This window comes from Providencia zhijiangensis (assembly GCF_030315915.2).
GTDB classification, from domain to species: Bacteria; Pseudomonadota; Gammaproteobacteria; order Enterobacterales; family Enterobacteriaceae; genus Providencia; species Providencia zhijiangensis.
Map to the genome: position 1 here is coordinate 3,056,240 of NZ_CP135990.1, position 230,686 is coordinate 3,286,925.

Genomic DNA, 230,686 nt, shown 5'->3' on the forward strand with positions numbered 1-230,686 from the left:
CGTAAATTCCAAAGCGAACAAGTTAAACACCAATCTACGGGTCTGCGTGGTATCCGCGCGAGTTTGATCCCGCACCAATTGCATATTGCTAACGAAGTCGGTAAGCGCCACAACCCCCGAGTTTTACTGGCGGATGAAGTGGGCTTAGGGAAAACCATCGAAGCGGGTATGATAATCCATCAACAATTGATGGCAGGTCGTGCTGAGCGCGTATTGGTCATTGTCCCAGATAGCTTACAGCATCAGTGGCTAGTGGAAATGCTGCGCCGTTTTAACCTGCGTTTTTCCCTGTTTGATGATAGCCGCTACAGCGAAGCCCAACACGACAGCGATAACCCATTTGAAACTGAGCAATTAGTTCTGTGTTCTCTGGATTTTGTTCGTCGTAATAAACAGCGTTTTGACCAACTCGTCGAAGCGGGCTGGGACATGATGGTCGTCGATGAAGCTCACCATCTGCAATGGAGCGAAACTGCCCCAAGCCGTGAATATCAAGTGATTGAAACCTTAGCTGAGCATGTTCCTTCCGTTTTACTGCTAACAGCAACACCGGAGCAATTAGGTCAAGAGAGCCACTTTGCGCGTTTGCGCCTCCTCGACCCTAGCCGCTTCCATGACTACCAAGAATTCCTAGCCGAGCAAGAAAATTATCGCCCTGTCGCCGATGCAGTTTCACTGCTACTTTCTGGTGATAAGCTGACAAATGATCAGCAAAACCTGCTCAGCGAGCTTATTAAAGAACAAGATATTGAGCCGTTATTAAAGGCCGCGAATCTTGAAGGCGATGACAGTCAAGCCGCTCGCCAAGAACTGATCCATATGCTGATGGACAGACACGGTACTAGCCGCCTGTTATTTAGAAACACCCGTAATGGTGTCAAAGGCTTCCCACGCCGTGAATTGCATTCTTTAAAAATGCCACTACCAACTCAATACCAAACGGCAATCAAAGTCGCTGGCATTATGGGCACGAAAAAGGATGTGGAAACTCGCGCGAAAGAGATGCTGTATCCAGAACAAATCTACCAAGAATTTGAAGGCGAAAACGCCACTTGGTGGAACTTCGACCCACGTGTTGAATGGCTAATGGGCTTCTTAACTGCGAATCGCCACGAAAAAGTACTGGTTATCTGTGCCAAAGCCGCCACAGCACTGCAGCTTGAGCAAGTTCTGCGTGAGCGTGAAGGGATCCGAGCGGCGGTATTCCACGAAGATCTATCCCTGCTAGAACGTGACCGCGCGGCAGCTTATTTCGCTTCACAAGAAGAAGGTGCACAAGTTTTACTGTGCTCTGAAATTGGTTCAGAAGGCCGTAACTTCCAGTTTGCTAACCAATTAGTGATGTTTGACCTGCCATTCAACCCTGACCTGCTTGAACAGCGTATTGGTCGTTTGGATCGTATTGGTCAAAGCCGCGATATCGTGATCAACGTGCCTTACTTGGAAAACACCGCACAAGCTGTGTTGATCCGTTGGTACCATGAAGGTTTAGATGGTTTCGAGCATACTTGCCCTACCGGTCGTACTATTTACGATAAATATTACCAACAACTGCTGCAATTTATGGCTGAGCCAACCATCACTGACGGGTTTGATGAATTTATTAAAACCTGCCGCGAAGAGCACGATGCACTCAAAGCACAGCTAGAGCAAGGTCGTGACCGTTTGCTGGAAATGCACTCAAATGGCGGTGAAGCAGGTAATAAATTAGCCGAAGAGATTGGTGAAGGTGATAACGAAACCGAGCTGGTTAACTTTGCATTGAACCTGTTTGATATTGTTGGGATCAACCAAGAAGATAAGAGCGATAACTTAATTATCCTCACGCCATCCGACCATATGTTAGTGCCTGACTTCCCAGGGTTACCGCAAGATGGCTGCACTATCACTTTTGACCGTGAACAAGCACTTTCCCGCGAAGATACGCAGTTTATTAGCTGGGAACATCCGATTATTCGCAACGGTTTAGATTTAGTGTTATCCGGCGATACGGGTAGCTGTGCGGTTTCTGTTTTGAAAAACAAAGCGTTGCCAGTGGGTACCTTGTTGACCGAACTGGTTTATGTGGTAGAAGCACAGGCGCCGAAACATCTGCAAATCAGCCGTTTCTTACCGGCGACTCCAGTTCGCTTATTAATTGATTTAAAAGGCAATAACCTCTCTTCACAAGTGGAGTTTGAGAGTTTTAACCGCCAATTAAATGCCATCAACCGTCATATGGCGAGCAAGTTGGTCAATGCAGTACAAAACGAGGTGCATTCTGTATTACGCCTCTCTGAGCCGATGGTCGAGAAAGAAGCGAAATCCATTATTGAGAATGCTAAAGAAGCGGCTGATAAAGCCCTGACTCTGGAACTGTCTCGCTTGGAAGCGCTAAAAGCGGTTAACCCAAATATCCGTGATGAAGAACTCGATATTATCGAGGAAGAGCGTCGCCAATTGATGACCAACATCGACCAAGCTTCATGGCGCCTCGACGCTATCCGCTTAGTGGTTGTCACGCATCAGTAGAGAATGTTGTTTTTTTTTGCTTAGCTTGCAATCGACATTCCCCTAAATAATTCGAGTTACAGGTAGGCGGCAAACGAAGATATCCCTAGGAGCATACGCGAGTATGTGACTAGGGTGACTGAGAGTAGCCAACACCCCTGTAGCGCGAAGTATAACGGGGAATCAGTAAGCGGAAAACGAAGATATCCCTAGGAGCACACATCAGTATGTGACTAGGGTAGCTAAGAGCAGCCAACACCGCTACAGCGTGAAGAATGAAGGATAAAAGAAATGTTACCCTACAACCCGCCAACTGAACCATGGCTACACATACTCTACCAAGATGAGCATATTATTGTAGTCAACAAACCTAGCGGCTTACTCTCCGTGCCAGGAAAAGCCCCAGAGCACCATGACAGCATCATGAGCCGCATTCAGCGGGATCACCCTGCAGCGGAGTCTGTTCACCGTTTAGATATGGCAACCAGTGGTGTTATGGTGGTGGCGCTGCATAAAGCGGCTGAGCGTGAACTTAAGCGTCAGTTTAGAGAGCGTGAGCCGAAAAAACATTATGTTGCTCGCGTGTGGGGTCATTTGGAAAAACCAGAGGGTTTGGTGGATTTGCCGCTGATTTGTGACTGGCCGAATCGACCTAAGCAGAAAGTCTGTTTTGAAACGGGGAAATCGGCGCAAACCGAATACCAAGTTTTAGAATATGAAGAGCAGGCAACGCGAGTCAAACTTTCGCCAATTACGGGACGGTCTCATCAGCTACGTGTGCATATGCTTGCGTTAGGGCACCCTATTCTTGGTGACAGATTTTATGCCCATGAAGAAGCTTTAGCATTAGCGCCGCGTTTGCAGTTACATGCTCAAGAGCTGTATATCACTCACCCAGAGTATGACACACCAATGCATTTTACTTACCCGCCCGATTTTTAATCTTATTGAAGCGCTTAGGCGATTTAAGCGCTTCAATTATTTAAAAGCTTAAGTTATTTAAAAACTCAAAGTTATTTAAAACCCTTCTCTTTTTTAACAAGATCATAAGCTGCCTGAATTGACTGCGCTTTTTGCTTGGCAATTTCCATCATTTCTGGCGGTAACCCTTTCGCAACGAGCTTATCAGGGTGATGTTCGCTCATCAGTTTACGGTACGCTCGCTTAATTTTCGTTGGGTCATCATCCACAGAAACCCCGAGCACCTTACAAGCATCTTCCAGCGTAGGGCCATTATTTTGTTGATAATAGCCCCCTGACTGCTGCTGGGAATAACCATGACCAAACTGGCGACCGCTTTGGATCATATCCAAGAATTGCTCAAACTGAATTTTGGAGATACCCAGCTCTTCCGCAATGATAAATAGCACTTTTCTTTCGTTAGGATGTAAGGTTCCATCCGCGAAAGCCGCTTGCAATTGAATTTCCAGAAACATCTGAACAAGGTCAAAACGACCATAACAAGCCATACGTAATTGTTTAAGAACATCACGCAGTGGAAAGTCTGGGGATTTTCCTTCTCTAAAGGCTTGTTGGGCGGCTTTGCGAGTTTCTCCGTGCAGTTGCATTCTGTCCATTAGGTTCGATGCTAACTGGATATCAGTCTCGGTGACACGCCCTTTTGACTTGGTTAAATGCCCTAATATTTGAAAGGTACTTGCGAAGAAAATAATTTGTCTATCGCGCTTATTGAAGGCGCCAGCGAACTTACGTTGAGCCGAAGCCTTATCAAAACCGTGCCCAATCAGTAAGCCGGCTAATGCTCCCCAAAACCCTAAACCGGAGACAATAGCGAGTATCACCCCAATAATTTTACCCCAATAGTGCATATATCCCTCAATTCTTCAATGCTCAGAATGCAATTTTGCATTATCATACTATCCATTCTGCTTTTGTGCATAACGATAAAGAGCCTAACAAGTTGCTAACCACGTTTACGCCAGTTTTGATATTATACTGGCGAAAACGGATTGGCTAAGATAGTCTTTGAGCGTTTGCCGACTGTGCCCATTTGACGGACTCCCTATTTAATGATGAAGAAAAGTTATCCCACAATAATCGCCACCATGGTATGGGCGGCTATTTATAGCCAGCAAGCACATGCTGATCTTGCAGCACAATGTATGCTTGGAGTGCCTGTTTATGACAAACCTATTATCTCTGGTGATCCAAATAGCTTACCGATTGAAATTCAAGCTGACGATGTCACAGGGGAATACCCTAATTTTGTCGAATATACTGGTAACGTTGATATTCAGCAGGGCAACCAGACTCTCACAGCAGATAACGTTAAACTGACACAAACCCAAAAAGAGGGTGAAGAACCGGTTCGTGAAGTGACGGCGACGGGGAATGTTCATTACGATGACCCTCAAATTATCCTGAAAGGCCCTTCAGCGTGGTCAAACTTAGATAATAAAAATACTGACGTTGATGACGGTAACTACATGATGGTAGGTCGTCAAGGTCGTGGTGATGCGAAAAAAATGAAAATGCGAGGTGAAAACCGCTATTCCATTATGGAAAACGGGACTTTCACCAGTTGCTTACCAGGCAGTAATACATGGAGCGTTGCAGGCTCTGAAGTGATTATTGACCGCGAAGAAGAAGTCGCAGAAATTTGGCATGCTCGTTTCCGTATCGCAGATGTGCCTGTGTTCTATAGCCCATATATGCAGTTACCAATTGGTAGCAAACGCCGTTCTGGTTTCTTAATCCCAATGGGAAGCTATTCAAACAACGACGGATTAGAATTCACGCTGCCGTATTATTGGAACATCGCGCCAAATTACGATGCGACGATTACGCCACAATTTATGACCCACCGAGGCGTTAAATTAAATAACGAATTCCGTTATTTAATCACTCCAGGTACGGGTACCGTCGCATTCGACTTTATTAATCACGACCGCGCTTATATCAAAGACAAAGAGAATGAAAAACGTGATGCCCGTGACAGTGATGACCGTTGGTTATTCTACTGGCGCCATTCAGGGACCTTTGCTCAACACTGGAACTTTGGTGCCGACTACACCAAGGTAAGTGATCCCCAATACTTTACTGACTTTAGCTCTCAGTACGGTAGCACCACTGATGGTTATGCCACGCAGAAATTTAACGTCGGTTATTCTGATACCAATTGGAACATGAAAGTGTCCCACAAACAGTTCCAAATCTTTGTGGATAACCCAAACAAGCGAGCTTATAAAGCTGAGCCACAAATCGATTTCAACTATTACCAAAATAACGTCGGTATGTTGGATTTCCATACCTATGCACAAGCGGCTCGTTTTACCAGCGTAGGTGAAAATAACCCAGATGCGACCCGTTTGCATATTGAGCCAGAAGTCAGTATGCCTCTGTCTAACGGTTGGGCGCAAATGAACAACAGCATTAAGCTGATGGCGACGCATTACGACCAAGATATTCCTGATGTAAAACAAAATAGCGGCTTAGAAAAAAATGTCACCCGTGTGCTGCCAATGTTTAAGAGCGATGCGAAAGTGGTATTTGAACGCGACTTATTCCAAGGCAGTGATTTTGTCCAAACATTAGAGCCGCGAGTCCAGTATCTATATATTCCGTATAAAGATCAGGACAATATCAATAACTACGACTCCTCATTATTACAGTCTGACTATACAGGTCTGTTCCGCGACCGTATTTACAGTGGTTTAGACCGTATCGCTTCTGCTAACCAATTCACAACCGGTTTAACCACCCGTATTTATGATGAAAACTTAGCTGAGCGCTTCAATTTCTCCGTCGGACAGATTTACTATTTTGAACGCCCTCGTGCGGGTAACTCAAACCTGAAAATCGATGATAAGAGTGATACAGGCTCATTAATGTGGGCAACCGATGCCATGTGGCACATTGATGAAAATTGGGGTGTTCGCGGTGGCTTACAATATGACCGTCGTCTGGGTAGTGTCACCATGGGGAATGCGGTTACCGAATATCGCTTTGATGCCGATAGACTGATTCAGCTGAATTACCGTTTTGTTGACCGTGACTATATTCAAGCAACGTTCCGCCGTGAAGATACTGCGGGTGGTTATACCTACACATTACCAGAGTACCAACAAGGTATTTCACAAGTAGGTACCGTGGTGAGCTGGCCATTAAGTGATAATTGGGGCTTTGTCGGCTCTTATTATTACGATACAAAACAGCAACAATCCGCCAGCCAGCTTGTCGGATTACAATACAATGCCTGCTGCTGGGCGGTGAATTTAGGGTATGAACGTAAGATTGTGGGTTGGCAAAAAGAGAAGTTCAACAGCGAATATGACAATAAATGGTCTATCAACGTGGAACTTAGAGGCCTAAATAACAATCATAGTTTAGGTAGTCAGGAGATGTTGAAACAAGGTATTATTCCTTATCAACGTGCTTTCTGATAACAAACAACATAACGATCACGATTAGCCCGCATATGCGGAATAAAAGTCAATTTTATAGGACCATTATGAAGAATTGGAGAACGCTTATTCTGGGACTGATGTTCGCAAGCTCTGCAAGTTTAGCTGCGCCACAGCAAATGGATAAAGTGGCTGCGGTTGTCAACAACGGAGTTGTACTTGAAAGCGACGTCCAGAATATGATCAATACAGTGAAGTTGAATGCACGTAATGCAAATCAACAAGTTCCTGATGATCAAACCCTGCGCCAGCAAATCATCGACCGTTTGGTTATGGATAACATCATGTTGCAGATGGCTAACCAAATGCAGATTAATATCCCTGAAGAAGCCGTGAATGCAACTATTGCGGATATTGCTCGCCAAAACAATTTAACCTTACCGCAGATGGAAAAACGTCTGACTGCGGATGGCATCAATATGGGTAAATACCGCAGCGAAATCCGTAAGGAAATGCTGTTAGCGGAAGTGCGTAACAACGAAGTTCGCCGCCGTATCACCATTTTGCCTCAAGAAGTTGATGCATTAGCTGAGCAAATGGATTCTCAAATGAACGCCCAGAAAGGCGTAAATTTAAGTCACATTCTGATCCCTCTGCCAGAGAACCCAACGCCTGAACAGTTATCAAAAGCAGAATCGTTAGTTGATAAAATCTTAACTGACCTGAAAAAAGGCTCTGATTTCGGTAAATTAGCGATTGCTTATTCTGCTGACCCTCAAGCACTGAAAGGCGGAAACATGGGTTGGTCACGTCTGCAAGAGCTGCCAGTAGTCTTTTCTGACCAACTGAAAAACTCGAAGAAAGGCGATATCGTTGGTCCAATTCGTTCCGGTGTAGGCTTCCATATTTTACGTGTCAATGACGTTACTGGTGATACTCACCAGCCAATTTCCGTCACCGAAGTGAAAGCGCGTCATATCTTACTGAAATCATCACCAATTATGGATGATGCAACAGCAAGACAAAAACTGACTCAACTGGCTCAAGAGATCCGTAACGGCAGAATTTCATTTGAAGAAGCGGCTAAAGAGAACTCCGAAGACCCAGGTAGTGCATTAAAAGGTGGGGAATTAGGCTGGAATATGCCTGATGTTTACGATCCTGCATTCCGTGATGCACTGATGAAACTGAAAAAAGGTGAAATCAGCCAACCTGTACCTTCAAGTTTCGGCTGGCACTTAATTCAGTTAGAAGATACTCGCAGTGTCGATAAAACCGATGCCGCGAAGAAAGATCAAGCGTACCGTTTACTGTTCAATCGTAAGTTTAACGAAGAAGCGCAGACTTGGATGCAAGAACAACGCGCTGCGGCTTATGTGAATATCGTTGATGGTCGCCAAAGCCAATCTAATGATGAACAAGCAAAATAAGCCAATTGTCATCACCCCCGGTGAACCTGCCGGGGTAGGTCCAGATCTTCTGATCCAACTTGCTCAGCAGGCATGGCCTGTCGAGCTTGTGGCTTGCGCAGATCCAAACCTACTTCTTCAACGCGCTAAAACACTCAATTTACCATTAACCTTACGTGGATATGATGCAAAACAGTCACAGACTTCTGTCGCTGGACAATTGTCGATTGTTCCCGTTTCACTGAGTGTACCGGCAGAAGCTGGAAAACTCGACGTTCGTAATGGTGAATATGTTACCGAAACTTTAGCGCGCGCTTGTGATGGCTGTTTGAATGGTGAGTTTTCTGCCATCGTAACGGGGCCTGTTCACAAAGGCATTATTAATGACGCTGGTATTCCATTTAGTGGACATACCGAATTTTTCGCAGATAGAAGCCACTGCGACCGCGTTGTGATGATGCTCGCCACACAAGAATTACGTGTCGCTTTAGCGACCACGCACCTGCCGCTAAAAGATGTCTCCGAGGCAATTACCCAACAAAGCTTGCATGAAGTGATCACCATTTTGCATCATGACTTGCAAACCAAGTTTGGTATTGAAAACCCGCACATTTATGTTTGTGGGCTTAACCCTCATGCCGGAGAAGGCGGACATATGGGAATGGAAGAGATTGAAACCATCATTCCAGCCCTAGAAACCTTGCGTAAACAAGGCATTACCTTAATCGGTCCTTTACCCGCAGACACGCTTTTCCAACCCAAATATTTAACTGATGCAGACGCCGTATTAGCGATGTATCACGATCAGGGGCTACCTGTGTTAAAATATCAAGGTTTTGGCAGAGCGGTAAATATTACCCTTGGTCTGCCATTTATCCGTACTTCCGTCGATCACGGCACAGCGCTTGAATTAGCAGGTACGGGTCAAGCCGATGCGGGCAGCTTCATCACCGCATTGAAATTAGCTATCCAAATGACACAAAAGAATTCATGAATAATCGAGTCCATCAGGGGCACCTTGCCCGCAAACGTTTCGGGCAGAACTTTTTAACTGACCAATTTATTATCGACAGTATTGTAGATGCAATGCATCCACAACCAGGACAAGCCATTGTAGAAATTGGTCCGGGTCTTGGTGCATTAACTGAACCTGTTGGTAGCCGCATGGATAAAATGACGGTTGTCGAACTTGACCGCGACCTTGCCGCTCGTCTGCACGTCCATCCACAACTGAAAGACAAACTGACCATCATCCAGCAAGATGCGATGACCGTAGATTTTGGTGAACTGGCGAAACAAGCTGGACAGCCAATACGCGTATTTGGTAATTTGCCTTATAACATCTCAACACCGTTGATGTTCCACCTGTTTACATTCACCAACCAAATTTCCGACATGAATTTCATGTTGCAAAAAGAAGTGGTTAATCGATTAGTAGCAGGCCCAGGAAGCAAAGCTTTCGGTCGTTTAAGCGTAATGGCGCAATATTACTGCAATGTTGTTCCTGTGCTTGAAGTCCCACCTACCGCCTTTGCACCACCACCAAAAGTGGACTCTGCGGTAGTAAGATTGATCCCTCACAAGGAAAATCCATACCCAGTGAAGGATATTAAAGTATTGAGCCGTATTACGACTCAAGCATTTAACCAACGTCGTAAAACTATCCGCAATAGCCTTGGGGATTTATTCAGCGTTGAGCAGTTAACCGAACTGGGTATCGATCCAGGAACACGTGCTGAAAATATCTCCGTTGAGCACTATTGTAAGATGGCAAACTATCTGTGTAATTTATCGGAATAGAGAATCTGAGGAGGCACTATGCTGAATGATCCCAATGTGAGCATCCAAGTTCAAAGTGTCTACATAGAAAGCCAGTCCCAGCCCGACATTGCCCGTTTTGTGTTTGCGTATACTATTTGTATCCGCAATTTAGGGCGAATTCCTATACAGCTAATGAGCCGTTACTGGCTCATTACCAATAGTGATGGCCGTAAAACTGAAGTGCAAGGTGAAGGCGTGGTGGGTGAACAACCCGTTATCCTACCGGGCAAAGAATATCGCTATACCAGTGGTGCAATCTTAGAAACGCCAATGGGTACGATGGAAGGCTATTACGTTATGCTGAGCGATCAAGGAAATCACTTTCATGTTGATATTCCTGCATTTCGTCTCGCAATCCCAACACTGATTAATTAATTATGTCCACATATATTGTAGGTGATATACACGGTTGTTATCGTGAGCTGCGAGAACTTCTCGATAGCGTGAATTTCGATCCACAGCAAGATACATTGTGGCTAACGGGTGACCTTGTTGCTCGTGGGCCCGATTCATTGCAAGTCTTACGCTATGTGAAAAGTTTAGGCTCAGCAGCACGCCTAGTGTTAGGCAACCACGACCTACATTTGATTGGCATCTACTGCAAAATCAGTCGCAATAAGCCTAAAGACCATCTTGATGAGCTACTCAATGCGCCCGATATCGATGAATTAATCAACTGGTTACGTCGCCAACCACTTTTACAAGTCGATGAAGAGCAAAAAATGGTCATGACCCACGCAGGCATTACGCCACAGTGGGATCTTGAAACCGCAAAAATGTGCGCTCGCGAAGTGGAAGCCGTGCTTTCTAGCGATGCCTATCCGCTGTTTATTGACTCTATGTATGGCGACATGCCAAACAATTGGTCTGAAAGTTTGATGGGACTGGCGCGTTTGCGCTACAGCACCAATGCCCTCACCCGCCTGCGTTATTGTTTTCCAAATGGGCAACTGGATATGATCTGCAAAGAGAGCCCAGCTAAAGCGCCTGCGCCACTGAAGCCATGGTTTTCTCTACCAAGTCAATTCCCTGAAGATTACGCTATTTTCTTTGGCCATTGGGCATCACTGGAAGGCAAATTTACACCAGAACATGTGTATGCAATGGATACAGGCTGCTGCTGGGGAGGGGATTTAACGCTGCTTCACTGGGAAACTAAAACATTCCATAGACAGAAATCTCACCAAAAACGTCGCAAAGAGTGAGTGTTTTATCTAGAAACCAGAATAATAGATAGCAAAATGGCACCTAACAGTGCCATTTTTGTTGACTAGACAAACGACGGTTAAACGCGACGAGTCAGAACTTCAATGCAGAAACCATGGCTATTCGCTTCGTCTGCTTCATGATATTCAGTGAAAATAGAGTCCCATTCATCAGGCTCGTAAGCAGGGAAATGTGTATCCCCAATCACTTCAGCATCCACGTGAGTCAAATAGAGTTTATTCGCCATTGGCAGGAATTGTTGGTAAACCTTACCACCACCAATCACCATAATCTCATCAGCACCTTCAACTGCCTTCGCGGCCTCTAATGCTTCTTCAACTGATTTAACCCAGATAACGCCAGTTTCTGTGCCTGCTTGACTGCTCAAAACAATGTTGACACGCTGCGGTAAAGGACGACCTAACGCTTCATAAGTCACACGTCCCATAATCACAGGTTTATTCAATGTTTGACGCTTAAACCACGCCAAATCACCTGGTAAATTCCAAGGCATCGCATTTTCCATGCCGATAACCTGATCGAACGCCATTGCTGCGATTAAGCTAATATTCATCTAACCACCTTAGAAACGAAATATAAAAATTGTGCACACTATACGGAAACAGACATACTTCGTCGACTAAATTTAATCTTCCTTAAATACCACTCAATCCCTTATACTCGAACGACTCAAGTCAATGCACTAAACGATGTTTACAACGCTTTTAGTCCCTTATTACTCAGTTTAGTTCAACCTAAAATAAAGAGATTACATTATGTATCAGACCAGTATCATGGTCGCGACGATTGCCGCCCTTGGCATGATCTCACCGGGTCCAGATTTCTTTTTAATTATCAAGAATGCAGCGCGTTACCAACGTTCCGCAGCCATGATGACCGCCCTCGGTATTATCGTTGCTATTGCACTTCATATGTCTTACTGCGTGGCAGGGCTTGCCGTGTTGATCACCACAACACCATGGTTATTTAACATTCTTAAATATGCTGGCGCGGCGTATTTAATCTGGATTGGGATTAAAAGCCTAATGCCGCAAAAAGCTCAAAGCGTAGACTTAACTGCCAATCAGCATGAGCATGTCACATTCAAAAAAGCCTTTATGCAAGGTTTCTTGTGTAACGTCTTAAATCCTAAGGCAACTTTATTCTTCTTAGCGATTTTTACTCAAGTGCTTAATGTGGATTCGACATTCTCAGAAAAGCTCTGGTTCGCCTTTATTATTTGGGGTCTTGCAGTGATTTACTGGCCAATTTTGGTGTGCTTAATTCAAAGTGCACCCGTTAGAAAAGGGCTAGCAAAAGTACAAAAATATGTGGATAAAGTCCTAGGCGTAGTGCTAGTCGCATTCGGTATACGCGTAGCATTAAGCTAATTTTTAAAGTAAAAAAGCCCGCTAATTGCGGGCTTTTTTACAGACTTTCAATTAGTTGCTACCATCTTCAGGTGTAATAACCAACTGCCCCGCCGAGCCTAAATCTGCTTTTTCGAGGTTTTGGCTATAAAATAGGAATGGGAAATGGTTGTAAGACGGTTGTAGCATCTGCACAAGTAGCTCACAGCGCCCATCAATCCAAACGGTATCTTTCCATCCAAAGTTATCTGGCTGAGCCGGCTGCCCATTACAGTTGATCACTTTAAAGCGAACACCTTCAATGTGGAAAGATTGAGGCTGTTGGCTACTCACATTCCAACGTTCCCAACTGCCTTGGCGAGAAGTAATATCTACACGCCCCGTCTCCAATTTCACGCCATTGATACCTACAGGATCATTTAGCTGGATATCACGGTTAGTAATCGAAGAGGTAATTTGTGTCGTATCCAAGACTAATTGTTTTGGAACATCGTCCGTCACCAATGACATTAATCCCGTCGCTTTAATGGTTAATATGTTGGTGGAAATTAAATTATTCGACGGTTCAAACAACCCTTTAACGCGATCCATCAACGAAGCAGATTCCCCAGCCGTAATGGTCAGCTCAGCCGTTTTCGCCATATCAATCAGTACTTCACGGCGTTCTCCCGGCGCAAGTGAAAGTTCTTGAACGCTGGCTGGCACCGTGAGCAATCCTTGGTCTGACGCTATCATCACGAAAGGACGACCGTCGCTGATTTTCATCACATAGCGTCTGGAGTTAGAGGCATTTAATAATCGTAAACGCACCCAACCGCGAGACACTTCGATATAGGGATCTTGCACCCCGTTAACCACTAATGTATCCCCGAGGAATCCATTCTCATCCATGTGATACTCAGGAACGCCAAAATTATCCAAACGTTTGTCTTGAATAATAATCGGGAAATCATCTACGCCGTAATGTTTCGGCAGACGTAACTCTTTTGTGGAATCATCATCAATGATCCACATTCCCAGTAAACCATTGTAGATTTGCTGCCCCATTTTACCTTGGGTATTCGCGTGATACCAAAGCGTGGCCGCATTTTGGCGAATAGGGATCACGGGAGACCAATCTGCATTTGGTGAAATTTGTCTCGCTGCACCGCCAATTTGCGTGCCTGGGATCTGCAACCCACTGATCGTCATTGAAACGGCATCAGGTAATCTATTGCTATAGATTAACTTGAGATCATCGCCATTTTTTACGCGAATAGTGGGCCCTGGGTAAGAACCATTAATCCCTAAAACTTCCGCAGAATATTTACCATCGAAAGACCAATGGATTTTTTGTAATGTTAAAAAGAGTGGCTGTCCCGAACGGGATTCTAGCAAGGGTGGAACAGGGAGTGCGATCGTTCCTTCTGCACTCGCATAGTTTGATACCTGTAATAAGCACACAGCCAACCCGCTAATCAGCAATGATCGGCAACGACTGAATAACATAGATTCTCCGCTAAATAAAAACCAGCAAATTATTTTAATAAATCATTATAAACTAGTGATTTATACGAGTATTTTTAGGTATATGCTGGTAATACCACTATTTGGAATTCAATAATTTATCTTGCGACAAATTTGCGAGCCATCATATCGCGAAAGGACATGGAATTCTAAAAATATATGTATCAATAATTGAAATATAACAAATTTGAATGGTAATAATTTCAGGTGGGATTAAATAACAGCGGGAATCATGTGGTCAGGAAAAACATACTTCGATAAATAGAGTGGGAAGCTCTAAATGAACTTCCCACTATCAATAGCGTAAACTGATAGAACTGTTGAAATTAGCGTTTATTCAACTCTTCAACTTCTTTATCTAACTCTTTGATTTTAGCTTCCATCAAGTCATGACAATATTCCGACAGTTCGCGAACCTGATCTTTAGAGTATTTCGAGGTATCAATCGGATCCAACATTTCAATAATCACATGACCATTATTCCAACGGTTCAAACTGATTTTGTTCTGTGTCGTAGACACACACACAGGCACAATTGGTACGCCAGCAGCAATCGCAGCATGGAATGCACCCGTTTTAAATGGCAGTAAGCCACGTCCACGGCTACGTGTACCTTCAGGAAACATCCAGACTGAAATCTTACGAGATTTAATCTGCTCAGCAACTTGGGAAATGGTGTTATGGGCTTTTGAACGGTTACCACGGTCAATCAAAATATTTCCCGTGATCCAGTATAAGAAGCCAAAGAATGGGATCAAAACAAGGCTCTTTTTACCCACGGTAACGGTTCTTGGTTGAACACCATTCGACATAGTGACCATGTCATAGTTATTTTGGTGGTTACCGATATAAATACTTGGGCCGTAATCCTTCGCTTTTTCCGGAACGCGGTCAATCATTTTAATACCGAACACATGGGACAAACGCCCAAACATACGACCAAACGTCATCACATGTCTTGGATTTCGTGGGCTAAATAGGCAGTAGATACTGCCACCTACACACACACAAATCGTAAATATGATCACAATGATAGCTCTAATTAGCGCTAGCATAATATTCCTTAACTTATGAAAAGGGCTTTAACCAAGCCCTTGAATTATTGTTATTTTTACTCTGTATCTACAGAATCAACATCAATACGTTCAATGTTATGTAAACCACGCGGTAACGATGTTCCTTTACGTCCACGCTCTGCACGGTATTTCTGTAAGTCTTCTGATTTAAATTTCAGTTTACGCTTACCAAAATAGAGTGTGATCGAGGCTCGAGGTGGGATCACCATTAACCAAACCAGTAAGTCTTCACCACTTGCGGCTTGCGCCCCTGTGATGTTAATGATTTTATTCCCCTTCCCTTTGGATAATTGCGGGAGGTCAGACACAGGGAATAATAACATGCGACCGGCTTTCGTGATGGCTAATAACAAATCTTCTTTTTCGTTATTTAGCTCAATCGGTGCCATGACTTTTGCATTTTCAGGCAACGACATCAACGCCTTACCGGTTTTATTCTTTGTCACCAAATCATTAAAGGTGCAAATAAAACCATAACCCGCATCAGACGCCATTAAATATTTCTGCTCTTCCGGCGCCATCAGCACATGCTCAATCGTCGCGCCAGGTGGAAGTGTTAATTTCCCGGTTAACGGCTCACCTTGACTACGTGCAGAAGGTAATTCCAGCGGGTCGACAGAATAGCTACGTCCTGTGGTATCAAGGAATACCGCCGCTTGATTAGACTTACCACGGGCAGCACCTTTGAAACTATCCCCTGCTTTGTAGCTCAGATTACTTGGCTCGATATCATGCCCTTTCGCACTACGCACCCACCCCATGTCAGACAGGACGACAGTAATCGGCTCCGATGGCAGAATTTCATGCTCGCTAAGTGCTTTAGCTTCTTCGCGCTCTTGCAGCGGCGAACGACGATCATCACCATAGGCTTTAGCATCTGCCTGAATCTCTTTTTTAATCAAAGTATTCAGACGAGCCTCTGAGCCTAAAATCGCTTGTAACTCATCACGCTCTTTGGCTAATTCATCCTGTTCACCGCGAATTTTCATCTCTTCGAGTTTCGCTAAGTGACGCAGTTTTAATTCTAAAATCGCTTCGGCTTGGGTATCCGTAATATTAAAGCGCGACATTAAGACGGCTTTTGGCTCATCTTCATTACGAATGATTTCAATCACTTCATCGATATTCAAATAAGCGATGAGTAAACCATCCAAAATATGCAGGCGTCTTAATACTTTTTCTAAACGGTGGTTTAGGCGATTACGTACCGTCTGACGACGATAAGTGATCCACTCGGTGAGGATCTCCACCAGCCCTTTCACTGCTGGGCGGTTATCTAAGCCAATCATGTTTAAGTTAACACGATAGCTTCTTTCAAGATCTGTCGTTGCAAATAAGTGGGTCATCACTTGATCGAGATCCACGCGGTTGCTGCGCGGAACGATCACTAAACGCGTTGGATTTTCATGATCCGATTCATCACGCAGATCTTCGACCATTGGCAGCTTTTTCGCACGCATCTGGTTCGCAATCTGCTCAAGAATTTTAGCACCGGAAACTTGATGAGGTAGCGCGGTGATTACCGCATTACCATCTTCCTTTTCCCATACCGCACGCATACGCACTGAGCCACGACCGTTTTGATAAACCTTACGGATATCTTCCGGTGAAGAGATAATTTCAGCTTCCGTTGGGTAATCAGGCCCCGGAATAAACTGCATGATCTCATCAAGATTTAACTTTGGTTTTTCCAGTAGCGCCACCAGCGCACTTGCCACTTCGCGGGCATTGTGTGGTGGAATATCGGTCGCCATACCCACGGCGATCCCCGTAGTACCATTTAATAAAATATTTGGCAGACGGGCAGGCAACATTTTCGGCTCATTTAATGTGCCGTCAAAGTTAGGTACCCAATCAACGGTACCGTGACCTAATTCGCTGAGCAGAACTTCTGCATATTTTGATAAACGAGATTCGGTATAACGCATCGCTGCGAAGGATTTCGGATCATCCGGAGCCCCCCAGTTACCTTGACCATCGACCAACGGATAACGGTAGGAGAATGGCTGCGCCATTAACACCATCGCTTCATAACAGGCGCTATCACCGTGTGGATGATATTTACCTAATACGTCACCGACGGTTCTGGCTGATTTCTTATATTTTGCCGTGTTGCTCAGCCCCAATTCGGACATGGCATACACAATTCGGCGCTGAACAGGTTTAAGTCCATCGCCGATAAATGGCAACGCTCTATCCATGATGACGTACATCGAGTAGTTCAGATAGGCGTTTTCAGTAAAGGCATGAAGCGGTAAACGCTCCACACCGTCATGAGTAATTTCACTCATTCAATACGTTCCTTACTCTTATTCATCCGATTATGATCAGACCTCAATTTCTGCCGTGTCGCCTTTTTCTTGCAGCCAGTTACGACGATCTTCCGAGCGTTTTTTAGCCAGAAGCATGTCCATCTTCGACATAGTTTCTGTGTAATTATCATCATCGATAGTTAACTGAACGAGGCGGCGAGTATTTGGATCTAACGTCGTTTCACGCAATTGTGGCGGGTTCATTTCACCCAGTCCTTTAAAGCGCTGGACGTTTGGTTTGCCTTTTTTACGGCTTAATCTTTCCAATACCGCATTTTTTTCACTTTCGTCTAATGCGTAGTAAGTCTCTTTGCCTAAATCGATACGATACAGTGGCGGCATTGCCATATAGACATGCCCCTCTTTCACCAATTTAGGGAAATGGCGCACAAACAAGGCACACAACAATGTGGCAATGTGCAGTCCATCGGAGTCCGCATCCGCGAGAATACAGACTTTTCCGTATCGTAGCTGAGAAATATCTTCACTATCAGGATCCATACCAATCGCGACAGAAATATCGTGAACTTCTTGGGAGGCTAAAACCTCATCTGAAGAGACTTCCCACGTATTGAGGATCTTACCGCGCAGCGGCATGATGGCTTGATATTCACGATCACGCGCTTGCTTCGCCGACCCGCCCGCCGAGTCCCCTTCCACTAAGAACAGTTCTGTCATGGAGAGATCTTGAGAGCTACAATCCGCCAATTTACCCGGCAATGCTGGGCCACTCGTAAGTTTCTTACGCACCACTTTTTTCGCAGCACGCAGACGACGCTGGGCGCTAGAAATCGCCATTTCAGCCAATTGCTCAGCGACTTGGACGTTCTGGTTTAGCCATAAGCTAAAGGCATCTTTCACCACGCCAGAAACAAACGCTGCACATTGACGAGAAGAAAGGCGCTCTTTCGTCTGCCCTGCAAATTGCGGATCTTGCATTTTCACCGATAAAACATAGGCGCAGCGATCCCAAATATCATCCGCAGATAACTTCACTCCGCGCGGCAAAATATTACGGAATTCACAGAATTCGCGCATCGCATCGAGTAAGCCTTGGCGTAACCCATTAACGTGAGTACCGCCCTGCGCTGTTGGGATCAAGTTAACATAGCTTTCCGTCAGTAGCTCACCACCTTCAGGCAACCATAATAGCGCCCATTGAGCGGCTTCAACTTCCGCAGAGAATTCACCGGTAAACGGCTTGGCAGGCAGTGCTTCAAAGCCATCCACCGATTCCATTAAGTAGTCGGTTAACCCATCGCTATAGCACCAGCTTTGCTCAGTTTCATTGAGCAGATCCTTAAACGTAATTTGTACGCCAGGGCATAAAACGGCTTTAGCTTTTAAGTTATGCGTTAAACGCGAAACAGAGAAACGCGGGCTATCAAAATAGCTTTCATCAGGCCAGAAATGGACACTGGTTCCGGTGTTACGTTTGCCACAAGTACCAATGACTTGTAAATCTTCGACTTTTTCGCCATTTTCAAACGCAATTTGATAAACCTGACCATCACGGCGAACCGTGACTTCAATACGCTTTGATAACGCATTGACCACGGAGATACCTACACCGTGCAAACCACCCGAAAATTGATAGTTTTTATTGGAGAATTTTCCCCCAGCATGCAGTTGCCCTAAAATCAGCTCAACCGCGGAGACTTTCATTTCTGGGTGGATATCAACAGGCATACCACGCCCATCATCAATCACTTCGAGGGATTGATCAGGGTATAAAATCACTTGGATGTGTCCGGCATGTCCAGCTAAGGCTTCATCGACACTGTTATCAATTACTTCTTGAGCCAAATGGTTCGGTCGGCTGGTGTCGGTATACATGCCAGGACGACGGCGAACAGGCTCCAAACCACTGAGAACTTCAATGTCCTCTGCGTTATAACTAGATTGAGTCATGTTGTCATTCTGCGGTAATAGATGATTAATTGAACTATACCCTAAATAATTCAAGAAGATTGGGGTTATTCAATCAGTAGATTACTGTTGATAATAACAGTGTATTGGCGTTTTCGCACTATTTCTCTGCGTTATCAACCAGAGACAAAAAGCGAATGATCTGCGGGAAATAACGTTCAAACCCAGCAAATGCATGATCCCCATCCGGTTCCACCGTTTGCTTACACTCTGAAAGATAGGCAACGGCTTGACGATAATCAAGTACCTCGTCCCCCATTTGCTGCAATAACCAAAGTAAGTTTGGCGAACGTATCTTTTCGAGATGCAGAGCCTTCAACTCATGCATATGTTTGGGTTCTAACACATACGTTTCATGGGTATATGGATTGGTGTTTTCTCCAAGATAGTCACTGAGTAAATCAAACGGGCGCACCGCCGGATTCACTAATACTGCGGGAATTTGATAACGCTCAGAAAAATAAATGGAGAAATAACCACCCAGTGAGGAACCCACTAAACCGATTGTTTCATGCTGATGTTCCGCAAGGATATCATCGAGTAGCTTAGCTGCTTGCTGAGGAAAATTAGGCAATTGCGGAACAATCATGTTGATCTGAGGATAATGCTCTGCCAACCACTGTTTCAGATTATTCGCTTTCTCAGACAGTGGTGAGCTATTAAACCCGTGGATATACAGTAATGTTGCCATTAGTAACCATCTGAGTCAAAGTCAGGGCTAAATTCCTGAGTATTTAAACGATAAACTTGGGTTTCAATCACTTTTTCCCCTTGCTCATTCACCGTTAGCTCCAGATAGCGCCAGCCCGGAGCAACCGAATCTAAAGCAAAATTGGTGCAGTGAGGCTTGAACTGTACACAGGTCGATGGTGTTGCTAATAAACGGATACCGTGCCAATTCTCATCCATCTCTTGGTGAATATGCCCACACAGCATCGCTTTCACATTAGGGTAGTTTTTAAGATGGTCCGCCAAAATATGTGAATTTCGTAAACTGTGCTGATCTAACCAAGTGCAGCCAGAAGGTAATGGATGATGATGCAGCATAATCAGTGTCGTGCGTGTCGGCTGCTCGTCTAAACACTGTTTCATCCATTCCAGTTGCTGCTCAGAAAGCTCACCGTGAGCAACATCTTGTAATTGGCTATCTAGCATTAAAATTTGCCAGTCATCACCAATAAAGACCTGCTTAGCACTCGAAATACCGGCAATTTTTAAGGTGCCTACCATCGCGGGGGGATAATCATGATTTCCCGGTAGCCAAACGCAAGGTGCAGGAATACGCTCAATCCCAGCCGCAAAATGTTGATAGGCCTTAGGTGATTGGTCTTGAACGAGATCCCCTGTGGCGACGATTAAATCGACAGGTAAGTTTTGTTCTGCAATCGCATCAAGTACCGCCTGATAGCTTCGGTAAGTATTGATCCCTAAAAGGGTGTTTTCCGTATCAGCAAAAAGATGCGTATCAGTAACTTGTAATATTCTAATAACTTTAGGGTTATTAGCAGTCACTTTAAGCTGGCTGTCCAAAGTCTTCCTTTTTCCTTAAAAATAGCGCTAAGTATTATCACCTAAACCATGAAGTGCGTAGGTCACTGATTTTAACCTAACTATCCATTAAATATCTGCTAATCAGCACACACTTCACTAGATTAATGGTTATTTAAATCAGTTTCACCCATTTTTCATGCAGCTTTTGATGATTCAATTGTAGCCATTGAATGGCAATCACGGTGGCCGCATTATCAATTTTACCCTCTTCAACCCATTGATAAGCTTGCTCTCGGCTCACTACATGCACTCGAATATCTTCATTTTCCGAGGCCAAGCCATGAATGCCTTTTGCCAACGAACTATCGACCTCTCCAACAAAAACATGAATCCGCTCGCTAGTGCCTCCAGGGCTTGATAAATAGCTAATCGATTTTTCTATACGTCCAATGGTGAGACCCGCTTCTTCCGTTGATTCGCGGCGAACCACCTCTTCGGGGGATTCATTTTCTTCTATCATTCCCGCCACTATCTCTAGCAACCATGGCGTTTCGCTTGATTCGAAAGCAGGGAATCGAATTTGCTCGATTAACACAACATTATCGGTTTGTGGATCATAAGGCAGTATTGCCCCCGCATGCCCTCTTTCAAACACTTCGCGAACAATTTCTTTACTCCAGCCACCTTCAAATAATCGATGTTTAAATCGGTATTCAATCATTTGAAAAAAACCGTTAAATAATTTACGCTTAGATATAATTTCAATATCATTTTTACTGTATTTAATCGGGTTTTCGATTTTATTATTCATTGATAGTCTCCTAATCCCTTCATTTTTATACTAACAAAGATGGAAGGATGAAATTAGTTTTTAAGGTTTTTTAACCTTAGATGAGGTAATGTTTAAACTAATTGAGACTAAATGGCACAAAAGGCTACCGTTTTCCGTGCCACACCTCTGTTACAATGTGCGCCATTATTCAAATTTATGAGCAACAATAGGGTCTGTTTTGAGAACGGTCTCTCTTTTCAGAGTTCCAACAGCCTATCATCGTCCGTAATATGATAAGTTTTAGACAACAGGCTCCATATAATTTGCTGTTTAATCAAGGAATCAAAATGAAGAAACTGCTTCCCCTTTTTATTGCGATGAGTTTTGTGGGTCTCAGTGCTAATAGTTACGCAGAAGATTTACTTCAGGTTTACCAAAAATCCAAAGACAGTAACCCGGAACTCAGAAAGTCATTTGCTGAGCGTAATCAGGCTTTTGAGAAAATCAACGAAGCACGTAGCCCGCTGTTACCGCAATTAGGTTTAGGCGCTGGAGCAACCTATGGCAGCGGTTACCGTGATGCAAGCAATACCGAAAGCACGGGTCTTAATGCGTCATTAAAATTGACCCAGACTGTGTTTGACATGTCAAAATGGCGTCAGTTGGATCTTCAAGAAAAAACCGCAGGAATTTCTGATGTTACCTATCAGACAAGCCAGCAACAGCTTATTTTAGATACTGCAACGGCTTATTTTAACGTACTGAAAGCCATTGATGCATTATCTTACATCCAAGCCAACAAAGAAGCGGTTTACCGCCAGTTAGACCAAACAACGCAACGTTTTAACGTCGGCTTAGTCGCAATCACTGACGTGCAAAACGCCCGTGCAAATTACGATAGCGTGATTGCACAAGAAGTCGCTGGTCGCAATGATTTAGTTAACGCGGTTGAAAAACTTCGCCAAGTCAGCGGTGTTTACTACAGCCAGTTAGCCTCTTTAAATATCGATCGCTTCAAAACCGCTAATCCAGACGATGTTGAATCTATCTTAAAAGAAGCAGAGCAACGTAACCTGAGCTTACTGAGTGCCCGTTTAGCGCAAGACGTTTCTCGTGAAAACATCCGTTTAGCAGAAACTGGCCATATGCCAACCGTTGGCTTAGATGCATCAACTAGCGTTGCAAACACCTACCAGCATGGTAGTGGTTATGATCGTTCTGGTGGCGCAAATAACAGCTACAATGGCCAAAACAGTATCGGCTTAACATTAAGCCTGCCATTATATTCTGGCGGAGCAGTAAGTTCACAAGTTGAACAAGCACAATATGGTTTCCAAAGTGCGAGCGAACAACTGGAAAGCGTTTACCGTAACGTTATCCAATTGGTTCGTTCATCGTATAACAACGTGACATCATCAATCAGTAGCATCAACGCTTATAAACAAGTTGTTGTTTCAGCGCAGAGCTCATTAGATGCAATGGAAGCGGGCTACCAAGTGGGAACTCGTACTATCGTTGACGTGTTAACAGCAACAACTGCGCTGTATCAAGCGAAGCAAAACCTGTCTAATGCCCGTTACGATTATATGATCAACCAACTGAACATCGAATTTGCACGTGGTACGTTAAACGAAGATGATATTGCGCGTTTAAATGCCAGCTTAGGTAAAGAGATCCAAACTTCACCTGACAGCATTATTCGCAACTCGACTGCACCAAAAATTAAATAATCATTTAATTGAGTCGATGAAAATAGCTCGCCCAAATAGCGGGCTATTTTTTTAGCCCTATCATCCAAGCGCTTATTTTGAAATAACGCGAATTTATCTGTCCTCTATATAATGAATAACTTACTGTATTATTTATTCATCTAACTCTTAAAATTCAGTCAATTCTGACTAAACTTAATTGCAACCATAGTCAAAAAATCATCATAATTAATTTATTGATATCAAAGAAAAATAGGAATTACTCAGCATTAGATTTCACCAACAATATGCAAAAATGGAATCAATTTCGCTAAATCCATCATTTCCCATTATTTGTGCAGCATTTGTACTTTAATTTTTATCCTATATCCCCTATTCTAAGGGCAACATCTCGAACCCCTTACTTATTATTCATTCAAGGTAATTACCATGACCATGAAGCGTACCAAAAATATTAATCAGAACGCCTTCCGTAAGTCTTGGCGCTCATACCGTTTAGCCCCTGTCGCTGTGGCGGTCAGTGCTGTATTTATGCTGTCTGCGTGTGAAGAGAGCGATGAAACTGTGTCTCTGTACACTAACGCGCAAGACTGTAGCCAAGCGAATCCATCTCAAGCAGACCAATGTACCCTTGCGTATAACAACGCATTGAATGAAGCCGCTAAAACAGCGCCAAAATACGCAACTCAAGAAGATTGCGTGGCAGAATTTGGTGAAGCGATGTGTACTCAGGCGCCAGCTCAAGCAGGCATCGCAGGTACAAGCACTCCAGCAGCCGGTGAGCCAGCTGCTCAACCACAAAGTAGTGGCAGCATGTGGATGCCATTAATGATGGGCTACATGATGGGCCGTATGATGGGCGGTAGCGCACCATCTCAACCACTGTTTAGCTCTAAAAACCCAGCCAGCCCAGCAAATGGTAAATTTGTTGATGCGACGGGTAAAAGTTATGGTCCTGCCGTTGCTGGCGGTCGTTCAATGAGCGTACCAAAAACCGCTATGGCACCAAAACCTGCCACCACCTCCACCATTACGCGTGGCGGCTTCGGTGACACAGTCAACAAACAAGCGACAGCGCAACGTTCATCTTCGTCCGCGAAATCCAGCTCATCCTCTTCCCGTTCAATGGGTGGTTGATAAGTAATGAAACGTGTTCCTATTGTAGAGCGTCCTAACTGGCGCGAAAAAGCAGATGAGTTTGGTTTTCACTTTCACACCATGTACGGCGAGCCGTACTGGTCTGAAGATGCCTATTACCAATTCACGCTAGCGCAAGTTGAAGAAATTGAAGAAGCCACCGCTGAAATTCACCAAATGTGTTTAAAAGTGGTTGAGCGCGTTGTTGAAAGCGACGAATTACTCGCTCGCTTCCAAATTCCTAAACACTGTTGGGAATTTGTCCGTAGTTCGTGGAAAAGTGAGCAGCCTTCATTATATTCCCGCCTAGACTTAGCTTACGATGGCGTAAATCCACCTAAGTTACTGGAAAATAACGCAGATACACCAACGTCACTGTATGAATCAGCGTTCTTCCAATGGATTTGGTTAGAAGACCAAATCGAAGCTGGAAAACTGCCAGAAAATGCTGACCAATTTAACAGTATTCAAGAGCAGCTGATTGAGCGTTTTGGTGAGCTTAAAGATCAATACGGTTTCCGCTTGCTACATATGGCTTGCTGCCAAGATACCGAAGAGGATCGTGGCACGGTGCAATATCTGCAAGACTGTGCAAACGAAGCTGGCGTAGCGACCGAATTCCTGTATATGGATGAAATCGGGCTGGGTGAAAAAGGTGAATTCACCGATACACAAGATCAGGTCATTAGTAACCTGTTCAAACTGTATCCATGGGAATTTATGCTCAGAGAAATCTTCTCAACCAAACTGCAAGATGCGGGTGTACGTTGGTTAGAGCCAGCTTGGAAAAGTATTATTTCCAACAAAGCGTTGCTGCCAATGTTATGGGAAATGTTCCCTGATCATCCAAACTTGTTACCAGCTTACTTTGCGGATGGTAACAAACCAGAGCTTGAAAGCTATGTGATTAAACCGCTATTTTCTCGTGAAGGTGCGAATATTCGCGTCATCGAAAATGGCAAAGAAATCGCTTCTGCGGATGGTCCTTATGGTGAAGAAGGGATGATTATCCAGCAATTCCACTCACTGCCAAAATTTGAAGGCAGCTACACATTAGTGGGAAGCTGGTTAGTTAACGACCAACCTGCGGGTATCTGTATTCGTGAAGATAAAGAACTGATTACTCAGGATTTATCACGTTTTTACCCACATATTATTATCGACTAATATTTTGTTAGTTTGATAAAACAGGGTGTCTGATAAAAAGAAAGCGGCAACGAGCTATTTCGTGCCGCTTTCTTATTTTTTATTCTCAGTATTAACCAACCTGAAAGCATAAACTGATTCGAAAGTATTAACCGATTTGCACTGACAACATGCTCAGCGATGCAGAAACAATGCCTTCCACAGGCGTACTTATCCCTTCTTCACCATCCCAAGTCCCTAAAATAGGTAAGATAGGTAAAAAGTGTTCTGGAGATGGATTCGATAATTTACCATCTTCACGATCTAACCCTTTTGTGAGTGGATGCGGCTGCTCGTGACTGCGTAAATTGTCATACACAAACTGCTCAAAAGAGGTCGCCCAAGGATAAGGTGCTGCATTAGCATTTTGCCAATCCATCGCTCTTAAATTATGAACCACGTTACCGCTGCCCATAATCAATATCCCTTCATTTCGTAATGTCGCCAGCTTTTTCCCCAGCTCATAATGCCAAGCTGCGGGTTTCGTACCATCAATGCTGAGCTGAACAACAGGGATATCCGCTTGAGGATACATACGGACTAAAATTTCCCATGTGCCGTGATCAAGCCCCCATTCCTCTTTATCTTGATGAATTGGTTCTGGAGACAGTAATTCAGCCACCTGTTTAGCCAGTTCTGGAGAACCCGGTGCTGGATACTCTATTTGGTATAAAGCTTCAGGGAAACCACCAAAATCATGGATAGTTTTCGGTTTAATCATCGCCGTGATCGCCGTTCCACGGGTATACCAGTGTGCTGAGATCACCAAAATCGCACGCGGTCTAGGCAAGGTTTTGCCCAGTTTTTCCCATGCTTCAGTGTACGAATTATGATTAATCGCGTTCATCGGGCTACCATGACCGATAAATACCGCAGGCATTCGATGGGTTAAGTGTTGGTTATTTGTCGACATGATGACCTCAATTCCACTAGAAGGATAATGAGTATCAGCATACCCTTTTTTAGAAAAAACACAGTGGGGGAATTATGAGAATGATCATCAAAAAATTTGAAGAGGCCACAAAGGTGTGCAACTTTGTGGCCGATGACTCTGTATGCAAAACGTTTTAAAAACCTAGCAAATTAGCTGGCTTTTTTTTCCACCTGAAGGCGGTAGTTCACTAAGTCTTCGATAGTCACAACGGTCATGTTGTGCTCACGAGCAAACTTCACTACATCTGGCGCACGCGCCATGCTGCCATCATCGTTGGTTAACTCACACAGTACTCCAGCGGGTTTAAAACCTGCCAGTACAGCTAAGTCAATTGTCGCTTCGGTATGACCACGGCGAGTTAATACCCCACCTTCACGAGCGCGCAGAGGGAATACGTGGCCTGGGCGGTTAATATCCGCAGGTACCGCATTGTCCGCAATTGCGGTTTTAATCGTCGTGATACGATCAGCCGCAGAAACGCCTGTCGTTACGCCTTTTGCCGCTTCGATAGTGACCGTAAAACCGGTTTGGTTTTGGCTGGTGTTTTTTTCCACCATCATCGGAATATCAAGCTGCTTACGGCGTTCTTCCGTAATACACAGGCACACAATGCCACTGCTATAGCGAATGGTCATTGCCATTTGCTCTGTGGTCATGGTTTCTGCTGCAAACACTAAGTCACCTTCATTCTCACGATCTTCATCATCGAGAACTAAGATACCTTTGCCTTGGCGCAGGGCTTCAATTGCATTTTCAACACGCTCGGTTGGATTACCGAATTCGGAAAGTAGCGTCTGATTCATGGTAAAAACCTTCTTAAATTAACAATATTTGAGTTACCAGAACCAGGGCAGTCTTAGGAGTACGAGAAATGAATAAACACAACGACTTAACAGCCGTTTCGCCATTCAATATGTAGAACAATGTTGCACCTAAAAGGTACAAGCATGCAGATACAGTGATTCTCTCCCATCCGGACTATAACCGTCGGCTCCAGATTCACACTGGATCTGCTGACCTTTCCTATCCATGACAATAACGCCAAAGATAACAAAGCGCTCGCGGGCTTCATGCGCGATGCATGTTACCGCCGGTGGGGACTTTCACCCCGCCCTGAGATTACGCAATTAATATAACTCCAATAATTCAATGGTGCAACGAACAAACGATAAAGTGGAAACTTACTCACACTTTTCGCCAATAAAAACAAGATGAAAGGCTGGGTTTTTATAATAATGTCAGAAGGTGGTTTATTCGTAACGCCGCAGGTATTACACTACCCCACATTATTTATTTTGAAACTGAAGTTATATTGAAACTGAAGGACCCGCGAATGCTCGATCCGAAAAAAATTGAACAAGTTGCCCGCCAAATTCAAGGTGCATTACCAAAAGGCGTGCGTGACTTAGGTGAAGACTTTGATAAAAAGCTTCGTTCACTGCTGCAATCTCAGCTTGGTAAATTAGATTTAGTTAGCCGTGAAGAGTTTGATATTCAAACACAAGTTTTGCTGCGCACTCGCGAAAAACTGATGAAAATGGAGCAACGCGTTAGCGCACTTGAAGCCCGTTTTTCAGATGAAAAAGTGATTGAAGAAAAACAAGAAGATTGATTCAGTCACAAACAAAAAAGCCTAACTTCTGCACGCATTTAAATGCAAACAAAAAGCTAGGCTTTTACTAAAACCAATTAAGATTTAATTATTTAGTTTTCATAATATTTTTGATGATATTGGTGGTTGAAATACCATCTTCGAAATTCAGAACCATCACTTGCCCACCAGCAGCCCACACTTCCTTGCTACCAGCAATTTCATCAGGATGATAATCCCCACCTTTTACTAAGATGTCAGGCAGAATTTCGGAGATCAAACGCTGCGGTGTATCTTCCTCGAATGGCACAACCCAATCCACAGCACCCAATGCACCCAACACAATCATACGTTGGTCTAATGGATTGACTGGGCGAGTTTCCCCTTTCAAGCGGCGGGTCGATGCATCACTGTTTACCGCAACAATCAGGCGATCACCCAATTTACGTGCATTTGCCAGATACGAAACATGTCCTGCATGCAGAATATCGAAACAGCCATTGGTCATCACTACGCGCTCACCACGAGCACGCGCATCGGCCACTGCTTGCTTCAGCTGGCTCTCAGTCATTACGCCGAAACCATTTTCTGCACGACCACGGATCGCATTTTCTAATTCGATAGGGGAAACTGTTGAAGTCCCTAATTTGCCAACCACAACACCCGCTGCGGCATTTGCTAATGCACAAGCTTCATGCAATGGGCGACCTGATGCAATTGATGCCGCCAATACGCCAATGACCGTATCGCCAGCCCCTGTCACATCAAAAACTTCTTGTGCTTCAGTCGGTAAATGTAAAGGGGCTTCATTACGGCGGATCAAGCTCATGCCTTGCTCTGAGCGAGTAATCAACAGTGCTGATAACTCCAAAGATTCCAGGAGCTGCATCCCTTTTTCTTCAACATCTTTATTATCTTTGCAACGCCCCACAATCGCTTCAAATTCAGACATATTTGGCGTTAACAGGGTTGCTCCACGATAACGTTCAAAATTGTTGCCTTTCGGGTCGATAAGAACAGGTACGCCCGCTTTATTCGCCAGCGCAATCATCTTCTCAACTTCGGTTAATGCACCTTTCGCATAGTCAGACAGCACCAACGCGCCAATATGTGGCAGAGCTTGTTCGATGCGTTCTAACATTGGCTGTGCATCCACATTTTCGAACCCTTCTTCAAAGTCGAGGCGGATCAGCTGCTGGTTACGGGATAAAACACGTAACTTAGTAATGGTTGGGTGTGTTGGAATGGCCACAAAGTCACAGCGGACATTCACGCCATTCAGGTTCTCAGTCAGAGCTTTTGCCGCATCATCAATCCCCGTTAAACCCACTAAGCGAGAATTTGCGCCCAGTGACGCAATGTTCATTGCCACGTTTGCCGCGCCGCCTGGACGCTCTTCCACCATGGTCACTTTAACAACCGGAACCGGCGCTTCAGGCGAAATACGATTTGTAGGTCCATGCCAGTAGCGATCTAACATGACATCACCAACAACCAATACACCTGCTTGCTTATAATCAGGAAGGGTTACTTTCATCCCGCACTCCAGTTATGAAAAGAAAATCTGAAATTAATTGCCGCTAATACTAGCATACTGCACGATATCGCCTAAATAATTTGCTAGCTAATCAATCACTCAAGCCATTTTTTCCAGCTGGCAAGCACCAAGGCGCGTTGAGCTGAAAATTGTTGGCTGTCTACACGGCTAGGTAAAGATTGTAGCGCTAAATGATGTAGCTCATTACGCATCGTGACATACGCCTGCGTTAAGCCATATGCCTCTTCTTCTGGCATAAAATCATACTGCGCCATTAACTCAAAAATGCGCACATTATCAGACCAGCGAGTCAGCGCTGGATTATCAATAGCAAAACGCAGCACTAAATATTGAGCGATAAACTCAATGTCAGTGATCCCGCCCGGATCGGCTTTTAAATCAAACTCATTTTCCTGATGGCTTCCCAAATGCCGATGCATTTTCAGACGCATATCCCGCACCTGCTCACGCAGCACATCTGGCTCTCTCGGCAGACATAAGGTTTCATGACGAATTTGCTTAAATTTTTGTTGCAGCGAACTATCACCAAATACCATACGAGCACGGATCAGCGCTTGGTGTTCCCATGTCCACGCATCATTTTTTTGGTAGTCATCGAAAGATTGAATTGTACTGACCAACATGCCCGATTCACCAGAAGGCCTTAGGCGTGCATCCACTTCGTACAATACCCCTGAAGCCGTGCGGGTGCTAAAAAGATGAATAATACGCTGTGCAACCCGCAGATAAAATTGACGAGCCTCAATGGAACGATCCCCTGTTGTCACCGCATTCATTGGGCAGTCAAACAGAAAAACCAAATCTAAATCTGAGCTATAACCCAGCTCCCAGCCACCTAATTTACCATAGCCCAGTACCGCAAATCCGTACTGTTTTTCATCGAACTTATCTTCATCAAACTTAGCTAAGTGATCTGGTTCCCCATAGCGCTTGACCATCATTTGCCATGCTTGGCGTACCACCGCATCAATAATCGCTTCAGCCAAATACGTTAAGTGGTCACTCACTTTCATCACAGGGAGTACCCCAGAAATATCTTCGGCGGCAATGCGTAATAATTGTGCCTGTTTAAATTGGCGGAGCGCTTCTAGCAACTGCTCTTCGTCATCTTCTGGCACACGCATTAAATATTGGCGTAATTCATCGCGGTAGGCGGTGAGCGGTAATGGCTGATACAAGGACTGAGGGTCGAGTAATTCATCCAACAAAAGCGGGTGACGAGCTAACTGCTCAGCAATCATTGGCGAAGCCGCACATAAGCGAATAACGTGAGTTAGCACTTCGTCAAACTCGAGCATCAACTCTAAATAAGTTGTTCGGCTAACAATGCTCAACAATAATGGCGTGATGCGTTCAATCACTCGCCCTGCATCTTCGCGCTCCCCCACTTTTGCCAACAATTTTGGCATTAATTCATCAAGAACATCACGACCACGGGGGCCAATAGTGCGCTTATTAAGATCATGGCGGAACAGGTTAATTCCGTGGATCATTTTTTCTGCGACGAATTCATCTTTTGACGGTAAATAACTTGCCAGCTCCTCTTTGGAAAGCTCACTTTGCCAGAGCGTAATGTACGCTTCATGGCACTCTTCCACTTTGTCTTCCTCACCATCGCTACCAATTTGCTCTGCGAAAATTTGGTGTACCGTTGCCATTTTTGCACTCAGTTGCTGATAAAAATCAGCCCAATTCGCAAATCCCATCCCCCACGCTAAACGCGCCTGATTTAAAGCATCATCGGGCAATGTCTGGGTTTGTTGGTCATCGATACTTTGCAATAAATTCTCTAACCGACGTAGGAAGATATAGCTGTCTTGCAGTTGAGTAACTTGCTGTGCTGGTAATAATGCAAGTTCTTCAATGCCTTGTAATGCGGCAAATAAAGATTGTGACTGTAACGCGGGTTCTCGTCCGCCTCGGATTAACTGAAAAACTTGGGAGATAAATTCAATTTCGCGAATACCGCCAGCGCCTAATTTGATGTTGTTGACCAATCCACGACGGCGCACTTCTCGCTCAATCATATTTTTCATATTACGTAGGGATTGGATAACACTGAAATCAATATAACGACGATAGACAAACGGGCGTAATAATTTACGCAAGGTATCCGCATAATAGATGCTGTCAGGCCCCATAATACGGGCTTTGACCATTGCATAGCGCTCCCAGTCACGCCCTTGCTCTTGGTAGTAATCTTCCAAAGCAGAAAAACTGAAGACCAATGGGCCGCTATCACCAAATGGGCGTAAGCGCATATCAACGCGATACACAAAACCGTGAATGGTGACTTGGTCAAGAACGCGGATCAGCTTCTGCCCTAGGCGCGTAAAAAACTGCGCGTTATCCAGCTCTTTACGCCCACCTTGAGTAACTCCATTTTCAGGATAAGCAAAAATCAGGTCGATATCAGACGAAAAATTTAATTCCCTGCCCCCCAGTTTCCCCATCCCAAGCACTAATAGTGGCTGCGGGTTTCCAGTACGATCACACGGCGTTCCCCACAAGAGGCAATAGGTTTTGTATAGCCAGTCTCGCGCTGCAACAATCAATACCTCAGCCAGTTCGCTAAGTTGCACAATGGTATCGCGCTGGGAACATAATTCTAAGGTTTGCATCCAAGCGATACGCACTAACATATGATGACGAAAAGTGCGTAAAACCTGCATCAAATGATCTTCATCCGTCACCGATGCTAACGCTTCTTCCAGCCATTCCCCATAGCGAGCCCATTCATCACCTACTGGCGGCAGTGTTCGAATATGCTGTAAAAATTGGGAATGGGTGAGAACCTGTTTCAACGCAAAATCACTGAATGCGAGAAAATTCAGTTCAGATTCATTTAACGGAAGCAACTCAGAAGATTGCTCCGTAAACTGCTGAATAATACGTTGGTGTTGGTTCTGCAAAAGCTCGGAAGAAAGCGGCATAGATTCAGTACCTATTCGACATCAGTATATGTTAAGGCGGTTAACCACTGAATAAAGGCTAGTTTGCATTTTAGCCATTGGCTACTGTAACAAAAGCCTTCTGCACTGACCGTTTCATCAGTCACATCCAAACGTAATTGTTCCAGAGGGAGATCGTGAACAAAATGCGGTGCAGAGTTTTGGTAATGCACTAAGAAAGCCTGAACAAAGCGTAAAAACTCACTAAGCCCATGACGTGCATGTTCACCACCTGCTAACCAATATTGTTCATGTTGCTGGCAAAGTTGCTGCATGTGCAACAGTGACTTTTCAATCGGTTGTTCTTCATAATCAAACACAGATTCAGGGCGCACTAAAGGTACAGGCTCACTCGCTAATAATGAGTAGCCTCGTGCCGCTTTACTCAGGGAGGATAAACTCAGACCATCGATATCTGCGAATTTCTTCGCTAAATTCAGTACGTCAGCTACAAAGCCTTGTTTTAGTTCCAATTCAAATTCTTGAATCGGTAAATCTTTCGCACCCGCGGAGACTTCTCCTTGGTCGAAAACAATTTCAATTTCACTATCTTCGAATTTCACCAACCATGTTTCACGAGTGAAATTAGTGCTAAACAAAACTTCCAACTCATCCTCTAGTTGCGCGATATCCGTTCCTTCAGGCCAGATTTCTGCCGGAAATGCCGCAAGATTGATTTCAGGGGAATCAATTTCCACGTTGAACTCTGGGCGCTGGTGTAATCCGCTAATCACTTGCCCAGCCGTTTTCATCGTCATCTCATAACGACCATCACAACCCCGAATACGCAACCCCATATCCCATTGGCGTAGCTGTCTTTGTGCCGTATCAAAATAGATATTAGTCAGCTTGCGAGGCGCAGAGTGTTGTGGTGAAAGCGTCGAAATACACTGACGAACAGCATCAATAGCAGAACTCTGAGCCGCTAACTTGAGTTCAACTTCTATGTGGTTCATACATTTCCTTATTTAATAATTTTACTGCATCCATATTACCCCAATCCCTGAGAGCAGAGAAAAGAAACCGCACAGAAACCAAAAATTCTACAAGCATAAATTCCCTTAGAGGGTTGTTTCAATAACATGCTTAAAAATTGTATTATCCAGTGACTTAGGAAGGTTCTCATTCTCATTCAACATTTACACAACTCTATGCTTTAACGTTTGCACCAATAGGCTTTACTTATTAGTATTTAATTAATAAGACACTCATTCACCGTGAAAAGATAAAAACACTATGCGAAAAATTCCACTTTTACTTGTTTCAATCATGGGGTTAGGCCTTTCAATCACAGCAAACGCTGAAACACGCTACGTTTCTGAAGATTTATCGACTTATGTCCGTAGTGGCCCAGGCACCAACTACCGCATTGTTGGCTCGCTAAACGCAGGTGAATCCGTTGAACTGATTTCAGTGGATAATAAATTTGCTCAAATTAAAGATGGCAAAGGCCGCACCGTTTGGATACCAACGGATCAGCTCAGCGACATCCCAAGTATGAAAAGCCGAATTCCGCAGTTAGAAGCTGAAAATCAAAAGCTTCGTCAACAGTTAGATAACATTGACAATACTTGGAATACCCGCACCGCAGACATGCAGCAAAAAGTGGCTGATAATGATAGTGAAGTGCGTCAGCTCAAAGCAGAAAATGAAAAACTGAAAAACGAACTCATCAAAGCGGGTAAAAAGTTAGATATTGCTGAAGTGAATCTGGATGATCGTCGCCGTGAGTTAATTTTACAGTGGTTTATGTACGGTGGTGGCGTGGCGGGTGCTGGCTTAATTTTAGGGCTACTTCTGCCTCACATTATTCCACGCCGTAAAAAACGTAATGATGGTTGGATGTAAGAGAGCCTAAATGAAAGTCTATCTCGTCGGTGGAGCGGTACGTGACAAATTACTTGGATTACCTATCTCAGATAGAGATTATGTGGTGGTGGGTACCACGCCAGAGGCGATGCTAGCCCAAGGCTTTCAACAGGTAGGCAAAGATTTTCCCGTCTTTTTGCATCCAAAGACTCATGAAGAGTATGCCCTTGCCAGAACGGAACGAAAAATCGGTTCTGGCTACACAGGGTTTAGCTGTTATAGCGCGCCAGACGTCACTATAGAAGATGATTTACTGCGCCGAGATTTGACCATCAACGCCATCGCACAAAGCGATACAGGGGAATTGGTCGATCCCCATCATGGTGTGCGTGATCTCAAAAATCGCGTTCTGCGCCATGTCTCTGATGCTTTTTTGGAAGACCCATTGCGCGTATTGCGTGTGGCACGTTTTGCCGCTCGCTATTATGTTCAAGGCTTTCGAGTTGCCCCAGAAACCATGGCGTTGATGCAGTCCATGTCGGAATCAGGAGAGCTATCCCATCTCACCCCTGAGCGCGTCTGGACAGAAACGCACAAAGCGCTGATGTCCAATTCACCGCAAGTTTACTTTGAAGTTTTACGTGAATGCGGCGCACTTGCCGTTCTATTTCCTGAAATTGATAACCTATTCGGCGTACCAGCCCCTGAAAAATGGCATCCAGAAGTAGACACAGGGATCCATATTTTGATGGTAATGCGCGTGGTGGCAACATTATCGAAAGATATTGATGTGCGCTTTGCGGCGTTATGCCATGACCTAGGTAAAGGACTTACGCCTAAAGCGGTCTGGCCGAGTCATCCACAGCATGGGGAAGCCGGGATCCCCCTGATTATCGACTTATGTGAGCGGTATAAGATCCCAACCAGCACCAAAGACCTCGCCTGCCTTGCTGCAAAATATCACGATATGATCCATGTGATTAACAAGCTCAGCGCTGCCGATATTGTGGGGATCTTTGATGGATTAGATAGCTGGCGTAAACCTGAGCGTATTTCTCAGCTTAGTTTAGTGAGTGAAGCGGATGCCAGAGGTCGCGGAGGGTTAGAAAACCAAGCCTATCCTCAAGGGATATTTTTACGTCAATCCTATGAGATAGCCAAAGCGGTTGCAGTAAAATCAATTATTGAGCAGGGCTTTCAAGGCGCACAAATCCGAGAGGAACTGACTAGGCAGCGTATTCAAGCAGTTGAAGAGTGGCTAAAAATACAAAAAGTGATGATTTAAAATAGCTGAAAATATTGGCGGTACTTCGACCGCCAACATCCACGATGCAATCTCCATTAACTGGTTTTTGCACCACGTTCAATCAGCACGCCCATATTGGCAGCACGAGCAACAGCCCCTGGCTTAGACACTCGAATACGAACCCAAGGTGTGAAAAATTCATTCATCAGCAGTTGAGCAACCTCTTCTGCAACTCTTTCAACTAACCCAAATTTATTATGTTCTAAATAGCTAACAACGCGTTCGCTAACTTCAGCGTAATTCAAACATAATTCAACATTATCGCTCATCGCGGCCTGTTTATTGTCCCATCCCATTTCGATATCGAGCAAAAGTTTTTGTTCAATACCTTGTTCCCAGTCATATACACCGATGGTGGTGATGACTGATAATTGTTCAATAAATACGATATCCATCACGTCATTTTCTCGTTTATGTGCTGAATTGATACCACTTCAGGAAAAATGTGCGTATTATCCAAGACTGAAGTGAATTACATATAAATAGCCTAAACCGTTTTTGGAGTTAGTTATGAGTGCTATCGCGCTTGGCATGATAATCTTCGCCTATCTTTGCGGATCAATATCGAGTGCTATTTTGATCTGCCGTCTGGCAAGATTACCCGACCCTCGTCAACACGGCTCTGGTAACCCCGGTGCAACTAACGTCTTACGCGTCGGCGGCAAAGTCGCCGCTGCCTCAGTACTGATCTGTGATGTACTGAAAGGGATGATCCCTGTATGGCTTGCTTATTATTTAAATGTGCAACCATTCTATCTTGGCTTGGTCGCGATTGCAGCCTGCCTTGGACATATTTATCCGGTTTTCTTTCACTTTAAAGGTGGAAAAGGCGTTGCTACCGCATTTGGATCCATCGCAGCAATCGGCTGGGATCTTTCAGGTTTGGTGGCAGGCACTTGGCTGCTCACCGTATTGCTCAGTGGCTACTCATCCCTTGGGGCGATTGTCAGTGCGCTAATGGCGCCATTTTATGTGTGGTGGTTTAAGCCTGAATTCACCTTCCCGGTTGCTATGCTGTCGTGCTTAGTGCTTGTTCGCCATCATGGCAATATTCAGCGTCTATGGCGCGGACAAGAAAGCCGAATTTGGCAAAAATTGAAGAATAAAAAGCAAAAAACCACCAAAGAGATAGCTCAAGAGCAACGTGACGATAAGGACGATTAATATCATTCACGATAATGCCTCTAATAAGTCATTACTTTGATAAGCAATAAGGGCTGAATTTCAGCCTTTTTTATTTCTATTATCTTCACTTCCTGTTCAATCACATCCTTCTATACCATCAAAAACTTCCCCTATTTTTTACTGTATTGACTCACACTCATATCACTCATTTTGATACGTATTTACACTTATTCGCAACGCAGCGCACACTTTTAAAAAATAGTTAAAATATTGCAAATTTATTACTAATGAATAATTAAAAACTGTCGACTATATAAAGGAAAACTTAACTATAAAAGTGAATATAAAATGAGCAGAACTCCATATGTAACCCAAAATGAGCATATCTTAGATGAAGATATCACCTTGATGACCACAAGTGACCTTCAAGGGAATATTATTCACGCTAATGATTTTTTTGTGCAAGTCAGTGGGTATGACCTCGATGAATTAATGGGGCAGCCCCACAGTATTATTCGTCATCCTGATATGCCTAAAGCCGCCTTTGCGGATATGTGGCGTACCTTAAAAATGGGAGAGCCTTGGACTGGGATCGTCAAAAATCGCCGTAAAAATGGCGACCATTACTGGGTTCGCGCTAATATCATCCCCATGCAGCGAAAAGGTGTCATCACCGGTTATATGTCCATTCGTCTACGCGCGACCCGAGAGGAAATCGCCGCGGTTGAGCCGCTGTATAAAGCTCTAGTCGAAAATCGTAGCAATCGCCGAATTTATAAGGGGATCGTGCTGCCAAAACGCCGTCGATTCTCACTTTCAACCCTGTCTGTTCGCTGGCGTTGCCGTTTAATTTCCAGCAGCTTATTTGTTCTGTGGATGGCGATGGCGGGTTTATCGGGTCTATCCGGCAATGCACTGCTACTGACCAGCTTATTCACCTTAATAACCCTGCTATTCGGTAATGTGATGTTAGAGCGTAGTTTTGCGAAGCCGCTCGAAAATATTATGTCTCAGGCATTAAGCGTAGCGCGAGGTAACCGTAATAGCATTGATCACATGAACCGCGTTGATGAAATTGGGCAGATCCTGCGCTCCATTGGCCAACTAGGCTTAGTGTGTCGCTGGCTGATTAACGATGTCTCTGAGCAAGTGGATAACGTCCGTAAAGGCAGCCAATCGTTAGTGAGCGATTGTGGTGAACTCGATAGCCATACACAGCGTACCGTAGGCTATATGCAGCAAACCGCCGCTACCATGAATCAAATGGCGGTCTCCGTTAAGATGAATGCGGACAACACGCATAAAGCCGATGTGCTATCGAACGAAACCAGTGAAACGGCCGTTAATGGGGGAGCAATGATGGATGCGGTCGTCACCACTATGGATGAAATCGTCCATAGCACCAGTAAAATTAACTCCATCACCGATGTGATTAAAGATATTGCATTCCAAACCAACATTTTGGCACTGAATGCTGCCGTGGAAGCCGCCAGAGCCGGTGAGCAAGGCAAAGGCTTTGCGGTCGTCGCCAATGAAGTGCGTAGCTTAGCGAGCCGCAGTGCCAGTGCAGTCAACGATATTCGCGAGCTTATCAATAACTGTGAAAAGAAAGTGAGCTCCGGTAAAGACCAAGTCTACGCGGCGGGGAACACAATGAAAGAGATTGTGGATCAAGTGCAAAACGTAACACAGCTAATTACCCATATTAGCCATGCTACAACGGAGCAAGCCTCTGGGATCTCTGATATCACACAAGCCGTCAGTGAACTGGAATCCATCACTCAACAAAGCAGCTTACTCGTTGAGCAGAGCACCGAGACCGCAAATCACGTTAAAGATCGTTCCATTCGCTTAGAAGATGCAGTGACCGTTCTACATTAATAATAACTTGCACTAAGCTCGTTTTACAATAAAACAGGGGGCTAGCGTATTACGTTAGCCCCCTGTTTTTATTATGTTTTGAACATAACAGATTAATTATTTAACAGCGCCTTCATCTAACGGTGGCAACTCTGCAAGCGGCCAGCGAGGGCGAACGGTCACGCCTAAATCTGCATTTGCACCGCCTTTTAAGCGAATTAAGCCCGCGAGAGCAATCATTGCGCCATTGTCTGTACAAAATTCAGGACGTGCATAAAATGCTTCGCCGCCACGCTGCTTCAAAACGTCTTCCATTTTAGCGCGTAAAGTACGGTTAGCACTCACACCACCGGCCATCACCAAGCGCTTAAAGCCCGTTTGCTCAAGCGCGCGCTTACATTTAATCGCGAGCGTATCCACAACTGCATCTTCGAAAGCACGGGCGATATCAGCGCGAGTTTGAGGATCATCAGGGTTATCGCGGATCGTATTTGCCGCAAACGTCTTCAAGCCGGAAAAACTGAAATCCAGCCCCGGACGGTCAGTCATCGGGCGAGGGAAAACAAAACGCCCTGCAACGCCTTGCTGCGCCATGCGTGATAACACAGGCCCACCCGGATAGTCTAAACCGAGTAACTTCGCCGTTTTATCGAATGCTTCGCCTGCTGCATCATCGATGGATTCACCGAGAAGCTCATATTCACCAATGCCCGTCACGCTAATTAGCTGGGTATGACCACCAGACACTAACAGCGCCACAAACGGGAATTCAGGGCTTTTTTCTTCCAGCATCGGGGCGAGCAAATGCCCTTCCATGTGATGCACAGCAACCGCAGGTACATCCCACGCAAACGCCAGCGCACGACCCACCGTCGCTCCCACCATCAATGCACCCACTAAACCGGGGCCTGCGGTGTACGCAACGGCATCGATATCTTCGTGGGTTAAATTGGCTTCTTTGAGTGCCGCTTGAATCAGCGGTACTGTTTTGCGGATATGATCACGAGAGGCTAATTCGGGTACGACACCGCCGTAATCAGCATGAACTTTAATTTGGCTGTATAACTGGTTCGCAAGTAGACCCAGTTTATCATCATAGATTGCGATTCCAGTTTCATCGCAAGATGTTTCGATACCTAAAACACGCATTGCACTACCCTTGTTTGTTGCATGAGGGCAAGTCTATCACTAAATTTGCACCATCGCGCCTAAATTTGCGTCATTGCGCAATAAAATGTCATGAAATCCCACAATTAATCCCAGCAAAAGGCTGACTTTCCAAGTTGTATAGTCTATAATCAGACCCCTGTAATAAAAATTTCGTGTGGCAAATTCTCATTATTATCTGGTTTTTCTCACTTTATTGATTAAAGCTGAGGCAAAACAGGTGATCTTGCGTGATTCAATTTTATACGGCACTTTACAAACCCGTACTCATTGAAGTAAAATTCCGCACCATTTTAAATGACGGCTGGTGAACAAAAACCAGCAACAAACCGATTTCTATTGAGGTGAGAGGCACATGCCGGTAATTAAAGTACGTGAAAACGAGCCATTCGACGTAGCACTGCGTCGTTTCAAACGTTCTTGTGAAAAAGCAGGAGTTTTAGCAGAAGTTCGTCGTCGTGAATTCTATGAAAAACCAACGACTGAACGTAAACGCGCTAAAGCATCAGCTGTAAAGCGTCACGCTAAAAAACTGGCTCGCGAAAACGCACGCCGTACTCGTCTGTACTAATTGATTGCGATTTTAATCGCAACCAATACAGACAAGTAAGTAGTTAGCAGTTAAAGGCCGTGCTTTCCTAACGGAAGCGCGGCTTATTATCGTTCATCAACAGGCGAAAAAGAGGCTTATGGCTGGACGAATTCCGCGTTCATTTATCAATGACTTACTCGCTCGAACCGATATCATTGATTTAGTCGATGCAAAAGTCCCGTTAAAAAAACAGGGTAAGAACCATCACGCTTGCTGTCCTTTTCATAACGAAAAAACACCATCATTTACTGTCAATGGTGAGAGACAATTTTACTATTGTTTTGGTTGTGGTGCCCATGGTAACGCCATCGATTTTCTGATGAATTACGACAAATTAGATTTTGTCGAAGCAATAGAAGAGTTATCCGCATTACACGGTCTGGATGTTCCTTACGAAAAAGGAACCGGAACCAGCCAAATTGAACTCCATCAGCGTCAAAATTTGTACCAATTGATGGAAAAAATAAATCAGTTTTACTGCGCTGCCTTAAATCATCCATCGGCCAATAAAGCCAAAGATTATTTAAGCCAACGTGGTTTAAGTGCAGATATTATCTCGCATTTTTCGATTGGTTTTGCGCCCGCAGGCTGGGACAACCTTCTCAAGAAATTTGCAGTGACCCCAGAAAGCCGTCAGCAACTTGATGAAGCGGGCATGCTGGTCACTAATGATAATGGTCGCGTTTATGATCGCTTTAGAGAGCGAGTCATGTTCCCGATTCGGGATCGTCGCGGTCGCGTAATTGCATTTGGTGGACGGGTGTTAGGCGATGCATTGCCAAAATATTTAAACTCCCCAGAAACCGATATATTCCATAAAGGTCGCCAACTTTTTGGCCTTTATGAAGCCACGCAAAATAGTAGTGAGCTTGCAAAATTACTTGTTGTTGAAGGCTATATGGACGTTGTAGCACTCGCACAGTATGACATCCGCTATGCGGTTGCATCACTTGGCACCTCTACAACCTCTGAGCATATTCAATTGCTCTATCGCTCAACAGACACGGTAATTTGCTGTTATGACGGAGATAGAGCAGGAAGAGAAGCCGCTTGGCGCGCACTTGAAAACTCCCTTCCCTATCTAACCGATGGTCGCCAACTCCGTTTTATGTTTTTGCCTGATGGCGAAGACCCAGATTCATTGGTACGCAAAGAAGGAAAAGACGCCTTTGAGCAACGCATGGAAAATGCGCAAAGTCTTTCCACCTTTTTGTTTGACTCTTTAGTTCCCCAAGTGGACTTAAAAACCCAAGAGGGTCGAGCAAAAATTAGTAAACTTGCTATCCCATTGATAAAACAGATTCCGGGTGAAACTCTGCGCCTCTATATGGCACAAGAACTAGGAAATTTCATTGGTATACCGGATATTTCCCAAGTTCTTGCTATGATTGATAGAGAGAGTACTGAGCCAGTTAACTATCAGGCACCCAAACTGAAACCAACAACAATGCGCATACTTATCGCGTTGTTGGTGCAAAATCCGAACTTTTCGGAGCTTGTTCCCTCACTAGAGGGAATTGCCCATATCCAAATGCCGGGGCTTTCTCTATTTCAGGAATTGGTTGAAGTTTGCCGTTCCACCCCCGGAATGACCACTGGGCAGTTGCTAGAACGTTATCGCGATAATAATTTCGCGAAACAACTTGAAAAACTCGCAACATGGAACGATATAGAAATAGAGGAAATAGCGGAAAATACCTTTATAGATGCTCTAAATCATCTATTTAATAGCGCCCTCGATGAGCGTTTCGACTATCTGATAGCGAAAGAACGAACACAAAGGTTGACACCTGAAGAGCGCGAAGAAGTCCGTCTAATCACTCTTTCACGAGTGAAAACGTAAAGCATCCAAAAAATAGTATACAGAACGGCTTAAGTGCCGCAAATAACAAGGCAAATGCCTGTAAATGCTACGAAATATAAAGGGCGTAGCGCGTAGTCAAATGTCCCTTTAAATGTTCTTGTTGGCCGTTAGTTTCGCCGACCGACACCAATTTAAATACTCAGAAGTGTGGATACCGTCTTATGGAGCAAAACCCGCAGTCACAGCTTAAGCTACTCGTCACCAAGGGTAAAGAGCAAGGTTATTTAACCTATGCTGAGGTAAACGACCATCTGCCGGAAGATATCGTCGATTCGGATCAGATTGAAGATATCATCCAGATGATTAATGACATGGGCATCCAGGTCATGGAAGAAGCACCTGATGCCGATGATTTAATTTTGGCTGAAAATACTTCCGACACGGATGAAGATGCGGCTGAAGCTGCAGCTCAAGTATTGTCCAGTGTTGAAAGTGAAATCGGCCGTACCACCGACCCAGTACGCATGTATATGCGTGAAATGGGGACTGTCGAACTTCTTACCCGTGAAGGTGAGATCGACATCGCAAAACGTATCGAAGATGGTATTAATCAGGTTCAGTGCTCTGTTGCTGAATATCCTGAGGCTATCACCTACTTACTTGAACAGTATGACCGCGTCGAAGCTGGCGAAAGCCGCTTATCTGACCTCATCACTGGGTTCGTTGACCCAAATGCGGAAGAAGATTTAGCCCCTACAGCAACCCACGTAGGTTCTGAACTTCCACAAGAAGAGTTAGATAAAGACGACGAAGACGAAGAAGATGAAGACGGCGATGACAGCGATAGCGATGACGATAACAGCATCGATCCTGAGTTAGCGCGTCAGAAATTCTCTGACCTTCGTGAACAATATGAAAAAACTCGCACCCATATTAAACAATATGGTCGTAGCGATGCGAAAACTGCGGCTGCTATCGAGCAATTATCCGAAGTTTTCAAAGAGTTCCGTTTAGTACCTAAGCAGTTTGACTATCTGGTCAACAACATGCGTGAAATGATGGACCGCGTTCGTATGCAAGAACGTACCATCATGAAACTGTGTGTTGAACAGTGCAAAATGCCTAAGAAGAACTTCATCACCTTATTCAGTGGCAATGAAACCAGCGAAACTTGGTTAACCGCAGCAAAAGCGATGAACAAGCCGTGGTCTGAAAAACTGCTGGAAGTGGAAGAAGAAGTTCTGCGTTGTCTGCAAAGACTGCGTCAAATCGAAGAAGAAACTGGCCTGACAATCGAACAGGTTAAAGATATCAACCGTCGTATGTCTATCGGTGAAGCTAAGGCTCGTCGTGCGAAGAAAGAGATGGTTGAAGCAAACTTACGTCTGGTTATTTCTATCGCGAAGAAATATACCAACCGTGGTCTGCAGTTCCTTGATTTGATTCAAGAAGGTAACATCGGTCTGATGAAAGCGGTTGATAAGTTTGAATACCGTCGTGGTTATAAGTTCTCAACTTATGCAACATGGTGGATCCGTCAGGCTATTACCCGTTCTATCGCTGACCAAGCACGTACAATCCGTATTCCGGTTCACATGATTGAGACTATCAACAAACTGAACCGTATCTCTCGTCAAATGCTGCAAGAGATGGGCCGTGAGCCATCGCCAGAAGAACTGGCAGAACGCATGCTAATGCCGGAAGATAAAATCCGTAAAGTACTGAAGATTGCGAAAGAGCCAATCTCCATGGAAACGCCAATCGGTGATGATGAAGATTCACATTTAGGCGATTTCATTGAAGATACCACATTAGAGTTACCGTTAGATTCTGCAACGTCAGAAAGCTTACGTTCGGCAACTCATGAGGTTCTGGCTGGCTTAACCGCACGTGAAGCGAAAGTCCTGCGTATGCGTTTCGGTATCGACATGAACACTGACCACACCTTAGAGGAAGTGGGTAAACAGTTTGATGTTACCCGTGAGCGTATCCGTCAGATTGAAGCGAAAGCGCTGCGTAAATTACGTCACCCAAGCCGCTCAGAAGTTCTGCGCAGCTTCTTAGACGAATAAGCCGTAAACGTCTTCAAGTCTACAAAATCAAACACCTGCTTCGGCAGGTGTTTTTTTATCGGTCACTTACTCTCAATTTTTGCTGGCGTTTAAACATTAACGCTAATGAAAGCAAAATGGCTAATGCTCCACCAAACATCGCTAAATTAAAACCCGAAACAAAGGCTGAGCGGGTTGCTTGCTCAATTATCGTCGACGAAAAAACCCCATGATGATTAACTAATTCGACAATCTGCTCAGTGGAAAACTGAGTATTAATCTGTTGATTACTCAGGAGTAAATCAACGGCTCGATGAGTCATTAGCGTGCCCAGTAAGGCGATACCCAGAGCCATACCTGTTTGTCTCAATGCATTCATCACCGCAGATGCCATCCCTGAATAAGCTTTTTCTACACTCGACATCACCAATGCGCCTATTGCCGGTGTTGCCATTCCCATGCCTGCCCCCAAAATAAATAACGTGGCCGCAATAGTGAAATAGTCGGTATCCGCATTCACTCGCGTCAATAACATGGATGACAGAGCTATCAGCAAGAAGCCAATAATCATAATGTTACGGACACTGTATCGCCCGGAAAACCGGCCGAAACTGAATGAAAACAGTGCCATCGCGATAAATTCTGGCGCCATCCGTAAACCCGCTTCAAATGCTCCCCAACCTTGCCCTTTCTGTAAAAACAACGCGATAAAAAATACATTACTGTAGGTAGCAAACCCGAGGGCAAATGACGCCATATTATATTGAAAAAAATCAGGGTTTTTCTTGAATAGATACAACGGTAATAGGGGGCGAGCCACCTTCAGCTCTACGGCAACAAACCCCAATAATGCCACAGCGCCAAGCGCTAAACTTCCCAGAGTCCATGGGCTATCCCAACCGAGATCCCCCGCTTCAATTAACCCATAGGTGATCCCACCAAGAGCAACAATACTCAACAACTGACCAACCGGATCCAATGCCGCCTTATCCGGATCAGCACTTTCCATAATCCCTAAGCCTCCCAGCACCAAAGTCAGCAAGCCAATCGGAATATTGATGATAAAGATGGTTGTCCAATCAAAGGTATCCACTAGAAAACCACCCAAAATCGGACCGATGATCAGTGATAACGCACTAACTGCCGACCAAATACCAATGACTTTAATTCGCTCAATGTCATTACTAAATGCCTGCGTAATAATGGATAACGCCCCTGGGATCAGCGCCGCGGCGGCAATGCCTTGAACAGCTCTTCCAAATAGCAACCACTGAATATTTGAGGCTAACGCACAGATTAACGACCCTAACGTAAAAATTGTGATCCCAACCAGCCAAACTTTCTTACGCCCATAACGATCGCTTAGCGGCCCGACGGAGAGGATCAATGCTGATAAGCACAGCGCATATGCATCTATAACCCATTGTAACATTGATAGATTCGTGGAAAGTTCTTGCCCTATTGCAGGGAGTGCGACATTCACAATACTGATATCGAGCGTCGCCATAAACGTCCCCAAACACACAGCGATAATCAGAAAAATTCGTTTCATTCTCTTATTCCCATATTCGATCTTTACCGTATGTTAGATCGCAACTGACCGACGGTCAATCAATATTGAGAATAAAAATCATTTGTAATTAAAACAAAGAATTCTTTGTTAGCTAACTATAAAAAAACGGCCTATTGGCCGTTTCATGTTCCACTAAGTAACTATTTTTTTAAAACTTGGGTTATTTCACCGGTGTTTCATGCAGGTATTTCCAAGTACATTTTTCATTTTCAACATGGATACACGCAGTTGAGATTCGTAACGACGAAATGCCTTCATTGGTCTGCAATTCTTGGTATTGTATCCAGCAATCACTCCCTACCTGCTGTATTGGCACTATATTCTGAATTGCGATAGTCAAATGAGGCTTTTTGCCAACATGTTGACTAAACAGCGCAGTGACATCTTTGTGGGTGATCCCCTGCCCTTGAATGGTGATCATTTTAAAATCCGGATCAAAGCTATTCAATAAAAGCGGCAAACTCTCTCCCTGATTGCGCCCTGTAAATACATCTTCAATAACCACATGTAAATCAATCACACTTTGTACTGCCAGCGACATTTTAGAGTCCATTTATTTTCCCCTAATAACTGAAATTAACGATAGCAGCCCCAGAATAGCTGCAATGAAAAACGTATATTGATAACGAACTAACTCCGATGAAAATGAAATAAGGTTAAAGAGGGAAATTAATACCACCGTCCCCACACTAAAGGCCACCTGACGGTTAATATTCCACAGCACGCTACCTTGCAATAAATCCTTATCTTTAAAGTCTATTAATGCACTGATTTGCGCCGTATTCGCACTGATCCCACCGCCTGTTCCCATTAATAAATAAGCCATAATGAGCAACATTAATTGGCTTTGGTTATCGACCCAAAACAGAGTCAAGATCCCAATGCTATGCACAACGATACCTGTAATAAATAGGCTTCGCTTACCCAGACGATGATAAAAATAGCCGCCAGTTACCATGGAAATCAGAGCACCCGCCGCATACACCAACATAAACATGCCCGTTTGTTGTGCATTAAATCCGATGTTATTTTGGAGGTTAAATATGTTCAGTAAATTAACGCCCGTAAAAATTCCCGGCACCGCGTAATAAACAATAAAACCATTACGTAAATTATAATTTTTGAGTAATTGCAGGTTTAAAATCGGTGCTCGGCATTTCTTTGCGTACTGTAAATAGACAATCAGCAAAGCGGCAGAAAGCGAAAAACTCAATAATCCGAGAGCTAAACTTTGATAATCATTATAAAGAGAGAATGACATCAATAAGCTCAGTAAACTGAAACTGACTAACAGCAAACCAATAATATCAGGCTTTTCTCGTACCTGTTTTTCACTGGATTTTACCCAGCCCCAAGCCAACAGTACCGCCAGCAATGAAAACGGAAGATTAGCAAAGAATACCCATCGCCAAGAAAGAGAATCGATAATCATGCCACCAATTGCCGGAGAAAATGCTGGGGCAATTAAAGCAACCGTCATAATCATCGTCGATATCTTTTGGCGTTCTTGATTAGGAAATAGAGCAAATACTAAAGCCTGCCCAACAGGAATTAGTAATCCCCCTGCAATTCCCTGAATAAAGCGCCAGAAAATCAAACTATAAATAGAATCACTAAATCCACATAGCCCAACGGAAAGGGAAAATAGCAGCATCGAATAAGCCAGTAACTTACGCTCCCCCAAACGACCCGCTAACCACAGGCTAACTGGCATAATGAGCACGAGTCCTAAAATATAGGCATTCGCCACCCAAGAGACCATCGACTGGCTCGCCGAAAATGCCGAAGCGATGTCTGGCAATGCAATGGCAGACATAAAAATATTAATACAATCAATGAAAAAGCCGAGAAGAAATACTGTAGCGATTTGATAACGGTATGACATAGCTACCTCCGGTCGCAAAGAGTAGAGTGCAACCCTTCTCCTGTCGATACAAAGGAAGTAAAATCATTGTTTAACACAACCAAACAACCGAGCGGATTATGCAAAAAAATCTCAAGCAAATTACCAGCTTTCTTCAAGTTGTCGATTCTGGTTCATTTACCAAAGCCGCAGAAGTCTTAGAGCTAAGCCGTTCGATGGTCAGTATTGATGTTAAACAGCTCGAAAAAAGCTTAAATGTCAGCTTATTGGTGCGAAATACCCGCAATATTGCGCTCACTGAGGTGGGAAAATATTTCTACGATGATTTTAAACGGATTCAATTACAGATAGAGGAAGCCTTTGAGAGAAGTCAAAATTTAGCAACCAACATAACTGGCACATTACGTTTCTCTTCAACCAATGAATTTGGCCAGCGTTACATTTTGCCTTTGCTCCCAGCATTTTGCCGGCAATACCCTCAACTGCGCCTACAATACAGCTTTAATTCTTCTTTTGATGATTTATTGGCTGAAAAGCTGGATATTGCGATTCGATTAGGGAATTTAAAAAATTCATCATTAAAATCCCGTAAGATCGGAGAATATGCAATTTATTTGGTCGCCACACCACAATTTACCAATCAATATTCCATTAAAAATATCGAGGACTTAGCGCATATTCCGTGGGTCACACATTCACTACTGAATTTACAAGATAGCCAATATATTCTACAAAATCGCCATGGCGAAAAATTTGGGTTGCCCCTATTAAACAGCCAATATGAATCCAACTCCGCAGAGACTATCCGTCAACTGGCACTCGCTTCATTAGGTGCCGCGATTTGCCCCGCATGGCTGGTTGAAGAGGATTTAAAAGCACAACGATTAGTACGCTTGTTGCCTGAATTCGAGCTACCGAAACAAAACATTCAATTGCTCTATCCCAATACCCAAACTCTACCCGCCAAGACACGGGCATTTATTGAGTTTTTGGTTGATAAAATGCAGCAGTGACTATGCGCTCGCCACCGCCCACACCTTGGTACAAACCTTCTCCAGCAGCGCTTTATTGTGGCTAAAAATAATCATCGCGAGGGGGCGTTGCTGTGAAATACGGATCAAATGCTGCCACACTTCCTTTTGAAGATGGGCATCTAATTGAGCCGTGATTTCATCGGCGATCAACACTTTAGTACGAGGATCGAGAGCACGAAGTAAAGCTACCCGCGCCAGTTCTCCGCCCGATAACTCGCTGGGGCGTCGCTCTAACCATTGCGGTTTAATAGAAAGGTAATCTAACCATTGGGCATCCGGTTCCCACGCATCACGAACACTGGAACCTACGGTACGATAAGGATTAAAGCTTTTTTCTGGGTGCTGCGGGACTAGCTGAATAGGGCAATAACCGCGATGAGGAACAGGTTCACCATTCAATAAAACTTGCCCATCAGTGGGCTTTTGCCACTGCCCAAGCACACGTCCTAGCGTCGTTTTCCCAAATCCACTGGGAGCGGAAATACCCAGTCGCTCATTGTCTGCCAATGACAAATTCAGGTTATCCCACAGTACCCTACCCGCTTGCTCAATACGCAGATTTTGAATCTCTAGCATCTGGCTACCTCCACTCATCCAACATCATAAATTGATGTTCAGGCAAGGCATTCCATAGCGATTGGATCCATTGCCCACCACCACCTTGTTTGAGTTTTTGGCTACTCAGTACTTCTTCAAGCGCACCATTACGCAGTAGTGCCACGCGATCGGCGAAACGCACTGCCATAGAAAGGTCATGGGTTACCCACAATACACCGCGACCATCGCGACACAGGGATTTAATATTATCGAGCAATTGTACCGCATGTTCATCATCCAGCCATGAAGAGATCTCATCAGCGAGAATATATTCCGCGCGAGAAAGCGTGGCGCTGCTCGCCAGTACCCTTTTAGCCATTCCCCCTGAGAGCTGGCTTGGGTAGTGATTCACTAGGCTCGATTGCAAACTGTACTCTTGTAGGTGTCGTGCGACATCGTGCATTTTTATATGCTTCCCGCTAAGTACCGCGGCGCGTTCTAGCTGAGGGCCAATCTGAATTAATGGATTTAACGCGCTCACACCTTGAGGCACGTAACACAACGAATTCCCGCGATACTGGGATTTGGTTTTCTCTGTCAGGGCTTGACCATTCAGTTCGATATTCCCTTTACAGCGCATATTGTCTGGCAATAATCCTAATGCGCTTTGTAGCAATAAACTTTTACCTTCACCACTACTGCCAATCAGCGCCACCATTTCGCCAGGTTGAATATCTAGCGAAATATCTTGCAGTAATGGAGACCATTGCTTTTTACCCAACCAACGATATTGCGCCACATCAATGGTCAGATTTTCAAATTTCAGCATGTTGCTCCCCTTAACCACAATTGTTGAGCCGATTTCGCAAATTGGTCAAATAGCAGGACTAACCCCATCAATGCCGCACCGGGGAAAACCACCATCCACCACGCACCTGTACTCAAATAACGTAACGCTTCAGAAAGCAAAATACCCAGTGATGGCTCATGGGGTGCGAGCCCAAACCCCAGGAAACTTAATGCCGCGCTGTGTAACACGGAATGCGGAAACATCAATAATGTTCCGACCATCCATTGAGGAAGCAGCATCGGTAAATAATGGTAGCGTAAACGCTCAAATGCGCTGTTGCCAATACGATGGGATAGCATGATGTAATCCGTTTGCTGAACCCGCAGCAGTTCAGAACGTAGAATCAGCGTTAATTTAGGCCAATGGGTTAATGCCACCGCCCAAATCACGCCCATTTTCCCGCCGCCTAGCGTAAAGCAAATCAGTACCAATAATAGTAAATGTGGTAGAGCGAGTAACGCGTCAATAATGCCGCGCACTACATAATCCATGCTTTTATTGAGCGAAGATAACCCCGCCATCACCAAGGCGATAATGCCACTGGTGATCGAGGCGGTTAAACCAATTTGTAAACTGGTGGCCAGCCCTTGAAATGTACGTTCAAATAAATCGCGCCCTAAATTGTCTGTTCCAAATAAATGCAACAATGACGGCGCTTGTCGCCTATCGAGCAAGCTCATTTCAATATCAGAAGAGAGCAGCCAAAAGGCGTAGCTACCTAATAAAATCAGGCAACTTAATGAAAGGAGTAGTTTGATCAGAGCGCGATTCGGATTATAGGTCATGATTCTCTTATCACTCCCTTATTCACCCGTTTTAATAGCAAATCTGCCATCGTATTACTGAAGAAAATCAGTACGGCACAGAGCATCACAATCCCCATTAACAATGGCACATCTCCACGTAAGCCTGCATCAATAGTGGCTTGTCCTAACCCTGGGTACGCAAACACTTTCTCTGCTAATAATGCACCACTAAAAAGCTCGCCAACAGAGGCAAACTGCAAGCAAATCGCAGGTGTGATAGCGTGTTTAAGCACATGGAAGCCCATCATTGACCAGCCTTTATCCCCTTGCGCTTGTGCATAATGAATAAACTCGCTGTTCATCACTTCAGCCACTTTGGCGCGGGTATGCAAAGCAATGGTGCCGACCCCCAGCATTCCGAGGGCAATGACGGGTAAAATTAAATGCTGAATTTTTTGTGAAAATGTGGCGGTCTGTTCATCGAGGCCAATCGGCCATGCACAGCAAATTGGCGCCCATTTTAGGGAAACCGCAAACAAGGAAAGCAGCAATAAACCTATCCAAAAGACGGGAATTGAAGCGAGTAAATAACAAAATGCCGAAATGATTTTGTCAGGCCAGCGGTTTAAGTAGCGCCCTGCGACTAATCCAAGCCCAAACCCGACCACACCGGAAAATACCCACGCACTGCCGAGCAATGCGAGTGAAGGAACAATACGGTCAGAAATCACTTGTAAAACAGGGGTATTGTATAGCATCGAATACCCCAAATCCCCTTGAAGCATTTGTGAAAACCAGCGCCAGAACTGCATCCAGAGCGGTTGATCAAGCCCCCAACGCGCCGCAATCAGCGGATATTGCTCCGGGGGCACATGCATCAAGTCGTTACCAATATAGGCTTTGATCGGATCAATCGGCGAGTAACTTAGCAGGATAAAAATCCCCAGCGCGGTTACCGTTAATAAGCAGATAAATCGCAATAAAAGCCCAAAGGTTGTTCGCATTACTTACAAGTCCACTTCCATTCATCGACGTTATTTAACACAGACCAAGAGCCGTGAATTTCAGGGGCACTTTTACCTAAATCAACGCATTGATTTGATAAGTAAATATGCTGAACATTCATCAACCATGCCCATGCTGCATCCCCTTGGATACCAACGCCTACTTTGCCATTCCAGTCCACTTGCTGCCATAGCGGGATAGCGGCATCTTGGTCCGGTTGGCGTAGCGCTTCTTCGATAATTTCATCCACCGCTGGGTTTTTATAGTAACCCGCATTGTAGAAGCCGACACCAGCGGCTTTGCTACTGTAGTTATGGACTAACTCCATTGGATCGAGGCTACCCCAACCAAACAGTGTCGGATTGGCATGCATATGCAATTCAACGGTTTCCCAACTGCCTGATTTTAAATCCATTTCAATACCGAGCGGTTTTAAGCTTGAGCGAATGGCTTGCGCTAAATCACGGCGAGTCGTGTCCCCACTGGCATACCATAGGGTTAATTTCGCTACTTTGCCGTTTTTCTCTCTTAAACCCTCTTTATTCAGCTTCCAGCCAGCCTCTTCCAAAATGGCTTTCGCTTTGTCTAAATCCCCATCTTTGAATGACGACTTAGGGTTATTCCAAGGTAACCCAGCGACACCGGTATAAGCAGGGACAGCAAAACCTTCAAGAACAGATTCCGCCAACAGCTTGCGGTCTAATGCATAGTTAATGGCTTTACGAATAGCTACATCGGAGGTGATATCGTTACCAATTGGGTTGCCCTGCGCATCTTTTTCGCCAGCAGGTGGAATAGGGAATGAGATCCCACGGTTTTCCACGCTGTAACGCTCAATCAACTTCATGTTAGGGACATTATTGGCGTTGCTTGCCACTGCTGGTGGAATGCGTACAACCTCAAGCTGAGCGCTCTGTGCAGCAGCAAATGCGGCATCTTCATCAAGGAACACAAACACCATTTTGCCGTAATCATTTTTAGGACCGGCATAGTAAGGGTTTTGCTCAACAATCAGTTGTTGACCCGGTTGGAAAGCCACTAAACGGTATGGACCTGCCCCAATCGGCTTATGCGCGTAAGTTTTTGCATCGTACTTATCCGCAGAGACGATCCCTAACGATCCCAACACGTTGATAAAGGTACTTTGCGGGGAGGATAAAGTGATTTTCACGGTCAACGGATTAACTTCTTCGGCTTTCGCGAAGTTACCCATATCCACTTTACCGCCGCTCGCTGCCGCATTGTTGTAGCTGAAGACCACATCCTTTGCCGTTAACGGTGAGCCATCCGAGAATTTCAGATCCTTTTTCAAGGTCAGTATCCACTCTTTACCATCTGCATTATGCGTGTAGCTTTCGAGCATATAACTGTGCCAAGAAAGATCCGCTTTTTGCTTTAAGAGTGGGCTATGCAGGAGCAAGTAACTACCGTGGCTCCAACCCAACATTGGGTCAAAACCTTCTGTGGGTTCTGCGCCAATGGCAAGTCGTAAAGTGTGTGTCGATGATGCGGGCTCAGCCGCTTGTGCTTGCAGGGTTAATCCCATTAAACACATGGCAACCGCTAATTTTTTAATCATATATCCCTCTAATCGGTGATTTTTTCATTTCGGTACCGTTTTCAGGTACCGTTTATTAGGGTACAAATAACTAACAAATTCGAGGTAATGGCTCGCTATGTGGCAAATCTAACAGTCGGGAAGCGCCAAAAATACCCACCAGCTTCACCTGTTTATTCTCTGTCACACAACCAATGGTTTTGGCATTAACGCCTAATGGATGTTGATGTAATGTGGCTAAAACTTGCTGTTCAGCTTCAGGTTTCACCACAATCACTAATTTGCCTTCGTTGGCAAAATTAAGAGGTTCTAAGCCTAATAATTCGCACACTCCACGAACGGCGGAAGATACGGGTAAATCCCCTTCGTTGATGGAAATACCGCAGCCACTGGCCTGCGCAAACTCATGCAAAATGGCATTCACACCACCACGAGTGGCATCACGGAGTGCACGAACACCGTCAATATCACGTAGAGGCTCAATAATCGGAGTTAAAACCGCACAATCGCTGCTGAGTTGCCCTTCTAAGCCGAGCTGTTCACGCAAGTTTAAAATGGTCGCACCATGGTCGCCCAGTGTTCCACTGACAATCACTTTATCTCCCGCTTGAATTTGCTGAGCGCCCCAATGAATTTCGGTTGGGATCACACCAATGCCTGCAGTATTGATAAACACTTTATCCGCCGCGCCACGCTGTACAACCTTGGTATCCCCTGTCACGATCTGCACTCCCGCCGCTTTAGCGGTTACCGCCATGGATTCCACAATGGTTTGCAAATCTGACAATGGCAGACCTTCTTCAAGGATAAAACCGCAAGAGAGGTATTTGGGAACAGCACCGCTAACCGCGACGTCATTCACCGTACCGCAAACTGCCAGTTTCCCAATATTGCCACCGGGGAAAAAAATAGGGTCAATAACATAGCTATCAGTACTGAATGCTAAACGGTCACCTAATGCGGTCATTTCTGCCAGAGAAAGGCGCGCTTGGTCTTCACGTTCATCGAGAGCTTGGTTAGCGAAAGCCTGTAAAAACAGCTGTTCAATCAGCTGCTGCATGGCTAGGCCACCGCTACCATGAGCCATAGTAACCACATTTTTAGAATCCGAGCTCATTTTACGCCTCCCGACGATATTGGTAATACGCGGCGCAGGCTCCTTCAGAAGAGACCATCAACGCGCCAAATGCCGTTTGTGGTGTACAACGTTGCCCAAACAGCGGGCATTCATTTGGTTTACAGCGCCCCGTGAGCACATCACCACAACGTGCTTGAGGGTCATCCGACACTTGATGAGGCTGGATATTAAAACGCAGCTCCGCATCGAATGTTTGGTAATCAAGGGTTAACTGCACACCTGAACCCGCAATTTCGCCTAATCCGCGCCACTCACTAGTGGCTTTCAGTTCAAACACATCATCCAAGGCTTTCAGTGCCAGCAAGTTGCCTTCATCCGCCACAATGCGCTTATATTGGTTTTCTACCTCACAGCGACCATCCGCAATTTGATCCACCAGCATGGCAAGAGATTGCAAAATATCGAGGGGTTCAAACCCTGTAACTACCAGCGGTTTATGGAATTCTTGGGTAATAAATTGATAAGGATGGGCGCCAATCACCATACTGACGTGACCCGGCGCAAGGAAGCCATCAATTCGCACATCAGGCTGTTCAAGCAGGCTACGAAGGGTTGGGATAATAGTGATATGTTGGCAAAATACCGAAAAGTTTTTCACTTGGCGTAAACGCGCTTGTTGTAGTGTCAGTGCGGTACTCGGCATGGTGGTTTCAAACCCCAAACCGAAAAACACCACTTCACGTTCAGGGTTTTGCTGGGCAAGATTTAACGCGTCTAAAGGTGAATAAACGATCCGCACATCCGCCCCGCGGCGTTTCGCGTCCAGCAAAGAGCCATTTTTACCCGGCACACGCATCGCATCGCCATAAGTGCAGAAAATCACTTCAGGACGTTCAGCAATTTCAATGCAGCCATCAATTCGTCCCATCGGCAGTACACAGACAGGGCAGCCTGGTCCGTGCACAAATTCAATTTCAGGAGGAAGAAGCTGGTCGATACCAAACTTAAAGATAGCGTGGGTGTGACCACCGCACACTTCCATTAACTGCAATGGGCGCTGCTTGGCTCTTGGGATATCCGCAATACGCTTGCGGATATGCGCCAATAAGGCTTTTGCCAAGGCTGGGTCGCGAAACTCATCGACGTACTGCATCTGTTGCTCCCGAATTTAGCCCTGTAAAGTCCCCCACTTCATGGTCTAACTGGCTCATCGCCGTTAGCGCATCAAGGGTGGCTTGAGCCTCTTCTTCGTTAATCACACTCATTGCAAAGCCAACGTGTACCAAGACCCATTGGCCTAGCAGATCTGCCGTGTCACCTTCACAAATTAGCCCAATGTTCACGTCGCGTTTTACTCCACAAACATCAACTTGCGCCAATTGGTGGACATCTTCGCCCACCGCAACGATTTTACCCGGTATTCCTAAGCACATAGCTGAGTCTCCAGCCATGCTAACCAAGCATCCATCCCTTCACCGCTAGTGGCAGAGACTTTGATCACTTGGATATTCGGATTCACCCGTTTTGCATTAGCAATGCATGCTTCGACATCAAAATGCAGGTACGGCAGCAAGTCGATTTTATTGAGGATCATAATGTCTGATGCCGCAAACATATGCGGGTATTTCAAGGGTTTGTCTTCACCTTCAGTGACAGACAGCACCGCAACTTTATGACGTTCCCCCAGATCAAAACTTGCCGGACAGACTAAGTTCCCAACGTTTTCAATGAATAGCAGGCTGTTCTCATCCAAACCTAAACGGTCAACCGCATCATGCACCATTTGCGCATCTAAGTGGCAGCCTTTACCGGTATTAACCTGAATGGCAGGTACACCCGTTTCACGAATACGCTGAGCATCATTGGTGGTCTGCTGATCCCCTTCAATCACCGCGCAGTTCAATTTGTCACGCAGACGCAATAAGGTTTCAGTCAGTAAGGTAGTTTTACCGGAGCCAGGGCTTGAAACGAGGTTCAATGCCAAAATATTTTTTGCCGCAAAATCTTCGCGGTTATGCTCGGCTAGATGGTTGTTTTTATCCAGAACATCCATCTCAATTTGTAACATACGTTTTTGGCTGATACCCGGCGCATGAGTTCCCGCTTCACCTTGTCCATAATCGAGGTCATGGTGGTCACCTGCGGGGGCAAAAGTGGATTCCGCTTCATGGCTATGGTCATGAGCATGATCATGGGAATGCGGATGCTCGTGCTTATGTTTATGCTTATGTTTTTCAATCTTCACACCACAGGTTTCGGGCTCAGATTGATAGTAGTGGTTCACATCACCTTGATGATAATAATGGTGATGAATAATCACCGTTTTACCACTATGTTCTGCTGCATGACTGTGGTCGTGGTGATGATGGTCGTGGTCATGATGATCATGGGCATGCCCATGAGAATGATGGTGATCATGTCCATGGTGGTGGTCATGATCATGGTGATGTTGATGCTCATCACCTTCAATTCTGCGCTCTCCCGAAGCACAGCCACAAGTACTACACATAATGATTACTCCATAAGTGAGTGATGAAGTTAGCTTAGTGCAACATCAGAAAAATAGGTTGATTCACCGCAAGGTCAATTCACAATTTTCGCTCTAAATCACACAAAAGGTTCTTAGATCAAAAATCTATTCGATTTCTAATTCTTTGATTCGCAGGCTGTCACCGTTCTCAACTTTGAGGTTAAAACCGTGACATTTAGGGCAAGCGGCGTCGTGAGTGTGAACATCAACACTTTCACTACAATCCCAACACCATGCTTGAGCAGGACGATACAGGATATGCAATTGACTACCGTGTGCCACAGTTCCGCGGCACGCGATATCAAAACAAAAACGAAGGGCGCTCTCTTCAATACAAGAGAGCGCGCCAATTTCCAACCAAACGCCGGTCACCTTTTTCACCTGATGCTGTCTTACTTGCTGTTCAATGATCTCAACAGCACTTTGGCATAAAGAGACTTCATGCATTATTGGTCTCCCAGATAACGAGCGAACACAGCGCGACGTTCCGGTGATTTAGGGACATTGGGATCCGTCACAGGTAAAGAAAGCAACATCCGCGCGCAGTCATCAGCCAGATGTTCACCCTGCGTTGCAGTTAGCTTTCTGTCTAATGGCGACATTAATGAACACGCCAAATATTGAGTTAGTCCTTCCAGTTCCCCAACGGTGTAAGTCATTTCGCCGTAAGGGAGAATCAAACCGAGTTTCTCCCCAACAACACGATGCTCCCAATATTGGTCAGGACCCGGCAGGATGATCGCACTCAACATCCAAGGGGTAATAACCGCCCCTACCCATTGATTTTCAAATAACGAAAATGCACTGGCATAGATGCCCATCGTCGGATGCAAGAAGGACAAATCATGCATCGATTGCTGAGCAACTCGTTCAAAAGCAGCCTGAACTAACGGCTGCGGATTTTGAGAGTAACCTTGGATCTCTTTTGGCATGGATTCATTAGGCATGGAGACACTCTTCTTTTGCGATAATCTCTAACCCTTCACTGCGTAGCACTTCGATCACTTTTTGCAGTGCAGGCTCTAATGCAGCTTGCCCCGTCGCCGTTAAACCGATATTCGGTTCTAACGATTCAGGCACAATCCCCACCAGTGTCAGACGCTTTGGAAACTCATCGGTTAGGTGCAGCGCCGATAACACATCGGAAAGCCCTAACTGATGGGGTGAGATTTTGCGGGTAAACAGCGCGGGTACTTCGGCATCGCGCAGAACTAAAATGCTGCCAGGCTGCTGACTCGACAGCACCACATCCGCAATAATCAGATGGTCGCGATCCGCCATGGCGCCAATCAGCTCCATACCAGCCGTTCCACCATCCAATACCTCAACACATTCTGGTAAGTGATAACGTTTTTCGAGTGCTTCAACAATGCGCACGCCGATGCCTTCATCACTCAGCAAAATATTACCAACACCTAAGACTAATATACGCATTACAGCACCTTCACCTTGGTCACTTCGGAGCCTTCTGTATCGACAATATGCACAGCACAAGACATGCATGGGTCGAAGGAGTGGATCGTTCTGACGACTTCCAATGGTTTAGATGGGTCTGCCACCGTAGTTCCGACTAACGCTTGCTCATAAGGGCCCGGCTCATCATTGAAATTACGTGGGCCTGAGTTCCATGTGGATGGAACAACGGCTTGATAGTTTTCGATTTTACCGTCTTTTACGACAACCCAGTGGGATAACAGACCGCGAGGCACTTCACCAAAACCAACCCCTTTAATCACCGTATCTTGTGGGAAGTTTGGCTTGATAAAAGTGGTGTGATCGCCTTTACCAATGTTATCTACCAGTGCTTGCCATTGAATCGACAGGGTTTCGTTTAATACGCAGCAACGAACAGTACGACCGATAATACGACCTAATGTTGATTCGAGTTGGTCTTTGGTGATCGTGTTGCCTGTTAAGGTTTGATATAAACCGACGACATCATTAAAGTGTTTTTCAGTTGGTTCATGTTTCGCTGCCAGTTTGCACAGCAAATCAGCTAATGGGCCCACTTCCACGGTTTTATCATAGAAAGTTGGCGCTTTAACCCAAGAGTATTTACCGTCATCTTCCCAGCCAGTGTAGTCAGGAATAGTGGTACCTTCCCAAGGGGCTTGCGGCTCATTATCTTTGTACCAAGCATGCTTGCTGCTCTCTTTAATACCGTTAATCAGGTATTCGTCAGTGTGGCTAGTGATTGGGCGATAAGTACTGAAATCCCCATTTTCCAGATAACCACCCGGTAGCAAGAAGCTGCCATTTTTGTTGTCCATTGGCATTTCAGGCACGCACATATAATGTTTGGCACCTTTACCCATTTCTAACCATTCAGGATAACCCGATGCAATCACTGCCGCGTCGATTTTGTATACTTGCTCGATAAAATCCCCTAAACGGTCAATAAAGGATTTCACGTACATTAAGCGCTCAAGGTTAAGCACCCCAAGACCATCAAGGTTGATTGGGTTAGCAACACCGCCCACCGCTAAGTTTTGAATATGCGGTGTTTTACCGCCCAGCAGTGCCACGATGCGGTTAGCATCACGCTGGCATTCCAATGCTTGCAGGTAGTGAGCCACCGCAATTAAGTTCACTTCAGGCGACAATTTCATCGCTGGGTGACCCCAATAGCCGTTGGCAAAAATACCTAACTGACCACTGGCAACTAGATCTTTAATTTTGTTTTGAACGCGGGTGAACTCTTCAGGGCTGTTTAGCGACCATGTTGAGACCCCTTTAAGCATATTAGCCGCTTTGGTTGGATCAGCTTTTAATGCAGATGTAATGTCTACCCAGTCCAATGCAGATAATTGATAGAAGTGCACAATATGGTCTTGGATAGTGTGCGCCGCCAAAATCATATTACGGATATATTGTGCGTTAACAGGCACTTCAAGATTTAGTGCGCTTTCAATAGTACGCACAGAAATGATCCCGTGAACCGTGGTACATACCCCACAAATACGCTGCATGATCATCCATGCATCGCGGGCATCTTTCCCTTTTACGATCTCTTCCATACCACGCCACATGGTGCCGGATGCCCACGCTTTAGTGACTTTTCCATCTTCGATTTCGCAATCAATGCGTAAGTGACCTTCGATACGAGTTACCGGGTCGATAGTTATACGTTGGCTCATGCTTTACCTCGGGCCTGAGAAGGACTTGAATTAGATTTTTTTATTGCTGGAATAATCGGTAATAGGCGAACTAACAAGATGTATGCGCACACCTCGATGGCCACAAAACCGATGGAAATTAATATCTCTTCTGCGGTTGGGAAATAGTCATATCCACCGCCAGGATTGAAGGCGATCAGTGAGTAGCTCATACGCCATAGCGCAGAACCCAATAACATGCTTAATCCACTGATATATAACCATCTTGAGTCAGTACGCAGGGATGGCATACGGAAGATAATCAGCGGGATCACCATTAATGCAGTCTCAATCCAGAACATCATGGCGTAGAAATCCATCGCCATCACATAGTGCATCTTGCCGCGGTAAATCAACTCACCGAAACGGCAAACCAAGAACAGCACTAAGAACACTTGAAGGATATTGGTTAACTTAACAAACAGTGGTCGTTCATCAGCCCCTTGCCCTTTTAACGCTGACTGCAATAAAGAGCCTTCAAAAATCACAATGGAGAAACCCATAATAAAGGCGGTCAGTAGCGATAATAGCGGCAACATTTCATAGCTTTGCCAAATCGGATGAACCTTATGCCCTGCGGCAATCATCAGTGAACCCATGGAAGATTGGTGCATCATTGGCAGTAACGCACCCAATGCAATGATGAAAAACATCACTTTATTCAGGCGTTTTAATGACACTTTCCAATTAAAGCGTTCACAAATTGCAGGGGCAAACTCCAGCGCCATCACACCGATGTAGATAGTCATACATACCGCGGTTTCAAACAGCACGGAGTTAGTATTAAAGTACCCCGGAATATAGAAATAAGGCAGGTTCCAGTAGCGACCCACGTCGATAGTGATAGACAAACCACCGAGAGAGTAACCAAACAGACTTGCCAGCAGTGCAGGACGCACTAACGGATGATATTCACCGCGGTTAAAGACATACACTGCCCACGCTAACGCCCATCCACCACAAGCAAAACCAGTACCAATCAGTAAGTCGAAGGCAATCCAGATCCCCCATGGGTATCCACCGTTCAGATCAGAAACTGAACCCAGCCCAAAGACTAAACGTTTTACAATCAAAATCAGGCACAGGATGACGAACGGTCCGAAGACAATCACTGGCCAACTGACTAAACGCCCACCTAGCGGCTGCTCTTTATCATGCGTTGCCATTAGAGTCGTCCCCCTTGTCCTTATGATTTTGGTCGTCATGATTTTGGTCGTCATGCGTTTTATTGCCATGAGACTTGTCGTCATGAGAATCATGATTCTTGGTATTGCGATACACTAAGAAACTCAGTCCCGCTAATGCCGCGAGAGGCAGAACCATGCCTTTATACAAGGTGTGCTGAACATTCTCAGAACGTGCACCAGTTGCCAGTTCGTCTAACTCTGGCAGTCCCAGATTTTGATATGGCACGCCAGAAAGCACCATGACCTGAGTACCACCGCCTTCCAATTCACCGTAAATATGTTGCTGGTATTTTGGTGCTGGCATCACGTTCGGGTCATTGTGATGGACGGTTTGGCGAGGGAAGCCGTACTCTTCGCCCACTTTCAGCGATAAACGTTTTTTCGCTTCGGCGAGAAGCTCTTCACGGGTACCAAAAATCACCGCACCAGTTGGGCACACTTCAACACAACCCGGTAAACCACCTTTATCTAAGCGTTCTACGCCTTTTTGGTTACACAGTTCACATTTATGGATGGCACCAAATTTGTCGTCATAAGCATATTTAGGAATGTTGAATGGACAACCCACCATGCAATAACGGCAACCCGTACAGATATCTGGGTCGTAATGCACGATGCCTGTTTTTGGATCTTTGGTGAGCGCAGAAACAGGGCAAACAGAGACGCAGTTAGGATCAACACAATGCATACATTGTTTTTTAATGTAGGCGTAACCGTCTTTTTCCTGATCTTTATGCAAGCCTGAACCATCGCTCCAAACTTGAATCACGTTGTTGGTGTATGGCGTCAGTTTGTCATTATTTGACCATGTTTGAGGTCCAACAGGATTGCGCTCAGGATGGTTAATATCCTGACACTTGGTGACGCACGCCTGACAACCGACACAGAGTGTCGAGTCATACAACATACCCAACGCATTCGGAATTGGCGGCCTATTTTCCGCTCCCGCCAAGCTCGGCGAAGTGGTGCTTGCAAGCAGCGCCCCCCCAGCTGAGAGCTTAAGGAAATTTCGTCTATCCATGGTTATTCTCCCCGTGAGTTGGTATCATTTTGACGCTTTTGACGCCCTAACTCACGTACAGCCATCACACTGACACCCGCCACCAGACCGACTACACCACCGATTAAGCCCACGGCAGTTGCAGAAACTTGTCCACCTTCTTTGTTATTCAAATCCGGTTTTTCGGAACGTGGTGTTTGGTTTTCCACATTCGCTAATTGGTGGATACCTTTGTGGAAGCCCACATTTTCTTCGTTACAGCCGTAGCATGGATGCCCGATAGCCACTGGCCACACGCCGCCAACGTCGCAAAATTGCAAGGTTGAACAGTTGCCGTAAGTTTCTGGCCCTTTACAGCCTAAATGGTATAAACACCAACCTTCACGATGACCAGCATCACCGAACTCTTTTGCGAAGCGCCCCGCATCAAAGTGTGGACGGCGTTCACAGTGTTCATGAATTAATCGACCGTACGCGAACATTGGACGATTTTTGCTATCCAATGCTGGTGGACGGTTATAGGTGATCAGGTGAGCAACTGTTGCTAAGAAGTTATGTGGGTTTGGCGGGCAACCCGGAATGTTGATAACGGTTTTATCTTTGATAACTTCATTTAAGCCAACCGCGCCGGTAGGGTTATCCCCAGCGGCCGCAACCCCGCCCCAAGAAGCGCAAGATCCGATAGCAATAATCGCAGCCGCACCTTCAGCAGCCATACGGATATGCTCAACGATAGGTTTTCCGGCCACCATGCAGTAGATGCCATCATCTTTCAGTGGAATCGAACCATCGACCACTAAAACATATTTACCTTTATATTTTTCAATAGCATTGTGCTTGTTCTCTTCAACCTGCTCACCAAAAGCCGCAGAGAGAACTTCGTGATATTCGAGAGAAATGGTATCGAGAATTAAATTTTCGAGGGTTGGGTGAGTCGCACACAGCAACGATTCTGTGCATCCTGTACACTCTTGAGCACCAATCCAAATGACGGGTGGACGTTCTGGATCACTCACCGCATCAGCCATTTGAGCGGCGGCTTTTCCACTTAACCCCATTGTCGCAGCAAGCGCTGTACACAACTTCATAAAGTCACGGCGATTAATGCCATGGGGAGAAAGAATAGAGTTATCTCCTGCCATTTCTATTTCCTATTATGAGTGGCTTAGAGCCTATTTATTAGGCTATTTTTCTTTACGATTTTGCATTCAAAAAATAAATAAAATCCGCCACATATTAGAAATATGCATAGGAATTTAGGTATTGTTTGTATTCAAAGTCGCTTTACCAATTACACCTAATAAGCTGAGGCCTTATTAGAATTACCTGATGTGTAAATATAAATGAGATCCTAGTCCTACCGCTTTTTAATCACTTGATCTTCATCAAGAGCCAATAAGAAATTTGGTCTTTTTTAAATTTATGATAGAAAAATCGATTCAGCGATGAGTTAAAAGATTATTTAACTTTTCATGCCGTTTTCAATTTGTTTAAAAAAATGGGAGTTGAAATGTTAAAAAAAGATAACAAAACGTTGTTATATCATGACGTTAAAATAAAAATCACTAGTAAGGTCTTATAGACAGGTATAATTAATCGAATTTCGAGTAACGCCTTATTTCAATAATATCCAATTTAGTAAAAACAAATAAGAATTAATATCAATTATATTAAATACGAATGAATATCAAAAATAAATAAAGCTAAATTTATTCATTAATATATATCTAATGAAAACAAATAAAGTCTGACTATTATTCTTGGTTATTTTTCTTCAATATTGCGGCAGCGATCGCAACTTGCCCCAATGCAAGTCCACCATCCCCCATCGGTAATTGACGAGCATGCAATACCTCAAGAGGCTGCAATTTCTCTATTAGCAAATGACGCAATAATTGGTTGTGCAGAACACCACCAGATAACACCACTTGTTGAATGCCATACCGCTTCGCTTGTTGTAGCGCTAAATCTGCAAATCCTTGCGCCAAGGCTTGATGAAAAGCATGGGCTCGTTCGGCTCTCGGTGCATTATAAGCCAGCCATTCATGCCAGAAAGTGGTTAGATCCAATTGATTACCCACCACTGGCATTGTGACAGGATGCTGCTGAACTGAGCTTTGCAATGCTAACGCTTCTAACTGACAAGCGCCCTCACCTTCCCAACTGGTTTGCGCAGGGCAGATCCCTAACGCAGCTGCGACAGCATCAAATAATCGTCCGGCCGACGAAGCGGTTGGGCAGTTCAGCTTTTTAGCAATCGCTTTTTGTAATAGTGGGTAAGCAAAAGGAGCGAGCGCCGAAGCAATGGGCTTCGCTTGCCAATCAGGCACAAATTTTTCTAGATGAGCCAATAAATTACGCCATGGTTGGCGAGATGCTAAATCCCCACCCGGCATAGCAACAGGCGGTAATCCACCAAGGTGTTGATTAGAGGCATAATCGACAAGTAAGCACTCACCGCCCCACAGCCGGTTATCATCACCGAAACCGAGACCATCCAGTGCCAAACCAATCACTTTTTCATTACCTAACGGGATACCATGTTCTGCCATCACCGCCGCAATATGGGCATGATGATGCTGAATGTGGATCATCGGGATATTCAGCTGCTCACTTAACGAATTACCGTAACGGTGGCTCACATAATTGGGATGCATATCCCCGACTAAATATTCAGGCTTAAATCGATAAATCGACTCAAACAGCGCAATAGATTGCTGATATTGTTGGTAAATATCGATATCGTCTAAATCACCTAAATGCTGGCTCATTACCGCACTTTTATCTCTAAGCAAACAAAAGGTATTTTTTAAATCCGCACCTAGCGCCAAAATAGACGGTGAGTTTTCAAAGCCCGCCGGAAGGTCAATGGCATCTGGCACATAACCTCGGGCTCGGCGTAACATTTCCGCTTTTCCGGCATGGTAACGCACTAAAGAGTCATCCGCCCGTTGAACAATATCGCGATTATGCATCAGCCAAATATCTGCGATATTCGCTAAATCCATGAAAGCCGCTTGCTCCGCGAGTACCGGAGGTTTGCCCGATGCATTCCCAGAAGTCATCACTAATGGCTTGTTCACCTGCGCCATCAGCAAATGCTGCAGTGGGTTGGAAGGCAGCATCATCCCGACTTCTCGTAGATGTGGAGCTATATTTTCACTTAAGACACTATTTTCCCATGCCTGAATAAGCACAATCGGTGCGGCCGCACTTTCAAGTAACGCACGTAGACTTTCTGTGACCTCGACGCCTTGGTCTTTTAGCCAGTCTAGGGATGGGATCATTACCGCCAGAGGTTTGCTGGGACGGTGTTTGCGTTGACGTAATTGTTCAACTGCATGGAAATTAGTGGCATCACAAGCAAGATGAAAACCGCCAAGACCTTTAATGGCAGCAATTTTGCCATTCAATAAATCATTTGCCGTTTGTTCTAAGGCTTGATGGTGAACCGCCAGAACCTTGCCATTCTTGTCACACAGCTGGATTTCAGGACCACAGGTTGCACAAGCATTTGGCTGTGCATGAAAACGTCTGTCTGCTGGGTTTTCATATTCTTGCTGACATTCCGGGCATAAAGGAAATGCCGCCATTGAGGTATTGGGTCGGTCATAGGGCATTTGACGAATAATCGTAAAACGGGGGCCGCAATGGGTGCAGTTTGCAAACGGATAATGATAGCGACGATTCGCAGGGTCAAAAAGTTCGTCGCGGCAGGATTTGCAAGTTGCAGCATCGGGGATAACTTGAGTATCCATGCGTCCTGCGCCACTGTGGCGAATCGTGAATTTTTCGGGTAACTCATCCCATTGAAAAGGCAGGGATTGAATAGACTCAATATGTGCAAGCGGTGGGCAATGTTGGTATAAAAGTTGGGTAAATAAAGGAATATCCGCAGTCTCTAGTAGGCGAACCAGTACACCTTCACCATCATTACAGACGTCGCCGTTCAAGGCGCATTGATGGGCGAGTTGCCAAACATAAGGTCGGAATCCAACCCCTTGAACCTTTCCTTTGATACGTAACTGTATGCCGTTTTTCACTCGAATGCCCTCTGGTGACTAAGGTTCTATTCTCGCGCTTCTACGTATAAATAACCTGAGTTCAGATCAAAAAATGGCAGAGTTTTAGTCTCGATATATTGACCAAAACCCTGCCATTGTCTTTTATGCTTGAATACTAAGGGAGCTCAACCGATAACAGGAAAATACCTGAATACTCATCCGGAGCGAGATCTTTAGTTTTTCTTAATGTGCTGGAAACATCAAAAGTTTGTTTCACAAACGAATCTACCGAAAGTACGGTTGATGGTGCGCCATTGACTTTAATTTCAGACTCTAGCCCATCAGCCATAAAAATGAAGTTATCATTATCTAATCCTGCGACAGCAGAAATTTTAACATCCGTTGGATTTGTGCAGCTGATCGTAAAGTTTTCTCTCACAGTATGACCATTCATCGAGCTATTGGATAATGTGCCGTGGTCGATATAGTCTGGACCTTCAATATCACAGTTAGTAATAGCAGGGTCTAACGGTGAACAGAGAATTATTGGGTTATCTGCGGTTTGCTCACGCTGCATTTTTTGTCGATACAAAATACCTAGATTGAAGCAATATCCAACTCCAGGCCTTCTCGGATAAAACTGCCAACGTCCCGGAATTTGCCTATTTAAAACGTTATCTTTTTCTAATGCTCTAGCCACTTCACTGAACGTAACGGGGCTTTCGTCCCACGAACTTCGCTCTCTTAATCTCACGGAGTGAGTATCAAAGTTAACAATGTGTGAGTTACCCGCACCATACCCACCATCTGCATAGGTTCCCCAAGATCCTAACTCTATATCACAAGGACAACTGCCTGTCGTTTGCACAGCCATTGGGCGATTATCGTGTTGTAAGTCCCCGCGTAAAATATATCGTGTGTCCATCCATGCGCCATAGTCAGTAACAAGCTCACCTTGCGCTGCAAATTCAGCCCGCGCAAATTGAAAAGACGATATCGCTAACAAACAGATAAGAATAAGTTTTTTCATAATATCCTTAACAACCGAGTTATTCGTAATAGATATTAAAAGTGGTGGTGGCGCTAAAATCCCCGAGTTTAATGCTTTTATTTTTGATTGCGTCTTCTTCCCCCAAAATGGAAGCTTTAAGCGGGATCACGCTAGGGAATTTATTACCGTTCATTCCAACAATAGGGTATTGGCTATTAATATCCACATTGCCATTATCGCTACTCAATACGATGGCATAGCCCAAATCACCGGGGTCACCATCAATTCGCAACGAACCTTTAATTTTCGGGTTACTACTCCCCGTAAACGACATCGAAAATGAAAAATCAGGCAAAAACTCACACTCAGATAGTGTAATCTCAAAGACTTCGGAGATATCTCTTTGACGATAAAGGTCTTTATCATTGACCTCATGAAATGGCACCACAAGCTCCTCGCCACCATTGACTATACAAGGAATGGCGTGTCTCAATACTCCAGAAAAATTCACCTCATCCGCGAACGCATTCCCAGAGAAATAAAGTAATAGAGTAAAGAAGATTATCTTCATGGATAAGCAACCGTTAATGTCGCACTGGCAGTAAACTCCCCCGGCTCGACAGAGGCTGAACTTGAGCTACTTTTCACTAATGCCGCCTTCAAATCAGGTGTTCTATAGTCAGATTCATAGGTGTATACAAACGTATCGTTCACTCTTAATGTTTTTGAATCATGATAAATTTGCAGTGCAATGTCTCTTTGCTCATTAATTACTAATAAATCATTATCAAAGTAAGATTTTTTGCCTTCAAAACTAAAAACCACATCCGTTCCTGAAGAGATGTTGTCACATTCCCATTCAAAATCGATATCTTCTATATATTTTGTACCATCTTTGGTCGGCACTAACGAAACCACCAAGTCATCACCAAAATCCACCTCAATCGGGCGATTATTATTGATGACACATGGCGTTCCCTCTATCAAATTTCCTCTAAAGCTCACTTTGACAGCCAGTGCCGTACTTGTGTATGCCAGAAATAAAACGAATGATAATAAGAGCTTTTTCATAAGATAATACCTTAATGATATCCTACAGTTAGTGTTGCAGCAGTAGAAAACTCACCTCCAACAGGTCTTATCCCATTAGCCAGTGCCAGTTTTGCGGTTAAAGAGGGTAAGGACTGAATATTATCAATCTCATATCGAGAACCAATATTCATCGGTTGATCACCAATATATAACTTGTAGTGGTTTAATAAATTTGGCCACCTGAACAGAGGTGATATGCTCACCTCAGAACAACACAGGTGCCTTAATGAAAAAACGAAATTTCAGTGCAGAATTCAGACGTGAATCAGCCCAGCTGGTTGTGGATCAGAACTATACAGTTGCAGATGCCGCGAAAGCCATGAATGTCGGGCTTTCCACCTTGACGCGGTGGGTAAAGCAATTACGGGACGAACGGGCAGGCAAAACACCGAAAGCATCCCCTATCACGCCGGAACAAATTGAGATACGTGAGCTGAAGAAAAAAATTCAACGTATTGAAATGGAAAACGAAATATTAAAAAAGGCTACCGCGCTCTTGATGTCAGACTCCCTGAACAGGTCTCGGTGATCGGGAAACTCAGAGCGCATTATCCTGTGGCCACTCTTTGCTGCGTGTTCGGAGTTCACCGCAGCAGCTATAGATACCGGGAAAACCGGCCTGACAATCCGGACGGCAGGAGAGCCGTATTACGTAGTCAGGTTCAGGAGCTGCACGGCCTCAGTCATGGCTCAGCAGGTGCAAGAAGTATCGCTGTAATGGCAACACACAGGGGCTTCCGGATGGGACGATGGCTTGCCGGACGGCTAATGAAGGAGATGGGGCTGGTGAGCTGTCAGCAGCCTGTTCACCGGTATAAACGTGGCGGTCATGAACACATTGCTATCCCGAACCACCTTGAGCGACAGTTCGCAGTGACAGAGCCCAATCAGGTATGGTGCGGCGACGTAACGTATATCTGGACCGGTAAACGCTGGGCATACCTGGCCGTTGTACTCGACCTGTTCGCAAGGAAACCCGTGGGCTGGGCAATGTCATTTTCTCCGGACAGCAAACTGACAACCAAAGCGCTGAAAATGGCATGGGAAATACGAAATAAGCCATCCGGGCTCATGTTCCACAGTGATCAGGGTAGCCACTATACAAGCAGGCAGTTCCGACAGTTACTGTGGCGATACCGGATAAAACAAAGTATGAGTAGGCGTGGTAACTGCTGGGATAACAGCCCGATGGAGCGCTTCTTCAGAAGTCTGAAAAATGAGTGGGTGCCGGTGACCGGCTACATCAGCTTCAGTGAAGCAGCCCATGCAATAACGGATTATATCGTCGGGTATTACAGCGAAGTCAGGCCGCATGAATATAACGGTGGATTACCACCAAACGAATCAGAAAACCAATACCGGAAAAACTCTAAAACCGTGGCCAATTTTAGTTGACCACTACAACTTGATATTCAAACCTGGTGTATCCGCGACTTTCAAACTGTTTAAATCTTCGCCCTTATCCCCTTCAAAAGCGAGGTACAGCTCATCAAATCGCGAATCACAACTTAAACTATAAGGAATTGCTTCTGTGTATTTACCTGACTCAATTTGCCCAATAACGATGTCATCGCCAAAATCTACATAGATATCTTCGTTATCATTCAACACACATCCGCCAGACAAAACATTCACTCTGACCGTCACAAACTTCCCATCCGCAAATGCAGTCACAGATAAAAAAAACAGTAAACTAAGACAAAACAGGTTCTTAAATTTAAACATTCGATTTATCCATTTCTCTCATTTGCTTATGGAATTAGTTAGCCGCTTGCGCGTGACACTCTGTTGCAGAACAGACAAACGGAACATCAACCTGACCGCCGTAGTCATTGATATAGTTAATCACTGGCGATGAACCTAATTGATCTGCAGTAATTGACAGTTTTTGCTCAGCAAATGGAGCAACGTCTACAGCAACAAAGCTTTTTGCTTTCTCTGCGTTAGCACTTTTTCTAATGTTGTTTAATACCACGTAGTAAGCCGTTGGGTTTTTGGCATAAATAGCGCCATCTTTTTTGACTAACACTAATTTATTCTGCCACGGTGCATTTTTCATTTGAGTGGAATCAACCGCTAAAGAAGCTGGACGATAGAACAACTTAACGCGTGTTTGTAATGCAATTTGCAGTACGTTAGATTTTTTACTTGTCGGTGGAATTTCTCTTAAATTAAAGAAAAATAAACTTTCTCTATCTTGAGGTAATTTCACTATGTCTGGTAAAGCTTCAATACGTAATTGGCTTGTTTGTCCTGCATTAATTCTTTGGATTGGTGGCAAAATCGTAAAATAAGAGGTTAGCTTTTCGCCTTTCTCATCTTGAAACCAACCCTGAGCCAAATAAGGCAGTTGGTTATTTTTATTGCTTACCGTTAATGAAACAGAATTGCTATCGCCATTATAAATAATACGCGTTCTGTCCATTGAAATTGCAGAATAAGCATTCGCAGTCACGAAGCAGCTAAGTAATAATACGGATAATTTTTTCATCATAAACATTAGCCTTCTTTTAAGATTATTATTAATTAATTACATGGTAAGAGCAGTTTGTCGTAAATATTATGCTCTTCGATATTTTGTGGGAATGTAATCGTACATTCAGAACCTTGCCATGATACTGTCATTGTCTCACCCGGCTTTATTCCACCGATGTAAGCTTCACCTTGGTCACCCACAATACCTGTTGTCTTGCCTGCATTATTTTTAATATCCGCAGCAAATGGTGGGTAACTTCCATCTTGTAATCTCAACGTCACCATCATTTTGATCCCAGAAATAACATCAAAACTACGATAACCTATTGCACCTTCAGTGAGTGTGGTTTGTGTTACGGAATCCGCAATCTCAACATTCTTAGGTAATTTATTAATATCAACAACAACGTCTGTCTTATAGTAGCTATTAATATCAGGAACAACGACTTTTCCAGAACCACTTGAGCGTAAATGTGTACCATTATATTTTACTGGAACATCTTTAACGCCATTTGTATCAACAAAAACTCGTGTTCCCCCTGTTGATGTGACTGGGTGCATGCCTATTCCGTACCCCGTCAATGTCATGCCGCCTTGAACATTCGCAGATAATGACATTGAGTTATTACTTATATAGTTATAGCTGGTATTAAAGTCATTCATATTACCTTTATGGCTATAATAACTACTAAATATTCCGCTATGTCGATTATTACCGACAGAAAGTGAAAGGTTATCTTTATTTTCAAGACGCTCATTCATTGTCACTTTATTCGTATTATCATTCTTACCGTTATACGTTGAATAATTGACATAAGTTCCTGATGCTAATGGAACTGAAAGGCTGACATAAACTCCATTATCTTGATAACCCTGCATTTTGCTATTAAACATATTGATAGACAGACCGATATTATGAAACTTGCTAGTATCAAAATACTTCGAGAACGTCATGTTATAGCGATAACTATTTGGGCGGTTCCAATAGGTTTGGTGCGTGTAATTTAAATTTACGGATGAACGCCAATCAGTAAAGTTTTTACTTAGTGATGCAGAATAAGAGCCTTTATTGTGTCCTGCATACATAATATCTTTTTGGTCATTATAAGTGAGGAAATCACTCATCGTCATAAATTCACGATCCATAAAACGGTAAGCGGATAATTGAATTTGACTATTACTTCCTTCGAAACTTTTATAATAATCGACTTTAAATGCTTTGCCTTTTAAGGTCGGCCCATCTGTCAGTGCGGCGATTGAATGATTGAATGAGAACGAAATTGCACCAAATCGAAATAAATCACGTCCAACACCAGCAGCAAAAGAGTTAAATCGACTACTATTTAGCGCACCACCAAAAACTGACCAACCATTGCTAATACCCCATGAAACCTCGCTTTGTGTGAAAGCATCCCCCATGACATGACGATCCATATCTGTTGGTCTACCCGCACTCACTTTATAGCGCACAGAACCTGGACGAGATAAAAAAGGAATATTTCCAGCTTCAACTTCAAACTCCGAAACACGCCCGTCGCTCTCTTCAACTCTGACTTGTAAAGTCCCTGAAATACCGCTATTTAAATTTTGAATTCTAAATGGACCCGCAGGAACTAAACTTTCGTAAATAACGCGTCCATCTTGGCTAATTTTGACTACCGCGTTCGTTTCTGCAAAACCCGTTACCTCTGGTGCATATGAACGTAAGCTTGGTGGCAACATATTGTCGTCAGAACGTAATGAAACCCCAATAAACTTGAAACTATCAAACAAATCTGTTTGCAGAAAATCCTCACCGAGGGTTAATTTCGATTTTAAGCTGCGAATAGCTCGATAAGCATAAATATTGGTCCATTTAATCTCATGAGCATCATCAACTCGACTATTCTGCGCATGGTTATATGAACCTTGCCAAAAACCTCGTAAACGCCAGCTATCGAAGTTAGCGCCGACGGCCCCTAATCCTGAAAGGAAAAAAGTATTGTTCGATTTGTTATCACCTAAACTACGGTTATATTGTGAGGTCAGATTATAGTCAAAAATAATACCTTTAATGCCATCTTCCCAACGAGATGCTGATTCCCAGTCGTTGGCGGAATATTCCTGATAGCTTTTCGGAATATTAATAATTAATGTTCCGGTCGATAAATTAGGTGTTACTGACATTCCTTCTAGGCTAGCAATATCTAAACACTCTAAACCATCAATGGTATTCCACTGTAATACACTTTCAGCTTCCGAATTTAAGTCAAATTTCTCGACAATTTCATCCGTTAAACACGCTTGCGATTTTTCTTCATAACTCACAACGGTTATTTTCTGCTCAGGTATATATGCGTTATTTATACTTAGTTTAAAGGGGTAAATGCCAGGAACAATATAAAGATCTTGTGAAAAAACTGCCAAATTAATATTTTCTCTATCTTCTGCGTTCAATATATTAATATTGAAGTCCACTGCCTCTTCAGAGAGAGCAATTAATGGATTCAGCAGTAATAAAGATACCGTGATGAGTTTTTTCATGAATTTATTTTTTATTAACATTTAAAAACACAGAACACATAATTTTATTATTAACTTTTTTCATTACGATGTCCTTAAATTTTAATAAATTTTCTAAGCTGAAGTAATGATTGCTCTCATTACTTCAGCTTACCGTTAATAACTAATGCATTAAATTAGTTATACGACAATACGAAATCAGTTACCGCTTGGAATTCACCCGCAACGATATCAACTGGAGCTTCTGGTTTACCTTGGCTACCTAAACCTTTCACGTATGCAGCAAATTGCAGGGTGTTAGTTGTGCCTTGCAGTTTGTGCTCAGATTTAGTGACTTCATTTAATACGATTGGGTCATTATTGCTATCTACGATCTGGATACCCGCACCTGCAGCAGTACCTGTAATAGCTAATAGTGATTTAGGGTCATTTGTAGCGGCCGCACCTGAAAATGTAATATTCACGGAATCACCTGTTTCTACAGTACAGTCAATTAATTTAATATCGAACATAACTGGTGAAGATTGACCGTCTGAAGTACCACCATTTTTTAATACCACATCAGCGATTTGGCCTAAATCTACAGTTTGGTCAATAGAAGATGGGTCAATAGAACAAGGTGCAGTGATGATGCTACCAGTGAAAGTGACTTTACCATTACCGTGGTTAACTGGCGCTGCGTTCTGATGAATCCCCTAATGATTTTGGTAAAAATCATTAAGTTAAGGTGGATACACATCTTGTCATATGATCAAATGGTTTCGCGAAAAATCAATAATCAGACAACAAGATGTGCGAACTCGATATTTTACACGACTCTCTTTACCAATTCTGCCCCGAATTACACTTAAAACGACTCAACAGCTTAACGTTGGCTTGCCACGCATTACTTGACTGTAAAACTCTCACTCTTACCGAACTTGGCCGTAACCTGCCAACCAAAGCGAGAACAAAACATAACATCAAACGAATCGACCGATTGTTAGGTAATCGTCACCTCCACAAAGAGCGACTCGCTGTATACCGTTGGCATGCTAGCTTTATCTGTTCGGGCAATACGATGCCCATTGTACTTGTTGACTGGTCTGATATTCGTGAGCAAAAACGACTTATGGTATTGCGAGCTTCAGTCGCACTACACGGTCGTTCTGTTACTCTTTATGAGAAAGCGTTCCCGCTTTCAGAGCAATGTTCAAAGAAAGCTCATGACCAATTTCTAGCCGACCTTGCGAGCATTCTACCGAGTAACACCACACCGCTCATTGTCAGTGATGCTGGCTTTAAAGTGCCATGGTATAAATCCGTTGAGAAGCTGGGTTGGTACTGGTTAAGTCGAGTAAGAGGAAAAGTACAATATGCAGACCTAGGAGCGGAAAACTGGAAACCTATCAGCAACTTACATGATATGTCATCTAGTCACTCAAAGACTTTAGGCTATAAGAGGCTGACTAAAAGCAATCCAATCTCATGCCAAATTCTATTGTATAAATCTCGCTCTAAAGGCCGAAAAAATCAGCGCTCGACACGGACTCATTGTCACCACCCGTCACCTAAAATCTACTCAGCGTCGGCAAAGGAGCCATGGGTTCTAGCAACTAACTTACCTGTTGAAATTCGAACACCCAAACAACTTGTTAATATCTATTCGAAGCGAATGCAGATTGAAGAAACCTTCCGAGACTTGAAAAGTCCTGCCTACGGACTAGGCCTACGCCATAGCCGAACGAGCAGCTCAGAGCGTTTTGATATCATGCTGCTAATCGCCCTGATGCTTCAACTAACATGTTGGCTTGCGGGCGTTCATGCTCAGAAACAAGGTTGGGACAAGCACTTCCAGGCTAACACAGTCAGAAATCGAAACGTACTCTCAACAGTTCGCTTAGGCATGGAAGTTTTGCGGCATTCTGGCTACACAATAACAAGGGAAGACTTACTCGTGGCTGCAACCCTACTAGCTCAAAATTTATTCACACATGGTTACGCTTTGGGGAAATTATGAGGGGATCTCTCAGCGCTGCGTTCGCACCAAAACCAATTAATGTCGTTGCTGCGATAGCCATAAGAGTTTTATTTAATTTCATTAGATGAATCCTCGATTAAGTCGTAATTTAAAGAAAAAAGATAATAAGAAGTTCTGTAATTAATTATTAATTACAATAGAAGCTTAAATTTCAGATACGAAATATAGATAAATATACTTAGGTAAAACCACGATATATTTATGAATACGGTAATTAAATCTTTTTGCCTTTTGAGCTTTGGTTCACACAAATACTATAATTACACTTAAAAGCTGTAAAGTCGCCATCACCTATCGAAAACAAGAGGTTCAATAGGCAGTTATTTTTTGACACATTTACTCATATTACGATTATTTTGATATGTTAAAAATCAATTAGTTACAAATAATGTGTCATTAATTCATACTTAACAACATTTCTTTCACATATATCGGACATTACTTTTTTGCAATTCGTTACATCTTTGACGTGTATTATTATCAGCAATTATCCAATTACCACAATTTAGCGTAATAGTTTTTTGCATTTTTAATCCAAATTTATATGTATCAAAAAGAAAATGGTTAATTCTAATTTATCTCCATCCGCTATTTTTTCTAATAAATAAGAACTCAGTCTCATTTATTAGACATAATGAGAATTATTCAATGTGGATAAAATATATTCTGGTCTAATCAGTGATTCATTAAGGTACTATTTCACACTCAAATATGATGACCATAGTGATTATTTCAGTGATGGATTGACTGGTATATAAGAATAGCTAGGTAGGAAATTAGAATGGCAAATGCTCTTTAGGTAAAAAGAAACACAAAGGCTCAAATGCATTCATTGAGCCTTTGCTAAAACAGTGGTTAGCCTTTCATGCTAGGTTCACTATCTTCATTGATGGCAGGTTGTTTCACTTCAAACTTCTTCGGTTGCTCGGCTGGCTTAGTGGTTTGTAGGTCGCGAATATTCTTTTGCACCGCGATAGAACCAAACATACATAAAAAGAAAGCAATGCCGTAAAAACCTTTTTCACTTGGTAATAGTTCCGCGTTGTACAGCCCCACAGCCATTAAGGCGATAGATGCAAAGAACGCCACCATACAAGCAATGTAATACGCTTGGGTCGTTGGGATATTATCCATTTTATCTCGCACTGTTTTCTGGACTGAAATTGAAGAAAACAGCCCCAGTAATAAAATTGCAAAGTAATACCCTTTTTCATTTAACTGCATCTCAGAGCGCCATAGCCCAATAAGATACACTGCAATCCCACCAATCACCGCAATCCAAGAAATCAGATGAAATGCATTAAAGCCCGAAAATTCATTATCTAGTGAAGTATTATCCTTCATATGAGTAACCTTTCCATAAGTTAAATTGGAACTCATCCTACCTTAGATAATTTGACTTTAATAGTCATTACAAGGTGACAATCATAGTGTGTAGTTAAAATAGGATTAACTGCAATACATTGATTTTATTTTTAATTATTCATTACAAACTCATAAACAACGCATTAAATGCGTTAAAAGCAAAACCATCAGAAGCTATTTCGTATTATTCCGAATGGCTTACTTAAATAACATTTTGATTTAACGCTAGCCGATAAATTGCTAGCTAACTTTAGTTCACACCGATTAAGATTGAATTCTCCCAGACAACCTGAGAAGCAAGATGACTACCACTTTTATAATTGTTCCTGGCTATACCAATTCCGGTTCTCAACATTGGCAATCCTATATAGAAAGAAAATACCATAATACTGTGCGCGTCATTCAGGATGACTGGAACGCCCCTAACCATAAATGGATAGAGCGCCTAAACGAGGTGGTTCAAAATACAGAGGGTGAATTGGTGCTGATTGGACACAGTTGCGGAGCTGTTTGTGTGGCGCAATGGGCGAGCCAATTTCCCAACCATCGAGTAAAAGCGATGATCCTCGCTACCCCTGCGGATGTTGATTCCCCTTCTGCCCTACTCGATATTCAACAGCAGCGACCGCTACCCAGCAAAAAGCTTCCAAGCCCTTCTTTGCTTATTTATACCGATAATGATCCACATCTTGGCACCGAAAAAGCCCATCAGCTTGCCGAGATATGGGGCAGCCAACTTATGTTGGTTAAAGGCGGTGAGCATTTAAATACTGATGCAGGATATGGCGAATGGCATGAAGGCGAGCGGTTGATTGAAGAGTTTGTGGGGAGAGGGTTTGTGGGCAGATAGGGTTTGTGGGCAAATAGTTTTTACCCGTGCTTCAGACACAAAAAAGCCACTTCTTTCGAAGTGGCTTTTTGCGCTGATTTAACAGCTAAAATTTGGTGGCCCCTACTGGACTTGAACCAGTGACCAAGCGATTATGAGTCGCCTGCTCTAACCAACTGAGCTAAGGGGCCAAAGTGGTGCCGATTATACGTGCTGTTTTGGTGAAGGTCTAGTATTTCAAAACTATATGGTGAATTTGTATCCAAGCCATAGCATCAGCCTATAATTCAATGGCATGGCATCATCAAAAGCCATCATTCCCATCTTAATTATCGGATTTTAATCTAGGATTCCATTCTTTATTAGAACGCCATTTATGAACAAACCTGCGTTAACGACTACCCTATAGTAAATAATCGGGCGTAAAGATTGAGTTTTCCCATTCTAATTTATTAAGCATTCTTTGTTCAATTGATTGATATAAAACAATAATTTTATACTTCATATAGAACATGATGATATTAGACAAACAGTTATAGGACGATAATGATGAAAAAAGTACGTGCAGTTCAATATGGTTGTGGAAAGATGGGCAAATTTCTCATCCGTTACCTACAAGAACACGGTGCTGAAGTTGTGGCGGCTTTTGATATCAACCCGGCCGTGATTGGCAAAGACATTGGTGAAATCGCAGGCACGGCGCTAACTGGTGTGAAAATCCAGCCTCTGAATGAAGCCGATAAAGCCCTAGAAACCTTAAAACCCGACGTGGGAATTATTGCTACCCTCAGCACCATGGCAGACTTAGAAGATGCATTCTCCCTCTTCGCTCGACATGGCGTGAATGCAATCTCAACGGGTGAAGAAGCTCTTTATCCGTGGAACTCTTCCCCTGAAATCACTGAAAAACTCGATGCTTTAGCGAAAGCGAATAACTGCACTTTAGCAGGCAGCGGATACCCAGATATGTTCTGGGGCGTGCTTATCGATACCTTGGCGGGTTCTATGCACAAACTGGTCAAAATCAAAGGCTCTAGCTGCTATAACGTGGAAGATTACGGTATCGCACTGGCGAAAGGTCACGGTGCAGGCTTAACCGTCGATGAATTTAATCAGCAAATTGGTAACTATAACGACCTGCCATATGCGGTTATCGCTGAGAAAATTGAGAGCGGGGAATATGCGCCACCATATATGTGGACACAAAATGGTTGGCTGTGCAGCCGTTTAGGTCTGACTATTACCAATCAAACTCAGCGCTGCGTACCGCAAATTGCCAAAGAAGATATCTATTCAGACACCTTAAAAATGACGGTGAAAAAAGGCGATGTATTAGGATTGTCTGCGGTGGTAATCACTGAAACAGCGGAAGGCGTCACCTTAGAAACGGAATGTATCGGTAAAATTTTAACGGCGGATGAGTGTGACAAAAACAGTTGGCAGCTAATTGGTGAGCCAGATACGGCGATTGAAGTGAATAATCCTGCAACCGTGGAATTAACCTGCGCAAACTTGGTTAACCGTATCCCAGCGCTGATCAACAGCCCTGCGGGCTACACCACCACGGAAAAAATGCCAAATAACGTGTATATGACCAAACCAATGCACGAATATTTATAATTAAATGATTTAATCAAACATTAATCATATAGCCCACATCTCGTGGGCTATTTTTTGACTTAGCGAGGCTTTGTCATCTGCCATTCTAAGTGGCGACGCACTGCCGGCCACTCATTATTTAAGATGCTATAAACGCAGGTATCTCGTAGCTCACCCGTACGAGTTAGCATATGGTTACGTAAAATCCCATCGAGTTTTGCCCCTAAACGCTCAATCGCTTTACGGCTTTGATGATTTAAAAAGTGCGTTCTTAGCTCCACGGCAACACATTCTAATTCTTCAAACGCATGTTTTAACAACAAGTATTTAGCTTCTGTGTTGATTGGTGTGCGCTGGGCTTCAGTGCCATACCATGTCGCCCCGATTTCTACACGGCGAACCCCTTGATCGATGCGCATATACGAAGTCATACCAACGGCTTTGCCTGTCGGCTTGTCAATAATCGCGAATGGCACCATCTCTTTTTGCTCAAAACGCGCAAGGCGCATGTCGACATCTTTCGCGACATTTTCCGGTTCAGGTACCGAGGTATACCACAGGTGATGCAACTTATCTCGTTCAATAATCTCAGCATAAACAGCATCATGGTGATGGGTTAATGGTTCTAATCGAACATGGTTGCCTTCTAAGGTGACAGCTTGGCAAATCTCTTTCATCGGCGTATTTCCTGAATAACTCGGTTGTGTGGAGTGAAAACCATCAAATTATGATGTAAATAACCATTCTTCTTTGTTGTAACCATTTTTTATGACAGAAAAATAAAACAAAAGAAATAGTCCTGTAAGTTTAATTATTCCTCGTAAAACATATGATAAAAATCACAATTTTTTAACATTATTCTTAATTCAATTGTCCATTAGGCTACAGTTAACTCATCTGACCTGTTATTAATAGTCCCAAATGGGAGCCAATATGAGCAATTTTCCACATCTTTTTACCCCACTTGATTTGGGGCATACCGTTCTTAAAAACCGTATTTTGATGGGTTCAATGCACACCGGCTTAGAAGAGCATCCTCAAGGAAGCCAGCGCCTTGCCCACTTTTACCGACTTCGTGCAGAGAATGGGGTCAGCCTGATTATTACCGGCGGGATAGCCCCGAACCCTGAAGGGGCTTTAGCATCTCATGGCGCTATATTGAATCATCAAGACCAATTGCCATTTCATCAGCAAATCACCGATGCGGTGCATCAGGCGGATGGCAAAATTGCGTTGCAGATCTTGCACGCAGGTCGTTATGCCCTGCACCCAGCGTTGGTGGCGCCTAGCCCGATTAAATCAGAAATTACTCCATTTCCCCCTCGCGAATTAACTGCCGATGACGTCCAGAGAACCATCGATGACTTCGTGAACACCGCTAAACTTGCCCAGCAAGCGGGCTACGATGGGGTCGAAGTGATGGGATCGGAAGGTTATTTAATCAATCAATTTATTACATCCCGCACCAATCATCGAACTGATGAATGGGGTGGAAGCTACCAAAATCGTATCCGTTTTCCGCTAGAAATCGTTAAACGCATTCGCCAAACGGTTGGGAAAAATTTCATTATTATCTATCGTTTATCCATGCTTGATCTTGTCGAAGGGGGATCAACGTGGGATGAAATCGAGCTATTGGCTAAAGAGATTGAAAGTGCGGGAGCCACCATGATCAATACGGGGATCGGCTGGCATGAAGCCCGTGTACCGACCATTGCGACGTTGGTTCCCCGCAAAGCCTTCAGTTGGGTGACGGAAAAATTAATGGGTAAGGTGAATATTCCGCTAATTACCACCAACCGCATCAATGACCCGTTTGTGGCGGAGCAAATCATTGCTAGCGGTCAAGCTGATATGGTGTCCATGGCGCGCCCTTTCCTTGCCGATGAAGCGTTTGTGTTGAAAGCCCAAGATGGTCGCTTTGATGAAATAAACACCTGTATTGGCTGCAATCAAGCCTGCCTTGACCAGATTTTTAATGGCAAACTGGCTGGCTGCTTGGTCAATCCACAAGCAGTACGCGAGATGGACTATCCCAATGAATTAGCAGATAAACCTAAAAAAGTGGCGATTGTCGGCGCGGGTCCAGCGGGACTTTCTTGTGCAATCTATGCCGCCAAACGAGGCCATCAAGTCACGCTATTTGAACGCAGTAACCAAATTGGTGGGCAATTTAATCTCGCTAAACAGATCCCTGGCAAGGAAGAGTTTTATGAAACTTTGCGTTATTTTTCTCGCCAACTGCAACTGCTCAATGTGGATGTTCGACTAGAGCAGCTTGCACAAGCCAACGATTTAACGCAATTTGATGAAGTCATTATCGCCACGGGCGTTATCCCCCGCGCTATCAACCTAGCTGGCGCTGATCATCGCAAAGTGATGTCCTATATTGAGGCTTTAAAACAACCCGATAATGTCGGTAAAAACGTAGCTATTATTGGTGCCGGAGGGATTGGGTTTGATGTTGCGGAACTTCTGACCCAACAAGGGATCAGCAGCAGTTTAGATGATAATAAATTTAACCATGAATGGAATATTGATACCGCCATCACCACTCGAGGCGGGCTTTTCCCGACGAAAAAACAGTTAGAACCAACACCTCGCCACCTCTATTTATTGCAGCGTAAAAACAGCAAAGTCGGTGCTGGGCTTGGAAAAACGACGGGATGGGTACATCGCTTGTCATTAATGAAGCGCGGCGTCCAAATGTTTAATGGTGTCGAATATATGAATGTGGATGATGATGGGCTGCATATTCGCTATCAAGATGAAAATATCTGCCTTGCCGTTGATAATGTCATCCTTTGTGCTGGGCAAGAACCTTATCGCCCATTGAAAGAGCAATTAGAAGAAATTGGCATTCACCCTCATGTGATTGGAGGGGCAGATGTGGCTGCCGAGTTAGATGCCCGCCGTGCCATTGAACAAGGCATGAAAGTGGCTTATCAGTTGTAAGTTTTACTGCTCCATAAAAAAACCCGCTAATTCAGCGGGTTTAAGTTAATGACAAAGAGGGATAAAAGCGTGGTTTTTCCCTCTTTGTGTTATCAGGCGAAAATCAATAAATTGATTTTCCTTGTTAGTTTTACAACCCAAAAGAGCCATTTCCAAACCTGATGGGTTTGTCAGCTTAGTCTTGAGTTTGAGATAACTCAGCATCCGCTTGAGCCAGTTTATCGTCTTCCGATAAACATACCGCCGCAGTGAAAAGCACGTCCGTTGAAGAGTTCAGTGCAGTTTCCGCAGAGTCTTGCAGTACGCCAATCATCACGCCCACTGCAACCACTTGCATCGCTACTTCGTTCGAAATACCGAACATATTACATGCCAGTGGGATCAGTAATAATGAACCACCTGCCACGCCAGATGCGCCACACGCACAAACCGCCGCAACTACGCTCAATAACAGTGCAGTAGGGATATCCACAGGAATACCCAGAGTATGTACCGCTGCCAGCGTTAATACGGTGATGGTTACCGCAGCACCGCCCATGTTAATGGTTGCACCTAGCGGGATAGAAACAGAATAGGTGTCTTCGTGCAGATTCATACGGCGACACATCCCCATGTTCACCGGAATGTTAGCTGCGGAGCTACGAGTAAAGAAGGCTGTGACACCGCTTTCACGTAAGCAAGCGAACACTAGTGGGTATGGGTTACGTTTAATTTTCCAGTAAACAATCAGTGGGTTAACCACTAATGCTACGATGATCATACAGCCCAGTAATACCGCCAATACGTGGAAATAGCCTTTTAAGGTTTCAAAACCGGTTGTTGCAATTGTTGAAGACACTAAACCGAAAATACCTAATGGCGCTAAACGAATAACCACACGAACCAGCTGAGTCACGCTTAACGAAAAATCGTGGATCATGGTTTTGGTGGTTTCATTGGCATGACGCAATGCAATGCCTAAACCAATCGCCCATGCCAAGATACCGATATAGTTCCCTTTGATCAGTGCATCGACTGGGTTAGCGAAAATATTAATCAGTAAGCCTTTAAGCACTTCGGCAATATTACCCGGAGGCGTCAGTTGAGTATCGCCGACAGCTAAAATCAAGCTGGATGGGAACATAAATGAGCCAATCACCGCCACAACAGCCGCGAAGAATGTCCCTAAAATATACAGTACTAAAATTGGGCGAATACTGGTTTTTTGCCCTTGGCGATGGTTAGCAATGGACGCCATAACCAACACCCAAACAAGTATTGGGGCAACGGCTTTTAACGCACTAACGAACAGGTCACCCAGTAAGCCTACGTTTTTTGCTGCCGACGGCCATAACCATGCCAATAAGATACCTGCAATCAAGCCTGCTAGGATTTGTTTGACCAAACTACCTTGACTAATTACTCGCCATAACCCTGCTTTATTTGTATCCATAATAGACCTTTATAATTTATCTTTTTTAGGAATTAAATGTGTTTGCCGAGCCAGTATAAGGAATATTAATCTCCTGAAAAGGCTATTATTCAAAATATACACAATGATTGATTACGGTTAACATTAATTTTACATATCTGTGATCGCAATAGCGTTTTGTTTCTTATAGGAAACAGAGGACATAGAAAATGAGTGAGGGTTTTCAGATAGTTAAAATAAAAAAACACCTCAGATAAATCCAAGGTGTTTTTTTAATTGTATTGATTACTGCGAGTAAGATTTAACGATTGATTAAATAGTCACCAAAATAATCTGCTATTTTTGCCTCGTCTACTTTTAAATTTCCTTTCCAACCGGCCCAAGGCATTTCCATATCAGAACGCCCTTTCGTATTGTTAAGTTGGTTTTCTGCGCTAGTTATATCACCAAAATCGTGCCAACTATCAAGAGACAAAGAGATAAAAGTATTCGGAATAACGCCAATCAATGCGAGTGAATGCAATATCCCGCGTAATGTGTATTTATCACCTTTAATTAATTTTGCCTCAGATAAACGCTTTTCAAATTTTCCAGGAGTTTCATCTTCAGGTGCATTACGTAATAAATCTAATAGTTGATTAAAGACTTTTTTGTCTTCATCGGTAGGCTTTACAGCATCAACATTCAATAAATGTCGTAAATTCAAATACGCATAGCTTGGATTTCCGGTATAAGAATTTCCGTAATATAAGCAGTATTGAAAGTAGCTATCATTAATACAAATATGTTTGTTATAGCTGCTACAGATCCAGCAACAAAAGCATCCAAACAACGCTGGCGGGTTAATGCGCTTTCATGCTTTAAGCTGTGGAGTTTATTCATAATATCTTGATGGTCTGCAAAACATTCAATCTGATTAGCTTGCCATCGAGTATCGTTTAAAAGTGTACGTTCTTTGTCAGATAACAAATCTAATGAGTAAGTGGAAACAGCTCGTTCTCCATCATATTGGCTATTTTCGTATTTATAGAGTTTTCGTAAGACCCGCATGACTTGTTGCACAGAACCTCCTCATCTTTACGCCTATAAATCATTAGATATAAAAAAACTCCCAAAGTCATGATGAACTTATGGGAGTTTTTCTAATTAGGAAAAAGATTATTCGTTAATCAATTTTTTTGCTTCGTTGCGCTTATTCACGATGGTGTTAATCACCAGTGTCAGAGCTAAAATCGCAGCAACGGTACCTAACGAAACCGCGGTAGGAATATGGAAAATATCCATCAGCAACATCTTCACGCCGATAAAGCTTAAAATGATAGCTAAACCGTACTTAAGCATTGAGAATTTCTCAGCAACACCCGCTAATAAGAAGTACATTGCACGTAAGCCTAAAATTGCAAACAGGTTAGACGTTAATACGATAAACGGGTCAGTGGTCACAGCAAAGATAGCGGGAATACTGTCTACCGCAAAGATAACATCGCTGATTTCCACTAAGATCAGAACCAAAATTAATGGGGTAGCAAACAGCAATCCATTCTTTTTAATAAAGAACTTTTCGCCGTGTAACTCATCGGTCATCCGTAAATGTGAACGCACCCATTTAACTAATGGCTTTTCATTTATCGGTGAATCATCTTCTTTAGCAAACGCCATTTTGATCCCCGTAAACAGTAAGAACGCACCGAAAATATAGAGGATCCAGCTAAATTGCGTGACTAACCAGCTACCTGCAAAAATCATAATCGTACGCAGGACGATAGCCCCAAGCACCCCGTAAACAAGTACGCGACGCTGTAAGTTTGCTGGAATAGCGAAGTAACCAAATAGCATTAACCAAACAAACACGTTATCCACGGCAAGGGCTTTTTCTAACAGATAACCGGTTAAGAACGCCATAGTTTGCGTGTTCGCGACTTCAGGTCCAACGGTATCATTAAAGTACCACCACAGACCGCCCGCAAAAATCAGCGATAGAGTCACCCACAAGATGCTCCAGCCCGCAGCTTGCTTCATCGACATCGCCTGACCTTTATGTTTTCCTTGCCAAAACATATCGATGAGTAACATCACAAGGATCATGACAGCAAAGCTGCCCCATAAAATGGGATTTCCAACAGAGTTCATTTTGATTCCTTTAAAAAACAAAAAACGGCTGATATCCAGAAGACATCAGCCGCTTAAACTGTTTTCACCCTAAGTTATCACTATACGGTTGTAAACGATGAGCAAACCTCGCCTTCTGGCAAGGTCTCACTTACAACACAGATAACCTAAGATAAGGAAATTGTGGTGCTCGGTTACCGGGTACAATTGTGTGCACCGTAATGACGATAATCCGACAGAAGAAGTTACTCCCCTTTGCTATGCGCACACAATAAGGTAATTAATCTTAAAAAGCAATGATTAGCTACCAATATGTTCATGCTATTTTTCGTTACCTAAACGTAAATAAACTGGTAAATAGTCAGATTAAATCCTCTTATTCAGCGCCATTCCCATTTTTTGTTATTTTAGAAAGGCAGTGGTTAAGAACCTAAAATGTAAAAATCAGCCGCAATTTAAATGAATTCTCAAAATAAGCTTAAAATTTACTGTTTAGTTATTTTCTGTTTTGTTAAAGTGATCGGGTTTTACACTAACAGCCCGAAGAAACAGCCGCTTTCTTCCGGCATTTACTTAATCCATTTCTGCCCAACAACATGTTTGTTGCTGTGATTGCCGTTTAGGAAACATTAATGGAATTAGTTAGAGAACTTTTTTTCGCCCTTTGGCACCAAGATTACGAAACCTTATCTAACCCATCGTTGATATGGTCGATTTATTTCATGCTGTTCATGATCCTATTATTGGAGAACGGCGTGCTCCCAGCTGCATTCTTACCCGGTGATAGTTTACTGATCCTTGTTGGCGTACTCATCGCAAAAGGTGCTCTTAGCTACCCATTAACCTTAGTGATTTTAACTGCAGGCGCCAGTATTGGTTGTTGGGTCGGTTATATCCAAGGTCGCTGGCTAGGTAATACAAAAATTGTCAAAGGCTGGTTATCACACCTCCCCGAACACTATCACCAGCGTGCCTATGGGCTATTCCATCGTCACGGCTTAGCTGCGCTACTGATTGGTCGATTCCTTGCATTTGTCAGAACATTACTACCAACCATCGCAGGGCTTGCAGGCTTGCAAAATGGGCGTTTCCAACTGTTTAACTGGTTAAGTGGGCTCCTTTGGGTACTAATTTTGACCGCTATCGGCTACGGATTCGGTAAAAGCCCTATTTTCCAGCAATATGAGCATCAAATTATGAATGTCTTGATGCTTATTCCAGTTGGGTTATTAATTTTGGGTCTGATCGGCAGCATTGGTGTTGTCATCAAGAAAAAATTCGCCCGCAAATAAATAGCCGTCACTGAATCAAATCGAACAGCGGGAATATTTAGCGATTCCCGCTTTCCTCTATCTCAATTCGAAATCTATGCCAATTAGTGATTGCACTTAAGCTAAAAAAAGCTATTGTACTATTATTAATGTCATAGGCTATTAAGGTCATACGTTATTAAGGTATTGCGTTATTTTTCTATTGATAGGAGGTTCTACTATGTCGTCCAATCATTCTTCTGAAGATCTACGTGCTGAACTTAAATCACTCGCAGACTCTCTCGAATCCATTCTGAATAGTACTCAAGATAAATCAAAAGAAGAGATCGAAAACTTAAAGGCTAAAGCCCGTGAAGCCCTCTCCTCTTCAAAAGCTAAACTCGGTCAAGCCAGTGATAAAATTACCGAGCAAACCAAAGAAATTGCAGGCCAAGCAGATTGCTATGTGCGTGAAAATCCATGGAAAAGCGTGGGTATCGGTGCAGCCGTCGGTGTAGTCTTAGGCATGCTACTTAGCAAGCGCTAATCATCGCTTATGGAACAGTCGCCACGTCAAGGACCCGCTAAGCGGGTTCTAGATTCTCTGCAAAGAATTGCGGGTATCACCGTTAATATGGTTGAAACCCGCATTCAACTTATTGCAGTAGAATTAGAAGAAGAGAAACTCAACCTTGTTCAGTTATTATTACTCGCAGGGCTGACTCTTCTATTTTCTGCATTTGGTCTGATGTGCCTTATTGGGCTTATTTTTTGGTCTGTAGATCCCGTCTATCGTTATCAAGCTTTCGCGATCACGACCGGAACACTGATTTTACTCGCGATTATCTTTGCTATTTGGACGTTAAAAAAAGCGAAACAGTCCACGCTGCTAAGTGCAACCCGTGAACAACTTCGTAATGACGCTAAAGCATTGGCAGGAACCGATGATGAGCAAAAGTAAACGTCAGTTACTTGCAGAAAGAAAGTCACGCTTAGTCTCTGATATTGAGCTGCAGCGCATCCAGTTATCGGCCAGTAAGAAAGAGTGGCTACAAGCCACAGCTCCTTATGACCGCGCTTGGCAAACCCTGATGACCTTTCGCCCAATTGTTATCGCTGCGACGGGTCTTATCTCTATTTTTACCTTAAAGCACCCCAATCGATTTATTTCACTGAGCAAGAAAGCCATTGCAACTTGGGGACTTATTCGTACCCTAAGAAGCAGCTTAAACAGTTCAAGTCAGAAATAACCCATCTCCTTAAGATAAAAATAATCATTATTTGTCAATATGATAGATAAAAGTGCCCTTTGGCACTTTTTTTCGCACCCAATTATACACATTCAATTTTTTTGTCTATCTTTGTTAATAAGCTTAGCTTTTTATTGAATGAGCTAAGTAATAAGATACGCTCATCCAAGATTTCTAGCCTTTTCGTGCTGAAACTTAGCTTACAACGCGATATATATCGCACTTTATTTATATTTAATGACCGTATTATCTGGAGAGACTCAATGAAAAATTTAGAAAGTGGAGCTATTTTATTAGCACGTATTATGATGCCAATTCTGTTCATCGTTGCAGGTTACGGTAAATTAGGCGGGGCATATGAAGGCACTCAGCAATATATGCAAGCAATGGGCGTCCCAGGCTTTTTACTGCCACTGACAATTTTACTTGAGTTAGGTGGTGGTCTGGCGGTGTTATTCGGTCTGTTAACACGTACAACCGCAATTTTCACTGCTGTGTTCACATTTTTAACTGCAATGCTGTTCCACACGAATTTCAGCGTTGAGCCAAACAGCTTGATGTTTATGAAAAATATGACCATTGCAGGCGGCTACATTCTGTTAGCAGTGACTGGCCCAGGCAAATTCAGTATCGACCATTTATTAAATAAGAAATGGTAATGAGCTCCAACCTCCTCGCCTATAGCGACCTATAGGCAGGGAGTCAACAGTACCCTCAAGTCAACATCCTTTTCCATAAGTTAAATGTCTTTGCACCTCCCATCCGAGGTGCTTTTTTTTTGCTCTTCTCTTTGCTTTTTTACTTTTATTTTCTTTCTTTGCTTTATATCTGCTTCCGTCTTGGCTTTTTTTATTCTTACTTTCTTTTTATTTTCTTTTTTGCTTTTCCGAGTCGCCTCACGAGTGATCTCTAAATAATTCGAGTTGTAGCAAGGCGGCAAGTGAAGTTATCCCTAGGAGCATACACAAGTATGTGACTAGGGTGACTTTATGAAGCCAACACAGCTACAGCTTGAAGTATGACGAGATCACCCCCTAAATAATTTAGGGATTTCTCGGAGGCACCACGACTTCGCCTCCCCCATGCTATCCCGTCGCCACGCCATAATCATATTCGACTCATGACTAAACTCCGCCCCCACCACTTGCAGGCGCCCTTCCTTAATATCTTGCTCCACCAGCGGATATGGCATTGTCGCCACTCCTAGCCCTGCAATCAGCGCCTTGCGCTTATCTTCGATGCTCGATACCGTCAATCTTTGCTGCTTATCCAGCAGTTGCACGGTGATCACCGGGCGCTCACGGGCAGTATCTGCCACCGCAATACCTCGGTATTTCACACGTGTAGTTTCAGAAAGCGGCTCGGGCTCTTGGTGAATAGGATGGTTTGGGCTTGCCACATAAATATGGTTCAGGGTATACAGCACTTTGGAGTTAATTTCAGAGGATGAACGAAAATGCATATCTGGTGCGATAACAATATCCGCACGCCCGGATTCGAGTCGCTCCCATGCCCCTGCTAGCACCTCAGTAATTAAAGAGAGTTGGGTGTCGGATTTCTCAGCCAGTTTATCCACCAGCGGGAATAAAGACTCTGCCGGAACCAGCGCTTCACACACAATCGTCAGGTGAGTTTCCCAACCTTTAGCCAGCGCCTCCGCATCCGAGGTGAGTTTATCGGCGGCTTCAAGTAACACCCGCCCACGCTCTAACAGCATGCGCCCCACATTGGTAAATTTAGTTCGATGTCCTGAACGGTCAAACAAAATAACATCAAGTTCTTCTTCTAACTTCTGCATGGTATAGCTCAATGCCGAAGGAACGCGACCCAGCTCTTCCGCCGCTGCCGCGAAGCTGCCACGCCTATCGATTGCATCCATCACCCTTAACGACTCAAGTGTTAATGCTCTCTCTTTGCTCATGATGTATCTCTTTCAGGAAATTTGAATGATGGAAACAGATTAACTGGCTAACAATTCAACGTCCAGATATTTATTATAACAATATATTACTAGCTATATATTTTGAATGAGGGTTAACCATTATGATGAAATTAAGATCAGTTAACCATTGTGGGAAAGCAGACTACGGTTGGTTACAGGCACGCTATACTTTTTCGTTTGGTCACTATTTTGATCCAGACTTAATGGGCTTTAAAACCCTAAAAGTGCTAAATCAAGAAGTGCTTTCGCCAGATAATGCTTTTCAACCAAGAGTTTATCCTCATGTTGATATTGTGAACATCATCCTGCAAGGTCAAGCTGAATACCGCGATAACGTAGGTAATACCGTCAGTGCAAAAGCAGGGGAATGCGTCAGTTTTTCGCCTCGTCCTGACCTGAGCTACAGTGAACACAATATCAGTGAGACAACACCATTAACACGGCTTCAGTTGTGGCTAAATGCGTGCCCACAACAGGAATCTATGCCTCCCCAAAAGTTGGCATTAGCGGAGAAAGATAACAAGCTTATCGCATCACCCGATGGGGATGATGATAGCCTACAACTTCGCCAAAAAATTTGGATAAGCCAGATTTATCTTGAGCCTAATGAGTCGAAAACCCTCGTATTACGAGGTAAAAATGCCTACCTGCAATCCATTCATGGTGGTTTACAGGTTCGCGGGAAAGAATCGCAATCTTTATCAATGAGCTGTAACGATGGCTTATTTATCCAAGATGAAAATTCCCTAACACTTACCAGCGACCGAGCATTTAGAGGTTTGTTAATTGATTTAGGTGAATCGTTTTAATTCTATTCAGGGGCGGAAAAAGTGAATTTAATCCGTAGATCGCGCAAAATTTGCGAATAGATTCGCAAATTTCATCATTTCTATTTCCGCAATCCTGATACCACTGTGTTAGAGTCCAGCCATAAGACAGTTAAAAAACCATCAGTTTTTAACTCCGAACTTTATTTTTTGATTTTAAAGGGGTTCTTGTGGCTTTATTCATTTTGCAGCGACACAATCAAATTTTCTCTCGGATCCTCAATGAGGTTGTCCCTCAAGATGAATTAGCGAAACAGTTTTCCGTTTCCACCCGCACCATTCGCTCAGATATCAATGAAATCAACGAATTAATTAAAGATCATAGCGCTCATATTGTGTATGAGCGCGGGCGGGGGTATCGATTAAAAATCGAAAATGATGAGATTTTTTCTGCATTTACTAAGCTTAATGACAAAAATAACCAGATCCCGCGCACCAGCAAAGAGCGTATTGATGCCCTATTGCTCAAACTCTTGATGCTGTCCCTACCCGTCAAGCTCGATGATATTGCCGAAGAGTGGTTTGTTAGCCGCAGTACCATTCAGCAAGATATGGGTGCTGTTCGTGAACATCTTCATCGCTATCAAGTTCAACTGGAAAGCATTCCCCATCAAGGGATCCGCTTAAATGGCAGCGAATGGGCTATTCGTGCTTGCATGACTGAAGCACTCTGGCGGCAGTTTAGCGAGCAAATCACTCCCGACCTCGCCACATTCACGCCGGAAAGTCTGGATAATCTCGATTTAACCTACATTGATAAAGTGGTTCATAACAGTTTGAATCGCTTTGATATTCGCATCAGTAATGAAGGCCATCTTTATCTTGTATTTAACTGTGCCGTCACCATTTTGCGTATTACCCGCGGCCATGAACTCACTGCCAGCGTCAACAACGAAGAATTAGAAGAAGTCATTACTCAAGCCTGTGATGAAATTTCTAAAGGGCTAATTTACTTCCTTGGCAATGATTTATCCCCAGCTGAATTGAGCTTTTTGCACGACCAAATCATCGCACAGCGTATCAGTAACCAGCACGCATCAACACAGAAGCATAATCATCACAATGAGTTATCTGAATATATCTTAAATTATATCAATGAGTTGTATAACTATGATTTGCGGAATGATGAAAAGCTAAAGAAAGATCTGAATACCCATCTTTCTGCCTTAATGACGCGTCTTCAATACCATATTTCCACCCCGAATCCACTGCTTTCGGATATCAAACAGTATTATCCGTTTGCTTACGATGTCACATTAAGCGCCTTAACCAGCGCCAGTAAGCAGCTGCTTCCACATCCCATTAATGAAGATGAGCTGGGTTACTTAGCGGTACACATTGGGGTTAGCCTTGAACGAAATTATGGGGCAGGCTCCGCACGCCAGACGGAAGTGTTAGTGGTCACAGATGCAGGTAACTCCACCTTTCGCGTGGTGGAATCCAAAATTATGCGTGAATTTCCACAGCTCAAATTTAGCCGAGGGCTAACACTGCAAGAGTATGAATCGTTGGATGAAGTCGCAGAAGACTTTGTGATCACCACCGTACGGATCTCAGAGAAAAATAAACCCGTTATTAAAATTGCGCCCTTTCCAACCCCCTACCAGCTCGAACAAGTGGGTCGCTTAGCGATGGTGGATCAGACCCGTCCCTATATTATTGAGCGCTTCTTCGATGAACGTTTCTTTATGGTTATCAATGAAAAAATTAGCCAAGAGACGCTATTCAAAACTGTCTGCCAGAAACTGCAACTAGAAGGCTATGTCACCGCAGATTTTTATCCGTCATTACAAGAGCGTGAATCCATTGTCTCGACATTGCTGGGTGAAGGGATCGCCCTTCCTCACTCTTTAGGGTTACTCGCCAATAAAACCGTGGTAACGACCATCCTTGCCCCGCAAGGCATCGAGTGGAACAAAGAGACCAAAGAGAACGCCTATGTGATTTTCTTATTGGCAATCAGCAAAACCGACTATGAAGAAGCGATGGCGATTTATGATTTATTTGTCACCTTCGTCAAAGAGAAAACCACCCGCCGCCTTGTGAATGTCAAAAATTTCAATGAGTTCCAAGCTATCACCAAAGATAGTCTCGCGCGAATTTTGTAGTTTCCTTTAATTTCCACCTCCTTGTGGAAAAAGGGAGGTGAGGACTATTTACGTGATCCTAACCACAACTCCACCAAATGATTTTTAGTCCAAATTGTCCACTTCATGCATAAACCAACGTAAGTGGAAGTGAAGATTTCCACTCTATAGTGATTTCCACAAATTCATTTCCACTTTTATTTATTAACCTGAGAGCTATTTCCACTATCTCCAAAATATCTTTAATAGGTTGAAATATAATAAATTTATTATATTACTCATTATCCAATCATCCCAAATCACCCTCTTAATGTGTTAGTTTTTCCAGTTAGCTTCCTCTTAGATCGAAAATTAACCGCCACCCTTCCAGTTTCACTTCCAAAATATTTCCACTTTGAACTGGAAATTCCCTGTCTGCAAAATTATTCAAGAAGCGATTAAGGTATTAGTCATGAAGAAAAAAGTGATTTGATTTGAAATATTACCTTGGATTTTAAACAGTTATGAATGAATCAGTTGTAGTTTTCAAAATGTTAGAAGACGACCTTGATATCCATCAGGTCACACAAGAACTGCTAGCAGTGATTACTGACTGGCTCAAACTGGAGGGTTGCTACACCACGGATGTACAGCAACAAATGCTGGAGTCTCATCTACGTGCCATGGTCACTCGAGCCAAAACCGGTGAAGCCTTACCGGAAGTGGATATCAGTTTGTTTGATGAAATCTCGGACCACTCCATTGCATTAGCGCAACGCGTTGTCGATACCTTGCCAGGGCTTGCGCCAGAAGAGACTTATTTGCTTTCAGTTCACTTTGAAGTTGCCCGTTCTAATGATTAATTTTTAGCACCTTATTTTTAGCACTCTATTTTTAGCATTCGGTCTTGGAGAATATTTTATGAAACAAATAGTTATTGTTATCGGCGATCGTTTAGGTAAAGGGCAAAAAGTGGCTGCGGGCGTTGAAGCTGCCGGCGGAAAAGCCATCGTTGTTCCCGGTGTCGCTGCTGACATGAAACTGGGGGATGTGATGAACCAAGAACAAGCTGATCTTGGCATTTCATTCTGTGGTAGCGGTGGTGCAGGTGCCATTACAGCTCAAACCAAATATGGCTACAAAGCGCGTTATGGGATGCGTTCGATTGAAGAAGGAGAAACCGCGATTGCTGAAGGTTGCAATGTTTTAGGTTTCGGTTTTATGGACAAGGAAGAGTTAGGCGAGCGCTTAGTTAAAGCTTTTAATAAAAAATACGGCAACGCTTAATGAAAAAATCTATCGAAACGACCGTACGGGTGACAGGGCAAGGCGACACAAAGCAAAAAGCGATTGCTGACGCCTTAAATTCGATTCAAAAAACCGTACTTAAGAACAGCACCGACATCATTCTGCGGATAGAACCCAAGGATGTTGAGGTTGTTAGTACTCACTCTCATTCGCGGACAGAAAAGTTTCTCTTTCTCTTTTTGCCACGCAAACGTGAACATTTTCGCGTTGTTCTCGACGTTTCGCTGGATGTTACCTTACTTTCTGTCAACGAAATTCCATTTACAGAACAATAAAAGCAATCAGGTCTGGAGTAAATTCCATGAGTGAAACTGCATCTTTCTTAGAAATATTGGGCATGTCCCTCATTATCGGCGGTCTCTGCGGCTTTGGTTTAGGCGCAGGGGCGGCACGTATGTTCCACGCGCCAACTGTTCAAGGTATGGGTGCATTCCGTACCCTTGGTGAGTTAAACGCGTGTGAGGGCGACCCCGCATCACACTTCTCATTCGGCTTAGGATTCTTCTTCAACGCATGGGCATCATCGGTCGCTGCGGGTGCCTTCACCCAAGACGTTGACCACCGCATCATCCCTAACTGGGGTGCCGCTGCTCTATTAACTAAAAACCGTAGTGTGGCAGATACTCTGCATAACCCGAAAAAAATGGCGATTGCCTGTGCCATTATCGGGGCATTGGTGGTCGCCTTCTTAAATACCACGGCGTCCGCAGTACCCGCAGCGCTGCAAACCACCGCGATCAACGTGCTGGTTCCTGCCGCTAACTTGCTGGTTAACACCGTGATGCCCGTTATTTTCTGGCTAGCCGCGATGGACGCAGGTCGTCGCTCCGGTTTCTGGGCAACCTTATTTGGTGGTTGCGCCCAATTAATCATGGGTAACGCTATCCCAGGTTTAGTGTTAGGGATCTTGATTGGTAAAGGCGTGGATGACAATGGCTGGAACCGCATCACTCGTACCATGATGATCACCGTTATTCTGCTGTTCGTTCTCAGTGGCTTCTTCCGCGAGTTTGACCTGAAGATGATCACCTCTTTCAACTTAGACAAACCACTGTGGCTTGAATATGTCCACGGACTGCTGAGCGGGAAATAATCATGACAACTGAAATCAATAAACAAGACTTTTGGTACGCGGAATGGTCTTTCCCTATCTTTGTTGGTCTGTTATCTGCAGGGATCTTCGCGGGTACCCATATGTACGTCGTGTACGGGTTCGGCGCATTTAACGAAGTGGCTTTCGTCGCTATGTTACGCGCTGGGCTAGATACAGGGGTTTACGGTGCCGTCGCCGCCTTCGGTGCAAGCTTCCTGTTTGCGCGGATTATCGAAGGGTCATTAGTGGGGATTTTAGATATCGGTGGCGCACTGCAAACCGGTATTGGTTTAGGCGTTCCCGCACTCTTTTTAGCCGCAGGCTGGGATATTTTAGTCACCAACTTCTGGATCTCCCTGATCACTGGCTTATTCCTTGGGGTACTTATCGGCTTAATTATCGTGTTCGCCCGTAAGTTTACCATTGCACAAGCGAACTCAACGTTTGGTGCGGACGTCATGATGGGTGCAGGTAACACGTCAGGTCGTTTCTTGGGTCCATTGATTATCCTTGCCGCAATGGCCGCGTCGATTCCGATTGGCATTGGCGCACTGATTGGTTCATTGATTTTCTATGTATGGCAAAAACCCGTCGCCGGGGGCGCTATCTTAGGTGCAATGTTGTTTGGGTATTTCTTCCCACTCGCAGCCTAGCATCATTTAGAACAAATACTACGGTTTGTATCATTTAGAACAAACACTTGAGCATACTCTAAATAATTCAAGGTGCAGCTAGGCGGCAAACGACGATATCCCTAGGAGCATACATAAGTATGTGACTAGGGTAGCGGAAGAGTAGCCAACAACGCTGCGGTTTGAAGTATGACGAGTATGACAGAGGGATATTATGTACTCACTAATAATCAAACAGGGCAAGCGTATCGATGGTTCAATTATCGATATCCTAATCAAAGATGGAAAAATCGAAGCTGCGGGTCCTGAGCTTTCCCACAATCAGCAAGCTGAGAAAATCATTAATCTTGAAGGAAAGCTGTATGTTAGCGCTGGATGGATTGATTCTCACGCCCACTGTTTTGCCGAGTCGCCAATTTACTTCGATGAGCCTGATCTCGCTGGCGCCGCTGGCGGTGTCACTTCACTAATTGATGCGGGCAGTGTGGGCGCTGATGATATTGACAGGTTTTATCGGCTCACCACTCAATCCAAAACTAATGTCTTCTCTCTGCTAAATATTTCACGCATTGGCATTATTGCTCAGAATGAGCTGTCCAACATGGACAATATCGACGATGCGAGTTTTCAAGCTGCACTTGAGCGCCATCCCGGCTTTGTGGTGGGCATGAAAGCGCGTATGAGCAAAAGTGTAGTTGGTGAGAATGGTATTGCGCCTTTGGTTAAAGCTAAAGAAATGCAGAAAAAACACCATCTCCCATTAATGGTGCACATTGGAAATAACCCGCCAAATATTGATGAAGTCGCCGACTTACTCACCCGTGGGGACATCATTACCCACTGTTTTAATGGCAAACCGAATAAAATTTTAGGGGATGATGGCTACCTAAAACCATCTATTGCCCGCGCCCTCGCCCGTGGCGTGATCCTCGATGTGGGTCACGGCGGTGAAAGCTTTAGCTTCAAAGTCGCAGAGCAAGCCATGCGCATTGGTACCTATCCAGACATTATCAGCTCAGATATCTATCACCGTAACCGCGTGAATGGTCCCGTCTATAGCCTCGCTTTTGTGATGACAAAATTCCTGTGTATGGGCTTTAGCGCCGAACAAATTTTACGCTGTGTCACTGAGAAAGCCGCGGATTTACTGTCGCTTCCTGCTAAAGGTTATTTAAGACCAGGCTTTGATGCTGACATCACGCTATTTGACCTCAAAGAAGAGGCAACCGAGCTGACGGATGCCGACGGCGAGCATCGCATCGGTACCCATCGTTTTGTTCCTGTTGCTGCCATCGTTGGTGGAAAGCACATTATTCCTGCACAAGGCGAATCTGAACATGCAATCAATCTATGAAAAATATCAGTTAAAACACGTTATTAATGCCTCCGGTCGTATGACCATTTTAGGCGTTTCGACCCCAACGCCTGAAGTCGTCGAGCGCGTAACCTATGGGCTTAACCATTATTTTGAAATTAAAGACTTAGTGAACAAAACCGGGGAGTACATCGCTCAACTGCTCAATGTTGAAGCTGCGGTTGTGGTTTCCTGTGCCTCTGCAGGTATTGCTCAAGCGGTGGCGGCGGTGATTGTGCAAGATGATGAGGATTTGCTGCTTAACTTGCACTCCTCCAGCAAATCCGTTCCTCGTGAAATTATTTTGCCAAAAGGACATAACGTGAACTTTGGTGCCCCCGTGGACACGATGGTCACGTTAGGTGGCGGTAAAGTGGTTGAAGCAGGTTTTGCGAATGAATGTAGCGCTGCGCAGCTAGCGGCAAAAATCACCCCGCAAACCGCCGCCATTTTGTACATCAAATCTCACCATACGGTACAAAAGAGCATGTTAACCGTGGCTGAAGCAGCCAAAGTCGCGCATGCCCACCAGCTTCCCTTGATCGTGGATGCGGCGGCGGAAGAAGATTTAACTGCCTATTACCAAGCGGGTGGCGACATTGTGATTTACAGTGGCGCCAAAGCAATTGAAGGGCCGACCAGCGGCTTGGTTGTTGGTAAAAAACAGTATGTTGAATGGGTTAAACGCCAATCTCAAGGTATTGGCCGAGCCATGAAAGTGGGTAAAGAAGGCATTTTGGGCTTAACACTGGCTATCGAGCAGTACCTCACCGCCACCAAAGAAACTGGGGCACAGATGGTTAGCCGTATGGATAAATTCCTTAAAGATTTAAATGCGATAGCCGGTATTTCAGCCCGTATTGTTTGGGATGCCGCTGGGCGTGATATCGCCAGAGCCGAGATCAGTTTCGATGAAAAAGCGATTGGCAAAACCACTTACCAAATCATGGATGAGCTGAAGCAAGGCAATACCGCGATTTATTTTCGTGAGTACAAAGCCAATGAAGGAAAGGTTGAGGCCGATATTCGCAGCGTCAGTACTGAGCGACTTGACGTCATTTCGCAGCAAATTCGTACGCTAGTAGAAGGAATTTAACATGAAGTTGTCACCAAATTTTTACCATGACCGTGTGTGCCTGAACGTCCTAGCAGGGAGCCATCAAAACGCAAAAGATATTTATGCCGCGGCGGAGAGTTTTGTGGTTGTTGGAGTGTTATCCAAGAATTACCCTGATCTTGAAAGTGCCATTGCGGATATGAAGGTGTACGCCAAAGAAGTGGATAATGCGTTGTCTGTTGGTTTAGGTGCCGGCGACCCTAAGCAGTCCACCATGGTGTCTCTGATTTCAAAAGAAGTTCAACCTCAGCATGTGAATCAAGTGTTTACGGGCGCACCGATTAGCCGCGCGCTACTGGGTCAGAATGAAACGTTTGTGAATGCGTTGATTTCCCCAACGGGTACAGTGGGAATGGTGAAAATTTCAACAGGCCCATTAAGTGCTCAAGCGCCCGATGGTATCGTGCCGATTGAAACCGCCATTATGATGCTCAAAGATATGGGCGCAGATTCTGTGAAGTTCTTTAATATGCAGGGCTTGAAGTACATTGAGGAATACAAAGCTATCGCAGAAGCTTGCGCGAAGTTTGATTTTTCTTTAGAGCCAACGGGCGGTATTGATTTAGAAAATTTCGCCGAGATTTTGCAAATCGCCCTCGACGCTGGCGTGAAAAAAATCATCCCGCATATTTACAGTTCTATTATCGACAAAACTACTGGTGATACCCGCCCAGAGGATGTCCGCCAATTGCTAAACATGGTTAAAAACGCGGTAAATTGATGTGGCAATAAGCTGCACATAAGAAAATAAATATTAGCGAGACGTTAAAGTACTTACCGCCATAACCATGACAAAGCAACCAATGTCCCACTCACTTTTCGTGTCGTGGGGCATTTTTAGTTTTTAATTTTGAATCAATGACCTATTCCTTTGGCATTCGGTATGATATGAAACCAGTAGTTATCCGGTACAGGGCTATCCCAAACACCTAGGTAAGCCGCAACCGCGATAGTGGCGAATAAAATACCTAGGGTCAAAATGGCCATCATCATTCCCGATAACGGAATTTGGCGTTTTTTAGTCGGCGCTTGTAATGAGAAAGTCAATGTTGACGCCACTGGACAAGATTCAACGCACGTCATGCATCCCGTACATTCAACCGTTCTGACGTTGATTAATTGGTCAACAGGAATGCGTGATGGGCAATTTTTGGCACATTTTCCGCAATCAATGCAGCTTTCGACATTTCGGCGAATTTTAACCGGCGATAATAGCGAAAATATCCCTAGCAATGCACCATAAGGGCAGAGATAACGACACCACGCGTTACGAATAAACAGGCTAGCGACGACAAGAACAGAAACCGTGATGAGTGAGGCGCTACTAATATAGCGAAAGAAATCCAGCATTTTGACATCGATGATGATCCCATAAGGCGACATCATAAAGTATTGGATCATTTGCGCCGGCATGGAGAGCGAGATATAGAGGAAGAAAGCTAACAGTAGGTATTTTAATCCTCTTAAGGGAATATCGAGCCATTTAGGTACGTTGATTTGGAGACGAAACAGTTTCTGCCCTATTTTCCCGATATATTCCGATATTGTGCCTATCGGGCACAGCCACGAGCAAAAGGATTTTTTCAGCAGTAAGCTAATGATAATAAAAGAAACTAAGAGAAACATTGCTGCCGCATGGATGGGAGGCAATCCACCCGTTTCAATGGTGTATTTTAAGTTCATTAACCCCGCAATAGGCAGCCAGCCTTCGATGCCTCCCGGACGAGGAAGATGGAACGTCGCACCGCCCGTTTCGTAATAGCGCACCCAGTAATAGAAGGTAATGCCGATATAAATATTGATCGCCAAAAGCGTGATTTGCACGACTTTCCGCCATGTCGAGGCGTTGCGCCAATCATTCCAAGGGAGTTTTCCGCCAACGGTTCCCGGACGACGTGGGTATCGTACTGAGGGTTTCTTTGCCATGTCCGCCTATCTCTTTAACATGCATTTCAAATACCATTATTGTATTTAAGTCCCCAGCACTCGTATTGATTTGCATCACTGCCTTGCGATGTTGACGGTGGATATGGCGTGTTGATTAAGAAATAAGTAAATAGAAGATAGTAAACAGAGATTTTTCTAAATAATTTGGCTTGTCGTTTTCTTTATATCATTCAAGCTGAGATTTTTTCTAAATAATTCGAGTTGTGCCAAGGCGGCAAAATGAGGAAATCCCTAGGAGCATACACAAGTATGTGACTAGGGTTGACGAGTGAAGCCAACACAGTCACAACTTGAAGTATGACGAAAAAATTGGAGTTGGTCGGTAAGCCGGGTTCTGTCGTGGACAACCATTCATCTAGGCCAGCACTTGCGCACTGGCTCCAGCAACCTACCCGAGTTCAATGCGGGCCGCACCATATGAACCCCTATTTGGTCTTGCTCCGGGTGGAGTTTACCATGCCACGAACTGTTGCCAGTCGCGCGGTGCGCTCTTACCGCACCCTTTCACCCTTACCTGATCCTGTAAACAGGCCATCGGCGGTTTGCTCTCTGTTGCACTTGTCGTAGGCTCGCGCCTCCCAGACGTTATCTGGCACCCTGCCCTATGGAGCCCGGACTTTCCTCCCCTCTACCCGTCTCCCGAAGGGACTACGATAAAGCAGCGGTTGTCTGACCAACTCCGCGGCGAATTATAGGCACTTTACACTAGCTTGTACAGACTCAATGACAGGCAAATTACGTCAAAACGGGCACTTGGACAAAAATCACTCGCCGTCTTGCTGGTCTAGCATTAATTTGTAGAGCTGGTTTTTCTTCAGACCATAAATTTCTGCGATGATCGCGGCCGCTTTTTTCGGTGGCAACTCTTTTTGCAGTAGACCCAACGTACGAATAACATCTGGCGTAATCGCCGATTCATCCGTTTGTGGCTTATACCCTTCCACAATGAGTACCATTTCACCGCGATGACGGTTTTCGTCTTCTTTTACCCATTCAAGTAATTCACCAACTGGGCGCCCTTCAATCGACTCCCAGGTTTTGGTCAATTCACGGGCTAAAACCACTCGGCGCTCTGGCCCCCACACTTCCACCATGTCTGCTAAACTGTCTAACAAGCGATGAGTGGATTCATAGAAAATAAGTGTTCGAGTCTCTTGTTCTAAGGATTGCAAAACATCTTTGCGTCCCTTAGTTTTTGCAGGTAAGAATCCTTCATAACAGAAACGGTCTGAAGGTAAACCCGCTGCGGACAAGGCGGTGATGGCCGCACAAGCGCCCGGTAATGGGACAACGCGGATCCCTGCTTCACGGCAGCGATTGACTAAGTGATAGCCAGGATCATTAATTAAAGGTGTACCTGCATCCGAGACTAATGCGATACTATCCCCTTGTTGAAGCTTGCTAATTAATTGATCTGCTTTTTGCTGCTCGTTATGATCATGTAGCGCAAACATGCGCGCATTGATGGCAAAATTCTGTAAGAGAATGCCTGAGTGCCTTGTGTCTTCCGCAGCAATTAGGTCAACATGTTTAAGCACATCTAACGCGCGTTGCGTGATATCTCCCATGTTACCAATTGGGGTTGGCACGATGTACAGCGTAGATGCCATAACCACTGCTTGATTAGGTTGATTCATTGTTTCATCCGAATAGCCGGTTTAAAATTAAGCAATTGAAAAATACACCATTGGATACAGTATGCGTCCTTCAATTTTTTTGCATTTGAAAAAAAGATTAATCTGCACTGCGATGTTGTCCACGTTGGCATTAACAGGGTGCCAAATCGAATCATCGACAACCTCGACAACAACCCAGCAGCCTAGCGTTTCTGATGCCAGCCATTACCAGTCCGTTATCGATGCCGCTCAAGGCAAACCATCAATGGATGTCCTGCGTGCTTTTATCAGCCAAGAACCTCTGCTAACTGATCCTGCACAACATCAGGCGAATATTGATTCTCTGTGGCAGATGTTAACACAGATGAAGCCAGAACAGATTCAAGGAATCGAAGCTGACGAAAATATTCTACTGGGCTGGGTCGACCTTCTGGATATCTACCAAAATAATAAAGATGACCCAGAAGCACTACGTACCGGTATTGAAGACTGGAAAACCCGCTACCCACATAATCCGGGTGCCAAAAACCTACCAAGCGCATTAGTTCAAGGAACCGTCACCAAAGTCGGTGCTAACCCACGTATTGCGCTATTTTTACCGATGAGCGGGCAAGGCCAAGTCTTTGGCCAAGCCATCATGCAAGGCTTCCTTGATGCACAAAAAGGTTTACCTTCAGGCCCTGCATCCCAAGCTGCTGCGGCACCAGCTGCGCCACAAAGCTCCGGTAATGATGTACTAGACCAGATCTACCAAGAAGTGGCTGCAACGGTTAATGAAAATGCCAATGCAGAAGTGGCTTCATCCAGCGTGCGCATTGATGCAACGCCAACTAATACCCAAAGCGTTAAAATCTTTGATACCCAAGGCAAAGCGATCCCTCAATTAGTCGCTCAAGCCTCTTCTGAAGGGTATAACTTAATTGTTGGGCCTCTACTGAAATCAGAGGTGCAAGCCATTGCTCAAATGAATACGCCCGTCAATGTATTGGCACTGAATGAATTAGACGCTAATCAATTACAGCCGCGTGCAAATTTATGTTATTTCTCTTTATCCCCTGAAGATGAAGCGAAAAATGCCGCTAACCAAATGAAATTAGACGGTAAGCAGATGCCGTTAGTGTTAGTGCCTGCATCCCCATTTGGTGATCGCATCGCAAAAGCGTTTGCCGAAGAGTGGCAAGCAAAAGGTGGTGGCACTGCACTGATGCAAACATTTGGTTCTACTGCATCCTTAAAAGAGTCGATCAACCGTGGTCAAGGGATCCGCATGACGGGTACCCCGATCAGTGTCGATACCCAAGGAATGGCACCAACCAGTGGCGGTGTTGATGCGGTTTATATCGTGGCAACACGCGATGAATTAACCCTCGTCAAACCGATGATTGATATGGCAATCAGTTCCCGTCAACGCCCTGCTTTATATGCCAGTTCGCGCAGTAACCAAGGGAACTCAAATGCCGATTATCGTTTCGAAATGGAAGGCGTGAAATTCAGTGAAGTTCCATTACTTGCTGGTGCAAACAACAACTTACGCAAACAAGCTCAGGGCAAAGTGAATAACGATTATTCGCTGTTCCGCCTGTATGCGATGGGTATTGATGCATGGTCACTGGCGAATAACTACGATAACTTGCAGCAACACAGTGGCCAATTCCGTGTTAACGGTGCATCTGGTACGCTAAGTGTGCATGATAACTGTGTTATTTATCGTGAATTGCCGTGGCTGCAATTCAAGCAAGGGCAAGTAAAGCCTGCGCAATAAATTAAACGAGGTCGCTTTATTGCTGCCTATTTTTCAGACAAGGATGTCATGAAAACCGTTAAAAAATCATTAAAATGGTTGACTGGTCGATATTACGAAAACCAAGCGCTCTCCTATTTAAAGCAGCAAGGGCTCGCTTTTGTCGCACGCAATGTTCGAAATCGTGCGGGAGAAATCGATTTGATCATGCGAGATAAATCAGGCTGGGTATTCGTAGAGGTTCGTTTTCGCAAGAATAGTGATTACGGAGACGCACTTTTATCAGTAAACTGGCACAAACGCAGAAAAATATTGTCCACCGCACAATATTGGCTTGCTCAACGACAAGAAAGTTTTGAAACAACACCCTGCCGCTTTGATATCTGTGCAATCACCGGCAAGCAATTTCAGTGGATTCAAAACGCATTTAATCTTAGTGAACAGGAATATAAGTAAGTGCTAGATAGAATAAAAGTTTGCTTTACTGAAAGCATCCAAACTCAAATTGCCGCAGCAGAAGCCCTGCCCGATGCAATTTCTCGTGCTGCTATGATGATGGTGCAGTCACTGCTTAATGGTAATAAAATTTTGTGTTGTGGCAATGGCGCATCCGCAGCAACAGCACAGCGTTTTGCGGCGAGCATGATCCACCGTTTTGAAACCGAGCGCCCAAGTTTACCCGCCCTCGCGCTAAATACGGATAATACCGTGCTCACCGCGATTTCAGGAAGCAAGCAACCAACTGAAATTTATGCAAAACAAGTTCGAGCGCTAGGCCAGCATGGCGATGTATTAATGGCTATCTCAACCCATGGTAACAGTGCCGATATTATTAAAGCCGTAGAAGCTGCAGTAACGCGCGATATGACTATTGTCGCACTTACTGGCTATGATGGTGGTGAGTTAGCGGGTCTTTTAGGACCACAGGATGTTGAAATTCGCATTCCATCCCAGCATAGTGTCAGAATTCAAGAGGTACACTTACTCACAGTCAATTGTCTGTGTGACCTTATCGATAACACGCTCTTTCCTCATCAGAACGACTAAGGAGACAAAATGCGATTACTTCCGATTTTTGCCATAGTGTTTAGCGCTGTTCTTTTACAAGGCTGTATTGGTGCGGCTGTTGTGGGTACTGCCGCAGTAGCCACCAAAAGCGCTACAGACCCTCGTTCTGTTGGTCAACAAGTTGATGATGGCACATTAGAAGCCCGAGTCAGTGGTCAACTTAACAAAGACAAAGATATCACCAGCAAAGCCCGTATTATTGCAACGGCGTATAAAGGTAATGTCTTGTTAACTGGACAATCTCCCGATATGTCATGGGCAGATAAAGCCAAACAAATCGCCAGTAACGTCGATGGTACAGAAAAAGTGTATAACGAGGTTCGACAAGGTCAGCCTGTTGATTTAGGTACCGCGTCAAAAGACACTTGGTTAACCACCAAAGTAAAATCTAAGATTTTAGCCAGTGACGAAGTGAAGTCCGGCAGCGTTAAAGTCATCACTGAGAATGGTGAAGTCTTCTTATTAGGAGTCCTTACTCAGCAAGAAGGTGCTGCGGCGGCAAAAATTGCCAGTGAAACGGATGGCGTTCGTCGCGTAACGACGGCATTTACTTATCTCAATTGATTATAATTAGTAACCTATTGTTACAAAGAGCCAAGCCATGAAGTCAAATTCATGGCTTTTTTCTTATTCCTCACCTATACCGTTATTTTTCAGATAATTCCTACCTCCTAATAAGCTCATCTGATTAAGTATCCACGCCTGCCTTTTCAAAACATATGAAGATGGATTTTTCACATGGAATCGATGAGGATTAGGTAAAACAGCTGCTAAAAGTGCAGCTTCCTGCCTGGAAAGCTTGCTGGCAGGTTTATTAAAGAATTTATTTGAAGCCTCTTCAACGCCAAAAATCCCCTCTCCAAACTCTGCAATATTAAGATAAACAGTAATGATCCGAGTTTTTGACCACATCAACTCCATAATTGGTGTCATTGCTGCCTCAAGCCCTTTTCTTACCCAGCTTCTTCCATCCCATAACCATAAGTTTTTTACCGTTTGCTGAGAGATTGTTGATGCCCCTCTAACTGTCTGTTTATTACTCGAATTATGTTTATATGCTCGCTCAATTGCATCAAGATCAAATCCCCAATGATGAGGAAAATTTTGATCTTCAGAAGCAATGACAGCGAGATAAAGATAGGGAGAAATCTGTTTTTCACTCACCCAAGCCGAATGAGAAACATAAGAAAAATTAAAGTTTACCCATGCAGAGAGCTGCCTTTCGACCATCACTGCAGAAAAGGGAACAGGGATAAATTTGAAGATCACAACCGACACTAGCCAGAGGGCAAGTAATGAAAGTGTGATCTTCTTTAACCAATACCACAAGCGAGAAACAAACTTTTGCATTGAGTTAATTACGCCATTTCTAATACTTTCTCAACCAGCTTATTGATACCTATATTTGCCTCAGCAATGGATTGAGCCAGCATATAAGCAGGTGTTGTAACAACTTTGTTATATTCATCAACCACAATGTTATCAACCGTGCAAACAACATGCTGCCCACCCATCTTTTCAATTTGGGCAATCGTTTCAGTATCATTGCCAATCGTCAATTTCACTGATGTATTTAACATCTTCGGTAGCATGACAGGAGCAATACACATCAGCCCTAGCGGCTTTTTCTGATGGTGCATTACCTGTACTAAACTTAATAGTTGTTTATTAATTTCACATTCGCTTCCTCTTACCGCAAAATCGCATAAATTTTTTGCCACACCAAAACCACCAGGAATTATAAGGGCATCTAGCTTAGAGGCATCTGCTGATGACAAAGGCGCTATTTTCCCACGAGAAATACGTGCAGACTCTTCCATTTGGTTACGCTTTTCTGTTTTTAACTCACCATTAACATGATTAATTACAGTAGCTTGATATTCATCTGGTGCATAAAAGTGAACTTCTGCGTTATTTTTACTTAAAGCAAGCATAGTTAATACTGATTCATGGATCTCGCTTCCATCAAAAACACCACAGCCACTTAAAATTACCGCAATTGATTTCATATCTTCGTCCTTTTGTAGTAAATTACTCCCCAGAGCGAAAGCAGACAAACATCAATCTTCATCACAGATTTTAATGAATCTTGTAACAGGTTCGATAAATTTTGGTATCTTGATAACGTCTGAGTCGTGACAAATGTATTTTAATGATTCGCCTAAGATAAAAACTATAAGCGAATCAATGATTTCCCTGGTGTTGGCGCAGTATTCGCGCACCCCAACTTAGGTTGGGGTTATTTTTTTGTGCGGCCATCCACCCAGTTTCTTAATGTTTCTATATCTGATTTCCAATCCTGTTTTAACTCATCAACCCACTCTTGCACATTGTCCCACCATGCTGGTAATTCAGGGGATTGGATCTGCTGAGCGAGTTTCTGTAAATTTTTCAGTCCCACTGAACCCGCGGCACCTTTAATTTTGTGAGCTTCCTCAACAATTCCCTTCTGATCTTTAGCCACCATATTGGAATCGAGAATCGCTAAATAACCCGGTAGCATTTTTTCAAATACTTCTAAACCGTCATAAATTAGTTTTGGTCCAACTAATTCAATGTATTGCTCTAACATTTCACGATCTAAAATTGACTCATCAACTTCTGCCATATCCACTTGCTCCTCATGCTTGTCATTTGAAGATGCATTCTCGCCCCAGAATTGCTCAATCACTTGAGTGAGCGCAGGAACCGATAATGGTTTGCTCAGAACACCGTCCATTCCCGCATCAAAGTACTCTTTCTTATCTTTGAGGACATTCGCGGTCAAGGCGATTAATGGTGGTAAATCATCCTTATCATACTGTTGTTTAAGCTGTTTAGAGATATCTAACCCCGTCATATCAGGAAGTTGGATATCCAGTAGAACTAAGTCGTATTCCCCAGGTGCGAACATCTCTAACGCGTCCTTACCTGTCATTGCGACATCAACAGTGTTACCAAGGTTTTCTAGCACAGAACACGCCACAACCACATTTAGTTCAATATCTTCTACTAGTAAGATATGGAGCGCTGGTAATGGATAATCATCTTCGTGCTGTTGCTGCTCTTCGATTTCAGCCTCAACCTCAGGGGCTATAATCGACAATGTAAATGTTGAACCATGCCCAATATTGCTTTCCACGCGAATATCGCCCCCCATACTTTGTGCTAACCTACGGGATACAGAAAGCCCAATCCCCGTTCCCGTTGCAGGACGTCCACCAGCGGAATCGCGAACTTGATAATACATAGCAAAGATTTTATCTAATTCATCTTTAGGAATACCGATGCCGCTATCTTTGACTTGGAAAAATAGCTTGTCATCCGCTTCACGCCAGATGCTCAATTTAACTTCACCTTTTTGAGTGAATTTCACCGCATTACCGATTAAGTTCCACAGAATTTGGCGTAAACGCGTGCCATCCGTCAGAATAGTTTTCGGTAAACCGTGTGCGACATCCATAACAAACTTCAAGCCTTTCGGCTGAACCAGTAGCCCGCTTAAGTTTTCTAAATCGTTCACAAACTCGGGCAATGTCACAGGTTGGTTATCCAATTGGACTTTGCGACGCTCGATTTTGTCCATTTCAATTACATCATTAAAAATATTGCCTAAGGTGACGGCACTGACGTGAATGGTTTTTAAATAGCTCGATTGTTCTTTGGTAAGCTTGGTATCCAGTAAAATACGGCTAAGCCCCACAATGCCATTAAGCGGCGTACGAAGCTCGTGGCTGATAGTAGAGATAAAGGTGGTCTTCTCTCTACTGGCGTTCTCTAACGCCTCCTGGTAGCGCTTACGCTCGGTAATATCACGCCCGAACCCCATTAGCCCGTGGCGTTTCCCTACGCGGTCATAAAATGGCACTTTTCGCAGCTCAAAACAGGCTTTTCTCCCGTCAGGGTAAACTAGCCACTGCTCATAGGTTAATGCCACATTGTGTCTGAAAACTTTCTCGTCCGTTTCCATTACTTTTGCGGCAATTTCTTCATCATAAATGTCCAGTGGCGTTAAACCGACTAGCTGTTTTTCACTCTTACCAGTGAGCAGCTCCATTGCACGGTTACAACCAGAAAATTCATTGTTTTCATTACGATAATAAACAAGGTCAGGGGAGGCATCGAGGAATGAACGCAGCAAAACAGATTGCTGTTCGAACTCAATTTGAGTCTGTTCTCGGTATTTCATTTCTTGTTTGAGTTGCTCTAACAACTCAAGATGGGCACTTTCGGCTTTTTCACGCTCTAAAATTTCTAAGTTAAGTTGCTCAATATTGCCTTGAAGCTGAGTATTCAGTTCCGCATCACGCTTTCGCATCACTTCGAGCTTATCAACCATGCGCGTTAAACGCTGGCGAGATTCTTCTAATTGTTCTACCACCACCGAAAGAAAATAAACTGCTAATGGCGTAATAATTAAGCCAAAGAAAATGGAGCCGACCATATCGAGGCTATCGACTTGTCCTCGAAGAAAAATCGCTACCGCCATTTGCATTATCATGGCAAGCACAACTAACGCTGACGCGAGAAGCAAAGAGAAACGCACTAAGCCTAGCTTCATCATCAGGTCAACATAGTATTGTGCAAGACCGCGAAGTACTTTCATAACCACCCCTTAGTTAAATTCTCACTGAATCATATATCAAACAGGGCTGTTTCGGATGGGGTTTCATACGAAATATCGATCCTGCTCATTAAATCGTCTGTCACAATGGGATATTCACCCGCGTATTAGTAACTTTATTACGATAATCACTATTTATATCAATGCTATCAAAGTAAACTTTAATTTATATCATTCCCGTAAAAGAATTTGGCAGGAAAGGTGCCTATGTCCTCTTCAAATATGGGTTCGCCTCGTCTTGAACCTCGAAAAAAAGCGCTGACGATCCGCAAAATTGAGTTTGTGGAAATTTACCAGCCAATGAGCGGCATTGAAGCTCAGCATCAAGCCCAGCGTTGCTTATCTTGCGGGAGCCCCTATTGTGAGTGGAAATGCCCGCTCCATAACCCTATCCCGAATTGGTTAAAACTAGCTGGAGAAGGTCGAATTCTTGAGGCAGCGGAGCTTTGTCATCACACCAACAGCTTGCCAGAAATTTGCGGTCGAATTTGCCCGCAAGAACGATTGTGTGAAGCCGCTTGTGTCCTGAATGAAACCTTTGGTTCTGTCACGATTGGGCATTTGGAGCGCTATATTACCGATACTGCGTTTGAACAAGGTTGGCGCCCTGACCTTTCCCATGTTAGGGAAACCGATAAGCGAGTCGCGATTATCGGTGCAGGCCCCGCAGGTCTTTCCTGTGCCGATGTGTTGGCTCGCCACGGCGTTCAAGCAACGGTGTTTGATAAACATCCTGAAATCGGCGGGTTACTCACTTTTGGTATACCTGCCTTTAAGTTAGAAAAGTCAATAATGCAGCATCGTCGACGCATTTTTGAAGAAATGGGGATTATCTTCAAACTCAACACCGAGATTGGGCAACATATCCCGTTAGAAACGTTACTCAATGAATTTGATGCTGTTTTTATTGGAACCGGCACCCATCACCCAGTTTCAGGCAATCTCCTCAACGAAAACGCTATAGGTGTTTATCAAGCACTTCCTTATTTAGTGGGCAATGCACGTCATTTATTAGGTTACGCTGACGATCCCCGATATCCTTACGTATCACTGGAAAATAAGAATGTGATTGTGATGGGCGCAGGAGATACCGCGATGGATTGTGTCCGTAGCGCTATTCGCCAAGGAGCCAACCAGGTCAGTTGTGTCTATCGAGGTGACTCTTCAGAAATGCCAGCAACACCGCGAGAAGTCCTACACGCCCAAGAGGAAGGCGTACAGTTTCATTTTCACTTACAACCCATTGGGGTTAACACTAACTCCGAGGGGCAACTTATCGGTGTTCATTTCACCAACACACTATCGAATTCCACTAAATTGGAAGAAATTACACACTCTGCTGATGTGGTCATTATTGCGTTTGGTTTTGAATCTGACGATATGCCGTGGATTAGCGCACATTCCATACAGCGCGATACGAGCGGTAGAATAATTGCCCCTCGTCATCATCATTATGCTTACCAGACTTCACACCCTAAAATTTTTGCAGGGGGGGATGTGGTACACGGTTCTGATTTAGTGGTAACAGCAATTGCCGAAGGGCGTGGAGCCGCAGAAGGAATAATGAGTTTTCTTCAGGTATAAAAAAAGAGGAATTTCTTCCTCTTTTCAGCATTGACTATTCAATCTTCATTGCCACGATTTGTGTTTATTTCACAACCCGTAACGCTGGACGACCTTTCGGTGGTCTTGGTGGCTCATCATCTGGGAATGAAGGCTCTTCAGTTTGAGTGGCTTCATCATGAACCAATACGATGTTGTCAGACAGTGCTTCATCAGTTGTGTTCTCTTCCCCATCAAAGTGCTCATCATAAGCTGCTTCCGGTTCAAACATCATACCAGCGCCATTTTCACGCGCATATACCGCCATGATAGCCGCCATTGGTACATAAACCTGACGAGGTACACCACCGAATCTCGCATTAAACCGCACTTCTTCGTTGGTAATTTCAAAGTTACCAACTGCACGTGGGGCAACATTTAAAACAATTTGCCCATCACGCGCAAATTCCATTGGAACATTCACCATGGGAAGAGTGACATCAACCACCAAATGCGGAGTCATATCGTTATCCAGCAACCACTCATAGTGGGCGCGCAGCAGATAAGGGCGACGTGGTGTCATTGGTGTCATTTCCATCATCCGACTTAGCCTCGTGCTGACTGGCGCATTTCACGCTCTAATTCAGTTAATGATGCTAAAAATGAATCGCGTTCAAATACACGCTGCATGTACATCTGTAAATGTTTGCTGATTGCAGGCTTTAATTCGATCCCTAACACAGGTAAGCGCCATAACAACGGTGCTAAATAGCAATCGGCTAAGCTGAATTCATCACTCATAAAGTATTGCATGTGTTCAAATGTCGGAGAGACTGCGATCAGCTCTTCAGCTAATTGACGACGCGCACTTTCAGCTTCTTGTGCAGTTCCTTTCTCGATTTTTGTCATCAGTGAATACCAGTCTTTTTGGATACGGTGCATCAGCTGACGGCTAATACCACGTGCAACTGGATAAACTGGCATTAACGGTGGATGAGGGAAGCGCTCATCAAGGTATTCCATGATGATATGTGGGTCATACAGAGTCAGATCGCGATCCACCAGCGTTGGTACGCTTTGATACGGGTTAAGATCAATAAGGTCTTGAGGCAGGTGACCAGGCTCGACATGTTCAATCTCAACACTAACACCTTTTTCAGCGAGTACGATGCGTACTTGATGGCTAAAAATATCAGTAGGGCCTGAAAACAATGTCATTACCGAACGTTTATTAGGAGCAACAGCCATTAAAACCTCCAAATGATAAAAATAATGATCCTTAAATAAGGATTAATTCATTATTTCCATTTTTAAAATCCCATGTACTTAACCTTCAAGATCCATTTTGAAAGTCAGCACAACCCTCTCGCTTCATGAAAGCGAGAAATAATCAAATAAAAAACTGGGGCATAGTCTAACAGATTTTGTACAGCTTAGGGGGCTAACCTAGAGAAAATCATCGGTTAATTTTATTAGAGGAGAATATCCACATTAAAATCAGCATTATCAGCTTTTGATTTTTGATAATTAAAAATTAAAACCTTAAAGCCAACTCCATGGTTAATGAGTTATATTTTTACTGTATTTGAGATATGACGCAAAATGAGAGTGGAATAATAGAATAATATTTTCTGCCTGTCTTTATTTTAATTAAATCATGATGGCTCAATATTTGATTTATTTTAGGCAATAAAAAACCCGCCATAAAGACGGGCTTTTTCATCAATTTTATGCCCAGAAGGCAATAAATTAACGTTTGGAGAACTGTGGACGACGACGTGCTTTACGCAGACCCACTTTCTTACGTTCAACAGAACGCGCATCACGGGTAACGAAACCAGCTTTACGCAGATCAGAACGAAGAGTCTCGTCATAAGCCATCAGTGCACGTGTAATACCGTGACGGATTGCGCCTGCCTGACCAGAGATACCACCACCTTTAACAGTGATGTACAGGTCCAGTTTTTCTAACATTTCAACCAGTTCTAACGGCTGACGAACTACCATGCGCGCAGTTTCGCGACCAAAGTATTGTTCCAGTGTACGTTGATTGATTGTGATGTTACCGCTACCCGGCTTAATAAAGACACGAGCAGATGAGCTTTTGCGGCGACCAGTGCCGTAGTATTGATTTTCAGCCATTGCTATAATCCCGATTAAATGTCAAGAACTTGCGGTTGTTGTGCCGCGTGGTTGTGCTCATTACCTGCGTAAACTTTCAGTTTACGGTACATTGCACGACCCAGAGGTCCTTTTGGCAACATGCCTTTAACCGCGATTTCAAGCACACGCTCAGGACTACGAGCAATCATCTCTTCGAAAGTTGCTTGCTTGATTCCACCAATATGGCCAGTGTGGCGATAGTAGATTTTGTCTTCGCGTTTTTTGCCGGTAACAGCAATTTTTTCTGCATTCAGAACGATGATGTAATCACCAGTATCCACGTGCGGAGTATATTCCGCTTTATGCTTACCGCGCAGACGGCTAGCAATTTCAGTTGCAAGACGGCCTAAAGTTTTGCCATCTGCATCAACAACATACCAGTCGCGTTTTACGGTCTCTGGTTTAGCTGTAAAAGTTTTCATTAAAACTTACCCAATATTGAAGTTACACGTTGTGTGAACACTCATGTTCGTAAAATATAGCGAGGTTCACGCGACTCATTGTCCAGCAAACCCACCCCTTCGAGCAGCCTAGCTGGCATTAATGCGTTATTTTTTGGGAAATAAAAAACAACGCCGTAACGTGGGGTCGCAAGATTATAGAGAAGTCAGCAACAAAAATCGACCCCAAATGCATTTTTTTTACGTTCAAATAAACAATTAGTGCCGCATGTTCAAAAAGCGCGCATAAATCTGGAGAGAAAACGACGTCCTTGAGACTCATTTCCTCTTTGGCTTCTATGATAAATGCGGGATTTTCAAATATTCTTCACTTTGCATTTCTTGCAAGCGAGAAAGGCAGCGCTGATATTCAAACGCCAAAAGTTGCCCTTGATAAAGTGAATCCATCGGCACCTGTGCATTGATCATCAATTTTACCTTACGTTCATAGAACTCATCAATAAGTGCGAGAAAACGTCTGGCCGGATTTTCATCCTTCATTCCCATTACAGGAACGTCATACAGCAATACCGTATGATAACAATTTGAGAGGTAGATATAGTCGTTTTGGCTACGAGGCTCTTCACACAAAACCTTAAAGTTGATTGCCAATACCCCTTCAGCGGAACGAATTGCCTGCATTTTCCGGTGGTTAACTTCTAATACAGGATTTTGCTGCCCTTCTTTACCCGCCAGTTTTACAAACACCTCATCTAAATGATGGCGATTTTGTTCATTAACTGGCGATAAAAATAGATGGGCTTGAGTCAGAGTACGCAAGCGATAGTCAATCCCCGCATCCACATTCATTACATCGCAATATTTTTTTATCTGTTCGATAGCAGGCAAAAAGCGAGCGCGTTGCAAACCGTTGCGATAAAGGTTGTCAGGAATAATGTTGGATGTCGCGACTAACGTGATACCCCGCGCAAAGAGCCCTTCTAATAGGGTTCCTAGAATCATCGCGTCGGTAATGTCCGAGACAAAAAACTCATCGAAACACAAAATATCTGTCTGTTTTTTGAATTCATCAGCAATAATGTCGAGCGGATTTTCCTGTCCTTGCAGCGCCATTAAGTCTTCCTGCACTTTCTTCATAAAGCGATGAAAGTGTAAACGCAATTTGCGCTCTCCCGGTAAACTGTCGTAGAACATGTCCATCAACCACGTTTTACCGCGACCTACGCCCCCCCACATATATAACCCCTGAACTGGCTCGCAGGTTTTTGTGGATGATTTCCCTAACAAGCGTCCAAAGCGCTGTTTTAGACCGTTTGTTTTTTCATTTGGGATGCAAGGCGTAGCACTGCAAAGTTGCTGATAAATCTTGTCTAATCGCTCTACGGTTTGTTTTTGTACGTCGTCAGGCTGGTAATTGCCTTGTTCAAGAGCTTGTTGGTAACGCATAGTAGGGGTCATCGGTGACATCAACTCAGTGATCCTTAAAATTTTCGGTTTTTTTTACCGTTATATGATATACACTGCCTTTATTATAACCAGATTCTGTTAGCATTTAACTTTCGATTAACTATTCGGCATAGAGTAAGGAATTTCGCTTTATTATTCCACTCTTTAGCATTAACAGATTTGCTATTAGCAGGTATAGTTAGGGTAATCGAGCTAAATTTTGGCGACCATTTTCTGTGAATTTTGATTGAAGTAAACGAAGGAGTTAGCATGACTTGGGAGTATGCACTAATAGGATTAGTTGTTGGCTTTATCATCGGCGCATTGGTTGTGCGTTATGGCAATCCAAAACTTCGTCAACAAAAAACAGCACAGGCTGAATTAGACAAAAAAAGCACTGAGCTGGAAGAGTATCGTAAAGAACTCGTTAGCCATTTTGCTCGCAGCGCAGAGTTATTGGATAAAATGGCACGCGACTATCGCCAACTGTATCAACACATGGCGCAAAGCTCTTCCGAGTTAATGCCGGATATGCAAGATAACCCATTCCATTATCGTTTGACTGAATCTGAAGCCGATAATGACCAAGCACCGGTTAAAATGCCACCTAGAGATTACTCTGAAGGTGCTTCAGGGCTGTTCCGCCCTCTCGATGAAAAAGAGAAGTAATTTTTTGATTATGCCACCAGTAGCGCCTGTTACTGGTGGTGTTATTTACCCCGCCGTATCATTCCAATTCCGAATGAAATCTTATAGTTAGTTTAGCTACTGTATAGAAGTTAGCGTTTCACCTAAACATCATGTAAATGGATGTAAAATTGTGGATAAGTACTATCGGCATAGGGAACTTTTCCGCATAATCCGTGGTCATAGTCATCAGTAAAATATTATTTGATACCCCAAAATACCTCCGCTTATATGACCTTAGGGTACCGTTAATGGGTGCCATTCATATGAGTTGATATTTTCTATTGAGAGAATCTACGGAATGATGAAAAGAAAAAATTTCTTTCTGACAGCAGTTGCAATGAGTTTAGGTTTAACCCTGTCCACGATCCCAGCAATCAGCAGCGCCGCATTACCGGCCACATTACCAGCAACCGCACAAAGCCAAAACATGCCGAGCTTAGCACCAATGCTGGAAAAAGTGCTGCCTGCCGTCGTGAATATCCATGTTTCAGGCACTCGTGTACAAAATCAACAAATTCCCGAAGAACTGAAATTCTTCTTTGGTCCAAATGCACCTTCACAACAACAAAGCGTGCGCCCATTTGAAGGTTTAGGTTCTGGTGTCATCATTGATGCGACACAAGGTTATGTTTTAACCAACAATCACGTTATTGATGGTGCTGATAAAATCCAAATTCAGCTGAATGACGGTCGCGAAATTGACGTCAAACTGATTGGTAAAGATCCACAAACTGACATTGCTCTATTAAAAATCAGCAATGCGAAAGATATCAAAAACCTCACCGCGGTTTCTATTGCAGACTCCGACAAACTACGTGTTGGTGATTTTGCCGTTGCCGTAGGTAACCCATTCGGTTTAGGACAAACTGCCACATCCGGGATTATTTCTGCGTTAGGTCGTAGCGGATTAAATCTGGAAGGCTTAGAAAACTTTATCCAGACCGATGCCTCAATCAACCGTGGTAACTCCGGTGGTGCGCTGGTTAACTTAAACGGTGAGCTGATTGGGATTAACACCGCAATTTTAGCGCCTGGTGGCGGAAATATTGGTATCGGCTTTGCTATCCCAAGCAATATGGCGAAAAGCCTGAGCGAGCAGCTGATTAAACACGGTGAAGTTAAACGCGGAATTTTAGGTATTAAAGGCACAGAGATGAACTCTGATATCGCTAAAGCCTTCAATATCGATGCACAACGTGGTGCCTTCGTCAGTGAAGTCATTCCAAAATCATCAGCGGCAAAAGCGGGCATCAAATCGGGTGACGTTTTAGTGTCTGTAGATGGTAAACGTATTAATAGCTTCGCGGAATTAAGAGCCAAAATTGGTACCAGCCAGTTAGGTAAAGAAATCACCCTTGGCCTGATCCGTTCAGGCAAACCAATGGAAGTGAAAGTGGTGCTAGAAAGCGATGAAGGTTCAGCGACCAACGCGGAAAAACTGAGTGAATCCTTATTAGGCGCCACCATTTCCAATGCGGTTGTTAGTAATACCAAAGGGGTACAAGTTGACAGCGTAGCACCTAAGTCTCCGGCTGCTGCGGTTGGTTTAGCGAAAGGCGACCTAATCTTTGGCGTGAATGACACTCGCGTAGAAAGTATCGACCAATTCCGCAAAATCATCGATAGCAAACCGCCAGTATTAGCGATGAAAGTGCTGCGTGGCGGTGAAACACTCTACTTATTAATGAAAAACTAATTCATTAAGTTACCGCACATAAATCAATAAAACGGGTACAGTATCACTCTGCTGTACCCGTTTTTTTATGTTATGCTCAAGCATCTCTCTGTCTGTCATTTCCATCATAGCGAACTTGGTAACCTTTAACATGGTCAAAAAGCTGCTTGTGTCTGTCCTGCTTGGATTGGTCACTGCCTCAATCATTATTGTGGCTGTCCCCTCATTGCGCCCACAGGGACTGGCTGATTTACTGTATGGGAAAACCAATAGCGAGCCTGTAAGCTATAACAAGGCCGTACGCCGTGCCGCGCCTGCGGTGGTGTATGTCTATAGCAGTTCTAAAGGGAGTTTTTCCCAATCGGGTCGGGAATTACAATCTCTTGGATCAGGGGTGATATTAAGCGCTAATGGCTACATAGTGACCAACAAACATGTGGTGGATAACCCAGATCAAATCCTTGTTGCTTTACAAGATGGTGCCATTTTCGATGCGCTTTTAGTCGGCTCAGACCCTCTCACCGACCTAGCCGTCTTAAAGATAGACGCTGAAAATCTCCCCGTTATCCCCATTAATACCAAGCGCATCACCCATGTTGGAGATGTCGTTTTAGCCATTGGAAACCCTTATAACCTTGGACAAACAGTCACCCAAGGAATTATCAGCGCGACAGGTCGTGTCGGGTTAAGCTCCACACGCCGCCAAAATTTCCTACAAACCGATGCCTCGATTAACTCCGGTAACTCCGGTGGTGCCCTCATCAACACTGAAGGGGAATTGGTTGGTATAAACACCCTTTCATTCAGTGCAGGGCAAGGCGTGAGTTCTGAAGGGCTGAGTTTTGCTATCCCTACGGCTCTAGCAACCAAAATCATGGAAAAATTGATCCGTGATGGTCGTGTTGTTCGAGGCTACATCGGCATTACGGCTCGTGAGTTACCGCAAATTCGCACAAATACAAATAATATCAATCAAATTCAAGGATTAAGGATTTTCCAAGTCTCAGCCAATGGACCCGCTGCAAAATCAGGCATTGAGCAAGGAGATATTATTTTATCCTTAGATGGAAAACCTGCCGTTTCTGCCGCAGAAACGATGGATTATGTTGCCGAAATTCGCCCTGGTACAAAAATCCCCGTTCAAATTTTACGTGATGGTAATGTGCAAAACATCGATATCGTGATTGAAGAACTTCCTGAAGGGCAAGCGAACTAAATCCTCAATTCCGCCCAGTCAAATCTTCCACTCAAAATAAGCCCGAAAAAAAAGGTTGTTCCGATGAAGAACAACCTTTTTGTTTTTTTGAAATCTCGCTTTTGCGATGATATCAACGCAATCTGGAATTAGTCTTCAGATTTAACGCGTTGAATATTAGCGCCTAACGCATTTAATTTCGCTTCGATATTTTCATATCCACGATCGATATGATAGATACGGTCAACTGTCGTTGTTCCACCCGCGATACAACCAGCAATCACTAAGCTTGCGGAAGCACGTAAATCTGTTGCCATCACTTGCGCACCAGTCAGTTTTTCAACGCCATGACACACAACGGTATTACTCTCGATATCCGCATGCGCACCCATACGAATTAACTCTGGAATATGCATAAAACGGTTTTCGAAAATAGTTTCAGTGATAACACCCGTACCTTCAGCCACCAGGTTTAATAAGCTAAATTGTGCTTGCATATCAGTAGGGAAACCAGGATGTGGAGCAGTACGCAATGTAACCGCCTTTGGACGTTTACCGTGCATATCTAGGCTAATCCAATCTTCACCCGTTTGAACATCAGCCCCAGCTTCTCGTAATTTTGCCAGCACCGCATCCAGCGTATCCGGACGTGCATTACGGCAAACCACTTTACCGCGAGAAACCGCAGCCGCGATTAAGAATGTGCCTGTTTCAATACGGTCTGGCAGAACGCGATACACACCACCACCTAAGCGAGCCACACCTTCAATGACAATACGGTCAGTTCCTGCACCAGTGATTTTCGCACCTAACGCATTTAAGAAATTAGCGGTATCTTCAATTTCGGGTTCACGAGCGGCGTTCTCGATGGAAGTTGTTCCTTCAGCAAGCACTGCGGCAGTCATGATGCTGATAGTGGCACCCACGCTCACTTTGTCCATCACGATATCAGCGCCCTTCAGACGCCCATTCACCGTTGCCTTAACATAACCATCTTCAAGGACAATTTTCGCGCCTAGTTTTTCTAAGCCGCTGATATGTAAATCCACTGGACGAGCACCAATGGCACAACCGCCCGGTAGAGAAACTTCACCGTGACCAAAACGCGCAACCAGTGGCGCTAATGCCCAAATAGAGGCACGCATGGTTTTCACCAGATCATACGGCGCACAATATTCAGTCACATTGCTAGCATCAACAAAAATCGAACCATTACGCTCGATTTTGACGCCAAGTTGGCTCAGTAACTTAATTGTGGTGTCGATGTCTTTCAGCTTAGGGACATTCTGTAATTCAACTGGCTCTTCAGCCAGTAAAGCAGCGAACAGGATTGGCAGTGCGGCGTTTTTAGCGCCTGAAATAGAGACTTCACCCTCTAAGCGGGTTGGTCCTTTAACTAAAAATTTATCCATTCTGGTATTCTCGTGTGTCAGATTTTTACAAACTGTCCGCTTACATATTCAAACTTATAGGCCGCTCAGCTTACGATCACGCTCCCACTGCGCTGGGGTATAAGCTTTAATTGAAAGCGCATGAATTCGGTTGTCCGCAATATATTCCATTAGCGGCGCATAGACTGCTTGCTGCTGTTTAACACGGCTCATGCCGTCAAAAAGGCTGCCAACAGCGATAACTTGAAAATGACTGCCATCGCCATTCACTATCACTTCATCCAGTGACAGCTTTTCCATTAAGACTTGTTTAATTTCGTTGGTATCCATAATGACTCAATTTTGTAATTAATTATGATAATAAATATAGCCATCTATCCTAAAGGATTCAGCTTAACACTTAAACTAAAGAAAACGCTTCTGGCGTATAAAAACACTCAGAAGCGCTATTTTTTACATAACTTGACTTAATCCATCAGCAGGGGCTTTACCCCGTACAATTCCATCAAGGTATTGAGATTATCGCTCACACCAACAAGGCCAAAATGACGTTGCTGGGATTGATACTCCCCTTTCAGACGCACTAGCATGGCGAGTCCGGTAGAATCCACATGGGTTAAATCAGAAACATCAATTTGCTCAACTTGGGTCAACAAGGCTTGGCGCTTATCCCAAAATTCAACCAGAGAATCGCGATTTAAAATACCGGAAAACGCCAATGTTTTGTTATTTTTCGTCCAAGATAACAAACTACTCATCTTACTTGCTCTCTTCTAACGTAATCGGCACCTGAGCACTACGTTGTAATTGAGCTGTCAATCCATCAATACCTTGCTTACGCAGAATATCACCCCACTCATTTTGCTTGGTGGTGATCATGCTAACGCCTTCAGCAATCATGTCATACGCCTGCCAGTAACCTGTTTTACTGTTTTTACGCCATTGGAAATCCAAACGTACTGGAGGGCGGCCATTAGTGTCATTGATGGTCACTCGGATAGCGACAATATTCTTGTCACCAATCGGCTGTTCAGGAGCGATGGTGTACGTTTGACCGTGATACATCGCCAGCGCTTGGCCATAAACTTGCTCAAGATAAGACTCAAATGCTTTAAAATAGGCATCGCGCTGCGCTGGAGTGGCATCTTTATAGTAAGTGCCTAATACCAACGCACCCGCATACTTAATTTGCACATATGGCAGTAACTCTTCACGCACGATAGTACGTAAGTAATCTGGGTTTTGTTTGATTTGAGGTTGTTCCGCTTTTAAGCGATCGAAGGTTTTCGCTGCGGCTTCTTCCATAAGCTTATACGGGTTAGTTTGGTCAATCGCCATCGCAAATGGCGCAACCACTAACATAGCTATCATTATTAAACGTTTAAACATAATTCATTCCTTTTAAGTTCACAGGGAATTACAACTTAGTGAGCAACAGGCTCTGACGGTGCTGCCACATGAGTCTCTGGCGCAGATGCCGGTGCTGCAGGTGCGGCTGCTTCAGTACCTTGGCTATCACCACTCTTATACAAGAATTGACCGATTAAATCTTCCAGCACCATAGCCGGTTTGGTGTCTTCTAAACGACCGCCATCTTTTAACATCGCAATCCCCATATCTTCGTCATAAGGACCGATATTCATGGCGATATACTGTTCACCAAGCAGACCTGAAGTCCGAATTGATAGCGAGCTGGAATCAGGAATATTGTCATATTCACTGAGTAAATCGATTTGAACGTCAGGAATATAGTTCTTTTTATCTAAAGAAATATTCGCAACCCGTCCCACGACAACGCCACCGACTTTGATTGGAGAGCCAACTTTTAAGCCACCCACGTTTTCAAAAGAGGCGGAAACTCGGTAAGTTGACTGACTACCAATCGATTGTAAATCCGCTACTTTTAAGCAGAGGAACACAATTGCGGCGATCGCCAGCAACATAAAACAACCCACCCATATTTCACTTTTTTTACTTTGCATGACTTAGTTCCCAAACATCAGTGCTGTCAGTACGAAATCTAACCCTAGAACCGATAATGATGCATGCACAACAGTTTTCGTCGTTGCACGGCTAATTCCTTCCGAGGTTGGAATCGCATCATAACCATTAAATAGTGCAATCCACGTTACCGTGATTGCAAAGACTAAACTCTTGATAAAACAGTTCACTAAATCGAGTCGCCACTCGACAGAGGACTGCATGGATGACCAGAAGAAACCGGGGTCAATCCCTTTCCAATCCACACCGACAATGGCACCACCAATAATACCGACGGCGACAAAAATCAGTGATAACAGCGGCATGCTAATGAATCCCGCCCAAAATCTTGGGGCGACAACACGGCGCAGAGGATCCACCGCCATCATCTCTAAACTCGAAATCTGCTCAGTGGCTTTCATCAAACCAATTTCTGCAGTTAATGCCGAGCCTGCTCGTCCCGCAAACAACAACGCAGTGACCACTGGCCCCAGTTCACGCAATAGAGAAAGCGCGACCATCATGCCAAGGCTAGCTTCTGCACTGAACGTCGTCAGTACCAAATAACCTTGCAAACCGAGCACCATGCCGATAAATAGACCAGACACCGCCACGATAAGTAGAGACTGAACCCCTACCGAATAAAGCTGTTTAACTAACAGTGGCCACTGTTTGCCAAACTCAGGTTTGCCAAATAGTGCACCAAATAATAAGTAGCCTGCTCGACCAAAAGCCGCAAATGTTTCAATCCATCGACGTCCGAAGGCAGCAATCGCCTTAATTATCATGTTCATTTACCCTAATAAATCAGCCGAATAGTCATTAGCCGGAAAGCGGAATGGCACAGGACCATCGGCAATACCATCCATAAACTGTCTGACGCGCGGATCTTGGTTTTCGCGTAACTCTTCCCCAGTTCCTTTCGCGATAACATGTTGCTGCGCCACAATATACGCTTTATCGGCAATACTTAGCACTTCTGGAACGTCATGGGAAACCACTACGCAGGTCACCCCTAACGCTTGGTTGAGTTCATCAATCAGTTTGACCAAAACTCCCATCGTGATTGGGTCTTGCCCCACGAAAGGCTCATCAAACATAATCAGGTCAGGGTCCAGAGCGATAGCTCTTGCTAACGCCGCACGGCGTGCCATTCCCCCTGAAAGTTCTGATGGCATTAATTTTGCGGCTCCGCGTAACCCCACCGCCTCTAATTTCATCATCACCGTCGTATGAATCAATGATTCTGGTAAATTTGTGTGTTCACGCAAAGGGAAAGCCACGTTATTAAAAACGTCCATATCGGTAAACAAGGCACCGGATTGGAATAACATGCTCATTTTTTTACGCGATTGGTATAACTTAGAACGAGACAGCGCAGGAATATTATCGCCATCAAACCAGATTTCCCCTTCTTCTGGGCGCAGTTGTCCGCCAATCAGTCTGAGTAATGTAGTTTTACCAATCCCTGAAGGCCCCATAATCGCAGTAATTTTACCACGAGGCACAGTTAGGTTAATATTTTCAAATATTTTCCTATTTCCCCGTGTAAATGACATGTTTTTGACTTCGATTAAGTTCTCTGTCTGTGCTTGCATCGTTTAATAGCTCGTTATAGGTCAAACTATGATTCTACCTAAATAAATTCAGGGTTTTACAGAAACATAAACCAAATAGTATTAACTAATATTTTACCTAATTAATAGAAGATAGCTCTTAGAAATTTATATATCCAACCATAAGGTTAAGAGAATTAAAAAAATTTTTTTTGGGCATCGGTGCGGTTAAACCCTAAAAGGCGCTTTTGAGCTCAAATCGCTAATAGAGACTCATAACTATCACATTCATAATAACCATGACATTCATAAAAGCTTAGAGACAAAATACTTACTGATACTAAGTATTCGTTATACAATCCGATTTCTCTTTTTTGATCTAACCGAAACTTTGAACCAACCGACACTTTTGATTCACCCGAAAACATCCATGGAATTAGACATGTCAAATATCGATTTTCAGAAAGTAGGTAAAGAAGTTCTCCATATCGAACGCGAAGGTCTGAAAAACCTAGAACAATATATTAATCATGACTTTGACCTTGCTTGTCAGCAAATCTTTGCTTGTCAGGGAAAAGTGGTCGTTATGGGAATGGGGAAATCAGGGCATATTGGACGGAAAATCGCGGCGACGCTTGCCAGCACAGGAACGCCTTCATTTTTCGTGCATCCCGGAGAAGCCAGCCATGGCGATTTAGGGATGATCTCCAATAAAGACGTTGTATTAGCGATTTCGAACTCGGGTGAATCGGGGGAAATTTTAGCCCTACTGCCCGTATTAAAGCGTATCAAAGTCCCACTGATCTGCATGACCAATAATCCAGACAGCAATATGGGCAAATATGCAGATATACACTTATGCATAAAAGTACCGCAAGAAGCCTGCCCGCTTGGTTTGGCTCCAACAACAAGTACCACAGCAACATTAGTGATGGGTGATGCGTTAGCCATTGCATTGTTAACCGCCCGCGGCTTCACAGCAGATGATTTTGCGCTGTCTCATCCCGGGGGCGCACTTGGGCGCAAACTTTTACTCTTAGTTCGTGATTTAATGAGTACCGGTGACGATGTCCCTCATATTCCGAAAAGTGCCACGTTACGGGAAGCCCTTGTGGAAATAACCCGTAAAAAACTGGGTATGACCGTCATTTGTGATGACGACATGAATATTCAAGGGATTTTCACGGATGGAGATTTACGCCGCATTTTTGATATGGGTATCGACCTCAACAATGCCAAAATTGCCGATTTAATGACGCCGGGCGGTATTCGAGTCGCACCGGGCATGCTAGCGGTTGAAGCGCTGAACCTGATGCAATCTCGCCATGTCACGTCGTTATTAGTGGCAGATGGCGACCAATTAGTGGGTGTTCTCCATATGCACGACCTACTGCAAGCGGGTGTGGTATAAGTCGAAAAGTATACATAAAGGAAATAGAATGAACCCTAATTATCAGAATACTTGCTATGGGTCTGTAGCGAATTCTGTGATAGAAAAAGCGACCAAAATTAAACTGCTTATCTGTGATGTCGATGGCGTGATGTCCGACGGTTTAATTTACATGGGGAATAACGGCGAAGAATTAAAAGCCTTTAATGTCCGCGATGGGTATGGCATTCGCTGCCTATTAACCTCAGGAATTGAAGTCGCTATTATCACCGGGCGCAAAGCTAAATTGCTGGAAGACAGAGCCCAAACGTTAGGTATTACATATCTTTACCAAGGACAAAGCGATAAGCTTTTGGCGTATCGCGAACTGTTAGATAAACTACAACTAACAGAAGAGCAAACGGCTTACATTGGTGATGACCTCATTGACTGGCCTGTGATGGCAAAAGTTGGGTTATCTGTTGCGGTGGCTGATGCACACCCATTGTTATTACCTAAAGCAGACTATGTAACGCATATTGGTGGCGGAAAAGGTGCAGTACGTGAACTCTGCGACCTTATTCTGTTATCCCAAAATAAACTGGAAGAAGCTAAAGGCTTGTCGATTTAAAGAACAGATATCATTCATGAGCAACGCAAAAAAGTGGTTAATCATTGTTTTATCCCTCATTGTACTGGGGCTAATTGGTTGGAACTTTTCGGTTTACGACGACTCCAAACCATTAACAACAGAAATCAATGACGGGAAACCTAATTATCAAACTGATGATTCGGTAACTTTCGTCTATAATCCTGCGGGCGATTTAGCCTATAAACTCGCCGCGAGCAAAGTTGATAATTATACCGATGGAAAAATCACATGGTTTACCAATCCGGTATTAACCACTTATAACGATGCGGGTACGCCAACTTGGACGGTGAAATCCATTAAAGCAAGATTAACCAAAGAACGCGTGCTCTATCTGTATAGCGATGTTCAAGTTGACAGTTTGACCCCAGAGCCTCAAATCCAGCGTATTACCACAGATAATGCGGTGGTCAATCTAGTCACACAAGATGTTTCATCTGACGATAAAGTTACCATTATCGGACACGGGCTAAATTCAACGGGCTTAAAAATGAAGGGGAACCTTCGTACAAGAACCGCTGAATTAATTGAAGATGTTAAAACTCACTATGAGTTACAACCAAAAGAGCAACACAATGAATCAAGTAACTAAGAAAAGTTTTATTCAAGGGGCTGTTGCAAGTGCAATTTTGGCTCTTAGCCTGCCGGCAATGGCACTGAAAACAGATACTCAACAGCCGATGACCATTAACTCGGTTAAGCAATCTCTTGATTTAGAAAAAAATATCACCACATTTACTGATGACGTTGTTATCAAACAAGGTTCCATTGATATTCGTGCCAACAAAGTTGTTGTGACGCGTCCAAGCAGCGATTCCGATAAAATCGTCATTGAAGCATTTGGTACGCCAGTGACTTTCTTCCAGTTACAAGACGATGGCAAACCAATTAAAGGTCACGCATCCAAAGCACGTTATGAAGTTGATCAGCAGCTGGTTACATTAACTGGTGATGCCTACCTTGAACAGCTCGATAGCAATATCAAAGGCGATAAGATTACTTACGTCGTTCCAACGCAAAAAATGGAAGCGTTCAGTGATAAAGGCAAGCGCGTAACGACTGTCTTATTACCAGCCCAGTTACAAGAGAAAGGCCCAGCAGCGCAGGGTTCATCAACAAGTAAGAGTAAATAATTGTTATGGCAACACTAACCGCAGAGAATCTGGCGAAATCCTATAAAAAACGCAGCGTAGTCACTGACGTCAGCCTCGAAGTGAAATCAGGGGAAATCGTTGGTCTCTTAGGCCCTAACGGTGCGGGTAAAACGACCACTTTTTATATGGTAGTCGGCATTGTTCAGCGGGATGCTGGTAAAATTTTAATTGATGGGGAAGATATTAGCTTACTGCCTCTGCATGAGCGCGCTCGTCGTGGCATTGGCTACCTTCCTCAAGAAGCGTCTATTTTCCGCCGTCTCAGTGTGTATGACAACCTGATGGCGGTGTTAGAAATTCGTCCAGACTTAACCTCAGAACAGCGCAAAGAGCGCGCTGAAGAGCTGATGGAAGAGTTCAGCATTACTCACTTGCGCGATAGCGTAGGTCAGTCACTGTCTGGTGGTGAGCGTCGTCGTGTGGAAATTGCACGCGCCCTCGCTGCTAATCCAAAATTTATCCTGTTAGATGAGCCGTTTGCTGGGGTTGACCCGATTTCCGTTTTGGATATCAAAAAAATCATCCAACACTTGCGTGACTATGGGCTTGGCGTATTAATCACTGACCATAACGTCCGTGAAACTCTCGATGTTTGCGAACGTGCTTACATTGTTAGTCAAGGGCACTTGATTGCTCACGGCTCGCCAGAGATGATCCTTGAAAACGAGCAAGTGAAACGCGTTTATTTGGGTGAAGGCTTTAGACTGTAGTTTGTAAATTGTAGACTGTAGTTTTGCCTTGTTGGTTGTCATGGCATTGGTTGTGTAAGTGGTAATGGAGAATAAAGCACATTCATGAAGCAAAGTTTGCAGCTCAGAATCAGTCAACAACTTGCAATGACGCCTCAATTGCAACAGGCCATCCGCCTGTTGCAGTTATCCACACTTGAGCTTCAACAAGAAATTCAACTCGCCCTTGAAACCAACCCTCTGCTCGAACAAGAAGAATCATCCTCTGAGCAAGAAAATTTAGATAATCTAAGCAACGACACTGACAGCAGCGAAATCGATACTAAAGATGCCCTCGAAAAAGCAGATATGCCCGATGAGCTTCCTCTAGATGCTGATTGGGATGAAATCTATACGGCAGGCACCCCGTCAGGAACGAGCAACGACTATAGCTTCGATGAACTTCCTGTTTACCAAGGGGAAACCACCCAAACACTGCAAGATTATCTAATCTGGCAAGCGGATCTCACCCCGTTTACCGATACCGACCGCGCGATTGCAACCTCGATTATCGATTCGATTGATGATTCAGGCTATCTCACAAGTTCAATCAGTGAGATCCACGAAGGGATTGATGACCCCGATATCACTTTAGAAGAAGTGGTTGCCGTTTTAAAACGCATTCAGCATTTCGACCCATTAGGGGTGGCGGCGCAGGATCTCAAAGAGTGTTTACTGATCCAGCTCTCTTTATACCCCAAAGAGACAATTGGCCTGCAAGAAGCTAGACTGATTATTAGCAATCATATTGATTTACTGGCAAATCGTGACTTTCGTCAACTGAGTAAACTGACCCGTTTAAAAGAAGATGCGCTGAAAACAGCAATTGACCTGATCCTTACGCTGAATCCCAAGCCAGGGCAGTCAATCAATACGGGTGAATCGGAATATGTTATTCCCGATGTGCTGGTGAAAAAAGTCGGTGGACACTGGCAAGTTGAGTTAAATACAGATAGCATCCCTAAGTTAAGCATCAATAATCATTATGCTTCAATGGCAAATAATTCAGCCAGCGAAAGTGACACGCAATATATTCGCAGTCACTTGCAGGATGCGAAATGGCTGATTAAAAGCTTAGAAAGTCGCCATGAAACATTACTGAAAGTGGCGACCTGTATTGTTGAGCAACAACAAGAATTTTTTGAGTTAGGCGAAGAGTATATGAAACCGATGATTTTGGCAGACATTGCCTATCAGGTGGACATGCATGAATCGACTATCTCCCGTGTGACAACCCAAAAATTCCTGCATAGTCCACGAGGCATTTTTGAGTTGAAGTATTTTTTCTCCAGTCACGTCAGTACGGACACCGGAGGAGAAGCCTCCTCCACTGCGATTCGTGCACTGGTGAAGAAGCTGGTTGCTGCGGAAAACCCAGCAAAACCATTGAGTGACAGTAAATTGACGAGTATGCTGGCAGAGCAAGGTATACAAGTTGCTCGTCGAACTGTTGCTAAGTATCGTGAGTCATTATCTATTCCGCCATCAAATCAACGTAAACAGTTGGTTTAACCCAATAATATAAGGAAGATAGTATGGAATTTCAGATTACTGGACACAATATTGAAGTTACACCGGCATTGCGCGAAACGGTTGAGAAAAAACTCAAAAAATTAGAGCAATTGTTTGATCGTATTAACAGTATCCAAGTTGTTCTGAAAGTGGAAAAAGTTCAGCAAATTGCTGAAGCCACCCTGCAACTCAACGGCGCAGAACTTCACGCATCAGCGGAAGACGACGATATGTACGCGGCACTTGATTTACTCCTTGATAAGCTGTCACGCCAATTAACCAAACATAAAGAAAAACTGAGACAACACTAATACATTTAGCCAGTCGTTGACTGATTAGTCTTTGGCTGATGAATGTTCTGAACCAGATGGTGGCATACATCATCTGGTTTTGTAGTCCTAAGTGAATAATAAAATGAATAGTGATATAGAAATCCAATTAAGCGATGTTTTATCTGCCAGTTGCACACGTAATAATTTAGTTTGCACCAGTAAGAAGAGAGCATTAGAAATTATTAGTGAGTTAGCGGCCGCCGAGTTGGGATTACCGGAAAATACGGTATTTGAAGCGTTACTAACCAGAGAAAAAGTGGGTACCACGGGTATTGGTGGTGGAATTGCAATCCCTCATGGCAAACTTAGTGAAGGCGAAAGTGCACGCGCCGCTGGCGTGTTTTTGCATTTAGAAGAGCCCATTGCGTTTGATGCGATTGATAACCAACCTGTTGATCTGCTTTTTGCATTACTTGTTCCATCGGATCAATGTAAAACTCACTTACATACTTTATCTCTTATCGCTAAAAAATTAGCGGATAAAGCATTCTGTAAGCGTCTACGCAGTGCGCAAAGTGACGAAGAGTTATACCAGATCATCATTGAGTAAGTAATAACTAATATGTGTTGATGCCAGCCTAATGATATTGTTATGATTTCTTTCATTCGGCATCGTAAAACACCGCAAAATGCAAAATAGTCAGACGTGTTTGATCAATTAGAAATGTGTGATCAGTCAGAAATCGATCATTAAGATATAAATCCTTAAGAGACAGAAGGGAGTTAGCTCATGGTGCTGATGATTGTCAGCGGCCGTTCCGGTTCGGGAAAATCCGTTGCCCTACGCGCGCTGGAAGATATGGGTTTCTATTGTGTGGATAACCTGCCGGTAGTCTTACTGCCGGAATTGGCTAATTCACTTGCCGATCGCAATATTTCTGCGGCCGTGAGCATTGACGTGCGTAATATGCCCGACAATCCAGAAGTGTTCGAAGAAGCGATTGATAAACTGCCATCAACCTTCTCACCACAACTGCTGTTTCTGGATGCGGATCGCAATACATTAATTCGTCGTTACAGTGATACCCGTCGATTACACCCGCTTTCAAGTAAAAACTTATCCTTAGAAAGTGCCATCGATGAAGAAAACGAGCTATTAGAGCCGCTACGTTCCCGCGCTGACTTGGTCATTGATACCTCAGAAATGTCAGTGCACGAATTAGCGGAAATGCTCAGAACTCGCTTAATGGGCAAACGCGAGCGTGAACTGACGATGGTGTTTGAGTCCTTCGGTTTCAAACACGGCATCCCAATTGATGCTGACTACGTTTTCGACGTACGCTTCTTACCTAACCCACACTGGGATCCAAAACTGCGCCCAATGACCGGTTTAGATCGTCCTGTTGCGGCCTTCTTGGATAGACACACCGAGGTTCATAACTTTATTTACCAGACTCGTAGTTACTTAGAGTTATGGCTGCCGATGTTAGAAACCAATAACCGCAGTTATCTCACCGTCGCCATCGGCTGTACGGGAGGAAAACACCGTTCGGTGTATGTGGCAGAACAGCTGGCTGATTATTTCCGCTCCCGTGGGAAAAACGTCCAGTCACGCCACAGAACGCTGGAAAAACGCAAGCAATGACCGTCAAAGCGACGATTACGCTGAAAAACCGTCTTGGTATGCATGCCAGACCAGCGATGCTTCTCTATGATTTAGTTAAACAATTTAACTCTAGAGTCATTTTAAAAAATGACAGTCAAATTGAGGCCGAGGCGGATAGCGTTATTGCGATGTTGATGTTAGACTCAGAACAAGGCAGTAAAATTGATATCGAAGTTAGCGGGCCCGATGAAGATTTGGCGTTATCTGCAATCATTAACCTGTTTGAAAGTGGATTTGACGAAGAGTAGCCCAACTCATTGCGTCATTACATCTTAGCGAACAGAGCGATATACACGGTTTTACACGCATAGGCACCGAGTTCGTGATCCCGATCTCTTCCCTTTAACGCCTATAGCGCCTAATATTTTACATAATCTATTTTCTAGCAAACACCCCCTGCCTTCTGGGTGGGGGGTGTTTGCTTTGTACGTCCCTATTGGAGTGTGGTATGACAAAGCCAACAATTATTATCAATGATTTAGATGCAGAACGCTTAGATGCACTGATGGAGCAAGCCGCTTACGCGGGTACGCCTGTTGCTGAAGCACTAAACGACGAATTAGACCGCGCAGATATCGTCTCTCCACAAGAGATCCCTGCGGATGTGGTCACGATGAACAGTACTGTTCGTTTCTTAGATTTAATCAGTAACGAAGAGCGCACACGCACATTGGTTTACCCTGCCTCTCTTAAAGATAGTGCAGAACAACTGTCCGTGATGGCGCCAATCGGTGCAGCGTTATTAGGTTTACATGTTAACGACGAAATTAGCTGGGCACTGCCAAACGGCGTAGAAACCCGTGTTCGTGTGTTAGAGATTGTTTATCAACCTGAAGCGGCTGGCGAGTTCCATCGCTAGTGGCGATGCTCAACAAGAGAAAGAAGACTAGCCGAAAAAAGTTTCCATCAAGAAACTGTCGTTAGTCTTCAGGCGGTATTCAGGCACTCATTGAGTGCCTTTTTGCTATTTAGCACTGCTTATTGAACAACTATAACTTACTGGCCTGCAATACTCATTTCAGGGATCAGCACAGAGCCACACTGAATATTACTGCGCGTTTCGATATCATCGGCGATAGTCACCATATTCATCCACATATCCTTTAAATTACCCGCAATAGTAATTTCGCTCACCGGATACTGAATTTCGCCATTTTCAACCCAAAAACCAGATGCACCACGGGAATAATCCCCCGTAATTCCACTCACACCCTGTCCCATCAACTCAGTGACCACTAAGCCAGTACCCATTTGCTTCAACAAAGCGTCAAATGATAAGCCTTGTCCCTCAATGCGCCAGTTATGGATCCCCCCCGCATGACCCGTGCTTTGCAGACCCAGTTTACGCGCAGAATAACTGGTCATCAGCCAGGTTTGCAGAACGCCATTTTCCACAATATTGCGCTCAGTGGTACGCACACCTTCACTGTCAAATGGGGATGAGGCTAATCCGCCCATTAAATGTGGCTGCTCATTGATAGTTAACCAACTTGGTAAAATTTGTTTGCCAAGGCTATCCATTAAGAATGATGATTTACGATAAATGCTGCTGCCGCTGATAGCACCGACTAAATGACCAAATAACCCCGTCGCCACTTCTGAGGCAAAAATCACTGGGGCTTTCATGGTTGGTAATTTACGCGGCGATAAGCGAGATAATGTACGACGGGCACACTCTTGACCAACCCATTCAGGGGATTTTAATGCCTGCATGCTGCGTGCGATGGTATACGCATAATCGCGCACCATTTCGCCATTTTGCTCGGCTATTACGCAGCTCGACATCGAATAACGGCTAGAACTGTAACTCTTTAATAAGCCAAGAGAGTTACCAAAGACACGGATACCATAGTGCCCATTGAAGCTACCGCCCTCCGTATTCACAATGCGTGAATCTGCATTTAATGCGGTCATTTCCGCAATCGAGGCCAGCTTAATGGCTTCCTCGGGGGAAAGCTCTGTAGCTTGGAACAAGTTTAAATCCGGTGCATCGAATGCCAGTAATGATTTTTCAGCAGGACCTGCGCATGGGTCTTCAGAGGTATAATTCGCAATATCAATCGCGGCTTGAACTGTACGCTCAATGGCTTCTTCGCTTAAATCCGTTGAAGATGCACTACCTTTACGTTGTTTATGGTAAACCGTGATCCCGAGCGCCCCATCACTGTTAAATTCCACATTCTCCACATCACCTTGGCGTGTGCTCACGCTAATGCCAGTGCTTTTATTGACTGCAACTTCAGCGCCATCACAACGGCTTTTGGCGAATTCCAATGCGTGGGCGACGGCTTGTTCTAATTGTTTACGTTGTTCGGCAACTTGTTCAGTAACACTCATGCATTTTGTCCAATAAAGAGGGGAAAAGTGATTTTCTACCTAGACTCGTCATTGTCAGGTAGTCATAAGGGGGTTTTCCCAGTTACAATAGAGTTAATCTATAAATGTTAACACTCACAACGCCGTAAATCATGCTAATTACTCGTAATTACACGGCGGCGTTTAGTAAAAAGGAAAATCCCTATGGCCAAACAGCCTGAAGATTGGCTGGATGATATCCCAGCGCCCCAAGATGATGAGGACGATGAGATTATTTGGGTCAGCAAAAGCGAAATTAAACGCGATGCCGAGATCCTCAAAAAACTGGGGGCTGAACTTGTTGATTTAAGTAAAAGCGAGCTTGAGCGCATCCCATTAGACACTCAATTACTTGAGGCTATCGAATTAGCGCAAAAAATTAAGCGTGAAGGCCGTCGTCGTCAATTACAGCTTATTGGTAAACTGCTACGTTCCCGTGAGGTTGAACCAATCACTGACGCCCTCGATAAGCTGAAAAACCGCCATAACCAGCAAGTTGTCATTATGCACAAGCTGGAAGATCTGCGTAACCGTTTATTGGCTGATGGCGATGAAGTCATTGAAGAAGTCGTTGCGCTGTTCCCACAAACTGATCGCCAGCAACTGCGTGCATTAGTCCGTAATGCGAAGAAAGAGCGTGATGGAAATAAGCCACCAAAAGCATTCCGCCAGATTTTCCAATATCTGAAAGAGCTTTCTGATAGCAACTGATTTCCTGGTTTTATTCAATAAAAATCCCCCTATGCGGTAAAAACATAGGGGGATTTTTTAATACCAAAATCGTAGAAGATTGAGTAACGCAGGAAGTCGAGTATAGCCTTCTCTATCAAGAAAATGTCCCGCACTTTCTACCATCGTGACAGAGGTTTTTAATGCTTTTGCTAACTCCATTGAAGCATCAGGATCCACGACCCAATCATTGGAAGAGATAATCGAAGCTCGCTTATCCGTTATGCCAATCAATTTATTATAATCCAATGAAAACTGAGTATGATCAGTCAACTCAGACAATGTATCCAGCGAGCGGTCAAATCCAGAAACTAGCACATAGCCACCAATTTTAGCCCCTTCCGGCGCATTATTTTCCAGAAAACGTAATGCCGTAATACACCCTAAACTGTGCCCAACTAAAATAGTATTTTCATCAAACTGAATATTGGCATCAAGTAAACATTGCTGCCATTTTTGCGGATCAGGAGAGTTGGATTCCGGTAATGCAGGCACATCAACCGTCGCCCCTACCGCTTCTAATTCATCTTTTAACCAGTTAAACCAATTATCATTCGGTGATGCTGTATAACCATGAACAATGACAACTTTTTTACCATCCACTTAATCGCCCTCAATATTAATTGCCATAAAAATATGGCTAAACGCAGAGTCATTGCGCAAATTTAGCATGGGGTTTGAGAAGCTTCATTCTCATTATTCGTGATATCTATAAGAAAAATAAACGCTTCATCCAGCTCTTCTTCTGCTTCATTCATCAATTCAATCACCGATGAAAATTGCGTACGCTGGACAGCCTTTAAATGGCTAAAAATCAGCGTCACGGGTAACTCTATTTCCCCAGTAATCACATCCCATAACCCATCGAGATTATGTCCAAACCATTTAGGAAGCGAGAATTTTTGCTGAAATTGCTGATAAAATGCCTCAAGGCTATCTATTTCACGAAAATCAAAAACGACGGTCTTGCTCATCGCTGCCCCCAATTATTTAACTTGTTGGAACGTTTTATAATGGTCTGTACTGACGAAGATCATCCCGTCAGAGGAATAGAGTAGACGGTCTGCACCACGGTGCCCACAACGATAATTTATATCAGCTTCAAACCACTGACGCCCCTGTGCAATAGGTAAACCTTTTTCACGGTTAGAAAAGCGGTCGCCACCGATGGCTCTACCGGGTAAAACTTCACATAAATTCCCTTTTTTAGCATCCCAACCCGCTTCTCTTGCCTGTTTTTTCGTCATATAAAATGCCGGAAGCTTTTGATATTTTTCCATAAAACTGACCACATTGTTCTGAGCGGTCAGTTGGTCAATAGTTTTTGGCGTTTCATGCGGAGTTATCGCTTCGCGGGAAGGCGGTGTACTTGATATAGTTTGCGTGGTTGATGATGTACCAGAAGATGGTTCCGGTGCGCCCTGCTCACCACCTTTAAAATACAGGCTAATCGCAATCAAAATTGCCATTAACACTAAGGAAATAATACGTTTATTCATAACGCCTCAATTATTTTTGCTGTGCAGATAAATAATCGCCCCAGTCACATTCGTAACTAGGGCGAATAAATAAAAGACTATCTTAACGTGTGATTACGCGGTGCCACCCACGGTCATTTTATCGAGTTTCAGTGTTGGTTGCCCCACACCCACTGGCACGCTTTGCCCTTCTTTACCACAAACGCCCACGCCTTTATCCAGCGCAAGGTCATTACCTACCATGGAAATCTGCTGCATAGCTTCAACACCAGAACCAATTAAGGTCGCGCCCTTCACTGGTGAGGTAATTTTACCATTTTCAATTAAGTAAGCCTCAGAGGTTGAAAACACAAACTTACCCGATGTGATATCCACCTGACCACCACCGAAATTCGGTGCATACAACCCTTTTTCAACACTGTCAATAATCTCTTCCGGTGTTGACTCACCCGCTAACATATAAGTATTTGTCATGCGAGGCATTGGTAAATGAGCGTAAGATTCACGACGCGCATTCCCAGTTGGCGCCACACCCATTAAACGCGCATTATGCTTATCTTGAATGTAATTACGTAGAATTCCATTCTCAATCAACACATTGTATTGGCCCGGAACCCCTTCATCATCAATGGCTAATGAACCGCGACGCCCCGCAATGGTTCCATCATCCACCACCGTACACAGGGAAGATGCGACTTGTTCGCCCATTTTTCCTGAGAAAACGGAGGTACCACGACGGTTAAAGTCACCTTCTAAACCATGGCCCACCGCTTCGTGGAGCAGAACTCCCGGCCAACCGGCACCTAATACTACAGGCATCATGCCTGCGGGAGCGGCAACTGCCGATAAATTCACTAACGCCATGCGTACCGCTTCACGGGCATACTGCTCCGCGACGACTTGCCCTTGATGGATTTCGAGGAAATATTCATAACCATAACGACCGCCGCCACCGCTTGCTCCGCGTTCACGTTTGCCATCATGTTCCACCAGCACACTCACCGATAAACGCACCAGAGGACGGATATCCGTCGCTAATGTGCCATCGGTTGCAGCGACCAGTACTTGCTCATACACACCCGTTAAACTGGCATTCACTTCAATCACGCGAGGATCTTCAGCGCGCGCCACCTGGTCAACGCGATGCAGCAATTCAATTTTCTGCTCACGCGGTAAGCTACGCAAAGGATCCGCTTCAGAATAGAGTTTTTTGTAGTCTACGTTGGTTAAAATCTGCGACTTTCCAGCGCCTTGTTCAGTGACGATACTACGGGCAGCTGTGGCACTTTGGGTGAGTGCCAGTAGTGAAATTTGGTCTGCATAGGCAAAACCTGTTTTTTCACCCGTAATCGCTCGAACCCCAACACCTTGGTCAATATTGTAGGAGCCGTCTTTAATGATTCGGTCTTCTAAAACCCATGATTCATGGTAGCTAGACTGAAAAAAGAGATCCCCATAATCAACACGGCGCTCAGATAGCAGCCCTAAAATATCATACAGATTATCTTGACCAAGACCGTTGGCAGCCAGCAAATGTTCGCTGACAGAAGCTAAACTCATATTCGTTACTCTTATTTAGTTTGTTTTTTAATCAATGATGTTAATTGTGGTCTAAAGCGGTTATGTTTCACCACTCGGATCTGTTCACGCATCACTTTTAAGCTGTCTGGCTGGACATTCACAACCAACGCAGAAACAGCATCCACATTCTTTTTCATCACTTTACCCCAGCCATCTACGGCGAGAGTGTGTCCCCATGTACGACGCGTACCATGCACCCCAACTTGTGCTGGTGCTAAAACATAGCACTGATTTTCTATCGCACGGGCTCTTAACAGTGGCTCCCAGTGAGCTTGTCCTGTATAACGAGTAAACGCCGCAGGGACGGAAATAATCTCTGCGCCTTGTTCACGTAAAGCCTGGAATAAACCAGGGAAACGTAAATCATAACAAATGGTCAAACCTAAGCGACCTACTGGTGTATCCACCACAGTGAGGTGCTCACCACGTTGATAAATAACCGATTCGTTATACTCGCCTTGTTCATCTTCGATATTCACATCGAACATATGAATTTTATCGTAACGCGCAGTGATATTTCCTTTCGCATCAAACAGTAAGCTACTGCTGGTAATACGTTCAGGATCTTCACGGCTAATCAATGGCATTGACCCAATCAGGATCCACACATTGTAACGGATAGCCATCGCGCGGATAGCGTCTTGTAATGGGCCATGACCTTCTGTTTCAGCCTGTTTACGATAGGTTGCAGCATCAGCAAATAGCAATGCATTTTCAGGAGTAAGAACTAACTGCACGGTATCAGGCAACTGTTTAATTTGCTGCTCTATCTGTGCCAAGTTGTGTTTTGTATTCTTACCACTACATAACTGCAAAAGTGCAACATTACCCGTTTTCATTACTCTTGAGTCTCCTTAAGCTGACGTAGTACTTCATCAATTTTAGGTTCATCCAGACTACCGCTTACGCGATAGCGAATAACCGAAATTTTACTCCACAACGGACCAAGGACTTTCGATGCCGCAAATACTGCCGCGCCCGCAAACGGGTTAATCACAAATGCGGTGGCTACACCTACTGTAGCAGAAATTTCAGGGGTAATGACCGCTTCCGCATTAATTTGACGCTTAACAAGGTCAATATCGCCATTCAAGGCAATATCCGCGACTAATCCATCAATATAAAGATCCTTCGAGGTTAGAATACCTTGATTGATGACCGCATTGCCTTTAATCGAATCAAAGTCAAAGTCATTACTGAACGTATCCCGGAAATCTAACTGAAGTTTGCGCAATAATGCATCAAAACTAACTAAACGTAGTAACTGTCCAGCACGACCCCCTCCCATATGGGCAATCGCGCCTTTCCCTAATTTCGCTGACATTTTTCCATTTAGTGTCGCAACCTCCGGTTCCCAAGGAACCTGCGCCCAATTCAGGTCAAATTCAATCGAATATGGGGAGTCGATAATCGGTACCAAGACACCAAAATATGCAGCGGTTTCATCGAACGCCTCGCCGGTAAGCGAGCCTGCAATCTCCGTCTTATTACCATCATTACTGCGCCATAGAGCATCCAGCTTTAACTCGCTGGCATTATTTTTCAGTGAACCTGCGGTTAATTTTAAGGTGTGCTGTCCCACCGGCGTGACTTTCGCCGTGATTTCGCCAAGTTTTTGCCCACTCACCCAACATTCGACGCAATGGATATTCACTTTAGGCCACTGGCTAAAGTTGAATGCTTCCGATGAAGTGGTCTTTTCGCTTGAAGCTAGCGAGCCTTCAGGATTGTAATACAGATACTCAATATTCAACGCCCATGGCTGCTGCTTCCAAATCTGTAGCTGTCCTTTTAGGTTTGCGCTTTCTACGTTGATTTGTTGTTCATCACGGTATAAATCGTAAGAGAAGCTCAAGTCTTTCCAACGCTGTCCCGCCAAATAAACGGATGGCGCTTTAACTTCAAGGGTATCTGGGTAGCCAATTTGCCCCACATGCTCACTGGCTGAAGACGATAAAAAGCCACTCGCTAATTTCTCCCAATTGACATCTTCTACGGCAGGTAAATCCACCAAGATGGTCGAGCCGTTTGGTAACGCAGGAACCTGATTATTCCATGGCGCAATGTGCGCTTTCTGTAGTTTCAATGGCGAGCTGGTGAGCGACCACTGAGAGTTAAAACCAAGGCGTTGACCAATATCACCACCTACCGTTAATTGCTCCGTCGTGCCTTTGGCTTGAACATTCATCTTGCCAAGCTGTTGCAGTAGTTCGGTGTTCAGCGCAGGTAACTGACTTTTTAGCTTATTTAACCCCGCCGTAATCTCAATCTGTAAGCCTGTCGCTTCTTTGGATGATTCTGGTAACGTGATATGAATTTGGCTTTTCCAATCACTCACACCAGAGACTTTCCCTTTGATATCACTTGGCAGCATAGGAACTTTATTCAGCTCCCAATTTCCACCAAGGTTAATATCCACCAAATAATCTTTCGGCCGTGTAGACGTCGTGAAATCCAAAGAAACTGGCTGTTCTAACCATTGCCCCGTGATGTTATCACTGACTAAATCCCCATTGGTAAACTTGAAGCTTCCTGTCAATCCGTGCAATGTGCTATCGATTGGGCGTACAAACACATCATTTTTATTAAGATTAACTTGCCCTTTCGCGACAACGTCTTTTCCCGCCGATAATGGAATAGCGAGATTAAGCTTACCGGTTACGGTACCATCGATTTGTAGCTCATCCAGCGTGTCGCCAAGGGAATGTTTGAGTGGTGTATGGGTGAAATATTGTTGGATCTGTTTGCCCGTTCCACTCACTCCCGCATCGATATATAACATTTCATCGAAGTAATCATGGATCACCGCATCGAGATTTTCTGCCGTTGCATCCCCTAATTTTACCGAGTCCGTATGCATCGCTAAACTTGCACGGCTAAAGTCTAAATCGAGGTTTAAATCCAATAATGCAGGCCATTGGTCATCGTATTCGAATGTACCATCACGCAGCGGCACATACACTTGGAACTGCCCATCATTTTTATAGTAAGGGTAATGAGCGGGGTCACCTTTATATACCAACGTCGCATTTTCTACATGTCCGGCAATAATCGCTTTGGTCAGATAATCCGCGAGCTCCTGCCCCATGAGTTTTTGCGGGAAATAGCGCCAAGCTTCTCCTGCATCATCGGTACTGATCCCCGCGAGAATGGCCAAATCGGCAATATCATGCTGTTTCGCTTTTGCGTAGCTAAAATCACCATTGGCTTTGACGGCCTTAGCTTGCAAATTCACACCAGAGCTCCACAATTTGAATTCGCTGCTGTTATTGATCCAATTTAATTTGCCGCTGGCGTTACTAATCTCAAAAGGTGCTTTAAATTCATCGCGATAATCCACGATACTATCTTTAAGCGAAAATGAGAGAACGCCTTGTTGAGCACCGCCAATAAGTACCCCGGAGAAATGGTTTACAGAAGGAAGCTCTTTCCATTTTTTCCAGCTAACATCCTGCCAGTCCATACTGATTTGCGTATGGTCTTCAGTGTCTTGCGTTAGGTCGAGGGCAAATTCCGAGACTAATCCCGTCGGCTGACGATGCTGCCAATCTTGCACTAATTCTGGCGTAATAAACGAGAATGTCGGCAACACTTCACTTAAACGTTCTAGCTCAATATTTTTAGCACGAATGCGCCAGTGATCTTTATTTTGATATTTTGCCGATGAAGGCAAATACAGAACGGAGACACTCCCTTGCGGCCAGATGTATTCATTGGTTTTCAGAGTATCTAGCTCAGGAATATTAAACAGCCAACCGTTGCCTTGGCGCTTCATTCGCACCAGTAAATCATTCACTTGAAGATTTTGCGTGAGAGGCTCTTCCCCCCAGTTCGCTTCACCTTGGCGTAGCTGGATCAGACCATTATCTATACGATTATTCTTGAGGGTGATCCACGATGATAAACTGAAGTTGGCGTCCCGTAACCCCGTATTATCGCGTAGCCACTTGCTGAGCCAAGGCTGCATATCAATGTTATCGGCCTGCAAATAGAACATGCCGTCACTGAGTACGCCATTTTTATCCGACACATCCAGCTTCACTTGCAGATAACTATCTTGCTTATTTAGCGTTTCAAGGCTAACGAAACCTTGGGCGCGGTGACGGGCATCTTGGTTAAGCCATGAAAGTTCTGGCAGCAGTAATGTCATCTTTTGGTCTGATGGCGTCAAAAATGTCACTTGGCTATCTTTTAAAATAAAATGGTCAAACTGCCTTAAAAACAGGTCATCCACGCCATCATAGTTCGTCGTTTCATCTTCCGTCCCATCAAAACTAAGTGGGGCTTTATAATCCACATTCAGTTGATAAAACGTCAAATCACGAAAACGCCAACGCAAAGATAATAGCGAATTCCAAATATCTAATTCGATGGTGACTTTGTTGACTTGTATATCGGTGATTGGGTTTTTGATAACAACATCGGAGATGATAAGCTCGGGGCCATAATAGCGCCAAGCTCCTTCAATCTGACCAATATCCAGTGAGATATCACTGTGACTTTCAACGTAAGTGATAATTTCTTGGCGATAATTATCGATATTGGGTAATAGAAAACGCAAACTGGTGAGTACCAACGCACACAGCAACAATACAGCAGCGGTTGTCACGAGTACGATACGTGGCAGTCGTTTCACCAGTTTCTCCTTCAAGCAGAATGCTACATCATGACAACATCAAAGCGTTCTTGGCTATATAACGGCTCAATCTGCACTTTAACTTGTTTCCCTACAAAGATTTCAACTTCCGCTAATGCGTGAGATTCATCCCCAGTCAACACATCCACTACCGCTTTTGATGCGTAAACTAAGAATCTATCAGCATCGATTGTGCGGTGAACTCTCACGATTTCACGCAAAATTTCATAGCACACGGTTTCAACTGATTTCACCGTACCACGACCTTGGCAAGTTGGGCAGGTATCACACAGCACATGCTCCAAACTTTCACGGGTTCTTTTACGTGTCATCTCAACTAATCCTAGTTGAGAGAACCCATTAATGGTGGTTTTTACCTTATCTTTACTTAAAGCTTGTTCAAGTGAGGCTAACACACGGCGGCGATGTTCAACATCTGACATATCGATAAAGTCGATGATAATAATACCACCAAGATTTCTTAATCGTAATTGGCGCGCAATGGCTTGAGTCGCTTCAACGTTGGTATTAAAGATAGTTTCTTCTAAATTACGGTGACCAACAAATGCGCCCGTGTTGATATCGATGGTGGTCATCGCTTCAGTTTGGTCGATGATCAGATACCCGCCCGACTTCAATTCAACCTTTCTGTCCATCGCACGTTGAATTTCATTTTCCACATCGAACAAGTCAAAAATAGGTTGATTGCCTTGGTAAAGCTCAAGCTTCGCCGTCATTTCCGGCACATATTCCGCAATAAACTCTTCCAACTGCGTGTAGGTTAAACGAGAATCCACACGAATACGGTCGAGGGATGCGCCTGCAAAATCGCGAATAATGCGGTATGCCAGTGAAAGCTCACCGTAAATTTTAGTGCGCGTGACATTACGTTTTTTACGTTCAATCACTTTCGCCCATAAGCGTTTTAAAAATGCGGCATCTTGTTTGACGTCATCTTCAGCCACACCTTCTGCGGCAGTACGAATGATAAACCCGCCGTTTTCATCGCAATATTGTGCGACGCACTCTTTTAAACGTTCTCTTTCTTCTTCACTATCAATACGCTGAGACACGCCAACATGGGAAGCCCCCGGCATGAAAACCAAGTAACGAGAAGGCAGTGTAATGTCTGTGGTGAGCCTTGCGCCTTTGGTGCCTAGTGGGTCTTTAACCACTTGGACAATTAAATCTTGCCCTTGCTTTACCAACTCAGCGATATCTCTGACATGAAAGTTTTTCTGCTCGTCACCTGCAATGCATTCAGTGTGAGGCATAATGTCTGAGGCGTGTAAAAAGGCTGCTTTGTCCAGACCAATATCAACAAAGGCCGCCTGCATACCGGGTAAAACGCGGCTCACACGACCTTTGTAGATATTCCCTACTAGCCCTCTTTTCGCCTCTCTTTCAACATGTATTTCTTGTAAGATCCCACCATCAATATAAGCTACGCGCGTTTCAGATGGTGTTACGTTTACTAATAGTTCCGTAGTCATGAATTCCCCTTCCCATCACCTAACGCTAAAAATCGTTGTATTAATTCTTCTGTTTCGACCAATGGTAAGCCCACCACGGCATGATAGCTGCCATTAATGCATCGAATAAAACGTCCACCGAGACCTTGGATACCGTAAGCACCGGCTTTATCCATTGGCTCGCCAGATTGTATATAATCCTGTATTTCCAGCAAAGATAACTCGCGGAATGTCACATCTGTCGTAATCAATGAGGTTAACGTCTCATGGGAGTTTGATACGGCAATGGCGGTCATTACCTGATGTGTTTTACCGGAAAGGTCACTGAGGATTTGCTGAGCATGGGCAGCATCTCGCGGTTTTTCTAATATTTTACCGTCAAGAACCACAATAGTGTCTGCCCCCAAAACAGGATGATCCGCAGGGGCAATTGCTACACCTGCACGGGATTTATCTCGAGCCAAGCGCTGTACATACACCTGAGGCGATTCCCCTTCTTGCCATTTTTCTTCCACTTCGGGACGCAAGATTTCAAAGGAATAACCTAGCAGTTGGACTAATTCACGTCGTCTCGGTGAACCTGATGCAAGATAAATTAAGCTCATAAATTGTCATTCCAGTTATCATCAACGGCCACAATCTTAACATACTGAAAATTGACGGCGAATTTTTCGTAACAGTAAAAATAACCATGGCCACAGAATACCATTCACCAAACTATTCCAGAATACTTGCGGGTGGAATAAGACTTGTGATGAAAGAAATTCACCCCAGAAAACGGCAAGGTCTTGCACCACCGTTAATGCAACAATAATCAAAGCTTGCTGCCACAGTGCCATGTTACGTAAAAGCTGATGCTTGTATGCCACGAGATAACAAATGATGCTGAAGGAGAGCGCATGTACGCCCAGCGCTGATCCTTGAATAGAATCGACAATAATTCCTAAGATAAAGCTGGTGCCCACACTGACGCGATGCGGTAATGCCATTACCCAGTATATTAAAATGAGCAGTAACCACGATGGTCGGTAAAATGCCAATTGTTCAGGCCAAGGCATTACCTGCAAAATCAGTGCAATAAAAAAAGATAGCCAGATAATGATGCGCCCATTGCCGCGATACTCATCCATTATGATTTCCTCTCCATCCTTTCATCATACCGTTTCCCTCACTCTATCTTATGGTTGAGGTTGAGGCTGTGCAGGTTGCATGGACGGCGGTAATGGTGGCCCTTGAATTTCGCTCGGCGTTGGTAACACCTGCGGCAACACTTTCATTAAACGCTCATTTGCAGCACGATAAACATCGGATGGCTGTAATGGGGTTTTCGGATCACTTTCATTGCCCCACAGCAGGAGTAAATAACGTAGACGTTGTAACTCAGCGCTTGGTCTTGCAGAAATAATGGTATAGGCACGTTGAGTATCATGTTTCACTGCTGAAACAACCGCGACAGGATACCCTTCAGGGAATCGTCCACCTAACCCCGAAGTCACTAACACATCACCAACACGAATATCCGTATTTCCAGGAAGTGGCTCTAATTGCAGATCATCCGCACAACCTGAACCCGCAGCAATAACACGGATATCATTACGTAAGACTTGCACAGGTAATGCATGGGCAGTATCGCAAATTAATAAAACGCGGCTATTAAAATTACTGGTACCAACGACCTGGCCTACCACACCTTTATCACTGATAACTGGCTGACCTTCATAAACACCGTCATTACTGCCTTTATCGATCACGACTTGGTCGCGATAAGGCGTATTCGCACCTGAAATGACTTGCGTCACCATCATGTGTTCATCTTGGCGTAATGGGGAACCTAACAATTCACGTAAACGGGCATTTTCTTGTTTGAGTTGCTCAAGCAGCAAGTTATCCGCTTTTTTTAATAATAGCTCTTGGCGCAGGGCTTTATTCTCAAACTGGAGTTGATCCCGCGTTGAAAGGGTGTCAGAGATATTATCGAGGAATTGGCGTGGTCCGTTAGCTAAAAAATAGAATGGGCTAACCGCCGTGTCTAAATAATTACGGATTTTATTGAAAGGCTCAAATCGATGGTCAATCACCACCAGCACCAATGCAATTATCACTGCAATAAAAATGCGTAACTGTAGGGAAGGACCTCGCCTAAAAATTGGCTTCATGTATGGCTAAGTTTCGCTAATGGTCGGAGAATAAAAAAATAGTCAAAGCAACTGAAGCTAAAAACTCCAGTTGCTTATGGCGTGATTTAGTCTTCGCTAAACAGGTCACCGCCGTGCATGTCAATCATCTCTAACGCTTTACCGCCGCCACGAGCCACGCAGGTTAAAGGATCTTCAGCAACGATGACCGGAATGCCAGTCTCTTCCATTAATAAACGATCTAAATTACGCAGAAGAGCACCACCACCCGTTAATACCATACCGCGCTCTGAGATATCAGACGCTAATTCTGGTGGGCACTGTTCTAACGCTAACATTACCGCACTTACGATACCGGTCAGTGGCTCTTGTAATGCTTCTAAAATTTCGTTGGAGTTCATTTTGAATCCGCGTGGCACACCTTCCGCCAAGTTACGACCGCGAACTTCAATTTCATAAACTTCATCAGTTGGGAAAGCAGAACCGATACCGTGTTTGATACGCTCAGCCGTTGCTTCACCAATTAAGGAACCATAATTACGACGCACATAGTTGATGATTGACTCGTCAAAACGGTCACCACCAATGCGAACAGAAGAAGAGTAAACCACCCCGTTCAGGGAGATAACAGCCACTTCAGTGGTACCACCACCGATATCGACAACCATAGAACCTGTCGCTTCAGAAACAGGTAAACCAGCACCGATTGCCGCTGCCATTGGCTCTTCAATTAAGAATACTTCGCGGGCACCTGCACTTAATGCAGATTCACGGATAGCTTTACGCTCAACTTGAGTTGCACCAACAGGTACACAGACTAAAACACGAGGGCTTGGACGCAGGAAGCTGTTGCTATGAACTTGCTTGATAAAGTGTTGTAACATTTTTTCAGTTAAGAAAAAGTCAGCAATCACGCCATCTTTCATTGGTCGAATTGCAGAAATGTTACCCGGTGTACGCCCCAGCATCTGTTTCGCTTCGCCACCAACCGCTGCCACGCTTTTTGGCGAGCCTGCGCGATCCTGACGAATTGCAACTACAGAGGGTTCATTTAATTTGACGCCTTGTCCTTTGACATAAATGAGGGTATTGGCCGTACCCAAGTCAATTGACAGGTCATTAGAAAACATGCCACGAAATTTTTTAAACATAACGAAAGGATTATCCTGCAAGCTGGGGACGAATAAAAACCCGTCTACTCTACCAACCACTTGAAGCTGCCTCAAGGCGTAAATCAATCACTTCATAAATATGGTTAATTCATCTATTTTCACATACTAAAATCGTACATGCTTCTATAACAAAACGAAGCAGATAAAAACCTCGAAAATTGCCCTTAATTCATATGCATCGAAAATAACCCATCATTCGCGCACAATAAACAGACAACCTCTGGTTGTTATATACTCCATCTTTGCGTTCTTCCCAGTGTGACAAGCGATTATGTCTACAAGTTCAAATAAAATTTTTATATTTTAATTATTGCTATACATCTAGCTTTTTAACAACAAAATAAGTGAACTTAAATTCACCTAATTCTATTATCAACTTAAAATTAAGCCATAACCATGTCGACACGCTGATGTATTAGTCAGAGTAGGACATTTTGCATGATAAAAGCCTAGTTATGCCAGAAAAAAATGCATTTTTACAAATTAATTACATAAGTAATAGCGTGAATACCATTCTGGCGTCAATGAAAACGATTTTACCTGTGTGTAAATTAAAAAAAACACTTATTTAATCATAAAATTAGGGGTGGATCATGAAAGCGCTCGTTCTACAGCAACAAGACGATAAAATCGTCCCAGAAATCCTCAATGTACCTACTGAGTCATTACCCGCTGGCGATGTCATCGTCGATATTCATTGGTCGACAATTAACTATAAAGATGCGCTAGCTATTAATGGAAAAGCAGGCGTTGTCCGTCAATATCCAATGGTGCCCGGAATTGACTTCTCAGGCATCGTTCATCACAGTGAAGATCCCCGCTTTCATATTGGCCAACACGTACTATTAACAGGATGGGGAGTTGGCGAAACACATTGGGGTGGACTCGCCACACAAGCAAAAGTCCCCGCAGATTATTTAACCCCTCTTCCTGAAGCATTATCACTGAAGCATGCCATGACCATCGGCACCGCAGGATTTACCGCCATGTTATGCGTAAATGCCCTTGAAGATGCGGGGATCACTCCTGAAAGTGGCGAAATTGTAGTAAGTGGTGCCAGTGGCGGTGTCGGTAGTGTCGCCACCCAATTACTTTCTTTATTAGGCTATCACGTTGTGGCGATTTCAGGTCGCGCAGAAAATCACGATTATTTACTGAAAATTGGCGCGAAAAGCGTGCTACCTCGCAGCGAGTTTACTCATCCAGCCAAACCGCTTGATAAACAACGCTGGGCTGGCGCTATCGACACGGTTGGTGGTGACGTGCTGGCCAATATCTTGGCGCAAGTGAACTATAATGGTGCGGTTGCGGCCTGCGGACTGGCTGGCGGGTTCTCACTGCCAACAACCGTCATGCCATTTATTTTGCGTAATATCCGTCTACAAGGGGTCGATTCTGTTTACTACCCTGCGGCAAAACGCCAAAAAGTGTGGGAACGCTTAGCGCAACTCTTACCTAATGCGTTTTATGAGCAAGTTAGCTGCGAAATTTCATTAGAAGAGTGTGTCGAGCACGCAAAAAAACTCTTAAAAAACGAAGTCACTGGGCGTACCCTAGTAAATCTTCAAAATTAAATCATCAACACTCGTAATTGTGTCGCCACAATGTGGATTACGGCACAATTTATAAAATAAATTCGGGTAATTTCTCTGATAAGACCAGTATTTTGCTGCTATATGCAACGAAATAATTATAATGCTCTTCCTTGTCAGTGGAAAATCTATTTATTTTTATGATAAAAGATGACAAACCGTCGACATCGCGTTATGTTGTCAGATTATTGGCATATCGTCGGAGTTAGCAACACAATGACAGAAGATATTCATATTTTGCTCCTGAACGGGCCGAACCTAAACATGCTAGGTTCTAGAGAACCGGATAAATACGGGCCTCGCCCTCTAACTGAAATTGTATCGAACCTGATGCAAGAAGCAGAAAACTTAGGCGTGAAGTTGAGCCATTTTCAGTCAAATGCAGAGCATGAACTTATCGATAGAATTCATGCAGCACAAGGTAACGTTGATTATATAATAATCAACCCAGCCGCATTCACGCATACTAGTGTTGCTTTGCGAGATGCGCTATTGGCAGTTTGTATCCCGTTTATCGAGATCCACCTGTCTAATATTTATGCGAGAGAACCCTTTCGTCATCACTCTTATTTCTCCGATATGTCTAATGGAGTTATTTGTGGTCTTGGCGCAGATGGTTACAGTTTTGCATTACAAGCCGCGGTTAACCGTGTGCGACTAATTAATTCAATCCAAATATAAGAGTACGGAATCATATCCATGGATATTCGTAAAATTAAAAAGCTGATCGAGCTTGTTGAAGAGTCTGGCATTTCTGAACTGGAAATTTCTGAAGGTGAAGAGTCAGTACGTATCAGTCGTGTATCACCAGCATCTCAAATGATGGCTGCACCTCAACAGTTCTACTCAGCACCAGTTGCTCAACAACCTGCATTAGCTAACGCAGTTGCTCCAGCACAAGAAGCAGCAGCTCCAGCAGCACCTGCGGCAGTTTCTGGTCACCAAGTTCGCTCACCAATGGTTGGTACTTTCTACCGCTCACCAAGCCCAGAAGCAAAACCATTCGTTGAAGTTGGTCAAACTGTCAAAGTTGGCGATCCTCTTTGCATCGTTGAAGCGATGAAAATGATGAACCAAATCGAAGCAGATAAAGCTGGTGTTGTTAAAGCTATTTTGTTGCAAAACGGTGATGCAATAGAATTTGACGAGCCATTAGTTGTCATCGAATAACGGGGCGTTTCCATGCTGGAAAAAATTGTTATCGCTAACCGTGGGGAAATTGCACTGCGTATTCTGCGTGCATGTAAAGAACTCGGCATCAAAACTGTTGCGGTTCACTCCACGGCAGATAGAGATTTAAAACACGTGTTGCTGGCAGACGAAACTATTTGTATTGGTCCAGCAGCATCGGCAAAAAGCTACTTGAATATCCCTGCAATCATTGCAGCGGCTGAAATCTCAGGCGCACAGGCGATTCACCCAGGATACGGTTTCCTGTCTGAAAACGCTGACTTTGCAGAGCAAGTAGAACAATCAGGCTTCATTTTTATCGGCCCAAAAGCTGAAACCATCCGCCTAATGGGCGACAAGGTTTCTGCGATTAGCGCGATGAAAAAAGCAGGCGTTCCATGTGTACCAGGTTCTGATGGTCCACTGGGTAACGACACTGAAAAGAACAAAGCGATTGCTAAACGCATCGGCTTCCCAGTTATCATCAAAGCATCTGGTGGTGGTGGTGGTCGTGGTATGCGTGTGGTTCGTAATGAGAAAGATTTAGAATCTTCCATTAACCTGACCCGTGCAGAAGCAAAAGCCGCATTCAACAACGACATGGTTTACATGGAGAAATTCCTTGAAAACCCACGTCACGTTGAAATCCAAGTGATGGCAGATGGTCAAGGTCATGCTGTTTATTTAGCTGAACGTGACTGTTCAATGCAGCGCCGCCACCAAAAAGTGGTTGAAGAAGCACCAGCTCCGGGGATCACCCCAGAAATTCGTCGTAATATCGGTGAACGCTGTGCGAAAGCCTGTATAGAAATCGGCTATCGTGGCGCAGGTACTTTTGAGTTCTTATTTGAAAACGGCGAATTCTATTTCATCGAAATGAACACCCGTATTCAGGTTGAGCACCCAGTGACCGAAATGATCACCGGCGTTGACTTAATCAAAGAACAGCTGCGTGTAGCTTCTGGTTTACCATTATCTGTGACTCAGGATCAGATCAATGTTCACGGTCATGCGATTGAGTGTCGTATCAACGCAGAAGACCCGCACACATTCCTGCCTAGCCCAGGTAAAATCACTCGTTTCCACTCTCCGGGTGGCTTCGGTGTTCGTTGGGAATCTCATATTTACGCAGGCTACTCTGTTCCTCCGTTCTATGACTCAATGATCGGTAAATTAATCACTTACGGTGAAACTCGTGAAATCGCGATTGCTCGTATGAAGAACGCGCTGAACGAACTGATCATCGATGGGATTAAAACCAACATCGAATTACAACAGATGATCATGAATGATGAAAACTTTGCCAAAGGTGGAACCAACATCCACTATCTGGAGAAAAAACTCGGTATTCAAGAATAATCCCCTGAATAATCGACATTTTCGTCATTAAAAACAAATACCGGAAAGCCAATTTCCGGTATTTTTTTGCCTATAAATGGCAGGATTATCGGTTTTATTACGCTATTTTTCACACTCCCCCTTCAGATTGTCGTACAATCCCCGATTATTTTTGTCAACATGAGGAGGAAAAGCGGATGGACAAACGTTTTCTTCAATCAAACAGGGAAGCTCGTTGGGCGCTATATCTGACTATTGCCTACATGATAGGTTGGGTACTTTGTGCTTATCTACCCAGTAACACACTTGGTGTTACCGGATTACCGTTATGGTTTGAATGGTCATGTCTGATTCTCCCTATCATCTTTATTTTGCTATGCATCATGATGGTTAAACTCGTATTCAAAGATATCTCGTTGGAGGAGAAAGATGCAGACTGAAGTTCTTCTGCCCTTAATCGGCTATCTGCTCCTCGTTTTTCTCCTTTCGCTCTACGCTTATAAAAAACGCACGAAAGGCGAATTTCTTAATGAGTATTTTCTAGGTAATCGCTCGATGGGCGGCTTTGTTTTAGCCATGACCATCACCGCAACCTACATCAGCGCCAGCTCCTTCATCGGTGGTCCCGGTGCCGCCTACAAATACGGGTTAGGCTGGGTACTCCTCGCCATGATCCAACTGCCGGCTATCTGGCTCTCTCTGGGCGTACTGGGCAAAAAATTTGCCATCTTAGCTCGCCGCTACAATGCAGTTACCCTTAACGACATGCTCTACGCCCGTTACCAAAGTCGTTTTCTCGTTTGGTTTGCTAGCGTAAGTTTATTAGTCGCTTTCTTTGGGGCGATGACGGTGCAGTTTATCGGTGGTGCGCGACTACTCGAAACCGCAGCTGGCATTCCTTATACCTACGGATTAATGATTTTTGGCGTCTCTATCGCGCTGTATACCGCGATTGGAGGCTTCCGAGCCAGTGTCCTTAACGATGCTTTACAAGGGCTGGTCATGTTGCTTGGCACCGTTATTTTGCTGGTTGCCATTATCTACCATGCAGGTGGTTTACCAGCTGCCGTGGAAAAAATGCATGCTATCGACCCGAAACTGGTCTCCCCTGAAGGTGCCAACGATATCCTTAGTGGGCCATTCATGGCCTCATTCTGGGTGTTAGTCTGTTTTGGAGTTATCGGATTACCACATACCGCAGTGCGTTGTATCTCCTACAAAGACAGCAAAGCCGTTCATAAAGGTATTATTCTTGGTACCATTGTGATGGCAATCTTGATGTTCGGTATGCACTTCGCGGGCGCCTTAGGGCGTGCCATACTGCCGGATTTAACCATTCCAGACCAAGTGATCCCGACTTTGATGGTTCAGGTTCTTCCGCCATTTGCCGCGGGGATTTTCCTAGCAGCACCAATGGCCGCAATTATGTCCACCATTAACGCCCAGTTACTGCAATCTTCGGCGACGATCGTGAAAGATATCTATCTAAATGCCGCACCTGAACAAATTAAAAATGAGAAAAAACTGGCACGAATCTCCAGCTTCTCAACGTTGATTTTAGGCGCGTTATTGCTGGTTGCAGCATGGAACCCACCTCAAATGATTATCTGGTTGAATTTACTCGCATTTGGTGGATTAGAAGCGGTATTCCTGTGGCCACTGGTTCTTGGATTATATTGGGAAAAAGCCAATGGTACTGGTGCTCTGAGCGGCATGATTGTTGGCGGTGTTTGCTACGCCATTTTCGCCTCATTCAAAATTGAAATTATGGGTTTTCACGCCATTGTGCCATCACTGATCCTGAGCCTAATTGCCTTTTTGATCGGTAATCTTTTTGGCAAAAATCCAGTACAATCGGCACCAAATGAACTATCAACGAATTAGAATTTAAGACAAGAGAAACGAAAATGCCTTGGATACAAATACGACTAAACTCAAACGCAAAAGACGCAGAAGCTCTTGGCGATGAACTCATGGAAACAGGCTCCGTGTCCGTCACCTTCCAAGACAGCCATGACACCCCTGTTTTCGAGCCGCTTCCGGGAGAAACTCGCCTATGGGGCGATACTGACGTTATTGGTCTGTATGACGCTGAAACCGATATGAAATGGGTGGTCGCTCAGTTAGAAAATAGCCCATTACTTGGCGCTGGCTTCGTTCATAAAATCGAACAAATCGAAGATAAAGATTGGGAACGTGAATGGATGGATAACTTCCACCCAATGCGCTTTGGTCAACGTTTATGGATCTGCCCTAGCTGGCGCGATGTGCCAGATCCTACCGCGGTTAACGTGATGCTAGATCCTGGCTTAGCATTCGGTACGGGAACCCATCCGACGACTTCATTATGCCTTGAATGGCTCGATGGGTTGGATCTTGAAGGCAAAACCGTTATCGATTTTGGTTGCGGATCAGGGATCTTAGCTATCGCGGCATTAAAACTCGGCGCAGCGCGTGCGATCGGGATCGATATCGATCCACAAGCTATCCTCGCGAGCCGCGATAATGCAGAACGTAATGGCGTCTCAGAGCGTCTGTCGCTCTATTTACCCAAAGACCAACCCCAAGACCTTCAGGCTGATGTCGTTGTCGCTAACATCCTTGCAGGCCCATTGCGTGAGCTTGCACCGATGATCAGTGTACTGCCGCGTGCTGGTGGTCATTTAGGTCTGTCTGGCGTATTAGCCAGCCAAGCTGAAGGGGTTGCTGATGCTTATCGTGCCGACTTCAATATTGACCCTATTGCAGAGAAAGATGAGTGGTGCCGTATCACTGGTGTCAAGCATTTTTAATGGGTTTGCGGTAAAAATCAAAGAATAATTTCTTTGAAATTAATTGCAGAATGGATTATCTTACAGCTCAAATATTGCTCAATAGCTGATGATAATCTGTTCTGCTCGAGAAGTGAGTCTTGGATATTCAAAGTAATCGTTATTTTTAGCTCCTGTTGTTAAAAAACGCCTAACAGCTTGTTAAATAACACTAATTTTATTATTTTATAAAAAGCAAGATAAAAAAGTTAGTGATAAATAACCGTTTGCTCAAAGTTTGTCCTTTCATATCTCGTAAAAAATGCGTAATATACGCGCCCTTGCAGTCACAGTATGGCCCCCATTTAGTTATGCGAATCGGACAATATCAGTTGAGAAACTGTCTTATTGCTGCCCCCATGGCAGGTATCACAGATAAACCGTTTAGGTCTCTGTGTTATGCGATGGGTGCTGGAATGACGGTATCGGAGATGCTTTCTTCTAACCCACAAGTTTGGAAGACAGATAAATCGAGACTCAGGATGGTTCACCGCGATGAACTCGGGGTACGTTCCGTTCAAATAGCTGGCAATGATCCCGATGAAATGGCCGCAGCAGCTCAAATTAACGTTGAGAGCGGCGCTCAAATCATTGATATCAATATGGGCTGCCCAGCTAAAAAAGTGAATCGTAAGCTTGCAGGCTCAGCCTTACTGCGCTATCCGGAGATTGTAAAATCAATCCTGGAAACCGTTGTAAACGCTGTGGATGTGCCAGTCACACTGAAAATCCGCACAGGCTGGTCACCTGAAGAGCGTAACTGCATAGAGATTGCCCAATTGGCCGAAGATTGTGGTATTCAAGCCCTGACCATTCATGGCAGAACCAGAGCCTGTCTGTTCAACGGTGAAGCTGAATATGACAACATTCGGGCAGTTAAGCAGACTGTTTCCATTCCGGTTATTGCCAATGGCGACATTACTGACCCGCTAAAAGCCAGGGCTGTTTTAGACTACACAGGGGCGGATGCCTTGATGGTAGGACGAGCAGCTCAGGGAAGACCTTGGATCTTTCGGGAAATCCAACATTATCTGGACACAGGTGAAATATTGCCACCGATGCCTATGGCAGACGTGAAAAGCATTATGTTAGGGCATGTACGGGAACTGCACGACTTTTATGGTCAAGGCAAGGGAGCCCGTATAGCGCGCAAACATGTTTCTTGGTATTTACAAGAACATGCACCTGATGACCAGTTTCGGCGCTCCTTCAACGCCATTGAGGATGCCAGCGAACAGCTGGAGGTGTTGGAAGCATTTTTTGAAAATTTTTGCGTAAATAAAAGATAAGAGCTGACAGAACTATGTTCGAACAACGCGTAAATTCTGACGTACTAACCGTTGCAACTGTAAATTCACAAGATCAAGTAACTCAAAAGCCGTTACGTGACTCAGTTAAGCAAGCACTGAAGAACTATTTTGCTCAATTAAATAATCAAGATGTTAACGATTTATATGAGCTGGTATTGGCTGAGGTAGAACAGCCTTTGTTGGACATGGTTATGCAATATACCCGTGGAAACCAGACCCGTGCAGCCCTGATGATGGGTATCAACCGCGGAACTCTGCGTAAGAAACTGAAAAAATACGGCATGAACTAATCCTAGTCGGTTAATGCAGTGTTTTTAGAAGCCCTTTCTGATTTTAGAAAGGGCTTTTTTTGTCCCTTTCGATCTGAACACTATCCCCCTCCTTTCTAATACTTAGTTAAGTGCCCCTCTGCTGTTTAATTTTGTTCCCACTCCGATACATGTTACTACCTTGAAAGATAGCTACAGTCGACTGGGTTACGCGATAACAACCGCATCTGAGTGGCATTTAGCGGGGATGAAAGCCGAGAATTGGCTTAGCCATGTAAAACTCCTCTATAAATAAAAAAACCCAGTACAAACGCAAGTTCATACTGGGTTCAACCTACTAAGTTTTCTTGGTAATTAACGTCTATTATGCAATCGCAACCTTGGAATCAGTGAATGTATGTCCATCACTGGTTAACTGAAATTTACTGACCGATTCCTGTAACTCTTCAGTTTGATGCTCTAATGAACTTGCAGCTGTTGCCACTTGCTCAACCAAAGACGCATTTTGCTGTGTCACACTGTCCATTTGAGTAATGGCAACCCCCACCTGTGCGATACCTTTACTCTGCTCCTCCGAAGCTGTCGTGATTTGTTTCATAATCGCCGTCACTTCGTTGATCCCTTGCAGAATATTGCTCATTGTCGAGCCCATTTCATGAACCAAATGCGTGCCTTTTTCCACACAGGAACTCGATTCTGCAATCAGCTTTTCAATTTCCATTGCCGCATCGGCACTGTGGCTAGCAAGCTTACGAACTTCAGCAGCAACCACCATAAATCCACGACCATGAACCCCTGCTCGCGCCGCTTCAATGGAGGCATTCAATGCCAAAATATTGGTTTGGAAACTGATGTCATTCATCATGCTGATGATGTCAGAGATTTTTTTGGCACTCTGGGAGATCTCATCCATCGTGCTCACCACGGACTCAACAATCGCATCCCCTTGATTAGCCACTACAAAGGCTTCAGCGGCTAATTGGTTGGCTTGATGGGTATTTTCCACATTCAGTTGCACTGCTGCTGTGATTTGCTCCATGCTGGCCGCGGTTTCTTCCAAGGCTGCGGCTTGCTCTTCCGTTCGTGATGAAAGGTCACTATTGCCGTTAGATATTTCTGTCGCACCGCGATAAATACTTTCGCTACCATTGCGGATCGTCAACACCGCATCACGTAAACTGTTCTGCATCTCTTCTAATAATGGGAAAAGTTTACCGACACAGTTACGACCAAATGGCTCAATTGGCTGGCTTAAATCCCCCTTCGCAATCTTATCGAAGTATTGACGGATCAGCTCCAGCGGTCGTTGCATCATCTTAGCCAGATAACGGTCAGTGAAGATCAAAATTAGCAAACCAAAAATGGTCGCGATGATAATCACTACTCGCGTCATATTCATGTGCTCATCAACCGCTTCCCGCGTGTGTTCAATCATCACATCCGCAGTTTGGTTAAACTGGGTGATAGCCGCGCCGAATGTACGGCTCAACGCAGGTGTGACATTATGGGCATGAGCCAAATAAGCCGCTTTATCATCCCCCATGGAAATAGCTAATTGTGGTTTCACGCCCTCATCGAGCAGCGCTTGCCAGCTATTTATCACTTGGTCGGAAATGGCTTTATCCATCGGGCCTGGGGAAATTGACTTCATCTCCTCAAGATAACGCTCCATATTCACGAGCGCGTCTTTGACTAAAGCGTAATCCCCTTCTTTGCCCTCATTTTTGGTTTCCATCACGCGGGTTAAGCGAGTGACAAAACGAAAATATTGGTCATTCCCCTGACTCAGTACCGTCATCTGTTTCACCAGTTGTCGATCAACATGGATGCCGTCAGAAATGCGTGATAAGGACCAACCGCTATACAGGCTTATGCCCCCAAGGTTTAGGCATAAAATGCCAAGTAGTACGAGCATCACAGCACGTATTGAATAATTTCGAAGTTTCTGCATGGAATTTCTCTTTTGATAAAATAAAATGATCTTTGTTTAATTTATCGGCGGTAAAAGAGAAAAATTTAATTATTTTCAATTGCTTTCTGACTTTTAGACATCAAAAAAAGCTCAAAATAATCCGATTAAAAATTGGCTTAATGATTGATTTTAGAGACATAATGCCTGTTTTTTATCCATGCGAGTTCTATTTTCATACAATTACCCTATCTTCCAGTTTGTGATTGACCTCCCAAAGTATCGCTCTGTTTCTGTAAGAAAACACCATCATCAGGTTCTGTAAATATAAGCAAAAATCTGTTTTATCTCTTGAGCTTCCCCCTACGGGAAGCTTTATGGTTCAGAAGTTCCATAAGAACTCGAATAAGAGAAATACAAACCTGCTTAAATTTCGCACCCTTATTTTTTATTTAAATAACAATATCTTATTTTTGGAGTAATACTGACATGAAAAAATTGTTATTCACTGCACTATTGGCGGCGTCATTTTCCTCTGTTGCAGCAAGCCAAGTTGTTGACCTGTACAAAGAAGAAAGTTGCGGTTGCTGCCATCTTTGGGGCGAAGCAGTAAAAGCCGCAGGTTATGACGTGAAAATTCACGATGTCACCTATCAAGAGATCGATAAAATCAATCAAGAAGCCAATTTACCTAACTCATTACGCAGCTGCCATACCGCCAAAATTAATGGCAAATTGGTTGTTGGTCACGTTCCTCTCGATAGCTTAGCGAAAATCAATACACTACCTGATGACGTTGCAGGTATTGCTGTCGGAGGTATGCCAGCGGGCAGCTTAGGTATGGAGCAACCAAGCGGATTTAAACAAGCCTATTCAGTGATGAGTTTTAAAAAGGATGGTAGCCAATCCGTATTTGCTCGTTATTAGTTTTCTATAAAAAAGGTACAGCAAACCCTCGCTGTACCTTTGGCTGTGATTACTACATCTTAATTTGAAAAATTAACGGTATATCGGTAATACATTAAACTGCGCTAACAACTGACAAATAATACCAACAACACCAAAGGCTATAACTGCATAGATTAGCCCTTTGCCTCCCCACACTTTAAACGTCGAGTTAGGGAAACGCTCTCTCACTTTTAATGCCATGACTGCCGGGCAAATAATTGCCCAGATACACGCCGCCATCCCCGCATAAGCAATCGCAATTAAGAAACCATTTGGGAATAACATACATAAAACTAGAGGAGGTATAAAACATAACAGTGCCGCTTTCATTCTGCCTGAAGAATTATCATTAAAGTTTAGTGACGCCAGAATGTAGTCGAATAAACCAATCGCAACCCCTAAGAATGAACAAAATACAGCACTAATCGAGAACCATAATAAGAATGTCGCAATATGTGGGCTGCTTAATACCGCATACAGTGACTCAATAAACGCATCGAGGTTTCCGCCTTTATTAATTATGGTTAGGAATTCTGTTCGAGGTAAATTCCCCATGGTGCCCAATATCCAAAGGAAATAGAGTATTAAAGCCAGTACACAACCAATCACACAGCTTTTAACCACTTTACGTTCATTTTCATGATACAGCTTATACAAACTACAGACGTTACCGTGATAACCAAACGAAGTGATGGCATAAGGAATAATAATAAAGACAAATGGCAGTAAAGATAACTGACTATCGCCCACTGGAGACGTTAATAATAAGTCAGTTTTGACAATTAAGAATAACCCTGAGAAAGCGAGAATAAATAAAACAATTTTAATAAATAAAAATAATGATGTTAATCGACTTGCCGCAATACCACTCCACCAAATACTTGCACCTAACAGTAAAGTGAAGATAACAAATATCACTCTTAAGTTAACATCAAATCCATATATTTCCGACGCTTCTTTGATAACAGATCCGGCCGCAGAAATATAAGCATATATCAATATATATAAAACAAATATTAATGCTGCATTGGCAATATAACAGGCCCATTTTGGTAATAATTCTTTTGAAATATAAAAATAGTTAGTGCCGGCTCCATATTTGGATATACATTCTAAAATATAGATCCCTGAGTGAAACATAAAGAAACAAACAATCAGTAATATTACTATCGAGTTAATAAACCAAGCTCCAGCCATAATGGTTGGCAAGCTAAACATACCTGCCCCGATCATGGCTCCGCCTAGCACAAAACCCCCTACCATTATGGAGGGTTCTTTCTTGGCTGCCGAATTGTTCATGTTGGTCACCTTAAAAATAAGGGATAAGGTTCCCGCATTGCACGGGAACCCGCAGAACTACCTATTATTTGATGGGTTTTAATCTTGCAGTGAAGTGTCTTAGTACCGGTGGCTCATATTCGAAATCTAAACCTTTCAGCGTTGCGAATTTATCTTTCAAGCCAATCAGAGCATCTGCAATGTAATCCATATGGTCGTTGGTATAAACACGTCGTGCGATAGTTAAGCGCATGAATTCCATATCAGCATGTTTTTGTTTGCCCGTTTCAGGATCACGACCTAATAGGAATGAACCAATTTCAACAGCACGAACACCTGACTCTAAATACAGCGCATTAATCACAGCTTGCGCAGGGAATTGGTCACCTGGGATCTGTGGAACCAGTTTTTTACAGTCCACGAACACAGCGTGTCCACCAGTAGGATACTGAATTGGGATACCGCCTTCACGTAAACGGTCACCCAGATATTTCACCTGACCGATACGATAATGCAAGTAATCTTCCCCAGCCCCTTCTTCTAAGCCTTGTACCATTGCCGCCATATCACGACCCGCTAAACCACCGTAAGTCACGAAGCCTTCCATTGGTACACAGCGCTGTCTTGCCAACGTAAAGATTTTCTCGTCATTCTTAATACAGACCAGACCACCAATGTTTAACAGTGGGTCTTTTTTCGCTGACATAGTGAGCGCATCAGCGTATTTGTACATATCCAGAATGATTTCTTTAATTGTGGAATTTTTATATTTTGGATCACGCTCTTTGATGAAATACGCGTTTTCACAGAAACGTGCAGAGTCCATTACCACAAAGATATTATGCTGTTTTGCGATTTCATAAACTTCTTTCAAGTTATCCATCGCAACTGGCTGACCACCCGCACTGTTACAGGTGATGGTAGAAACAATCGCTACCACGTTTTCAGCACCATGTTTTGCAATATTATCTTTTAATTTTTGAATATCAAAATTACCTTTCCAATCATCATAAGTTTCTGAGTCATAAGCTTTTTCGGTAACAATGTTAATCGCTTTACAGCCATTTAATTCAACGTGGGCAGCGGTAGTATCAAAGTGGAAGTTAGAAATAAATACCGGCTTTTTCGCGCCGCCTTGTTCTTGTTTCACTTTTAGTAAAACAGGGAATAACATGTTCTCAGCACCACGACCTTGGTGAGCAGGGATCACATAGTCGTAGTCAAACATCTCTTTAACTTTATCTTTTAAATCATAATAGTTACGAGAACCCGCGTACGCTTCATCACCCGTGATCATCGCTGCCCATTGGTGGTCGCTCATTGCGTTAGTACCGGAGTCCGTTAACAAGTCAATATAAACAGCACTACTCGGTAATAAGAATGGGTTATAACCCGCCTCTTTTAATGCCGCTTCGCGTTCTTCTCTTGATGGAATACGGATATTTTCTACCATTTTAATACGGAACGGTTCAACGATTCTTTTAGCCATGATAATACCTTTAATTTTTCATTAAATAATAAAAACAGAAATTCGAACTTATAAAAATAAGCGAATAGATCTTGAGAGAGAGAAAAAAGAAAGGTTATTTGTGCGGAAAGAAAAAGGCTAAAGAAATATCAATATTGAACCATTTCTTCAAATAGAAGAAGCGCCTCGACATTAACAACTCACTTAAAAGAAACATACTATGACTCCCATTAGCAAGGAATTAGTACAACCTTGAGTATGGTATATAACAATTCTTAGATAAATATAATAGCAATTGTCTATTATTTTTACCTGCATCACAAAAAGCGTTAAATCCCACTCCGCACTATGATTAGGGTCACAATATTATTTATCTTAACAACCATTAAATAAAGGTTAATAAATTGAGGTTATTTTATAATTAAATAATAGATAGTAATTTTAAACTTAATTTTCTAACGTTAAAAAGTCATTTAAAATCGAATTTATTTTAATTAAGTAAAGCCTTATACAAAGGCTTTACTTTTAGTAAGGATTTTAACAATCTAAATATAACTATTATTTTCCAAACAGTTTTTGAGTGTACTCTTTAGATACTGCGCTTCGCTTACCATCAGCCTCAAAGTAACGATCCACATGGCATTTTTGCTCGTTAATATCGCAAAAAATTCCATTGGCAAACGTCATCGCCGTTTTATCAAAATCGCCACCTTGCTCAATTGCTTTCGCGCGTTTATCACCTAAGTATTTTTTCGTTAGTGCAACAGAAACGCCCTCTTTGGCGCTAACGCACACATATTTATCGCATAACACATTCTTTTCTGGGGATTTTAAGGCTGAAGTCGATTTTGCTGACGCCAACATTGGTAATGCCGCGATCACAAGCCCTACGAGACACACTGCTTTTAAGTTCATATAACGCCTTTTTTGAGTAATAACACAACTGCAATATCACATTAGAGTTTTATTTTGTGGATAAATTCCCAGTCGTCACCACTATTTAATGTTTACTGCTAACTCTATCCACTTAGTGCATGATTTTAACTTTTCATTAACACTTTCAATTGTTATTTATTGCAGAAAAGATGAGTGTATAAGCGGCAATTTAAATAATAAAAATACCTGCAACTCTGCATTCAACCCAACTAAGCACCCCATAAGAGAGTGATGTATGACAACAGAGACAGTCGCGATTAAATCTTTTGGCACCACAAAAACCACCTCGAAAGTGTTATTTATCTGCTGGATGAGCATTCTATTTGAAGGCTATGATGTTGGCGTGATGGGCGCTGTTCTTCCCACTCTCGCAGAATATAAACAGTGGAATCTCACCCCTTTAGAACTTGGCGCTCTTAGCAGCTACGCTTTAGTCGGCATGTTTTTTGGGGCATTTATTATCGGTACGCTGAGTGAACTCTACGGGCGCCGCCGTATGCTTTTAGCCTGCGTCACGCTCTTTTCATTGACGATGCTTGCCGCTGCCCTTGCCCCAACACCTTGGATGTTTGGGTTGATGCGTTTTATTGGTGGCATTGGACTCGGGGGTGTTATTCCCGTCGCAGCCGCGTTGACCATCGAATATTCCCCTGCTGAAAAACGTTCTTTTAACTACGGCATTATGTATTCCGGCTACTCATTGGGGATCCTCAGCGCCGCACTGGTCGCCATGTGGCTGCTAGAACAATTTGGATGGCGCAGTGTGATTGGCTTTGGTGCATTACCGCTTTTGTTAATTTGGCCGATGGCACGCATCTTGCCTGAATCCCTTGAGTTTTTGACTCACAAAGGGCGCCACACCGAAGCACAATCTCTGGCACAGAAGTTAGACGTTGAATATCAAGCACCACCCGCACAGCAAAAACAGCAACCTCAACGTTTGAAAGAGATAGTCTCCGTGGTTTTTGCGTGGACACATTTGCGCGCAACCGCGTGTTTCTGGATAGCCCTATTCTGCGGCATGTTGCTGGTGTATGGCTTAAATACCTGGCTACCGTCGATTATGCGCAAAGAAGGCTATAACTTAGGTTCCAGCCTAACTTTCCTTGTGGTATTTAGCTTAGCATCCGCATTAGGGGGCTTATTCTTAGGAAAAATTGCAGATAAACGCGGCGTTCGCGGCTCGGTTGCCTTTTTCTTCTTGCTCGGCGCGATAGGCATTGGCTGCATGGTTTTCAAACAAAATATCTATATTAACTATTTACTTGTGGCGTTTGCTGGGGTCGGCAGTATTTCCGCAGCGCTGATTTTAACTGGCTACATCGCCAATTATTACCCATCAAAAGCCCGTGCTTCAGCGACTGGCTGGGCATTAAGTTTCTCACGAATTGGTGCGATGACGGGGCCTATGTTTGGTGCGTATATCGCCAGTTTGGGGATAGCGACCAGCTGGAACTTTATCGCCTTCTCGGTGGTGGCGGTGATAGCGGCAACAGCCGTGATTTTACTGCCACGAAAACGCCCATAGATAGCGGGTTAGCCAGTAAATAGAGGTAAATTGGCAAATAGGGGCATATCGCCCCTATTCAATTTTGAAACTAATATTTTGAAATCAATACATTAAAATTAATACGCGAAACGATAATGTACCTTCTCGCCTGCGGTTAACGCTGGAGAATCACTGTAATTACTTGATAATTCAATAAACCCACGTAATTCAGGAATATATAATTTTTGATACCATTCTAGCTCTGAGCGGCGATGCAATTGATTGCTAGCAAAATCGAGGATCAAACATTTCTGTCCGCTTCTCGCGGATTCCATCACCAACAAGCCATCATCCCAGATAACCATATCTTGCAGATGATTATAACCCGCTTCTTTGATCAGCTTAAAATTCCCGTCTTGATACTGATAAAGGGAAAATAATCGGCGAGAAGGCTCCTGAGCCGCCAAATAAATATCCCCTTTCTGATTCTGAACCGCCTCATTAATACGAATAGGCAACCATCGATGGCTCACCACGTTTTTCTGTGCGATGTTCACCACCACTTCAAGAGAGCCCATTTCGTTGCCATAGCTGTACCACACAATCACATTGCCATCATGAACCGCATAAGAAAATGTCGAATTATCCGCGATTTCTTCAGGATAAAAACGCTTCACAAGCTCGCGAGGATCCATCAAATATTGCCACGTAAGCCCTTTATCCATGCTGGTGAAGATCTTTTGGTTGTCGATCAAGACATAAGGCTTCCCCTGACCACTTTGGTACATTTTCCCGGTAATTGCCGCATAAATGTATTCACCATACCCATCTTTCCAAGGCGTTAGAGGCGTAATCGAATTGTCCGCTAAATTCACAATTCGATACCCATCGCGCACCATTAAAAGGCACTGAGACTCTTCACACACCGCGTTATAAAAACTGTCGCTAAATTGCGTGATAAAACGCACGCCATCTTTATTGGCAATTAACACCTGATAACTATCTTCCTGTGCAGGCGAAAACAAATCTGACCGATTGTAATAGTAGGATGAGCGGCCATTTTTCTGGGCAATGATCAGCGTGCCGTCTTTCGCAGGATACGTTTTGGCATAATCATAATCCGCAATATAAGCATTGCTCTCTTGGCTATTCTCTTTCCACTGCCATGGCGTATCATCCCCACCAAATACCAGTATCAATGTTGATCCAATACACACCAAGAAAACGGCACCCGTCACCAGAAAACGCCAACTTAAAAATGGATTCATTAGCGTACCTCCATAACATAAGTATCTTTACCTTGTTGGCGTCGTAATGCGCTCAAGACAGCTTGGGTTTGGTAATAGCCATTACCCCGTTTCGAAAATCGATAATAAGCCGCCATACCAAGGGCAATTAAAAAACAGATACCCAATGTTATCGAGCTGGCAAAACCAATAAATATCAGGTCATTATCGAGCAAATACAGCCAATCCCAATAATCCCAGTGATTTCCCCTGTCAACAATATCGCTAATTGCTGTCGCGCCAAAAATCGCCAAGAATAATGCCAAAATAATGCCCGTGATCCCCCATAACGCCAGATACAACCCGCGTTCTTGCGCCATACCTCGAGCAGACAACGTGTAAGCTAAATTATCTTGGTGGTTATACAGACCAAATACGACGCTATCAGGAAACCCATCTTCGACTTTGGAGTGATAGACTTCTACCTCATCCCCTTGAGCGAGAAAAAAGCTGTGGTTATTAAAGAAGGGTTTTGAGCCATCTAACTTGAGGTTTAAATGGCTTTTATTCACTTGAAGCTCTATTTCATTGCGGGTGTATGTTCCCCCACGATAATAATATTCAATTGTCTTGATACTCTTAATATTCACTTTGCCTTTTGTCACCTGCAACGCGGTTTCAGGGATAAGCTTTTGCTTTCGAGAATTTATTTTGAGTGGTTTGGATTTCGGGTTTTTAATTCCTTCAATCTGAATCAGACTTTCGCCATGAATTACCTGAAACTTGCCCGCTATCACTAAATCTAATGCGCGTAAGATGGTTTTTCGTTTTCGGCTAAAAATAGTGAAGGTTTGTGAAATGCACATAGACAGCAGAACAGCCCCCACAAAAGCCGCCATGCCTAATAATGAACCTAAAACAATTAACCATGTGCTCTCTTCATCATTAAACACGCAAAAAAATGCGGGAATAAAGAGTGCAGCAAGCCCAAATGATAGCAGGTACTGTTTTACTAACCCTTTGTCAAATTTAAGGTTTCTATCGGGTTCCAAACGGCCATGTTCTGGGTGATACACCCAATTGAGCCAATAGCTCCCATCATTCAGTTGTTCAGCAGAAATAATCAACCTGTCGTCTTTATTCAATCGTTCCAAAAATATTTGGCTGTTTTCAAAATCTTCAGCATTGAAAAAAAACACTTTATCTGAAGTTATTAGTCTCACCATGCCCTCTGGTGAAACCTGTTTATAATCGCACTGAATTAGCTTAACGTGAAAATATTGAACACCCATCAATGATGCCTATTTGTTATAGTTAATTTAACATTATGATAATAAATAAAGGTATATTGCCCTAGTTAAACTTACCCTATAATAGAACAATTCAGATAATTACAGGCTCAAAGGCAATCAGTTAAAAGCTGATAAATGCCTGTTTTACTCTTAAAATGCAACCAGACTCTAGTAAAGGAAATAATTACTGCTAGACTGGCGCAGATGAGTTATTTTGAATACATTACATCCCAAGAAACCGTTATTTTATCCCTACCGTTAACGACAAATTTGAATAAACGCGATGACATCAAAACCGGCCTACAAGCAAATTCAATCTTACATCCTACGGAGTATTGATTTAGGGATTTTCAAACCCGAAACTCAGATCCCCACTGAACTTGAGTTATGTGCCCAATTTAATGTTAGCCGTATGACGGTAAATAAAGCGATTTCTGAACTCAGCCAGAAAGGCATCTTAAATCGGATTGCAGGAAAAGGGACTTTTGTTGCTACTCAAAAGCATGAACTCCCCGTCACCAAAGCCTTTGATATTTTTGATGAAATTTCAGTTAGTGGGAATAAATATGCAGGCCACCAGCTACAGCTAAAAATCATCCCTGCCACCGCAGAAATTGCCCTACAACTTGGTGTCACGGAAGGCAGCGATATTGGCTACTGCAAAATGCTGCATTTTGAAAATGACATTCCACTGATGCTAGAGGAACGCTATGTGAATCATAGTATTGCCCCTGAATTTGTTCAGCAGCATTTTGGCAATAGTGAAACTCCAAGCGGCTATTTACAGCGCCATTTCCCTGTCAGTGAAATGGAGCACACTATTGAAGCAATTTTGGCTACTAAGCCTATCGCTCAAGCCTTATCCATCAAAGAACATGCCCCTTGTTTGCAGCTAAGCCGCCGTACATGGACAGGCAGCACGTTGATCAGCTACGTCAATATGATCAGTGCAGGCTCCCGCTATAAATTGAAATTACATTCCCGCATTGAAAGTTAATCTTTGGTAATAAACATTCATCAAATAAAGCTGTTACCAAATAAAACAAGCATAAAAAATGGGGCACTCTGGCCCCAAAACGACTGATAAACAACGAAAATACCGTTCGATAATCTCCACATCACAGACATTACGTCAGGTATCAACACATCAACATCACAACAAATCATTTTCTCACAACAAAGATAACTACATGCCTTGATAAATAGGTCCTTCTCCCCCTTGCGGTGCTGTCCACGTAATATTTTGCAGAGGGTCTTTGATATCACACGCTTTGCAATGCAGGCAGTTCTGCGCATTTATTTGCAGTTTTTCCTGCGCCTGATCATTCACTATTTCATACACACCCGCAGGGCAATATCGCGTTTCCGGTGAAGCATAAGTGGATAAATTCACGCGAATAGGAATTTCATTATCTTTTAAACGTAAGTGGCAAGGCTGCTCTTCTGCATGGTTTGTATTGGATAAAAACACCGATGAGGGTTTATCAAATGACAGTTTGCCATCCGGTTTTGGATAATGGATAGGCTGAAATTCACTGGCAGGCCTAAGCCTTTGGTGATCATCCCGTTTGAGCTTCAGCGTCCAAGGGCTACGCCCCTTTAATAACCATTGCTCAGCACCGAACATCAACGACCCCATCACTAACCCTTTTTTCATATACGGCTTGAAATTACGGCTCCGATAAAGTTCGTCATACAACCAGCTTTGTTCGAACTTTTGCTGAAATTGGCGGGTAAATTCTGCGTAATCGACGCTATCTTCGACGAACGATTCAAATAAAGCCTCTGCCGCTAACATGCCGCTTTTCACCGCGCAGTGGCTACCTTTAATGCGCGCTGCATTCAAAAAACCTGCATCATCGCCAATTAATGCACCGCCGGGGAAGCTTAACTCTGGTAATGCGGATAACCCCCCCGCCACCATGGTACGCGCCCCATAACTCACGCGCTCACCTCCTTGCAAAAAAGCACTGAAGGCAGGATGAGTTTTTAAACGCTGAAATTCATCGAATGGGGATAAATAAGGATTTTCATAATTCAGCCCTACCACCAGCCCCACAGCGACTAAGTTTTCCCCATAGTGGTACGCGAATCCGCCCCCATAGGTTTGGTTATCCAACGGCCAGCCGATTGAATGCACCACGAGCCCCGCTTGATGCTGCTCTTTAGGAATTTGCCAAATTTCTTTGAGACCCAGTCCATAAGTCTGTTTACCGCGGTTTGCCGCTAAATCAAAATGAGAAATTAACTGTTTACCCAGTTGCCCTCGGCACCCTTCAGCGAAAAAAGTCATTTTGGCTAACAGGTTCATACCGGCTTGATACATAGCCGTTGGGTTGCCCTGTTTGTCTAGCCCCATGTCGCCAGTGGTGACGCCAATAACCTGTCCTGCATCATCAAAAAGGATTTCGGTAGCCGCAAACCCCGGGAAAATATCGACACCGAGTTGCTCCGCTTCTACTGCAAGTGCTGCACTGACTTGCCCAAGGCTGCCAATCACATTACCGTGGTTTTTCAGGCAAGTAGGTAACAAAGATAATGGCAATTTGCTGGCTTTGTTCTCTTTGAGCCATAAAAAACGATCTTCACTGACGGCGGTGAGTGAGGCAGAAATGGTTTGCTGCCAGTCGGGTAATAACTCATTCAGTCCACGGGGATCGATCACTGCGCCCGATAAAATATGCGCCCCAACTTCGGCGCCTTTATCAATTAAGCAGACGCTAAGCTCCCGACCGGTTTGTAACGAGAGCTGTTTAATGCGAATTGCCGCCGATAATCCTGCGGGCCCACCACCGACAATCAGGACATCAAACTCCATGGATTCTCGCGCACAAGACGCCGAAACATTCGCACTATTGTCGATAGTCATTTTGCTCTCTCCTACGCCAGCGCTTTATCAAATTCAGGTAAGATCTCAAACAGATCCCCCACAATGCCGTAGTCTGCCACTTGGAAAATCGGCGCTTCTGGATCGCTATTAATCGCCACGATCACTTTGCTCTCTTTCATGCCCGCGATATGTTGAATGGCGCCGGAGATCCCAACTGCAATATACAGATCTGGCGCGACGATCTTGCCCGTTTGTCCGACTTGATAATCATTTGGCACATACCCCGCATCCACTGCCGCACGGGAAGCCCCCACCGCAGCCCCTAATTTGTCGGCAATGGTTTCCAGCAAAGCAAAATTCTCACCGGAACTTAAACCCCGCCCCCCTGAAATCACCACTTTGGCAGAGCTTAATTCCGCACGGCTCATCTGGGTTAATGACTGGCTAGTCAGTTCCGCAAGTTGGGTGAACTGCGCAACAGACACAGGTTCGATACCTACAGGGGACTGGGTTGCAGTCGCTCCTGAAAATGCTGAGCTGCGTACGGTGATCACCACCTGATTGCCATTGTTTTGTACCGTTGCCAACGCATTTCCGGCATAAATTGGGCGGATAAATGTTTGTGCATCCACCACGTGGGTAATATCCGAAATCTGAGAAACACCCAGCGTGGCAGCGACGCGAGGGGCAATATTTTTACCGAATGTGGTCGCAGGGAAGATAATGTGGCTATAACCTTGTGCCACGGCAACCACCGCGCTCGTCATAGATTCCGCCAGCGCATTTTTGAGCGGGTCGGCATCGATGGTTATCACCTTTTCGACGCCGAGAATGGAAGCCGCAGATTGTGCCACTGCAGCCACTTGGCTTCCCGCGACCAACACATGTAGGCTTCCGCCCTGTGCAATGATTTCGCGTGCCGCCGTTATGCTGTTATAGGTTGAAGATTTAATGGTTTGGTTATCGTGCTCAACAACGACTAAAACGGATAATTGGCTCATGTTCAGGCTCCCTGTTAAATCACTTCTTTGGCTTGCAGTTCAGTCACTAACGTGGCGGCATCATTCAACATGGTGCACTGCCCAGAACGCTTTTTCGGTTCCATCACGTTGACGATTTTTACTTGCTCTAATGGGCTAAAATTCAGTGTGGAAATATCAATGATGTCTAATGGTTTTTTCTTTGCCTTCATGATGTTAGGCAATGTGGCATAGCGAGGTTCATTTAAACGCAAGTCGATAGTCACAATCGCAGGCAATCCCATGGATAAGGTTTCTAAGCCGCCATCGATTTCACGCGTGACTTGCAGCGTTTCGCCCTCGACCACAATGTGTGAGGCAAAGGTGGCTTGCGCACAACCCAATAGCGCTGCAAGCATCTGCCCAGTTTGGTTGCAATCATCATCAATGGCTTGCTTGCCGAGTAAAATTAAATCCGGTTGCTCCTGATTTACCACTTGCTGTAAAAGACGGGCAATATCCAGCGGCTCTAACACCATCTCTGCTGGCTTTTGAATCAAAATGGCTCGGTCAGCCCCAATCGCCATTGCACTACGCAGCGTATCTTGCGCCGTGGCTTCACCAATGGAGACTGCAACTACTTCGGTAGCTTTGCCCGCTTCTTTCAAGCGTACCGCCTCTTCTACCGCAATCTCATCAAACGGGTTCATCGCCATTTTGACATTCGCCAGCTCAACTCCAGAGCCATCGGCTTTAACCCGTACTTTGACGTTATGGTCAATGACCCGTTTTACTGCGACTAAAATTTTCATAACCACTCCTATCGCGCACTTTGTTACTGCTATTTTTGAGTTTAGGGAGCCCATAGCAGTGAATATTTTCACTGCTAGGACGCCATCACTGACTATTTTTATCGTTGGAAAATTAAGATGTTACCTAAGAAATAAACCTTATTTGGTTTCTGGCAATATCAGGCTTGGCGCCACTGACATTGGCCAAATTTTTACCGCGACATAGTAGATGATACTGGTGGCCACTAAACCGACAATCCACGAAATATCCACGCCGCCTAGGCTATCGACCAACGGGCCTGTATAGAATCCGGTGGCAATAAATGGCATTTGAATCAATACGCCAACCACGTAGGTGATGATCCCCACTTTGTTCCAGCGACCATAACGGCCATTCGGGTTGGATAATTGCGGAACATCGTAGCGACCTTTCGTCACCCAGTAGTAATCCACTAAGTTAATCGCACTCCATGGCGTAAAGAACGCTAATAAGAACAGCAAGAAAGCCGAGAACAGTTTTAAGAATGAGTGTTGCCCAGCCAGACCTAAAGCCGTCGAAAAGCTCACCATGAGGATAATAAAGAATAGACGCTGCCCACGGGAAATCTGGTGTTTACCACGGAAACCACACCAAATCGCCGCCATCGACATAAAGCTACCGTAAGCATTCAGCGCGGTAATCGTCACTTTGCCAAAGAAAATACTGATATACAGCAGCGCTGCAATTAAGCCCGTGCTGCCTAAGCCAACAATGTAGGAAACTTCATGACCCGCAAATTGATTGCCGGCAAGTGCTGCCGCAAACACCCCTAGGATCATCGAGGCTTGAGTTCCAATCACTGTCCCTGAACCCACCGCTAAAAACGCTTTAATGGTTGGGGTTTTGGTCGGCAAATAACGGGAGTAATCCGCCACATAAGGGCCGAATGCAATCTGCCAAGAAGCCGATAGCGACATCGCTAATAGGAAATTTGTCCAATCGAAATGACGATTTGATAATAATACTGAGACGTCATTCATATAGAACAGACGGAAGAACAGGTAGAAGAAGGCGATAACGCCGACGACACTCGCCACTTTACCGAGAATGTGGATGATGCGGTAACCGCAAATAGTGATACCGATGATCACAATCCCGAAAATCACGATCCCCATCCAATCACTGACATTCAGTAATTGCCCCACAGCCTGCCCCGCCAATACTGTCCCACTGGCCGAGAATCCGACGTACATCATGCAGACTAATAAAATCGGGATGACCGCACCATAAACCCCAAACTGCACGCGGCTGGAGATCATTTGAGGTAGACCCAGCTTCGGACCTTGTACTGCATGGAGCGCCATAACCGCGCCCCCCAGTAATTGGCCGATAAACAAGCCAATCAACGACCAAAAGACATCGCCCCCCAGTACAACCGCTAGCGCACCGGTGACGATTGCGGTGATTTGTAAGTTAGCCCCAAACCACAGTGTGAATTGGCTCGACAAAGTCCCGTGTCGTTCAGATTCAGGAATATAGTCAATGGAACGTGCTTCGATAAGCGGAACATTATCTTGGCGAGACTGCTTTTGCCCGATGATATCGTTGGAAACTGTCATGGTAATTCCTCTTTAAGCAAGGCTGGCTTAAAGAATGAACCAATTAGTCGTCAGTAATGAATTCTCTATGTTGTGAGCACAGACATTTGACGTGATGCAGGTATGTTATTGTTTTATCTACCCGTCATTAATAATTGAAATACATTCTTAAACCTGATTGTTGTTGTGTTTTTAAGTCCATGATCCTGTTGTCAGGGTAGTGCTCCTGTTATTGCTTAGATATTCATAGCTGGAAAAACCCCGATAAGTCCTGTCTTACCTATCGGGTCGATCACATCAAAATTAAGCGTCGAGAACGGCGCGCGAAATAATGATTTTTTGAATTTCTGACGTCCCTTCAAAGATACGCAAAATGCGGGCATCTCGTACATAGCGCTCTAGGGGTAGATCGCGAATATAACCATACCCCCCATGCAATTGCAGCGCGGCATCCGTCACAAAACCGGCGCATTCCGCCGCAAACAGTTTTGCGGTGGCTGATTGCAAACTAAAACGCTGCCCAGAATCGCGCAGCTCAGCCGCGTTCCATGTCAGCATACGCGCGGCTTCCAGCTGCGTGTGCATATCAGCAAGCTTCCATTGCGTCCCTTGATAGGCTGCCAGCGGCTTCTTACCAATCTGACGCTCTTTCACCCAGCCTAATGTACTTTCCATGGCTGCACGGGCGATCCCCAATGACGTTGCCGCCACTTCTACACGACCTTTATCCAACACTTCCATCGCCGTATGGAAACCCTTGCCCTCTTCGCCTAGTAATGCCGATTCTGGCAGCCAACAGTTGAGTGCTAATTCATAGATGGTGCTACCACGCAGCCCCATGGTCTTTTCTGGCTGAGAAAACGCGACGCCTTCCGTCCCTTTTGGGATCATAAAAGCACTAATGCCACGTGCGCCTGCTTCGACGTCCGTTTTGGCGTACAGCACAATAAAATCCGCTTCTTTGGCATTGGTAATATAGTGTTTGTTGCCACGAATGCGCCAACCGCCATTTTCACGGGTTGCTGTGGTACGCATATCCGCGGGATTTGAACCTGCGGCGGGCTCAGTTAACCCAAACGCACCCAGTAATTCACCACTCGCCGCTTTTGGTAACCAATAATTTTTTTGCTCTTCAGTTCCGCCAATCAGAATAGAATCTGTTGCTAAGAAATGGGCGGTCAATGCGGAGGATGTCGAGGCACAAGCCGCTGCCACCGCTTCAACAATCATGCTCATGGCAATGCTGCCAATCCCAAAACCACCATATTGCTCCGGTAAGTTAATTCCCCAACAGCCCATTTCACCTAGTGCGGTTAAGCTTTCCGCACAAAAAATTTCTTCTTCGTCATAGCGTTGAGCGTTCGCTTGCAGGATATCGCGACACACTTTTTCAACGGCCTCTACAATGGCGTACTCGGTTTCATTAATATCAAAACTCATTGCATCGTCTCCGCGCTTTTTATCGTTGTCGTTGTGACTGTAGCTGTCGATTTATAGCGTTCATTGCCTTCCCCAAGAACAGGGGCTCTTTGGGTGACCTTCGGTTTCACGCCATTAAAGAAAACAGGCTGAGAAATCAGAGGAGTACCACCATCATTTAAGTGGGTTAGCACCTGGCGAACTTCAGCATGCTCGCTTTGCGTCGCTTGCTGTAAATTGTGAATCGGTGAGGCAGGAACGCCAGCATTCAGGAGTAAGTCACACACTTCCTCGACACTTTTTGTTCCTGTCCAGCGCTCAATTTCTTCACGTAGCGCCGCTTGGTTTACCGTACGAGTCGGGTCATTCAAGTAACGCGGGTCTTGGGATAGCTCCGGTTTCCCCATACATTCACAGAAACGCTGGAACAGTTTTTCACTGGCAATCGCGATCACCACCAAACCATCTTTTGCTTGGTAAGTATCAAATGGCGTGGAAACAGGGTGACGATTACCCACTAAACTTGGCGCCTTACCATTTGCAAATAAGTTAGATAACCCAGTGAGCTGCATACTGAGCAGCACATCCACCATGGCAACATCCAGATATTGCGCACCTTCACCGTGACGTTCGCGAGCAAACAGTGCGCTGCTAATCGCCCATGAGGCAAATACGCCCGCACAGACATCCCCGATGGATTCACCACTGCGCGTAGGACCCGACTCTGGGGAGCCTGTCACGCTCATCAACCCAGACATGGCCTGTGCCACAATGTCATACGCTGGATAGCTCGCAAGGGGGCTGTTTTGCCCAAATCCTGAAATGCTGGCGTAGATAATGTTGGGATTAATCTGTTTGACGCTATCGAAATCGATCCCAAGACGCTTGGTGACGCCGGGGCGGAAGTTCTCCACCACCACATCACTCCCTTTGATCAATTGGAATAAAATCTGACGATCGCCATCGTCTTTAAGATCTAACTCAATGCTGCGTTTTCCGCGATTGATCAGCCCGTAATAAACACTTTCACCGTCAATAAAAGGACCAAGATGACGGCTATCATCACCATGATCAGGCACTTCGATTTTGATCACTTCTGCGCCCAAGTCTGCCATCATGCCAGTGCAGTAAGGCCCTGCTAGCACACGGCTTAAATCAATCACTTTGATCCCAGCCAGAGGCCCGTGTGGTTTTTGAGTCATTGCCGCATTCATCGTGAATTCCTTATGTGAGGCTAAAAGGTGCCGACTCCATGGAGCCGGCATTCGACATTACTTGACCATTGGCAAGTTAAGGCCTTGCTGCTTCGCACAATTAATGGCGATGTCATAACCGGCATCCGCATGACGCATGACGCCAGTTGCTGGGTCGTTGTGCAGCACACGAGCAAGACGTTTATCTGCGGCATCGGTGCCATCACACACAATCACCACACCAGCATGTTGAGAGAAGCCCATTCCCACGCCGCCGCCGTGATGCAAGCTCACCCACGTTGCCCCGCCTGCGGTGTTCAGCAGCGCATTGAGTAATGGCCAGTCAGAGACGGCATCAGAACCATCTTTCATGGATTCCGTTTCGCGATGCGGGCTGGCAACAGAGCCAGAATCAAGATGGTCACGACCGATGACGATAGGGCCTTTTAGCTCCCCATTTTTCACCATCTCGTTAAACGCGCGTCCCAATCTTTCCCTGTCTTTCAGCCCCACCCAGCAAATACGCGCCGGTAAACCTTGGAATGCAATACGCTCGCGCGCCATATCCAGCCAGTTATGCAGATGTTTATCATCTGGGATCAGCTCTTTGACTTTTTGGTCGGTTTTGTAGATATCTTCAGGGTCGCCAGACAGTGCCACCCAACGGAATGGACCAATTCCTTCGCAGAACAGCGGACGAATATACGCAGGCACAAATCCTGGGAAATCAAAGGCATTATTCACACCTTCATCTTTGGCCATTTGGCGGATGTTGTTGCCGTAGTCGAACGCGGCTGAGCCACGCTTTTGCATTTGCAGCATGGCATCCACCTGCACCGCCATGCTTTTCTTCGCCGCTTTAGTCACTTCGGCTGGCGCAGTTTGTTGCTTGTCACGCCACTGGGCTAATGTCCAACCTTGTGGCAGATAACCGTGTACTGGGTCATGGGCGCTGGTTTGGTCGGTGACTGAATCCGGTGTGATATTGCGCTTAACTAACTCGCTATACACATCCGCCGCATTACCAAGTAAACCGACAGAAACTGGCTTGCCGCTCGCTTTGGCTTCTTCGATATAACCCAACGCTTCATCCAGTGAAGTGGCTTTTTTGTCTACGTAACGGGTTCTTAAACGGAAGTCGATGCGGCTTTCATCGCACTCAACCGCAATCATGCTAAAGCCAGCCATCGTTGCCGCTAAAGGTTGTGCTCCCCCCATGCCGCCTAAGCCGCCAGTTAGGATCCAACGCCCCGCAGGGTTACCATTAAAATGCTGTTTTGCCAGTGAAACGAAAGTTTCGTAAGTGCCTTGTACGATCCCTTGTGAACCGATGTAGATCCATGAGCCGGCAGTCATCTGCCCGTACATCATCAAGCCTTTGCGATCTAATTCGTTGAAATGATCCCAATTCGCCCAATGAGGAACAATGTTGGAGTTAGCAATTAAAACGCGTGGTGCGTCTACATGGGTTGGAAAAACCCCGACTGGTTTACCGGATTGCACCAGTAATGTTTGATCGTCTTCGAGGGTTTTTAAGACGTCTAAAATCTTGTCATAACATTCCCAATCACGGGCTGCACGTCCAATGCCACCATACACCACCAAGCTTTGCGGATGCTCAGCGACATCTGGGTCTAAGTTATTTTGGATCATGCGGTAGACGGCTTCAGTCAGCCAGCTTTTACAGCTCTTTTGGCTACCGTGCGGGGCACGGATCACGCGTGTTGAATCTGTACGGTTTAACATTCTTTTATCCCCTATCCATCCACTTGGTTTAACGCAAAATTAACAATTTCGGTTATTTATCATTGTTGAGTTAGTGGCTGCCAGATCATTCTCACACCGTAGGAATCTTTATATTTAACATTAAAATCAATTTGTTAAATAAAATCAAAGAACGATTGAGAACAACTCTTTTTGCCCTGTTTGCTTAGTTGATAATTAAATATATATACATTTAATTCACAAAGTATATACATTGAAATTTGAATTTTTGTCGCTACAGTGGAGAAGGGAGATGGAGAAAAGTTAGACAACAATAACTAGGGTGCTGTTTCTACACAAAAACTTGTATATACATTTGATTTTCTATGCAGAAACAAGCAAATAGCAAAAATGGGAGAAGCCTCACATTAAGCTGATCGCCGTTACAGGCGATACACGCGTTTCATACTTAACCTTGTGCATTAATCGCCACCAAAGAAAACACCCCATAAATATCCGATATATTTTATGGGGTGTTTTTGCTCGAGGCTTATTACTGACTATACAGTTAAACTATCCGCCTAAATAAGCGCTACGTACCGCTTCATTCGCCAGTAAGGCTTTTCCGGTGTCTTCCAAAACAATGTGCCCATTTTCTAACACATACCCGCGATCAGCCAGTTTCAGTGCTTGGTTAGCATTTTGCTCCACCAAAAAGATGGTCATTCCCTCTTCCCGTAGCTGCAAAATGGTGTCAAAAATTTGCATAATGATAATTGGCGCCAGCCCCAATGAAGGTTCATCCAACAGCAACAATTCCGGCTGGCTCATTAGCGCCCGCCCAATGGCAAGCATCTGCTGCTCACCGCCGGACATGGTTCCTGAACGCTGGCTACGACGTTCATGCAACCTTGGGAATAACGAATAAACCCGTTCAATACGCTCGTGATATTGATGGCGATCCGCAAAAAAACCACCCATTGCCAAGTTTTCCTCAACGGTCATACGAGAGAATACCCGTCGACCTTCCGGCACGAGTGCAATGTCTTTACGCATAATTTGCGGTGTCGGTAGCTGAGTAATATCCGCCCCCCGATAAAGTACCTGACCAGAGGATGCGCGAGGGTCGCCACATAACGTACTGAGTAACGTGGTTTTTCCTGCACCATTGGCGCCAATCAGCGTGACAATTTCCCCTTTTTGGATATTTAAGCTGACATCATGCAGTGCCTGAATTTTTCCGTAATGGGTGGAAACTTGTTTAAATTCCAGCATCAGTAAGCTTCTCCCAAGTAGGCTTTGATCACATCCGGATGCTGGCGAATTTCGTTCGGTGTTCCGTTCGCCAGAGGTGTTCCTTGGTTCACCACATAAATTCGGTCAGAAATGCCCATCACCAGTTTCATATCATGTTCTATCAATAAGATAGAGACATTATGATGGGTTCTCAACTCTGCAATTAACTCATCCAGATCGTTAGTTTCCTTCGGGTTTAACCCTGCCGCTGGCTCATCCAGCATCAAAATTTCAGGTCGCGTCACCATACAGCGGGCAATTTCTAGGCGACGCTGTTGACCATACGCCAGATTCCCCGCTTGGCGGTTAGCAAATTCAGAAAGATTGACCCGCTCTAGCCATTGCACCGCGTTATCTACCGCTTCGGCTTCTGCACGGCGAAATGCAGGCGTTTTCAGTAAGCCTGAGAAAATACCGCTTTTCAGATGTTGGTGCTGAGCCACTAATAAGTTTTCAATCACCGTCATTTCTTTGAATAAGCGAACATGCTGGAACGTACGGATCACCCCAAGGCGAGCAATGGCCTGACCCGGAAGCCCTTCAAGATGCTTATCCCGGTACAAAATTGTCCCGCTGGTTGGCTTATAAAACCCCGTTAGACAGTTAAATATGGTGGTCTTGCCTGCGCCATTAGGGCCAATCAATGAAACAATTTCCCCCTGATTCAAGGTCAGTTCGACATTGTTGACGGCTAGCAAGCCACCAAATCGCATGGTTAAGCCACTGACTTGCAGTAAAGGTGTTGCTGTGATCATGATCCGCCTCCCTGCACATTTTTCAGCTTCATTTGACGGCGCTGCATCGGCAATAAACCTTGTGGCCGCCAGATCATCATCAGCACCATCAACGCCCCTAGCAGCAACATGCTGTATTCATTCAGATCGCGCATCATCTCCCTTGATACCACCAAGATGATCGCGGCTAAAATCACCGACGTTTGCGATCCCATTCCACCAAGCACCACGATCGCCAATACAAAGGCTGATTCAGCGAAAGTGAAGGATTCAGGGCTGATAAACCCTTGTCGTGCAGCAAATAACGCTCCTGCAAACCCTGCAAATGTTGCACTGATCGTAAAAGCGGTTAATTTAATACGCGTCGGGCTTAAGCCTAATGATCGACACGCAATTTCATCTTCACGTAGCGCTTCCCACGCGCGCCCTAATGGCATCCGTAACAAGCGGCTGATCACGATCAAGGTGATCACCACCAGCAACAGCGCCACAAAATAGAGGAAAATGATCCGGTCGCCGGGGTTGTAATCTAAGCCGAAGAAGTTATGGAATGTATCCCAACCCTCTTTAGCAGTACGGCTAAATTCTAAGCCAAAGAAGGTCGGTTTTGGCAGCTGGCTGATCCCATTAGGGCCACCGGTGATCTCAGTATTATTTAATAATAAAATACGCACGATCTCCCCAAAACCAAGGGTGACGATCGCCAAATAGTCACCCCGCAACCTCAGCACAGGGAAACCTAATAAGAACCCTGCTAATGCCGCTGTTAAGCCGGCAATCGGTAAGCTTTCCCAGAAACCAAAATCATAATAATGATTGAGTAAGCCAAAGGTGTAAGCACCGATAGCGTAGAAGCCCGCATAGCCGAGCACCAGTAATCCGGATAACCCAACCACGACGTTTAAGCCCAGCCCCAGCATCACGTAGATCAGGGTTAATGTGGCAATATCCACACTGCCGCGAGACACCAAAAACGGCCAGATAATCGCCCCAATAATAATCGCGATCCCGATAATTTTTTGTCTGAGCGAGCCGCCATCAAAATCCGGTAACGCCCACGATTTTTTGGGCACGCCTTGCCACACTTTGCTTAATGCAGGGCGAATTAATTGATACACAAAGATAATGACTATGCCGACGAAGATCCAATTCCAACGAACGTCTCCCCCAGACTCCACTATCAGCTTAGTCCCATCGAGGCCTAATTTTAGCCCCATCATAAACACGGCTAAAATAAAGAAGGTGACGGAGGCAATAATGGCACTGATCCAGTTTTCTTTTCTCATACTTTTTCGACCTCCGGGCGACCCAGAATGCCAGTTGGCATGATCAACAGAACACCAATCAATAAACCAAATGAGACGACATCTTTATATTCTGTGCTTAAATACGCCGAGGTCATGGCTTCCGCAACACCGAGGATCAAGCCGCCCAGCATCGCACCGGGGATGCTACCAATTCCACCTAATACAGCTGCGGTGAAAGCTTTCATTCCCGCCATAAAGCCAATATACGGGTTAATTACGCCGTAGAATTGCCCTAATAACACGCCTGCAACCGCCGCCATCGTCGCACCGATCACGAAAGTCAAAGAGATCACGCGGTCAGTGTTGATACCCAGCAGACTTGCCATTTTTAAATCTTCCGCACACGCACGGCAGGCACGCCCCATACGGGAATAGCGGATAAACAGCGTTAATGCCAGCATCGCAAGGAAGGTCACAATCCAGATAGTCAGCTGCATTTTGGTGACAATGGCAGAGAAGCCATCACTTTCACCTAAGACCCACTGCCCAGTAATCAGGCTTGGCAACGCCAGATCGCGGGATCCTTGAGACAGACTGACGTAGTTTTGTAAGAAGATGGACATCCCGATCGCCGAGATCAGCGCAATCAGGCGCTTAGAGTGACGAACGGGACGGTAAGCAACGCGCTCGATACTCCAACCATAGGAGCTTGATACCACAATGGCCGCCACAAACGCCGCCGCAATGAGGATCCAGCCCACATCGATACCGAGCATCATTAAGCCCGCAATGACAATGAACGAAACGTAGCTACCAATCATGTACACTTCGCCGTGGGCGAAGTTGATCATCCCGATGATGCCGTACACCATGGTATAGCCGATAGCGATCAGCGCGTAAGTGCTTCCTAACGTTAAGCCATTGAGGAATTGCTGAATAAAATACAGAATTTGGTCTGACATAAGATTATCCTTTCAAACTACTGTCCCTCTATGGAGAGCAGAAGCTGGAAGCCCGTTACCAAGCTTCCAGCTCATCACTGAATATCATTTCTCAATACAGATGAGAGTTACTCTTGTGCAGTAGAGGTTCCGTCTTTGTGCCATTCAAACACACCGAATTCGAAACCTTTCAGGTCACCATTTGGCTTCCAGCTTAATTGCCCCATAACGGTATCCACAGGGTTAGCTTTCAGATCTTTCGCCAGCACATCAGGTTCCGTGCTGCCTGTACGCTGCATCGCCGTGGTTAAGCCTTGAATTGCGGCATAAGTTGTCCATACAAATGGTCCTGTTGGATCTTCTTTTTTCTTTTTAATCGCATCGACGATGGATTGGTTAGCTGGAAGTTGGTCATAACGTTTCGGTAATGTCACCAACATACCTTCTGAGGCGTCTCCCGCAATATTCGACAGTGAAGAGTTACCCACACCTTCAGGCCCCATAAAGCGAATGTTCAGACCAGATTGCTTCGCTTGGCGTAAGATTTGCCCCATTTCTGGGTAGTAGCCACCGAAATAGACAAAATCGACGTTCTCTTTTTTCAGTTTAGCGACCAGTGCAGAGAAATCTTTATCACCCGCAGTGACACCTTCAAACATGACTTCTTTCACACCCGCTTTGTTTAAGCTTTCACGTACTGAGCGAGCCAAACCTTCGCCGTATTGCTGCTTATCATGGACGACAGCAATGCGCTTCGGTTTAATTTTTTCGATAATGTATTTCGCCGCTGTTGGGCCTTGGTCAGAATCCAAACCTGTTGTACGCATGATCAACTGGTAGCCACGGGTGGTTAAATCCGCATTGGTCGCCGCAGGAGTGATCATCAAAACGCCTTCGTCTTCATAAATATCTGAAGCCGGTTGAGTGGAGGAGGAGCAGAGGTGGCCAATAACATGTTTGATGCCATCGTTAATCACTTTGTTGGCGACCGCAACTGCTTGTTTTGGGTCACACGCATCGTCGTATTCAACGGCAACCAGTGTATCGCCGTTAATTCCACCCTTCGCATTAATATCCGCAATAGCTTGGCGAGCTCCCGTAAATTCCATATCACCATACTGAGCAACGGGGCCTGACATAGCGCCGACAACTGCGATTTTAATCTCTTTCGCCCATCCAGCTGGACTTAATGCCATTGCGATACAACCCGCTAATAATGCTTTATTAATATTCTTCATTCGTGCGTCCCCGCCATCAATATTGTGTATGATTGTGAGTGTTTGTGATTGATTTATAATCAATTATTATAGGTGACAGGTTCAATGCCTGATATTTCAAAATACGGCCAATAAGGCTATATATTTCAGACTATTAAACAAGAGAATTATGCTAAATAGCAAATGAATGAGGCAGCTATTTACATCAATTGCAGAATAAAAAGCTAATGATAAAACGTGTATTTTTTGTAAATGCTAGTGTTATATTCCGGTTAAATTTGGCTTAATCCGAGGGAAACTCGGAAAATTCATCAATACCAAATTTTTCTCTTTGAAATTAAAAAATCGGTTACAGATCACTCTGCTGTTAGAATAGCGTGCAACATGCACCATGAAATGGATCAAAACAACATGAGACTTACCATCATCCCTCTGGTCAATCCTACTGAGCAACACTACATCGACTTATCGAAGATCTGGCTAGACCAGAATCGAACACAACTCGAACAAAGTCTTGAGTCTGGTGTACGTTTTTATGGGGCGCATTTTAATGAGCGATTATTAGCGGCGGCTAAAGTGTTTATTTATCAACAACAAGGTACGATCTGTGATTTTAATGTCCGTGAAATCACTCGACGCCGCGGCGTTGGGTTATATCTTTTACAGGAAATTTGCCGTCAACAACCTGAAATTCGCCATTGGATCTTTGACTTGCAAGGCGTGGAACCGCAAAACAAAATTGCTTTGGAGAAATTTCTTGTCGCTTGTGGTTTTCAACCCACCGAAGAAACCCATCATTGGCAGCTAAACATCGAGCCATCAGTATGAAACTTAATAAAATTCATCACGTTGCTATTATTTGCTCCGACTTTGCTAAGAGTAAGCATTTTTACTGCCAGATCCTTGGATTACAGCTTCTCTCAGAATATTACCGTCCAGAGAATGACTCATGGAAAGCAGATTTAGCTTTTGGAGAGCATTATCAGATTGAGCTGTTTAGTTTCGCCAATCCGCCCAAAAGACTCAGTTACCCTGAAGCGACTGGATTACGTCATTTAGCGTTTGAGGTGGATAATATCGAGGAATGGATTGCCTATTTGGCACAAAATCAGGTGGTGTGTGAGGGGGTAAGAATCGACCCGTATACTCAGAAGCGTTTTACCTTCTTTACGGATCCAGATGGACTGCCTTTAGAACTTTATTCCCGTTAATTACTAGGGGGAACTAGGGGAAAGGAATAAGTTATCTGCATCTATTTTCCAATCAAAGGAAATAAATGCAGATAACGTAGACGGGCAAGAAACATTACATCTCGTCGTCTTCATCTTCCATCGCAAGACGTAGCTTTTTCATGGCGTTCTTTTCAAGCTGGCGAACACGCTCAGCGGAAACGCCATATTTGTCGGCCAGTTCTTGCAGCGTCGTTTTGTTGTCATCATCCAACCAACGAGCACGAATGATATCTTGGCTGCGCTCATCTAATGACGCTAATGCATCTGCTAAGCGGTCAGTCGCGTGGCTTTCCCAGTTATCATCTTCAATGGTATTAGCAAAATCAGAAGACTTATCTTGGAGAAAAAGCACCGGCGCAACAGGGCCACCGAAATCACCGCTATCATCGTCGTCAGACATATCAAATGCCATGTCTTGTGCCGCCATACGTGATTCCATTTCCAGCACATCTTTGGTGCTCACGCCTAGCTCTTGCGCAACCATATCCACCTCTTCTTGGTTAAACCAACCAAGGCGTTTTTTATTCTTTCTTAAGTTGAAGAATAACTTACGCTGGGATTTTGTTGTTGCGACTTTAACGATACGCCAGTTGCGTAAAACGTATTCATGAATTTCCGCTTTGATCCAATGCACTGCGAAAGACACCAAACGCACACCCACTTCAGGATTAAAGCGACGCACAGCCTTCATCAGGCCGATATTGCCTTCCTGAATTAAGTCAGCTTGTGGTAAACCATAGCCTGCATAGCTACGCGCGATGTGAATAACAAAGCGCAAATGGGATAAAATCAGTTGCTTAGCAGCTTCGAGGTCACCATCGTAATGCAGCCTTTCTGCCAGTTCCTTTTCTTCCTCTGCGGTCAGCATCGGGTAAGCATTGGCAGCTCGCATATAAGCTTCAATACTTCCTTGTGGAACAAGCGCTAATGATTGCATGTCTTTGGTCATTAAGATCCTCTATGAATTGTACTGAAATGGGAGAGAGTCGATACAGACAAACCGTAGTCTATCAGCTTAGCCGCGTTAAATAAATTATATACAAGAATAGTTAACCGCAGGTCAATATCTGACACATAATTAGAAAAGAAGTTCGCAGAAATTTATTTTTCCCATCAGTGCCAATAAGTTAGCACCGATGGGAACAACTAAATTATTCTGGTCTGAAATGGCGTAAATGTTGTAATGTTGCCAGCCATGCCGCTACCCAGCCCACAATTGCAGACATTAAAATAATCAACAGAGCCTCTTCCCACAGTAGCCCTTCAATGTGGAATTGCGTACCAAATACGCTGGCTACTTGCGCGACTAAATCGGACAGCTGCCACACCAGTAAGAATGTCATAATGAGGGCGATCACCGCACCCAAGGCACCTAATACCACCCCGCCATTTAAGAACGGTCGCATGATAAAGCCATCGGTAGCCCCAATCAGTTTCATCACATTGATGGTATCGCGACGGGCAAAGATATTTAACCGCACACTATTACCAATCACTAAGAACAATGAAACTATCATTAAGATGCCAATCACCGATGCCACTTGTCCCACCAACCGCGTTAATGCCGCTAGGCGTGAGAACCAGCTATCATCCATTCGAACTTCTTCAATGCCGTTAACTTGACTGACACGGTCCCGCAGTGTGGTTAAGGCATTCGAACCTTCAAAATCCAGTTTCGGGGTGATAATTGCCACTGCTGGTAGTGGATTCTCTTCTAGCATATCTAATGCGGTACTAAAGCCAGACCAGCTACGGAATTCCGATATCGCTTGATCGCGAGATAAGTAATTCACATGAGCAACGCCATCAAGGGCTTCAAGCTGGGTCACCACATTTTGTCCCCCTTGCTCATCGAGAGACTTATCCAGATAGACCGTCAACTGAGGCGTCGGATACCACTGTTCAGCCGCTTGAGAAACATTCTTCCAAACGATATAACACAGACTTGGCAGCGCTAATGAAATGGCAATGACCATCACGGTTAAAAAGGTTGCCAGCGGTTGACGTAGCATATCAGCCAGCGCATTTAACCAAGAGTATCGCCACTGCTCACGCCAGCCACCTTTGAGTGCTTTGCTTTTTGATTGCATGGCACGTTCTGGCTTCGCTTTGCGGACATTCTTAGCCATGTTGACCTCCAAGCATCCGACCTTCGCTTAAGGTCAATACACGCAAATTACGGCGTTCAATCAACGCAATATCGTGGGTTGCCATTAATACGGTCACACCCACGCGGTTAAACTCTTCAAATAAACGCATAATGCCTTCAGATAACTCATTATCAAGGTTACCTGTCGGCTCATCCGCGAGAAGCATCGTTGGCTTATTCACCACTGCGCGTGCGATTCCCACGCGCTGCTGTTCACCACCAGACAGTTGGATTGGGAAGTTTCTCGCTTTATCCAACAAACCGACTTTATCCAATGCTGCGCTCACGCGTCGGCGAATATCTTCGCTACTTGCACCAGAAATAATCAGCGGCATCGCCACGTTGTCATAAACTGTGCGGTCAAATAACAGATGGTGATCTTGGAAAATCATGCCGATCTGTCTGCGCAGAAAAGGGATCTCTCTGTCTTTTAGTCGGCTGATATCGTGACCATTAAACAGAATATGACCCGCACTTGGGCGCTCAATACCACAAATCAGTTTAAGTAATGTACTTTTACCTGCGCCTGAGTGACCCGTTAAAAATGCCATTTCCCCAGGGCGTAGATGGAAATCTACCCCTTGGAGCGCTTGGCGGCCACCGCGATAAGCTTTACTCACATGTTCAAAGCGGATCATCGAAAATTATTCCTCTCGGGCAAATAGAGCCTCGATAAAGTCATCGGCTTTAAATGGGCGTAAATCTTCAATACCTTCACCAATCCCGATATAACGAATTGGAATACCGAATTGATCAGCGATTGAGAAGATTACGCCACCTTTTGCTGTACCATCGAGTTTTGTCAGTGTAATACCGGTTAAACCTACGGCGTCATTGAAAATTTTAGCCTGACTAACCGCATTTTGTCCGGTGCTCGCATCAAGGGTCAACATAATTTCATGAGGGGCTGACTCATCAAGCTTCTTCATCACGCGGACAATTTTCTTCAATTCTTCCATTAAGTGCGCTTTATTTTGTAAGCGCCCTGCGGTATCGGCGATCAACACATCGACACCTTTTGCTTGAGCAGATTGAATCGCATCAAAAATCACGGAAGCAGGATCCGCACCAGTATGCTGAGCGACAACTGAAATATTGTTACGATCGCCCCACACTTGCAGTTGTTCAACTGCCGCGGCACGGAATGTATCACCCGCCGCCAGCATGACGGACTTACCTTCTGATTGATACTGACGTGCTAATTTACCAATCGTGGTAGTTTTACCCACACCGTTAACACCAACCATCAGAATAACATAAGGTTTTTTACCTTCGATCTCTAATGGTTTGTCTACGGTGGCTAAAATATCAGACATTTCTTCACGCAGCTTGCCGTACAACGCTTCGGCATCTTTTAGCTCTTTACGGGAAGCGTGCTGAGTTAAGTTATCAATGATTTTACGGGTAGTTTCAACACCGACATCCGCAATTAATAACTGCTCTTCTAGCTCTTCAAAAAGGTCGTCATCGATTTTTTTGCCCTTGAATAGACCAAGGAAACCCGAACCTAAATTTTGACGAGTTTTTAATAAGCCTTTCTTCAGTCGGCTGAAAAAGCCTTCTTTTTTCGGTTTTTCCTGCTCAACTGGCTGAGTTTTCGCAGCGTCTTCTTCCGCTTGCTTTTGCGCTTCTTCCTCGGCTAAACGTGCCGCTTCGGCCTCTTCCTCTGCAATGCGAGCTGCTTCTTCTTCCGCTAAGCGAGCTGCTTCTGCCTCTTGGCGTTCGCGTTCGGCTTTTTCTTCGGCTTCTTTGATAGCAGCAAGTTCAGCTTGGCGTTGGCGCTCCGCTTCTTCTTCCGCCAAGCGAGTGATTTCCGCCTCTTGACGCTCGCGATCAGCTTGCTCTTGCGCTAGACGAGCGGTTTCCGCTGCTTGGTATTCACGTTCCGCTTTTTCTTCTGCGGCTTTGATAACAGCTAACTCAGCTTGATGCTGGCGTTCCGCTTCTTCTTCGGCAGCTTTAATCGCAGCCTGCTCGATTTGATGTTGGCGCTCCGCGGCTTCTTCAGCTTGGCGTAAAGCCTGCGCTTCTAACGCTTCTCTCGCCGCTTTTTCTTCTGCTATACGCTTTTCTTCTGCCGCTTGGCGCGCTTGCTCTGCATTTTCTGCCGCAATGCGCATCGCCTCTAATTGTGCTTTATGCTGGCGTTCTGCTTCTTCCGCAGCAGCCGTGATCGCATCTTGTTCTACTTGATATTGGCGCTCCGCTTCATCTTCAGCCGCTTTAATTGCATCAAGCTCTGCCTGATGTTGACGCTCAGCTTCTGCTGTAGCGGCATCCTGTTGCTCTGTATCATGAACAACATCATTTTTCAGTTCGACATCCGATTGCTGGGTTTCTTCTTCATTCTTACGACCAAATCCCAACCATGAGAAAAAGCCTTTTTTCTTATCTTTAGCCATCAGCCACTACACTCCTCGCGGTAAAAACATGGCGTTTAAAAATTAAATCGCAATAAAATTACATGCAGTCTATCATTTCATCGCGCAGCAACACATATCTGAAAGAAAAATCCTGACAATTTATTCTTATTTTTCTGTTAAAACCGTGAAACCGAAGCGCTACAATAGTCCCCAATAATTTATACATTCCTCAATGAACTAAGCAACTATACATATTATGGCAAAAAAACCACAAACAGCCTCCTTGGGGCAAATTCGTGTCATTGGTGGTAAGTGGCGTGGGCGAAAACTGCCTGTACGCGATAGTGAGGGCTTACGTCCCACCACTGATCGCATCAAAGAAACGCTCTTTAACTGGCTCATGCCAGTGATCCGTGATGCTCGCTGTCTTGATTGCTTCGCAGGTAGCGGCGCTTTAGGTTTTGAAGCCTTATCTCGCTTTGCCGAGCACGTCACGTTTATTGAACTTGATAAACAAAATGCCAAGCTTCTTAGTGAGAACAAAGTTCGCTTAGACGCTGATAATGCGACCATTATTAATAACAGCAGCCTCACCGTTCTCAGCCAAGTAGGAACGCCTTGTGATGTGGTGTTTATCGACCCACCTTTTCGTAAAGGGCTACTTGGAGAAACCATCACGCTACTGGAAAAAAATCAGTGGTTAGCTGATGAAAGTTGGATTTATGTAGAGTCAGAAGCGGAGTTACCACTTACTGATATTCCCGCAAACTGGCAGCTACACCGTGAAAAGGTCGCTGGCCAAGTTGCGTATCGTCTGTTTATTCGTCAATCTGTTAATTCATCAAGTATGCAGGGAGAAAAAGATGCTGATTAATATCGGACGTCTGCTCATGATTTGTGTTTGGGGCTTTATGATCTTTAATATTGTGCATCCATTTCCTAAGCCATTGAAATATTTCATGGATGTTGCAATGGTATTTATGATTTTCATGCACGCATTGCAGACTATCTTCCTGAAAGCCAGCTTACCAAAAGATCAAAAGCTAACAGGGCTCCAGCAGACAAAAATTTTCTTTTTTGGCGTGTTTGAAATGCTTGCCATGCATAAGAAAACAAAAGCGGCTATTGAAGCCGCTAAAAAGAAATAATCGTTTATTCAGAGTGTTCGAAGCGAATAAATCGCGTACCTTGTAGGGTTAGCTTACCTTTAGCGCCCAACTCAACACCTTGGTACTGCTCTTCGCTGACGATCACTTTAATCGTTTCTCCTGAAGCTTGAGTCTGAAAATAAAGTTCATAGCGAAAAGTTTCAGGAGATACCACATCGCGTTCCCGGGAACGCATATTTGGATAAGGGTAATCCTTTTTATCTTTAACGAGCACTAACTGACTGACAGGCAATGAATTATCATTAATTTCATTCTGTTTCTTTTGGTCAAAAAAACGCTTAGTGGCTAACACGGCGATAATCGCGAGAACAATAATTAAGAGAATTGGCTTATTCATAATTTATATATTTAGCTTAGAATTATCATAAGTATATACCCTCTATCGCTCAAATTGCAGATAAACGCCATACAATTTATGCGAGACGCGGTATAGTTCATTTATATTTAATCGCTCTTGGTGATTTCTCTTTTCCAGAAACTCTTAAGGATATGTGTATGATTAGTTGGCCATTCCTCGCTGTTTTATTTTCTGGCTGGCTGTACGTTGATGCAGCCTATCGTGGTCCTGAGTGGCAACGTTGGTTATTCCGCCCTATTACTTTGCTTCTTCTACTATTCTGGGGATGGAGTTCTGACGACTTAAATGCGCAAACCTACCTAATTTTAGGCGGTTTACTGCTTTCCTTAGTTGCTGACCTCTCGAGAATGTTTTCTAGTGAGCACTTGCTTACTTCTTTAGGGCTGATGTTCTTAAGTTATCTGGTCTACACCATTAGCTTTGGAATGCAATTCAACTTTGGTCTGTATCTGCCTTGGCTCATCGTCCCTATCGCTATCGCAGCCGTCACCTTGGTGCTGATTTGGGGAAAACTGGAAAGCCAACAGCCTGTTGTTTTCGCCTCTATTATTATGAGCATGATTATGATGTGGGTGGCAGGAGACCAATACTTTGGCTTAGGTCGAGAATTTAATTTCTCGATTATGGTGGGCGCTTCTATGCTGTTTTTATCTCACTGCATCTGGCTAATTGCCCATTTCCGTTTCCCATTCAAAGCCTCGAAAGCAGTCGTAGCCGCATTCTACTTCCTCGGCCAGTTCTTTATTGTTCGGGCCATTTATTTATAATCCCCCGCCAATTGATAAAACGTGCTATTTGAAAATTTTATCAATTGGCTTCCTCTTTTTCGTTTGACTCTAGAGTCTACTCCAAAGTGTAAACTTAACCTTAATTAGAGAACATGGTTAAAAACGCATCTAGAAAAAGGGGGCGCTTATGCACTCACACTCTCATAAAGATACCCATGCACACAGCACGTCTTGCTGCTCAGGAAACACTTGCTCATCCGCAGCTGTAGAGACTAGCAAAGCTGTGAGCCATGACGCATCATCCCATGAACATCATCATGGCGATGACAAAAATCATGCTCATGATGATGACGATGAAAAATCCCATCAACATGGTAGCTGCTGTAGCTCAGCATCCGCTGCAAATGATGATGTAGAGCCTACCCAAACTGCTAAACAGCGCTTTAGCTGGATTGTACGTGGAATGGACTGCCCAAGCTGCGCGGCTAAAATCGAAAACGCGATTTCCCAAATTCGCGAAGTCGCTCAAGCCAAAGTTCTCTTTGCCACTGAAAAACTCGTCGTGGACGCTGACAAAGACGTCACTGCAGTCGTTCGTTCAACGGTCGAAGCTGCGGGTTACGAGCTCCATGATGTAGGAAGCGCGAGTGCAGCATCAGCACCGCCACCAAGTTTACTGAGTGAAGCAAAACCCGTCATTATTTTAGCGATCCTCATGGCAATCAGCTGGGGATTGGAGTTTGTTAACCCACAACTGGGTAACGTGGCGTTTATCCTAACCACGTTATTTGGGTTATACCCTATCGCGCGTAAATCATTACGTTTGATCCGTACTGGTACGCCATTTGCGATTGAAACCTTGATGACCGTTGCTGCTGTAGGGGCGATTTTCATCCAAGCAACAGAAGAGGCCGCCATGGTTATCTTACTGTTTATGCTGGGTGAAATGCTTGAGTCCTACTCTGCGGGACGCGCTCGCCGAGGTGTTAGCGCACTCATGGCTTTAGTGCCTGAAGATGCCGTACTTATCAAGGATGGACAAAAAACGTCGGTTCCTGTCGCACAGTTACGCCCTGGTGACATCATTGAAATTGCACCTGGTGGTCGATTACCGACCGATGCGGTTCTGGTTGCAGGGTTTGCGAGTTTTGATGAAAGCGCATTAACCGGTGAATCCGTTCCTGTAGAACGCAGTGCTGGGGAAAAGGTGGCTGCGGGCTGTTTGTCCGTCGACAAAGCGGTACAAATGGAAGTGGTATCAGAGCAAGGCCAAAATGCTATCGACCGTATCTTGCAACTGATTGAAGAAGCCGAAGAGCGTCGTGCGCCGATTGAGCGATTCATCGACCGTTTCAGCCGCATCTATACCCCAATTATCATGCTGATTTCAGCTTTGGTGATAGTGATCCCGCCAATGTTCTTCGGCGCAGCATGGGACACTTGGATTTACCGCGGTCTGACTTTGCTATTAATTGGTTGCCCTTGTGCGCTGGTTATCTCAACCCCAGCGGCAATTACCTCGGCACTGGCAACGGCGACTCGACGTGGCGCTTTAATTAAAGGCGGTGCAGCATTAGAACAGTTGGGAACAGTCACCACGATTGCACTGGATAAAACGGGCACCCTGACAGAAGGTAAACCGCACGTCACCGATGTTGTTCCTGTTGAAGGTCTGGGTGAAAGCGAATTAATTCGTATCACCGCCTCGGTTGAAGTTGGCTCTCACCATCCACTGGCTAAAGCTATCGTCAACAAAGCTGAAGAATTATCTATCACTGTTGAGGAAGCGTTAGAGCGTAAAGCACTAGCGGGTAAAGGGGTCGAAGGTTCTTTTAACGGTAAGCAAGTGTTAGTTAGTGCGCCATCAAGGGTTGAACCACCATTAAGCAGCCAGTGGCAAGCAAAAGTGGAAGCGTTAGAAGCACAAGGTAAAACGGTTGTCGTCACGTTAGAAGATGGCCAAGTTATCGGCTTAACCGCTCTGCAAGATACCTTACGTAGCGATGCCGCTGATGCGATGGCGATGTTGAAATCACTGAATGTTAATGCCGTGATGCTAACAGGGGATAACCCGCGTGCTGCCAGCGCCATTGCAAATCAGTTGGGTATGGAGTTCCGTGCTGGATTATTGCCAGAAGATAAAGTGACCGCCGTGATGGAGCTTAATCGCGACCACAACACTATGATGGTGGGTGACGGTATTAATGATGCCCCAGCTATGAAAGCGTCAAGTATTGGTGTCGCAATGGGTGGCGGTACTGACGTTGCTTTAGAAACTGCGGATGCCGCTTTAACTCATAACCGTTTGACTGGATTACCTGAAATCGTCGCATTATCCAGAGCCACACGGAAGATAATCCGCGAGAACATCACTATCGCCTTGGGCTTAAAAGCGGTTTTCTTAGTCACCAGTCTATTAGGTATTACAGGTTTATGGGTGGCGGTATTAGCAGATTCTGGTGCTACCGCATTAGTCACCGCCAACGCGGTTCGCTTACTGCGCGTTAAGCTACCCGAAGTCAAAAAATAGCCTTCTGTTAGTTTGATATATCAACGCCGTAATGACCATCATTACGGCGTTTTTTTTATGCGTGGAAAATTTAAAATCACCAATTACAGCAAAGAGTTACATGAACCATTCACCGCCTGAATTTAGGACTAACTTTTCTCCCGCACACAGAAATATTGGGTAATATCTCGGTCATCGACAACATTTGCTGAGCGTGGATATGGCTAATAATGCAAGTTCAATACCTCATGATGCCGCCTTTAAAGGCTTTATGACAAAGCAGGGGAATGCCCGAGATTTCTTTGAGCTTCATTTACCTGAGCAAATTAAACGCTTGTGCGATTTCGATACGCTTACCCTCATTAATTCAGCCTTTATTGATAGCAAACTGAGAACTCGGTTTTCCGATGTTCTCTATTCTGTACAAACAAAAATGGGAGATAGCTATATCTATTTGTTAGTCGAGCATCAATCAACACCTGACAAGTTGATGGGTTGGCGTTTAATGCACTACGCATTTATGGCGATGAATCAACATCTACAGCAAGGGCATAAAACCTTACCGCTCGTTGTTCCCATTCTGTTTTATCACGGGGAAACATCCCCCTATCCTTATGAAGGTACATGGACACAATGCTTGCCCCACGCTGAAATAGCTCATGATCTGTATAGCAGCCCTTTCCCGTTGGTGGACATCACCGTAGTTGAGGATACCGAAATAGTTAGTCACCGCAAAATCGCTGTGATGGAACTCGCAATGAAACACAAAAAACTACGAAATGACCACCAGAGAGTCACTGAGCACTTCGTTCAAATATTAAACAACCACTATAATGACAAAGATGATGTGGTCACTATCTTGAATTACTTATTTATCATCATGGATTCACCTTATTACACCCATATCGTTAAGACGTTAGTCGATCAAGCCGAAAACCATCGAGGAGCTATTATGAATATTGCACAGCGGTTAAAAAACGAAGGAAAAGTTGAGGGTAGAGTCGAAGGAAAAGAAGAAGGAAGAGAAGAAACGCTACAACAAATTGCTTTTAAAAGCTTACAACTTGGTTTAGACATTGACGTTATCAGCAAACTCACTGGATTATCAGCCAGTGAAATTCAAGCGCTTAGTTAAATCGTCCAGCAATGATAGCCTCCTGCGAAGCAAAAAGGCTATCTCTCATCAATACCGCTGACTAGGTATTACAAGCCGCTGGATTTTTTGCGCAATAAATAACGATACGGCGCATTCTCCACTTCAACCGCCAGCAGCTCGTGCTCCATAAAACGGCAAAAACCGGGAATATCGCGGGTGGTGGCAGGGTCATCTGCAATAATTAACAAAGTATCACCGTCCGCCATATTGCGTACGGTTTTACGTACCAGCATCACAGGTTCGGGGCAGCGCAGCCCTAGCGTATCAAGGGTTTTCGTTGGATTAGAAAATAAGTCAGACATAACACCACATTCTCTTGGTCATCAATGCGCTTATTGTAAAGCCACGCGCAGTGGATGAACAGTTTTGATTTTGTTGCGCAACGAGAGTATGATGCGCTCTTCCCAATTTAGGGATGTTATTCATGGGTTCCCTCACCCCATTGCGACTAAAAAGGTACAATATGTTTACGTTTACTCCGCAGCAAAAAGCCACTGCGTTAATTTGGCTATCGTTATTTCATATTTTAATTATTACATCCAGCAACTACTTGGTGCAGTTACCCATTAATATTTTTGGGTTTCATACTACCTGGGGTGCGTTTACCTTTCCCTTTATTTTCCTTGCTACGGACTTAACAGTTCGCATCTATGGTGCGCCATTAGCTCGTCGAATTATCACTGCGGTCATGCTACCGGCATTATTAATTTCGTATGTGATTTCTGCTCTGTTCTTCCAAGGAGAATGGCAAGGTTTTGCGGCTATCATGACATTTAACCTGTTTGTTGCGCGTATCGCGGCGGCAAGTTTTATGGCATATGTCCTCGGTCAAATCTTGGATGTCAGCGTGTTTAACCACCTGCGCCAAAACAAACGTTGGTTTGTGGCTCCCGCATGCGCCATGTTTTTTGGTAACTTGATTGATACCATCGCGTTCTTCTTTATCGCGTTTTATCAAAGCAGCGACCCGTTTATGGCAGCGAATTGGATGGAAATCGCCCTTGTTGATTACGTCTTCAAGTTATTAATTTGTATGCTGTTCTTCTTGCCAGCCTACGGTTTATTACTGAACTTTATTTTGAAGACTTTCTTCGCTACCGCCAGCAAGAAACAATTATCCCCGCAGCACTGAGATAAAAAAGGGAGATAAGCCATCACTTATCTCCCAAAGGGTTAACTTGATTAATACCTAACGACTTTTCACATTGCTCAACACAACCATTGATTATTCGAGTGCGCGAGCTAGCAGCGAAATTGGGTGTTCACATTTCTTGCTGGTGGACATTTCAATTTGCCATTTACAGGTTTCACAGTCGGTGATCACCATATCCGCGCCACTCTCTTCAATTTGACGGAATAGCCCAGCTCCAATACCTTGGGAAACTTCGTAGTTCTCTTTTTTGAACCCGTAAGTTCCTGCGATACCGCAGCATTGTGAATCTAAGACAATCAGTTCAACACCCGGTACGCGCTTGATCAGTTCAAGGGTGTAGGATGTCCAACCCATTTTTTCCATATGGCACGGCGTGTGATAAGCCACTTTTAATGGAGTGTGCTTCAGTTTCAGTTCGCGCCCTTCTTCCAGCAGACGATAAATATAGCGGGTCGCTAATTCAATGTTATCGCGCATCTCAGAGGTATCAACATCCAGCACATGGGTATACTCATCACGAATGGTAAATGTACAAGTCGATGAGGTCGCCACGACGGGAATATGTTTCTCCAGAATCGTCTCTTGGAGTGATTCCAAATTCACATTCGCTTGGCGTTTCGCTTGCTTCATAAATCCGTTTGCGATCAGTGCCACACCACAACATTTTTCACGTTTTAACAGCTGAACACCAATATTCATACCATTGAAAACTTTGATTAAATCTTTACCCAGTTGCGGATGGTTATAGTTCACATAGCAGCCATGGAAGAATGCCACTTGCTCTTCAAACTTCGCCTGCTCTGCGGCTTGTTTACCGTACCAACGACGGAAAGTCCCGAATGAATATTTCGGCAGCTCACGACGATGGTCAATTTTCAGGGCTTTATCCAGAATTTGGCGAACGGGTTTTAAACCCGTAATAGTATTGACTACAGGGGCAAATGGGGTCGATAAGGAGCCCATAATGTCTGTATGGCTTAAAATCGCATCGCGCAGTTTCGGTTTCTGCTGGCTATAGGTGTTACGCGCGCGGGCGATAATATCTCCAATCTTCACATCAGACGGGCACGCCACTTCACAACGCTTACAGTTAGTACAGAATTTCAATGCATCATCGTACATCATCGGATCTTTTAAGCGTAAACGCTCACCATCAGGACCCGCTTGTTTTGGCCCTGGATACAGTGGGTTCGCCTTTGCCACTGGGCAATAGGTGGTACAAACAGTACATTTTATACAGCTTTCAAAGCTTGCATCTTGAATACTCATTGTGCCACCTCCGCCTGCATGGCTTGATCTTTAGCAAATTCATTCACGATTTCATTCGCAGCATATAAGCCCGTGACCAGCGAAACCCCTGCACCGCAGCCTTGAGTTAGTGGATCAAACCCGCTTAAGACCGCACCTGCGATATACAGGTTTTCGATGGTTTCACCGTGTTTTTTACCGCGTAAATTTCCGTCGGTTTGTACACCAAACGCCATGTATGGCTGAGATGCGAAGAACTCTTTGTTCGTCCATTTGGCGCGGTCGCCGATTTCGCCTAAATCCAAATTCATCAAGGGTTCATACACTTGGTCAAATTTCGCGACCAAACCGTTATTAAAGAAACTTCCCGTCGCCAACACAAAATGTTTAGCTTTCAATGAAATATTGCCGTGATTACGGGTTTGCACAGATTCAATACGTGACCCCACGAAATTGACGGAAGTGACTTTATCACCCGGCATCATGATCCCGCCTTGACGGCGGAACTGGCGTAATAGCATTTCATGAAGGCGAATACCTAATAAAGATGGCGGTAATGTTGGCAGTAAAAATAGCGGCTTACCTAAGCGTTTCTGCAACTCTAACATTGGCTCTTCACTGTCAAGACCAATACACGCAGGCATAAACACCGCATCCGCATTAGCAACTAACGGTGCAATTTCTTCCACAATTTGCGCCATATTTTCAGGTCTATCTAACCAGCGTGCTACGTTAATCGCTCGGAACTCGCTTGGGTTTTCTCTTAAGCGGTCAAGTAACGGTAAGTGGACATAGCACGCCTCGGCTTCGAGCCCTTGACGGTCTAGCTCATCCGCCACCATTTGCGGTTGAAAATCGAGGAAACCTTCAATGCCCACAACGGCAATTTTGCCTAATTCCATCGGTTGATGGAGCGCAGTTGTTGGTACCGACTCAGGGCTAAGCCATGTCATTCGCTTATGACCTAACGGCGTAATACGGTAATGGTTTTCTTCGCAAGAACCTTTTAGATGTAGCCCTGCTTGCTGTAGTGTAGTCTGTGCCAATTTAGCCAGCTCAGCGACTTTTTCTGCCCCAATCAAACTGTACGGATGACTCGGTGCTTGTTGTTTTAGCGCTTCCAACATGGACAGCGGTTGCTCAACTTGAGTGCCATCAGGAAGATGCGTTAATAAATCCAATGAGCCCGACGAGAAATGCAGTGCGTTCTGCCCTGCACTCACGATGGCACAAGAAAGTCCTGATTGAGTCAGACGAATTCCACAGATAAGACCGGCAAGGCCTCCGCCCATCACTACTGCATCATATTTCATTCTCTGCCTCCTTCTGAGCAGGCTGGCTCAATGTACTTTCATTCATGCCACATAATCCGTGATATACCCAACTGGTGAACTCGCTTTCACGCAAAGCATCCCCCCAAGCAATCGGTCTCACCCCTTTCCAACGCTCATTTAAGAAGTGCCCCAGTTGCTGCTCGGTTTCATGTGGTGTAGTGACGTTAAAACGATTGAGTAATCCCGCCGCGCGGCAAGCGCAAAGTTCACCTTGGCACGTCCCCATACCCACACGGGTACGACGGCGTAAATCAAGCAAGTTATTGACGGTTAAAGATTCCACTGCATAACGAACCTCACCCGCCGTCACCGCTTCACACTCACACACTAAGCTTTTATCTAAACGATTCGCGCTGAGGATCGCAGACGCCCTATCACCATGACGATAAACCGCCGAACCGCGAATAGGTGCAGGGATAGAAACCACATTGCGCAGCGCTTCTTCTGCACTGTGTTGAGAACCTGGCAGTGGTGCTTCAGCAGTTGTACATGGGGTCGTAACACCCAATTTTTCACAAACTTTATTGGTCGCCCATTCTGCCATTAAGCGATAAGTCATTAACTTACCGCCCGTAATGGTAATGAAACCATCTAAACCATCGCGTTTTGCGTGGTCGAGTAACACGATACCGCGGCTTACGTTACGACCAGAAGGGTCATCATCACTCGCCACTAATGGGCGAACACCTGCATACGCGCGTAAGATGCGCGTTGTCGCTAATGCTGGTGACAACATAGAACCTTCGCGGATCAAAATATCCACTTCTTCTGGTGTCACATACATATTATCGATTTGGTCATATTCGATGTGCGTTGACGTAGTACCAATCAGAGAAATGGTATCCCCCGGAACCAGAATGTCCGCATCTGCCGGTTTACGACAACGGTTGATCACCATATTGTTAAGACGGTGACCTAAAATAAGTAATGCCCCTTTCGCTGGGAACATTTTGATTTTCAGATCGGCATATTCGGCAATTTTCTGTCCCCAAATTCCGCCAGCATTCACCACGATTTGCGCATGAATATCATATTGGCGTTTAGCTTGATGGTCATAAACCGTCACGCCGCGGACTTTGTCCCCTTGGCGGATCAAACCAATTACTTCATGGTAAGTCAGCACTTTAGCGCCATGTTCGCGCGCATCGAGCATATTGGCAGCGGTTAGACGGAATGGGTCGACAGTACCATCAGGCACGCGAACCGCACCAATTAAACGCGGGTTAACTGAAGGCTCTAAACGAATAGCTTCCGCGGGATCAATCGCTTGAGCATCAATGCCAGCGGATTGGCAAGCGGTGATAAATTGCTGCTGATATTCGAGACTATCTTCAGGTAGGGTAATAAAGAGTCCATCGGTTTTTTCAACACAATGATGGGCAATACGCTTAAGAATTTTGTTTTCTTCTATACACTCTCTTGCCGATTCACTATCTGTCACAGCATAACGAGCACCACTGTGTAGCAAGCCATGGTTACGCCCTGTTGCACCTGTCGCAATATCATGCCGTTCTAGCAAAACTGCTTTTAATCCACGGCGAGCGCAGTCACGAGCGACACCTGCACCTGTTGCGCCACCACCGATAATGATGACATCCGTTTCAGTCACAGATGAGCCATTCATGTCGCATTCCTCACATTAATTAATCTTCACTATTCGATAAGTATAGTTTCTATTTTTATAGTCTATAGTTAATATAAGCTCAAAAAAGCGCCCAATGTTTGATAAGGAACAAAAACGAAAGTCAAAAGTACAAATTAGGTACATCAAAGCGCGGAAGCGTGATAACCCTCACAAAATAATTCACAATTTTAGTTCCATTCCATTCACAAATCGCATTAACTATGCAGCCAGATAAACAAAATCAATAATTGTGCGTTAGATTACAGATAAAATGTTTTTTAACGATTAAGATTTAGCGCAATTAGAAAATAAAAGCGCTTAAAGAAACTCGATTGTTTTCGTTTTTGTTATTTCTCCCATAATAAACGCTCAACAACTTCACAACATATGTGAAATGAAGAGCATATAACTACTGACATGCCATCGGAGGCTTTATGTTACGCATGTTTAAACCCGCCGCTCATATCGAGAGGCTGCCAGCGGATAAAATAGACCCCGTCTATCGTAAATTACGTTGGCAGATTTTCCTGGGGATTTTCTTCGGTTACGCAGCATACTACTTAGTTAGAAAGAACTTCGCCCTTGCAATGCCTTATCTTGTTGAACAAGGTTTCTCTAAAGGTGACCTTGGTTTCGCATTATCTGGGATTTCAATCGCCTATGGTTTCTCCAAATTTATCATGGGCTCATTTTCCGACCGTGCTAACCCTCGGTACTTCTTACCGGCAGGTTTGATCCTCGCTTCACTTGTCATGATATTCATGGGCTTCGTACCATGGGCAACGTCTAGCATCATGATTATGTTCGTGTTGTTATTCTTATGTGGTTGGTTCCAAGGTATGGGTTGGCCTCCTTGCGGACGTACCATGGTTCACTGGTGGTCACAAAAAGAACGTGGCGGAATCGTCTCCGTTTGGAACTGTGCGCATAACGTCGGCGGTGGTCTGCCTCCATTACTGTTCCTGTTAGGTATGGCATGGTTTAACGACTGGAAAGCTGCGCTGTATATGCCAGCATTCGCGGCTATTTTAGTAGCAATGATTGCCTTCGCATTAATGCGTGATACCCCGCAATCTTGTGGCCTGCCACCAATTGAAGAGTACAAAAACGACTATCCAACAGACTATAAAGCCTCTGATGAAGAAGAATTAACCGCTAAAGCTATCTTCATGAAGTATGTATTCCCTAACAAACTTCTGTGGATGATTGCTATCGCTAACGTGTTCGTATACTTACTACGTTACGGTGTTCTGGACTGGTCACCAACTTACCTGCGCGAAGTTAAACACTTCACAATGGATAAATCTTCATGGGCTTACTTCCTGTATGAATATGCGGGTATTCCAGGAACGCTGCTGTGCGGTTGGATGTCGGATAAAGTCTTCCGTGGTAACCGTGGCGCGACAGGCGTGTTCTTCATGACCTTAGTGACCATTGCAACTATCGTCTTCTGGATGAACCCAGCGGGTAACCCAGGCGTTGATATGGCATGTATGTTGATTATCGGTTTCTTAATCTATGGCCCTGTCATGCTGATTGGTCTGCACGCTCTTGAGCTTGCACCTAAGAAAGCAGCGGGTACCGCCGCAGGCTTCACCGGTTTATTCGGTTATCTTGGTGGTTCTGTTGCCGCAAGTGCTATCGTCGGTTATACCGTTGACTACTTCGGTTGGAACGGCGGTTTTGCTGTGATGATCGGTGGTTCTGCACTGGCCGTTGTTTTACTGTTCATCGTTATGCTGAGCGAAAGTAAACATAAACGTGAATTAAATCACAACCACTAAGCCTCTGCTTAGGTTGTCATAATTCACTGAATTGATGGGTTATATCAAGAAATAGATATAGCCCATTTTTTTACCCAAAATTTGTTATCAGCACTATTTTATATCTACAAAAGTATTTATCTATAAATTTATCTACCTATAAAACTGTTTACCCACAAGCTTTTTACTTACAAATTTTTTTCTTACAAACAATGAGTACCAAGGAGATTTACTGATGAATTTTCAATTAAAAACATTAGTCGCAAGTATGGTCTTAGTGATGTCAGTCTCTGCTGCTGCCGAAACGGCAGGTAAAGTGGTAATTGCGCATCGTGGTGCAAGTGGTTATTTACCTGAACATACCCTTCCAGCGAAAGCGATGGCGTATGCGCAAGGCGCGGATTTCCTAGAACAAGATTTAGTGATGACCAAAGATAATGAGCTGGTTGTTCTTCATGACCACTATCTGGATCGTGTCACTGATGTAGCGGATAAGTTTCCAAATCGCGCACGCAAAGATGGTCGCTACTATGCCATCGACTTTACCCTGCCAGAAATTAAATCCCTGAAATTCACGGAAGGTTTCGACATCGTTGACGGCAAAAAAGTCCAAAGCTATCCAAACCGTTTCCCAATGGGTAAATCTGATTTCCGTGTTCACACCTTCCAAGAAGAGATTGAATTTATTCAAGGTTTGAACAAATCTACGGGTAAAAATATCGGTATCTACCCTGAAATTAAAGCCCCTTGGTTCCATCAACAAGAAGGCAAGGATATCACCAAGAAAACCTTAGAAGTCCTGAAAGAGTATGGCTATACCAACAAAGATTCTAACGTGTATCTGCAATCTTTCGACCCAATTGATCTAAAACGCATCAAAACGAAACTGATGCCAGAAATGGGAATGGATTTAAAACTGATCCAATTAATCGCTTATACCGATTGGGAAGAAACACAAGAGCAGAAGCCAGATGGAACATGGGTGAACTATAACTATGATTGGATGATGAAGCCGGGTGCGATGAAAGAGATTGCAACCTACGCAGATGGTATTGGCCCTGACTATCATATGCTCATTAGCGAAGATTCTACGCCAACCAATATCAAAGTGAACGGTATGGTGAAGGAAGCTCATGCGAACCATATGGCGGTGCATCCATTTACTATCCGTGTGGACAAACTGCCTAAGTACGCGAAAGATGGTCAGCAGTTATATGACATTATTTATAACCAAGCTGATGTTGATGGTGCCTTTACAGATTTCCCAGATTTAGGGGTTAAGTTCTTAGAACAGCAAAAGCAGAAGTAACTCTCCCTCACTCTCTCGAGTCAATTGCAAGTCAATGACTCGAGAGAGTCTTTTCAATCAGAATAACGACTCGCTTATTTAGACTTTAAGCCTGAATTTGCTGCAATAAAAGTTGCGTTTCATGTTGCTGAGCTATCAGACTGTGGTGCGAATATTCACACGCCAATGACAGCGCCACAACATGACGAGCCATAGCGCCTTTCCCTAAAAGGGCATCAATATCATAAAGATGCTCTGATAGATTAGGTACTTTCTGTCGTGCATAGCTCTCGATGCACTTTCCTTTATCATTTTCTTTCACGCCACTGTGCCAAACCCTATCCAGCTGCTCTCCTGAATACTGAAATTCACACTGTGTTTTCAGTGCATTTGCGAAAGATTCTTTATCTGTAGATATCGGACGCAGGAGCTTTGCTTTGATAGGTGCTCTTAAACGTTCGTAAAATCCTTGAGGTGCAAGTAATAGGCTCGCGGCTTCTTCACTCGCCGTCGAATCTAACTGAAACGCCAAAATGGCGTATAACTTGGGTTCAAAGGCATTTTCATACAATGCTAATAACCATTGACTGAACGACTCGGAGGGTAATATCTCAACGGATTCCAGCGTCAATGACAAACGCGCAGCTTCCCGCTCAATCAGTTCCTGCCAATTAGATTCATTATCTTCAGCTTGCCAATATAGGGTAATAGGCTGGGAGAGAGAATGTTGATGGTAATACTCGGCAATGGGCGCAAGTAATTTTCGCACCACTATTTCTTGTTTTTCCCATGACGAAAGCGATTTCAATGAGCTTAGCGTCAATACATTATCTTTATTGGGTGGCAATGAAGATAAAGAAATACCATTTTGCTGCTCTTCATCAATTTGCGTTAATCGAGTATGCGTTAGCACCCCAAGGTGCTTGCCTGCCCAATAACGCCACTCTCTGCGAGCATCATCTAACATATTGGTAAAAAGTTGATGGCGATAAGCAGCGATTGAGTAGATAAAAAAACGAATAAACCCCACCAACAGTGCGGGGCAAATAACGAATACAATCATCAGCATGGTGTTGCTGGTAGTTGGCGATAGCATTTCATTTGTGGATAAATAGAGGCTCAGCCCAAATCCAAGCCCCCCCACAATCAGCATAATCAAAAACCAAAGCATCCAACGAGGTACTTTAGGGGCTGGAGGATGCTCTAATGAAGGTGTTTTCCAACTCATCATGATTGCTCACCCGACGATGATAAGCTCGCAATAAGCGTACAGCCACATTCAGTTTGAAAACCATTCAGTGCCGCCTGACGACCGGATATTAAAATGCGCGTTGAACCGGGTAAAATGGCATTAACACCATGTCCTTTTTTTGGGCAATCCACTTTGTCGCCCACTAAAGCGATGGGCTTACCATACATAACAGAGCCAGATGCAGTAATCACTTCACCGCCATGAGTGGTTTTGTCACCTAAACGAACAAGTGCGCGCATGATAAAATCCTTTTATTGATTATCCTGTTGTTTTTTATATTCAAACGTACCATCCCATTCCGGGAGTTCAGCAGGTGGGAGGGGAACTATTTTATCGATATCGGGGAATTTAGCTGTTTCATCAGAAGCATCCATTTCTTTGACTATAGCCGCATAGCGAGCTGAGCGTTCTGGATCTGGTTTAATAGGAATATAATACATCGAGTTTTCCTTTACATTAGGCTTAAAACCTTCAGCTAACGCTGAAGCTGATGCTCGATAACCATTTTTTACAGCTAACTGATGATATTTCATCCCATTGTCTAATTCCTTATCTACATCTAAATAATATGTCGCTAAATAATATGCAGCCTTTCCATGTTGTTGCTGTACGGCACAATCTAGCATTTTTTTGCCGATTTCAGGGAAAAAAGCTGGGTTGTCTTGCATATTATCTAGCCTTTTTGAAAGGAAGATATCACCAATGACAAATTGAGCTTCAGGACTGCCTAAATCAGCAGCTTGGCGAAAATAAGCTAAAGCTTTAGTACGGTCGGCGACGACTCCATAGCCTGTATCTAAATAATGCCCCATTTGGTAATAGCCATAGCTGATATTCAATTTCGCCATTTTTTGAATAATATCCCACACCTCTTGGGCGGATCCCTTCCCTGCTATTGGAGGTATTTTGCCATAACTGATTAAATTGCTTAAGTTAAGCATGGCTTTGGGGTGATTACGCTCTGCGGCTTTGCGGTAGAGTGCACCAATTTGAGCATAATCCCGTTGAGATTTATTGACCTTTTCAAGTTCTCGCGCCTGTTTGAACCAAATGTCGGCTTCCGGATCAACGGGGGGCAAGGTGTCTTTTTCATACACACAGGTGAACGTTAAGTCGGGTTCGTTTTTTTGAATCGGTGGCGCTTCCTTTTTATCCATCGGGTTGCAAGCGCTCAGCACCAACATGCTACAAATCAATGCACCGCATTTAAATATGCGACGAACAACGGATTGATGATGAAATAAAAAGGAACGATTCATCTTGATTATTGCCCCTCTGCCTGTTTTTTATATTCAAACGTGCCATCCCATTCAGGGAGTTCGGCAGGGGGAAGAGGAACGATTTTATCAATATCGGGGAATTTGGCTGTTTCATCAGAGGCATCCATTTCTTTGACTATTGCATAATAACGTAATGAACGTTCTTTATCAGGCTTTACATTGAGATAATAAACACGTTCTAATGCTGTCTTTGGATCAAAAGCACCAGTTAAAGTTGCTGCTGCATGTCGATACCCATTTTTCGTTGATAGTTGATAATACTTTAAAGCACTATTAAAATTTTGATCAACAACTCGTAAGTAAAAAGCAAGATTATATGCAGCTTCTCCGTTTCCTTGATTAGCCGCACATTCGAGCATTTTTTTACCAATTTCAGGGCGATAAGCCGGATTGTCCTTATCGGATAATCGCATTGATATCAGAATGTCACCAATCACACTTTGTGCCTCAGGACTGCCTAAATCCGCTGCTTGGCGAAAATACGCTAAAGCTTTAGTACGATCAGCGACGACTCCATAGCCCGTATCGAGGTAGTGTCCCATTTGGTAATAACCGTAGCTGATGTTCAACTTTGCCATTTTTTGGATAATGTCCCACACCTCTTGGGCGGGACCTTTACCTTCAATGGGGGGGACCTTGCCATAGCTGATTAAGTTGCTTAAATTCAACATGGCTTTGGGGTGATTACGCTCTGCCGCTTTACGGTAGAGAGCACCAATTTGAGCATAATCCCGTTGAGATTTATTGGCCTTTTCAAGTTCACGGGCTTGTTTAAACCAAATATCCGCTTCAGGATCAACGGGAGGTAATGTATCTTTTTCATACACACAGGTGAACGTTAAGTCGGGTTCTGTTTTTTGAGTCATGTCTTCCTCTTTTTCTTCTACAGGCTTGCAGCTCACAAGTAGCACGAGAGCACACAGTAATAAATAAGGTTTAATTAGTGACATAATTTAATCCGTATTTTCTAACCCAATGGTTTTATCCTCGAACGGAATTAGGGCTCCTTCGGGCATTCTTTTGATTCTTTTATAATTAGCATTATCACTACTAATTTTTTTCCAATTTTTAAATTCTTCTGTCAAATCATCAAAGACACTCCCCGTTCCTTTATGGATTTTCCACAATTTTTCCCGTAACGGTTTAACGATAGGGAAAATATCCGTATCTTGCAGTATCACCGCAATTTCAGTATCAAATGCCATACTGCGTAAATTGATATTGGCAGAGCCTTGGATTAAAAAGGTGTCATCCACTAACGTTAACTTGCTGTGGACATACACCGACTGCCAGAGATTAGAATCCGAGGAAACTAACGTGCAAATCACGCTCTTAAACCCGTCAATCTCTTCTTCTTGAATATCATCAGGGTTAACGACATCAATTGGGGCTAACACCCGACCATTTTGGGTCGATGCCATAACATTATTTACCGTATCTCGATACGCAGCATGCTCCCGCATCAAATCACGGCGACCTAGCGTTTCCAGCATCTTGTAGGTTTGATACCCACCAACTTCATTCGAGTCACCCACCTCTGCTTTTGTGGTTGAGTTTGTCACCACAAATAAATAGAACGGTGGAATTTTTTGCCCTTGCAGTTTAGGGGTAGTGGCAGCCGCTTCTGCAAAACATTGATTGCGCACTTCCACCATATTGCGCACATCCTTAGCAATTGACGATAAGCGGAAATATTGGTTTTCAAAATAAAGGTAGTTACGTGCATGTTTAACACCGTGATCGTAGGACTTTAAAATATCATATTCATCATATTCGGGATGAGTGCGACAAATTTTTCCCGCCGTTGGTGTTAATGGGTTTCGAGCTAAAAATGTGTAACGCTTATTTAAGTCTTCAACATGCTCTAAAGTGGGCGTGTATTGGCTGCGTGAAATTGCTTTACGTCTTTCTGTCAGCTGGATACCTTCACTGCCGTGTGTAAACAAGCCTTCAGTTTCTTTCCATGCCGAAACAAAGTTGTCGCTTAAATCACACAACACTTCGCCATACACACAGTTAGAGGTATCTTGCCATGCGGTGGGGCCATCACGTCCTAGCCATGACATCTCTTTATGTTGAATAATTGAGTGTTTATCATCATCCCAATACTGCGAATGCATGTTATGCCCCATCACAAAGCCAACCGCGAGAGTAGGTTCTTCATAATCAATCAACACCGCTTTTTGGTGATGGGTGGGCACCACAGCAAGCGCAGCCATACGTAAACTGAGTTCGATGTCATCACTGCCAAATTGGTGTTTGGTTAATTCAGCGACTTTGGTCAAGCGAGATGAGGGGCTATTTATTGCCATTGAGCGTGTACGAACCGATAAATTTTTAATTTGATTGGTTTTCGCACGATGTAGCCACTCTTTATCAAATTGATATTGTTTATCCGACTCGTAGTCTAATTTAGACCCTGCCGCGATAGCCTTTTCCATCGGAAGTTCAATTTTTTGCCTCGGCGTGTAATGGGTTGATAATCGCCAACCTGGCAAACTGGTTTCACCGAATTTAGCTAGTTCATCAAACCACACTAGAATACGAACTTTCACCCCTTCTTTGGCTTTCTGTTCAAGAAGCTCTGCAATCGTCGGAAATGTTCCTTCATTAATGCCGCTTGAGCGCTCAAAATACATGGAGGGCTGGAAACCCCATGTAATAATTTCAATGCTGTGCTTAGCATGCCGAATTGCCTCCGCAACCGCCGCAAAAGTTTGTTTTCCATTCACGAGTGGGGCATACACAAATAAGCTCATCGGATATTTGGTACTCTCAGGGATCCAACTGGGCGTCATTAGCAGCACCATACAGGTCGAGACGGGTAAGCGTATTTTCTGCTCGGTTGCTGGTATGGGTAACTGCACAGAAGCGGGGAATCCCCCAGATTGATTTCCTGACATATTATTTTCTCTTATTCCATTCAGTGATAAATTGGGAAAGCCCTTCCCCCCATGCTTGACCTATTCGCGAGCTTTCTCGTTCTTGGCTCGGTGCACTGGTTCGAAAACCGACATTAACGGGTTCGACGCGTTCTGCATCTTGTTCTTCAGTAGGAGGAACATCGATATCGTAACGATCCCCATTCAGTAAATGCAGTTGATAACTATCCGTGGGAATATCATGGTCAATTTGGATATTTCCTTGCGCATCACTCATACCTTTTAGGATAAGCGCCCCATTGGCATACAGCTCATACGGCTCAAACGCACGCGCCTTCATTGGGCTTTGCGGTGACGAACTCAGTTGAAAACGCAAGGTTTGTTTTGGCATTGATTGTGGAAATTGCGGATGAGTGACATCCATCGAGGCAGGGCCTTCAACCACCCAGTTGGTCGCTTTAACTGTTTGATTATTGGGGCTGCCGTACTCTATCTGCCCGCCTTTTAAACGAATATAGGCACCGCCACAGGTCAGTAGCAGTTCATCTTTAGCGGCAACGACGGTTTTACCGCCGGTACTAGTGACGGTCATGTCTTTGAGTGAGGTGAGATGCATTTCATCACTTTGGGCTTGAATTTCGACTTTGCCTTTTGCGGCAAAAGCTTTGATTCCTAGGGTGTGAGCAAACAAGCTGATTGCCTTACCTGCCGCTAAGGTAATTTTTTTACCGACTGAGATATCAGCCTGTTTATTGGCAGTCAAAGTGATATTTTCACCGCTATTAACCTGTACGGTTTTAGGTGAGGTTAATGCGATACCCGCAGGGGAACTGAGTAATAGCGCAGCTTGTTGCAGTTCATTAATCGATTGGGTCAGTAAGGTTTGCTGGGCGTTTAAATCGGCCAATTCGGCTTTTGCCACCTCCGCCGCTTCTCGTAAAGAACTCACTAAGTTCAGCGCATCATCCAATTGCTGCTTGGCTTCGCGCATATCCAATTGTGCAGAAGAGGCTTTGGTGCGTAAGTCGGTACTGATAAACAGCCCTTTACCGGCTCGTATTGCCCCCCAACTGTCGGTACGCAGTTCAAAACCGTCGCCGCGTTTTTCACGTCCTTGATTGACCAGATGCCCTAAATTGAGTTGGGATTTCCCCCCGTATTCAGTGCTGAGCTTTATGTGCTCTTGCTCCCGTTTGTCTTCCATACGAAGCTTATTATTCGCCGGAGTACGAATGACGTTGCGAGTATTGTTTTTATCCGTCACATGGTCTGTGCGATGGGAGTCATGCAAGGCATGGGCGATATACGGTCTATCTGGGTCGCCTTCATGGAAGGCAATCGCCACTTCTGTTCCTTGGATTAACGGGAAGTGTATTCCGTAGGTATCCCCCGCATAGGGTTTGGCCAGCCGCACAGGCATACTTTCATATCCCGTCGGTTTTTCATCTCGGTCGGCATCGAATTTCACCCAGTAAAAGCCGTGTTCATTTTGATGGGCGTAAATATCGTGGGATTTGGCGCTGGTAATACGCGCCATTAATGTGCCAGCAATCACTGGACGAGGCTTTAGAACGGGTCGCCAGCACAGTGCTTCGGTGTACGGCGCCGCATCAAATTGAATCACTAATGCACGGCTACGACTGCCTGAAAATCGTAATCGAGTGATTAAAATTTCGGATTGAAAATCCGTGGGTAAGGTGGATGGTAATTGGCTATCGATGACTTTAAAAATCATCAATGGCGTCAGACGCGGTGAATTACTTTTGCCTCGTAGCAGCGTTTGGCGGGCGAGAAAGCGTTCATGGTCTAGCCGTGACCAAAAATGGGCGGTTTCCGTTTCAGGTTGGTATTTCTCTCCACGCTCAAGATGGCGGGCTTTGTAGTGGTAAACATCGCCATAGTTTATATCGTCCCCATCTCCGCGAGTCATATCCGTTTCAATGGATAGCAACGTTTGCATCGCTTGCCGGTGATTATAATCTTTAGTCACGACACTGCGCTCCACCACTTGGTGACGTAGCGATAACCCCCACACGCTTTCAACGCCATTGTCATTCATGCCTGAAGGGCTATTGAGTGGCAGCTGTAAATCGTACACATAAGCGCGTTGGCTATCGCCAAAGTGAATAATTTCCGTCTTCGTGTCGGTCTGGAGACTAAAGGAATAGAAAATGCCCACTTCACTGAGCAAACGCTCAATAAATTGCCAGTCATTTTCATTGATTTGGTTGATTTGCTCCCGCTTGGGATATTGTCGTTGCAGGTGAAACTCAAACTCCCAGCCCTGAATTTTGTGTTCACGCAAGATAAACTCAATCACTTCCGGTACAGATTTATTGAGGAAAAAGCGATAGGAACGCATCTGATGGCGCAGCAATGAGACAAACGGCTCAATCACAATTTGGTACTGGGCTTCATCTGCTGAACCAGATAACCGCTTAAAATGTGTGACGACCCCATGAATTCGCTTTTGCGGTTCACTCAGTGAATCTAATGCCGCCAGCGGAATAGTGGGAGATGAAAAGGTAAAATGGGCGGTACGACGAAGAAACTGTTGAGCTGGTAGGTTTTGAGCTGGGGAGGTGAATGTTATCTGATAGCGATAGGTTTCACTAATGGCTTCTCGCCCAATGAAAGATTCAACATCCAATGGAACACTACAACCTTGAACGCCCAATTGATAGCGATTATGGCGTGGAGCGATTTTTAAAGCGAGATCCTGTAAGCCCATTCTATTCATGCTCCTTTTCTGCTTGTTCCGTGGCAACCAGTAATAGAAGCAAAGGTAGAAAGGTCACCAACCCAAATTCATTTTATTTAGCTTAAGTCAAGCAGAAGACCAGCAAATGAACTTGAAATCAACCATAATTTTCAGGAATGGGACTTATAGAAGAATTATCCGAAAGCATTTAATCCGTTTTTGGTAGAACGGGCTGGAAAGAAAAAGCACCTTCGTCAATCAATGATCAACGTTCAAGGTGCTTTTTAATGTCATAGATAGAAACTGAGTTTTAAGCAATTGTCACAGGGAATGCAATCACATCACTGATTCGTTCGGCATTCAGTGCCAGCATGATTAAGCGATCAACACCAACAGCCACACCGGAACATGCCGGTAAACCGTGCTCAAGCGCTGCAAGCAAGTTTTCATCAATCGGCTGAACGGGTAAACCCATTGCAGCACGCTTGCGGTTATCTTGCTCAAAACGTTGGCGCTGTTCACCCACATCGGTCAGTTCATGGAAGCCATTCGCCAGCTCCATGCCCTTAAAATAGACTTCAAAACGCTCAGCTACACGGTGATCTTCTGTGCTAATCACCGCTAATGACGCTTGCGTTGCAGGGAAGTGGTAAACCACCGCTGGCTTCTCTTTACCAATGTGTGGCTCCACGCCCATGGTAAACAGTAGTTGCAACAAGGTGTCGCGGTCTTCTTCATTGTCCGCCACATTGCTTAAATCTAAACGGGCTGCCACTTCACGTAACTCGCTTTTTTCCGCAGAGAGCGGGTCAATATCTAGATGGCGTAAAAATGCTTGCTGATAAGAGAGTAGCTCAGCACTTTCGCATTCCAGCACTTGCTGTAGAAGGTCATCCACTTCATTGATTAAGCGATACATATCAAAGTGTGGGCGGTACCATTCCAGCATCGTAAATTCAGGGTTATGGTGCCTTCCTGCTTCTTCATTACGAAAGCTTCGGCACATTTGATAGATAGGTCCGCTTCCCGCTGCCAGTAAGCGCTTCATATGGTATTCAGGGCTAGTCATCAAATATAAATTGATGCCCTGAGCCGCGCCGGGTCCCACAAAGCGAGTTTCAAATGGAACAAGATGAATGTCAGTCACTGTCGCCTGACTCATTGCGGGTGTATCTACCTCAAGTACACAGCGATCAGCGAAAAAACGTCTGATTTCCGCAACAATTTTTGCGCGCTGTAACAGGTTAGCGATGGGGGCTGTAGGCAGCCAATTCGCTACTTCACTCATTAAAATAACTCCAAAATAAACTTAGTCGTGCAGTGTACTCACCTCCCCCTTAACACACAATGGAATATTGTGGATATTATGCGCTATCTGAGTATCGATAGGGGATATGATTCAAGGTGAGAAAAGATGACGTGATTATCCCCTGCTTTATACGATTAGGCAAAAAAGCTTTATTATGAACTTTTAACATTTGGTTAAAAAAAAACAAAAACATGATTTTTTCTTATCGCTTGTGATGCAAATGTTAAAACCAAACTTCACTACTCACCTTATTGATACAATTTAAATCTGTTTTTTAGCATTAAAAATTAAGCGACTTTCTAAACAGTGAACTCTTTCGCAATTTTATCTTCGATATGATTCTAGAATTTCCTCGAGGAACACCAGATTATCCACTGTTAGAAAGAAAAACCTGACGATTTTAGTTGGTTTTAAATGCTAGGAATTCCGTTAAATTTAATGATAATTATTTGAAATTCCTTTTTATTATTTTCGGTTTCTCTACAATTTCTTGACACCCAAAAACAATTTACAAAAAGAAGACGCAGATCACACTTTAGGGGTAATATCACCCAAAACACCTTTCTATATCAAATTTATCCCCGCCACTATTCGTTATAATTCCCAACATAATAAGTCGTTATTAGCTATTATATATTTACGATTAAAAAAAGATTCTTTGCAGATTTGCCTAAAGGCAAACCGAAACTGAAATAGCTAAGCACTAAAAGTATTTAAAAGAATTTATTAATTTAACACTTTACACTTGAACAATGGAGAAGCGCAGTGCAAACCTTCAATGCCGATTTAGCGATTATCGGGGCCGGGGGCGCAGGCTTACGTGCAGCAATTGCTGCTGCTGAAGCAAATCCCAATATCAAGATTGCTCTGGTCTCAAAAGTTTACCCAATGCGTAGCCACACCGTGGCCGCAGAGGGGGGATCAGCTGCAGTTACTCAAGCCCATGATTCCTATGACTATCATTTTAATGATACCGTTTCTGGTGGTGACTGGTTGTGTGAGCAAGATGTCGTCGATTATTTCGTCGAACACTGCCCAACAGAAATGACCCAACTGGAACAATGGGGATGCCCTTGGAGCCGTAAACCAGATGGTTCAGTTAACGTTCGCCGTTTCGGTGGGATGAAAATTGAACGTACTTGGTTCGCAGCCGATAAGACTGGCTTCCACATGCTGCATACCCTGTTCCAAACTTCATTAAAATATCCTCAAATCCAACGTTTCGACGAGCACTTTGTTCTCGACATCATTGTGGACGAAGGTCAGGTGCGTGGTCTGGTTGCTCTGAACATGATGGAAGGGACGAAAGTTCAAATTCGTGCCAATGCTATCGTTATGGCCACAGGTGGTGCGGGTCGTGTTTACCGCTATAACACCAACGGCGGTATCGTAACCGGTGACGGTATGGGTATGGCGCTGCGTCATGGTGTGCCATTACGTGATATGGAATTCGTTCAGTATCACCCTACTGGTCTGCCAGGTTCCGGTATCCTGATGACTGAAGGTTGTCGTGGTGAAGGCGGTATCTTAGTCAACAAAGATGGCTATCGTTATCTGCAAGACTACGGTATGGGTCCTGAAACGCCACTGGGCAAACCAGAAAACAAATATATGGAACTGGGTCCTCGTGACAAAGTTTCACAAGCATTCTGGCACGAATGGCGTGCAGGTCGCACTATCAGTACTCACCGTGGTGATGTTGTGTATCTGGATCTACGTCACTTAGGTGCTGAAAAACTGCATGAACGTCTACCATTTATCTGTGAGCTAGCAAAAGCTTACGTGGGTGTTGACCCTGTAAACGAACCAATTCCTGTTCGTCCAACAGCTCACTACACCATGGGTGGTATTGAAACTGACCAACGCACCGAAACTCGTATTAAAGGTCTGTTCGCGGTGGGTGAATGTTCATCTGTTGGCTTACACGGCGCAAACCGTTTAGGTTCTAACTCACTGGCAGAATTAGTGGTATTTGGTCGCTTAGCGGGTGAAGAAGCGGCACGTCATGCTGCTGAAGCTACCCCTGCAAATGCAAGCGCTATCGAAGCACGTACTCGTGACATCGAAAATGACCTGCAAAAACTTCTGAACCAAAAAGGTAAAGAAAGCTGGTCGAAAATCCGTGATGAAATGGGTATTTCGATGGAAGAAGGTTGCGGTATCTACCGTACACCTGAATTAATGCAGAAAACTGTTGATAAACTGGCAGAGCTGAAAGAGCGCTTCAAGCATGTTGAAATCACTGACCATAGCAGCGTCTTCAACACTGACTTACTGTACACCATCGAATTAGGCTTTGGCTTAGACGTGGCGGAATGTATGGCTCACTCTGCGATTAACCGTAAAGAGTCTCGCGGTGCGCACCAACGTCTTGACGAAGGTTGCACTGAGCGTGATGACGTCAACTTCCTGAAACATACTCTGGCGTTCTATAACCCAGAAGGTGCACCACGCCTTGAGTACTCTGATGTGAAAATCACTAAATCACAACCAGCGAAACGTGTGTATGGTGCTGAAGGGGCAGCTCAAGATAAGGCGAATAAGGAGCAAGCTAATGGATGATATGAAACACTTAAAAATGGAGATCATGCGTTTCAACCCAGAAACGGACAATGAACCCCATTTAGTGACTTATGATGTCCCTTATGACGAGCAAACCTCTTTGTTAGATGCTTTGGGCTACATCAAAGATAACCTCGCGCCAGACCTGTCTTACCGTTGGTCTTGCCGTATGGCTATCTGTGGCTCTTGCGGCATGATGGTGGACAATGTTCCTAAACTGGCTTGTAAAACATTCCTGCGTGACTATCCGCAAGGAATTAAAATTGAGCCACTGGGTAACTTCCCTATCGAGCGTGACCTTGTTGTTGATATGACAAGCTTTATCGAGCGTTTAGAAGCTATCAAACCTTACATTATTGGTAATGATCGCAAACCTTCTGACGGTCCGAACAAGCAAACTCCAGCTCAGATGGAGAAATATCATCAGTTCTCTGGCTGTATTAACTGCGGTCTGTGCTATGCAGCGTGTCCACAGTTTGGTCTGAACCCTGAGTTCTTAGGCCCTGCGGCAATCACCTTAGCAGAGCGCTACAACCTCGATAACCGTGACCACGGCGCGAAAGAGCGTATGCCATTATTAAATGGTGACAACGGTGTATGGAGCTGTACGTTTGTAGGTTACTGCTCTGAAGTCTGTCCTAAGCATGTCGACCCGGCGGCGGCTATCCAACAAGGTAAAGTTGCGAGTGCGCAAGACTTTGTTATCGCCATGCTGAAGCCACGATAAGGAGAATTGAAGTCATGACAACTAAACGTAAACCCTATGTCAGGGAAATGAAAGGCGACTGGTGGCAAAAGCTGGGTTTCTACCGCTTTTACATCATGCGTGAAAGTACTTCCGTGCTTCAGGTTTGGTTCAGTATTCTAGTCCTGTACGGAGTATTCGCTCTGAAAAATGGACCTGAATCATGGGCGGGCTTTGTTGGATTCTTAAGTAACCCAATCATTCTGATCATTAACATTGTGACACTGGCTGCGACGCTGCTGCATACCACAACGTGGTTCAAACTGGCGCCAAAAGCTGTCGCTATCATTGTTAAAGATAAGAAACTGCCAGATGAGCCAATCGTGAAAGGCTTCTGGGCACTCACTATAGTCGTGACTGCGGCTATTTTAGCAATCGCATTACTATTTTAATCGAAGGAGAATCTGATGAATCTAACGCCTAAACGTTCCGATGAGCCGATTTTCTGGGGATTATTTGGTGCAGGTGGTATGTGGAGTGCCGTTATTGGCCCTGCAATCATTCTCTTACTGGGTATTTTAATCCCATTAGGTGTCGCACCAGAAATGCTGAGCTATGAGCGCATCATGGCATTTAGCCAAAGCTTTATTGGACGCATTTTCTTATTACTGATGATTATTCTGCCTGTATGGTGTGGTATGCACCGTATTCACCACACCCTGCACGATTTTAAAGTGCATGTTCCAGCAACAAAATGGGTGTTCTACGGCAGCTCAGCAATCATTAGCGTTATCGCAATCATCGGTGTATTCACACTGTAATTGTTGATTAACAAAGTAAGTTGATAGCAAGTACCCCGTCAATGCACTGCATGATGGGGTATTTTTTTGCCTATTGATGACTTTACTGGCTACTCTATCTCACCTTGATTCGCTATTATTTACTGTTTTATCGCCCTCACCATATATTGAAAGGACATTCCGGTATTTCGGACGTAAAATGTAATTAAGTCTTCAATGAAAATAACGCGATAAGAGTCCTATTTATGCTAACGCCGTTGAAAAAGCCAAGAACCAAGCCAGCAGAAGAACGTTTGAACGACCTGATGAATGCCGCGGAAAATCTCTTTCTTTCCAAAGGATTTCTCGCCACAACCGTGAGTGAAATTGTGGGAGTGGCAGATGTGGCAAAAGGGACGTTTTATCATTATTTTCAATCAAAAAACGAAATTATGGATGCCTTGCGCACCCGCTATATGGATTGGTATTTAGGGCATATTACAGATGCGATTGCATCGCACCAATCGGCATCTTCACAGTTACAATCATGGTGCGAAAACAGCGTTAAATACTATGTTGAAAAGCAGACACTGCACGACATGCTCTTTCACGACGAATACCATGGTCACACTAACAGCCACGAGCAACGTGCTGTTGAGCAAATTAAACAGATTTTAGCCCTTGGTGAACAGCAGCAAGCTTGGCATGCCGCACCACCAGAGCTTATCGCCACGATGATCTATCATGCAATGCATGCGGCAGTCGATAACCTCGCCACAACCCGTGAATACAACCAAAGCGATTTGGGTGAATTGCTGTATGGGCGTTTTTTAAAATTACTCTGTTAATAAAAAATAGCCCCATAGATTTTATCTACGGGGCTAATCATTAATTGCATCCCAATTCTTGCGATTTCGGTAGCCAACGTATCAGGAAGAATAATGCTCCGCAAAATGCGATAAAACAGCCTGCATAACCTAAGTGAAAATCACTCAAATAGGTAATGGCTAACGGTGTTATTCCCCCAATGCACACAGAAGCCCCATTATAGCCAGCGCCTAACATTGCGGTATTACCATGAACAGCACTTGCCAGTACAGCAGGTAAGTTTGCAATAATCATTGCAGAACACCCCGCAATCACCAGCTGCGCAACGCCAACTAACATGAGGCTATCGAGCTGAAGTGTAAAATAAACAGGGACGGATAAGAGCACTAACGCAGCGACTCCCATCCGATATATTTTCGATGGCGTACTGCATTTCGTTGTGAACCAACAGGTTAAAATAATTAGTACTAACAAAAGCCCTGAAGATATCAGAGGAAAAATATCCTTGAGTACCTCATACTTCAAATGTTTAACAATAATTGTTCCAGAAAGATTTTGTGAATAAAAAGCCACTGAGGCAGGCGCGGTTAACAAAAATAAATAAACGATCCCCTGCCAATTAAACGCTCGCTTTTCTGCTTTATTTTCCGGCTTTTCTGGTAACCTCGCGCGAAACCAAAAACTGATCCCTATATTGAGTAAGCCTACCAATAATGGAATACGCCAACCAATACTGTACATCGTTTCTTTATCAAGGAATTGCTGCAACAATACGACTAATCCCACTGAAAGAATAACCCCTGCCACTACACTTCCAGAGATCAGTGCCGCAATTCTGGCTCGCTCGTTATTTTTCGTATCAGAGAATAAGTAAGTCACTACCGATGGGTACTCACCGCCAAAGCTAAAAGCAAGAGCCAGCTGAAGTATTAAAATAGCGATTGGGGTATAAATTCCTAGTAATTGGATAGGCAATAACGCCATGCATAATGTTGCAACGCCAGTAATAAAACTCGTCAAGACTAACGCCGCTTTTTTCCCTGCAATATCTGCATAACGCCCGATAACAACCCCGCCAATAGGTCGAATTAAAAAACGTAGCGCAAAAATACCCCATACCAATATGGTGGATTGTGAATAACCTAATTTTTCCAACTCTGCACTCAAATAAACTGATATTGCAGCAAATACTGCAATACCATAATATTCCAACGCATTTCCTATGGCGATACCAAAGCGATATTTCCATTTCATCGCATCATCCTTGTTGTAAAATTTTCGTCCTAAATACACACTGTCGGAAAATTACGGATAGCTCACCAATGTTTCTAAACACGCTAATGTAATACCATGTTCTTTCAAAACTGCAAATAACCCACTTGAAGAAACATAAGGACATCCTAGTTTTTCTTTAATACGTTGAATCCGTTTATGCTCATTGGCTTCTGCACAACCTTGGATATAACTAATTTCTTTTACTTTGCAGTGGGAAAGTAATAAACGAATAGTGATCATTTCTTTGCGAGTAAAACGAATATTACCAAAGCGCATATATTGGTGAGTATCTAATATTTCCCTTTTAGGATCTCTAGGCTCTCTCAATGCATTAAGCTCCGCTCGAAGTGGTAAAATTATTTCTTCATTATCCTTCCATAAATTATGGGCATAATCAGAAACAACGGCCCTTAATTTATACAATTCTAGTAAATTCTTACTCTCCAATTTTTTATTTGAATTTACAGAAATAATTTCATAAACACTGCCATATTTCGTGCAAAAATCCACTTTAATTTCACTCTTATGGCTTTTAGATAATGTTTTTTTGAACAAATCAGAATAATTATTCCAATATTGAACACCGCTCACCAGCCTTTCTTCCACCTTTTTATCTAAATCATCATCCCAACAAATTAAAATCCATTCATATTGGTTTGAGAGAGTTCTCACCATATTGTTACTTAAATCTATTCGGCTATAAGTAACATCCACATCATTCCAGTCAAAATAATTAAGAAATTTACTATTAAATTCAGTACAAGAAGTTTCAAGAAATTGGCTTTTCACATCCATATATCACCCCTTAATTCTAGTTAAAGAATTATTTCGACTTAGAAATAATGAAAGAAACAATGACAATGTGCTTAACATTACAAAAACACCCACTAAAGAAACATGAACACTCACCAAATTACTTATAATCATAGGCGTTACCCCTCCGATAATCACTGACGCAATGTTATATCCCATACTGAATGTGGTCACATGCCCATCAGCAGGTTTTGTCATTGCATAGTTCCAATTGCATAAAACCATTGCGGAAATAATGAGCATAACTAATTGAGATAAAATTGATACAACCAAACCATAATTAGATATAAAAAAATAGATCGGAAAAGAACATAAAAATGCAAGTTTAACGCCGTATTCAAATACTTTTTCAGGAGTACTATACTTATCAGTAAAAATTCCAACAAAAACTATAAAAAACAATAAAAATATAGAAGATGTAATTGAGTATATGCTTTTAAACTCATCTAAACTCAATTCTTTAATTAGAAAAGATGATGAGAAATTTAATGTATAGAAAATAACTGAACCAGGGACAATGATAAGAAAAATATTAAATGCTTTAAACCAGTCAATTTTATCTTTCACTTTTTCTATAGGTTGATTCGGTAGTCGGTATCTAAACCAAAAACAGATGAGTATATTCGCCAATCCTAATAACAATGGAATTCGCCAGCCAAATTTTTGCATAGATTCGGCATCTAAAATACGTTCTAGTAATAGGACAATCGCTAATGAAGCAATCACGCCAACCACAGCACTCCCCGTCAGTAAACCGGATATGCGCCCTCGCTCATGAGGTTGAGAATCTTTATATAAATAAGCCGATAATGATGGAGCCTCACCTGCATAGCTAAAAGATAATGCCATTTGAAGTATTAAAATTACTAATGGCGCATATGCTCCAAGCAAATGAATTGGAAGTAGCCCCATCATCAGTGTTGCACTACCTGTAATAATACTCACTAAAATTAACGCAGATTTTTTACCTACTTTGTCTGCATATCGTCCTATAACATATCCGCCAATTGGACGCATAAGAAAACGTAACGCAAAGATTGCCCAAACCATTTCCGTTGCTTGTTGATAACCTAGCCGAGCCAATTCTGCACTTAAATACGATGAAATAGCTGCAAAAATAGCAAGATCATAAAACTCTAAAGCATTGCCTGTCACTGCGCCAAATCTTAACTTCCATTTCATAAGTTAATTCCTTTTCCTTATAGAAATTCGATGAAATCTATTTATTACAACTCAATCCCACCCAAACTGTTCAATGTAATACAGTGTTCCTCCATAACATTGAATAATTTATTATTAACTTCACCTGTATACTTTAATTTATCCTTAATATTTTCAACCCTTAAAGTTTCAATAGCTTCTGTACATCCTTGAATTTGGCTAATCTCTTTTATACTCCGATGAGAAAGTAATAATTTAATCGTCAAAATTTCTCTATTTGAAAAGGAGATATTGCCGAATCGAATATAATCATGAACTTCCTTTATTCCTCTAAGTGAATTTTCATTTTGTATTACATTTATTTCCTGCCTAATTGGAATTGGAACATACCCATCTTCATTCCATTTTTCATAAGCGTAACTCGCCATTACTGTTCGCCACTTACATAGTGATAGTAAATCCAATGATGGTACCGCCTCGAAAGAATTAACTGAGAGTATTTCGAAGACATTATTATATCGATTGCAAAAATCTATTTTTTTATTTTTAAAATCCAACTTTGATAATATCTCCCTATAAGCATTTGAATAGTTTTTCCAATATTGAATTCCCACATGCAGTCTTTCATCTAAATTCAAGTCCATATCTTCATGCCAATAAATCAATTGCCATTCATAATTACTTGACAGTGCATATATTTTTTTATTATCAACATCTACTACAGTATAATGAACATCAAAACCATCCCAATCAAAATAATTAAATAAATCCTTCCTCATATTTTCACTCAAAGCTTCCATTTCAATGCTTTCTACATTCATTTTATACCTCTACCAAGAATTAAATTAAAAATACACCAATGGAAAATTAACGACATATCTTTAACATAGAAATTTTTCATGTCAAAGATTAATTTAATTGACATTTAAAAAGATAATTTATCTTTCTAATTTAACATTCCAAATAAACTATATGGTGAATTTAATTAGAATACATTTAATTAAATTTAATAATTAATTATTTTAGAATTATTGGAGAATAATATGAAACAAGATTGGCATCCTGCGGACATTATTGCCGCCATTCGAAAGAAAGGAACCACATTATCCGCAATATCAAGATCTGTCGGATTAAACCCTTCAACATTGAATAATGCATTGTCACGCCGTTGGCCTAAAGGAGAGAGAATTATTGCTGAATTTTTAGAAATGGCACCCGATGAAATATGGCCATCTCGTTATTTACACCATCAGTCTAAAAGGAGAGAAGTCAGCTCTATTGATTGAGGAAACAAGATAAATATAACTATTATGTTATTTGAACTCTATTATGCTGAAATTGCTAAAACGGGTAAGCCATCGCTCACCCGTTCTTATTCTCAGTGGCTTAACTAGAAAGTTTTAATCCAATTAGCCCCATCACGATCAAGCCAAGGCTCAATAAGCGGAACATATTGGCGGATTCGCCAAGGAAAATAATCCCGAAAATCGCGGTACCAACTGCACCGATACCCGTCCAAATCGCATAAGCGGTTCCGGCAGGCAAGTCACGCATCGCATAAGCAAGTAAGCCCATGCTGGCGATAATGGCGGTGATAGTGATAACACTAGGAGTTAGGCGCGTAAATCCATGGGTGTATTTTAAACCCACCGCCCAAACAATTTCTAATAAACCTGCGAATAATAAGATGATCCAAGCCATGGTGGATGTACTCCGTCAACTTCTCGGGGTCGTCCCCATTACTTAAACGTGATGATTTCAGGTCGTCCTGAGCACGCGAAATGAAACCGTATTATAAACGTTCAATTTCAGAGACTCAAGTCACTTAAAATAATAATTAACACTAAATTAACACCCATATTTATCCTATTCATGCTGAATTTGAGCCCTGACATGCAATATCGTCGCACAAATCCCAAAGCACAGGTAAAGTAGAGATCCTCCGCCAATTTTGTACCGAGAAAACACCATGCGTATCAAAGATATATTACTTGCCCTGTGTGTCGTGATTATTTGGGGCGTCAATTTTGTGATCATCAAACTTGGCGTAACCGCCTTACCCCCACTACTCCTCGGTGCCTTACGTTTTGTGTTTGTGGCCTTCCCTGCCATTTTCCTATTCAAGCGTCCCAAAATTCCGCTGAAGCTCTTACTGATTTATGGGCTAACCATTAGTTTTGGACAGTTTGCGTTTCTATTTTGCGCCTTGCGTGTGGGCATGCCAGCAGGCATTGCCTCGGTGATTTTACAGTCACAAGCTTTCTTCACTATCTTGCTCGGTGCCGTGATCCTTAAAGAATCCCTACAGCCAACCCACTTTATCGGTATGTTTATCGCCATAGCGGGTCTCGGGATTTTAGCCAATGGCGCAACCTCTGGCGGAATCGATGATATCCCACTGTTGGGCTTGATCTTTATTTTGGTCGCGGGGCTTTCTTGGGCGTTCGGTAATATCACCAACCGCATCATTATGCAGCATCAAGGCGAAGAAAAATGCAGCGCCCTTTCCTTGGTCAGTTGGAGCGCCCTAATTCCAATTATACCTTTCTTATTAAGCTCTTGGATTTTCGAAGGCGAAGATGCCATTGTACAAGGCTTAGCGGGGTTTGATTGGTCTGTACTCGGTGTGATTTTGTATCTTGCCTACCTTTCCACTTTTGTCGGTTATGGATTGTGGGGTGTGCTGCTTGGACGCTATGAGGCATGGCGCGTCGCACCATTCTCTTTATTGGTGCCCGTTTTTGGGTTAAGTAGCAGCGCTTTATTCCTTGGCGAGCACATTAACGGCATACAAATTGCTGGATTAATTTTGATTATGTTAGGGCTAATCACGACATTGTTTGGTAAAAAAATTATTCAGGTGATTCGAAAGTAACCGCCAACGCATTCAAATACCGGAAATTTTCTTCCGGTATTTTTTTGTCTGTTTTATTATTTTCAGTAAAAACCCCACACACCCACGCGGATTTATAATCTAAAATTAAAATATTAATTAGGATATAAAACCAATCAATGAATTAACGCTAGACCAAAACAAGATAAAATCCAATATTAACTTCGATTTTAGTGATACTAATTCCAATATTGGAATTTATCTACAATTTCAATTAAGTGTCTCGATTTAGCTACTTTTCCTTTCCCACAACTCTCGCTATATCTGTTTGAGTTTTTACTTACATAAATAACTAATAAAGCTCGTTAACGAAATGGATGGGGAAAGGCTATGGGTAAACAATTGATTTGGATTGTTCTCGCTCTGCTCGGCGCGTTTTCACTCGGTTATATTGCATTAAACCGAGGTGAACAGATCAACGCCCTGTGGATCGTGGTCGCCGCGGTCTGTATTTATTTGATCGCATATCGTTACTATGGACTGTTTATTGCGAAAAAAGTCCTGCAAGTAGACTCTACACGTATGACACCAGCCATTCGTCACAACGATGGTCTGGATTATGTACCAACCGACAAAAAAGTGTTATTTGGTCACCACTTTGCCGCCATTGCTGGTGCTGGTCCATTAGTCGGTCCTGTACTTGCAGCACAAATGGGTTATTTACCGGGTATGCTGTGGCTGCTCGCAGGGGTAGTTCTGGCGGGGGCTGTACAAGATTTTATGGTACTGTTTGTTTCAACCCGCCGCGATGGTCGCTCTTTGGGTGAACTCGTGAAAGAAGAAATGGGCAATACTGCTGGGGTCATTGCGCTGATTGCTTGCTTTATGATCATGGTGATCATCCTTGCTGTACTCGCGATGATTGTCGTGAAAGCATTAACACACAGCCCATGGGGAACTTATACCGTTGCCTTCACCATCCCACTAGCTATTTTTATGGGGATTTATACCCGCTATATTCGTCCGGGTCGTATTGGTGAAGTTTCAGTTATCGGGCTGATTTTCTTAGTTTTTGCGATTATTTCAGGTGGTTGGGTCGCAGAGAGTGAAACATGGGCGCCTTACTTTGACTACACTGGCGTGCAGTTAACGTGGATGCTGGTCGGCTATGGCTTTGTAGCTGCCGTTCTACCTGTTTGGCTGCTATTAGCCCCTCGTGACTATCTTTCTACTTTCTTGAAAATCGGGACAATTATCGGTCTGGCAATCGGTATTTTGATTTTAAATCCAAACCTGCAAATGCCGTCATTAACTAAGTATATTGATGGAACTGGCCCTGTGTGGGCGGGGGATTTATTCCCATTCTTATTTATTACAATCGCTTGCGGTGCCGTTTCTGGCTTCCACGCCTTAATCTCTTCCGGTACCACGCCGAAAATGCTCGCCAATGAAAACCAAGCTTGTTTTATCGGCTACGGCGGGATGTTGATGGAGTCATTCGTCGCTATCATGGCATTAGTCGCAGCTTGTGTGATTGACCCAGGCGTTTATTTTGCGATGAATAGCCCGATGGCGATGTTAGCACCAGCAGGAACGACAGATGTTGTGGCTTCCGCAGCACAAGTTGTCAGCAGCTGGGGCTTCCAAATTACGCCTGAACAGCTAACGCAAATTGCCAACGAAGTTGGTGAAACCAGCATTATTTCTCGTGCAGGGGGCGCACCAACACTGGCAGTCGGTATGGCGTATATTCTTCATGGCGCACTAGGCGGGTTGATGAATGTGGCATTCTGGTACCACTTCGCCATTCTGTTTGAAGCGTTGTTTATCCTGACTGCTGTGGATGCAGGAACCCGCGCGGCGCGCTTTATGCTGCAAGATTTGCTGGGTGTGGTTTCACCATCATTGAAAAGAACGGATTCTCTACCCGCTAACCTGATCGCCACTGCATTGTGTGTACTGGCTTGGGGTTATTTCTTGCATCAAGGCGTTGTTGACCCACTCGGTGGTATTAACACCTTATGGCCGCTGTTTGGTATCGCCAACCAAATGCTGGCCGGTATGGCGTTGATGCTGTGCGCGGTCGTTCTGTTCAAGATGAAGCGCCAAGCCTACGCATGGGTCGCGCTATTACCAACTTCGTGGTTATTGGTGTGTACGATGACCGCTGGCTGGGAAAAGACCTTCAGTGAAGATGCCCGCGTTGGTTTCTTAGCCGTCGCGAATAAGTTCCAAGCGATGTTAGATAGCGGCAACTTGCCACCGCAATATACGGAATCACAGTTAACTCAGTTGGTTTTCAATAACCGTTTAGATGCTGGCTTAACGATTTTCTTTATGATTGTGGTTGTGGTTCTCGCCCTGTTCTCTATCCGTACCGCATTGAAAGCATTGAAATCTAAGGAACCAACCGCCAACGAAGTTCCTTACGAGCCAATGCCAACCAACTACGAAGAGATTGTGGCAAACACCCGCCATCATTAATACACCGGAGATTGAGAGCTGAGCAGTTTTTTTAAATATTTTCTTTAAGTATCTGTTTTAATTATTTACTTTTTTTAAATATTTTTCAAAACTCACTCTCTTTCTCCAAAATAGTTCGTGTTACAGCTAGGCGACAAACGAGGATATCCCTAGGAGCATAGATAACTATGTGACTAGGGTAGCCGAGAGCAGTCAACAACGCTGTAGCGCGAAATATGAAGGAGAAAAAAATGTTTGGAAACCTAGGGAAAGCGGCGAAATACTTAGGCCAAGCCGCCAAAATGATGGTCGGCGTCCCCGACTACGACAACTACGTCGCCCACATGCAACGTACCCATCCTGACCAAACGCCGATGACTTATGAGGAGTTTTTCAAAGAACGGCAGGATGCTCGCTACGGTGGTAAGGGTAAAGGCGGGTTTAAATGTTGTTAATCATCACTCTGGCTGAGCACCGCAAATAAAAAAGCCGAATACAGTACGAAACTGCATTCGGCTCTTCTTGATCTCACTTCGCCACTCACTATAATGGCTGGCTTGATCTATCGGCGATTATTTCACGCGTGAAACGTATTCGCCTGAACGAGTGTCAACTTTGATCACTTCGCCAATCTGAACGAACAGAGGAACTTTAACCACTGCACCAGTGCTTAAAGTTGCTGGTTTACCGCCAGTACCTGCTGTGTCACCTTTCAGACCTGGATCTGTTTCGACAACTTCTAATTCAACGAAGTTCGGCGGAGTTACCGCGATTGGACGACCGTTCCACAGCGTTAAGATACAATCAGCTTGGTCGATCAGCCATTTTTCGTTGTCACCGATAGCTTTCGCATCTGCTGCCAGTTGTTCGAAAGTTTCGTTGTTCATGAAGTGCCAGAACTCACCGTCGTTGTACAGGTAAGTTAAGTTCATATCCATGACATCTGCGCCTTCAACAGAATCAGTAGATTTAAAAGTTTTTTCCAACAGTTTGTTAGAAATCAGTTTACGCAGACGAACGCGTGCGAACGCTTGACCTTTACCCGGTTTAACGAATTCACTTTCAAGAATTGCACACGGCTCACCATCTAACATGATTTTAAGACCTGAGCGGAATTCATTGGTACTATAAGTAGCCATGGAGATCCTCTATTTATAAACTAAAAATGGCATAGCCAAAAAATGGTCGATATTATAACTCAAAATACCTCATCCAGAGAAGTCTGGATACAACAACTTGCCGAAGCAGTCACTAATCCGGATGAATTGCTGCAATTACTAAACTTAGAAGACCATCAGCCATCGCGAGAAGGTCATGAAGCACGTAAGTTATTTCCTTTACGTGTTCCGCGTCCTTTTATTTCGCGAATGAAAAAAGGTGATCCACTAGACCCTCTGTTATTGCAGGTATTAACCGCAAAAGCAGAGTTCGATATACATCCAGGTTTTTCTACTGATCCACTAGAAGAGCAGGATAACGCGATCCCGAGTTTACTCCACAAGTACCGTAACCGCGCATTAATGCTGGTTAAAGGGGGTTGTGCAGTGAACTGTCGATACTGCTTTCGCCGGCATTTTCCTTATGAAGATAACAAAGGAAATAAAAATAACTGGTTGATGGCTGTGGATTATATAAAAAACCACAGTGAACTCAATGAAATCATCTTCTCTGGCGGTGATCCTTTAATGGCAAAAGACCACGAACTTGACTGGTTAATTAGCCAACTTGAGGAAATTCCACATATTACTCGCTTGCGAATTCATTCTCGCTTGCCAGTGGTAATTCCAGAAAGAATTACAGATACCCTTTGCCAGCGTTTATCTCAGTCACGTTTGCAGGTCATTATGGTGACCCACGTTAACCACGCTAACGAGATTGATGATGAATTTACAAAAGCGATGCAGAGATTAAAACGTGCAGGCGTCACATTGCTCAACCAAAGCGTATTGCTCCGCCAAGTTAATGACAATGTCACTGCTTTGGCAAACCTGAGCAATGCCCTATTTGATGCAGGAATTTTACCGTATTACTTGCATGTGCTCGATAAAGTCCAAGGTGCTGCCCACTTCTTAGTGAGTGATATTGAAGCTCGACAATTAATTCGTGAATTGTTAAGTCAGGTCTCGGGGTATTTAGTACCGAAGTTAGCGAGAGAAATTGGCGGGGAGCCAAGCAAAACCTTACTCGATTTAAACTTGCGCCAAAGCTAGTCTGAGTTAATAAACATCAAAACTAATAGGCATAAAAAAACCCGCTTAACTGATTAAGCGGGTCTTATTGATACATGATTATTGGCACTTATAAACTTGGCCAACCATTTTGCTATCAACAGGAACAAAGCTAGATAGGACAGTTTCGCTTGGGCTTGAAGCACCAAAAATCACGTTACCACCCATTGCTGCAGCTTTGTTACGTAAATCATTTGCTGCGCCGCGCATGGAGCTAGACTCGTTATTAACGCCGCTCAACCAGTTGCTTTGAGTTCCAGTGACTTGACCAAGAAGTTGGCATTCGCTTCCTGGTTGATTTTCAACAAAACGAACTTGTGAGCCTGCCGCAGTCAGATCATTGGTTGATGTACAACCTGCTAAAGTTAGTAATGCAGCAGCACCAAGCAAGACTTTAATTCGCATGTTTTCCCTCATTTTTTATTGTGTTTTTGCAGCTGGTTGTTGAACCTGTATAGCTCCAATCACTCAAAATTCTGTTTTATGGCAGTAAATTAGCGTACTAGATATCCAAGTAGGCTTGATAAAAACTGCCAATCGCTCAGAGTTTATCACAAAACAATCAATACGCTCGTGATGTTCTTTACTTATTTAAACTATTTTTTACCTTGGGTTAAATATAACCCGATGAGTCACCTTAACGCAAAAATAAGTAATAAACCTCATAAATGCAAAGCACAAAAGCATTAATTTGATTACTTATAAAAAAACCGGCACCACTCGATAACTCATGGTGCCGGTCTTATTTTGGCTGGTAGCCACTAACTAGTAGCTACTTGAGCAAGATGTTTGCCTGTTGGCTTACATCATACCGCCCATTCCGCCCATGCCACCCATACCCGCTGCGCCTAAATCAGGAGCGTCAGATGCTGGCATATCAGTGATCATCGCTTCAGTCGTGATCATCAGACCCGCGATTGATGCTGCGAATTGCAGAGCAGAACGAGTAACTTTAGTTGGATCCAGAATACCCATTTCGATCATGTCGCCATAAGTATCTGTTGCTGCGTTGTAACCGTCGTTGCCAGTTGCTGCTTTAACGTTGTTAACAACAACAGAAGCTTCTTCACCTGCGTTAGTGACGATTTGACGCATTGGCGCTTCCATCGCACGCAGAGCAACACGGATACCTACGTTTTGTTCTTCGTTATCGCCTTTCAGTCCTTCCAGTTTAGCTGCAACGCGAACTAACGCAGTACCACCACCAGCAACAACACCTTCTTCTACCGCTGCACGAGTTGCGTGCAGAGCATCGTCAACGCGAGCGCGTTTTTCTTTCATTTCAACTTCAGTTGCTGCGCCCACTTTAATTACCGCAACACCGCCAGCTAATTTCGCTACGCGCTCTTGCAGTTTTTCACGGTCGTAATCAGAAGAAGACTCTTCGATTTGTTGACGGATTTGAGTCACACGACCTGCGATTGCAGTTTCGTCACCGATACCATCGATGATGATAGTGGTGTCTTTGTTGATAACGATACGTTTAGCTTGACCTAAATCTTCTAACGTTGCTTTTTCCAGCTCCATACCGATCTCTTCAGAGATAACAGTACCGTTAGTCAGGATAGCGATATCTTGTAGCATTGCTTTACGACGGTCACCGAAACCTGGTGCTTTAACCGCTGCAACTTTCACGATACCACGCATGGTGTTCACGACTAATGTAGCCAGTGCTTCACCTTCAACATCTTCAGCGATGATCAGCAGTGGTTTGTTCGCTTTAGCAACGCCTTCTAATACTGGCAGTAATTCACGAATGTTAGACACTTTTTTGTCGACTAACAGGATGAATGGGTTTTCCAGTTCAACAACGCCAGTTTCTGGTTTGTTGATGAAGTAAGGAGATAAATAACCGCGGTCAAACTGCATACCTTCAACCACGTCTAATTCGTCTTCCAGACCAGTACCTTCTTCAACGGTGATAACGCCTTCTTTACCGACTTTCTCCATTGCTTCTGCAATTAATTTACCAACAGTTTCGTCGGAGTTTGCAGAAATAGTACCAACCTGTGCGATTGATTTAGTGTCTGAACATGGAACTGACAGAGTTTTCAGTTCTTCAACAGCAGCAACAACCGCTTTGTCGATACCACGTTTCAGATCCATTGGGTTCATACCCGCAGCCACTGCTTTCAGACCTTCAGTGATAATTGCTTGAGCTAAAACGGTAGCGGTTGTTGTACCGTCACCCGCTGCATCGTTAGCTTTAGACGCAACTTCTTTCACCATTTGTGCACCCATGTTTTCGAATTTGTCTTCTAATTCGATTTCACGCGCAACAGAAACACCATCTTTAGTGATAACTGGTGATCCAAAAGATTTGTCTAAAACAACGTTACGGCCTTTAGGACCTAAAGTTACTTTAACTGCATCAGCAAGAACATTGACACCACGAAGCATTTTTGTACGAGCGTCATTACCAAATCTAACGTCTTTAGCTGCCATTATCTCTTTCCTTTAAATTCTTTTCGTTTGATGAAAGTTTTAAGTGAAAATTCTTATTCAACGATTGCTAAGATGTCGCTTTCGGACATGATTAACACTTCTTCGTTGTCGATTTTTTCAGCTTTTACGCCATAACCGTCGTTAAAAATTACGATATCGCCAACTTTCACATCCAGCGCTTTAACGTCGCCATTTTCGAGGATGCGGCCTTGGCCCACAGCGATAACTTCACCACGAGTTGATTTGCCCGCAGCACTGCCAGTTAACACGATACCACCAGCAGATTTAGATTCGATTTCTTTACGTTTAACGATAACACGGTCATGCAATGGACGAATTTTCATTAATAGTTCTCCTACAAATAAAGTCCATACGGGTAAAAGGTCGATACCAAGGTGATCTTCACCAGTACCATGTTTCAGGAGATTGGGATGAATAACTAAGACTTCAAGGGGTGGGAGATAAATTTTTTTATTATTTATCTCCCTACCATTCAAAGGGAATTAAGGTTTAGGCGGGTTATCTTGGTTGGAATCTGAAGATTTATCGTCAGGAACACGATGGCTTTCACCATCAATAGTACTTTTACGATCAATAGTATAAGAAGGGTCATCTTGCTTGCGTTGGTACTCACCTTCAAAGGTATTGCCATTTTGATAGCCACCACCCTGAAAACCATTTCCAGGTTGGTAAAACTTGATGTGCGGGATTAAACGCATCACAAATAATTTTTGTACTGGTGGTAGTAATAAAAGTAGTCCAATAAAGTCCGTAAAGAATCCAGGAACAATCAGTAAAAATCCTGCTAACACTAACGCCACACTTTTAATCATTTCAGCGGCAGGACTTTCACCACTCATTAATTTTTGTTGTATTTGCATGACATTTTTCATCCCTTGGTTCTTCACAAGTGAGACCCCTAAACAGGATGTGAGCACCACTAAAATCAATGTCATCAACACACCAATTTCAGCCGCAACTCGGACAAAAATGACCGACTCTATATACACCAAAATACATATCAGAATTAGTGGTAACCAGCGCACAAGTACTCCTTAATATCAATAAGCTACTGCATTTTTCGGGGCTAAATGAAAACCTTTGTGAACTATCTCTAAGAGACTACTATTCATATTCGCTTTTTTCATCAGTATAGCCATAATAATTGGGTCTCTGATCGTGATTTTCAACTCATGGACTAAGATCATTAACAAGGCTTATCTGTGATTTAAATCACACAATATAAATTCTATTGCACTAATCAATCCATAAAATGATCTAGGTTCAAGGTATGGGGTGATAAAGGGCATATGATCACCCCATAAGTCAGTAGAACATAATACTGATAAAGGAGTAATAGGTGGTAATCACCTAGAAGTTTAGTTTTAGGATATATTTTTAAAAGCGCATAAACGGA

At 44.1% G+C, this 230,686-nt stretch carries 215 protein-coding genes, 1 tRNA gene, 1 other RNA gene, 1 pseudogene and 1 riboswitch (1 of these 219 only partly in view); of the genes and pseudogenes, 93 read left to right on the forward strand and 125 right to left on the reverse strand.

Annotation, left to right across the window (positions count from 1 at the left end):
* Positions 1 to 2,511, forward strand: the 3' portion of a protein-coding gene (gene rapA, locus QS795_RS13920) for an RNA polymerase-associated protein RapA (RefSeq protein ID WP_286270586.1). 396 nt of this gene lie to the left of the window's left edge; only the last 2,511 of its 2,907 coding nucleotides appear in the window; its start codon lies off the left edge, out of view; it ends in the stop codon at positions 2,509 to 2,511.
* A 270-nt stretch (positions 2,512 to 2,781) separates the two neighbouring features.
* Entirely contained in the window at positions 2,782 to 3,432 is a 651-nt protein-coding gene (gene rluA, locus QS795_RS13925; protein ID WP_286270585.1) for a bifunctional tRNA pseudouridine(32) synthase/23S rRNA pseudouridine(746) synthase RluA, read from the forward strand.
* 71 nt (positions 3,433 to 3,503) lie between these two features.
* On the opposite strand, the gene djlA is transcribed toward rluA, so the two are convergent.
* Complete coding sequence (djlA, locus tag QS795_RS13930; RefSeq protein WP_132496534.1) at positions 3,504 to 4,319, reverse strand: co-chaperone DjlA; 816 nt, start codon at positions 4,317 to 4,319, stop codon at positions 3,504 to 3,506.
* 204 nt (positions 4,320 to 4,523) lie between these two features.
* On the opposite strand from djlA, the gene lptD reads away from it, so the two are divergent.
* From lptD to apaH, 6 genes are all read left to right on the forward strand, one after another.
* Complete coding sequence (lptD, locus tag QS795_RS13935) at positions 4,524 to 6,893, forward strand: LPS assembly protein LptD (RefSeq protein WP_318627186.1); 2,370 nt, start codon at positions 4,524 to 4,526, stop codon at positions 6,891 to 6,893.
* Between the two features lie 68 nt (positions 6,894 to 6,961).
* Positions 6,962 to 8,284: a peptidylprolyl isomerase SurA gene (surA, locus tag QS795_RS13940; RefSeq protein ID WP_036956295.1), complete on the forward strand. Its 1,323-nt coding sequence runs from the start codon at positions 6,962 to 6,964 to the stop codon at positions 8,282 to 8,284.
* Positions 8,265 to 9,257 (forward strand): 4-hydroxythreonine-4-phosphate dehydrogenase PdxA, encoded by a 993-nt coding sequence (pdxA, locus tag QS795_RS13945; RefSeq protein WP_318626549.1) that lies wholly within the window; start codon positions 8,265 to 8,267, stop codon positions 9,255 to 9,257. The genes surA and pdxA overlap by 20 nt, the downstream gene beginning before the upstream one ends.
* On the forward strand, positions 9,254 to 10,063 hold the full coding sequence (gene rsmA / locus QS795_RS13950; RefSeq protein ID WP_036956293.1) for a 16S rRNA (adenine(1518)-N(6)/adenine(1519)-N(6))-dimethyltransferase RsmA: 810 nt from the start codon (positions 9,254 to 9,256) through the stop codon (positions 10,061 to 10,063). The genes pdxA and rsmA overlap by 4 nt, the downstream gene beginning before the upstream one ends.
* Positions 10,064 to 10,081: 18 nt before the next feature.
* Positions 10,082 to 10,459, forward strand: coding sequence for a Co2+/Mg2+ efflux protein ApaG (gene apaG, locus QS795_RS13955; RefSeq protein WP_036956291.1), 378 nt, complete (start codon positions 10,082 to 10,084; stop codon positions 10,457 to 10,459).
* 2 nt (positions 10,460 to 10,461) lie between these two features.
* Positions 10,462 to 11,289 carry a bis(5'-nucleosyl)-tetraphosphatase (symmetrical) ApaH gene (gene apaH / locus QS795_RS13960; protein WP_154603379.1) on the forward strand — a complete coding sequence of 276 codons (828 nt, stop codon included), beginning with the start codon at positions 10,462 to 10,464 and terminating at the stop codon, positions 11,287 to 11,289.
* 80 nt (positions 11,290 to 11,369) lie between these two features.
* Here the strand turns inward: apaH and folA are convergent, their stop codons facing one another.
* Complete coding sequence (gene folA, locus QS795_RS13965) at positions 11,370 to 11,864, reverse strand: type 3 dihydrofolate reductase (RefSeq protein ID WP_036956287.1); 495 nt, start codon at positions 11,862 to 11,864, stop codon at positions 11,370 to 11,372.
* Between the two features lie 202 nt (positions 11,865 to 12,066).
* Here folA and QS795_RS13970 point away from each other — a divergent pair, with 202 nt between their 5' ends.
* Positions 12,067 to 12,681 (forward strand): LysE family transporter, encoded by a 615-nt coding sequence (locus QS795_RS13970; protein ID WP_154638760.1) that lies wholly within the window; start codon positions 12,067 to 12,069, stop codon positions 12,679 to 12,681.
* Between the two features lie 51 nt (positions 12,682 to 12,732).
* On the opposite strand, the gene ftsP is transcribed toward QS795_RS13970, so the two are convergent.
* From ftsP to nudF, 7 genes are all read right to left on the reverse strand, one after another.
* Positions 12,733 to 14,148 carry a cell division protein FtsP gene (ftsP, locus tag QS795_RS13975; protein ID WP_286270575.1) on the reverse strand — a complete coding sequence of 472 codons (1,416 nt, stop codon included), beginning with the start codon at positions 14,146 to 14,148 and terminating at the stop codon, positions 12,733 to 12,735.
* A 344-nt stretch (positions 14,149 to 14,492) separates the two neighbouring features.
* Positions 14,493 to 15,221, reverse strand: a complete 729-nt coding sequence (locus tag QS795_RS13980) for a 1-acylglycerol-3-phosphate O-acyltransferase (protein ID WP_154603382.1) — start codon at positions 15,219 to 15,221, stop codon at positions 14,493 to 14,495.
* A 56-nt stretch (positions 15,222 to 15,277) separates the two neighbouring features.
* On the reverse strand, positions 15,278 to 17,533 hold the full coding sequence (gene parC / locus QS795_RS13985) for a DNA topoisomerase IV subunit A (protein WP_154603383.1): 2,256 nt from the start codon (positions 17,531 to 17,533) through the stop codon (positions 15,278 to 15,280).
* A 36-nt stretch (positions 17,534 to 17,569) separates the two neighbouring features.
* On the reverse strand, positions 17,570 to 19,465 hold the full coding sequence (gene parE, locus QS795_RS13990; RefSeq protein WP_036956276.1) for a DNA topoisomerase IV subunit B: 1,896 nt from the start codon (positions 19,463 to 19,465) through the stop codon (positions 17,570 to 17,572).
* A gap of 118 nt (positions 19,466 to 19,583) precedes the next feature.
* A complete protein-coding gene (gene yqiA / locus QS795_RS13995; protein ID WP_286270571.1) occupies positions 19,584 to 20,174 on the reverse strand; it encodes an esterase YqiA in 591 nt (196 codons plus the stop codon).
* Positions 20,174 to 21,013 carry a 3',5'-cyclic-AMP phosphodiesterase gene (gene cpdA, locus QS795_RS14000; protein ID WP_286270568.1) on the reverse strand — a complete coding sequence of 280 codons (840 nt, stop codon included), beginning with the start codon at positions 21,011 to 21,013 and terminating at the stop codon, positions 20,174 to 20,176. The genes yqiA and cpdA overlap by 1 nt, the downstream gene beginning before the upstream one ends.
* A 133-nt stretch (positions 21,014 to 21,146) precedes the next feature.
* Positions 21,147 to 21,785 (reverse strand): ADP-ribose diphosphatase, encoded by a 639-nt coding sequence (gene nudF / locus QS795_RS14005; protein ID WP_154603385.1) that lies wholly within the window; start codon positions 21,783 to 21,785, stop codon positions 21,147 to 21,149.
* A 308-nt stretch (positions 21,786 to 22,093) separates the two neighbouring features.
* Here nudF and tolC point away from each other — a divergent pair, with 308 nt between their 5' ends.
* From tolC to QS795_RS14020, 3 genes are all read left to right on the forward strand, one after another.
* Positions 22,094 to 23,476, forward strand: a complete 1,383-nt coding sequence (gene tolC, locus QS795_RS14010; protein WP_154603386.1) for an outer membrane channel protein TolC — start codon at positions 22,094 to 22,096, stop codon at positions 23,474 to 23,476.
* Between the two features lie 408 nt (positions 23,477 to 23,884).
* Entirely contained in the window at positions 23,885 to 24,592 is a 708-nt protein-coding gene (locus QS795_RS14015) for a DUF1190 family protein (RefSeq protein ID WP_154638764.1), read from the forward strand.
* A gap of 6 nt (positions 24,593 to 24,598) precedes the next feature.
* Positions 24,599 to 25,759: a glutathionylspermidine synthase family protein gene (locus tag QS795_RS14020; protein WP_154603388.1), complete on the forward strand. Its 1,161-nt coding sequence runs from the start codon at positions 24,599 to 24,601 to the stop codon at positions 25,757 to 25,759.
* Positions 25,760 to 25,886: 127 nt separating this feature from the next.
* On the opposite strand, the gene ygiD is transcribed toward QS795_RS14020, so the two are convergent.
* Positions 25,887 to 26,690 (reverse strand): 4,5-DOPA-extradiol-dioxygenase, encoded by an 804-nt coding sequence (gene ygiD / locus QS795_RS14025; protein WP_286270565.1) that lies wholly within the window; start codon positions 26,688 to 26,690, stop codon positions 25,887 to 25,889.
* Between the two features lie 170 nt (positions 26,691 to 26,860).
* Positions 26,861 to 27,514, reverse strand: coding sequence for a 3,4-dihydroxy-2-butanone-4-phosphate synthase (gene ribB / locus QS795_RS14030; RefSeq protein ID WP_154603389.1), 654 nt, complete (start codon positions 27,512 to 27,514; stop codon positions 26,861 to 26,863).
* Positions 27,515 to 27,668: 154 nt separating this feature from the next.
* Positions 27,669 to 27,836: riboswitch (FMN riboswitch) on the reverse strand.
* A 208-nt stretch (positions 27,837 to 28,044) separates the two neighbouring features.
* On the opposite strand from ribB, the gene ubiK reads away from it, so the two are divergent.
* Positions 28,045 to 28,323: a ubiquinone biosynthesis accessory factor UbiK gene (ubiK, locus tag QS795_RS14035; RefSeq protein ID WP_006662951.1), complete on the forward strand. Its 279-nt coding sequence runs from the start codon at positions 28,045 to 28,047 to the stop codon at positions 28,321 to 28,323.
* 88 nt (positions 28,324 to 28,411) lie between these two features.
* Here ubiK and hldE read toward each other — a convergent pair whose 3' ends face one another.
* From hldE to QS795_RS14050, 3 genes are all read right to left on the reverse strand, one after another.
* Complete coding sequence (hldE, locus tag QS795_RS14040) at positions 28,412 to 29,839, reverse strand: bifunctional D-glycero-beta-D-manno-heptose-7-phosphate kinase/D-glycero-beta-D-manno-heptose 1-phosphate adenylyltransferase HldE (protein ID WP_286270563.1); 1,428 nt, start codon at positions 29,837 to 29,839, stop codon at positions 28,412 to 28,414.
* A 95-nt stretch (positions 29,840 to 29,934) separates the two neighbouring features.
* Positions 29,935 to 32,793 carry a bifunctional [glutamate--ammonia ligase]-adenylyl-L-tyrosine phosphorylase/[glutamate--ammonia-ligase] adenylyltransferase gene (gene glnE / locus QS795_RS14045; protein ID WP_318626550.1) on the reverse strand — a complete coding sequence of 953 codons (2,859 nt, stop codon included), beginning with the start codon at positions 32,791 to 32,793 and terminating at the stop codon, positions 29,935 to 29,937.
* Positions 32,794 to 32,804: 11 nt separating this feature from the next.
* Positions 32,805 to 33,767 carry a CYTH domain-containing protein gene (locus QS795_RS14050; RefSeq protein ID WP_154603391.1) on the reverse strand — a complete coding sequence of 321 codons (963 nt, stop codon included), beginning with the start codon at positions 33,765 to 33,767 and terminating at the stop codon, positions 32,805 to 32,807.
* Between the two features lie 280 nt (positions 33,768 to 34,047).
* Between QS795_RS14050 and QS795_RS14055 the strand changes: the two genes are divergently transcribed.
* Together QS795_RS14055 and QS795_RS14060 are read left to right on the forward strand one after the other, a co-directional pair.
* Positions 34,048 to 34,659, forward strand: coding sequence for a TIGR04211 family SH3 domain-containing protein (locus QS795_RS14055; protein ID WP_154627691.1), 612 nt, complete (start codon positions 34,048 to 34,050; stop codon positions 34,657 to 34,659).
* A gap of 10 nt (positions 34,660 to 34,669) precedes the next feature.
* On the forward strand, positions 34,670 to 35,905 hold the full coding sequence (locus QS795_RS14060; protein ID WP_286270552.1) for a multifunctional CCA addition/repair protein: 1,236 nt from the start codon (positions 34,670 to 34,672) through the stop codon (positions 35,903 to 35,905).
* Between the two features lie 56 nt (positions 35,906 to 35,961).
* On the opposite strand, the gene folB is transcribed toward QS795_RS14060, so the two are convergent.
* Positions 35,962 to 36,321 (reverse strand): bifunctional dihydroneopterin aldolase/7,8-dihydroneopterin epimerase, encoded by a 360-nt coding sequence (gene folB / locus QS795_RS14065; protein WP_286270658.1) that lies wholly within the window; start codon positions 36,319 to 36,321, stop codon positions 35,962 to 35,964.
* Between the two features lie 115 nt (positions 36,322 to 36,436).
* On the opposite strand from folB, the gene plsY reads away from it, so the two are divergent.
* Together plsY and QS795_RS14075 are read left to right on the forward strand one after the other, a co-directional pair.
* On the forward strand, positions 36,437 to 37,090 hold the full coding sequence (gene plsY / locus QS795_RS14070; RefSeq protein ID WP_154603394.1) for a glycerol-3-phosphate 1-O-acyltransferase PlsY: 654 nt from the start codon (positions 36,437 to 36,439) through the stop codon (positions 37,088 to 37,090).
* A 309-nt stretch (positions 37,091 to 37,399) separates the two neighbouring features.
* A complete protein-coding gene (locus tag QS795_RS14075; protein ID WP_286270545.1) occupies positions 37,400 to 38,932 on the forward strand; it encodes a methyl-accepting chemotaxis protein in 1,533 nt (510 codons plus the stop codon).
* Between the two features lie 96 nt (positions 38,933 to 39,028).
* Here the strand turns inward: QS795_RS14075 and tsaD are convergent, their stop codons facing one another.
* Positions 39,029 to 40,060: a tRNA (adenosine(37)-N6)-threonylcarbamoyltransferase complex transferase subunit TsaD gene (gene tsaD / locus QS795_RS14080; protein WP_286270543.1), complete on the reverse strand. Its 1,032-nt coding sequence runs from the start codon at positions 40,058 to 40,060 to the stop codon at positions 39,029 to 39,031.
* Positions 40,061 to 40,433: 373 nt separating this feature from the next.
* On the opposite strand from tsaD, the gene rpsU reads away from it, so the two are divergent.
* From rpsU to rpoD, 3 genes and pseudogenes are all read left to right on the forward strand, one after another.
* Positions 40,434 to 40,649 (forward strand): 30S ribosomal protein S21, encoded by a 216-nt coding sequence (gene rpsU, locus QS795_RS14085; RefSeq protein ID WP_001144069.1) that lies wholly within the window; start codon positions 40,434 to 40,436, stop codon positions 40,647 to 40,649.
* A 118-nt stretch (positions 40,650 to 40,767) separates the two neighbouring features.
* Entirely contained in the window at positions 40,768 to 42,513 is a 1,746-nt protein-coding gene (dnaG, locus tag QS795_RS14090) for a DNA primase (RefSeq protein ID WP_286270540.1), read from the forward strand.
* 164 nt (positions 42,514 to 42,677) lie between these two features.
* Positions 42,678 to 44,546: pseudogene (rpoD, locus tag QS795_RS14095) on the forward strand (RNA polymerase sigma factor RpoD); the annotation flags it as partial.
* 55 nt (positions 44,547 to 44,601) lie between these two features.
* Here the strand turns inward: rpoD and QS795_RS14100 are convergent.
* From QS795_RS14100 to QS795_RS14110, 3 genes are all read right to left on the reverse strand, one after another.
* Positions 44,602 to 46,077, reverse strand: a complete 1,476-nt coding sequence (locus QS795_RS14100; RefSeq protein WP_286270539.1) for an MFS transporter — start codon at positions 46,075 to 46,077, stop codon at positions 44,602 to 44,604.
* Between the two features lie 181 nt (positions 46,078 to 46,258).
* Positions 46,259 to 46,651: a hypothetical protein gene (locus QS795_RS14105; protein ID WP_286270538.1), complete on the reverse strand. Its 393-nt coding sequence runs from the start codon at positions 46,649 to 46,651 to the stop codon at positions 46,259 to 46,261.
* On the reverse strand, positions 46,652 to 47,983 hold the full coding sequence (locus tag QS795_RS14110; protein ID WP_286270536.1) for an MFS transporter: 1,332 nt from the start codon (positions 47,981 to 47,983) through the stop codon (positions 46,652 to 46,654). It lies immediately after the preceding gene.
* A gap of 98 nt (positions 47,984 to 48,081) precedes the next feature.
* Between QS795_RS14110 and QS795_RS14115 the strand changes: the two genes are divergently transcribed.
* Complete coding sequence (locus QS795_RS14115) at positions 48,082 to 48,975, forward strand: LysR family transcriptional regulator (RefSeq protein ID WP_318626551.1); 894 nt, start codon at positions 48,082 to 48,084, stop codon at positions 48,973 to 48,975.
* Here the strand turns inward: QS795_RS14115 and QS795_RS14120 are convergent, their stop codons facing one another.
* From QS795_RS14120 to QS795_RS14215, 20 genes are all read right to left on the reverse strand, one after another.
* Positions 48,976 to 49,572, reverse strand: coding sequence for an ATP-binding cassette domain-containing protein (locus tag QS795_RS14120; RefSeq protein ID WP_286270534.1), 597 nt, complete (start codon positions 49,570 to 49,572; stop codon positions 48,976 to 48,978).
* Positions 49,573 to 49,576: 4 nt separating this feature from the next.
* On the reverse strand, positions 49,577 to 50,362 hold the full coding sequence (locus QS795_RS14125) for an ATP-binding cassette domain-containing protein (RefSeq protein WP_286270532.1): 786 nt from the start codon (positions 50,360 to 50,362) through the stop codon (positions 49,577 to 49,579).
* Complete coding sequence (locus QS795_RS14130; protein WP_154627700.1) at positions 50,356 to 51,168, reverse strand: ABC transporter permease; 813 nt, start codon at positions 51,166 to 51,168, stop codon at positions 50,356 to 50,358. Before QS795_RS14130 ends, QS795_RS14125 begins: the two co-directional genes overlap by 7 nt.
* Positions 51,165 to 52,133 carry an ABC transporter permease gene (locus QS795_RS14135; RefSeq protein WP_154603404.1) on the reverse strand — a complete coding sequence of 323 codons (969 nt, stop codon included), beginning with the start codon at positions 52,131 to 52,133 and terminating at the stop codon, positions 51,165 to 51,167. The genes QS795_RS14130 and QS795_RS14135 overlap by 4 nt, the downstream gene beginning before the upstream one ends.
* Complete coding sequence (locus tag QS795_RS14140) at positions 52,133 to 53,713, reverse strand: ABC transporter substrate-binding protein (protein ID WP_286270529.1); 1,581 nt, start codon at positions 53,711 to 53,713, stop codon at positions 52,133 to 52,135. Before QS795_RS14140 ends, QS795_RS14135 begins: the two co-directional genes overlap by 1 nt.
* A gap of 70 nt (positions 53,714 to 53,783) precedes the next feature.
* Positions 53,784 to 54,809 carry a hydrogenase expression/formation protein HypE gene (hypE, locus tag QS795_RS14145; protein ID WP_286270527.1) on the reverse strand — a complete coding sequence of 342 codons (1,026 nt, stop codon included), beginning with the start codon at positions 54,807 to 54,809 and terminating at the stop codon, positions 53,784 to 53,786.
* A 1-nt stretch (position 54,810) separates the two neighbouring features.
* On the reverse strand, positions 54,811 to 55,923 hold the full coding sequence (hypD, locus tag QS795_RS14150; protein WP_108478456.1) for a hydrogenase formation protein HypD: 1,113 nt from the start codon (positions 55,921 to 55,923) through the stop codon (positions 54,811 to 54,813).
* On the reverse strand, positions 55,907 to 56,203 hold the full coding sequence (gene hybG, locus QS795_RS14155) for a hydrogenase maturation factor HybG (RefSeq protein WP_036956233.1): 297 nt from the start codon (positions 56,201 to 56,203) through the stop codon (positions 55,907 to 55,909). The genes hypD and hybG overlap by 17 nt, the downstream gene beginning before the upstream one ends.
* A complete protein-coding gene (hypB, locus tag QS795_RS14160; RefSeq protein WP_286270524.1) occupies positions 56,194 to 57,279 on the reverse strand; it encodes a hydrogenase nickel incorporation protein HypB in 1,086 nt (361 codons plus the stop codon). Before hypB ends, hybG begins: the two co-directional genes overlap by 10 nt.
* 126 nt (positions 57,280 to 57,405) lie before the next feature.
* On the reverse strand, positions 57,406 to 57,747 hold the full coding sequence (gene hypA / locus QS795_RS14165) for a hydrogenase maturation nickel metallochaperone HypA (protein WP_154603408.1): 342 nt from the start codon (positions 57,745 to 57,747) through the stop codon (positions 57,406 to 57,408).
* Complete coding sequence (hybE, locus tag QS795_RS14170) at positions 57,747 to 58,232, reverse strand: hydrogenase-2 assembly chaperone (RefSeq protein ID WP_108478511.1); 486 nt, start codon at positions 58,230 to 58,232, stop codon at positions 57,747 to 57,749. Before hybE ends, hypA begins: the two co-directional genes overlap by 1 nt.
* Positions 58,233 to 58,239: 7 nt before the next feature.
* The gene (locus tag QS795_RS14175; RefSeq protein WP_286270520.1) at positions 58,240 to 58,734 is read right to left on the reverse strand and encodes a HyaD/HybD family hydrogenase maturation endopeptidase; all 495 of its coding nucleotides are present in this window, start codon (positions 58,732 to 58,734) and stop codon (positions 58,240 to 58,242) included.
* A complete protein-coding gene (gene hybC / locus QS795_RS14180) occupies positions 58,734 to 60,437 on the reverse strand; it encodes a hydrogenase 2 large subunit (protein WP_108478454.1) in 1,704 nt (567 codons plus the stop codon). Before hybC ends, QS795_RS14175 begins: the two co-directional genes overlap by 1 nt.
* Positions 60,434 to 61,621 (reverse strand): Ni/Fe-hydrogenase cytochrome b subunit, encoded by a 1,188-nt coding sequence (gene hybB, locus QS795_RS14185; protein WP_036956223.1) that lies wholly within the window; start codon positions 61,619 to 61,621, stop codon positions 60,434 to 60,436. The genes hybC and hybB overlap by 4 nt, the downstream gene beginning before the upstream one ends.
* Positions 61,608 to 62,663 carry a hydrogenase 2 operon protein HybA gene (hybA, locus tag QS795_RS14190; RefSeq protein WP_181477547.1) on the reverse strand — a complete coding sequence of 352 codons (1,056 nt, stop codon included), beginning with the start codon at positions 62,661 to 62,663 and terminating at the stop codon, positions 61,608 to 61,610. Before hybA ends, hybB begins: the two co-directional genes overlap by 14 nt.
* 2 nt (positions 62,664 to 62,665) lie before the next feature.
* Positions 62,666 to 63,784, reverse strand: a complete 1,119-nt coding sequence (hybO, locus tag QS795_RS14195) for a hydrogenase 2 small subunit (protein WP_036956217.1) — start codon at positions 63,782 to 63,784, stop codon at positions 62,666 to 62,668.
* Between the two features lie 612 nt (positions 63,785 to 64,396).
* Complete coding sequence (gene hypF, locus QS795_RS14200; protein ID WP_286270513.1) at positions 64,397 to 66,685, reverse strand: carbamoyltransferase HypF; 2,289 nt, start codon at positions 66,683 to 66,685, stop codon at positions 64,397 to 64,399.
* Positions 66,686 to 66,821: 136 nt separating this feature from the next.
* On the reverse strand, positions 66,822 to 67,676 hold the full coding sequence (locus QS795_RS14205) for an MrpH family fimbial adhesin (RefSeq protein WP_286270511.1): 855 nt from the start codon (positions 67,674 to 67,676) through the stop codon (positions 66,822 to 66,824).
* A 19-nt stretch (positions 67,677 to 67,695) separates the two neighbouring features.
* Positions 67,696 to 68,208, reverse strand: a complete 513-nt coding sequence (locus tag QS795_RS14210) for a fimbrial protein (RefSeq protein WP_154603411.1) — start codon at positions 68,206 to 68,208, stop codon at positions 67,696 to 67,698.
* Positions 68,205 to 68,708, reverse strand: a complete 504-nt coding sequence (locus QS795_RS14215; protein ID WP_318626552.1) for a fimbrial protein — start codon at positions 68,706 to 68,708, stop codon at positions 68,205 to 68,207. The genes QS795_RS14210 and QS795_RS14215 overlap by 4 nt, the downstream gene beginning before the upstream one ends.
* A 247-nt stretch (positions 68,709 to 68,955) precedes the next feature.
* Between QS795_RS14215 and QS795_RS14220 the strand changes: the two genes are divergently transcribed.
* Positions 68,956 to 70,124, forward strand: a protein-coding gene (locus QS795_RS14220; RefSeq protein ID WP_166685554.1) for an IS3 family transposase whose coding sequence is annotated in 2 segments (ribosomal slippage) — positions 68,956 to 69,205 and positions 69,205 to 70,124 — 1,170 coding nt in all. Because the reading frame shifts where the segments join, the coding sequence is not laid out codon by codon here.
* Between the two features lie 3 nt (positions 70,125 to 70,127).
* Here the strand turns inward: QS795_RS14220 and QS795_RS14225 are convergent.
* The 4 genes from QS795_RS14225 to QS795_RS14240 form a co-directional block, all read right to left on the reverse strand.
* Complete coding sequence (locus QS795_RS14225; RefSeq protein WP_286272862.1) at positions 70,128 to 70,454, reverse strand: fimbrial protein; 327 nt, start codon at positions 70,452 to 70,454, stop codon at positions 70,128 to 70,130.
* Positions 70,455 to 70,488: 34 nt separating this feature from the next.
* Positions 70,489 to 71,229, reverse strand: a complete 741-nt coding sequence (locus tag QS795_RS14230) for a fimbria/pilus periplasmic chaperone (protein WP_154603414.1) — start codon at positions 71,227 to 71,229, stop codon at positions 70,489 to 70,491.
* A 26-nt stretch (positions 71,230 to 71,255) separates the two neighbouring features.
* On the reverse strand, positions 71,256 to 73,727 hold the full coding sequence (locus tag QS795_RS14235; RefSeq protein ID WP_154603415.1) for a fimbria/pilus outer membrane usher protein: 2,472 nt from the start codon (positions 73,725 to 73,727) through the stop codon (positions 71,256 to 71,258).
* Positions 73,728 to 73,882: 155 nt separating this feature from the next.
* The gene (locus tag QS795_RS14240; protein ID WP_318627188.1) at positions 73,883 to 74,398 is read right to left on the reverse strand and encodes a fimbrial protein; all 516 of its coding nucleotides are present in this window, start codon (positions 74,396 to 74,398) and stop codon (positions 73,883 to 73,885) included.
* Between the two features lie 98 nt (positions 74,399 to 74,496).
* On the opposite strand from QS795_RS14240, the gene QS795_RS14245 reads away from it, so the two are divergent.
* Entirely contained in the window at positions 74,497 to 75,705 is a 1,209-nt protein-coding gene (locus QS795_RS14245) for an IS4-like element ISVsa5 family transposase (RefSeq protein WP_001339197.1), read from the forward strand.
* A gap of 876 nt (positions 75,706 to 76,581) precedes the next feature.
* Here QS795_RS14245 and yiaA read toward each other — a convergent pair.
* Complete coding sequence (gene yiaA / locus QS795_RS14250) at positions 76,582 to 77,070, reverse strand: inner membrane protein YiaA (RefSeq protein WP_154603416.1); 489 nt, start codon at positions 77,068 to 77,070, stop codon at positions 76,582 to 76,584.
* Positions 77,071 to 77,392: 322 nt separating this feature from the next.
* Here yiaA and QS795_RS14255 point away from each other — a divergent pair, with 322 nt between their 5' ends.
* Positions 77,393 to 77,941 (forward strand): RBBP9/YdeN family alpha/beta hydrolase, encoded by a 549-nt coding sequence (locus QS795_RS14255; protein ID WP_286269868.1) that lies wholly within the window; start codon positions 77,393 to 77,395, stop codon positions 77,939 to 77,941.
* Positions 77,942 to 78,034: 93 nt separating this feature from the next.
* On the opposite strand, the gene QS795_RS14260 is transcribed toward QS795_RS14255, so the two are convergent.
* Positions 78,035 to 78,111: transfer RNA gene (locus QS795_RS14260), tRNA-Ile, on the reverse strand.
* Between the two features lie 355 nt (positions 78,112 to 78,466).
* Between QS795_RS14260 and QS795_RS14265 the strand changes: the two genes are divergently transcribed.
* On the forward strand, positions 78,467 to 79,540 hold the full coding sequence (locus QS795_RS14265; protein ID WP_154603418.1) for an NAD(P)H-dependent amine dehydrogenase family protein: 1,074 nt from the start codon (positions 78,467 to 78,469) through the stop codon (positions 79,538 to 79,540).
* 59 nt (positions 79,541 to 79,599) lie between these two features.
* Here QS795_RS14265 and QS795_RS14270 read toward each other — a convergent pair whose 3' ends face one another.
* A complete protein-coding gene (locus QS795_RS14270; RefSeq protein ID WP_286269867.1) occupies positions 79,600 to 80,196 on the reverse strand; it encodes a GNAT family N-acetyltransferase in 597 nt (198 codons plus the stop codon).
* A gap of 256 nt (positions 80,197 to 80,452) precedes the next feature.
* Here QS795_RS14270 and QS795_RS14275 point away from each other — a divergent pair, with 256 nt between their 5' ends.
* Entirely contained in the window at positions 80,453 to 82,474 is a 2,022-nt protein-coding gene (locus QS795_RS14275) for an NADPH-dependent 2,4-dienoyl-CoA reductase (RefSeq protein WP_286269865.1), read from the forward strand.
* A gap of 175 nt (positions 82,475 to 82,649) precedes the next feature.
* Here the strand turns inward: QS795_RS14275 and sstT are convergent, their stop codons facing one another.
* The 4 genes from sstT to QS795_RS14295 all read right to left on the reverse strand — a co-directional run bounded on the left by sstT (position 82,650) and on the right by QS795_RS14295 (position 86,015).
* Positions 82,650 to 83,906: a serine/threonine transporter SstT gene (sstT, locus tag QS795_RS14280; RefSeq protein WP_154603421.1), complete on the reverse strand. Its 1,257-nt coding sequence runs from the start codon at positions 83,904 to 83,906 to the stop codon at positions 82,650 to 82,652.
* 280 nt (positions 83,907 to 84,186) lie between these two features.
* Positions 84,187 to 84,573, reverse strand: a complete 387-nt coding sequence (locus QS795_RS14285) for a hypothetical protein (RefSeq protein WP_286269861.1) — start codon at positions 84,571 to 84,573, stop codon at positions 84,187 to 84,189.
* Between the two features lie 14 nt (positions 84,574 to 84,587).
* On the reverse strand, positions 84,588 to 84,947 hold the full coding sequence (locus QS795_RS14290) for a hypothetical protein (protein ID WP_318626553.1): 360 nt from the start codon (positions 84,945 to 84,947) through the stop codon (positions 84,588 to 84,590).
* Positions 84,948 to 85,043: 96 nt separating this feature from the next.
* A complete protein-coding gene (locus tag QS795_RS14295; protein ID WP_286269858.1) occupies positions 85,044 to 86,015 on the reverse strand; it encodes a TerC family protein in 972 nt (323 codons plus the stop codon).
* Between the two features lie 611 nt (positions 86,016 to 86,626).
* Between QS795_RS14295 and QS795_RS14300 the strand changes: the two genes are divergently transcribed.
* From QS795_RS14300 to QS795_RS14320, 5 genes are all read left to right on the forward strand, one after another.
* On the forward strand, positions 86,627 to 87,286 hold the full coding sequence (locus QS795_RS14300) for a DedA family protein (protein WP_154603423.1): 660 nt from the start codon (positions 86,627 to 86,629) through the stop codon (positions 87,284 to 87,286).
* A gap of 199 nt (positions 87,287 to 87,485) precedes the next feature.
* Entirely contained in the window at positions 87,486 to 87,791 is a 306-nt protein-coding gene (locus tag QS795_RS14305; protein WP_154603424.1) for an ElaB/YgaM/YqjD family protein, read from the forward strand.
* Positions 87,792 to 87,800: 9 nt separating this feature from the next.
* The gene (locus tag QS795_RS14310; protein ID WP_154603425.1) at positions 87,801 to 88,205 is read left to right on the forward strand and encodes a phage holin family protein; all 405 of its coding nucleotides are present in this window, start codon (positions 87,801 to 87,803) and stop codon (positions 88,203 to 88,205) included.
* Positions 88,192 to 88,494: a YqjK-like family protein gene (locus tag QS795_RS14315; protein WP_230086679.1), complete on the forward strand. Its 303-nt coding sequence runs from the start codon at positions 88,192 to 88,194 to the stop codon at positions 88,492 to 88,494. Before QS795_RS14310 ends, QS795_RS14315 begins: the two co-directional genes overlap by 14 nt.
* Before the next feature lie 263 nt (positions 88,495 to 88,757).
* Positions 88,758 to 89,153, forward strand: a complete 396-nt coding sequence (locus tag QS795_RS14320) for a DoxX family protein (RefSeq protein WP_132496578.1) — start codon at positions 88,758 to 88,760, stop codon at positions 89,151 to 89,153.
* 368 nt (positions 89,154 to 89,521) lie between these two features.
* On the opposite strand, the gene QS795_RS14325 is transcribed toward QS795_RS14320, so the two are convergent.
* Positions 89,522 to 90,415: a LysR family transcriptional regulator gene (locus QS795_RS14325; RefSeq protein WP_154599776.1), complete on the reverse strand. Its 894-nt coding sequence runs from the start codon at positions 90,413 to 90,415 to the stop codon at positions 89,522 to 89,524.
* 122 nt (positions 90,416 to 90,537) lie between these two features.
* Here QS795_RS14325 and QS795_RS14330 point away from each other — a divergent pair, with 122 nt between their 5' ends.
* The 10 genes from QS795_RS14330 to dagF all read left to right on the forward strand — a co-directional run bounded on the left by QS795_RS14330 (position 90,538) and on the right by dagF (position 99,554).
* The gene (locus tag QS795_RS14330; protein ID WP_286269848.1) at positions 90,538 to 91,245 is read left to right on the forward strand and encodes a pirin family protein; all 708 of its coding nucleotides are present in this window, start codon (positions 90,538 to 90,540) and stop codon (positions 91,243 to 91,245) included.
* 188 nt (positions 91,246 to 91,433) lie between these two features.
* On the forward strand, positions 91,434 to 93,371 hold the full coding sequence (locus QS795_RS14335) for a BglG family transcription antiterminator (RefSeq protein ID WP_286269847.1): 1,938 nt from the start codon (positions 91,434 to 91,436) through the stop codon (positions 93,369 to 93,371).
* 482 nt (positions 93,372 to 93,853) lie between these two features.
* Positions 93,854 to 94,192: a transcriptional antiterminator gene (locus QS795_RS14340; RefSeq protein WP_286269845.1), complete on the forward strand. Its 339-nt coding sequence runs from the start codon at positions 93,854 to 93,856 to the stop codon at positions 94,190 to 94,192.
* Positions 94,193 to 94,250: 58 nt separating this feature from the next.
* The gene (locus tag QS795_RS14345) at positions 94,251 to 94,616 is read left to right on the forward strand and encodes an SFCGS family glycine-rich protein (RefSeq protein WP_036956157.1); all 366 of its coding nucleotides are present in this window, start codon (positions 94,251 to 94,253) and stop codon (positions 94,614 to 94,616) included.
* Positions 94,616 to 94,912, forward strand: coding sequence for a DUF4312 family protein (locus tag QS795_RS14350; protein WP_286269842.1), 297 nt, complete (start codon positions 94,616 to 94,618; stop codon positions 94,910 to 94,912). The genes QS795_RS14345 and QS795_RS14350 overlap by 1 nt, the downstream gene beginning before the upstream one ends.
* Before the next feature lie 26 nt (positions 94,913 to 94,938).
* Positions 94,939 to 95,730 carry a DUF4311 domain-containing protein gene (locus QS795_RS14355; protein ID WP_036956155.1) on the forward strand — a complete coding sequence of 264 codons (792 nt, stop codon included), beginning with the start codon at positions 94,939 to 94,941 and terminating at the stop codon, positions 95,728 to 95,730.
* Positions 95,731 to 95,732: 2 nt separating this feature from the next.
* The gene (locus QS795_RS14360) at positions 95,733 to 96,383 is read left to right on the forward strand and encodes a DUF4310 family protein (RefSeq protein ID WP_036956154.1); all 651 of its coding nucleotides are present in this window, start codon (positions 95,733 to 95,735) and stop codon (positions 96,381 to 96,383) included.
* A gap of 193 nt (positions 96,384 to 96,576) precedes the next feature.
* Positions 96,577 to 97,716: an amidohydrolase/deacetylase family metallohydrolase gene (locus QS795_RS14365; protein WP_318626554.1), complete on the forward strand. Its 1,140-nt coding sequence runs from the start codon at positions 96,577 to 96,579 to the stop codon at positions 97,714 to 97,716.
* Entirely contained in the window at positions 97,700 to 98,812 is a 1,113-nt protein-coding gene (locus QS795_RS14370) for a DgaE family pyridoxal phosphate-dependent ammonia lyase (protein WP_286269839.1), read from the forward strand. The genes QS795_RS14365 and QS795_RS14370 overlap by 17 nt, the downstream gene beginning before the upstream one ends.
* Before the next feature lies 1 nt (position 98,813).
* Entirely contained in the window at positions 98,814 to 99,554 is a 741-nt protein-coding gene (dagF, locus tag QS795_RS14375) for a 2-dehydro-3-deoxy-phosphogluconate aldolase (protein ID WP_318626556.1), read from the forward strand.
* A gap of 134 nt (positions 99,555 to 99,688) precedes the next feature.
* On the opposite strand, the gene QS795_RS14380 is transcribed toward dagF, so the two are convergent.
* The 3 genes from QS795_RS14380 to rsmI form a co-directional block, all read right to left on the reverse strand.
* Complete coding sequence (locus QS795_RS14380) at positions 99,689 to 100,759, reverse strand: 4Fe-4S binding protein (protein WP_318626557.1); 1,071 nt, start codon at positions 100,757 to 100,759, stop codon at positions 99,689 to 99,691.
* A gap of 328 nt (positions 100,760 to 101,087) precedes the next feature.
* Positions 101,088 to 101,461: RNase P RNA component class A (rnpB, locus tag QS795_RS14385), an RNA gene on the reverse strand.
* An 83-nt stretch (positions 101,462 to 101,544) separates the two neighbouring features.
* A complete protein-coding gene (gene rsmI / locus QS795_RS14390) occupies positions 101,545 to 102,417 on the reverse strand; it encodes a 16S rRNA (cytidine(1402)-2'-O)-methyltransferase (RefSeq protein ID WP_318626558.1) in 873 nt (290 codons plus the stop codon).
* A gap of 61 nt (positions 102,418 to 102,478) precedes the next feature.
* On the opposite strand from rsmI, the gene QS795_RS14395 reads away from it, so the two are divergent.
* The 4 genes from QS795_RS14395 to dolP are packed head-to-tail and all read left to right on the forward strand — an operon-like array spanning position 102,479 to position 105,769.
* Positions 102,479 to 104,158: a penicillin-binding protein activator gene (locus QS795_RS14395; RefSeq protein WP_286269832.1), complete on the forward strand. Its 1,680-nt coding sequence runs from the start codon at positions 102,479 to 102,481 to the stop codon at positions 104,156 to 104,158.
* 48 nt (positions 104,159 to 104,206) lie between these two features.
* Entirely contained in the window at positions 104,207 to 104,593 is a 387-nt protein-coding gene (locus QS795_RS14400) for a YraN family protein (protein WP_154603437.1), read from the forward strand.
* Entirely contained in the window at positions 104,594 to 105,184 is a 591-nt protein-coding gene (gene diaA / locus QS795_RS14405; protein ID WP_006659121.1) for a DnaA initiator-associating protein DiaA, read from the forward strand.
* A gap of 9 nt (positions 105,185 to 105,193) precedes the next feature.
* On the forward strand, positions 105,194 to 105,769 hold the full coding sequence (gene dolP, locus QS795_RS14410; protein WP_036956134.1) for a division/outer membrane stress-associated lipid-binding lipoprotein: 576 nt from the start codon (positions 105,194 to 105,196) through the stop codon (positions 105,767 to 105,769).
* Positions 105,770 to 105,832: 63 nt separating this feature from the next.
* Here the strand turns inward: dolP and mtgA are convergent, their stop codons facing one another.
* The 3 genes from mtgA to arcB all read right to left on the reverse strand — a co-directional run bounded on the left by mtgA (position 105,833) and on the right by arcB (position 109,790).
* The gene (gene mtgA / locus QS795_RS14415; protein WP_286269826.1) at positions 105,833 to 106,555 is read right to left on the reverse strand and encodes a monofunctional biosynthetic peptidoglycan transglycosylase; all 723 of its coding nucleotides are present in this window, start codon (positions 106,553 to 106,555) and stop codon (positions 105,833 to 105,835) included.
* A gap of 8 nt (positions 106,556 to 106,563) precedes the next feature.
* Positions 106,564 to 107,214, reverse strand: a complete 651-nt coding sequence (gene elbB / locus QS795_RS14420) for an isoprenoid biosynthesis glyoxalase ElbB (RefSeq protein WP_286269825.1) — start codon at positions 107,212 to 107,214, stop codon at positions 106,564 to 106,566.
* A 230-nt stretch (positions 107,215 to 107,444) separates the two neighbouring features.
* Positions 107,445 to 109,790 carry an aerobic respiration two-component sensor histidine kinase ArcB gene (arcB, locus tag QS795_RS14425; protein WP_286269824.1) on the reverse strand — a complete coding sequence of 782 codons (2,346 nt, stop codon included), beginning with the start codon at positions 109,788 to 109,790 and terminating at the stop codon, positions 107,445 to 107,447.
* Positions 109,791 to 110,015: 225 nt separating this feature from the next.
* Between arcB and QS795_RS14430 the strand changes: the two genes are divergently transcribed.
* Positions 110,016 to 111,392, forward strand: a complete 1,377-nt coding sequence (locus tag QS795_RS14430) for an FAD-dependent oxidoreductase (RefSeq protein ID WP_286269823.1) — start codon at positions 110,016 to 110,018, stop codon at positions 111,390 to 111,392.
* Positions 111,393 to 111,456: 64 nt separating this feature from the next.
* On the opposite strand, the gene sspB is transcribed toward QS795_RS14430, so the two are convergent.
* The 5 genes from sspB to zapE form a co-directional block, all read right to left on the reverse strand.
* Complete coding sequence (sspB, locus tag QS795_RS14435) at positions 111,457 to 111,951, reverse strand: ClpXP protease specificity-enhancing factor (RefSeq protein ID WP_418055355.1); 495 nt, start codon at positions 111,949 to 111,951, stop codon at positions 111,457 to 111,459.
* 5 nt (positions 111,952 to 111,956) lie between these two features.
* A complete protein-coding gene (gene sspA, locus QS795_RS14440) occupies positions 111,957 to 112,598 on the reverse strand; it encodes a stringent starvation protein SspA (RefSeq protein WP_154603443.1) in 642 nt (213 codons plus the stop codon).
* Positions 112,599 to 113,099: 501 nt separating this feature from the next.
* Entirely contained in the window at positions 113,100 to 113,492 is a 393-nt protein-coding gene (gene rpsI / locus QS795_RS14445; protein ID WP_004258235.1) for a 30S ribosomal protein S9, read from the reverse strand.
* A 14-nt stretch (positions 113,493 to 113,506) separates the two neighbouring features.
* Entirely contained in the window at positions 113,507 to 113,935 is a 429-nt protein-coding gene (gene rplM / locus QS795_RS14450) for a 50S ribosomal protein L13 (RefSeq protein ID WP_006659112.1), read from the reverse strand.
* A gap of 315 nt (positions 113,936 to 114,250) precedes the next feature.
* On the reverse strand, positions 114,251 to 115,381 hold the full coding sequence (gene zapE / locus QS795_RS14455; RefSeq protein ID WP_286269821.1) for a cell division protein ZapE: 1,131 nt from the start codon (positions 115,379 to 115,381) through the stop codon (positions 114,251 to 114,253).
* A gap of 249 nt (positions 115,382 to 115,630) precedes the next feature.
* Between zapE and zapG the strand changes: the two genes are divergently transcribed.
* From zapG to degS, 3 genes are all read left to right on the forward strand, one after another.
* The gene (gene zapG / locus QS795_RS14460) at positions 115,631 to 116,029 is read left to right on the forward strand and encodes a Z-ring associated protein ZapG (protein WP_036956122.1); all 399 of its coding nucleotides are present in this window, start codon (positions 115,631 to 115,633) and stop codon (positions 116,027 to 116,029) included.
* 322 nt (positions 116,030 to 116,351) lie between these two features.
* A complete protein-coding gene (locus tag QS795_RS14465) occupies positions 116,352 to 117,746 on the forward strand; it encodes a Do family serine endopeptidase (protein WP_036956406.1) in 1,395 nt (464 codons plus the stop codon).
* Between the two features lie 130 nt (positions 117,747 to 117,876).
* A complete protein-coding gene (gene degS, locus QS795_RS14470; RefSeq protein WP_154603446.1) occupies positions 117,877 to 118,941 on the forward strand; it encodes an outer membrane-stress sensor serine endopeptidase DegS in 1,065 nt (354 codons plus the stop codon).
* A gap of 128 nt (positions 118,942 to 119,069) precedes the next feature.
* Here the strand turns inward: degS and murA are convergent, their stop codons facing one another.
* The 7 genes from murA to mlaF form a co-directional block, all read right to left on the reverse strand.
* The gene (gene murA / locus QS795_RS14475) at positions 119,070 to 120,332 is read right to left on the reverse strand and encodes a UDP-N-acetylglucosamine 1-carboxyvinyltransferase (protein ID WP_286269818.1); all 1,263 of its coding nucleotides are present in this window, start codon (positions 120,330 to 120,332) and stop codon (positions 119,070 to 119,072) included.
* A 54-nt stretch (positions 120,333 to 120,386) separates the two neighbouring features.
* Entirely contained in the window at positions 120,387 to 120,641 is a 255-nt protein-coding gene (ibaG, locus tag QS795_RS14480) for a BolA family iron metabolism protein IbaG (RefSeq protein ID WP_036956119.1), read from the reverse strand.
* 137 nt (positions 120,642 to 120,778) lie between these two features.
* The gene (gene mlaB, locus QS795_RS14485) at positions 120,779 to 121,069 is read right to left on the reverse strand and encodes a lipid asymmetry maintenance protein MlaB (protein ID WP_154603448.1); all 291 of its coding nucleotides are present in this window, start codon (positions 121,067 to 121,069) and stop codon (positions 120,779 to 120,781) included.
* Between the two features lies 1 nt (position 121,070).
* A complete protein-coding gene (mlaC, locus tag QS795_RS14490; RefSeq protein ID WP_154603449.1) occupies positions 121,071 to 121,700 on the reverse strand; it encodes a phospholipid-binding protein MlaC in 630 nt (209 codons plus the stop codon).
* 35 nt (positions 121,701 to 121,735) lie between these two features.
* On the reverse strand, positions 121,736 to 122,293 hold the full coding sequence (mlaD, locus tag QS795_RS14495) for an outer membrane lipid asymmetry maintenance protein MlaD (RefSeq protein ID WP_154603450.1): 558 nt from the start codon (positions 122,291 to 122,293) through the stop codon (positions 121,736 to 121,738).
* Positions 122,294 to 122,296: 3 nt separating this feature from the next.
* Positions 122,297 to 123,079 (reverse strand): lipid asymmetry maintenance ABC transporter permease subunit MlaE, encoded by a 783-nt coding sequence (gene mlaE, locus QS795_RS14500; protein ID WP_036956115.1) that lies wholly within the window; start codon positions 123,077 to 123,079, stop codon positions 122,297 to 122,299.
* Between the two features lie 6 nt (positions 123,080 to 123,085).
* The gene (gene mlaF, locus QS795_RS14505; protein ID WP_006659099.1) at positions 123,086 to 123,889 is read right to left on the reverse strand and encodes a phospholipid ABC transporter ATP-binding protein MlaF; all 804 of its coding nucleotides are present in this window, start codon (positions 123,887 to 123,889) and stop codon (positions 123,086 to 123,088) included.
* A 400-nt stretch (positions 123,890 to 124,289) separates the two neighbouring features.
* Here mlaF and kdsD point away from each other — a divergent pair, with 400 nt between their 5' ends.
* From kdsD to rnk, 11 genes are all read left to right on the forward strand, one after another.
* Positions 124,290 to 125,258, forward strand: a complete 969-nt coding sequence (gene kdsD, locus QS795_RS14510) for an arabinose-5-phosphate isomerase KdsD (RefSeq protein ID WP_036956114.1) — start codon at positions 124,290 to 124,292, stop codon at positions 125,256 to 125,258.
* 28 nt (positions 125,259 to 125,286) lie between these two features.
* Positions 125,287 to 125,847 carry a 3-deoxy-manno-octulosonate-8-phosphatase KdsC gene (kdsC, locus tag QS795_RS14515; protein WP_036956113.1) on the forward strand — a complete coding sequence of 187 codons (561 nt, stop codon included), beginning with the start codon at positions 125,287 to 125,289 and terminating at the stop codon, positions 125,845 to 125,847.
* A 16-nt stretch (positions 125,848 to 125,863) separates the two neighbouring features.
* Entirely contained in the window at positions 125,864 to 126,457 is a 594-nt protein-coding gene (gene lptC, locus QS795_RS14520; RefSeq protein WP_154603452.1) for an LPS export ABC transporter periplasmic protein LptC, read from the forward strand.
* Complete coding sequence (lptA, locus tag QS795_RS14525) at positions 126,441 to 126,998, forward strand: lipopolysaccharide ABC transporter substrate-binding protein LptA (protein ID WP_154603453.1); 558 nt, start codon at positions 126,441 to 126,443, stop codon at positions 126,996 to 126,998. The genes lptC and lptA overlap by 17 nt, the downstream gene beginning before the upstream one ends.
* A 5-nt stretch (positions 126,999 to 127,003) precedes the next feature.
* Positions 127,004 to 127,729 (forward strand): LPS export ABC transporter ATP-binding protein, encoded by a 726-nt coding sequence (gene lptB, locus QS795_RS14530; RefSeq protein ID WP_036956110.1) that lies wholly within the window; start codon positions 127,004 to 127,006, stop codon positions 127,727 to 127,729.
* Positions 127,730 to 127,813: 84 nt separating this feature from the next.
* Positions 127,814 to 129,259 carry an RNA polymerase factor sigma-54 gene (gene rpoN / locus QS795_RS14535; RefSeq protein ID WP_286269810.1) on the forward strand — a complete coding sequence of 482 codons (1,446 nt, stop codon included), beginning with the start codon at positions 127,814 to 127,816 and terminating at the stop codon, positions 129,257 to 129,259.
* A 23-nt stretch (positions 129,260 to 129,282) separates the two neighbouring features.
* Positions 129,283 to 129,570: a ribosome hibernation promoting factor gene (gene hpf / locus QS795_RS14540; protein ID WP_006659090.1), complete on the forward strand. Its 288-nt coding sequence runs from the start codon at positions 129,283 to 129,285 to the stop codon at positions 129,568 to 129,570.
* 103 nt (positions 129,571 to 129,673) lie between these two features.
* On the forward strand, positions 129,674 to 130,141 hold the full coding sequence (gene ptsN, locus QS795_RS14545) for a PTS IIA-like nitrogen regulatory protein PtsN (protein WP_154603455.1): 468 nt from the start codon (positions 129,674 to 129,676) through the stop codon (positions 130,139 to 130,141).
* Positions 130,142 to 130,321: 180 nt separating this feature from the next.
* Positions 130,322 to 131,176 (forward strand): RNase adapter RapZ, encoded by an 855-nt coding sequence (rapZ, locus tag QS795_RS14550; RefSeq protein WP_036956106.1) that lies wholly within the window; start codon positions 130,322 to 130,324, stop codon positions 131,174 to 131,176.
* Positions 131,173 to 131,445 carry a PTS phosphocarrier protein NPr gene (gene npr, locus QS795_RS14555; RefSeq protein WP_154627743.1) on the forward strand — a complete coding sequence of 91 codons (273 nt, stop codon included), beginning with the start codon at positions 131,173 to 131,175 and terminating at the stop codon, positions 131,443 to 131,445. The genes rapZ and npr overlap by 4 nt, the downstream gene beginning before the upstream one ends.
* A gap of 200 nt (positions 131,446 to 131,645) precedes the next feature.
* Entirely contained in the window at positions 131,646 to 132,056 is a 411-nt protein-coding gene (gene rnk, locus QS795_RS14560) for a nucleoside diphosphate kinase regulator (protein ID WP_006659086.1), read from the forward strand.
* Between the two features lie 137 nt (positions 132,057 to 132,193).
* Here the strand turns inward: rnk and pmbA are convergent, their stop codons facing one another.
* Entirely contained in the window at positions 132,194 to 133,534 is a 1,341-nt protein-coding gene (gene pmbA / locus QS795_RS14565; protein WP_286269804.1) for a metalloprotease PmbA, read from the reverse strand.
* 183 nt (positions 133,535 to 133,717) lie between these two features.
* On the opposite strand from pmbA, the gene yjgA reads away from it, so the two are divergent.
* A complete protein-coding gene (yjgA, locus tag QS795_RS14570; protein ID WP_154603457.1) occupies positions 133,718 to 134,263 on the forward strand; it encodes a ribosome biogenesis factor YjgA in 546 nt (181 codons plus the stop codon).
* Between the two features lie 57 nt (positions 134,264 to 134,320).
* Here yjgA and QS795_RS14575 read toward each other — a convergent pair whose 3' ends face one another.
* From QS795_RS14575 to QS795_RS14625, 11 genes are all read right to left on the reverse strand, one after another.
* Positions 134,321 to 134,884, reverse strand: coding sequence for an RBBP9/YdeN family alpha/beta hydrolase (locus QS795_RS14575; RefSeq protein WP_286269801.1), 564 nt, complete (start codon positions 134,882 to 134,884; stop codon positions 134,321 to 134,323).
* Positions 134,885 to 134,946: 62 nt separating this feature from the next.
* Complete coding sequence (locus QS795_RS14580; RefSeq protein ID WP_286269800.1) at positions 134,947 to 135,255, reverse strand: barstar family protein; 309 nt, start codon at positions 135,253 to 135,255, stop codon at positions 134,947 to 134,949.
* 12 nt (positions 135,256 to 135,267) lie between these two features.
* Positions 135,268 to 135,780: a ribonuclease domain-containing protein gene (locus QS795_RS14585; protein ID WP_154603461.1), complete on the reverse strand. Its 513-nt coding sequence runs from the start codon at positions 135,778 to 135,780 to the stop codon at positions 135,268 to 135,270.
* 93 nt (positions 135,781 to 135,873) lie between these two features.
* Positions 135,874 to 137,319, reverse strand: a complete 1,446-nt coding sequence (gene tldD / locus QS795_RS14590; protein ID WP_286269799.1) for a metalloprotease TldD — start codon at positions 137,317 to 137,319, stop codon at positions 135,874 to 135,876.
* Between the two features lie 11 nt (positions 137,320 to 137,330).
* On the reverse strand, positions 137,331 to 138,179 hold the full coding sequence (nit1, locus tag QS795_RS14595; RefSeq protein ID WP_286269797.1) for a deaminated glutathione amidase: 849 nt from the start codon (positions 138,177 to 138,179) through the stop codon (positions 137,331 to 137,333).
* Positions 138,179 to 141,976 (reverse strand): AsmA2 domain-containing protein YhdP, encoded by a 3,798-nt coding sequence (gene yhdP, locus QS795_RS14600; protein ID WP_286269796.1) that lies wholly within the window; start codon positions 141,974 to 141,976, stop codon positions 138,179 to 138,181. The genes nit1 and yhdP overlap by 1 nt, the downstream gene beginning before the upstream one ends.
* Before the next feature lie 23 nt (positions 141,977 to 141,999).
* On the reverse strand, positions 142,000 to 143,469 hold the full coding sequence (gene rng / locus QS795_RS14605; RefSeq protein WP_154603465.1) for a ribonuclease G: 1,470 nt from the start codon (positions 143,467 to 143,469) through the stop codon (positions 142,000 to 142,002).
* Positions 143,466 to 144,053: a Maf family protein gene (locus tag QS795_RS14610; RefSeq protein ID WP_181477572.1), complete on the reverse strand. Its 588-nt coding sequence runs from the start codon at positions 144,051 to 144,053 to the stop codon at positions 143,466 to 143,468. Before QS795_RS14610 ends, rng begins: the two co-directional genes overlap by 4 nt.
* 36 nt (positions 144,054 to 144,089) lie before the next feature.
* Positions 144,090 to 144,578 carry a rod shape-determining protein MreD gene (gene mreD, locus QS795_RS14615; RefSeq protein WP_154603467.1) on the reverse strand — a complete coding sequence of 163 codons (489 nt, stop codon included), beginning with the start codon at positions 144,576 to 144,578 and terminating at the stop codon, positions 144,090 to 144,092.
* A 48-nt stretch (positions 144,579 to 144,626) separates the two neighbouring features.
* Entirely contained in the window at positions 144,627 to 145,604 is a 978-nt protein-coding gene (mreC, locus tag QS795_RS14620) for a rod shape-determining protein MreC (RefSeq protein WP_154603468.1), read from the reverse strand.
* An 86-nt stretch (positions 145,605 to 145,690) separates the two neighbouring features.
* A complete protein-coding gene (locus QS795_RS14625) occupies positions 145,691 to 146,734 on the reverse strand; it encodes a rod shape-determining protein (protein WP_006662897.1) in 1,044 nt (347 codons plus the stop codon).
* Positions 146,735 to 147,348: 614 nt separating this feature from the next.
* Here QS795_RS14625 and acuI point away from each other — a divergent pair.
* The 9 genes from acuI (at position 147,349) to fis (ending at position 155,265) form a co-directional block, all read left to right on the forward strand.
* Positions 147,349 to 148,329: an acrylyl-CoA reductase (NADPH) gene (acuI, locus tag QS795_RS14630; RefSeq protein WP_154603469.1), complete on the forward strand. Its 981-nt coding sequence runs from the start codon at positions 147,349 to 147,351 to the stop codon at positions 148,327 to 148,329.
* A 234-nt stretch (positions 148,330 to 148,563) separates the two neighbouring features.
* Positions 148,564 to 149,028 carry a type II 3-dehydroquinate dehydratase gene (aroQ, locus tag QS795_RS14635; RefSeq protein WP_154603470.1) on the forward strand — a complete coding sequence of 155 codons (465 nt, stop codon included), beginning with the start codon at positions 148,564 to 148,566 and terminating at the stop codon, positions 149,026 to 149,028.
* An 18-nt stretch (positions 149,029 to 149,046) separates the two neighbouring features.
* A complete protein-coding gene (accB, locus tag QS795_RS14640; protein ID WP_006659070.1) occupies positions 149,047 to 149,517 on the forward strand; it encodes an acetyl-CoA carboxylase biotin carboxyl carrier protein in 471 nt (156 codons plus the stop codon).
* A 12-nt stretch (positions 149,518 to 149,529) separates the two neighbouring features.
* Complete coding sequence (gene accC, locus QS795_RS14645) at positions 149,530 to 150,876, forward strand: acetyl-CoA carboxylase biotin carboxylase subunit (protein WP_036956076.1); 1,347 nt, start codon at positions 149,530 to 149,532, stop codon at positions 150,874 to 150,876.
* 176 nt (positions 150,877 to 151,052) lie between these two features.
* Positions 151,053 to 151,295: a DUF997 family protein gene (locus QS795_RS14650; RefSeq protein WP_108478429.1), complete on the forward strand. Its 243-nt coding sequence runs from the start codon at positions 151,053 to 151,055 to the stop codon at positions 151,293 to 151,295.
* A complete protein-coding gene (panF, locus tag QS795_RS14655; protein ID WP_154638804.1) occupies positions 151,285 to 152,739 on the forward strand; it encodes a sodium/pantothenate symporter in 1,455 nt (484 codons plus the stop codon). Before QS795_RS14650 ends, panF begins: the two co-directional genes overlap by 11 nt.
* Positions 152,740 to 152,762: 23 nt before the next feature.
* Positions 152,763 to 153,647: a 50S ribosomal protein L11 methyltransferase gene (gene prmA / locus QS795_RS14660; RefSeq protein ID WP_286269784.1), complete on the forward strand. Its 885-nt coding sequence runs from the start codon at positions 152,763 to 152,765 to the stop codon at positions 153,645 to 153,647.
* Between the two features lie 329 nt (positions 153,648 to 153,976).
* Entirely contained in the window at positions 153,977 to 154,954 is a 978-nt protein-coding gene (dusB, locus tag QS795_RS14665) for a tRNA dihydrouridine synthase DusB (protein WP_036956067.1), read from the forward strand.
* Positions 154,955 to 154,968: 14 nt separating this feature from the next.
* Positions 154,969 to 155,265, forward strand: coding sequence for a DNA-binding transcriptional regulator Fis (fis, locus tag QS795_RS14670; RefSeq protein ID WP_004258438.1), 297 nt, complete (start codon positions 154,969 to 154,971; stop codon positions 155,263 to 155,265).
* Positions 155,266 to 155,608: 343 nt separating this feature from the next.
* On the opposite strand, the gene QS795_RS14675 is transcribed toward fis, so the two are convergent.
* Positions 155,609 to 157,195 (reverse strand): methyl-accepting chemotaxis protein, encoded by a 1,587-nt coding sequence (locus tag QS795_RS14675; RefSeq protein ID WP_154603473.1) that lies wholly within the window; start codon positions 157,193 to 157,195, stop codon positions 155,609 to 155,611.
* A 447-nt stretch (positions 157,196 to 157,642) separates the two neighbouring features.
* On the opposite strand from QS795_RS14675, the gene QS795_RS14680 reads away from it, so the two are divergent.
* Entirely contained in the window at positions 157,643 to 158,080 is a 438-nt protein-coding gene (locus QS795_RS14680) for a DUF411 domain-containing protein (RefSeq protein ID WP_132496611.1), read from the forward strand.
* Positions 158,081 to 158,152: 72 nt separating this feature from the next.
* On the opposite strand, the gene QS795_RS14685 is transcribed toward QS795_RS14680, so the two are convergent.
* From QS795_RS14685 to QS795_RS14695, 3 genes are all read right to left on the reverse strand, one after another.
* Positions 158,153 to 159,400, reverse strand: coding sequence for an aromatic amino acid transporter (locus QS795_RS14685; RefSeq protein WP_286269779.1), 1,248 nt, complete (start codon positions 159,398 to 159,400; stop codon positions 158,153 to 158,155).
* A 64-nt stretch (positions 159,401 to 159,464) separates the two neighbouring features.
* Positions 159,465 to 160,868, reverse strand: a complete 1,404-nt coding sequence (locus QS795_RS14690) for a tryptophanase (protein ID WP_036956054.1) — start codon at positions 160,866 to 160,868, stop codon at positions 159,465 to 159,467.
* A 537-nt stretch (positions 160,869 to 161,405) separates the two neighbouring features.
* Positions 161,406 to 161,762, reverse strand: a complete 357-nt coding sequence (locus QS795_RS14695; RefSeq protein ID WP_286269776.1) for a YcgJ family protein — start codon at positions 161,760 to 161,762, stop codon at positions 161,406 to 161,408.
* 256 nt (positions 161,763 to 162,018) lie between these two features.
* On the opposite strand from QS795_RS14695, the gene QS795_RS14700 reads away from it, so the two are divergent.
* Positions 162,019 to 163,311: an MFS transporter gene (locus tag QS795_RS14700; RefSeq protein ID WP_154627764.1), complete on the forward strand. Its 1,293-nt coding sequence runs from the start codon at positions 162,019 to 162,021 to the stop codon at positions 163,309 to 163,311.
* Between the two features lie 98 nt (positions 163,312 to 163,409).
* Here the strand turns inward: QS795_RS14700 and QS795_RS14705 are convergent, their stop codons facing one another.
* Together QS795_RS14705 and QS795_RS14710 are read right to left on the reverse strand one after the other, a co-directional pair.
* Positions 163,410 to 164,540, reverse strand: a complete 1,131-nt coding sequence (locus QS795_RS14705) for a hypothetical protein (protein ID WP_286269774.1) — start codon at positions 164,538 to 164,540, stop codon at positions 163,410 to 163,412.
* Positions 164,540 to 165,724 (reverse strand): hypothetical protein, encoded by a 1,185-nt coding sequence (locus QS795_RS14710; RefSeq protein ID WP_286269772.1) that lies wholly within the window; start codon positions 165,722 to 165,724, stop codon positions 164,540 to 164,542. Before QS795_RS14710 ends, QS795_RS14705 begins: the two co-directional genes overlap by 1 nt.
* Positions 165,725 to 166,073: 349 nt before the next feature.
* Here QS795_RS14710 and QS795_RS14715 point away from each other — a divergent pair, with 349 nt between their 5' ends.
* Entirely contained in the window at positions 166,074 to 166,787 is a 714-nt protein-coding gene (locus QS795_RS14715) for a UTRA domain-containing protein (protein ID WP_154603479.1), read from the forward strand.
* Between the two features lie 189 nt (positions 166,788 to 166,976).
* Here the strand turns inward: QS795_RS14715 and QS795_RS14720 are convergent, their stop codons facing one another.
* The 12 genes from QS795_RS14720 to QS795_RS14775 form a co-directional block, all read right to left on the reverse strand.
* A complete protein-coding gene (locus QS795_RS14720) occupies positions 166,977 to 168,659 on the reverse strand; it encodes an electron transfer flavoprotein-ubiquinone oxidoreductase (RefSeq protein WP_286269769.1) in 1,683 nt (560 codons plus the stop codon).
* 11 nt (positions 168,660 to 168,670) lie between these two features.
* Positions 168,671 to 169,621 carry an electron transfer flavoprotein subunit alpha/FixB family protein gene (locus QS795_RS14725; RefSeq protein WP_286269767.1) on the reverse strand — a complete coding sequence of 317 codons (951 nt, stop codon included), beginning with the start codon at positions 169,619 to 169,621 and terminating at the stop codon, positions 168,671 to 168,673.
* A gap of 14 nt (positions 169,622 to 169,635) precedes the next feature.
* A complete protein-coding gene (locus QS795_RS14730; protein WP_286269765.1) occupies positions 169,636 to 170,391 on the reverse strand; it encodes an electron transfer flavoprotein subunit beta/FixA family protein in 756 nt (251 codons plus the stop codon).
* Between the two features lie 138 nt (positions 170,392 to 170,529).
* The gene (locus QS795_RS14735; RefSeq protein ID WP_154603483.1) at positions 170,530 to 171,969 is read right to left on the reverse strand and encodes a purine-cytosine permease family protein; all 1,440 of its coding nucleotides are present in this window, start codon (positions 171,967 to 171,969) and stop codon (positions 170,530 to 170,532) included.
* A gap of 282 nt (positions 171,970 to 172,251) precedes the next feature.
* The gene (locus QS795_RS14740; protein WP_154627772.1) at positions 172,252 to 173,388 is read right to left on the reverse strand and encodes an acyl-CoA dehydrogenase family protein; all 1,137 of its coding nucleotides are present in this window, start codon (positions 173,386 to 173,388) and stop codon (positions 172,252 to 172,254) included.
* Positions 173,385 to 174,581 carry a CaiB/BaiF CoA transferase family protein gene (locus QS795_RS14745; protein WP_318626567.1) on the reverse strand — a complete coding sequence of 399 codons (1,197 nt, stop codon included), beginning with the start codon at positions 174,579 to 174,581 and terminating at the stop codon, positions 173,385 to 173,387. Before QS795_RS14745 ends, QS795_RS14740 begins: the two co-directional genes overlap by 4 nt.
* 57 nt (positions 174,582 to 174,638) lie before the next feature.
* Complete coding sequence (hutU, locus tag QS795_RS14750) at positions 174,639 to 176,306, reverse strand: urocanate hydratase (RefSeq protein WP_154599763.1); 1,668 nt, start codon at positions 176,304 to 176,306, stop codon at positions 174,639 to 174,641.
* 531 nt (positions 176,307 to 176,837) lie between these two features.
* Entirely contained in the window at positions 176,838 to 177,539 is a 702-nt protein-coding gene (gene livF, locus QS795_RS14755; RefSeq protein WP_154638812.1) for a high-affinity branched-chain amino acid ABC transporter ATP-binding protein LivF, read from the reverse strand.
* Positions 177,539 to 178,315 (reverse strand): high-affinity branched-chain amino acid ABC transporter ATP-binding protein LivG, encoded by a 777-nt coding sequence (livG, locus tag QS795_RS14760; protein WP_154638813.1) that lies wholly within the window; start codon positions 178,313 to 178,315, stop codon positions 177,539 to 177,541. The genes livF and livG overlap by 1 nt, the downstream gene beginning before the upstream one ends.
* Positions 178,312 to 179,580 carry a high-affinity branched-chain amino acid ABC transporter permease LivM gene (locus tag QS795_RS14765; protein ID WP_318626568.1) on the reverse strand — a complete coding sequence of 423 codons (1,269 nt, stop codon included), beginning with the start codon at positions 179,578 to 179,580 and terminating at the stop codon, positions 178,312 to 178,314. The genes livG and QS795_RS14765 overlap by 4 nt, the downstream gene beginning before the upstream one ends.
* The gene (gene livH / locus QS795_RS14770; protein ID WP_036956017.1) at positions 179,577 to 180,503 is read right to left on the reverse strand and encodes a high-affinity branched-chain amino acid ABC transporter permease LivH; all 927 of its coding nucleotides are present in this window, start codon (positions 180,501 to 180,503) and stop codon (positions 179,577 to 179,579) included. The genes QS795_RS14765 and livH overlap by 4 nt, the downstream gene beginning before the upstream one ends.
* A gap of 107 nt (positions 180,504 to 180,610) precedes the next feature.
* Positions 180,611 to 181,720 (reverse strand): branched-chain amino acid ABC transporter substrate-binding protein, encoded by a 1,110-nt coding sequence (locus QS795_RS14775; protein ID WP_132496626.1) that lies wholly within the window; start codon positions 181,718 to 181,720, stop codon positions 180,611 to 180,613.
* Positions 181,721 to 182,110: 390 nt separating this feature from the next.
* On the opposite strand from QS795_RS14775, the gene panM reads away from it, so the two are divergent.
* Positions 182,111 to 182,527, forward strand: a complete 417-nt coding sequence (gene panM, locus QS795_RS14780) for an aspartate 1-decarboxylase autocleavage activator PanM (RefSeq protein ID WP_318626569.1) — start codon at positions 182,111 to 182,113, stop codon at positions 182,525 to 182,527.
* Positions 182,524 to 182,910, forward strand: a complete 387-nt coding sequence (gloA2, locus tag QS795_RS14785) for an SMU1112c/YaeR family gloxylase I-like metalloprotein (protein WP_154603490.1) — start codon at positions 182,524 to 182,526, stop codon at positions 182,908 to 182,910. The genes panM and gloA2 overlap by 4 nt, the downstream gene beginning before the upstream one ends.
* A 94-nt stretch (positions 182,911 to 183,004) precedes the next feature.
* On the opposite strand, the gene rpoH is transcribed toward gloA2, so the two are convergent.
* The 4 genes from rpoH to ftsY all read right to left on the reverse strand — a co-directional run bounded on the left by rpoH (position 183,005) and on the right by ftsY (position 187,482).
* A complete protein-coding gene (rpoH, locus tag QS795_RS14790; RefSeq protein WP_108478418.1) occupies positions 183,005 to 183,880 on the reverse strand; it encodes an RNA polymerase sigma factor RpoH in 876 nt (291 codons plus the stop codon).
* A 202-nt stretch (positions 183,881 to 184,082) separates the two neighbouring features.
* The gene (gene ftsX, locus QS795_RS14795) at positions 184,083 to 185,060 is read right to left on the reverse strand and encodes a permease-like cell division protein FtsX (protein ID WP_286269740.1); all 978 of its coding nucleotides are present in this window, start codon (positions 185,058 to 185,060) and stop codon (positions 184,083 to 184,085) included.
* Positions 185,053 to 185,718, reverse strand: a complete 666-nt coding sequence (gene ftsE / locus QS795_RS14800; RefSeq protein WP_036956008.1) for a cell division ATP-binding protein FtsE — start codon at positions 185,716 to 185,718, stop codon at positions 185,053 to 185,055. The genes ftsX and ftsE overlap by 8 nt, the downstream gene beginning before the upstream one ends.
* A 6-nt stretch (positions 185,719 to 185,724) precedes the next feature.
* Entirely contained in the window at positions 185,725 to 187,482 is a 1,758-nt protein-coding gene (gene ftsY / locus QS795_RS14805) for a signal recognition particle-docking protein FtsY (RefSeq protein ID WP_286269737.1), read from the reverse strand.
* 217 nt (positions 187,483 to 187,699) lie between these two features.
* Here ftsY and rsmD point away from each other — a divergent pair, with 217 nt between their 5' ends.
* The gene (gene rsmD / locus QS795_RS14810) at positions 187,700 to 188,317 is read left to right on the forward strand and encodes a 16S rRNA (guanine(966)-N(2))-methyltransferase (RefSeq protein ID WP_286269735.1); all 618 of its coding nucleotides are present in this window, start codon (positions 187,700 to 187,702) and stop codon (positions 188,315 to 188,317) included.
* Positions 188,307 to 188,591, forward strand: a complete 285-nt coding sequence (locus QS795_RS14815) for a DUF1145 family protein (RefSeq protein WP_036956002.1) — start codon at positions 188,307 to 188,309, stop codon at positions 188,589 to 188,591. Before rsmD ends, QS795_RS14815 begins: the two co-directional genes overlap by 11 nt.
* A gap of 4 nt (positions 188,592 to 188,595) precedes the next feature.
* On the opposite strand, the gene QS795_RS14820 is transcribed toward QS795_RS14815, so the two are convergent.
* The gene (locus QS795_RS14820) at positions 188,596 to 188,949 is read right to left on the reverse strand and encodes a DUF2500 domain-containing protein (RefSeq protein WP_286269733.1); all 354 of its coding nucleotides are present in this window, start codon (positions 188,947 to 188,949) and stop codon (positions 188,596 to 188,598) included.
* 158 nt (positions 188,950 to 189,107) lie between these two features.
* On the opposite strand from QS795_RS14820, the gene QS795_RS14825 reads away from it, so the two are divergent.
* From QS795_RS14825 to QS795_RS14835, 3 genes are all read left to right on the forward strand, one after another.
* Entirely contained in the window at positions 189,108 to 189,737 is a 630-nt protein-coding gene (locus QS795_RS14825; protein ID WP_154639342.1) for a lysoplasmalogenase, read from the forward strand.
* 148 nt (positions 189,738 to 189,885) lie between these two features.
* The gene (locus QS795_RS14830) at positions 189,886 to 192,228 is read left to right on the forward strand and encodes a zinc/cadmium/mercury/lead-transporting ATPase (RefSeq protein ID WP_286269729.1); all 2,343 of its coding nucleotides are present in this window, start codon (positions 189,886 to 189,888) and stop codon (positions 192,226 to 192,228) included.
* A gap of 199 nt (positions 192,229 to 192,427) precedes the next feature.
* Positions 192,428 to 193,342, forward strand: coding sequence for an Rpn family recombination-promoting nuclease/putative transposase (locus tag QS795_RS14835; protein ID WP_286269727.1), 915 nt, complete (start codon positions 192,428 to 192,430; stop codon positions 193,340 to 193,342).
* Between the two features lie 68 nt (positions 193,343 to 193,410).
* Here the strand turns inward: QS795_RS14835 and tusA are convergent, their stop codons facing one another.
* Entirely contained in the window at positions 193,411 to 193,665 is a 255-nt protein-coding gene (gene tusA / locus QS795_RS14840) for a sulfurtransferase TusA (protein ID WP_286269725.1), read from the reverse strand.
* 161 nt (positions 193,666 to 193,826) lie between these two features.
* On the opposite strand from tusA, the gene QS795_RS14845 reads away from it, so the two are divergent.
* Positions 193,827 to 194,495 (forward strand): 7-cyano-7-deazaguanine/7-aminomethyl-7-deazaguanine transporter, encoded by a 669-nt coding sequence (locus QS795_RS14845; RefSeq protein ID WP_318626570.1) that lies wholly within the window; start codon positions 193,827 to 193,829, stop codon positions 194,493 to 194,495.
* A 93-nt stretch (positions 194,496 to 194,588) separates the two neighbouring features.
* On the opposite strand, the gene glpC is transcribed toward QS795_RS14845, so the two are convergent.
* From glpC to glpA, 3 genes are read right to left on the reverse strand one after another with little or no spacing between them, the layout of a single operon-like run.
* The gene (glpC, locus tag QS795_RS14850) at positions 194,589 to 195,785 is read right to left on the reverse strand and encodes an anaerobic glycerol-3-phosphate dehydrogenase subunit GlpC (protein WP_006659019.1); all 1,197 of its coding nucleotides are present in this window, start codon (positions 195,783 to 195,785) and stop codon (positions 194,589 to 194,591) included.
* The gene (glpB, locus tag QS795_RS14855; protein WP_154603497.1) at positions 195,782 to 197,077 is read right to left on the reverse strand and encodes a glycerol-3-phosphate dehydrogenase subunit GlpB; all 1,296 of its coding nucleotides are present in this window, start codon (positions 197,075 to 197,077) and stop codon (positions 195,782 to 195,784) included. The genes glpC and glpB overlap by 4 nt, the downstream gene beginning before the upstream one ends.
* Complete coding sequence (gene glpA / locus QS795_RS14860; protein WP_181477588.1) at positions 197,067 to 198,722, reverse strand: anaerobic glycerol-3-phosphate dehydrogenase subunit A; 1,656 nt, start codon at positions 198,720 to 198,722, stop codon at positions 197,067 to 197,069. Before glpA ends, glpB begins: the two co-directional genes overlap by 11 nt.
* A gap of 434 nt (positions 198,723 to 199,156) precedes the next feature.
* On the opposite strand from glpA, the gene glpT reads away from it, so the two are divergent.
* Together glpT and glpQ are read left to right on the forward strand one after the other, a co-directional pair.
* Positions 199,157 to 200,506, forward strand: coding sequence for a glycerol-3-phosphate transporter (gene glpT, locus QS795_RS14865; RefSeq protein WP_286269717.1), 1,350 nt, complete (start codon positions 199,157 to 199,159; stop codon positions 200,504 to 200,506).
* A gap of 214 nt (positions 200,507 to 200,720) precedes the next feature.
* Complete coding sequence (gene glpQ / locus QS795_RS14870; protein ID WP_006659015.1) at positions 200,721 to 201,794, forward strand: glycerophosphodiester phosphodiesterase; 1,074 nt, start codon at positions 200,721 to 200,723, stop codon at positions 201,792 to 201,794.
* A gap of 85 nt (positions 201,795 to 201,879) precedes the next feature.
* Here glpQ and QS795_RS14875 read toward each other — a convergent pair whose 3' ends face one another.
* From QS795_RS14875 to epmA, 7 genes are all read right to left on the reverse strand, one after another.
* Positions 201,880 to 203,004, reverse strand: a complete 1,125-nt coding sequence (locus QS795_RS14875; protein ID WP_286269715.1) for a hypothetical protein — start codon at positions 203,002 to 203,004, stop codon at positions 201,880 to 201,882.
* Positions 203,001 to 203,264, reverse strand: coding sequence for a PAAR domain-containing protein (locus QS795_RS14880; protein ID WP_108478407.1), 264 nt, complete (start codon positions 203,262 to 203,264; stop codon positions 203,001 to 203,003). The genes QS795_RS14875 and QS795_RS14880 overlap by 4 nt, the downstream gene beginning before the upstream one ends.
* A 12-nt stretch (positions 203,265 to 203,276) precedes the next feature.
* Positions 203,277 to 204,209 (reverse strand): SEL1-like repeat protein, encoded by a 933-nt coding sequence (locus tag QS795_RS14885; protein WP_418055384.1) that lies wholly within the window; start codon positions 204,207 to 204,209, stop codon positions 203,277 to 203,279.
* Between the two features lie 80 nt (positions 204,210 to 204,289).
* Positions 204,290 to 205,255, reverse strand: coding sequence for an SEL1-like repeat protein (locus QS795_RS14890; protein WP_286269710.1), 966 nt, complete (start codon positions 205,253 to 205,255; stop codon positions 204,290 to 204,292).
* Between the two features lie 3 nt (positions 205,256 to 205,258).
* A complete protein-coding gene (locus tag QS795_RS14895; RefSeq protein ID WP_286269708.1) occupies positions 205,259 to 207,208 on the reverse strand; it encodes a phospholipase D-like domain-containing protein in 1,950 nt (649 codons plus the stop codon).
* Position 207,209: 1 nt separating this feature from the next.
* Positions 207,210 to 209,918, reverse strand: a complete 2,709-nt coding sequence (locus QS795_RS14900) for a DUF2345 domain-containing protein (protein WP_286269706.1) — start codon at positions 209,916 to 209,918, stop codon at positions 207,210 to 207,212.
* 280 nt (positions 209,919 to 210,198) lie between these two features.
* A complete protein-coding gene (gene epmA, locus QS795_RS14905) occupies positions 210,199 to 211,176 on the reverse strand; it encodes an elongation factor P--(R)-beta-lysine ligase (RefSeq protein WP_036955971.1) in 978 nt (325 codons plus the stop codon).
* 786 nt (positions 211,177 to 211,962) lie between these two features.
* Between epmA and frdA the strand changes: the two genes are divergently transcribed.
* From frdA to QS795_RS14930, 5 genes are all read left to right on the forward strand, one after another.
* Positions 211,963 to 213,759: a fumarate reductase (quinol) flavoprotein subunit gene (gene frdA, locus QS795_RS14910; RefSeq protein ID WP_132496643.1), complete on the forward strand. Its 1,797-nt coding sequence runs from the start codon at positions 211,963 to 211,965 to the stop codon at positions 213,757 to 213,759.
* Positions 213,752 to 214,486: a succinate dehydrogenase/fumarate reductase iron-sulfur subunit gene (locus tag QS795_RS14915; RefSeq protein ID WP_006659011.1), complete on the forward strand. Its 735-nt coding sequence runs from the start codon at positions 213,752 to 213,754 to the stop codon at positions 214,484 to 214,486. Before frdA ends, QS795_RS14915 begins: the two co-directional genes overlap by 8 nt.
* Before the next feature lie 14 nt (positions 214,487 to 214,500).
* Positions 214,501 to 214,896, forward strand: coding sequence for a fumarate reductase subunit FrdC (frdC, locus tag QS795_RS14920; protein WP_006659010.1), 396 nt, complete (start codon positions 214,501 to 214,503; stop codon positions 214,894 to 214,896).
* 15 nt (positions 214,897 to 214,911) lie between these two features.
* Complete coding sequence (gene frdD / locus QS795_RS14925; protein WP_006659009.1) at positions 214,912 to 215,265, forward strand: fumarate reductase subunit FrdD; 354 nt, start codon at positions 214,912 to 214,914, stop codon at positions 215,263 to 215,265.
* A 224-nt stretch (positions 215,266 to 215,489) separates the two neighbouring features.
* Complete coding sequence (locus QS795_RS14930; protein WP_286269702.1) at positions 215,490 to 216,071, forward strand: TetR/AcrR family transcriptional regulator; 582 nt, start codon at positions 215,490 to 215,492, stop codon at positions 216,069 to 216,071.
* A gap of 40 nt (positions 216,072 to 216,111) precedes the next feature.
* Here QS795_RS14930 and QS795_RS14935 read toward each other — a convergent pair whose 3' ends face one another.
* The 4 genes from QS795_RS14935 to QS795_RS14950 are packed head-to-tail and all read right to left on the reverse strand — an operon-like array spanning position 216,112 to position 220,121.
* On the reverse strand, positions 216,112 to 217,305 hold the full coding sequence (locus tag QS795_RS14935) for an MFS transporter (protein ID WP_286269700.1): 1,194 nt from the start codon (positions 217,303 to 217,305) through the stop codon (positions 216,112 to 216,114).
* Positions 217,306 to 217,356: 51 nt separating this feature from the next.
* Positions 217,357 to 218,121, reverse strand: a complete 765-nt coding sequence (locus tag QS795_RS14940; protein ID WP_286269878.1) for a helix-turn-helix transcriptional regulator — start codon at positions 218,119 to 218,121, stop codon at positions 217,357 to 217,359.
* Between the two features lie 3 nt (positions 218,122 to 218,124).
* Positions 218,125 to 219,321, reverse strand: a complete 1,197-nt coding sequence (locus QS795_RS14945; RefSeq protein WP_318626577.1) for an MFS transporter — start codon at positions 219,319 to 219,321, stop codon at positions 218,125 to 218,127.
* 44 nt (positions 219,322 to 219,365) lie between these two features.
* Positions 219,366 to 220,121 (reverse strand): hypothetical protein, encoded by a 756-nt coding sequence (locus tag QS795_RS14950; protein ID WP_286269698.1) that lies wholly within the window; start codon positions 220,119 to 220,121, stop codon positions 219,366 to 219,368.
* A 222-nt stretch (positions 220,122 to 220,343) separates the two neighbouring features.
* Between QS795_RS14950 and QS795_RS14955 the strand changes: the two genes are divergently transcribed.
* Positions 220,344 to 220,586, forward strand: a complete 243-nt coding sequence (locus QS795_RS14955) for a helix-turn-helix domain-containing protein (protein WP_318626578.1) — start codon at positions 220,344 to 220,346, stop codon at positions 220,584 to 220,586.
* A 100-nt stretch (positions 220,587 to 220,686) separates the two neighbouring features.
* On the opposite strand, the gene sugE is transcribed toward QS795_RS14955, so the two are convergent.
* On the reverse strand, positions 220,687 to 221,001 hold the full coding sequence (sugE, locus tag QS795_RS14960; RefSeq protein ID WP_154603508.1) for a quaternary ammonium compound efflux SMR transporter SugE: 315 nt from the start codon (positions 220,999 to 221,001) through the stop codon (positions 220,687 to 220,689).
* 268 nt (positions 221,002 to 221,269) lie between these two features.
* On the opposite strand from sugE, the gene QS795_RS14965 reads away from it, so the two are divergent.
* The 3 genes from QS795_RS14965 (at position 221,270) to QS795_RS14975 (ending at position 225,051) form a co-directional block, all read left to right on the forward strand.
* Entirely contained in the window at positions 221,270 to 222,175 is a 906-nt protein-coding gene (locus QS795_RS14965; protein WP_036955957.1) for an EamA family transporter, read from the forward strand.
* Positions 222,176 to 222,523: 348 nt separating this feature from the next.
* Complete coding sequence (gene cstA, locus QS795_RS14970) at positions 222,524 to 224,617, forward strand: pyruvate/proton symporter CstA (RefSeq protein ID WP_286269694.1); 2,094 nt, start codon at positions 222,524 to 222,526, stop codon at positions 224,615 to 224,617.
* Positions 224,618 to 224,847: 230 nt separating this feature from the next.
* Entirely contained in the window at positions 224,848 to 225,051 is a 204-nt protein-coding gene (locus QS795_RS14975; RefSeq protein WP_211887523.1) for a YbdD/YjiX family protein, read from the forward strand.
* Positions 225,052 to 225,168: 117 nt separating this feature from the next.
* On the opposite strand, the gene efp is transcribed toward QS795_RS14975, so the two are convergent.
* On the reverse strand, positions 225,169 to 225,735 hold the full coding sequence (gene efp, locus QS795_RS14980; protein ID WP_006658996.1) for an elongation factor P: 567 nt from the start codon (positions 225,733 to 225,735) through the stop codon (positions 225,169 to 225,171).
* Positions 225,736 to 225,777: 42 nt separating this feature from the next.
* Between efp and epmB the strand changes: the two genes are divergently transcribed.
* On the forward strand, positions 225,778 to 226,806 hold the full coding sequence (gene epmB / locus QS795_RS14985; RefSeq protein WP_154639356.1) for an EF-P beta-lysylation protein EpmB: 1,029 nt from the start codon (positions 225,778 to 225,780) through the stop codon (positions 226,804 to 226,806).
* A gap of 78 nt (positions 226,807 to 226,884) precedes the next feature.
* Here the strand turns inward: epmB and QS795_RS14990 are convergent, their stop codons facing one another.
* The 4 genes from QS795_RS14990 to QS795_RS15005 form a co-directional block, all read right to left on the reverse strand.
* Positions 226,885 to 227,229, reverse strand: coding sequence for a DUF4156 domain-containing protein (locus QS795_RS14990; protein WP_036955950.1), 345 nt, complete (start codon positions 227,227 to 227,229; stop codon positions 226,885 to 226,887).
* A gap of 396 nt (positions 227,230 to 227,625) precedes the next feature.
* Complete coding sequence (gene groL / locus QS795_RS14995) at positions 227,626 to 229,269, reverse strand: chaperonin GroEL (protein WP_286269678.1); 1,644 nt, start codon at positions 229,267 to 229,269, stop codon at positions 227,626 to 227,628.
* A 53-nt stretch (positions 229,270 to 229,322) separates the two neighbouring features.
* Positions 229,323 to 229,613: a co-chaperone GroES gene (locus QS795_RS15000; protein ID WP_108478399.1), complete on the reverse strand. Its 291-nt coding sequence runs from the start codon at positions 229,611 to 229,613 to the stop codon at positions 229,323 to 229,325.
* A 159-nt stretch (positions 229,614 to 229,772) separates the two neighbouring features.
* Positions 229,773 to 230,315 carry an FxsA family protein gene (locus QS795_RS15005; RefSeq protein ID WP_286269675.1) on the reverse strand — a complete coding sequence of 181 codons (543 nt, stop codon included), beginning with the start codon at positions 230,313 to 230,315 and terminating at the stop codon, positions 229,773 to 229,775.
* Between the last annotated feature and the right edge of the window lie 371 nt (positions 230,316 to 230,686).

Excerpts from the sequence above, each read along its gene's own strand:
- QS795_RS14815 (WP_036956002.1), top strand. The coding sequence starts at position 188,307 with ATGCTGATTAATATCGGACGTCTGCTCATGATTTGTGTTTGGGGCTTT.
- QS795_RS14935 (WP_286269700.1), bottom strand. The coding sequence starts at position 217,305 with ATGAAATGGAAATATCGCTTTGGTATCGCCATAGGAAATGCGTTGGAA.
- hypD (WP_108478456.1), bottom strand. The coding sequence starts at position 55,923 with ATGCAGTACGTCGATGAGTTTCGCGACCCAGCCTTGGCAAAAGCCTTA.
- QS795_RS14270 (WP_286269867.1), bottom strand. The coding sequence starts at position 80,196 with ATGAAAGAGATTTGCCAAGCTGTCACCTTAGAAGGCAACCATGTTCGA.
- QS795_RS14965 (WP_036955957.1), top strand. The coding sequence starts at position 221,270 with ATGCGTATCAAAGATATATTACTTGCCCTGTGTGTCGTGATTATTTGG.
- ubiK (WP_006662951.1), top strand. The coding sequence starts at position 28,045 with ATGCTCGATCCGAAAAAAATTGAACAAGTTGCCCGCCAAATTCAAGGT.
- sugE (WP_154603508.1), bottom strand. The coding sequence starts at position 221,001 with ATGGCTTGGATCATCTTATTATTCGCAGGTTTATTAGAAATTGTTTGG.
- QS795_RS14400 (WP_154603437.1), top strand. The coding sequence starts at position 104,207 with ATGAAAACCGTTAAAAAATCATTAAAATGGTTGACTGGTCGATATTAC.
- npr (WP_154627743.1), top strand. The coding sequence starts at position 131,173 with ATGACCGTCAAAGCGACGATTACGCTGAAAAACCGTCTTGGTATGCAT.
- QS795_RS14820 (WP_286269733.1), bottom strand. The coding sequence starts at position 188,949 with ATGAATAAGCCAATTCTCTTAATTATTGTTCTCGCGATTATCGCCGTG.
- QS795_RS14885 (WP_418055384.1), bottom strand. The coding sequence starts at position 204,209 with ATGTTGGTGCTGAGCGCTTGCAACCCGATGGATAAAAAGGAAGCGCCA.
- frdD (WP_006659009.1), top strand. The coding sequence starts at position 214,912 with ATGAATCTAACGCCTAAACGTTCCGATGAGCCGATTTTCTGGGGATTA.
- QS795_RS14675 (WP_154603473.1), bottom strand. The coding sequence starts at position 157,195 with ATGCAGAAACTTCGAAATTATTCAATACGTGCTGTGATGCTCGTACTA.
- QS795_RS14050 (WP_154603391.1), bottom strand. The coding sequence starts at position 33,767 with ATGAACCACATAGAAGTTGAACTCAAGTTAGCGGCTCAGAGTTCTGCT.
- accB (WP_006659070.1), top strand. The coding sequence starts at position 149,047 with ATGGATATTCGTAAAATTAAAAAGCTGATCGAGCTTGTTGAAGAGTCT.
- nudF (WP_154603385.1), bottom strand. The coding sequence starts at position 21,785 with ATGAATAATAAAATCGAAAACCCGATTAAATACAGTAAAAATGATATT.
- QS795_RS14715 (WP_154603479.1), top strand. The coding sequence starts at position 166,074 with ATGACATCAAAACCGGCCTACAAGCAAATTCAATCTTACATCCTACGG.
- sstT (WP_154603421.1), bottom strand. The coding sequence starts at position 83,906 with ATGGATACAAATAAAGCAGGGTTATGGCGAGTAATTAGTCAAGGTAGT.
- kdsC (WP_036956113.1), top strand. The coding sequence starts at position 125,287 with ATGAACCCTAATTATCAGAATACTTGCTATGGGTCTGTAGCGAATTCT.
- rpoN (WP_286269810.1), top strand. The coding sequence starts at position 127,814 with ATGAAGCAAAGTTTGCAGCTCAGAATCAGTCAACAACTTGCAATGACG.
- plsY (WP_154603394.1), top strand. The coding sequence starts at position 36,437 with ATGAGTGCTATCGCGCTTGGCATGATAATCTTCGCCTATCTTTGCGGA.
- QS795_RS14730 (WP_286269765.1), bottom strand. The coding sequence starts at position 170,391 with ATGAAAATTTTAGTCGCAGTAAAACGGGTCATTGACCATAACGTCAAA.
- djlA (WP_132496534.1), bottom strand. The coding sequence starts at position 4,319 with ATGCACTATTGGGGTAAAATTATTGGGGTGATACTCGCTATTGTCTCC.
- QS795_RS14395 (WP_286269832.1), top strand. The coding sequence starts at position 102,479 with ATGCGTCCTTCAATTTTTTTGCATTTGAAAAAAAGATTAATCTGCACT.
- apaG (WP_036956291.1), top strand. The coding sequence starts at position 10,082 with ATGCTGAATGATCCCAATGTGAGCATCCAAGTTCAAAGTGTCTACATA.
- glnE (WP_318626550.1), bottom strand. The coding sequence starts at position 32,793 with ATGCCGCTTTCTTCCGAGCTTTTGCAGAACCAACACCAACGTATTATT.
- QS795_RS14745 (WP_318626567.1), bottom strand. The coding sequence starts at position 174,581 with ATGAATGCGGCAATGACTCAAAAACCACACGGGCCTCTGGCTGGGATC.
- folA (WP_036956287.1), bottom strand. The coding sequence starts at position 11,864 with ATGAATATTAGCTTAATCGCAGCAATGGCGTTCGATCAGGTTATCGGC.
- QS795_RS14075 (WP_286270545.1), top strand. The coding sequence starts at position 37,400 with ATGAGCAGAACTCCATATGTAACCCAAAATGAGCATATCTTAGATGAA.
- epmB (WP_154639356.1), top strand. The coding sequence starts at position 225,778 with ATGGTCGATATTATAACTCAAAATACCTCATCCAGAGAAGTCTGGATA.
- QS795_RS14345 (WP_036956157.1), top strand. The coding sequence starts at position 94,251 with ATGAAACAAATAGTTATTGTTATCGGCGATCGTTTAGGTAAAGGGCAA.
- dagF (WP_318626556.1), top strand. The coding sequence starts at position 98,814 with ATGAAGTTGTCACCAAATTTTTACCATGACCGTGTGTGCCTGAACGTC.
- QS795_RS14680 (WP_132496611.1), top strand. The coding sequence starts at position 157,643 with ATGAAAAAATTGTTATTCACTGCACTATTGGCGGCGTCATTTTCCTCT.
- QS795_RS14245 (WP_001339197.1), top strand. The coding sequence starts at position 74,497 with ATGTGCGAACTCGATATTTTACACGACTCTCTTTACCAATTCTGCCCC.
- fis (WP_004258438.1), top strand. The coding sequence starts at position 154,969 with ATGTTCGAACAACGCGTAAATTCTGACGTACTAACCGTTGCAACTGTA.
- QS795_RS14355 (WP_036956155.1), top strand. The coding sequence starts at position 94,939 with ATGAGTGAAACTGCATCTTTCTTAGAAATATTGGGCATGTCCCTCATT.
- QS795_RS14135 (WP_154603404.1), bottom strand. The coding sequence starts at position 52,133 with ATGCGAACAACCTTTGGGCTTTTATTGCGATTTATCTGCTTATTAACG.
- arcB (WP_286269824.1), bottom strand. The coding sequence starts at position 109,790 with ATGAAAGTACTTCGCGGTCTTGCACAATACTATGTTGACCTGATGATG.
- pdxA (WP_318626549.1), top strand. The coding sequence starts at position 8,265 with ATGATGAACAAGCAAAATAAGCCAATTGTCATCACCCCCGGTGAACCT.
- QS795_RS14115 (WP_318626551.1), top strand. The coding sequence starts at position 48,082 with ATGCAAAAAAATCTCAAGCAAATTACCAGCTTTCTTCAAGTTGTCGAT.
- hutU (WP_154599763.1), bottom strand. The coding sequence starts at position 176,306 with ATGTTAAACCGTACAGATTCAACACGCGTGATCCGTGCCCCGCACGGT.
- glpC (WP_006659019.1), bottom strand. The coding sequence starts at position 195,785 with ATGAGTATTCAAGATGCAAGCTTTGAAAGCTGTATAAAATGTACTGTT.
- glpT (WP_286269717.1), top strand. The coding sequence starts at position 199,157 with ATGTTACGCATGTTTAAACCCGCCGCTCATATCGAGAGGCTGCCAGCG.
- QS795_RS14310 (WP_154603425.1), top strand. The coding sequence starts at position 87,801 with ATGGAACAGTCGCCACGTCAAGGACCCGCTAAGCGGGTTCTAGATTCT.
- hybA (WP_181477547.1), bottom strand. The coding sequence starts at position 62,663 with ATGGATAGACGAAATTTCCTTAAGCTCTCAGCTGGGGGGGCGCTGCTT.
- QS795_RS14940 (WP_286269878.1), bottom strand. The coding sequence starts at position 218,121 with ATGGATGTGAAAAGCCAATTTCTTGAAACTTCTTGTACTGAATTTAAT.
- ftsY (WP_286269737.1), bottom strand. The coding sequence starts at position 187,482 with ATGGCTAAAGATAAGAAAAAAGGCTTTTTCTCATGGTTGGGATTTGGT.
- QS795_RS14100 (WP_286270539.1), bottom strand. The coding sequence starts at position 46,077 with ATGAAACGAATTTTTCTGATTATCGCTGTGTGTTTGGGGACGTTTATG.
- hybO (WP_036956217.1), bottom strand. The coding sequence starts at position 63,784 with ATGGCAGGAGATAACTCTATTCTTTCTCCCCATGGCATTAATCGCCGT.
- QS795_RS14265 (WP_154603418.1), top strand. The coding sequence starts at position 78,467 with ATGATGAAAAAAGTACGTGCAGTTCAATATGGTTGTGGAAAGATGGGC.
- QS795_RS14695 (WP_286269776.1), bottom strand. The coding sequence starts at position 161,762 with ATGAACTTAAAAGCAGTGTGTCTCGTAGGGCTTGTGATCGCGGCATTA.
- QS795_RS14110 (WP_286270536.1), bottom strand. The coding sequence starts at position 47,983 with ATGTCATACCGTTATCAAATCGCTACAGTATTTCTTCTCGGCTTTTTC.
- tusA (WP_286269725.1), bottom strand. The coding sequence starts at position 193,665 with ATGTCTGACTTATTTTCTAATCCAACGAAAACCCTTGATACGCTAGGG.
- QS795_RS14975 (WP_211887523.1), top strand. The coding sequence starts at position 224,848 with ATGTTTGGAAACCTAGGGAAAGCGGCGAAATACTTAGGCCAAGCCGCC.
- panF (WP_154638804.1), top strand. The coding sequence starts at position 151,285 with ATGCAGACTGAAGTTCTTCTGCCCTTAATCGGCTATCTGCTCCTCGTT.
- ygiD (WP_286270565.1), bottom strand. The coding sequence starts at position 26,690 with ATGTCGACAAATAACCAACACTTAACCCATCGAATGCCTGCGGTATTT.
- QS795_RS14930 (WP_286269702.1), top strand. The coding sequence starts at position 215,490 with ATGCTAACGCCGTTGAAAAAGCCAAGAACCAAGCCAGCAGAAGAACGT.
- mlaC (WP_154603449.1), bottom strand. The coding sequence starts at position 121,700 with ATGTTTAAACGTTTAATAATGATAGCTATGTTAGTGGTTGCGCCATTT.
- QS795_RS14235 (WP_154603415.1), bottom strand. The coding sequence starts at position 73,727 with ATGAAAAAACTCATCACGGTATCTTTATTACTGCTGAATCCATTAATT.
- QS795_RS14690 (WP_036956054.1), bottom strand. The coding sequence starts at position 160,868 with ATGGCTAAAAGAATCGTTGAACCGTTCCGTATTAAAATGGTAGAAAAT.
- folB (WP_286270658.1), bottom strand. The coding sequence starts at position 36,321 with ATGGATATCGTATTTATTGAACAATTATCAGTCATCACCACCATCGGT.
- QS795_RS14215 (WP_318626552.1), bottom strand. The coding sequence starts at position 68,708 with ATGAAAAAGCTCTTATTATCATTCGTTTTATTTCTGGCATACACAAGT.
- QS795_RS14230 (WP_154603414.1), bottom strand. The coding sequence starts at position 71,229 with ATGTTTATGATGAAAAAATTATCCGTATTATTACTTAGCTGCTTCGTG.
- glpB (WP_154603497.1), bottom strand. The coding sequence starts at position 197,077 with ATGAAATATGATGCAGTAGTGATGGGCGGAGGCCTTGCCGGTCTTATC.
- rluA (WP_286270585.1), top strand. The coding sequence starts at position 2,782 with ATGTTACCCTACAACCCGCCAACTGAACCATGGCTACACATACTCTAC.
- rpsU (WP_001144069.1), top strand. The coding sequence starts at position 40,434 with ATGCCGGTAATTAAAGTACGTGAAAACGAGCCATTCGACGTAGCACTG.
- livF (WP_154638812.1), bottom strand. The coding sequence starts at position 177,539 with ATGCTGGAATTTAAACAAGTTTCCACCCATTACGGAAAAATTCAGGCA.
- QS795_RS14915 (WP_006659011.1), top strand. The coding sequence starts at position 213,752 with ATGGATGATATGAAACACTTAAAAATGGAGATCATGCGTTTCAACCCA.
- rpsI (WP_004258235.1), bottom strand. The coding sequence starts at position 113,492 with ATGGCTGAAAATCAATACTACGGCACTGGTCGCCGCAAAAGCTCATCT.
- hypA (WP_154603408.1), bottom strand. The coding sequence starts at position 57,747 with ATGCATGAAGTCTCTTTATGCCAAAGTGCTGTTGAGATCATTGAACAG.
- rnk (WP_006659086.1), top strand. The coding sequence starts at position 131,646 with ATGACAAAGCCAACAATTATTATCAATGATTTAGATGCAGAACGCTTA.
- kdsD (WP_036956114.1), top strand. The coding sequence starts at position 124,290 with ATGTCAAATATCGATTTTCAGAAAGTAGGTAAAGAAGTTCTCCATATC.
- QS795_RS13980 (WP_154603382.1), bottom strand. The coding sequence starts at position 15,221 with ATGCTAGCGCTAATTAGAGCTATCATTGTGATCATATTTACGATTTGT.
- QS795_RS14710 (WP_286269772.1), bottom strand. The coding sequence starts at position 165,724 with ATGGTGAGACTAATAACTTCAGATAAAGTGTTTTTTTTCAATGCTGAA.
- rsmI (WP_318626558.1), bottom strand. The coding sequence starts at position 102,417 with ATGAATCAACCTAATCAAGCAGTGGTTATGGCATCTACGCTGTACATC.
- lptA (WP_154603453.1), top strand. The coding sequence starts at position 126,441 with ATGAATCAAGTAACTAAGAAAAGTTTTATTCAAGGGGCTGTTGCAAGT.
- tsaD (WP_286270543.1), bottom strand. The coding sequence starts at position 40,060 with ATGCGTGTTTTAGGTATCGAAACATCTTGCGATGAAACTGGAATCGCA.
- QS795_RS14305 (WP_154603424.1), top strand. The coding sequence starts at position 87,486 with ATGTCGTCCAATCATTCTTCTGAAGATCTACGTGCTGAACTTAAATCA.
- ftsX (WP_286269740.1), bottom strand. The coding sequence starts at position 185,060 with ATGGCTAAGAATGTCCGCAAAGCGAAGCCAGAACGTGCCATGCAATCA.
- QS795_RS14835 (WP_286269727.1), top strand. The coding sequence starts at position 192,428 with ATGGCTAATAATGCAAGTTCAATACCTCATGATGCCGCCTTTAAAGGC.
- QS795_RS14255 (WP_286269868.1), top strand. The coding sequence starts at position 77,393 with ATGACTACCACTTTTATAATTGTTCCTGGCTATACCAATTCCGGTTCT.
- QS795_RS14020 (WP_154603388.1), top strand. The coding sequence starts at position 24,599 with ATGAAACGTGTTCCTATTGTAGAGCGTCCTAACTGGCGCGAAAAAGCA.
- parC (WP_154603383.1), bottom strand. The coding sequence starts at position 17,533 with ATGAGTGAAATTACTCATGACGGTGTGGAGCGTTTACCGCTTCATGCC.
- QS795_RS14580 (WP_286269800.1), bottom strand. The coding sequence starts at position 135,255 with ATGAGCAAGACCGTCGTTTTTGATTTTCGTGAAATAGATAGCCTTGAG.
- groL (WP_286269678.1), bottom strand. The coding sequence starts at position 229,269 with ATGGCAGCTAAAGACGTTAGATTTGGTAATGACGCTCGTACAAAAATG.
- ribB (WP_154603389.1), bottom strand. The coding sequence starts at position 27,514 with ATGAATCAGACGCTACTTTCCGAATTCGGTAATCCAACCGAGCGTGTT.
- hybC (WP_108478454.1), bottom strand. The coding sequence starts at position 60,437 with ATGAGCCAACGTATAACTATCGACCCGGTAACTCGTATCGAAGGTCAC.
- QS795_RS14625 (WP_006662897.1), bottom strand. The coding sequence starts at position 146,734 with ATGTTTAAAAAATTTCGTGGCATGTTTTCTAATGACCTGTCAATTGAC.
- QS795_RS14340 (WP_286269845.1), top strand. The coding sequence starts at position 93,854 with ATGAATGAATCAGTTGTAGTTTTCAAAATGTTAGAAGACGACCTTGAT.
- rapZ (WP_036956106.1), top strand. The coding sequence starts at position 130,322 with ATGGTGCTGATGATTGTCAGCGGCCGTTCCGGTTCGGGAAAATCCGTT.
- surA (WP_036956295.1), top strand. The coding sequence starts at position 6,962 with ATGAAGAATTGGAGAACGCTTATTCTGGGACTGATGTTCGCAAGCTCT.
- dusB (WP_036956067.1), top strand. The coding sequence starts at position 153,977 with ATGCGAATCGGACAATATCAGTTGAGAAACTGTCTTATTGCTGCCCCC.
- glpQ (WP_006659015.1), top strand. The coding sequence starts at position 200,721 with ATGAATTTTCAATTAAAAACATTAGTCGCAAGTATGGTCTTAGTGATG.
- mtgA (WP_286269826.1), bottom strand. The coding sequence starts at position 106,555 with ATGCAAAAGTTTGTTTCTCGCTTGTGGTATTGGTTAAAGAAGATCACA.
- QS795_RS15000 (WP_108478399.1), bottom strand. The coding sequence starts at position 229,613 with ATGAAAATTCGTCCATTGCATGACCGTGTTATCGTTAAACGTAAAGAA.
- QS795_RS14350 (WP_286269842.1), top strand. The coding sequence starts at position 94,616 with ATGAAAAAATCTATCGAAACGACCGTACGGGTGACAGGGCAAGGCGAC.
- QS795_RS14830 (WP_286269729.1), top strand. The coding sequence starts at position 189,886 with ATGCACTCACACTCTCATAAAGATACCCATGCACACAGCACGTCTTGC.
- mreC (WP_154603468.1), bottom strand. The coding sequence starts at position 145,604 with ATGAAGCCAATTTTTAGGCGAGGTCCTTCCCTACAGTTACGCATTTTT.
- lptB (WP_036956110.1), top strand. The coding sequence starts at position 127,004 with ATGGCAACACTAACCGCAGAGAATCTGGCGAAATCCTATAAAAAACGC.
- QS795_RS14955 (WP_318626578.1), top strand. The coding sequence starts at position 220,344 with ATGAAACAAGATTGGCATCCTGCGGACATTATTGCCGCCATTCGAAAG.
- QS795_RS14120 (WP_286270534.1), bottom strand. The coding sequence starts at position 49,572 with ATGCTAGAGATTCAAAATCTGCGTATTGAGCAAGCGGGTAGGGTACTG.
- frdC (WP_006659010.1), top strand. The coding sequence starts at position 214,501 with ATGACAACTAAACGTAAACCCTATGTCAGGGAAATGAAAGGCGACTGG.
- QS795_RS14125 (WP_286270532.1), bottom strand. The coding sequence starts at position 50,362 with ATGCTGAAATTTGAAAATCTGACCATTGATGTGGCGCAATATCGTTGG.
- QS795_RS14765 (WP_318626568.1), bottom strand. The coding sequence starts at position 179,580 with ATGAGAAAAGAAAACTGGATCAGTGCCATTATTGCCTCCGTCACCTTC.
- QS795_RS14205 (WP_286270511.1), bottom strand. The coding sequence starts at position 67,676 with ATGAAAAAACTTATTCTTATCTGTTTGTTAGCGATATCGTCTTTTCAA.
- nit1 (WP_286269797.1), bottom strand. The coding sequence starts at position 138,179 with ATGAAAACGGGTAATGTTGCACTTTTGCAGTTATGTAGTGGTAAGAAT.
- hybE (WP_108478511.1), bottom strand. The coding sequence starts at position 58,232 with ATGCCAAAAGAGATCCAAGGTTACTCTCAAAATCCGCAGCCGTTAGTT.
- QS795_RS14585 (WP_154603461.1), bottom strand. The coding sequence starts at position 135,780 with ATGAATAAACGTATTATTTCCTTAGTGTTAATGGCAATTTTGATTGCG.
- rpoH (WP_108478418.1), bottom strand. The coding sequence starts at position 183,880 with ATGACCAAAGACATGCAATCATTAGCGCTTGTTCCACAAGGAAGTATT.
- QS795_RS14360 (WP_036956154.1), top strand. The coding sequence starts at position 95,733 with ATGACAACTGAAATCAATAAACAAGACTTTTGGTACGCGGAATGGTCT.
- mreD (WP_154603467.1), bottom strand. The coding sequence starts at position 144,578 with ATGGATGAGTATCGCGGCAATGGGCGCATCATTATCTGGCTATCTTTT.
- QS795_RS14845 (WP_318626570.1), top strand. The coding sequence starts at position 193,827 with ATGTTTACGTTTACTCCGCAGCAAAAAGCCACTGCGTTAATTTGGCTA.
- QS795_RS14895 (WP_286269708.1), bottom strand. The coding sequence starts at position 207,208 with ATGTCAGGAAATCAATCTGGGGGATTCCCCGCTTCTGTGCAGTTACCC.
- QS795_RS14775 (WP_132496626.1), bottom strand. The coding sequence starts at position 181,720 with ATGAAGAATATTAATAAAGCATTATTAGCGGGTTGTATCGCAATGGCA.
- efp (WP_006658996.1), bottom strand. The coding sequence starts at position 225,735 with ATGGCTACTTATAGTACCAATGAATTCCGCTCAGGTCTTAAAATCATG.
- hpf (WP_006659090.1), top strand. The coding sequence starts at position 129,283 with ATGGAATTTCAGATTACTGGACACAATATTGAAGTTACACCGGCATTG.
- QS795_RS14465 (WP_036956406.1), top strand. The coding sequence starts at position 116,352 with ATGAAAAGAAAAAATTTCTTTCTGACAGCAGTTGCAATGAGTTTAGGT.
- panM (WP_318626569.1), top strand. The coding sequence starts at position 182,111 with ATGAGACTTACCATCATCCCTCTGGTCAATCCTACTGAGCAACACTAC.
- sspA (WP_154603443.1), bottom strand. The coding sequence starts at position 112,598 with ATGGCTGTTGCTCCTAATAAACGTTCGGTAATGACATTGTTTTCAGGC.
- QS795_RS14130 (WP_154627700.1), bottom strand. The coding sequence starts at position 51,168 with ATGACCTATAATCCGAATCGCGCTCTGATCAAACTACTCCTTTCATTA.
- elbB (WP_286269825.1), bottom strand. The coding sequence starts at position 107,214 with ATGAAATCAATTGCGGTAATTTTAAGTGGCTGTGGTGTTTTTGATGGA.
- apaH (WP_154603379.1), top strand. The coding sequence starts at position 10,462 with ATGTCCACATATATTGTAGGTGATATACACGGTTGTTATCGTGAGCTG.
- acuI (WP_154603469.1), top strand. The coding sequence starts at position 147,349 with ATGAAAGCGCTCGTTCTACAGCAACAAGACGATAAAATCGTCCCAGAA.
- hybG (WP_036956233.1), bottom strand. The coding sequence starts at position 56,203 with ATGTGCTTAGGAATACCGGGTAAAATCGTTGCGGTGGGCGAAGATGTC.
- murA (WP_286269818.1), bottom strand. The coding sequence starts at position 120,332 with ATGGATAAATTTTTAGTTAAAGGACCAACCCGCTTAGAGGGTGAAGTC.
- dnaG (WP_286270540.1), top strand. The coding sequence starts at position 40,768 with ATGGCTGGACGAATTCCGCGTTCATTTATCAATGACTTACTCGCTCGA.
- rsmD (WP_286269735.1), top strand. The coding sequence starts at position 187,700 with ATGGCAAAAAAACCACAAACAGCCTCCTTGGGGCAAATTCGTGTCATT.
- QS795_RS14055 (WP_154627691.1), top strand. The coding sequence starts at position 34,048 with ATGCGAAAAATTCCACTTTTACTTGTTTCAATCATGGGGTTAGGCCTT.
- yjgA (WP_154603457.1), top strand. The coding sequence starts at position 133,718 with ATGGCCAAACAGCCTGAAGATTGGCTGGATGATATCCCAGCGCCCCAA.
- QS795_RS14720 (WP_286269769.1), bottom strand. The coding sequence starts at position 168,659 with ATGACTATCGACAATAGTGCGAATGTTTCGGCGTCTTGTGCGCGAGAA.
- QS795_RS14380 (WP_318626557.1), bottom strand. The coding sequence starts at position 100,759 with ATGGCAAAGAAACCCTCAGTACGATACCCACGTCGTCCGGGAACCGTT.
- accC (WP_036956076.1), top strand. The coding sequence starts at position 149,530 with ATGCTGGAAAAAATTGTTATCGCTAACCGTGGGGAAATTGCACTGCGT.
- yiaA (WP_154603416.1), bottom strand. The coding sequence starts at position 77,070 with ATGAAGGATAATACTTCACTAGATAATGAATTTTCGGGCTTTAATGCA.
- ftsP (WP_286270575.1), bottom strand. The coding sequence starts at position 14,148 with ATGTTATTCAGTCGTTGCCGATCATTGCTGATTAGCGGGTTGGCTGTG.
- hybB (WP_036956223.1), bottom strand. The coding sequence starts at position 61,621 with ATGGCAACGCATGATAAAGAGCAGCCGCTAGGTGGGCGTTTAGTCAGT.
- parE (WP_036956276.1), bottom strand. The coding sequence starts at position 19,465 with ATGACTCAATCTAGTTATAACGCAGAGGACATTGAAGTTCTCAGTGGT.
- QS795_RS14735 (WP_154603483.1), bottom strand. The coding sequence starts at position 171,969 with ATGACAGTTTCCAACGATATCATCGGGCAAAAGCAGTCTCGCCAAGAT.
- QS795_RS14365 (WP_318626554.1), top strand. The coding sequence starts at position 96,577 with ATGTACTCACTAATAATCAAACAGGGCAAGCGTATCGATGGTTCAATT.
- QS795_RS14950 (WP_286269698.1), bottom strand. The coding sequence starts at position 220,121 with ATGAATGTAGAAAGCATTGAAATGGAAGCTTTGAGTGAAAATATGAGG.
- hypE (WP_286270527.1), bottom strand. The coding sequence starts at position 54,809 with ATGAGCTCGGATTCTAAAAATGTGGTTACTATGGCTCATGGTAGCGGT.
- rplM (WP_006659112.1), bottom strand. The coding sequence starts at position 113,935 with ATGAAAACTTTTACAGCTAAACCAGAGACCGTAAAACGCGACTGGTAT.
- ptsN (WP_154603455.1), top strand. The coding sequence starts at position 129,674 with ATGAATAGTGATATAGAAATCCAATTAAGCGATGTTTTATCTGCCAGT.
- QS795_RS14370 (WP_286269839.1), top strand. The coding sequence starts at position 97,700 with ATGCAATCAATCTATGAAAAATATCAGTTAAAACACGTTATTAATGCC.
- QS795_RS14060 (WP_286270552.1), top strand. The coding sequence starts at position 34,670 with ATGAAAGTCTATCTCGTCGGTGGAGCGGTACGTGACAAATTACTTGGA.
- QS795_RS14295 (WP_286269858.1), bottom strand. The coding sequence starts at position 86,015 with ATGAACTCTGTTGGAAATCCCATTTTATGGGGCAGCTTTGCTGTCATG.
- cstA (WP_286269694.1), top strand. The coding sequence starts at position 222,524 with ATGGGTAAACAATTGATTTGGATTGTTCTCGCTCTGCTCGGCGCGTTT.
- glpA (WP_181477588.1), bottom strand. The coding sequence starts at position 198,722 with ATGAATGGCTCATCTGTGACTGAAACGGATGTCATCATTATCGGTGGT.
- prmA (WP_286269784.1), top strand. The coding sequence starts at position 152,763 with ATGCCTTGGATACAAATACGACTAAACTCAAACGCAAAAGACGCAGAA.
- QS795_RS14700 (WP_154627764.1), top strand. The coding sequence starts at position 162,019 with ATGACAACAGAGACAGTCGCGATTAAATCTTTTGGCACCACAAAAACC.
- epmA (WP_036955971.1), bottom strand. The coding sequence starts at position 211,176 with ATGAGTGAAGTAGCGAATTGGCTGCCTACAGCCCCCATCGCTAACCTG.
- mlaB (WP_154603448.1), bottom strand. The coding sequence starts at position 121,069 with ATGAGTAGTTTGTTATCTTGGACGAAAAATAACAAAACATTGGCGTTT.
- yqiA (WP_286270571.1), bottom strand. The coding sequence starts at position 20,174 with ATGGCAACATTACTGTATATCCACGGGTTTAATAGCTCACCACTGTCT.
- ibaG (WP_036956119.1), bottom strand. The coding sequence starts at position 120,641 with ATGGATACCAACGAAATTAAACAAGTCTTAATGGAAAAGCTGTCACTG.
- QS795_RS14330 (WP_286269848.1), top strand. The coding sequence starts at position 90,538 with ATGATGAAATTAAGATCAGTTAACCATTGTGGGAAAGCAGACTACGGT.
- QS795_RS14880 (WP_108478407.1), bottom strand. The coding sequence starts at position 203,264 with ATGCGCGCACTTGTTCGTTTAGGTGACAAAACCACTCATGGCGGTGAA.
- QS795_RS14945 (WP_318626577.1), bottom strand. The coding sequence starts at position 219,321 with ATGAAATGGAAGTTAAGATTTGGCGCAGTGACAGGCAATGCTTTAGAG.
- rng (WP_154603465.1), bottom strand. The coding sequence starts at position 143,469 with ATGACTACGGAACTATTAGTAAACGTAACACCATCTGAAACGCGCGTA.
- pmbA (WP_286269804.1), bottom strand. The coding sequence starts at position 133,534 with ATGAGTGTTACTGAACAAGTTGCCGAACAACGTAAACAATTAGAACAA.
- livG (WP_154638813.1), bottom strand. The coding sequence starts at position 178,315 with ATGATCACAGCAACACCTTTACTGCAAGTCAGTGGCTTAACCATGCGA.
- QS795_RS14610 (WP_181477572.1), bottom strand. The coding sequence starts at position 144,053 with ATGAGCTTAATTTATCTTGCATCAGGTTCACCGAGACGACGTGAATTA.
- mlaE (WP_036956115.1), bottom strand. The coding sequence starts at position 123,079 with ATGATAATTAAGGCGATTGCTGCCTTCGGACGTCGATGGATTGAAACA.
- QS795_RS14990 (WP_036955950.1), bottom strand. The coding sequence starts at position 227,229 with ATGCGAATTAAAGTCTTGCTTGGTGCTGCTGCATTACTAACTTTAGCA.
- aroQ (WP_154603470.1), top strand. The coding sequence starts at position 148,564 with ATGACAGAAGATATTCATATTTTGCTCCTGAACGGGCCGAACCTAAAC.
- dolP (WP_036956134.1), top strand. The coding sequence starts at position 105,194 with ATGCGATTACTTCCGATTTTTGCCATAGTGTTTAGCGCTGTTCTTTTA.
- QS795_RS14740 (WP_154627772.1), bottom strand. The coding sequence starts at position 173,388 with ATGAGTTTTGATATTAATGAAACCGAGTACGCCATTGTAGAGGCCGTT.
- mlaF (WP_006659099.1), bottom strand. The coding sequence starts at position 123,889 with ATGCAAGCACAGACAGAGAACTTAATCGAAGTCAAAAACATGTCATTT.
- tldD (WP_286269799.1), bottom strand. The coding sequence starts at position 137,319 with ATGAGTTTAGCTTCTGTCAGCGAACATTTGCTGGCTGCCAACGGTCTT.
- QS795_RS14725 (WP_286269767.1), bottom strand. The coding sequence starts at position 169,621 with ATGAGCCAATTATCCGTTTTAGTCGTTGTTGAGCACGATAACCAAACC.
- zapE (WP_286269821.1), bottom strand. The coding sequence starts at position 115,381 with ATGTCACCGATGACCCCTACTATGCGTTACCAACAAGCTCTTGAACAA.
- QS795_RS14650 (WP_108478429.1), top strand. The coding sequence starts at position 151,053 with ATGGACAAACGTTTTCTTCAATCAAACAGGGAAGCTCGTTGGGCGCTA.
- mlaD (WP_154603450.1), bottom strand. The coding sequence starts at position 122,293 with ATGCAAAGTAAAAAAAGTGAAATATGGGTGGGTTGTTTTATGTTGCTG.
- QS795_RS14300 (WP_154603423.1), top strand. The coding sequence starts at position 86,627 with ATGGAATTAGTTAGAGAACTTTTTTTCGCCCTTTGGCACCAAGATTAC.
- QS795_RS14875 (WP_286269715.1), bottom strand. The coding sequence starts at position 203,004 with ATGATGAGTTGGAAAACACCTTCATTAGAGCATCCTCCAGCCCCTAAA.
- zapG (WP_036956122.1), top strand. The coding sequence starts at position 115,631 with ATGACTTGGGAGTATGCACTAATAGGATTAGTTGTTGGCTTTATCATC.
- QS795_RS14430 (WP_286269823.1), top strand. The coding sequence starts at position 110,016 with ATGTCCTCTTCAAATATGGGTTCGCCTCGTCTTGAACCTCGAAAAAAA.
- QS795_RS14210 (WP_154603411.1), bottom strand. The coding sequence starts at position 68,208 with ATGAAGATAATCTTCTTTACTCTATTACTTTATTTCTCTGGGAATGCG.
- hypB (WP_286270524.1), bottom strand. The coding sequence starts at position 57,279 with ATGTGTAGTACTTGTGGCTGTGCTTCGGGAGAGCGCAGAATTGAAGGT.
- QS795_RS14175 (WP_286270520.1), bottom strand. The coding sequence starts at position 58,734 with ATGCGTATATTAGTCTTAGGTGTTGGTAATATTTTGCTGAGTGATGAA.
- QS795_RS13970 (WP_154638760.1), top strand. The coding sequence starts at position 12,067 with ATGTATCAGACCAGTATCATGGTCGCGACGATTGCCGCCCTTGGCATG.
- tolC (WP_154603386.1), top strand. The coding sequence starts at position 22,094 with ATGAAGAAACTGCTTCCCCTTTTTATTGCGATGAGTTTTGTGGGTCTC.
- QS795_RS14315 (WP_230086679.1), top strand. The coding sequence starts at position 88,192 with ATGAGCAAAAGTAAACGTCAGTTACTTGCAGAAAGAAAGTCACGCTTA.
- livH (WP_036956017.1), bottom strand. The coding sequence starts at position 180,503 with ATGTCAGACCAAATTCTGTATTTTATTCAGCAATTCCTCAATGGCTTA.
- QS795_RS14705 (WP_286269774.1), bottom strand. The coding sequence starts at position 164,540 with ATGAATCCATTTTTAAGTTGGCGTTTTCTGGTGACGGGTGCCGTTTTC.
- sspB (WP_418055355.1), bottom strand. The coding sequence starts at position 111,951 with ATGATGGAAATGACACCAATGACACCACGTCGCCCTTATCTGCTGCGC.
- QS795_RS14890 (WP_286269710.1), bottom strand. The coding sequence starts at position 205,255 with ATGTCACTAATTAAACCTTATTTATTACTGTGTGCTCTCGTGCTACTT.
- QS795_RS14275 (WP_286269865.1), top strand. The coding sequence starts at position 80,453 with ATGAGCAATTTTCCACATCTTTTTACCCCACTTGATTTGGGGCATACC.
- QS795_RS14015 (WP_154638764.1), top strand. The coding sequence starts at position 23,885 with ATGACCATGAAGCGTACCAAAAATATTAATCAGAACGCCTTCCGTAAG.
- QS795_RS14825 (WP_154639342.1), top strand. The coding sequence starts at position 189,108 with ATGATTAGTTGGCCATTCCTCGCTGTTTTATTTTCTGGCTGGCTGTAC.
- ftsE (WP_036956008.1), bottom strand. The coding sequence starts at position 185,718 with ATGATCCGCTTTGAACATGTGAGTAAAGCTTATCGCGGTGGCCGCCAA.
- QS795_RS14105 (WP_286270538.1), bottom strand. The coding sequence starts at position 46,651 with ATGGACTCTAAAATGTCGCTGGCAGTACAAAGTGTGATTGATTTACAT.
- QS795_RS14225 (WP_286272862.1), bottom strand. The coding sequence starts at position 70,454 with ATGTTTAAATTTAAGAACCTGTTTTGTCTTAGTTTACTGTTTTTTTTA.
- lptD (WP_318627186.1), top strand. The coding sequence starts at position 4,524 with ATGAAGAAAAGTTATCCCACAATAATCGCCACCATGGTATGGGCGGCT.
- QS795_RS14685 (WP_286269779.1), bottom strand. The coding sequence starts at position 159,400 with ATGAACAATTCGGCAGCCAAGAAAGAACCCTCCATAATGGTAGGGGGT.
- gloA2 (WP_154603490.1), top strand. The coding sequence starts at position 182,524 with ATGAAACTTAATAAAATTCATCACGTTGCTATTATTTGCTCCGACTTT.
- QS795_RS14140 (WP_286270529.1), bottom strand. The coding sequence starts at position 53,713 with ATGATTAAAAAATTAGCGGTTGCCATGTGTTTAATGGGATTAACCCTG.
- QS795_RS14320 (WP_132496578.1), top strand. The coding sequence starts at position 88,758 with ATGAAAAATTTAGAAAGTGGAGCTATTTTATTAGCACGTATTATGATG.
- QS795_RS14325 (WP_154599776.1), bottom strand. The coding sequence starts at position 90,415 with ATGAGCAAAGAGAGAGCATTAACACTTGAGTCGTTAAGGGTGATGGAT.
- degS (WP_154603446.1), top strand. The coding sequence starts at position 117,877 with ATGGTCAAAAAGCTGCTTGTGTCTGTCCTGCTTGGATTGGTCACTGCC.
- lptC (WP_154603452.1), top strand. The coding sequence starts at position 125,864 with ATGAGCAACGCAAAAAAGTGGTTAATCATTGTTTTATCCCTCATTGTA.
- rsmA (WP_036956293.1), top strand. The coding sequence starts at position 9,254 with ATGAATAATCGAGTCCATCAGGGGCACCTTGCCCGCAAACGTTTCGGG.
- QS795_RS14900 (WP_286269706.1), bottom strand. The coding sequence starts at position 209,918 with ATGGGCTTACAGGATCTCGCTTTAAAAATCGCTCCACGCCATAATCGC.
- hldE (WP_286270563.1), bottom strand. The coding sequence starts at position 29,839 with ATGAAAGTAACCCTTCCTGATTATAAGCAAGCAGGTGTATTGGTTGTT.